The organism is Aestuariirhabdus haliotis, from assembly GCF_023509475.1.
Lineage (GTDB): Bacteria > Pseudomonadota > Gammaproteobacteria > Pseudomonadales > Aestuariirhabdaceae > Aestuariirhabdus > Aestuariirhabdus haliotis.
Genome location: NZ_JAKSDZ010000004.1, coordinates 1 through 230,686, shown reverse-complemented (window position 1 = coordinate 230,686; position 230,686 = coordinate 1). Strand labels below are relative to the sequence as shown.

The 230,686-nt window shown below is 52.6% G+C and carries 214 protein-coding genes (1 of these 214 cut by a window edge); 132 read left to right on the top strand and 82 right to left on the bottom strand.

The features are described 5' to 3' along the window. From MIB40_RS05605 to MIB40_RS05585, 5 genes are all read left to right on the top strand, one after another. Positions 1-151, top strand: partial view of a hypothetical protein gene (locus tag MIB40_RS05605; protein WP_249691796.1) — the 3' portion only. 1,040 nt of this gene lie to the left of the window's left edge; the window shows 151 of its 1,191 coding nt (coding positions 1,041-1,191); the start codon falls outside the window, past its left edge; the stop codon is at positions 149-151. Positions 152-613: 462 nt separating this feature from the next. Continuing rightward, positions 614-1,171 (top strand): hypothetical protein, encoded by a 558-nt coding sequence (locus tag MIB40_RS05600; RefSeq protein WP_249691794.1) that lies wholly within the window; start codon positions 614-616, stop codon positions 1,169-1,171. A gap of 121 nt (positions 1,172-1,292) precedes the next feature. Further along, positions 1,293-1,514: a hypothetical protein gene (locus MIB40_RS05595; protein WP_249691792.1), complete on the top strand. Its 222-nt coding sequence runs from the start codon at positions 1,293-1,295 to the stop codon at positions 1,512-1,514. A 152-nt stretch (positions 1,515-1,666) separates the two neighbouring features. Then, on the top strand, positions 1,667-2,017 hold the full coding sequence (locus tag MIB40_RS05590; RefSeq protein ID WP_249691790.1) for a hypothetical protein: 351 nt from the start codon (positions 1,667-1,669) through the stop codon (positions 2,015-2,017). Positions 2,018-2,116: 99 nt separating this feature from the next. Beyond that, on the top strand, positions 2,117-2,593 hold the full coding sequence (locus MIB40_RS05585) for a hypothetical protein (protein ID WP_249691788.1): 477 nt from the start codon (positions 2,117-2,119) through the stop codon (positions 2,591-2,593). 197 nt (positions 2,594-2,790) lie between these two features. Here MIB40_RS05585 and MIB40_RS05580 read toward each other — a convergent pair whose 3' ends face one another. From MIB40_RS05580 to MIB40_RS05530, 11 genes are all read right to left on the bottom strand, one after another. After that, on the bottom strand, positions 2,791-3,447 hold the full coding sequence (locus MIB40_RS05580; protein ID WP_249691785.1) for a class I SAM-dependent methyltransferase: 657 nt from the start codon (positions 3,445-3,447) through the stop codon (positions 2,791-2,793). Between the two features lie 462 nt (positions 3,448-3,909). Beyond that, positions 3,910-5,040 (bottom strand): mandelate racemase/muconate lactonizing enzyme family protein, encoded by a 1,131-nt coding sequence (locus tag MIB40_RS05575; RefSeq protein ID WP_249691783.1) that lies wholly within the window; start codon positions 5,038-5,040, stop codon positions 3,910-3,912. Between the two features lie 2 nt (positions 5,041-5,042). Continuing rightward, the gene (gene kdgD / locus MIB40_RS05570) at positions 5,043-5,942 is read right to left on the bottom strand and encodes a 5-dehydro-4-deoxyglucarate dehydratase (protein ID WP_249691781.1); all 900 of its coding nucleotides are present in this window, start codon (positions 5,940-5,942) and stop codon (positions 5,043-5,045) included. A 49-nt stretch (positions 5,943-5,991) separates the two neighbouring features. After that, the gene (locus tag MIB40_RS05565; RefSeq protein ID WP_249691779.1) at positions 5,992-7,611 is read right to left on the bottom strand and encodes an aldehyde dehydrogenase (NADP(+)); all 1,620 of its coding nucleotides are present in this window, start codon (positions 7,609-7,611) and stop codon (positions 5,992-5,994) included. Further along, a complete protein-coding gene (locus MIB40_RS05560) occupies positions 7,595-8,452 on the bottom strand; it encodes an amidohydrolase family protein (RefSeq protein WP_249691777.1) in 858 nt (285 codons plus the stop codon). The genes MIB40_RS05565 and MIB40_RS05560 overlap by 17 nt, the downstream gene beginning before the upstream one ends. A 71-nt stretch (positions 8,453-8,523) precedes the next feature. Then, positions 8,524-9,486: a sugar kinase gene (locus tag MIB40_RS05555; RefSeq protein ID WP_249691775.1), complete on the bottom strand. Its 963-nt coding sequence runs from the start codon at positions 9,484-9,486 to the stop codon at positions 8,524-8,526. A gap of 172 nt (positions 9,487-9,658) precedes the next feature. Next, positions 9,659-10,420, bottom strand: coding sequence for an SDR family NAD(P)-dependent oxidoreductase (locus MIB40_RS05550; protein WP_249691774.1), 762 nt, complete (start codon positions 10,418-10,420; stop codon positions 9,659-9,661). A 69-nt stretch (positions 10,421-10,489) separates the two neighbouring features. Continuing rightward, a complete protein-coding gene (locus MIB40_RS05545) occupies positions 10,490-11,206 on the bottom strand; it encodes a FadR/GntR family transcriptional regulator (protein WP_249691772.1) in 717 nt (238 codons plus the stop codon). A 6-nt stretch (positions 11,207-11,212) separates the two neighbouring features. Then, positions 11,213-12,496, bottom strand: a complete 1,284-nt coding sequence (locus tag MIB40_RS05540; RefSeq protein WP_249691771.1) for a TRAP transporter large permease — start codon at positions 12,494-12,496, stop codon at positions 11,213-11,215. 58 nt (positions 12,497-12,554) lie between these two features. Continuing rightward, a complete protein-coding gene (locus MIB40_RS05535; RefSeq protein WP_249691769.1) occupies positions 12,555-13,079 on the bottom strand; it encodes a TRAP transporter small permease in 525 nt (174 codons plus the stop codon). A gap of 80 nt (positions 13,080-13,159) precedes the next feature. Further along, positions 13,160-14,146, bottom strand: coding sequence for a TRAP transporter substrate-binding protein (locus MIB40_RS05530; RefSeq protein WP_249691767.1), 987 nt, complete (start codon positions 14,144-14,146; stop codon positions 13,160-13,162). Positions 14,147-14,492: 346 nt separating this feature from the next. Between MIB40_RS05530 and MIB40_RS05525 the strand changes: the two genes are divergently transcribed. From MIB40_RS05525 to MIB40_RS05415, 23 genes are all read left to right on the top strand, one after another. After that, positions 14,493-15,437 carry a dihydrodipicolinate synthase family protein gene (locus MIB40_RS05525; RefSeq protein ID WP_249691766.1) on the top strand — a complete coding sequence of 315 codons (945 nt, stop codon included), beginning with the start codon at positions 14,493-14,495 and terminating at the stop codon, positions 15,435-15,437. 21 nt (positions 15,438-15,458) lie between these two features. After that, the gene (locus MIB40_RS05520) at positions 15,459-16,262 is read left to right on the top strand and encodes an NAD-dependent epimerase/dehydratase family protein (RefSeq protein WP_249691764.1); all 804 of its coding nucleotides are present in this window, start codon (positions 15,459-15,461) and stop codon (positions 16,260-16,262) included. Between the two features lie 113 nt (positions 16,263-16,375). Beyond that, the gene (locus MIB40_RS05515) at positions 16,376-16,690 is read left to right on the top strand and encodes an NIPSNAP family protein (protein WP_249691762.1); all 315 of its coding nucleotides are present in this window, start codon (positions 16,376-16,378) and stop codon (positions 16,688-16,690) included. Positions 16,691-17,081: 391 nt separating this feature from the next. Beyond that, on the top strand, positions 17,082-18,593 hold the full coding sequence (locus tag MIB40_RS05510) for an aldehyde dehydrogenase family protein (protein ID WP_249691760.1): 1,512 nt from the start codon (positions 17,082-17,084) through the stop codon (positions 18,591-18,593). Positions 18,594-18,753: 160 nt separating this feature from the next. Next, the gene (locus MIB40_RS05505; protein ID WP_249691758.1) at positions 18,754-19,146 is read left to right on the top strand and encodes a gamma-glutamylcyclotransferase family protein; all 393 of its coding nucleotides are present in this window, start codon (positions 18,754-18,756) and stop codon (positions 19,144-19,146) included. A 114-nt stretch (positions 19,147-19,260) separates the two neighbouring features. After that, positions 19,261-21,942, top strand: a complete 2,682-nt coding sequence (locus MIB40_RS05500; RefSeq protein WP_249691756.1) for a polysaccharide deacetylase family protein — start codon at positions 19,261-19,263, stop codon at positions 21,940-21,942. Between the two features lie 334 nt (positions 21,943-22,276). Further along, positions 22,277-23,854 (top strand): ABC transporter ATP-binding protein, encoded by a 1,578-nt coding sequence (locus MIB40_RS05495; RefSeq protein WP_249691754.1) that lies wholly within the window; start codon positions 22,277-22,279, stop codon positions 23,852-23,854. Further along, on the top strand, positions 23,844-24,932 hold the full coding sequence (locus MIB40_RS05490; protein ID WP_249691752.1) for an ABC transporter permease: 1,089 nt from the start codon (positions 23,844-23,846) through the stop codon (positions 24,930-24,932). The genes MIB40_RS05495 and MIB40_RS05490 overlap by 11 nt, the downstream gene beginning before the upstream one ends. A 3-nt stretch (positions 24,933-24,935) precedes the next feature. Beyond that, positions 24,936-25,862 (top strand): ABC transporter permease, encoded by a 927-nt coding sequence (locus MIB40_RS05485; protein WP_249691750.1) that lies wholly within the window; start codon positions 24,936-24,938, stop codon positions 25,860-25,862. A 77-nt stretch (positions 25,863-25,939) separates the two neighbouring features. Then, positions 25,940-27,028: a BMP family ABC transporter substrate-binding protein gene (locus MIB40_RS05480; protein WP_249691748.1), complete on the top strand. Its 1,089-nt coding sequence runs from the start codon at positions 25,940-25,942 to the stop codon at positions 27,026-27,028. A 1,056-nt stretch (positions 27,029-28,084) separates the two neighbouring features. After that, positions 28,085-28,477, top strand: a complete 393-nt coding sequence (locus MIB40_RS05475; RefSeq protein WP_249691746.1) for a hypothetical protein — start codon at positions 28,085-28,087, stop codon at positions 28,475-28,477. Between the two features lie 43 nt (positions 28,478-28,520). Beyond that, entirely contained in the window at positions 28,521-29,495 is a 975-nt protein-coding gene (locus MIB40_RS05470; protein ID WP_249691744.1) for a hypothetical protein, read from the top strand. Positions 29,496-29,502: 7 nt separating this feature from the next. Continuing rightward, the gene (locus MIB40_RS05465; protein ID WP_249691742.1) at positions 29,503-30,171 is read left to right on the top strand and encodes a hypothetical protein; all 669 of its coding nucleotides are present in this window, start codon (positions 29,503-29,505) and stop codon (positions 30,169-30,171) included. Positions 30,172-30,361: 190 nt separating this feature from the next. After that, complete coding sequence (locus MIB40_RS05460; protein ID WP_249691740.1) at positions 30,362-30,613, top strand: helix-turn-helix domain-containing protein; 252 nt, start codon at positions 30,362-30,364, stop codon at positions 30,611-30,613. Positions 30,614-30,738: 125 nt separating this feature from the next. Beyond that, positions 30,739-31,908: a hypothetical protein gene (locus tag MIB40_RS05455; RefSeq protein WP_249691738.1), complete on the top strand. Its 1,170-nt coding sequence runs from the start codon at positions 30,739-30,741 to the stop codon at positions 31,906-31,908. A gap of 305 nt (positions 31,909-32,213) precedes the next feature. Beyond that, positions 32,214-33,935, top strand: coding sequence for a hemopexin repeat-containing protein (locus tag MIB40_RS05450; protein WP_249691736.1), 1,722 nt, complete (start codon positions 32,214-32,216; stop codon positions 33,933-33,935). 260 nt (positions 33,936-34,195) lie between these two features. Then, complete coding sequence (locus tag MIB40_RS05445) at positions 34,196-34,519, top strand: DUF3817 domain-containing protein (protein WP_249691735.1); 324 nt, start codon at positions 34,196-34,198, stop codon at positions 34,517-34,519. A 161-nt stretch (positions 34,520-34,680) separates the two neighbouring features. Then, entirely contained in the window at positions 34,681-35,385 is a 705-nt protein-coding gene (locus MIB40_RS05440) for a response regulator transcription factor (protein ID WP_249691733.1), read from the top strand. Next, complete coding sequence (locus tag MIB40_RS05435; RefSeq protein WP_249691731.1) at positions 35,382-36,722, top strand: HAMP domain-containing sensor histidine kinase; 1,341 nt, start codon at positions 35,382-35,384, stop codon at positions 36,720-36,722. Before MIB40_RS05440 ends, MIB40_RS05435 begins: the two co-directional genes overlap by 4 nt. Positions 36,723-36,962: 240 nt before the next feature. Further along, a complete protein-coding gene (locus MIB40_RS05430; protein WP_249691729.1) occupies positions 36,963-39,023 on the top strand; it encodes a TonB-dependent receptor domain-containing protein in 2,061 nt (686 codons plus the stop codon). Positions 39,024-39,111: 88 nt separating this feature from the next. After that, positions 39,112-39,654 (top strand): hypothetical protein, encoded by a 543-nt coding sequence (locus MIB40_RS05425; protein ID WP_249691727.1) that lies wholly within the window; start codon positions 39,112-39,114, stop codon positions 39,652-39,654. Positions 39,655-40,136: 482 nt separating this feature from the next. Continuing rightward, positions 40,137-41,159: a helix-turn-helix transcriptional regulator gene (locus MIB40_RS05420; protein WP_249691724.1), complete on the top strand. Its 1,023-nt coding sequence runs from the start codon at positions 40,137-40,139 to the stop codon at positions 41,157-41,159. Positions 41,160-41,418: 259 nt separating this feature from the next. After that, positions 41,419-42,573: a phage baseplate protein gene (locus MIB40_RS05415; RefSeq protein ID WP_249691722.1), complete on the top strand. Its 1,155-nt coding sequence runs from the start codon at positions 41,419-41,421 to the stop codon at positions 42,571-42,573. A gap of 80 nt (positions 42,574-42,653) precedes the next feature. Here MIB40_RS05415 and MIB40_RS05410 read toward each other — a convergent pair whose 3' ends face one another. Beyond that, positions 42,654-43,454: an acyl-CoA thioesterase gene (locus MIB40_RS05410; protein ID WP_249691721.1), complete on the bottom strand. Its 801-nt coding sequence runs from the start codon at positions 43,452-43,454 to the stop codon at positions 42,654-42,656. A gap of 482 nt (positions 43,455-43,936) precedes the next feature. Between MIB40_RS05410 and MIB40_RS05405 the strand changes: the two genes are divergently transcribed. The 3 genes from MIB40_RS05405 to MIB40_RS05395 are packed head-to-tail and all read left to right on the top strand — an operon-like array spanning position 43,937 to position 48,904. Continuing rightward, positions 43,937-46,309 (top strand): di-heme-cytochrome C peroxidase, encoded by a 2,373-nt coding sequence (locus tag MIB40_RS05405; RefSeq protein WP_249691719.1) that lies wholly within the window; start codon positions 43,937-43,939, stop codon positions 46,307-46,309. Between the two features lie 45 nt (positions 46,310-46,354). Further along, positions 46,355-47,743 carry a cytochrome P450 gene (locus MIB40_RS05400; RefSeq protein WP_249691717.1) on the top strand — a complete coding sequence of 463 codons (1,389 nt, stop codon included), beginning with the start codon at positions 46,355-46,357 and terminating at the stop codon, positions 47,741-47,743. A 60-nt stretch (positions 47,744-47,803) separates the two neighbouring features. Beyond that, positions 47,804-48,904 carry a DUF6765 family protein gene (locus MIB40_RS05395; RefSeq protein WP_249691715.1) on the top strand — a complete coding sequence of 367 codons (1,101 nt, stop codon included), beginning with the start codon at positions 47,804-47,806 and terminating at the stop codon, positions 48,902-48,904. Between the two features lie 36 nt (positions 48,905-48,940). On the opposite strand, the gene trhO is transcribed toward MIB40_RS05395, so the two are convergent. Continuing rightward, positions 48,941-49,927 carry an oxygen-dependent tRNA uridine(34) hydroxylase TrhO gene (gene trhO / locus MIB40_RS05390; RefSeq protein WP_249691713.1) on the bottom strand — a complete coding sequence of 329 codons (987 nt, stop codon included), beginning with the start codon at positions 49,925-49,927 and terminating at the stop codon, positions 48,941-48,943. A gap of 246 nt (positions 49,928-50,173) precedes the next feature. Between trhO and MIB40_RS05385 the strand changes: the two genes are divergently transcribed. Then, a complete protein-coding gene (locus tag MIB40_RS05385; RefSeq protein WP_249691711.1) occupies positions 50,174-51,229 on the top strand; it encodes a bifunctional transcriptional activator/DNA repair enzyme AdaA in 1,056 nt (351 codons plus the stop codon). A gap of 13 nt (positions 51,230-51,242) precedes the next feature. Here the strand turns inward: MIB40_RS05385 and MIB40_RS05380 are convergent, their stop codons facing one another. The 8 genes from MIB40_RS05380 to ettA form a co-directional block, all read right to left on the bottom strand. Then, on the bottom strand, positions 51,243-51,845 hold the full coding sequence (locus MIB40_RS05380; protein WP_249691709.1) for a tetratricopeptide repeat protein: 603 nt from the start codon (positions 51,843-51,845) through the stop codon (positions 51,243-51,245). Between the two features lie 78 nt (positions 51,846-51,923). After that, positions 51,924-52,577: a hypothetical protein gene (locus tag MIB40_RS05375; RefSeq protein WP_249691708.1), complete on the bottom strand. Its 654-nt coding sequence runs from the start codon at positions 52,575-52,577 to the stop codon at positions 51,924-51,926. Positions 52,578-52,583: 6 nt separating this feature from the next. Beyond that, positions 52,584-53,864, bottom strand: coding sequence for a glutamate-1-semialdehyde 2,1-aminomutase (hemL, locus tag MIB40_RS05370; protein WP_249691706.1), 1,281 nt, complete (start codon positions 53,862-53,864; stop codon positions 52,584-52,586). A 12-nt stretch (positions 53,865-53,876) separates the two neighbouring features. Next, positions 53,877-54,500 (bottom strand): thiamine phosphate synthase, encoded by a 624-nt coding sequence (gene thiE, locus MIB40_RS05365; protein ID WP_249691704.1) that lies wholly within the window; start codon positions 54,498-54,500, stop codon positions 53,877-53,879. Then, positions 54,497-55,303, bottom strand: coding sequence for a bifunctional hydroxymethylpyrimidine kinase/phosphomethylpyrimidine kinase (gene thiD, locus MIB40_RS05360; protein WP_249691702.1), 807 nt, complete (start codon positions 55,301-55,303; stop codon positions 54,497-54,499). The genes thiE and thiD overlap by 4 nt, the downstream gene beginning before the upstream one ends. After that, positions 55,303-56,688: a DNA repair protein RadA gene (gene radA / locus MIB40_RS05355; RefSeq protein WP_249691700.1), complete on the bottom strand. Its 1,386-nt coding sequence runs from the start codon at positions 56,686-56,688 to the stop codon at positions 55,303-55,305. Before radA ends, thiD begins: the two co-directional genes overlap by 1 nt. Before the next feature lie 82 nt (positions 56,689-56,770). Further along, positions 56,771-57,142 (bottom strand): PilZ domain-containing protein, encoded by a 372-nt coding sequence (locus tag MIB40_RS05350; RefSeq protein WP_249691698.1) that lies wholly within the window; start codon positions 57,140-57,142, stop codon positions 56,771-56,773. A 132-nt stretch (positions 57,143-57,274) separates the two neighbouring features. After that, positions 57,275-58,936 (bottom strand): energy-dependent translational throttle protein EttA, encoded by a 1,662-nt coding sequence (gene ettA, locus MIB40_RS05345; RefSeq protein ID WP_249691696.1) that lies wholly within the window; start codon positions 58,934-58,936, stop codon positions 57,275-57,277. A 276-nt stretch (positions 58,937-59,212) separates the two neighbouring features. Between ettA and glyA the strand changes: the two genes are divergently transcribed. From glyA to ribA, 11 genes are all read left to right on the top strand, one after another. Further along, positions 59,213-60,469 (top strand): serine hydroxymethyltransferase, encoded by a 1,257-nt coding sequence (gene glyA / locus MIB40_RS05340; RefSeq protein ID WP_249691694.1) that lies wholly within the window; start codon positions 59,213-59,215, stop codon positions 60,467-60,469. Positions 60,470-60,659: 190 nt separating this feature from the next. Further along, a complete protein-coding gene (nrdR, locus tag MIB40_RS05335; protein WP_249691693.1) occupies positions 60,660-61,127 on the top strand; it encodes a transcriptional regulator NrdR in 468 nt (155 codons plus the stop codon). Between the two features lie 20 nt (positions 61,128-61,147). Continuing rightward, positions 61,148-62,290 (top strand): bifunctional diaminohydroxyphosphoribosylaminopyrimidine deaminase/5-amino-6-(5-phosphoribosylamino)uracil reductase RibD, encoded by a 1,143-nt coding sequence (ribD, locus tag MIB40_RS05330; RefSeq protein WP_249691691.1) that lies wholly within the window; start codon positions 61,148-61,150, stop codon positions 62,288-62,290. A 7-nt stretch (positions 62,291-62,297) separates the two neighbouring features. Beyond that, positions 62,298-62,966 (top strand): riboflavin synthase, encoded by a 669-nt coding sequence (locus MIB40_RS05325; RefSeq protein WP_249691681.1) that lies wholly within the window; start codon positions 62,298-62,300, stop codon positions 62,964-62,966. A 20-nt stretch (positions 62,967-62,986) separates the two neighbouring features. Next, positions 62,987-64,105 carry a bifunctional 3,4-dihydroxy-2-butanone-4-phosphate synthase/GTP cyclohydrolase II gene (gene ribBA / locus MIB40_RS05320; protein ID WP_249691679.1) on the top strand — a complete coding sequence of 373 codons (1,119 nt, stop codon included), beginning with the start codon at positions 62,987-62,989 and terminating at the stop codon, positions 64,103-64,105. Between the two features lie 30 nt (positions 64,106-64,135). Further along, entirely contained in the window at positions 64,136-64,612 is a 477-nt protein-coding gene (ribH, locus tag MIB40_RS05315) for a 6,7-dimethyl-8-ribityllumazine synthase (RefSeq protein ID WP_249691677.1), read from the top strand. Position 64,613: 1 nt separating this feature from the next. Then, on the top strand, positions 64,614-65,075 hold the full coding sequence (gene nusB, locus MIB40_RS05310) for a transcription antitermination factor NusB (protein WP_264758450.1): 462 nt from the start codon (positions 64,614-64,616) through the stop codon (positions 65,073-65,075). Then, entirely contained in the window at positions 65,075-66,028 is a 954-nt protein-coding gene (gene thiL, locus MIB40_RS05305) for a thiamine-phosphate kinase (RefSeq protein WP_249691675.1), read from the top strand. The genes nusB and thiL overlap by 1 nt, the downstream gene beginning before the upstream one ends. An 11-nt stretch (positions 66,029-66,039) precedes the next feature. Beyond that, positions 66,040-66,516 (top strand): phosphatidylglycerophosphatase A family protein, encoded by a 477-nt coding sequence (locus MIB40_RS05300; protein ID WP_249691673.1) that lies wholly within the window; start codon positions 66,040-66,042, stop codon positions 66,514-66,516. 122 nt (positions 66,517-66,638) lie between these two features. Further along, the gene (locus tag MIB40_RS05295) at positions 66,639-67,292 is read left to right on the top strand and encodes a retropepsin-like aspartic protease family protein (RefSeq protein WP_249691671.1); all 654 of its coding nucleotides are present in this window, start codon (positions 66,639-66,641) and stop codon (positions 67,290-67,292) included. A 121-nt stretch (positions 67,293-67,413) separates the two neighbouring features. Further along, entirely contained in the window at positions 67,414-68,013 is a 600-nt protein-coding gene (gene ribA / locus MIB40_RS05290) for a GTP cyclohydrolase II (RefSeq protein WP_249691669.1), read from the top strand. Positions 68,014-68,072: 59 nt separating this feature from the next. On the opposite strand, the gene dxs is transcribed toward ribA, so the two are convergent. The 3 genes from dxs to MIB40_RS05275 all read right to left on the bottom strand — a co-directional run bounded on the left by dxs (position 68,073) and on the right by MIB40_RS05275 (position 71,184). Then, positions 68,073-69,995 carry a 1-deoxy-D-xylulose-5-phosphate synthase gene (gene dxs / locus MIB40_RS05285; RefSeq protein WP_249691667.1) on the bottom strand — a complete coding sequence of 641 codons (1,923 nt, stop codon included), beginning with the start codon at positions 69,993-69,995 and terminating at the stop codon, positions 68,073-68,075. Positions 69,996-70,060: 65 nt separating this feature from the next. Continuing rightward, positions 70,061-70,945 (bottom strand): (2E,6E)-farnesyl diphosphate synthase, encoded by an 885-nt coding sequence (ispA, locus tag MIB40_RS05280; protein ID WP_249691665.1) that lies wholly within the window; start codon positions 70,943-70,945, stop codon positions 70,061-70,063. After that, positions 70,942-71,184 carry an exodeoxyribonuclease VII small subunit gene (locus MIB40_RS05275; RefSeq protein ID WP_249691663.1) on the bottom strand — a complete coding sequence of 81 codons (243 nt, stop codon included), beginning with the start codon at positions 71,182-71,184 and terminating at the stop codon, positions 70,942-70,944. Before MIB40_RS05275 ends, ispA begins: the two co-directional genes overlap by 4 nt. Positions 71,185-71,449: 265 nt before the next feature. Here MIB40_RS05275 and pomA point away from each other — a divergent pair, with 265 nt between their 5' ends. Next, positions 71,450-72,211: a flagellar motor protein PomA gene (gene pomA, locus MIB40_RS05270; RefSeq protein ID WP_249691661.1), complete on the top strand. Its 762-nt coding sequence runs from the start codon at positions 71,450-71,452 to the stop codon at positions 72,209-72,211. A gap of 39 nt (positions 72,212-72,250) precedes the next feature. Next, positions 72,251-73,240, top strand: coding sequence for a flagellar motor protein MotB (locus MIB40_RS05265; RefSeq protein WP_249691659.1), 990 nt, complete (start codon positions 72,251-72,253; stop codon positions 73,238-73,240). Positions 73,241-73,272: 32 nt separating this feature from the next. Here the strand turns inward: MIB40_RS05265 and MIB40_RS05260 are convergent, their stop codons facing one another. Then, positions 73,273-73,668, bottom strand: coding sequence for a hypothetical protein (locus MIB40_RS05260; protein ID WP_249691658.1), 396 nt, complete (start codon positions 73,666-73,668; stop codon positions 73,273-73,275). Then, positions 73,655-74,311 carry a hypothetical protein gene (locus tag MIB40_RS05255; protein ID WP_249691656.1) on the bottom strand — a complete coding sequence of 219 codons (657 nt, stop codon included), beginning with the start codon at positions 74,309-74,311 and terminating at the stop codon, positions 73,655-73,657. Before MIB40_RS05255 ends, MIB40_RS05260 begins: the two co-directional genes overlap by 14 nt. Before the next feature lie 170 nt (positions 74,312-74,481). On the opposite strand from MIB40_RS05255, the gene MIB40_RS05250 reads away from it, so the two are divergent. The 3 genes from MIB40_RS05250 to MIB40_RS05240 are packed head-to-tail and all read left to right on the top strand — an operon-like array spanning position 74,482 to position 77,284. Continuing rightward, positions 74,482-76,158, top strand: a complete 1,677-nt coding sequence (locus MIB40_RS05250) for an ATP-binding protein (protein WP_249691653.1) — start codon at positions 74,482-74,484, stop codon at positions 76,156-76,158. Next, a complete protein-coding gene (locus tag MIB40_RS05245; RefSeq protein WP_249691652.1) occupies positions 76,155-76,568 on the top strand; it encodes a hypothetical protein in 414 nt (137 codons plus the stop codon). Before MIB40_RS05250 ends, MIB40_RS05245 begins: the two co-directional genes overlap by 4 nt. Positions 76,569-76,627: 59 nt before the next feature. After that, positions 76,628-77,284, top strand: coding sequence for a glutathione S-transferase family protein (locus MIB40_RS05240; protein WP_249691650.1), 657 nt, complete (start codon positions 76,628-76,630; stop codon positions 77,282-77,284). Positions 77,285-77,292: 8 nt separating this feature from the next. Here MIB40_RS05240 and MIB40_RS05235 read toward each other — a convergent pair whose 3' ends face one another. From MIB40_RS05235 to MIB40_RS05220, 4 genes are read right to left on the bottom strand one after another with little or no spacing between them, the layout of a single operon-like run. Then, complete coding sequence (locus MIB40_RS05235; protein ID WP_249691648.1) at positions 77,293-78,483, bottom strand: MFS transporter; 1,191 nt, start codon at positions 78,481-78,483, stop codon at positions 77,293-77,295. Further along, positions 78,476-79,351, bottom strand: a complete 876-nt coding sequence (locus tag MIB40_RS05230) for a DMT family transporter (protein WP_249691646.1) — start codon at positions 79,349-79,351, stop codon at positions 78,476-78,478. The genes MIB40_RS05235 and MIB40_RS05230 overlap by 8 nt, the downstream gene beginning before the upstream one ends. Next, positions 79,348-80,031: a class I SAM-dependent methyltransferase gene (locus tag MIB40_RS05225; protein WP_249691644.1), complete on the bottom strand. Its 684-nt coding sequence runs from the start codon at positions 80,029-80,031 to the stop codon at positions 79,348-79,350. Before MIB40_RS05225 ends, MIB40_RS05230 begins: the two co-directional genes overlap by 4 nt. Continuing rightward, positions 80,032-82,296, bottom strand: coding sequence for an alpha/beta hydrolase family protein (locus tag MIB40_RS05220; protein ID WP_249691642.1), 2,265 nt, complete (start codon positions 82,294-82,296; stop codon positions 80,032-80,034). A gap of 201 nt (positions 82,297-82,497) precedes the next feature. Between MIB40_RS05220 and MIB40_RS05215 the strand changes: the two genes are divergently transcribed. After that, positions 82,498-83,424 carry a histone deacetylase family protein gene (locus MIB40_RS05215; RefSeq protein ID WP_249691640.1) on the top strand — a complete coding sequence of 309 codons (927 nt, stop codon included), beginning with the start codon at positions 82,498-82,500 and terminating at the stop codon, positions 83,422-83,424. A gap of 82 nt (positions 83,425-83,506) precedes the next feature. Beyond that, complete coding sequence (locus MIB40_RS05210; RefSeq protein ID WP_249691638.1) at positions 83,507-84,343, top strand: mechanosensitive ion channel family protein; 837 nt, start codon at positions 83,507-83,509, stop codon at positions 84,341-84,343. A gap of 60 nt (positions 84,344-84,403) precedes the next feature. Here MIB40_RS05210 and MIB40_RS05205 read toward each other — a convergent pair whose 3' ends face one another. From MIB40_RS05205 to hutI, 4 genes are all read right to left on the bottom strand, one after another. Further along, the gene (locus tag MIB40_RS05205; protein WP_249691636.1) at positions 84,404-85,699 is read right to left on the bottom strand and encodes an NAD(P)-dependent malic enzyme; all 1,296 of its coding nucleotides are present in this window, start codon (positions 85,697-85,699) and stop codon (positions 84,404-84,406) included. Between the two features lie 107 nt (positions 85,700-85,806). After that, positions 85,807-86,568 carry a spermidine synthase gene (locus tag MIB40_RS05200; RefSeq protein ID WP_249691634.1) on the bottom strand — a complete coding sequence of 254 codons (762 nt, stop codon included), beginning with the start codon at positions 86,566-86,568 and terminating at the stop codon, positions 85,807-85,809. Positions 86,569-86,573: 5 nt separating this feature from the next. Beyond that, positions 86,574-87,548 (bottom strand): formimidoylglutamase, encoded by a 975-nt coding sequence (gene hutG / locus MIB40_RS05195; protein WP_249691632.1) that lies wholly within the window; start codon positions 87,546-87,548, stop codon positions 86,574-86,576. After that, positions 87,532-88,761 carry an imidazolonepropionase gene (gene hutI, locus MIB40_RS05190; protein ID WP_249691630.1) on the bottom strand — a complete coding sequence of 410 codons (1,230 nt, stop codon included), beginning with the start codon at positions 88,759-88,761 and terminating at the stop codon, positions 87,532-87,534. Before hutI ends, hutG begins: the two co-directional genes overlap by 17 nt. A 169-nt stretch (positions 88,762-88,930) precedes the next feature. Here hutI and hutC point away from each other — a divergent pair, with 169 nt between their 5' ends. The 3 genes from hutC to hutH are packed head-to-tail and all read left to right on the top strand — an operon-like array spanning position 88,931 to position 92,882. Beyond that, positions 88,931-89,665: a histidine utilization repressor gene (hutC, locus tag MIB40_RS05185; protein ID WP_249691628.1), complete on the top strand. Its 735-nt coding sequence runs from the start codon at positions 88,931-88,933 to the stop codon at positions 89,663-89,665. 2 nt (positions 89,666-89,667) lie between these two features. Then, positions 89,668-91,344, top strand: coding sequence for a urocanate hydratase (gene hutU, locus MIB40_RS05180; RefSeq protein WP_249691619.1), 1,677 nt, complete (start codon positions 89,668-89,670; stop codon positions 91,342-91,344). Further along, positions 91,344-92,882: a histidine ammonia-lyase gene (hutH, locus tag MIB40_RS05175; RefSeq protein WP_249691617.1), complete on the top strand. Its 1,539-nt coding sequence runs from the start codon at positions 91,344-91,346 to the stop codon at positions 92,880-92,882. The genes hutU and hutH overlap by 1 nt, the downstream gene beginning before the upstream one ends. 77 nt (positions 92,883-92,959) lie before the next feature. Here hutH and MIB40_RS05170 read toward each other — a convergent pair whose 3' ends face one another. Then, on the bottom strand, positions 92,960-94,522 hold the full coding sequence (locus MIB40_RS05170; protein ID WP_249691615.1) for an ATP-binding response regulator: 1,563 nt from the start codon (positions 94,520-94,522) through the stop codon (positions 92,960-92,962). An 80-nt stretch (positions 94,523-94,602) separates the two neighbouring features. After that, complete coding sequence (locus MIB40_RS05165) at positions 94,603-97,554, bottom strand: ATP-binding protein (RefSeq protein WP_249691613.1); 2,952 nt, start codon at positions 97,552-97,554, stop codon at positions 94,603-94,605. Between the two features lie 253 nt (positions 97,555-97,807). Between MIB40_RS05165 and MIB40_RS05160 the strand changes: the two genes are divergently transcribed. Continuing rightward, the gene (locus tag MIB40_RS05160) at positions 97,808-98,683 is read left to right on the top strand and encodes an SDR family oxidoreductase (RefSeq protein ID WP_249691611.1); all 876 of its coding nucleotides are present in this window, start codon (positions 97,808-97,810) and stop codon (positions 98,681-98,683) included. Between the two features lie 77 nt (positions 98,684-98,760). Here the strand turns inward: MIB40_RS05160 and MIB40_RS05155 are convergent, their stop codons facing one another. Beyond that, positions 98,761-99,477 carry an OmpW/AlkL family protein gene (locus MIB40_RS05155; protein WP_249691609.1) on the bottom strand — a complete coding sequence of 239 codons (717 nt, stop codon included), beginning with the start codon at positions 99,475-99,477 and terminating at the stop codon, positions 98,761-98,763. 327 nt (positions 99,478-99,804) lie between these two features. Between MIB40_RS05155 and hrpB the strand changes: the two genes are divergently transcribed. After that, entirely contained in the window at positions 99,805-102,345 is a 2,541-nt protein-coding gene (hrpB, locus tag MIB40_RS05150; protein ID WP_249691607.1) for an ATP-dependent helicase HrpB, read from the top strand. Between the two features lie 26 nt (positions 102,346-102,371). Here the strand turns inward: hrpB and MIB40_RS05145 are convergent, their stop codons facing one another. Next, positions 102,372-103,328, bottom strand: coding sequence for a helix-turn-helix domain-containing protein (locus MIB40_RS05145; protein WP_249691605.1), 957 nt, complete (start codon positions 103,326-103,328; stop codon positions 102,372-102,374). A 185-nt stretch (positions 103,329-103,513) separates the two neighbouring features. Between MIB40_RS05145 and MIB40_RS05140 the strand changes: the two genes are divergently transcribed. Further along, positions 103,514-103,918, top strand: coding sequence for a rhodanese-like domain-containing protein (locus MIB40_RS05140; protein ID WP_249691603.1), 405 nt, complete (start codon positions 103,514-103,516; stop codon positions 103,916-103,918). Beyond that, positions 103,918-104,412, top strand: coding sequence for a GNAT family N-acetyltransferase (locus MIB40_RS05135; protein WP_249691601.1), 495 nt, complete (start codon positions 103,918-103,920; stop codon positions 104,410-104,412). Before MIB40_RS05140 ends, MIB40_RS05135 begins: the two co-directional genes overlap by 1 nt. A 1-nt stretch (position 104,413) precedes the next feature. Here the strand turns inward: MIB40_RS05135 and MIB40_RS05130 are convergent, their stop codons facing one another. Next, positions 104,414-104,734, bottom strand: a complete 321-nt coding sequence (locus MIB40_RS05130; RefSeq protein WP_249691599.1) for an ArsR/SmtB family transcription factor — start codon at positions 104,732-104,734, stop codon at positions 104,414-104,416. A 108-nt stretch (positions 104,735-104,842) separates the two neighbouring features. Between MIB40_RS05130 and MIB40_RS05125 the strand changes: the two genes are divergently transcribed. Both MIB40_RS05125 and MIB40_RS05120 read left to right on the top strand, forming a co-directional pair. Next, a complete protein-coding gene (locus tag MIB40_RS05125; protein WP_249691597.1) occupies positions 104,843-105,754 on the top strand; it encodes a permease in 912 nt (303 codons plus the stop codon). A 145-nt stretch (positions 105,755-105,899) separates the two neighbouring features. Beyond that, positions 105,900-106,361, top strand: coding sequence for a hypothetical protein (locus MIB40_RS05120; protein ID WP_249691595.1), 462 nt, complete (start codon positions 105,900-105,902; stop codon positions 106,359-106,361). A gap of 63 nt (positions 106,362-106,424) precedes the next feature. Here the strand turns inward: MIB40_RS05120 and MIB40_RS05115 are convergent, their stop codons facing one another. Further along, entirely contained in the window at positions 106,425-108,068 is a 1,644-nt protein-coding gene (locus MIB40_RS05115; protein WP_249691592.1) for an N-acyl-D-amino-acid deacylase family protein, read from the bottom strand. A gap of 203 nt (positions 108,069-108,271) precedes the next feature. Here MIB40_RS05115 and MIB40_RS05110 point away from each other — a divergent pair, with 203 nt between their 5' ends. The 3 genes from MIB40_RS05110 to MIB40_RS05100 all read left to right on the top strand — a co-directional run bounded on the left by MIB40_RS05110 (position 108,272) and on the right by MIB40_RS05100 (position 111,642). After that, positions 108,272-108,847: a cytochrome b gene (locus MIB40_RS05110; RefSeq protein WP_249735314.1), complete on the top strand. Its 576-nt coding sequence runs from the start codon at positions 108,272-108,274 to the stop codon at positions 108,845-108,847. 492 nt (positions 108,848-109,339) lie between these two features. Further along, the gene (locus MIB40_RS05105; RefSeq protein ID WP_249691590.1) at positions 109,340-110,677 is read left to right on the top strand and encodes a ferredoxin reductase family protein; all 1,338 of its coding nucleotides are present in this window, start codon (positions 109,340-109,342) and stop codon (positions 110,675-110,677) included. Positions 110,678-110,802: 125 nt separating this feature from the next. After that, on the top strand, positions 110,803-111,642 hold the full coding sequence (locus tag MIB40_RS05100) for an alpha/beta fold hydrolase (RefSeq protein ID WP_249691588.1): 840 nt from the start codon (positions 110,803-110,805) through the stop codon (positions 111,640-111,642). A gap of 127 nt (positions 111,643-111,769) precedes the next feature. On the opposite strand, the gene MIB40_RS05095 is transcribed toward MIB40_RS05100, so the two are convergent. Then, a complete protein-coding gene (locus MIB40_RS05095) occupies positions 111,770-112,798 on the bottom strand; it encodes a zinc-binding alcohol dehydrogenase family protein (protein WP_249691585.1) in 1,029 nt (342 codons plus the stop codon). 137 nt (positions 112,799-112,935) lie between these two features. Here MIB40_RS05095 and MIB40_RS05090 point away from each other — a divergent pair, with 137 nt between their 5' ends. The 9 genes from MIB40_RS05090 to MIB40_RS05050 all read left to right on the top strand — a co-directional run bounded on the left by MIB40_RS05090 (position 112,936) and on the right by MIB40_RS05050 (position 119,350). Beyond that, entirely contained in the window at positions 112,936-113,838 is a 903-nt protein-coding gene (locus MIB40_RS05090; protein ID WP_249691583.1) for a LysR family transcriptional regulator, read from the top strand. 50 nt (positions 113,839-113,888) lie between these two features. After that, positions 113,889-114,566, top strand: a complete 678-nt coding sequence (locus tag MIB40_RS05085) for a class I SAM-dependent DNA methyltransferase (protein ID WP_249691581.1) — start codon at positions 113,889-113,891, stop codon at positions 114,564-114,566. 14 nt (positions 114,567-114,580) lie between these two features. Continuing rightward, entirely contained in the window at positions 114,581-114,847 is a 267-nt protein-coding gene (locus MIB40_RS05080; RefSeq protein WP_249691579.1) for a cupin domain-containing protein, read from the top strand. Further along, positions 114,831-115,685: a fumarylacetoacetate hydrolase family protein gene (locus MIB40_RS05075; protein WP_249691577.1), complete on the top strand. Its 855-nt coding sequence runs from the start codon at positions 114,831-114,833 to the stop codon at positions 115,683-115,685. The genes MIB40_RS05080 and MIB40_RS05075 overlap by 17 nt, the downstream gene beginning before the upstream one ends. Before the next feature lie 78 nt (positions 115,686-115,763). After that, positions 115,764-116,117: a group I truncated hemoglobin gene (locus tag MIB40_RS05070; RefSeq protein ID WP_249691575.1), complete on the top strand. Its 354-nt coding sequence runs from the start codon at positions 115,764-115,766 to the stop codon at positions 116,115-116,117. 38 nt (positions 116,118-116,155) lie between these two features. After that, on the top strand, positions 116,156-116,716 hold the full coding sequence (locus MIB40_RS05065; RefSeq protein ID WP_249691573.1) for an LOG family protein: 561 nt from the start codon (positions 116,156-116,158) through the stop codon (positions 116,714-116,716). 150 nt (positions 116,717-116,866) lie between these two features. Further along, complete coding sequence (locus tag MIB40_RS05060; protein WP_249691571.1) at positions 116,867-117,859, top strand: zinc-dependent alcohol dehydrogenase family protein; 993 nt, start codon at positions 116,867-116,869, stop codon at positions 117,857-117,859. A gap of 112 nt (positions 117,860-117,971) precedes the next feature. Then, positions 117,972-118,883, top strand: coding sequence for a diguanylate cyclase (locus MIB40_RS05055; protein ID WP_249691569.1), 912 nt, complete (start codon positions 117,972-117,974; stop codon positions 118,881-118,883). A 5-nt stretch (positions 118,884-118,888) separates the two neighbouring features. Further along, positions 118,889-119,350, top strand: a complete 462-nt coding sequence (locus MIB40_RS05050; RefSeq protein WP_249691566.1) for a methyltransferase family protein — start codon at positions 118,889-118,891, stop codon at positions 119,348-119,350. Positions 119,351-119,410: 60 nt separating this feature from the next. On the opposite strand, the gene MIB40_RS05045 is transcribed toward MIB40_RS05050, so the two are convergent. From MIB40_RS05045 to gpmI, 4 genes are read right to left on the bottom strand one after another with little or no spacing between them, the layout of a single operon-like run. Beyond that, positions 119,411-120,334, bottom strand: a complete 924-nt coding sequence (locus MIB40_RS05045) for a divergent polysaccharide deacetylase family protein (protein ID WP_249691564.1) — start codon at positions 120,332-120,334, stop codon at positions 119,411-119,413. After that, on the bottom strand, positions 120,331-121,698 hold the full coding sequence (locus tag MIB40_RS05040; protein WP_319941622.1) for a S41 family peptidase: 1,368 nt from the start codon (positions 121,696-121,698) through the stop codon (positions 120,331-120,333). Before MIB40_RS05040 ends, MIB40_RS05045 begins: the two co-directional genes overlap by 4 nt. A gap of 47 nt (positions 121,699-121,745) precedes the next feature. After that, entirely contained in the window at positions 121,746-122,882 is a 1,137-nt protein-coding gene (locus MIB40_RS05035; protein ID WP_249691562.1) for a murein hydrolase activator EnvC family protein, read from the bottom strand. 43 nt (positions 122,883-122,925) lie between these two features. Then, entirely contained in the window at positions 122,926-124,470 is a 1,545-nt protein-coding gene (gpmI, locus tag MIB40_RS05030; protein ID WP_249691560.1) for a 2,3-bisphosphoglycerate-independent phosphoglycerate mutase, read from the bottom strand. Positions 124,471-124,649: 179 nt separating this feature from the next. Between gpmI and MIB40_RS05025 the strand changes: the two genes are divergently transcribed. The 3 genes from MIB40_RS05025 (at position 124,650) to secB (ending at position 125,918) form a co-directional block, all read left to right on the top strand. Continuing rightward, entirely contained in the window at positions 124,650-125,069 is a 420-nt protein-coding gene (locus MIB40_RS05025; protein WP_249691558.1) for a rhodanese-like domain-containing protein, read from the top strand. Between the two features lie 7 nt (positions 125,070-125,076). Then, positions 125,077-125,343, top strand: coding sequence for a glutaredoxin 3 (gene grxC, locus MIB40_RS05020; RefSeq protein ID WP_249691555.1), 267 nt, complete (start codon positions 125,077-125,079; stop codon positions 125,341-125,343). A 92-nt stretch (positions 125,344-125,435) separates the two neighbouring features. Continuing rightward, positions 125,436-125,918, top strand: a complete 483-nt coding sequence (gene secB / locus MIB40_RS05015) for a protein-export chaperone SecB (RefSeq protein WP_249691553.1) — start codon at positions 125,436-125,438, stop codon at positions 125,916-125,918. Between the two features lie 50 nt (positions 125,919-125,968). On the opposite strand, the gene trmL is transcribed toward secB, so the two are convergent. Further along, positions 125,969-126,439, bottom strand: coding sequence for a tRNA (uridine(34)/cytosine(34)/5-carboxymethylaminomethyluridine(34)-2'-O)-methyltransferase TrmL (trmL, locus tag MIB40_RS05010; RefSeq protein ID WP_249691551.1), 471 nt, complete (start codon positions 126,437-126,439; stop codon positions 125,969-125,971). Between the two features lie 187 nt (positions 126,440-126,626). Here trmL and pilM point away from each other — a divergent pair, with 187 nt between their 5' ends. From pilM to MIB40_RS04930, 16 genes are all read left to right on the top strand, one after another. Continuing rightward, positions 126,627-127,547 carry a type IV pilus biogenesis protein PilM gene (pilM, locus tag MIB40_RS05005; RefSeq protein ID WP_249691548.1) on the top strand — a complete coding sequence of 307 codons (921 nt, stop codon included), beginning with the start codon at positions 126,627-126,629 and terminating at the stop codon, positions 127,545-127,547. Further along, the gene (locus tag MIB40_RS05000) at positions 127,528-128,136 is read left to right on the top strand and encodes a hypothetical protein (protein ID WP_249691540.1); all 609 of its coding nucleotides are present in this window, start codon (positions 127,528-127,530) and stop codon (positions 128,134-128,136) included. Before pilM ends, MIB40_RS05000 begins: the two co-directional genes overlap by 20 nt. Then, entirely contained in the window at positions 128,133-128,834 is a 702-nt protein-coding gene (locus MIB40_RS04995) for a hypothetical protein (protein ID WP_249691538.1), read from the top strand. The genes MIB40_RS05000 and MIB40_RS04995 overlap by 4 nt, the downstream gene beginning before the upstream one ends. Before the next feature lie 2 nt (positions 128,835-128,836). Beyond that, positions 128,837-129,154, top strand: a complete 318-nt coding sequence (locus tag MIB40_RS04990; protein ID WP_249691536.1) for a hypothetical protein — start codon at positions 128,837-128,839, stop codon at positions 129,152-129,154. 62 nt (positions 129,155-129,216) lie between these two features. Then, positions 129,217-130,800 (top strand): pilus (MSHA type) biogenesis protein MshL, encoded by a 1,584-nt coding sequence (gene mshL / locus MIB40_RS04985; protein WP_249691534.1) that lies wholly within the window; start codon positions 129,217-129,219, stop codon positions 130,798-130,800. A gap of 2 nt (positions 130,801-130,802) precedes the next feature. Then, positions 130,803-131,705, top strand: coding sequence for an ExeA family protein (locus MIB40_RS04980; protein WP_249691532.1), 903 nt, complete (start codon positions 130,803-130,805; stop codon positions 131,703-131,705). Continuing rightward, positions 131,702-133,024, top strand: a complete 1,323-nt coding sequence (locus MIB40_RS04975; protein ID WP_249691530.1) for a tetratricopeptide repeat protein — start codon at positions 131,702-131,704, stop codon at positions 133,022-133,024. Before MIB40_RS04980 ends, MIB40_RS04975 begins: the two co-directional genes overlap by 4 nt. Next, on the top strand, positions 133,024-134,781 hold the full coding sequence (locus tag MIB40_RS04970) for a GspE/PulE family protein (protein WP_249691529.1): 1,758 nt from the start codon (positions 133,024-133,026) through the stop codon (positions 134,779-134,781). The genes MIB40_RS04975 and MIB40_RS04970 overlap by 1 nt, the downstream gene beginning before the upstream one ends. Positions 134,782-134,787: 6 nt before the next feature. Continuing rightward, entirely contained in the window at positions 134,788-136,011 is a 1,224-nt protein-coding gene (locus tag MIB40_RS04965; RefSeq protein WP_249691525.1) for a type II secretion system F family protein, read from the top strand. Between the two features lie 115 nt (positions 136,012-136,126). Continuing rightward, on the top strand, positions 136,127-136,639 hold the full coding sequence (locus MIB40_RS04960; RefSeq protein ID WP_249691524.1) for a type II secretion system protein: 513 nt from the start codon (positions 136,127-136,129) through the stop codon (positions 136,637-136,639). Between the two features lie 41 nt (positions 136,640-136,680). After that, the gene (locus MIB40_RS19720; protein ID WP_319941621.1) at positions 136,681-137,142 is read left to right on the top strand and encodes a prepilin-type N-terminal cleavage/methylation domain-containing protein; all 462 of its coding nucleotides are present in this window, start codon (positions 136,681-136,683) and stop codon (positions 137,140-137,142) included. 45 nt (positions 137,143-137,187) lie between these two features. Continuing rightward, a complete protein-coding gene (locus MIB40_RS04950; RefSeq protein WP_249691522.1) occupies positions 137,188-137,670 on the top strand; it encodes a pilus assembly FimT family protein in 483 nt (160 codons plus the stop codon). After that, entirely contained in the window at positions 137,667-138,149 is a 483-nt protein-coding gene (locus MIB40_RS04945; protein ID WP_249691521.1) for a prepilin-type N-terminal cleavage/methylation domain-containing protein, read from the top strand. Before MIB40_RS04950 ends, MIB40_RS04945 begins: the two co-directional genes overlap by 4 nt. Further along, complete coding sequence (locus MIB40_RS04940) at positions 138,149-139,054, top strand: PilW family protein (protein ID WP_249691519.1); 906 nt, start codon at positions 138,149-138,151, stop codon at positions 139,052-139,054. Before MIB40_RS04945 ends, MIB40_RS04940 begins: the two co-directional genes overlap by 1 nt. Continuing rightward, entirely contained in the window at positions 139,051-139,461 is a 411-nt protein-coding gene (locus tag MIB40_RS04935; protein ID WP_249691517.1) for a hypothetical protein, read from the top strand. The genes MIB40_RS04940 and MIB40_RS04935 overlap by 4 nt, the downstream gene beginning before the upstream one ends. A 245-nt stretch (positions 139,462-139,706) precedes the next feature. Then, a complete protein-coding gene (locus MIB40_RS04930; RefSeq protein ID WP_249691515.1) occupies positions 139,707-144,230 on the top strand; it encodes a LamG domain-containing protein in 4,524 nt (1,507 codons plus the stop codon). On the opposite strand, the gene ntrC is transcribed toward MIB40_RS04930, so the two are convergent. From ntrC to glnA, 4 genes are all read right to left on the bottom strand, one after another. After that, positions 144,227-145,657, bottom strand: coding sequence for a nitrogen regulation protein NR(I) (gene ntrC / locus MIB40_RS04925; protein ID WP_249691513.1), 1,431 nt, complete (start codon positions 145,655-145,657; stop codon positions 144,227-144,229). The two genes, MIB40_RS04930 and ntrC, sit on opposite strands and share 4 nt — an antisense overlap. Positions 145,658-145,672: 15 nt before the next feature. Beyond that, on the bottom strand, positions 145,673-146,737 hold the full coding sequence (gene glnL, locus MIB40_RS04920; protein ID WP_249691511.1) for a nitrogen regulation protein NR(II): 1,065 nt from the start codon (positions 146,735-146,737) through the stop codon (positions 145,673-145,675). 230 nt (positions 146,738-146,967) lie between these two features. Continuing rightward, complete coding sequence (locus tag MIB40_RS04915) at positions 146,968-147,567, bottom strand: DUF4124 domain-containing protein (protein WP_249691509.1); 600 nt, start codon at positions 147,565-147,567, stop codon at positions 146,968-146,970. Between the two features lie 112 nt (positions 147,568-147,679). Beyond that, complete coding sequence (gene glnA / locus MIB40_RS04910) at positions 147,680-149,086, bottom strand: glutamate--ammonia ligase (protein ID WP_249691507.1); 1,407 nt, start codon at positions 149,084-149,086, stop codon at positions 147,680-147,682. A gap of 385 nt (positions 149,087-149,471) precedes the next feature. Here glnA and thiI point away from each other — a divergent pair, with 385 nt between their 5' ends. From thiI to dtd, 4 genes are all read left to right on the top strand, one after another. Continuing rightward, complete coding sequence (thiI, locus tag MIB40_RS04905) at positions 149,472-150,923, top strand: tRNA uracil 4-sulfurtransferase ThiI (RefSeq protein ID WP_249691505.1); 1,452 nt, start codon at positions 149,472-149,474, stop codon at positions 150,921-150,923. Between the two features lie 82 nt (positions 150,924-151,005). Further along, positions 151,006-152,823 carry a translational GTPase TypA gene (gene typA, locus MIB40_RS04900; RefSeq protein WP_249691498.1) on the top strand — a complete coding sequence of 606 codons (1,818 nt, stop codon included), beginning with the start codon at positions 151,006-151,008 and terminating at the stop codon, positions 152,821-152,823. A 112-nt stretch (positions 152,824-152,935) separates the two neighbouring features. Continuing rightward, on the top strand, positions 152,936-153,910 hold the full coding sequence (gene pip, locus MIB40_RS04895; protein ID WP_249691490.1) for a prolyl aminopeptidase: 975 nt from the start codon (positions 152,936-152,938) through the stop codon (positions 153,908-153,910). A gap of 12 nt (positions 153,911-153,922) precedes the next feature. Next, positions 153,923-154,363 carry a D-aminoacyl-tRNA deacylase gene (gene dtd / locus MIB40_RS04890; protein WP_249691487.1) on the top strand — a complete coding sequence of 147 codons (441 nt, stop codon included), beginning with the start codon at positions 153,923-153,925 and terminating at the stop codon, positions 154,361-154,363. 56 nt (positions 154,364-154,419) lie between these two features. On the opposite strand, the gene MIB40_RS04885 is transcribed toward dtd, so the two are convergent. The 14 genes from MIB40_RS04885 to MIB40_RS04820 form a co-directional block, all read right to left on the bottom strand. Continuing rightward, positions 154,420-155,133 (bottom strand): 16S rRNA (uracil(1498)-N(3))-methyltransferase, encoded by a 714-nt coding sequence (locus MIB40_RS04885; protein WP_249691485.1) that lies wholly within the window; start codon positions 155,131-155,133, stop codon positions 154,420-154,422. A 23-nt stretch (positions 155,134-155,156) separates the two neighbouring features. Continuing rightward, positions 155,157-155,930 (bottom strand): twin-arginine translocase subunit TatC, encoded by a 774-nt coding sequence (gene tatC, locus MIB40_RS04880; RefSeq protein WP_249691483.1) that lies wholly within the window; start codon positions 155,928-155,930, stop codon positions 155,157-155,159. Between the two features lie 40 nt (positions 155,931-155,970). Continuing rightward, complete coding sequence (gene tatB / locus MIB40_RS04875) at positions 155,971-156,375, bottom strand: Sec-independent protein translocase protein TatB (RefSeq protein WP_249691481.1); 405 nt, start codon at positions 156,373-156,375, stop codon at positions 155,971-155,973. Positions 156,376-156,390: 15 nt separating this feature from the next. Continuing rightward, positions 156,391-156,636 (bottom strand): Sec-independent protein translocase subunit TatA, encoded by a 246-nt coding sequence (gene tatA, locus MIB40_RS04870; RefSeq protein ID WP_249691479.1) that lies wholly within the window; start codon positions 156,634-156,636, stop codon positions 156,391-156,393. 50 nt (positions 156,637-156,686) lie between these two features. Beyond that, a complete protein-coding gene (locus MIB40_RS04865; protein WP_249691471.1) occupies positions 156,687-157,022 on the bottom strand; it encodes a histidine triad nucleotide-binding protein in 336 nt (111 codons plus the stop codon). Positions 157,023-157,024: 2 nt separating this feature from the next. Beyond that, positions 157,025-157,360, bottom strand: a complete 336-nt coding sequence (locus MIB40_RS04860; protein WP_249691469.1) for a phosphoribosyl-ATP diphosphatase — start codon at positions 157,358-157,360, stop codon at positions 157,025-157,027. A 73-nt stretch (positions 157,361-157,433) separates the two neighbouring features. Beyond that, on the bottom strand, positions 157,434-157,826 hold the full coding sequence (gene hisI / locus MIB40_RS04855) for a phosphoribosyl-AMP cyclohydrolase (RefSeq protein ID WP_249691467.1): 393 nt from the start codon (positions 157,824-157,826) through the stop codon (positions 157,434-157,436). 23 nt (positions 157,827-157,849) lie between these two features. After that, the gene (ubiB, locus tag MIB40_RS04850) at positions 157,850-159,454 is read right to left on the bottom strand and encodes a ubiquinone biosynthesis regulatory protein kinase UbiB (RefSeq protein WP_249691465.1); all 1,605 of its coding nucleotides are present in this window, start codon (positions 159,452-159,454) and stop codon (positions 157,850-157,852) included. 2 nt (positions 159,455-159,456) lie between these two features. Further along, a complete protein-coding gene (locus MIB40_RS04845) occupies positions 159,457-160,098 on the bottom strand; it encodes a ubiquinone biosynthesis accessory factor UbiJ (RefSeq protein ID WP_249691464.1) in 642 nt (213 codons plus the stop codon). A gap of 11 nt (positions 160,099-160,109) precedes the next feature. Continuing rightward, positions 160,110-160,865 (bottom strand): bifunctional demethylmenaquinone methyltransferase/2-methoxy-6-polyprenyl-1,4-benzoquinol methylase UbiE, encoded by a 756-nt coding sequence (gene ubiE, locus MIB40_RS04840; RefSeq protein ID WP_249691462.1) that lies wholly within the window; start codon positions 160,863-160,865, stop codon positions 160,110-160,112. Between the two features lie 81 nt (positions 160,866-160,946). Further along, on the bottom strand, positions 160,947-161,339 hold the full coding sequence (locus tag MIB40_RS04835) for a gamma-butyrobetaine hydroxylase-like domain-containing protein (protein WP_249691460.1): 393 nt from the start codon (positions 161,337-161,339) through the stop codon (positions 160,947-160,949). Positions 161,340-161,410: 71 nt separating this feature from the next. Next, a complete protein-coding gene (gene hslU, locus MIB40_RS04830; RefSeq protein ID WP_249691458.1) occupies positions 161,411-162,742 on the bottom strand; it encodes an ATP-dependent protease ATPase subunit HslU in 1,332 nt (443 codons plus the stop codon). Between the two features lie 19 nt (positions 162,743-162,761). Next, positions 162,762-163,304, bottom strand: coding sequence for an ATP-dependent protease subunit HslV (hslV, locus tag MIB40_RS04825; RefSeq protein WP_249691456.1), 543 nt, complete (start codon positions 163,302-163,304; stop codon positions 162,762-162,764). 139 nt (positions 163,305-163,443) lie between these two features. Continuing rightward, positions 163,444-164,010: an SPOR domain-containing protein gene (locus MIB40_RS04820; protein WP_249691454.1), complete on the bottom strand. Its 567-nt coding sequence runs from the start codon at positions 164,008-164,010 to the stop codon at positions 163,444-163,446. Positions 164,011-164,371: 361 nt separating this feature from the next. Here MIB40_RS04820 and argS point away from each other — a divergent pair, with 361 nt between their 5' ends. Beyond that, positions 164,372-166,120: an arginine--tRNA ligase gene (gene argS, locus MIB40_RS04815; protein WP_249691452.1), complete on the top strand. Its 1,749-nt coding sequence runs from the start codon at positions 164,372-164,374 to the stop codon at positions 166,118-166,120. Positions 166,121-166,145: 25 nt separating this feature from the next. On the opposite strand, the gene MIB40_RS04810 is transcribed toward argS, so the two are convergent. Together MIB40_RS04810 and MIB40_RS04805 are read right to left on the bottom strand one after the other, a co-directional pair. Beyond that, positions 166,146-168,005: a hypothetical protein gene (locus MIB40_RS04810; protein ID WP_249691451.1), complete on the bottom strand. Its 1,860-nt coding sequence runs from the start codon at positions 168,003-168,005 to the stop codon at positions 166,146-166,148. Next, positions 168,005-170,221, bottom strand: a complete 2,217-nt coding sequence (locus MIB40_RS04805) for a primosomal protein N' (protein WP_249691449.1) — start codon at positions 170,219-170,221, stop codon at positions 168,005-168,007. The genes MIB40_RS04810 and MIB40_RS04805 overlap by 1 nt, the downstream gene beginning before the upstream one ends. 237 nt (positions 170,222-170,458) lie before the next feature. Here MIB40_RS04805 and rpmE point away from each other — a divergent pair, with 237 nt between their 5' ends. The 4 genes from rpmE (at position 170,459) to MIB40_RS04785 (ending at position 174,328) form a co-directional block, all read left to right on the top strand. Next, entirely contained in the window at positions 170,459-170,674 is a 216-nt protein-coding gene (gene rpmE, locus MIB40_RS04800; protein WP_249691447.1) for a 50S ribosomal protein L31, read from the top strand. After that, positions 170,652-171,476, top strand: coding sequence for a thermonuclease family protein (locus tag MIB40_RS04795; RefSeq protein WP_249691445.1), 825 nt, complete (start codon positions 170,652-170,654; stop codon positions 171,474-171,476). The genes rpmE and MIB40_RS04795 overlap by 23 nt, the downstream gene beginning before the upstream one ends. 48 nt (positions 171,477-171,524) lie before the next feature. Beyond that, the gene (locus MIB40_RS04790) at positions 171,525-172,967 is read left to right on the top strand and encodes a M48 family metalloprotease (protein ID WP_249691443.1); all 1,443 of its coding nucleotides are present in this window, start codon (positions 171,525-171,527) and stop codon (positions 172,965-172,967) included. A gap of 98 nt (positions 172,968-173,065) precedes the next feature. Beyond that, positions 173,066-174,328, top strand: a complete 1,263-nt coding sequence (locus MIB40_RS04785) for a malic enzyme-like NAD(P)-binding protein (RefSeq protein WP_249691441.1) — start codon at positions 173,066-173,068, stop codon at positions 174,326-174,328. A gap of 75 nt (positions 174,329-174,403) precedes the next feature. On the opposite strand, the gene MIB40_RS04780 is transcribed toward MIB40_RS04785, so the two are convergent. Further along, the gene (locus tag MIB40_RS04780; RefSeq protein ID WP_249691439.1) at positions 174,404-176,902 is read right to left on the bottom strand and encodes a penicillin-binding protein 1A; all 2,499 of its coding nucleotides are present in this window, start codon (positions 176,900-176,902) and stop codon (positions 174,404-174,406) included. Positions 176,903-177,076: 174 nt separating this feature from the next. On the opposite strand from MIB40_RS04780, the gene MIB40_RS04775 reads away from it, so the two are divergent. The 11 genes from MIB40_RS04775 (at position 177,077) to hemE (ending at position 192,765) form a co-directional block, all read left to right on the top strand. Next, entirely contained in the window at positions 177,077-178,147 is a 1,071-nt protein-coding gene (locus MIB40_RS04775; RefSeq protein ID WP_249691437.1) for a pilus assembly protein PilM, read from the top strand. Continuing rightward, the gene (locus MIB40_RS04770) at positions 178,147-178,719 is read left to right on the top strand and encodes a PilN domain-containing protein (RefSeq protein WP_249691435.1); all 573 of its coding nucleotides are present in this window, start codon (positions 178,147-178,149) and stop codon (positions 178,717-178,719) included. Before MIB40_RS04775 ends, MIB40_RS04770 begins: the two co-directional genes overlap by 1 nt. Beyond that, positions 178,716-179,366 carry a type IV pilus inner membrane component PilO gene (pilO, locus tag MIB40_RS04765; RefSeq protein WP_249691433.1) on the top strand — a complete coding sequence of 217 codons (651 nt, stop codon included), beginning with the start codon at positions 178,716-178,718 and terminating at the stop codon, positions 179,364-179,366. Before MIB40_RS04770 ends, pilO begins: the two co-directional genes overlap by 4 nt. Positions 179,367-179,379: 13 nt before the next feature. Next, positions 179,380-179,910, top strand: a complete 531-nt coding sequence (locus tag MIB40_RS04760; RefSeq protein WP_249691432.1) for a pilus assembly protein PilP — start codon at positions 179,380-179,382, stop codon at positions 179,908-179,910. A gap of 18 nt (positions 179,911-179,928) precedes the next feature. Then, positions 179,929-182,097: a type IV pilus secretin PilQ gene (gene pilQ, locus MIB40_RS04755; RefSeq protein WP_249691430.1), complete on the top strand. Its 2,169-nt coding sequence runs from the start codon at positions 179,929-179,931 to the stop codon at positions 182,095-182,097. 20 nt (positions 182,098-182,117) lie between these two features. Continuing rightward, on the top strand, positions 182,118-182,642 hold the full coding sequence (aroK, locus tag MIB40_RS04750) for a shikimate kinase AroK (RefSeq protein ID WP_249691428.1): 525 nt from the start codon (positions 182,118-182,120) through the stop codon (positions 182,640-182,642). Positions 182,643-182,653: 11 nt separating this feature from the next. Next, on the top strand, positions 182,654-183,745 hold the full coding sequence (gene aroB, locus MIB40_RS04745) for a 3-dehydroquinate synthase (protein ID WP_249691427.1): 1,092 nt from the start codon (positions 182,654-182,656) through the stop codon (positions 183,743-183,745). Positions 183,746-183,755: 10 nt separating this feature from the next. After that, positions 183,756-185,393 (top strand): AAA family ATPase, encoded by a 1,638-nt coding sequence (locus MIB40_RS04740; protein WP_249691425.1) that lies wholly within the window; start codon positions 183,756-183,758, stop codon positions 185,391-185,393. Between the two features lie 241 nt (positions 185,394-185,634). Continuing rightward, a complete protein-coding gene (gene gltB / locus MIB40_RS04735; protein WP_249691423.1) occupies positions 185,635-190,086 on the top strand; it encodes a glutamate synthase large subunit in 4,452 nt (1,483 codons plus the stop codon). Positions 190,087-190,175: 89 nt separating this feature from the next. Next, entirely contained in the window at positions 190,176-191,591 is a 1,416-nt protein-coding gene (locus tag MIB40_RS04730) for an FAD-dependent oxidoreductase (RefSeq protein WP_249691421.1), read from the top strand. A gap of 109 nt (positions 191,592-191,700) precedes the next feature. Next, positions 191,701-192,765, top strand: coding sequence for a uroporphyrinogen decarboxylase (gene hemE / locus MIB40_RS04725; RefSeq protein ID WP_249691418.1), 1,065 nt, complete (start codon positions 191,701-191,703; stop codon positions 192,763-192,765). A gap of 83 nt (positions 192,766-192,848) precedes the next feature. Here hemE and MIB40_RS04720 read toward each other — a convergent pair whose 3' ends face one another. The 4 genes from MIB40_RS04720 to MIB40_RS04705 all read right to left on the bottom strand — a co-directional run bounded on the left by MIB40_RS04720 (position 192,849) and on the right by MIB40_RS04705 (position 196,548). Continuing rightward, positions 192,849-193,298 (bottom strand): PaaI family thioesterase, encoded by a 450-nt coding sequence (locus MIB40_RS04720; RefSeq protein ID WP_249691416.1) that lies wholly within the window; start codon positions 193,296-193,298, stop codon positions 192,849-192,851. Between the two features lie 83 nt (positions 193,299-193,381). Further along, positions 193,382-194,656 carry a bifunctional O-acetylhomoserine aminocarboxypropyltransferase/cysteine synthase gene (locus MIB40_RS04715; RefSeq protein ID WP_249691413.1) on the bottom strand — a complete coding sequence of 425 codons (1,275 nt, stop codon included), beginning with the start codon at positions 194,654-194,656 and terminating at the stop codon, positions 193,382-193,384. A gap of 117 nt (positions 194,657-194,773) precedes the next feature. After that, positions 194,774-195,811, bottom strand: a complete 1,038-nt coding sequence (locus MIB40_RS04710; protein ID WP_249691410.1) for a serine/threonine protein kinase — start codon at positions 195,809-195,811, stop codon at positions 194,774-194,776. Between the two features lie 125 nt (positions 195,812-195,936). Next, positions 195,937-196,548 carry a ComF family protein gene (locus MIB40_RS04705; RefSeq protein WP_249691402.1) on the bottom strand — a complete coding sequence of 204 codons (612 nt, stop codon included), beginning with the start codon at positions 196,546-196,548 and terminating at the stop codon, positions 195,937-195,939. A gap of 264 nt (positions 196,549-196,812) precedes the next feature. On the opposite strand from MIB40_RS04705, the gene bioB reads away from it, so the two are divergent. The 8 genes from bioB to MIB40_RS04665 all read left to right on the top strand — a co-directional run bounded on the left by bioB (position 196,813) and on the right by MIB40_RS04665 (position 204,632). Beyond that, on the top strand, positions 196,813-197,865 hold the full coding sequence (gene bioB, locus MIB40_RS04700; RefSeq protein ID WP_249691400.1) for a biotin synthase BioB: 1,053 nt from the start codon (positions 196,813-196,815) through the stop codon (positions 197,863-197,865). Continuing rightward, positions 197,849-199,042, top strand: a complete 1,194-nt coding sequence (gene bioF, locus MIB40_RS04695; protein ID WP_249691398.1) for an 8-amino-7-oxononanoate synthase — start codon at positions 197,849-197,851, stop codon at positions 199,040-199,042. Before bioB ends, bioF begins: the two co-directional genes overlap by 17 nt. Further along, a complete protein-coding gene (locus MIB40_RS04690) occupies positions 199,042-199,818 on the top strand; it encodes an alpha/beta fold hydrolase (protein WP_249691396.1) in 777 nt (258 codons plus the stop codon). The genes bioF and MIB40_RS04690 overlap by 1 nt, the downstream gene beginning before the upstream one ends. Beyond that, a complete protein-coding gene (gene bioC, locus MIB40_RS04685) occupies positions 199,818-200,615 on the top strand; it encodes a malonyl-ACP O-methyltransferase BioC (protein ID WP_249691395.1) in 798 nt (265 codons plus the stop codon). The genes MIB40_RS04690 and bioC overlap by 1 nt, the downstream gene beginning before the upstream one ends. Next, positions 200,609-201,292 carry a dethiobiotin synthase gene (gene bioD, locus MIB40_RS04680; RefSeq protein ID WP_249691394.1) on the top strand — a complete coding sequence of 228 codons (684 nt, stop codon included), beginning with the start codon at positions 200,609-200,611 and terminating at the stop codon, positions 201,290-201,292. The genes bioC and bioD overlap by 7 nt, the downstream gene beginning before the upstream one ends. A gap of 139 nt (positions 201,293-201,431) precedes the next feature. Next, positions 201,432-201,662, top strand: a complete 231-nt coding sequence (locus MIB40_RS04675; RefSeq protein WP_249691392.1) for a hypothetical protein — start codon at positions 201,432-201,434, stop codon at positions 201,660-201,662. Positions 201,663-201,688: 26 nt separating this feature from the next. Continuing rightward, a complete protein-coding gene (locus MIB40_RS04670) occupies positions 201,689-202,582 on the top strand; it encodes a putative metalloprotease CJM1_0395 family protein (RefSeq protein WP_249691389.1) in 894 nt (297 codons plus the stop codon). A gap of 250 nt (positions 202,583-202,832) precedes the next feature. Continuing rightward, positions 202,833-204,632 carry a phenylacyl-CoA dehydrogenase gene (locus tag MIB40_RS04665; RefSeq protein ID WP_249691387.1) on the top strand — a complete coding sequence of 600 codons (1,800 nt, stop codon included), beginning with the start codon at positions 202,833-202,835 and terminating at the stop codon, positions 204,630-204,632. A 49-nt stretch (positions 204,633-204,681) separates the two neighbouring features. On the opposite strand, the gene MIB40_RS04660 is transcribed toward MIB40_RS04665, so the two are convergent. Then, entirely contained in the window at positions 204,682-204,930 is a 249-nt protein-coding gene (locus MIB40_RS04660; RefSeq protein ID WP_249691386.1) for a hypothetical protein, read from the bottom strand. Between the two features lie 270 nt (positions 204,931-205,200). Between MIB40_RS04660 and MIB40_RS04655 the strand changes: the two genes are divergently transcribed. Next, positions 205,201-206,982, top strand: coding sequence for an acyl-CoA dehydrogenase C-terminal domain-containing protein (locus MIB40_RS04655; protein WP_249691384.1), 1,782 nt, complete (start codon positions 205,201-205,203; stop codon positions 206,980-206,982). Between the two features lie 83 nt (positions 206,983-207,065). Here MIB40_RS04655 and accC read toward each other — a convergent pair whose 3' ends face one another. The 4 genes from accC to dsbD all read right to left on the bottom strand — a co-directional run bounded on the left by accC (position 207,066) and on the right by dsbD (position 211,420). After that, positions 207,066-208,406: an acetyl-CoA carboxylase biotin carboxylase subunit gene (gene accC, locus MIB40_RS04650; protein WP_249691375.1), complete on the bottom strand. Its 1,341-nt coding sequence runs from the start codon at positions 208,404-208,406 to the stop codon at positions 207,066-207,068. Positions 208,407-208,437: 31 nt separating this feature from the next. Continuing rightward, complete coding sequence (accB, locus tag MIB40_RS04645; RefSeq protein WP_249691374.1) at positions 208,438-208,890, bottom strand: acetyl-CoA carboxylase biotin carboxyl carrier protein; 453 nt, start codon at positions 208,888-208,890, stop codon at positions 208,438-208,440. Positions 208,891-208,941: 51 nt separating this feature from the next. Beyond that, complete coding sequence (gene aroQ, locus MIB40_RS04640; RefSeq protein ID WP_249691371.1) at positions 208,942-209,388, bottom strand: type II 3-dehydroquinate dehydratase; 447 nt, start codon at positions 209,386-209,388, stop codon at positions 208,942-208,944. Positions 209,389-209,593: 205 nt separating this feature from the next. Next, positions 209,594-211,420, bottom strand: coding sequence for a protein-disulfide reductase DsbD (gene dsbD / locus MIB40_RS04635; RefSeq protein WP_249691368.1), 1,827 nt, complete (start codon positions 211,418-211,420; stop codon positions 209,594-209,596). Positions 211,421-211,731: 311 nt separating this feature from the next. Here dsbD and MIB40_RS04630 point away from each other — a divergent pair, with 311 nt between their 5' ends. The 4 genes from MIB40_RS04630 (at position 211,732) to MIB40_RS04615 (ending at position 214,284) form a co-directional block, all read left to right on the top strand. Beyond that, a complete protein-coding gene (locus tag MIB40_RS04630; protein WP_249691366.1) occupies positions 211,732-212,421 on the top strand; it encodes a tetratricopeptide repeat protein in 690 nt (229 codons plus the stop codon). Between the two features lie 105 nt (positions 212,422-212,526). Beyond that, complete coding sequence (locus MIB40_RS04625; RefSeq protein WP_249691364.1) at positions 212,527-213,579, top strand: DUF2333 family protein; 1,053 nt, start codon at positions 212,527-212,529, stop codon at positions 213,577-213,579. 3 nt (positions 213,580-213,582) lie between these two features. After that, entirely contained in the window at positions 213,583-213,912 is a 330-nt protein-coding gene (locus tag MIB40_RS04620) for a translation initiation factor Sui1 (RefSeq protein WP_249691363.1), read from the top strand. Positions 213,913-214,005: 93 nt separating this feature from the next. After that, a complete protein-coding gene (locus MIB40_RS04615; protein WP_249691361.1) occupies positions 214,006-214,284 on the top strand; it encodes a hypothetical protein in 279 nt (92 codons plus the stop codon). 12 nt (positions 214,285-214,296) lie between these two features. Here the strand turns inward: MIB40_RS04615 and MIB40_RS04610 are convergent, their stop codons facing one another. After that, positions 214,297-214,881 carry a Crp/Fnr family transcriptional regulator gene (locus tag MIB40_RS04610; protein WP_249691359.1) on the bottom strand — a complete coding sequence of 195 codons (585 nt, stop codon included), beginning with the start codon at positions 214,879-214,881 and terminating at the stop codon, positions 214,297-214,299. 116 nt (positions 214,882-214,997) lie between these two features. Here MIB40_RS04610 and MIB40_RS04605 point away from each other — a divergent pair, with 116 nt between their 5' ends. Both MIB40_RS04605 and MIB40_RS04600 read left to right on the top strand, forming a co-directional pair. Continuing rightward, entirely contained in the window at positions 214,998-215,804 is an 807-nt protein-coding gene (locus MIB40_RS04605) for an SDR family oxidoreductase (RefSeq protein ID WP_249691357.1), read from the top strand. An 11-nt stretch (positions 215,805-215,815) separates the two neighbouring features. Then, positions 215,816-216,709, top strand: coding sequence for a bile acid:sodium symporter family protein (locus MIB40_RS04600; protein ID WP_249691354.1), 894 nt, complete (start codon positions 215,816-215,818; stop codon positions 216,707-216,709). Between the two features lie 235 nt (positions 216,710-216,944). On the opposite strand, the gene MIB40_RS04595 is transcribed toward MIB40_RS04600, so the two are convergent. After that, entirely contained in the window at positions 216,945-217,577 is a 633-nt protein-coding gene (locus MIB40_RS04595) for a flagellar brake protein (RefSeq protein ID WP_249691353.1), read from the bottom strand. Positions 217,578-217,767: 190 nt separating this feature from the next. On the opposite strand from MIB40_RS04595, the gene MIB40_RS04590 reads away from it, so the two are divergent. Genes MIB40_RS04590 through MIB40_RS04580 form a run of 3 tightly spaced genes read left to right on the top strand, consistent with a single transcriptional unit; the run spans position 217,768 to position 219,570 of the window. Then, on the top strand, positions 217,768-218,118 hold the full coding sequence (locus tag MIB40_RS04590) for a DUF2956 domain-containing protein (RefSeq protein ID WP_249691351.1): 351 nt from the start codon (positions 217,768-217,770) through the stop codon (positions 218,116-218,118). Positions 218,119-218,176: 58 nt separating this feature from the next. Beyond that, complete coding sequence (locus MIB40_RS04585) at positions 218,177-218,923, top strand: SDR family oxidoreductase (protein WP_249691348.1); 747 nt, start codon at positions 218,177-218,179, stop codon at positions 218,921-218,923. A gap of 20 nt (positions 218,924-218,943) precedes the next feature. Beyond that, positions 218,944-219,570 carry a class I SAM-dependent methyltransferase gene (locus MIB40_RS04580; RefSeq protein WP_249691346.1) on the top strand — a complete coding sequence of 209 codons (627 nt, stop codon included), beginning with the start codon at positions 218,944-218,946 and terminating at the stop codon, positions 219,568-219,570. On the opposite strand, the gene MIB40_RS04575 is transcribed toward MIB40_RS04580, so the two are convergent. Continuing rightward, entirely contained in the window at positions 219,567-220,739 is a 1,173-nt protein-coding gene (locus MIB40_RS04575; protein ID WP_249691344.1) for an alkane 1-monooxygenase, read from the bottom strand. The genes MIB40_RS04580 and MIB40_RS04575 overlap by 4 nt on opposite strands. A 150-nt stretch (positions 220,740-220,889) precedes the next feature. Between MIB40_RS04575 and MIB40_RS04570 the strand changes: the two genes are divergently transcribed. Continuing rightward, on the top strand, positions 220,890-221,957 hold the full coding sequence (locus tag MIB40_RS04570) for an AraC family transcriptional regulator (protein ID WP_249691335.1): 1,068 nt from the start codon (positions 220,890-220,892) through the stop codon (positions 221,955-221,957). An 81-nt stretch (positions 221,958-222,038) separates the two neighbouring features. Further along, the gene (locus MIB40_RS04565; RefSeq protein WP_249691332.1) at positions 222,039-222,776 is read left to right on the top strand and encodes a substrate-binding periplasmic protein; all 738 of its coding nucleotides are present in this window, start codon (positions 222,039-222,041) and stop codon (positions 222,774-222,776) included. A 269-nt stretch (positions 222,777-223,045) separates the two neighbouring features. Here MIB40_RS04565 and MIB40_RS04560 read toward each other — a convergent pair whose 3' ends face one another. From MIB40_RS04560 to MIB40_RS04550, 3 genes are read right to left on the bottom strand one after another with little or no spacing between them, the layout of a single operon-like run. After that, entirely contained in the window at positions 223,046-224,074 is a 1,029-nt protein-coding gene (locus tag MIB40_RS04560; RefSeq protein ID WP_249691331.1) for a TAXI family TRAP transporter solute-binding subunit, read from the bottom strand. Next, positions 224,074-225,450: a sigma-54-dependent transcriptional regulator gene (locus MIB40_RS04555; protein ID WP_249691329.1), complete on the bottom strand. Its 1,377-nt coding sequence runs from the start codon at positions 225,448-225,450 to the stop codon at positions 224,074-224,076. Before MIB40_RS04555 ends, MIB40_RS04560 begins: the two co-directional genes overlap by 1 nt. Next, positions 225,419-227,593: an ATP-binding protein gene (locus tag MIB40_RS04550; protein ID WP_249691327.1), complete on the bottom strand. Its 2,175-nt coding sequence runs from the start codon at positions 227,591-227,593 to the stop codon at positions 225,419-225,421. The genes MIB40_RS04555 and MIB40_RS04550 overlap by 32 nt, the downstream gene beginning before the upstream one ends. Positions 227,594-227,771: 178 nt before the next feature. Here MIB40_RS04550 and MIB40_RS04545 point away from each other — a divergent pair, with 178 nt between their 5' ends. Both MIB40_RS04545 and MIB40_RS04540 read left to right on the top strand, forming a co-directional pair. Beyond that, positions 227,772-228,974, top strand: coding sequence for a cytochrome-c peroxidase (locus MIB40_RS04545; RefSeq protein WP_249691325.1), 1,203 nt, complete (start codon positions 227,772-227,774; stop codon positions 228,972-228,974). Beyond that, positions 228,971-230,485 (top strand): parallel beta-helix domain-containing protein, encoded by a 1,515-nt coding sequence (locus MIB40_RS04540; RefSeq protein WP_249691323.1) that lies wholly within the window; start codon positions 228,971-228,973, stop codon positions 230,483-230,485. Before MIB40_RS04545 ends, MIB40_RS04540 begins: the two co-directional genes overlap by 4 nt. Positions 230,486-230,686 lie beyond the last annotated feature (201 nt).

The following is a 230,686-nucleotide window of genomic DNA, read 5'->3' as shown; positions in this document are numbered from 1 at the left end:
AGATGCAACTCTTACTGGTGGTTTAGGAACAGTAGCTGGCTTATCTTTAGGTGCGCTAGACACGTTCTATTTGGATAAGCTGCTTTCAGGTTGGAAGCCTAATCAATTTATTGATGATCAACTACTACCTGTAATTAACAAAAAGACTTAACAAGGTTCTGCTATGGAAAATTTGCTAGCTAGCGCTCCTGAAATTCCGCAGAGCACGGCGTTAAGTGTAAATCATGGATGACATACGAATATACATTGCTCTTTCAAGCTTGGTGTCGCTTTTGCTCCTGCCCAGAATTTGGGTTCGCGAGAAGTATCTTGTGTTTAAGATCCTAATATCGGCAGTTACACTAGTTCCTTTTGTCGGACCTTTACTGTATTTTTTCGTATCGGATAACACTCGACCACAAGATATAGAGCTCCAAAATCGTGGCCCTAGAGGCGATTACACTCACAAACTGATTTGCATAAAGTCTGCTCTAAAAAATGGCTCAAAGAAAGACAGTAGTAACAAAGACACTTAACAAGTTTATGTTGTCGCCACTACGTGGCTGGGACGTCTTACGCTACGCTCAAGCCGCCCCACATAAAGGCGTTATATTGCTAGGAGTTAATTCAAACAATGGATGTAAATATTGATATCGTTGTAAAAGTAGCTGTTCCTATAGTTACTTTGTTGCTTGGTATTGCAATAAACCGGCTTCTAGAAAATAAAGAGAAATTGGTAGTTTATTTAGGGCACGCAGCATCCCATAAATTGGAGCAAAAAGAAGACCAACCACAAGTAATCGTTAATACGCATTCAGTGGTACTAAGAAACAATGGTAGCAAGTCGGCTCAAAATGTACGTTTGGGTCACAATCAACTCCCAAACGTCAATGTATTCCCTGATATTGAATATGAAATAAAAGATTTGCCCGGTGGTGGTAAAGAAATGGTATTCCCTGTTGTAACACCCAAAAAGGAAATAACTATTTCTTATTTATATTATGAGCCTGTTCGCTGGCAAAATATAAATACTCATATTGAGTCTGACGAAGGACCAGCAAAGGCTGTGCCTGTACTACTGCAAAAACAGCCTAAACCTATCGTACTAAAATTTGTTGGCTTCTTAATGTTTATGGGGGCTGTAAGTTCTATTTATCTACTTATTGAACTTATTCGGTGGTACGCAATATAACAAGGCAATTATGAATGAGGCGTCTAAAGCTTGGCTGGCGCTCATTCTTCGCTGATTTTGGCCAAGCTTAATACGCCCCATATTGCGGCGTTAGATTTCACTAGGAATGGAAAACTGATTTATGTTCAAGGATGTTTGGAAGGGATGGACTGTAGGGGTAACTATAATATTTATGCCCTTAATGGCATTGGTAGGTCTGCTTTCTCCTGAGCCTCCACCCCAAGTATGGGTGGCTGTCATTTCAACCCCAATAATTGCTGCTCTACAAGGTATATTAATAGCTGCCTTAGTAGTTGTGGGTTTAAAGGTCGCATCTTTTAAAAAAGTAGTGATAAAGGGCTAAAAATCTAACAAGCGGCTGTAGTCGCCATGCAAAAGACGCATGGCTGGGACGGCCTTTCCGTTGTTTGCTTATGCGCTTATCGCTACGCTAGCGCAACTCAAACAACTCCAAGTCCGCCCCAAATAAAGGCGTTATATGCAGGGGAGTGTTTAGTGAAACATTTAGCAATTTTTGTGTTTCTGTTATCAAGTACTTCAGCGCAAGCAACGGCATTTACGTTAGGCGATGGACTTACTTGGCGAGGAATTTGTTCCGGTGTACATGAAGGAATGGATAGTCAGTCAGCTATCGCTAGCTGCACAATGCTATTACTCGGGTATCAGGCGGGAGCAGTGGAACAATCTCGCTTGAATGATAACCCTGTTTCATTATGTAGGTCTTTCAATCCCAACACTCTTCCTAAAGAGTTTGTAGCATTCGTTAACTCAAACAAAAAGTTTCAAGAAATGGATGTTCTTGATGTATTACTCGAATTCACTAAGGGGAATGCGTGTGGCATATAACAAGCCAATCAGTGTCGCCCCGTTGGGGCTGGACCTCCAAACCGATGCGCAGTTTTCCGGCCCATTTTTGGAACGTTATCACTCATCAGGAAATCGGACATGGAAATAATATTTAAGGATTTGAAATCAATTTATCCGAATGCCTATAGCCTTCTTAATTTTTCACCTGCTGAAGGTCTTGAAGATTTTCGCTCGTTAGAACTACCTGAAGATTACTACTCACTATATACGCTTATCTCACATGAAAATGAAAAATCCGATGGAGTATTTGGTTTATATAGACTCTTACCTGCTTGCCGTTCAGATGCCGTGATAGATCCAGGTTCTTTAAAATCTTACAAGCTTGGTAAAACTGCGCAGGTCTTCATTCCAATTTTTCAATCACCAGGTAGACAGCAACTTGGCTATGCAAAGATTGATAACTCTTGGGTATTTTGCGAACTTGATTTAGGTGTGGAGCCGATTATCCAAGCCAGCCTTGAAGAGTACTTAAATAATTTTCATCAAAAGGTAAAAAGTGAAGGTTATTTAGAGGAAGACGATCTTCTAGGGCTAATCGACGAAGACGATATGTGATAACACCTATACGACCGGACCTTGTAAAGAAACAAAAAGACCCTAAAACAGCACTTGCTCAGTGCTGTTGTTTATTAGAAACACCTTTTTTCACTGCTTGTGATAATTTCAGGGTGGGCTTGCCTTTGGGGGGGCTGTACCAAACACCTATCGAGAGTCTGTCTGTTCAATGTATTACTGAACAGACGCTAAATGTGCTAGCCTTTGCGCGCAAATCTTAAAATACGTCCCTTGAATTCGTTTTCTAGATAATCTGTATTTATGGGTTTAGAGAACGTGGCTTTATAACCCTGTTCAGAGAGATTCTTTGCGAGTTTGTTTTTTCGGCCTCTGCCTGGGTCGACAATGATGACTTCACATTGTGGGTTTGAATGAGCGTTGATGAATTCAGATAGTAACGTTATATGTTCGTCTTCGTAGAGCAAATCGCTACCGATAATTAAATCAAAACGACCAAGCTTGTCATCGTTGTCGCCCCAGTTGGTTCTCTCAAATGGAATGATGTTATCACCGTTAAGATGAGTATTCCGAACAAGAAACTTTTCTACCTCTGGATGGTAGTCAGTCGCGGTAATATCGATGTTTTGCTTGTTTAGTAATAGGCTGCTTATTGCTGTGCCGCATCCAATTTCAAGGGTTCGCTTGGCGCCGATATCGTAATCAAGCATGTAGTGAGCAAGAACAAGACTTGAAGGCCAAACGACACCAAAGATGGGCCATGTTGCGGAAGAAATCCCTAAATTTTTTGCTGTATCGTTAGGGTCGTGAAATTCCTGTATGTTTCTCAAAGTGCAAAGATGAATGTCAATTTTTCCAAACTCAATGGTTTGGTAAGATAATCGGGGGTTTGTCATTTGCTAGCCTCAATAAGATGGTGCTTGGCCAGCTATCAAGGATAAGTGACAAAACGAAGTCCGGTTAGCATATAGACATTGGTGTGGAATACAAAGCATTTTACAAATCAGTGATGTTCGTTCCAACGCTGCGCGCTTTCACCGAACAGACACCGCTGCGTGGCGTTTGCCGCATACTGGGGTGTTCTCGCTGCCGACCACCAGGATCTATCAAGCTATAAGGACATAACTGATGTACATCATCTTAATTAGAGGAGCCCTAGAAGAGCTGAAGCAGAGAGTTGCCAATGATACTTTCGTCGCGGAGTAATCTTGTTACTGCTGAAAGTTTGGAAATAGCGCCGAAAAAAGCAGATCAACGCCTCGAATTTTTGTTGAATTAAGGCGGAAAAAAGCCATAACAAAACGTGCAAGCAAGGCCTGATCTTTCTCCCGCGTTAACGAATAAATAATCGGAATAGATTATGTCATTTTAAACTGTTGCAATGCTTCACGATTGATTTCGATCCCCAACCCCGGACCGTCTGGTACCTTTACCCGGCCTTGATGATGCTCAATAGGGGTTTCGACAATGGCTTGCCGGAATGGGTTATGGGTACGATCGAACTCCAGTAAAGGTGACCTGCTTTCATGTGATGGCGGCGAGGGCGGCAAAATGGCATGAAAGTGAAGGCCTGCTGCCAAGGCGACTGCCGTTCCCCACACATGAGGTACCAGACGTACCTGATAGGTATCCGCCAGGGTAATGATCTTGCGCCCTTCACTTAAACCTCCCAGACCACAGATGTCGGGTTGCAGTATATCAACGCAGCGTTGATTGAGGGCTTGATCCATCGCCCAGCGGCCGTGCCAGGTTTCTCCGGCAGCCACGGGGATGGGTTGGGCCGCACGAACGTCCCTGTAGGCCGCCAGCGCCTCCGGAACCACCGGCTCTTCAAACCAGGCGATATTGTATTGAGCCGCTTCGCGTCCCAGGGCGATCGCATCAATGGCATCGTAACCGTGGTTGGCATCGATCATTAATTCGATGTCAGGGCCGATGGCTTCACGTACCGCTTTGATAGTGGCAAGGTCACTGGCAAGACCATAGCCAATCTTGATTTTAACGGCCCCAAATCCCTCGGCGACATAGCCGGCCATCTCTTTAGCGCAGGATTCCGCATGGTCTTGCCCGGTTGGCCGGAAGCCTCCGGTAGCATAAGCCGGAATCGACGTGCGAAAGGCACCGCCCATTAATTGGTAAATGGGTGCCTGAAAATGTTGACCGGCAATGTCCCATAAGGCGATATCAATACCGCTGAGAGCGGTCTGTATGACTCCCCGTTGTCCCTGGTCGCGGTATTGATTGTAGATATCGAGCCAGATGGGTTCGATATCCAGAGGATTTCGGCCGATGACCATGGATGACATGGCATCGATAATGGCCGCATTGATGGTGGCCGGCCCCAAACATTCCCCCCAGCCAATCAAACCGTTGTCACAAACCATCTCAACAAGGCAATGTGTTCGAGCGCGAAAGGTAGAGAAAGAGGATTCGAACGGTTGCTCCAGATTATGGTGCAAAATATGAGGAATAATCTTTTGAATACGCATGCTTATTGGCTCTGAATAAGGGCTCGTAGCAAATCTACTTCTTCATCTGTCAGGTCGGAAAGCGGAGGTCGAACGGAACCGGGATCACGGTCAATGGCTTTTAGCCCGCCTTTTACAATGGAGACGGCGTAGCCCGGCTGGCGGTTGCGTATCTCCATAAAGGGATAGAAAAAATTGAGCAACAATTGTTCCATACAGGTTTCATCCTTGGCCCGCATGGCGGTGTAAAAATCCAGTGCCAGTTGAGGTACAAAATTGAATACGGCGGAAGAATAAGTGGTGACACCCATCGCATCATAGGCTTGGGCATACATTTCGTGGGTTGGCATGCCACCAATATAGCTTAGGCGATCGCCACAGCGTGCGACAATTTCACGAACCAGGTTGATATCCCCGGTGCCATCCTTGAATCCAATCAGGTTGGGGCAGTGTTCGGTAAGCCGCTGCAGGGTTTGTGCGTTCACAATAGAATTGGCCCGGTTATAAATAATCACGCCAATATCTACCGCGTTGCAGACAGCACTAATGTGGTTGAACAAACCCTCCTGGGTGGCGCCAATCAGATAATGTGGTAACAGCAGAATGCCATCGGCTCCTTGGTCCTGAACGGCTCGAGCAATATCGACCGCCATGCGGGTGCCGTAACCACAGCCCGAGATAATGGGAGTATCCCCGGCGGCTTCCTTGGCGGCCAGAACCACGCTGGAGATCTCTTCAGGACTCAATGAAAACATCTCCCCCGTGCCACCGGCGGCAAACAGCGCGGCGGCTTTGTATTGGGATAGCCAGGCAATATGTTCCTGATACGCGGGCCGATCAAAATTCAGGGAGCGATCGAAATGAGTGACGGGAAAGGATAATAGTCCCGAGCCCAGGGTTGCTTTCAACGCTTGTGGATTCATTTTTTTATCCTTATATCTGCAGTCGGGTTAAGACAGTATGCCGGGTTGGCTACAGTGCGTCTCCGCGATAGGCGCCATCAATAAGGCGCGTTATGTTCAGCGGGTTGCTGTTTTGAAGTGCTGGTGGCAATAGCTTGTCAGGAACATCCTGATAACAAACCGGACGCAGGAAACGGCGTATTGCCAGCGTGCCGACAGAGGTGCTTTGTGCATTGGTGCTGGCCGGGTAGGGGCCGCCATGGACCATCGAATGGCACACCTCTACGCCGGTTGGGAAGCTGTTAATCAGTACTCTGCCGGCTTTTTCGCTGAGCAATGGAATCAGGCTCTGAGCCTCGTCGTTGTCTTCCGGGGCCATATGCAGCGTGGCCGTCAGTTGTCCGCTCAAGCCTGTTGCAACCTGAAGCATTTGATCAACCGATTGGCAGACCACGATGATAGCGCAGGGGCCGAATGTTTCATCCTGCAAGGTCGGATCAGTCAACCAGTTCGTTGCGTCGCATTCGAATAGCGCGGGTGCAGAGAAACAGCTGCCAACGCTATCCTGAGGCGCTAACAGACAGCGCAAGTTTGGATTTTTATTGAGCTGGCTGATACCGGAATAGTAATGACCGGCTATCTGTTCGGTGAGCATGGGCTGTGCAGATGTTTGCTTTAATGTCTCGACAGCCCGGTTTTTAAAGGTGTCGTAATTGTCACCAGCCAGCGTCACAATAACGCCTGGATTGGTGCAAAATTGCCCCACACCCAGAGTCAGTGACTGGGCCCAGGCTTCGCCGATAGCGGACGCTTTGTGGGAGAGATTGTGCGGCAATAAAAAGACCGGATTAATACTGCCAAGTTCACCAAAAAAAGGAATGGGTTCCTTGCGTCGGGTTGCCAGATCATAGAGTGCTCGTCCTCCGGCCAGCGAACCGGTAAAACCCACCGCCTTGATGCCAGGGTGAGAAACCAGTGCGGCACCCAGGCTATGGCTATTGCCCTGCAACAGGCTGAATACTCCGGCGGGCAAACGGCAGTGTTGGATCGCCCTGGCGATGGCACCGGCGACCAGTTCACTGGTGCCTGGATGCGCCGGGTGGGATTTAACAACCACTGGGCAGCCGGCTGCCAACGCTGAAGCGGTATCACCGCCGGCGGTTGAGAACGCCAGAGGAAAGTTGCTTGCGCCAAAAATGGCGACGGGACCCAGAGGCTGATTCTGAGTGCGAATATCTGGTTTGGCTAAAGGTGTACGCTCGGGATCGGCCTGGTCAATACGGGCATCGAGCCAGCTTCCTTCTTCAATCCAATTGGCAAAAAAGCGCAATTGATTCAGGGTTCGGCCCCGTTCGCCTTCGAGGCGCGGAATGGGTAATGCTGTTTCAGCATGAGCTGTTTCAGTAATCTGGTCACCGCACACCTCGATCTCATCAGCAATCTTTCGCAGAAAGGCGGCTCTGTCGGCAATCGAAAGATTGGCAAACTGGCTGGCCGCTTCCGTGGCAGCAACAACCGCGTCATTGACCTGAGCCGAGGTGGCGTTAGAGAAGCGAGTGGGATTGTGTTCAGAGGTTTTAGGGTTAAACGATTGGAAAAAATCATCGTTTTCTACCCATTGACCTGCAATGTAATGCTGTCCGGTTAACGAAGTCATGATCTGCTTGTCCGCCTTAAGAAGTGAAGCCATAAAGTCTGGCCGGGTTATCAACGAAAAGTTTTTGCCGGTTGGCAGGGCTGCCGGCCCAGCTGTTGGCAAGGTCTACTAAATGCCTGTCGTCCGGATAGGTTTGTGCGGATTGCGACATCAAATGGGGCCAGTTTGTGCCCCAGATTACCCGTTCGGGTGCGTGCTCAATCAATGCCTTGGCGAGTAACGCGACATCATCGTATTTGGGGTGGCCGGATAATGAGGTTTCGTAGCAGGCGGCAATTTTTACGTAGCAATTACCGCGATCAATCAGGCGCAACAGGCTGTGGAATTCGTTGCTGTCCGGGCTCACCGGGCGTAAGAATTTGCCGATATGATCGATCACATAGTCGCCCTGAATTTGCTCCAGTAAGGGGGCGCGTTCGACAATGCTGCGACCGTCAAACTGAATGATCAGGCTCCAACCAAAGGGCTGTACTCGGGCATTGACCTCGAGCATTTCATCGAGCCCGACAGCACCCTGCAGGAGATCCATGATGCGCGCACCACGAACTCCCAGCTGAGTCATTTTCTGGAGTTCGTCATCGGTAATGGAAACGTCGACGGCGACCACGGCACGAGCCTTGTCACCGTAATGCGCCAGCGCATCCAGAGTGCAACGGTTATCCTTGTGGTAGGCGTTTCCCTGCACAATGACAACGCGATCGATACCGAGCCAGGTTTGCAGTTGTTGATAGTCGGAAATGGGGGCGTCATGAGCGGGCCCCGCCGGCCCCTCTTTTGGCTCCGGGTAACGGCTGTCGAACAGATGCATATGGCAATCGATGGTGCCTTTGGGCAGCGCAATGCTCGGTGCTGGTCCGGCAAGAGTCCTAAACATGTTTAGCCGCCTTGTAGAAGTTGGGGCAATTCGGGACAGCGCCTTGAGCGTCATCGTTTGTCCCGCTGTATTCAGGCTCCATTGGAGACCTGTCCATAGGGTTCGCTCACTGCTGTCCAACGATCGGAATGGATTACACCACCGGGATGCTGGATTACTTGCGCCGCAATGTTATGGCCCAATTCGGCCGCCTGTACGTAGTCGTTACCGAGCAGGCGGGCACCGCAGTAGCCAGCGCAAAAAGAATCTCCGGCGCCGGTTGTATCAACAGGAGCAATAGCACGAGGTACGGGGGCCTCGGCCAGGATATCGTTTGCCAACAGGGTGCAGCCCTGGGCGCCATTTTTAATGACCACCTCTTCTGCGCCCCAATCGCGCCAGCGGTTAATGGCGTGAACTGGTTCAGGATCATTCCAGATGGCCTGGTCGTCCTCAAAGGTGGATAAAACAATGCTGCAGTTTTCGGCCATCGCTTGAAACGTGATGGCGCATACTTCTTTACTTGGCCACAGGGCAGGCCGATAGTTGGGATCAAAAGCGATGGTCGTGGTTTTCTTCAAGCGGTGAAGCGCGGCCAGCAGGTTGGTGCGTTGTTGGTTATCCAGTATGGCCAACGAAATACCGGACAGGTAAATCAGGTCAAAGGGTTCGAATAATTTATAGATGTTGTAGGCGGTTAAACCTTTGAACGTTGAACAGGCTGCAGATTGTTTACGCCAGTAATGAAAAAAACGCTCACCTTGTGCGTCGTTCTCAATAACATAAAGACCCGGCTGTTTGTCGGGTATGATGCGAACCAGATCGGTGGAGATCTGTTCCCTGTCAAACTGATCGATCATGGCTTGGCTGAGCGGGTCGTCTCCCAGGGCTGTAACATATTCCACATCAAACGCCGCACCAAATTGGCGTTTGAAATAGACTGCCGTATTGAACGTGTCTCCTGCAAATCCCTGTTTGAATAATCCAGGTCCGGCGGGTGACATCTCGATCATACATTCGCCAATGCAGGCGATTTTTTTTGCATGCTTACTCACTGATTAAAACCCATCCATTGATCGAAAAAAGTGTGTCAGACTTGATAAAAAAACGCCCCCGGGGGATAGGATCGTTAGACCCCGGGAGCAAAAGAAGAGGTGCAGCGGTTAGGGAGTGATGAATGTCTGCGCCTCTTCATTCCCAAGAAAATAGAGGTGAGTGATTGATGCCTTAAGGCATCAACTGTCCCCCGTTCACCTCTATAGCCTGGCCGGTTACATAGCCCGATAGGGCATTCGATCCCAAGTAAAGATAGGTGCCAACACAATCGTCAGGCGTACCGAGACGTTTCAGGGGAATCGATTGCTTGATACCTTCCAAAACATTCTCCGGGGTGTGGACTTGATGGAACAGGGTGTAGATAGTGCCGGGCGACACGGCGTTAAAGCGCACCCCCTGTTCGGCAAATTCTTTCGCATAAGCGCGTACCATATTATGGACGGCCGCCTTGGCCGCGGCATAAATGCTGGCTCCAGCACCACCGCCGACGTGCGCCGCCAGGGAGCCGGTAATAATCACATTGCCCTGGGTTTCAATCAGGTGAGGGATGGCCGCCGAGCACAGCTCCATCACCGACCGGACATTGAGGTTCATTACTTCGTCGTAAAGATCGTTGGTGATCTCTTGCAAGCCAGCCCGTTTGACTAAACCTCCAGCGTTGGAGACGACGACATCCAGACGACCATACTCGGCCACCACATCGCTGATCAGTTTACGGTTGGCTTCGGAGGAGCGTACATCAGCCTGAAAAATTTTAGCCGTACCGCCAGCTTTGGTAATCTCATCCTGTACGGCCTGAGCCTGCTCTTCACTGTTACCATAGTGGATGGCAACCTTTGCGCCACAATTTGCAAAACCTGTGGCGACGGCGGCGCCAATACCGGTGCTGGCGCCGGTAACCAGAACCACTTTATCTTTGTAATCATTCATCATTGTTCGGTCTCCATAATTCGTTATGTTCCTGTTGAGAAAGATTGACTCAAACCCTGTTACTTCAGTTTATTACTGATCACGAAGGTGGTTGGTAACGCGAGTACGAGCACTGTGAATGTGATATCGCATGGCCAGGTCCGCAGCCTCGGCATCGCCAGTGGCAATCGCATCAAAAATCGCGCGATGTTCGCGGCAAACCTGTTCCATACGTTTTTGCGTACCGCCTTTGGTGATCTTTAGCGCCACGCGAATGCCGGATACCATCGAGGTATGCAGCAGGGAAAGGATGTTGACGTAAAACTCATTCCCGGTTGCCTTGGCAATGGCCATATGAAAATTGTAATCAGCGTTATCGGGAATACCTTCGCCGTTAAGTCCATCCTCGAAAACGCGCAGGGCCTCGCCGATTATTTCAATATCTTCCGGTGTTGCCCGTTGGGCCGCAAGGCTGGCGGCGGCGCCTTCAAACGGCATACGGGCTTCGAAGCAGCGCAGCAGTCCGGCTACATCGGAGGCTTCTGCAAACCTGGTTAAACCTTCCGGAGGGCGAGCCTTGACGAAGGTTCCTGCACCTTGGCGAGAGTACACCAGACCATCCGCTTGTAAGCGAGTGAGTGCTTCTCGAATTACGGGACGGGAAACACTGAATAATCTTGATATTTCGTTTTCCGATGGCAGCTTGTCGCCTTCCTTGAGTTCTCCCGACACGAGCTTTTGCAGAATCTGTCCGTACAGTTGATCCGCCAGCTTCTCGCCTTTTCGAATATTGAGATTCAGTTCTACCATGTTTTTTTACCCTACAAGCCAGTTTGGTAATGTCAGCGAAATTGCTGGAATAAAGGTGGTAAGCATCAATGCAGAAAGGATGGCCAAATAGAACGGCCAAATACTTTTCACTGCTCGCTCCATCGGAACCTCGCCCACGACACAGCCAACAAATAAGCAGGAGCCTACGGGCGGTGTACAGAGTCCCAAGCCAAGGTTCATCATCATAACCATAGCGAACTGGATGGGATCCATGCCAATTGCTATCGCTACCGGAAGAAAGATAGGAGTGCAGATCAGGATCAATGCGGCCATATCCATCACCATGCCCAGCACCAGTAACATCAGGTTGATCAGGAGAATAATAACGATGGGGTTGTCAGAAATCCCGTACATGAAATCGATCATCCGGGTGGGTACCTGGAAGAATGTCAGCATATAAGCGAACGCGGCGGCGCAAGCGATAAGGATCATCACCATGGAGGTTGTTCTGACCGAGTTAACCACCGCTGTCTTGAAGTTCTCCCAGTTTAATGAGCGATAGACGATCACGGTCACCAGGAAGGCATAAATAACCCCAAAGGCGCCAGACTCGGTTACCGTAAAGATGCCGCTCAAGACACCGCCGACAATAATTACCGCGGTCATCAGGCCCGGAATCGCTCCCACGAAACTCAGGAACAGGGCATAGAAACCGGGGAATACTTCGGCGCGATACCCTCTGCGAACGGCAATCACATAAGCGGCTACGGCCAGGCAAACACACATCAGGATGCCGGGTACTACGCCCGCCAGGAACAGTTGCGAGATCGAGACCCCGCCGCCTGTAGCCACAGCAAACAGAATCACGTTGTGGCTGGGAGGAATCAGGATACCGGCTACGGAGGAGGTGACCGTGACGTTGACGGCGTAATCGTCGTCGTACCCTTTCTCCTTCATGACGGGGATCAATATGGAACCCAGGGCTGAAATGTCCGCAATTGCCGAGCCGGATATGCCGCCAAACAGCATGGAAGAGAAGACATTGACGATGCCCAGTCCGCCTCGAACTGCCCCTACTGCGGCGGAAGCAAATCTCACCAGTCTGGCTGCAATTCCGCCGTGAAACATTAGTTCTCCGGCAAAAATAAAGAATGGAATTGCCATCAGAGAAAAAATATTGATACCGGAAACAATGCGCTGAAAAGCGATCAACAAGGGTAAGCCTTCATAAAAAAAGGTGCCAACCGCTGCGATGCCCAGGGCAAAGGCCACCGGGAGACCGATAACAACGCAAACAAAAAATATGGCTAAAAGTATGAACAAACCCATTTAGCAATTACCTTATAAGTGAATCAGTTGTCTGAATCGATTGTTCGAATCGATGGCCCTATTCGACAAGGCTCGATGTTTCATCAACGCCTTTGAAAAAATGTACGAGATGACCGAGCGAAAAAAGGAACGTGAATGCACCACAGAGCATGATTGGGATCGCGCGAATTCCTTCGGGGATATTCAACAACGGAATATCGTTGCCCCATTTGAACATCACCAGATCGTAGCTGTTTACCATCATCACCAGACCAAAGCCTGCCAGGGTCAGGTAGGAAATCAGCTCAAACGTTTTACGCACAGGTCGAGGGCTGATTTCGCGAAACAGGGAGACTCCCAGGTGGGTGTTTTTATGGATCCCTACTGATGCGCCCAGGAAAGCGATAAACATGATCAGTAATAGCGAAACCTGTTCGACCCAGGTAGGCGTTGCATTGAGTACATATCGTCCATACACCAACCAACCAAAGATAATGGTCAGGATCACCAGAGAGACACCACTGATCACAATGCAAAGATCACAGAGGCGATCGAGCAGGCGTTCCCAGAGTTGTTTTTTACAAGTATTGTTTTCGAGTGACATAATCAACGCCATTAAAGCAGTGAAAACAGGATAGCCACCAAACATCAATGTTGATGGCTATCTACACAATGGTGCGTTGTTTACTTGGTGTCTTTGATCATTTGGACCAGAGGCTTCAAGTCAGGATTGTCACCCAGATACTTTTCATGAACAGACTGCATGGCTGACTGGAAGGCGCCTTTGTCAGAGATCTCATTGATCTTTACACCGGCCGCGACGGCTTTAGCGCGGCTGGCTTCCTTGCGCTCGGCCCACAACTTGCGTTGCAGCATGGCCGACTCAACCGCCGCTTCACGCACGGCTTTCTGGTCTGCTTCGGAAAGTGAGTTGAATACTTTCGCATTCATGCACACACATTCGGGAATAATCAGGTGCTGGGAAACAGAGTAATAGCCGGCTACCTCGTAGTGACCGGTTGACTCATAGGAGGGGTAGTTGTTTTCGGCGCCATCGACCACATTGGTTTTCAGGGCCTGGTAAACCTCGGAAAACGCCATGGGGGAAGGGTTGCCACCCAGGGCAGAAATCATTCCTGAATAGAGATCGTTGTTCATCACCCGGATTTTCATGCCTTTGACATCAGAAGGCTGGGTGATGGGCTTTTGAGTGTTGTAGAAAGAACGAGCGCCGGCGTCATGATAAGCCAGGGCAACAATGCCTTTCTTTTCCAGGCCGTCACTGATCATTTTACCAACTTCACCATCCATCGCGCGGAAGGCTTGCTCGACGCTGCTAAACACAAATGGCAGCGACACGACGTTGGCTTCTTTGGCGATAGGGCCTATAGGTCCGAGACTAAAGTTGCCCACTTCCAGTCCACCCAGGCGAACCTGCTCAATGGCATCGGGTTGGCTGCCGAGGGTGCCTGCATGGTACATCTTCAGGCTGATACGTCCGTCGGTTTTTTCGTTTAACAGGCGAGCGAAGTCGTCCATCGCTACGGTATTGGGATAACCCGCCTTGTGAATATTCCAGCCTTTCCATTCGGCGGCTTGCGTCGGTAGGGCGCAGGCTGCCGCCGTAGCGGCAAGTACGAGAGAGACAGAGACCTTTTTTAAACTGAACATACGAAACTCCTTTTTATTATTAGAAGCATGCTGGGCATGCACTGACTTTTTCACGCGCTTTCTTTCTTCAGTCGGATACTCGCGGTAGAGCGGACCCCACCCTCGACTTGTCAGACAAGATTAGCAATGTCGAAGCACTTGTCAATTATTTTTACCTTTTATTCTTTTGAAATAGCGTTCTAACCGGGGCGTTAATTCTTTGTATGTTAATAAAATTGTTATATATCAGTTGGTTGTGGCTTTTTGTGCTGGCCTTGAAGCGGTAATGGTTAAAGTTTAACTTGTAATACAAGTTGTCTTTCTTATACTGGTCGAACAATAAATATTCAATTTAGGAGCCTGGCAAATGAAAACCTCACCCGTGACAACCGATGATCTTCAGCGGTCTGTTTTATCTGTTCCTCCCCTGTGTCGCAATGAGGATCTGACGATTAACAGGGATGCCAATAAGGTGTTAATACGGCATCTTGAGGAAGCGGGTGTCTCTACCTTTATGTATGGTGGCAATGCGAACTTTTATCATGTCAGCATGGGGGAGTATCCTTACATTCTGGACTTTCTGTCCAGCGCGGTGTCCAAAGATTCCTGGGTTATACCCGCCGTCGGGCCCGATTATGGCAAGTTGATGGATCAGGCCAAGGTGCTTGCCCAGCGTGACTTTCCGACCGCGATGGTGCTACCCCAGGTGTTTCCAAAATCACCCAGAGGCGTGGAGGAGGGGATTCGACGCTTTGTCGATGCCATGGGTAAGCCGGCGATTGCCTATATCAAAATCGATGGTTATCTGGAGCCCGACCAGGTTGCTCGTCTGGTCGATGACAAGGTAGTTTGCGCGATTAAATACGCACGAGTACTGGATGATCCGGATCACCCGGTCGATGATCCTTACCTGACCGAGCTGTGCAAGCTGATTGATAGCGACCTCATTATCAGTGGTATCGGAGAGCGCCCGGTAATTACCCATTGGAACGATTTTGGTTTGCGGGCTTTTACCTCGGGTTCGGTATGCGTCGCTCCCCACGCTTCAGCCGAATTGCTCAAGGCTCTTCAGGCCGGTGATCTCGATAAGGCGCGTGAGCTGCGCAAACTGTTTATCCCGCTTGAGGATATGCGCGATCAGTACAGCCCTCTGTGTGTTTTGCATCGTGCGGTCGAACTTGCCAATATTGCCGACACAGGTGTTTTGACGCCTTTGCTATCGGAAGTGGTTGAAGGTGAATCCAAAAACCGTCTGGAGCAAGTTGCCAAAGCGCTCTACAAATTGGATAGCGAGCTGTCCAGCGTTGCTTAACGGGTTGTACAGGAGATTCCTATGTCTCGAATTTTATTGACTGGCGCCGCCGGTGGATTGGGTCAGGTTCTGCGCAAACGATTGCGTAACTGGCCCGGGGTCAAACTGCGTGTCTCTGATATCGCGGATTTGGGCGCGGCAGAAGAGGGTGAAGAGGTGGTGCAGTGCGATCTTGCCGACCTTGGCGCCATGCTGACACTGGTCGATGGCGTTGACCAGATTATTCATCTGGGCGGGGTGTCGGTGGAAGATACCTTTGACAATATTCTGAATGCGAATCTGCGGGGTGTTTACAATCTGTATGAGGCGGCGCGCCAGAAAGGTGTATCTAGAATAGTGTTTGCGAGTTCCAATCATGTGATCGGCTTTCATACCCGGGAAACCCAGCTCGATGCCAGCTCCCCCATGCGTCCTGACAGTCTCTATGGTGTATCAAAAGGCTATGGCGAATTATTGGCTCGTTACTATTTTGACAAATTCAAGATCGAGTCGGCCTGTATCCGTATTGGATCCAGCTTCCCCAAGCCGCGCAATCGACGCATGCTGGCTACCTGGTTAAGTTATGACGATCTTACTGCGCTCATGAAGCGTGTGCTCGAAGTCGATCGGCTTGGGTTTGCTATCGTCTACGGAGTGTCTGCGAATAAAGAGTGTTGGTGGGACAATCACCTGAGTGCCTACATTGGCTGGGAACCTGAGGATAGTTCAGAAATTTTTCGCAGCGATGAAGCCCTGGTGAATGAAGTGGTCGACCCCTTTGATCCCGCGATCGAATTTCAGGGAGGGACCTTTGCCGCGAGTGGCCACTTTGAAGATCCGCAGTAAGGTGCCAGAAAAATGTAGCATCTGCTGGCCCTGGCTTGAGGCGTGAGCTGGTAATTGGCATCATCGATTCGCCACTCATGGCCTCAGCGTCTTGATTGAAAAAGGAGTTGGAAATGTTATTTGATGTGCGGACCTACACGCTGCATCCCGGAACCTTATCGAAGCAGCTGGACCTCTATCAGCGCTACGGCTTTGCGGCGCAGACAAGGCATCTGGGTAAACCCTTTGCTTTCCTGGTGCCGGAAACTGGCAATATCAATAGCTTTACTCATATTTGGTGTTATCAGGATGCCGGTGATCGAGAGCACCGGCGCGCGGCGATGAAAGCCGATCCGGAATGGCAACACTATTTAAAAATCACGGCCGATGCGGGTTATTACCTGCACCAGGAAAATCGATTGATGAATAATGCGCCGTTTATGGACTGAGCAGCCGTTGGAAACGTCCCGTTCTGTTGCTCGGCGTAGGTGTCAGAGATCCGTTTCAAATATTGTAAATTTTTGCGCCGTCCCCTTGTCTGTATTGCCCGTAGTACGGTCGATGTAGCTCTTTTAAGGGTACTCAGCGTGTCTGATTCGCAGCCAGGTGACCTGCTTTTTTTGTCGGTTGCGAATTAATTTTGCTCAATATATAGACAGTTTTCATATTGTTACTGTATAAGACGTTTAGCTAATTTTGCGACACTTGTCGCTGATACTCGAGATCAGCTGCTATATGGTGCGCAATTAGGCTTAAGTTACGGCTTTCGTGTCAATGGAGTGCCCCGTTTTCTAATCGCCAGCGGTTGAAGGTGAATGGGGGCTGACTGAGTAACCTATTATGAACAAGCTATCTCTGGCCGGCTGGGAACAACGAGCTGCGAACCTGACAATCGAGGGGCGCGCCTATATCAACGGCCAATTCGTCGATGCGATCTCCGGGGAAACCCGTCCGACCTTCAATCCTGCTACCGGTGGGGTATTGGCTGATGTCGCCTTTTGTGGCCAGAAAGATGCGGATCTTGCGGTTCAAGTGGCCCGTGATACCTTTAACTCCGGAGTCTGGTCGGACATAGCGCCGGTGCAACGCCAACAGGTTCTGTTGCGCTGGGCCTACCTGATCGAAGAGCACTGGGAAGAGTTGGCGTTGCTGGAATCTCTCGATACCGGTAAGCCGATCTCCAATACCCTGGGCGACGATGGTGACATTCACTCGACTATTCGAACCACTCGCTGGAATGCGGAAAGCATCGATAAGGTTTACCAGGAAATACACCCTTTTGCCGAGCAAGAGCTGGCCATTGCCAGTCGAGTACCCATGGGCATCGTTGCGGCCATAACCCCCCGAAATTACCCCTTGGCGACAACGGCCTGGAAAGTGGCGCCTGCACTGGCCGCGGGTAACTCGGTGATTTTAAAGCCCGCCTTTAGCACCCCGCTGTCAGCTCTGCGGTATGCGGAGCTGGCTCGTCAGGCCGGGTTGCCTGAGGGTGTCCTGAATGTGTTGCCGGGCTCCGGCGCGGTGCTCGGTGAAATTCTGGGGCTGCATAAAGATATCGATTGCTTGACGTTTACCGGTTCGAGATCGGTCGCCGAGTTGATGGAAGATTATTCAGGACGCTCTAATCTTAAGCGCGTACTGAATGAGATTGGTGGCAAGAGTGCCAATGTGATCTTTCCCGATGCCGATCTCGATAAGGCCGCGGCTCGTCAATGTGCTGCCAACTATTTCCATACTGGACAAACCTGCACGGCCGGCTCTCGTCTTGCGGTGCACGAAGATATCCATGACGCCTTTGTCGAGAAACTGAAAGAATACGCTAAAGACTGGATGCCGGGGAATCCACTGGACCCCGATACCCTGGTCGGCCCCTGTGTCGATCATCAGCAACTGGAAGCGGTGGATCATTATGTTCGCCTGGGCCTTGAAGAAGGGGCTACCCTGGAACTGGGCGGTACGCCAGTGCTGGCTAGCGAACAGGGGTTCTATTATCAACCGACCATCTTTACCGGCGTGACCATGGATATGGTAATTGCCCAGGAGGAGATTTTTGGGCCGGTGCTGTCGGTGATTAAATTTGCCACCGTTGATGAAGCGATCGCCATTGTTAATGAGTCGATTTGTGGGCTGGCTGGCAGTGTCTGGACCCAAAGCCGGGATACCGCGCAATATGTCACCGAGCGGGTGCACGCCGGGGCCATGAATGTGAACTGTTATTATGCCTGCGATAACCAGATCTCCATGCCTTTCGGCGGGGTAGATCAGTCGGAACGCAAGCAGGTTGATTCTGGCCACATCTTCGATGACTATTCCGAGCTTAAAAAGCAGGACGTCATTGGTCCGGATTATTGATTCAGCAAAGCTCGGTTTGCCCTTGGCCCGTTCTTGGTAGGGGTTAACCCGATATTCCTTGTTGATGGACTTGCCTGCCGTCCTGTTAATCAAACTGATCTGGACTCATGGGTGTATTATCCGGCACCATTTTTATTTATTTCCTGTTCGGAAACAATCTATGCTGCCCCTTGTCGCTGTCTACGGTTCGCTTCGTCGAGGACTGTGGAATCATCATATTCTGGCACACTCAGAATATGTCGCTAAAACCCGGTTACCAGGTTGGCAGATGTTTTCCCTGGGCCGCTTTCCCGGGGTGCGTCGCGGACAGGGTTATATAACGGTTGAAATCTACCGTGTCACACCACCGGTTCTCAAGGCGCTGGATCAGATGGAAGGTTACTATCCCGAGCATACGAAGCCTCGCCTGGTTGACGAGAAAAAGTTCTACGATCGAGTGCAGGTAACGACGGGTAGCGGCCTTGCTCATTTGTACATCCTTGAAGATCGACGCTATTGGCAATCCCCACTGATCGAATCGGGAGACTGGGTCGGTCATCAACAGGAATCGTAAACCGATAGTTACTCGACTCGCTGCCATTTAAGCCTTTTTGCTCGTCCGTTTTGATCCTGTTTACCCATAACCGGTACAATCGGGCTCTTCGATCTTGGTTGTGGAGCAAGGGATATGTGGCAGGCATTCGGGCTGGCAAAGGTACTATTGGTCAGTTTTTGTTTGTGGAGTTCGAGTGTTGGTGCTCAAACTGACAGCCAGCAAGCCTTTGACCGGTTATTGGCCAGCCACCAGAAAATGATTCTTCTGCTCGCCGAAGCCACCGAGTTGGATCCCCTCGATCGTCATGTCCACAGCGCCAGAAATTTTTATGACCAGAGCCATCATGAGTTCTATCATCTGATTCAGCGTGCTGAGTCCGAGATGGTCTTGACCAGCAAGCGCCGGTTATTGTCCGTTACTCTTGAATTTATCGATTACTACCAGAACAACCAGGCATTGCAGCGTGCGGACCGGTTAGCGTTTGCGGATCTGGCCGAAGAACTGTTGTTGCTTGAGCAAGAGCGCCAGGTGCCGGCACAGGGCTTGATTCAGCTACGTGAAATCAACGCCGATATTCAATCGGTGTCCGATTTTTTTCGTGAGCAATATCGTAAAACCTTGTCCAAACTGGGCAAGAGTCGTGGCGCCAATGAAGACTGGCAGCACTATCTCGACTATTTACGTCAACGTTATGATGATCAGTCGCTTTTACAAGAGGTTGAGGCGGCTCCGCGGTTGAGCCGAGAGAAAACCCGCGGCGCTAATTTGGCAAGAGACAAAAAGGACCAGTTAGCCGGTCAATTGCCGAAGGTGGTCTGGGGCAATGGCCTGCCGAAAAAAACCGTGGTGCTGACTTTTGATGATGGCCCGCATCGTTTGCGCACGGCAAAAATTCTCGACACGCTGAAAACCTACGAGGTAAAAGGCTATTTCTTTGCGGTGGGCAAGAACCTGGGCTCGGTCACAACCGATGCTAACGGTCAAAGCCGGGCGACGTTAAATAAGCGCAACTTGAAAGTGATCGATCGCATTCTCGATGAGGGTCATATTCTGGCCAACCACAGTTTCTCCCACGCCGAGTTGACCAAGCTGGAGACCGAGCGCCAGATTGCCGAGCTCTATAAAACCAATGAGTTGATCAAAGCGTCGACCGGATTTGAAAACCGCCTGTTCCGTCCACCCTATGGTTCCAAGAACAAGGCGTTGGAATCGATTGTCGCCGAGCAGTCCATGGCGTCCATTATGTGGAATGTGGATTCGATGGACTGGGCCGACCCGATTCCGGAATCGATCGCCCAGCGCACCCTGGAGTTGCTCAACAAAAAGCAGCGTGGAGTATTGCTGTTTCATGATATCCACAAGCAGACCGTCGCAGCCCTACCCTTGATTCTTGAAGGCTTGGCCGAGCAGGGCTACCGGGTAACTACTCTGGATGGTTCCCCTTTTACCCTGGGTGACGAAGGGGTACCCAAGCTGCCCCAGGCAAAGAAGCCTGAGCTCTATAAAAACAGCTGGGCGGTGGTGATCGGGGTGAATGAGTATCAGCATTGGCCGAAACTCGACTATGCGGTCAATGATGCTCGCAGCATTGCCGACAAACTGCAGCAAGAATTTGGTTTTGCCAAAGACCATATCATCGAACTCTACGATGATGATGCCAGTCGCGATAATATCGCCGAGGTTCTGGGTTATACCCTGGCGGACCCGAAAAAAGTGGGTAAGGATGATCGCGTCTTTATTTTCTACGCCGGTCATGGCGCCACCCGGCCTCTACCCAGTGGCAAAAGCCTGGGATACTTGATTCCTGTCGATGCGGATCTGGAACGGTATCCGGTGCAGGGCATTAGCATGAGCCAGCTGAGTGACTTCTCGGCCATGATTCCCGCCAAGCATGTCTATTTTGTGATGGACAGTTGCTACTCGGGACTGGCACTGACCCGCTCCGGCGGCGGCGCGCAGGCTTTCAATTACCTTGAGCATATTACCGATCGCCATGCCCGCCAGATTCTCACGGCCGGTGGTGCCGACCAGGAGGTTGCTGACGGTGGACCCAATGGTCATTCGGTGTTCACCTGGGCCCTGTTGCAGGCGCTCGACGGTAAAGCGGACACCGACAACAATGGTTACCTGACCGCCTCTGAAATTGGGACTTACGTGTCCCCGGTCGTGGCCAGTTATGCGCCGCAGACGCCGGCGTTCGGTAATCTGATTGGCAATCAGGGAGGCGATTTTGTGTTTGAACTGGGTGCCGATTCGAGTGCTCGCAAGCAACAACTTGCCGCCCAGGAAAAGGCTCGCCAGGTGGCCGCACTGACCGCCAAGCAAGACGATTTAAGCTCTGAAATCGGGCGCCAGCTGGAGCTGCAGAAATCCCGTTCCGACACAGCATCATCGGTCGGCGCGCCGTCGACGGGCAACCCCGACACCGCGTTAAAGAATAACCAGCGGGTGCGAGCGGCTTATCAACTGGATGCAGAGGCCTTGACGCTGTTGCGAGCCGGCAAGTTGCTCGAGGCCGAAAAGAAGTGGGCCCAGGCGGTCAAGCTGAACCCCTACAATGAGAACATTGTGAATAACTATGGCTTTGTGCTCGACAAGCTGGGCCGTAACGACGAAGCCTTGATCTGGTATTACCGCACCGTCGAATTGGCGCCCCGTCGTACTCCGATCTACCTCAATCTGGGGGATATGATGGTCAAGCTGGATAAGCCGGAACTGGCGATCGCCTATTATCAGCGGTATCTGCACCTGTATCCCTCCTATAAAAAGGCGAAACAGCTACAAGCCAAAATTAAGGCCCTGGCGGAGGGCTAGAGTTCAGCTTTTGGAATGGCGGCGGATGGTTATGCACAGTTTCTGTGGATAGATGTGTGTGTAGTTGTGGAGCAGGTTGGGCAAGCCAGCAGTAGTCGCCGTCTCGATGCCTTTGGATGATTTTTGATCGCCGCGTCAGGGCGGCTAAATCGCGCGGATATATCGGGCAACTCTGGCCGATTTTAGCTCTGGGAGCCCCACTGGCTTTGAAGCTAATTGTGCATTCTATGACCTGTACCAATACGGGTCTCTTTTCGTGAACCCCGGTTTAGGATAGCATTTGCGCTTTCCTCGCCAGTGCGACGGGACTGAGTTCCCTAAACAATAGAAACCGATGACAACTTCCCAAGCTTCCCCCCAACCGCGGGTTTCGCTGCGTAGCATTAGCAAGCGCTTTCCCGGGGTTCTAGCCAATGATCGGGTTAATCTCGATATCCTGCCCGGAGAGATCCATGCCCTGCTCGGTGAAAACGGAGCGGGTAAAAGCACCCTGATGAAAATGATCTACGGTGTCATGCAGCCCGATGAGGGGCGGCTGTTCTGGGACGGTCTGCCGGTGGAGATTGGTGAGCCTGCGGTGGCGCGTAAGCTGGGCATCGGTATGGTGTTCCAGCACTTTTCATTGTTTGAGACGCTGACCGTGGCAGAGAACATTGCCCTGTGCCTGGACCCTGACGAAGCCAAAAACATGTCGGTTCTGGCCCAGCGTATTCGTGAGGTATCGTTGCGTTATGGTATGGCACTGGAACCGGATCGTCTGGTGCACACCTTGTCGATTGGCGAGCGTCAGCGGGTCGAGATTGTTCGCTGCCTGATTCAGAACATTCGCTTGCTGATTTTGGATGAACCCACTTCGGTACTAACCCCGCAAGAGGTCGAGGGGTTGTTCACAACTCTGCGCCAGTTGTCCGACGAAGGCTGCAGTATTTTGTTTATCAGCCATAAGCTGAACGAAGTTCAGGCGCTGTGTCACAACGCGACTATTTTGCGCGGTGGCAAGGTGACCGGAGAATGTGTCCCCGCCGATGAAACCGCCGAGAGCATTGCCCGTTTGATGGTCGGCGACGATACCCCGGTCAGCGCCATTCACGACCGCGCCCAGGGCGGCGAAGAATACCTCAGTATCCACAACCTGAGCCAGGTCTCCCGCGATCCCTTCGGCGTGTCGCTGCACGACATTAACCTTAATGTTTGCGCCGGTGAAATTGTCGGTATTGCCGGGGTGGCGGGGAATGGTCAGGAAGAGTTGCTGGCGGCGCTCAGCGGCGAGTCGCTGGAGAGTCATCGAGAATCGATACGTCTGCCCCATGGTTATATTGCTCATATGTACCCGGGTCAGCGCCGGGAAGCCGGTTTGGCATTTGTGCCCGAAGAGCGATTGGGTCGAGGGGCTGTACCCGATATGAGCCTGGCCGAGAACGGCTTGTTAACCGCTGCTCGTTCGGGGCTGGTCAGTCGCGGCCTGATCAACTGGGGTAAGACGCGGGACTTTGCCCGTCAGCTGGTGGACCAGTTTAATGTTAAATGTGCCAGTATCGACGCCCCGGCCAAGAGTCTGTCCGGCGGTAACCTGCAAAAATTTATCATGGGGCGGGAGATCCTTCAGCATCCCACCCTGTTGATCGCCTCCCACCCCACCTGGGGGGTTGATATCGGCGCTGCGGTGGCCATCCACAAAGAACTGATCAAACTGCGCAACAAGGGTGCGGCCATTCTGATTGTCTCCGAAGATCTCGATGAGCTGTTTGAGATCAGCGATCGCATCTGCGCGATCTGTCATGGACGCTTGTCGCCGATGGCGGAAACGGCCAAAACCAGTATCGCCCAGGTGGGCAGTTGGATGGCAGGGCACTTCGGGGAAGCCGACGATAACCTCGACCAGAGCAACCGGGAGAATACCGATGTCGCTTAGTATTCAGCGTCGGGCGGAAGAATCCCGTGTCATGTCCTATTGTTCCCCCTTGCTGGCCCTGGTGTTAACCCTGATTACCGGTGCGTTGTTGTTTTGGGTGCAGGGCGAGTCGCCCCTCGGCGGACTCTATACCTTCTTTATATTACCCGTGGCTGACCTCTATGGGTTATCGGAGCTGGGAGTGAAAGCGGCTCCTATTTTGCTCTGTGCCACCGGGCTGGCCATTTGTTACCGAGCCAATGTGTGGAACATCGGTGCCGAAGGCCAGTTACTGATGGGGGCCTTGATCGGTAGTTGGGCCGCGCTTAACTTCCTGGAGACCACCTCCAGCTGGGCGTTGCCGCTGGTTCTGTTGACCGGTGCCTTTGCCGGTATGGCCTGGGGGGCAATTCCGGCGTTGTTGAAAAACCATTTCAACACCAACGAAATTCTCACCACCATCATGCTCAACTATATCGCCCTGAACCTGTTGCTGTTCGGGGTGCATGGGCCATTGAAAGACCCGGCGGGTTTTAACTTTCCCGAGTCGGCATTGTTTACCGAAGGGATAACCCTGCCGGTATTGATGGAGGGCTATCGCCTGCACCTGGGCGCACTGTTCGCGTTGCTCGCGGTGGCGGTAATCTGGGTGGTGCTGAGTCGCACCTTTATCGGTTTCCAGATTCGCGTGCTGGGGCTCGATAGCAGCGCAGCCCATTACGCCGGTTTTCGTGAGAAGAAGCTGGTGCTGCTGGTGTTGCTGTTCAGTGGTGGTATGGCGGGTCTGGCCGGTGTTAGCGAAGTGACCGGTCCCATCGGCCAGCTGGTACCTACCGTATCGCCGGGCTACGGCTATTCCGCCATTATTGTTGCCTTTCTGGGGCGACTGCATCCGGTGGGTATATTGCTGGCCAGCTTGCTGATGGCGTTGGTCTATATGGGTAGCGAAATGGGTCAGATCGAAATGGGCCTACCGCTGGCGCTCGGCGGCCTGTTCCAGGGTGTTTTGCTGTTCTATCTGCTGGCTTGTGACTTCCTGATTTTATATCGCATTCGTTGGCAGCGGGCCGACACCAATGCCGTGGCGAGTGAGGCCTGATCGATGGATATCGACCTGATTACCAATATTTTATTTGCCATGGTGCGGACCGGTACACCCTTGTTGCTGGTGGCGCTGGGTGAACTGGTGTGTGAAAAATCCGGTGTTCTGAATCTTGGCCAGGAGGGCATGATGCTAATGGGCGCCATGGCCGGCTTCGCAATAGCGTTTACCACCGGCAACCTCTGGTTCGGAGTCGCCGCTGGTATTGCTGTGGGTATGTTGATGTCGCTGTTGTTTGGTTTCCTGGCGCTGAACCTGAACGCCAACCAGGTCGCCAGCGGTTTGGCATTGACCATCTTCGGCGCAGGCCTGAGTGCCTATATTGGCAGTGACTTTGTCGGCAAGCCGCTGACCGGAATGGAAGCCTGGGTGATCCCGGTGTTGAGCGACATTCCGCTGATCGGCAAGGCGCTGTTTGCCCAGGATCCGCTGGTTTATCTCTCCTTTATTCTGTTTGGCGCGGTATTCATCTTTATCTACCACAGCCGTCCCGGGCTGATCCTGAAAGCCGTGGGGGAGTCTCCCGATTCTGCGGTGGCTGTCGGTTTGTCGGTGATTCGTGTGCGCTATCTGGCGGTGATGTTCGGAGGCGCCATGGCTGGATTGGGAGGAGCCTATTTGTCATTGGCCTATACACCACTCTGGTCGGACAATATGACCGCCGGCCGCGGCTGGATTGCGCTGGCTCTGGTGGTGTTCGCCAGTTGGCGAGTCGGTCGAGTGCTGCTGGGAGCTTACCTGTTTGGTGCCGCCAGTATCCTGCATCTGGTGATGCAGGGTTTGGGAGTGTCGGTATCTTCCAACCTGCTGGCTACTTTACCCTATATGGCAACCATCATTGTTCTGGTACTGTTATCCAGCAATCAGGCACGGATTAAGCTGTTTGCCCCGATGTCGTTGGGCAAACCCTTCCATAAAACACAATAGCCTGAGGCAGGCGTTCCTTTATGGGCGCGGGCGCGGCGAGATACTAGAAGACATTAACACTCTCAAGGAGATAAGGGATGAAAACTCGATTGACCTCGGCGGGACTGCTTCGCGGCGCTGCTTCATTGTTATTGGCGGCGGCGGTATCCAGCTCCGCCTTTGCGGCCGACAAGCTGAAGATCGGCTTTGTCTATGTGGGCCCCATCGGTGATGCCGGCTGGACCTACGAACACGATCTGGGCCGTCAGGAGATGGAAGCCGCACTGGGCGATAAAATTGAAACCAGCTATGTGGAAAGTGTCAGCGAAGGTGCCGATTCCGAGCGGGTGATTCGCAAACTGGCCCAAAGCCATGATCTGGTCTTTACCACCAGTTTTGGTTATATGAACCCGACCCTGAAAGTGGCCAAGGCTTTCCCCAAGGGTGCCTTTATGCACGCCACCGGTTACAAGCGCTCCAAGAACGTCGGTACCTACTCCGCGCGGTTCTATGAAGGTCGTTACCTGACAGGCGTTATCGCCGGGCATATGACCAAGACCAACACCATCGGTTACGTGGCCGCCTTCCCGATCCCTGAAGTGGTTCAGGGTATCAACGCCTTTACCCTCGGCATGCGCAGTGTGAACCCCAAGGCCGAAGTCAAAGTGGTCTGGATCAACAGCTGGTACGACCCGGCGAAAGAGCGTGAAGCCGCCGAAGCCTTGATCGCCCAGGGCGCCGATATTATTAATCAGCACACCGACTCTCCAGCGCCCGTTCAGGCGGCCGAAGAAAAGGGTGTCTATGCCTTCGGTTACGATTCCGATATGACAGCCTTTGGTCCTAAAGCACACTTGACCGGCAGCGTAGTGCATTGGGGTGGCTTCTATACGGAAACCGCCAAGGCGGTTCTGGATGGTACTTGGAAAGCCGATGACACCTGGGGTGGCATGGCTGCCGATATGGTCAAAATGGCACCCTATAATGCCGCTATCCCCAAAGATGTTGTTGCTCAGGTGGAAGGTTTGAAGACCAAGATCATCGACGGCAGCTTCCACCCGTTCCAGGGTCCGATCAAAAACCAGCAAGGTAAAGTTGTTGTGCCTGAAGGCACTACCATGAAGGATGGTGAGATTCTTTCATTTAACTGGTACGTCGAAGGGGTGCAGGGCGAATTGCCCAAGTAAACACCTTCTTTCTTATTGCTGAACAGAAGCCCGCCCCGTGCGGGCTTTTTTATGTTCATGGAAGAACGGTATGTCGCGAGGCCATGGATGGCCAAGAGCGACCTTGACAGGATGTACGGGTCGTTTTTTGCTACTGCAAAAACGGCACTTCCAACGTCCCTGTCGGTCGTCGCGTGAGCCAGGGATGGCGGAAGCGAATAAATGGAAGAACGGATCATGTTTTTGCTTATGAGCCAGGAAAAGAAAAGGCGAGCGATGGGATAAGTCCGTAGCTCTTACCTCTCTGTGTGAATCGGTTGTTCAATGAGGGCAAAATATCATGTTAGTTGTGAAGAGCGCGTAGCGGGATATTGGTTTCCTGTCGGTATTGCCGCTAAGACGTTATAAATCGACTCAAGTCGACCATTGGTCAAACACTGATTAAGTAAATCTGTACGCCCTTTTGCCGGCTATTTAAGTCTGGTCTTGGCCAGCTCAAAACACAATTCACAACCTGCCAGAGTGGCTTTGTTTCGTTCTATTATTGCGCAAGAAGAAGCGAAGTTGCCTGTGGGACGAAATTGCTTGTTTTGATGTTGAGTATCAGAGACGCCCTGGAAGATCTGTCAGGGTTTATGAGCTTCTCAAAATTTTCCCAAATCAACGGGTTAGGCTGCGCCCCTCCTGTACCCCGATGGCTTCCTTAGGGGTTTCGTGCGCTGAATGATGGTGTCTGTAATTGATTCGTGCAAAAAGATAAACAGGGTTTATTGCCCTGAAATTTGTCATCTAATGAAATTTTGTGCGGAATAATCAACAAAATTATAACGCTCTGGTCTTTCCATCAAATATGATGAATCCACACTTTGGTTGATGTGCTGGATGCTGTGACAGGTATAGGGATCTGTAGATAAGTGTTTTTTTAAAAGTATGAAATTAACTCATTTTAAGATATTAACAGCCCCTATGCGCTTTTATCACACTAACTAAACCCAATCAACAGTGCACTGGTTCATACTAGCTAAGGCGATACATTCAAATATTCTGTGTATATGCCGTCAAAAAATGGGTTCGATCATGTTTACACTACCTACAGTAGTAACGTTGTTTTATCTCAATAAAGTGCCGGTCTGCGAGTTGCCAAGGAGCGCGCAAGAGTTGTCTGCGATCCTTGGTTTGCCAAGGTTTTATACGTTTTCCAAAGCCTATGGAGGGCAAACAAAATACATTGCAAAAAACTACCGCTGTTCAACCTTATCTGAAATTTTGAATGAAGATGAATTAAAGGCGTTAAGTGATATTTATGGTGGTGACATGCTTTTTATACCCACAACAACACAGATAGACAGGCAGGTCAGAAACCTATTTATAAAAGATCTTATTGCTGTCGGAGTTTCTCAATCAAGAATTGCCATGCAGGTAAATCTTTCTGTGAGGCATGTAAATAATATTAAACAAAACAAAAAGTAATTCGCAATATATTCCATAACAATAAATGAATGGAGGCACTGTTATGTCAGCTATTAATTTCAATTTGGTTTATAACGCCTATTTTGAATATTTCAGTAACCAAATAGAGGATGCTGCTGGATCAGTGCTGTACAACCATCCCGATGGTTGGTTGTACTCTGATAAAGGAACAGGAGGCAGGATATCGAAGGTGAATGATTTTTGTTCCATCCTTACCAGTAATGGGGCTGGGGAGATGGTCTTTAAGCAACAATTACACGAATTTCCCAGATGGAAACAGTATCTTCTTGGTCGGACAATTTCGGCAAAAATTCGCTTGTCGTTACCCAGTGCCGCAAATGTGAGCCTGATTTTATCTGATGGTTTTCATGATGTTGAACAAACTATTAGCCAGCAGGGGGATCATTGTATAAAGCTCAAGATGAAGGTAGGCAGTAAGGCTGAAGTGGTATCTGTATCGATAGCAAGTTCTGATAGCGGCAAGCTCATATATATAGAGTCTGTCACCGCTAATCTGGGAAATCGACCAAAGCAAAACTTGGCTTGTATCGTAAGTGGAAGCATAGGGGAGCGACGTCAATATATAGCGGCTTTGGTTGCACCACCCCGTGAATTAAGTCTTTGTGCTGAACCTCTTGAGCTTACTGAAAATCAATCCCGTCTCGATAGTGTGATCAATAAAAAGTTTGGAGCCGGTCCGAATGGGCGTTCACTGTTACCTGATATGCGGGGGTATTTCAGTCGGGCTGTGGACAGAGGGGCTGGTGTCGATAAAGACGCAACAGACAGGGTCATGCTAGGTAACAGCCAGATTACAGGTGATTACCCGGGTACTTGGCAAGCAGATGCCTTCTATCAGCATAGTCATTCGTTGGGCTTTGTGACCGCGACAAATGTGCAAGGAGGTGGCGGAGGTATGGGGCTAATAACCGGTCAAACAACTGAAACCAGTGTCGCTGGAGGAAAGGAAACAAGGTCACAGAATATTGCGGAGCTATACACCATTAAATGGGCATAAATAGATTATGGAAACTTATCAACTTAAGGTAACTAATAATTCCAATAATGATACGACGTTTGCTTTGTATTTGGAGCAAGTTGAGACATTTCCTGGAGTATGGACGTTGGTATGGATGTGTGGCTATTGCGTTGCTGGTGCATCAGTCAGTTTTACCTGGAAGGAAAGCTTTTCGGGTATCTGGTGTCAGCCGGGTAAAAAACTTGATATAGGCGTTATATGCAATGTATCCGATTCGGTTCATGAAATGTCTGATGTTGCTTCATCGCAGCTTGTTCCCCTGGACAGTGATAATAATCATATCTCCTTAAGTTTTCTGAAAAGCCATGGCACCTACAAATTTAACGAAGTGGGTCAGTCATCACCCAGTAGTAGTTATATTACAAGTTGTGATGGCAGTGTGCCCAATGGAGATCAAATACCTGTATCACTAGCCGCTGGAATAGGTTTGGGCCTATCAGGACAAGGAGGGCTCCTGGTCAATGCACAAGCCAATATGAGTTTTGATTGGCAGGATAGCGTTAAATACAGACTTGTATTTGGGAATTATAATCTGGGCGAAATAATTGATGCTGATTCGGTGTCTGGCCAAAGTCTAGCTATCGATTATAGCCCGTTCAGTTGCTCTCTTGCCGCACAGCTTAGCAGCGCGAACCAATTGGTTCTTATGGAATAAGTGGATATGCAGATAATCGATGGAATAAAACAGGATGGTTTTATAGTCAATTTTCGATGAAAGGATGCGGAAATGAATTTCAAGGAACAAACATCCAAAGAGAAAAAAACGGAAACTATATACTGATGCTTGCCTCTATCTTTTGGAGCACATTGGTGAAAAGCACAGCACAAAAATACTGGCATCAAAGATGGCGACTAATCACACGACGCTATCAATAGTATTTAAGCAAAATTGTGGGATGGCGCCAATGAAATGGTTACGTGTCCAAAGAATGAAGAAGGCGAGATATCTTGTTGGATCAACACGTCTTTGTATTTATGAAATTGGTAATCAGGTGGGCTATCCAAGCGCTTCCGTTTTTACGGTGGCTTATAAGGCTCATTTTAATATTACTCCTGCCAGGGATAGAAAAAGTTTAGTTTTAGTAAATAAAAAATAAATGTTGATCGAATGTAAATGGTGAAGAATTAATCTCTAGTAGTCTTTATACGCTTCATCCGTTTTACCTTTTTAGGAGATCGGACTGGGGAAGATAATATCTACGTTAATGATAGGGAGATTACGATGACACAATTTACAGTTCAGGCAATTAATAGCTCGGCGAATGATTTTTACTTTTATATGTTTCAGAAATCACCAGAGCTTGAGCAGGCCGGATTTGTTTCCACTGCATGGTTAACGACGGCGTATAAGATATCTGCGAACGGTGGGGTAGCAAATTTCACGTGGTCAATAAATTATGGCTTGCAGTGGTCGCAGCAATCTACAGTGGCTCCAGGAACTATTGTCGGGCAAGGAGCACTACCGACAACGGTTTCTACAGCAGCGGGCGCTGATAACTACGTTGATTTTGTAGTGGCCAATCAGGTTCCAAAATTTACAAACCTACAAAATAATGGATCGGCTGGCTCGCTATTTATCAATACGGTTGGTGCGAATCCACAGATTCCGTCTGACACCTTTGTGTTTGGCCTTTCTGTCAACCAAAAGCTAGCCTGGGCGACGGCTGCTCAGAATGGACTCTTGTTAACCATGACGCCCAATGTAAAATTCTGGTTAACCTCCGGAACAACGATTGCCCAGAATGAGGTTTTGACGGCCAGTGTTACGTCGGGAGCCGCGGAGTTCGACTTTAAGGATGGGAAGAATAATGCCCAAATTACCCTTGGCAGTAACAATACCTGGAGCGCGCCGGAATACTCCGCTACGCCATATTTCGGTAATAGTGAAACTACCGGCTTGCAAGCTGCCCCCACAGCACATGGCTTTAGTAGTCGTTATCAGTCGCCCACTCTGCAATTCTCGGGTTCAGAAGGAAGCAACCCTTGTGACTCATTGATGGCCGCTTCGCACTATGACCTGACTAAGAGTTTATTGAAGCTTACGGAAAGTGAAAACAGACTGATGGATAAATGTGTATACCAGGGGCAGGGGAGTAACTCTTTAGCGGTTTCGAGTGGCGATGAGTATCGGAAATCGAAAGGCGTTACATTTGATTCAGCCAGTAATTGTATGGATGTCCAAAACCCCTTCATTCGTGGCACAATAACCGTGGGCGCAGCACTTGGCGCTGCCTTTATGTTTATGGTTGCAAGCAACATAAAGCTGAGAATTACCAGGGTTACAGCTACTGGAATCATTGATTTTGACTATAATGGTGAGCGAAGTCGAGATGCGATAGCGAATGCGTTTGCTGCGGGTCGGGAAATTCGATTCACTAATAGTGACGAGTAATACTTGTCATGAAAAAAGGAGAGGGTTTAACCCTCTCCTGATTATTAAGTAGAGTCATAGGTAACGATTTTTGTTGATGATTCCGAAAGGTATGTTGGAATCGATCTTAAATAGATCCATCCCAATAATTGAATTCTGTGCCGCGAAGTAGAAAGGAAGAATCGATTCCTACAGATAATGAGATGATTGTGCGATCAGTAATCGAGATAACGGCTATAGTGAGATCTTGGTAGGGAGTCAAATCATTTTTTTATACTAGACTGGATCCTATCAGTAATTAGGAATCATTCTAAGGGACGTTATGTATGCAGTTATCTCAAAAAACTTGCTTATCTGTATGTTTGCTTATTATCAGTCTTCTTGCGCCAATTGAAAGCTCTTTCTCCGCTGAAAAAAAGCTAAGCAATTATCTCAACGCTATTGTTTATAACAGCGATAGTAAAAACTATTATCTATTTTCTGGTGATAGATATGCAAAGAAACCTTATGGAAAACCAACACAATCATCAGTACCCATTTCTGAGGGCTGGAAAGGTTGGCCGTGGAAGGATGGTAAGGTAGATGCTGCAGTTTATAATAGTGATAAGAAAGTTTACTATTTTTTTAAAGATGGACAGTATGCTCGTAAACCTTTTGGTAAGCCCTTCGATAAGGGGTATCCACGACCAGTAAGTATGTGGTCCGGGTGGCCATCTGAATGGGGTAGCGGAAATCCAGATGCGGTAATTTATAATTCAAAATCCAAGAAATACTATTTGTTCAAAGGTGTTAACTATACAAGACACTCTCATGGCGGAAGTCCTGATTTCCCTCCTAAGCGAACTGCTTGGTCTGGTTGGAATGAGAAAAGACCGGTAACCGCTGCAGTATTTGCTAAAGACCAAAATTCCTATTATTTTTTTTCGGGTGTAGGTTATGCCAAAAAACAATATGGCCAGGGACATTCGTTTACAGCTATCCGCGACACATATAAGGAATGGTTGGGAGGGAGGGTTGGCAAGATAGGATCGAATAGTTCAACCAAGTATATTTTAGATAGACTGGGATCTGATAATTTCGGCCGTGAAGTTGATATTGAATATGGTGAAAGAGCCAATAAATTCAACATGCCAAGTTATGAAAATGGGGATCATATTCAAGGGCTGGCGGTGTATCAGGATAAAATGTTTTTTACCCATTCTAGTAAGGGCGGTGATGGGGTTCTGGTCATGGCAAGTATATATGGTAACGAATCCTCTGTAATTCGTCTCGGAGGGGGGCATCCCGGTGGTATTCAAATGCTACTAAATCGTATTGCCATTCCAATTAACGATTTGTCGAGTGGAAAATCTGGTAGTGAGATACGATTTATACAATATAGCGATAATAAGCTTAGTGAATTAAAGCACCTGAGGATAAAAAGCAGTAAAAATCTGGAAGCTGTTGCTTACTTTTTTGATGATAAAACATCTCGGGAATATGTGATCGCAACCCATTGTACGGGTATGTGTCCTGATTGGGATGATCTTTCAGGAAAGAGTGTTGTTGATAATCCCAACGTGGTGGCCTGGTGGCGATATCCCGGTACCTCACTATGGAAATCAAGCTCTGTAAAAGGTGTAGTTTCAAGTGCGACGGCCCTCATTGGTGCTGGCTCGAATGGATCCAATAGGCCCTATATTATGGCTTTAGGTAAGGATGGGGATGGTATCGAAGATAGCCATTTATACATTCAGAAGCTCGGCATATCCCCAAAAGATAATACCATTTATGGATTTACCTATAAAAAGCTCGTGATTGAACCAGACTCTAATAGAGAGTCAACATTTACACGCTATGTACATAGTGAGAATGTACGTTTCGGAGCCGCTGTTGCTTGTGCAGATGAAGATGGCATTAGTTATTGGTATTCGACCGATATTTCAAAGTGTAAGGCAATAAAAATTATTTCTACTGAAAGGAATCTTAGCAACGGTGACATTGTTAAGGGTGAGTCTAGAAGTCATTTAGAAAAGCCAGCGTTTGAGGTCACAGAATTCTATGAGTGACTATAGGATATATAAATGATTATACGATTTTCAGGTAATAATGCGTGCGTAACCTCAAATCAATAAAACTCATTTCAGGAGGATTGGTGTCGGTTTCTAATTGATTACATTTGATTTACAGCATGAAAATACGCAAGTATGATCAGCTTTTTTCTGTATCGACAATGCTCGTAATTTTGTCCTGTTGATTAATGGCAGTGTATGCGGCATAAGTAGCATTTGAAGTAGATAAACCAATTAACGATAAGTTGGAGTAGAAGTTGAAAGCATTTCGATGGGTGAGTTGGCTGGAAGGTTTGTCTTATTTGCTGATACTGGCGGTGACGATTGGGTTTATTTCTCGGGAATATGTTTTTCCACTAGGTATTATGCATGGCGTGCTGTTTTGCGCTTATTTGGTCTTGTCCCTTCAGGTATCCCATAAACGAAGCTGGTCTATCTTTGGCTGGTTACTTGTTTTTCTGGCAGCCATCGTGCCTTTTGCCTTTGTTGCCGTCGAGCTGTATCTCAGGAAATTGTTGCGCGCCGATAACGCGAACGATGCAGATCTGGCCTTGGCGGCAGAAAACCCTGCTACGCCATAATTTGAAATCAGTCATTAAATGATAATAATTCCCATTATTATTTGATTTTGATATAGTGCTTCCCTGATCTCAGTGCTGCCCCTTGCTGTGGGCCGCTGGGTACTTATCAATAATCAGGATCGAGCAGGCTCCAGTCCTCTGGGGCCAGACCAATAATTCTAATGCGTACTGCCACTAAACCACCCGGTAGCGATATTCTGGTGGTCGAAGATGATACCGACCTCAATGAGCAACTGACCCAACTATTGCGGGCGGCCGGGTACTGTGTCGATCAATGCCACGATGGCGAAACGGCATTGGTGATGCTTACGAGTAAATCCTATCAACTGGTTGTATTGGACATTATGTTGCCCAGGCTTGATGGGCTTTCCTTACTGGCTAAACTCCGACAAACCCATCAAATCCCGGTTGTTATTGTCTCCGCAAGGGGCGCCGAAGAGGAGCGGATCCACGGTTTAAGTCTGGGAGCCGATGACTATCTGAGTAAGCCCTTTAATACTACCGAGCTACTACTGCGAATAGCCGCTATTCTGCGGCGCAGTCGTGACACGAATGGCGTGGCCGGGGTGACCGAGCTTCATCTTAACGGCTTAAAGGTTGATACCAGTAACAGGGTGGTGTCCGTTAATGGTCGCATGCTGGAACTCACACCTATTCAATTCAGGTTGTTGAGTGAACTGATCAGCAGACAGGGTGAATTGCTGACAAAGGCCGACCTTTACCGAAGCGTACTGAATCGCAGGCTGGTAGCTCATGATCGCAGTCTGGATATGCATCTTAGCCGGGTCAGACGTAAGCTGAACCAGGCGGGCTGGTCGGGCGAACGCTTGCAAACGGTTCATGGCAAAGGGTATTGCATCGCGTGAGGCGCCGTTTATTCTGGAAAATGTGGTTGATCATTGCGACCGGCGTTGTGGCTATGATTTACGTTATTGGTCTGGTAACATCCAATGCCGAAGAAGATATGAGTATTATTCATATTGAGGATAGAGAGCAGCTGAGGCGATGGTGTAGTGAAGCAGAAACGCTTTTCTTGTCGGGAGATTTACCGGCATTAAATCGATGGTTGCATCAACTCGAGCGGCAAGAAAACACCTGGGTTTCGGTGGCAAGATCTGATATTCATTTTTTTGCAGGTGATCCAGCAAAGGGAGAGTATTCGGACGATTACAGTCTGGGTAGGAACGTCGACTGGAAGATCCACCTGTACTTCGTCGAGAATCCGGTAATGGAGCTTCCCTTTAGTGATGGCAGTGCCAGTTTATTGATCCGATTGCCAGACCGTATGCGTCCAGGTTCCTATTGGAACTATGTCAAGCTGAGTCTTCAAGTGTTGCTACCAATGGTATTGCTGGCATTGGTGGCGGTTGTTCTCTATCGGCATATTATGTTGCCCCTGCGTCAGCTGGGAAAAGCCACACGCGCTTTTAGTCGGGGTAATTTTGATGTGCGGGTGCAGAAACTGTTGGGTAATCGTCGGGATGAATTAACTGATCTTGCGATAACGTTTGATTTGATGGCCGCTCGGATTGGGGAACTGATCGTCAATCAAAGGCAGCTAATTTCAGACTTGTCGCACGAGTTACGGACGCCGCTGACCCGATTGGATATCGCTGTAGAGGGGCTGCTTCAGGATGGCAAGAGGTCCGCTAATCTGGAGCGGGTTCGGCGCGAGTCTGTGCACGTGCGCAAGTTGGTTGAGGACACGCTGACCTTGGCCTGGATGGATAACGAACGGCCCAGGCTTCATGATGAAACTCTCGATCTGGTTGATCTGCTCGATGTTGTTATCCGGGATGCCCGTTTTGAATTTCCGGACCGGATTATTACGGCTGAACTGCCTCAGGAGGCGGTGCTGGAACGCAGCAGTCATCGGTCCTTGGGGCAGGCGTTGGAGAATATCATTCGTAACGCACTGCGCTATTCGCCGGTCGGTGAGTCGGTTTATATCGCCCTGCAGAACCAGGGAGACGACTATTCCCTACGTATTTGCGACAGTGGGCCGGGCGTTCCTGAGCAGTATCTGGAGGCGATCTTTCGGCCCTTTTTTCGCATCGACCCATCACGACAGGCTGCCAATAGTGGTTTCGGTTTGGGGCTTGCGTTGGCTCGAAGGCAGCTTGCCGCCGTGGGTGGTTGTGTCTATGCCCGTAATCGGGATGCGGGCGGGTTATTAATGCAGGTAACCCTCCCGAAAACCTGAGCTGCTGGGCGTGACCTTGCGGTGAATGGGCTGTTTATCTGCGTTATTTCTGAAGCCTCATAAACCGATTTTAACCGCCCTTCATTCGGGAGAAGGCTGTTTTTTCCTGGCATTGTCCGCCACCAAAATGAAAACTAACCCTGTGCCATGGGGTGGCGGTAGATGTAACAAATGTAAAACCCCTGTCCTTCTCCCGGTAAATGAGAATAATTCCTATTTTTGAATTATTAAGGCACTGTTATGCTGACTGTTACCCCTAAGAGATGTGCTGTAGCGATCATGCTGGCCGGTTCCAGCGCCATCCCAACCCAGACGATTTTTGCGGACGAAGTCCCCGTCGAAAACGTTCAATCGGAACCTGTGGTGGTGGTAGGGCAGGCGACCAATACCGTTGTTACCCCGGAAGCGTTAGAAACCTACCAGGCGAATGATTTATCCGATGTTTTCCGCCATGTACCTTCGGTGTCGGTCGGCGGTTCGGTCGGCATCGCCCAGAAAATTTATATCCGTGGTCTGGAAGATACCTTAATCAATGTCACGGTCGATGGTGCGCCCCAAACCAGTTCTTTGTTTCACCACATTGGGCGTGTGTCTATCGAGCCGGAATTGTTGCAAGCGGTTGAGGTGCAAGCCGGGGCTGGTGAAGCGACCAGTGGTGCCGGTGCCATTGGGGGAGCCATCCGCTTCAAGACCAAAAGTGCCTCAGACTTGCTGCGAGATGGCGAGCAGTTCGGTAGCATCGTAAAAGCGGGTTACTTCAGCAACGATGGCCATAAGACCAGCGTTACCGGGTACGGTAAATTGACTGAAGACTGGGGGATGCTCGCGTCCTTCACGCGTCTCGACAGCGACAATATGGAAGATGGCAGGGGCAACGAACTGTATGGGACCGAGGCGGATCAAAAGCTCGGGTTTATCAAATTCAATGGTGAGTTAACGGATGATCAGTCAATCAGTCTGAGCTATGAACAGCGCAACGAGGATGGTGATTTTGGGGCCCGACCCAACTGGCCCGTGCTGGAAAATGATGATCTGTTTCCTATGGATGGTGTGCGAAAGACCGGGGTGATTAACCATCGGCTGAATAGTAGTGATTGGATTAATCTGGAAACGACCGCGTACTACACCGAATCGACCATTGAGCAGGATCGCTACGATCGTTGGGGACGCTATGAAGGCTCTATCGAAACCTACGGATTCGACGTTCGTAATATCACCTACCTTGACTCGCATACGCTGACTTATGGAGCCGATTATCGTCACGACGAAGCCAGCAGCAAATACTTGGATGATCCCTCGGTATGGCAAGGTTGGGCATGGGATCCAGCCATAGGGTCGTTTAAAGAAAAGGGTAGTGTTGAAGGGGTCTATATCCAAAACCATTGGCAAATAACCGACCAGATGTTGCTCAGTTTTGGTAGCCGTTATGACAACTATGAATTGAAGCAGGTTACCTATAATCATGATACCGACAGCAATGGTTTCAGTAACAATATCGGTCTGGCTTATGCGCTGAGCGGTGACTGGACGCTTACAGCGGGCTATGCCGAGGCGAGGCGAGGCAAGGAAGTCGGCGATACCTTTACGTTGGAACATAATCCAAACGCTGTTTCATTGCAGCCGGGGCTGGATGCAGAAACGGTTGAAAATTTCGAATTTGGTCTCGAGTATCACGGCGATAATCTGTACTCCAAGCTGTCATTGTATCGTTCCAATATTTATGACGTTATTTACGATCAGCAAGGTCGGGGAGCCGCGCCCGAGGACAGCACGTACTATGAAAATATCGGTAAGCTGAAAACCGACGGACTGGAATTGTTGATTGGTTATCAGTGGGATGCACTTAACCTGCAAGCCAGCTACCACACGATGAATACCGAACTCAACGGCAACGACGTGGAAGGCTACGAGCACGTTGGTCTGGGCAATTCCTTAGGAGATACCTGGAACCTTAACCTGGTGTACAGCTTGTCAGACAGCATCGAAATGGGTTGGCACTTTACCTATGTTGAGAGCTTGAAGAATGTTGAAGTGCTGCATCGCTCTGCTGAGTTGGGTTGGATCGGTGAAACCCAGCGAATCGATAAGCCCAGCTATCAGGTGCATGACATTTATGTGCAGTGGCTACCGCTGAATGATGACCGCCTGACCCTTAACTTTACCGTACAGAACCTGTTTGACGAATATTACAGAGATCACGCCAGTGTCGGCGACTATTCCGAGATAGCGGGCTGGGAAACTGTTGCCGGCTTGTACGAGCCGGGTCGTGATGTTCGACTCTCCGTTAGCTATAAGTATTGATCGAAAATGCTTGGGTAGAGGTGCCCTAAGTACAGGGTTTCCTCGGGTAGTGAGAGAATAATGGACGGCTATGAGATCGAATAACAGAATGCTATGGATAAAATTGCACGCCTACCTGGCGTGCTTTTTTCTGCCTATGACCGCGCTCTATATTGCAACGGGCGTATTGTATCTATTCCATATTGAGGGTGGCCTCAACGCAGAATCAGAACACGTAATTGTACTTGCCGACGGTTGGCCTGAGACAGAGCAGGAAGCGGAAGCTATTGTGCGAGACCGGCTTCCGACAGTATCAGAAGTCAGCTTGCACGAAGAATATTACGTGGAAGAGGGGTTGCATGAATGGTATGGCTATAAAGGTGAAATCATCTTGGTGCCTTCGGCACAAGCGGATAGGGCCATATTGATTATCAAAGAGCATGACCTCTGGAAGCAATTGTTATGGATACATAAGGGGCTGGGAGGGATTTTCTTCTGGGTATTTTCTATCTTGTTTGGTGGCAATTTATTATTCAGTATTATCAGTGGTGTGGTTATTTCACTGCGTGTCCCCAAACTGAAAAGAAATTCATTGCGGGCAATGCTTTCTGGCGCCTTGGTGCTTGTGCTTGGCGTATTATTCGCGGGCTGATAGATATGAAAGAAATGTGATTGAGTTATAGGTGAATGTTCAGCGCGACAGTCGGAGATATAAGAGTTTTGTAAATTATCAACGGATAGATCGACTTCTGAAGTCATACGGTAATAGTAATTGGATGCGCCAGAAAGACTTAGTACTTTGGTTTTAAAAAGGTTTGGTTAAGAAGCTAAAAAACTAACAGGAGGTGTTCAGGGATCTATAATTCGGTAGCGCATTTGTGTTCTAAGAATTAATAAATGAATGCTCAAAAAATATAACAGTATTTGCCGAATTACATAGGGTGTTTGTTTGCTTTGGTGGCGCGTAGTCTGTGAGGGCCATCAAGATGAATCTATCTCTATTTAGGTTTTTTTTATCCTCAACTATTTCTCGAGTCTCCATAGCCTTTATAGATATCAGAAATAAGGTTCTGAGGAACTTTCCTAAAAATCCCATAATGTGGCCTGCCGATATCAACGTAAGGCGGGCAAAGCGTGGATAGCGTTCTTTATAACGAATTCGAACTGCTTGAGCTGTTTATGGAAGGCTTGACAGACCCTGTTGCTTTAAAAGAAGGGCTTAAGCGGTTAGAGCGTGAGTTTGATGCGGCCAATGCCCAGCTGACATTGATACAAAGCGGAAGCGAACCACAAAGTACATTCACAGGGTATGATCAAGCGATTATGGATCGATACTCCGCCTCTATCGACCAGGATATATGGCTTAACCGATACCTGGAGCTGAATACTCAAAAGGTAATGAGGGGGTCGGATTTGGTTTCAAGAGCAGAACTGGACGCCAGTGAGTTTAAGGCGAATATCTTGAAGCCGATGGGGATAAGCTATTCATTGGGTGCGGCGAAATGCAATAAAAATGGCATTGCCTTAATGGCCTTCCAGCATGGTTCGAAAGACTTTACTCAGAATAATATCAAACGTCTTGAATACTATTGCCAGCATCTGAAAGGTTTCTTCTCAGCCGCACAACAAATGAGGTTGATGCAAAGAGAAAACTATTCTTTATCGATGTTGGCTGATAGATCACGAGAGCCTGCACTGATCGTAGATACGAACTCACACGTGATCTGTATAAATAAGGGGTTTGAAGAAAATACCTTTAAAGGAATAAAGGTTAAAGGTGGACAGCTATGGGTGCGCCATAAGCCTCTGAATTTATGGTTGGAAGAGTGGCCAAGAAATGATGGTATTAGATTGATAACTCATAATGAAAAGCACCCTATTTCAATTGAGAGAGTTAACCAGTCAGGATTGTATCTGATAACTATTTTTAGTCATGCCTATGAAGCAAATAAAAATAGACTGTCCTTACTTCGAGCACGATATGACTTAACAAAAGCAGAGTGTCAGTTAGTTAGTATGTTAGCTAAAGGGATGAGTCTTGAGGATGCTGGTAATGCTAGAAAAGTTAGCTATCACACGATAAGGAATCAGCTTCGTTCAATTTTTTTAAAGACTGATGTTCATACTCAGAATGAGTTGTTGATTTTGGTGAGTTGATTGTATTGAAGAATATAAGTACTAATTATAAATATATATATGAAATAGTTCACTTGAGCTATATGAGGTGTGGATTTAGAAAATATAATTAGATCTTAGTTTGTTTCTGTTTAATTTTCTGTTTTTTGTTTAATTTGTTGTCTTGTTGTCTTGTTGTTGGGTTTTAAACTATTGTTGGTGGGGTATTAAGTAAGAGTGATATGAAAAATTATAAATATATTTAACAAATTTATATCTGATCTAAAGGTGGGTTTATATAATGAAAACTTTAATTAAAGCACTGCCATTTATATTTGTTACCTTTTCTTTTGACTCTCACTCAAAAGGGGATGTTATATCAGCCTGTACAGATATGGCTAAAAGTGCTTTAAGGTCGTTTACATTCTATAAGGATGATAAAGCTTTTTTAGCGGCTTCACATTCAGAATACTGTAATATCAAGCAGTCATATAATGAGTTGTCATCTTCAAAAAAAACATCGTTTTCAGCTGTATATAAGCGAATTTTAAGGCTGGGATATGGAGGCGATACGAATGAAGATTCAATGCAAGCGACATATGAAAAATTTTGTAGTCGAAGTGCTTCAATGTTTAAAGCAGATCATGAGTTGTACAGCGAAGTTTCAACAATTCGCGAAAGAGCACTTCGAACTGTAGAGTTATGCTTGGCTAGTGCTGAAGCAAATATTTCTGTTAATTATAATACGCCTGAAAAACCAGAAGATCTTATCCATGTTGTATTTAAGGCTACGTTGGGTTCACAACGATTGCTAGGAGTTGGCGGCAGGAATACGACATGTAGGCATGGCGATACAAAGCTCTCCCCGCACCTTGAAAGTCCAATGACAATTAGTAGTGAAGTTATAACAATAACCTGTCATAGACGACATGAGCCAATTAAGATATATGGTCTAAATGGTACTCGCTATCCTCGGGCCGAAATAGTTTTCTACACAAACTATTCTGATTCTGCATTAGATATAATTTTGCCGGAGGATGTAACAGGGCCGCTTCATGAGCGCTTGGAAAAAATTGAATCTCGGCTAGCATTAGATAGTGTGCAGAAAGGATCTGTAGTTGCATTCGTAAATGCTAAAGGTTGTCCTGAGCGTGGGTGGGATCAATATGCTGACGGAGAAGGAAGGACAATAATTGGTGTCTCTTCAATGTATCCCTTGAGTCATAAGGGCGGAAGTCCAACGCATACTCTTGGAATCCCTGAGATGCCTATTCATCAACATAGTACATATACGTCAAATGAAGTCGGTAGGGGTGCTGAACATGGGCAGCACAATTCAGAAATGATGCATTCAGAAGAAAATAGTGTAGCTAGGGTTACTGGGAAGGAGGGAGGCGGACAAGCGCACAATAATATGCAGCCATATGTTGCGCTACATTACTGCGTAAAAATCTAATCTAATAAAAATTTATATTTATTGCTGTGATAAACAGAAATTGCTTTAAGATGTTATTGTGAATTTACATGTTTAATGGATTAAGAAAAAACCGTCATCACCTGGGTTCCCAGGGCAACCGGTTGACCGTTGGGCGCCCAGATTTTATAGGCCTGCTGGGCATAACCCTGAGAGCATTGCTGAAGCCGGGTTTCTACGTGCCACCAGTCTTCCATATTGGCCTCGAAACCATCCCCGAGAAATTCCAATGACCAGGTTAAGGAGCTGCCGTTGGCCGGTTGGCTCAGCATGGACAGGGGGATGGGGGGCGGTATATCGGCCATGGCAATTAAGTGGGATAACGACGCGGGTCCTTGTTCCCTGAAGCGTGCCCAGATGCCATGGGTGGTTTGCTGGCAGTTGGTAAAGGGGTAGTTGCCCTTGGCCCAGCGCATATCAAAATGCTGAATAAAGTCGGGCACTACGCCGGCAATAAAAGGGAAGGGTTGCAGCGACTCTGGCGGTGTCAGCTGCGGCAAGGGTTCGGCATCTACCGATATGGCAGAGTTTCTTGAGGCACCAAAGCTGGCGGTAACCGAGCAGCAAAATTGCCCTTGTTGGCTGATGTCGGCACGCAGGCTGCTGACGCTTTTGCCCTGACGCAGCAATTGCGTCCGGATTTGGACCGTTCCTTCGGCGACAGGATGGGAAAACAGCACCTGAATGGATCGTAAAGGTTTGGGGTGTTCCTGACTTTTTAGCAGAGCTTCCACGCCGAGGGCGGCAATCAGGCCGCCGAATGCCGCTCTTCCCTGTAACCATGAGGGGAAAATATGCGCTTCGAATTGGTCTTGCTGACCCTGAATCGATGCCATCATCTGGTTAAAGCTGCCGGTGCTCATAAATCGTTGCTTGCTTTTGATCATTGAAAGTGAAAACGAGTCTAAAGATAAATGGTTTACCAGGCAATTGTTCGCTTGCGATGAAGCAGAGAAGCAACGGCTTGGTTTGCACTTTCAAACGCAGGATAAGCAATGTTTACTGCTGTTAATGATCCTTGGTATCGCTGTAGGGAGCTTTTAATCGCACTTCTTAATAATGAGCGAAACAATGCGGTGTCAGGTTGGATTTTATGGGTGAAGAATGCTACTCCTTAGTAAGTTGAAGGTTGTGATTTGGTTGAACGTATGCTTCCCGGTCCAGATGTCCATCGGTGCTTGAATCTGATACTGATTCAACGAAGCAGAGCGATCATCGGATGATCGATTTTATGGCTAGGCGCAGAACGCAAAAGTTTTTCTAGGGCCGATTCAGATAGTTAACCCCCTGTTGTAGATGATGCTGTTGTGCTTCTGTATTCAGAAACAACAACAAAGGGTGAGGTATGATTGGCCGACTTCTGTATCGTTTGATGCTGTTTTTATCCGATGTGCCGAAATCATTCCTGATTGCCCTGGCGGTCTTGCTGGTGATTGCACCCTTTGTTGGAATGGTTATCGCCCTTGTGTATGAAGACTGGGACAATGATCCGGATCGTGGTGCCATCGCGATCAGTAATGGCCAGTTTAATGAGTCCTTCTCCGTTCCGGAATACCTTAATCAGGGCTGGGAAAGCCACGACAGCCTCTGGTTTTATAACACGACTCAGGGTTCGGCGCTGTTGCCTTATGATTTTTTTCTGGCTCTCGAGCAGCCCGATAGCCGTCCATCTGTTGATCCGGAAACTCAATCGACCCAGATAACCTGTGAAAGGCAGCGTAAAACCGCTGCCTGGTTGCTCTGCGATGAAAACGTCGATCGTTTTCGCTACTTGCCTCAGAAAAAGACAACTTTTAATCCAGACGCCTTGCCGGTTGGGTTTGTCAAGGAGCGTTACCAGGGTAAGGATTACGTCGGCTATACCTGCGCCGCCTGTCATACCGGACAGATCAACTTTGGTCAACGGGCGCTGCGTATCGACGGTGGCCCGGCCATGGCCGATATGGTGGGTTTCCTGACAGAAATGACCCAGGCCATGGTGCAAACTTTGCGGACTTCGGATCAGGAGAATACGCGCTTCAAACGATTTGTCGAACGGGTATTGGAACTCAATATTAATTACGCCAGCGAAGCCGAAGTCGAGCAGGACCTGATCAAGTGGACCCAGGTTCGTCAGCTTTACAATACGGTGAATCACAGTACCTTCAGTTGCAATAGCGCTATCAGGGTTACGGAAAAAACCGATGAGGATAAACGCTTTTGCCAGACTCAATCTGCAGCCGGCGGGCAGAGCGCGAGGGTCGATTATGGTTATGCGCGGTTAGATGCCTTTGGCAGAATATATAACCGGGTTTTGCAATATGCGATCAATCCTCGGCAGGTACGTACTCTGCTGCGTTCGGTCACGATTGTGCGTGCTGGTGCCGTCGAACGTTTACTCAGTGATGACGAGGTGGACCGGGTTCTGGACGGGGTTGTGACGGACGATGACATTATTCTGGATGATAACCAGTTAACCGCGATTCTTGCCAATTTGACCTCGACCCAGCCGGGTTACCCTGCCTTGAGTCGCACCGATTTGCTGCGTGTGCGTAACACAATGTTTAACTCACCCAACGCGCCGGTTAGTTATCCCTTCCTGTGGGATATTACGCATTCCGACTATGTGCAATGGAATTCAATTGCCAGTAATGCTGAGCTCGGCCCTTTGGGGCGTAATGCCGGCGAGGTTATGGGGGTGTTTGGGGTGTTGGACTGGCACCGGGAAACGGGATTGAGCGGCTGGTTCAAGCGCTTTAGTCTGGCGGGATTTATTAGCGGACAGAGCACCAAGAAAGAAATCGTAAATTATAAATCGTCTATTGACCTGTTCAATTTGCAGCGCCTGGAGCGCAAGTTGATAACGCTGGTGTCACCGCGCTGGCCATTTTGCAAGCGTTCGGAAACGGGGGAACATTACCTGCCTGAAGGCAATACAGAGGTGCCCGTGGATGAACGAGCTTGTCGTGATGGTGATGAGAAAATTGACACGGAAATGAAAAACCGTGGGCAGCTGCTGTATGCCAAACACTGCGAGCGTTGCCATCAGGTGATCGATCGCACCGCGGCCGATCGTTTGATGATTGGTAAACTGGTGGGGATTGATCATCCTGAGAGTACTGATAAGGCGATGGCCAGTAACAGCGTTTTTTATCAGGGTAAATCGGGCAACCTTGAAGGCACTTACCAAAAATCTTCCGTGGGCAATCTGGTGATGCCGGAAGATGCCCCTGTAGCGATGATTTTAACGGCGACTACCTCCGGTGTGGTGGCGACTCCGGATGCCGATAAATGGTGGCCCCGGCGTATGGCCGAATGGTTATACAGCCTTGTCATGACACTCAAGGAAAACCCGGTCAAACAGAGTGAAAAAGTAGGCGAGTATGCAGCGGATACGACGGCTCAGCCTTTCAATAGCTTACTGGCTTACCGCGCGCGCTCATTGAATGGTATCTGGGCTACGGCTCCCTATCTTCATAATGGTTCAGTGCCCAGTTTGTATGATCTGCTATTGCCGGCCACAGCGGGTGAGAATTGCCCGGAAACTCGGCCGAAACAGTTTGTGGTTGGAGCTCGAGAATTTGATCCGGACAGGGTCGGATTTATCAGTGCGGGGTATGACGGTTTTATTTTTGATACCAGTATTCGCGGTAATTTTAATACTGGTCATGAATACGGTGCTTGCGACATGAGCGAACAGGACCGCTGGGATCTGGTGGAGTTTATGAAGTCACTATAGGGTGCTATTGGTCATTACCAAGTCGGGGTTTGGAGGAGGTTTTTTATGGATATCGGGGTACAGAAAAGCCAGGATTTTTTGGCCCGATATGATGCCGCCGCGGACAGTGAAAAATACCCACTGGTTCAGCGTTGGATCAAGACGCAACCGCGAGAGTTTTTCAAACAGCTCCGCCAGAAGCGCCCTGTGTTGGTCACGCCAGAATGTGTTTTGGTGGCAAACTTTACCGATGTTCGTGACCTGTTATCGATGCCTAAGGTGTTCACCGTCGATCTGTATAAACCCAAGATGGGAGTGACGGACAAGGATGACGGCTATTTAATGGCCCACGATGATGATGCATTGCACTACCGTGAAAAATCCCTGATGCAGGGATTATTAAACCGTAACGACTTGCCCCGTATTCGAAAGATGGTGGCCGAAGCCGCTCGACAGATATTGTCCGGTGCTCAGGGAGAGATAGAGCTGGTGAATGGCTATTGTCGAAAAGTGCCGGTGACATTGGTGCAGGAGTACTTCGGTCTGGATGGCATTGACCAGGATGATCTGGTTCGTTGGTCTTACTGGAATCAGTATGACGCGTTTAATAATCAACCCTTCGATAATGTATCGGACAGCGAATACCAGCAGATAGTTGACCAGCACGATCAAGCGACTAAAGAATTGGCCGCCTATATCGCCTCGTTGATGATTCGAAAAGTTCTTTGGGTCAAATTAGCCGGAATTTTTCGCATGCTCTGGCACCCTCTACGCAATTTTCTGTATCGCATAATGGCCAGGGAAACACCGCCAAATTGTGACGATATGGTCAGCAGAATGTTGCGTTCCCGGTTTGCCAAAGAGGTGGATTTTCCGTTGGTCAGGGTCGGCGTCAATGCGGGAGGCCTGCTCATCGGTGCGATAGAAACAACCTCTCAAGCTGTGGCCCAGGTTGTAGAATATTTATTATCGAACCCTCCGTTATTACAAAACGCCAAGCGCCTTGCCAGACAAGAGGATACGTCAGAATTTGACGCCATTGTATGGGAGGTCCTGCGCTTTGTACCCATTCGCCCGGATATTTTTCGCCAGGCCGGTTGCGATTACACCATCGCCAAGGGCACGCGGCATGAAACTCCGATCAAGGCGGGCACCATTGTGCGACTCTTGATTCATTCGGCCATGTTCGACTCCTACGCCTATAAAGACCCGGATCGATTCAACCCGGACAGAAAGCTGGATCATAATTTTGTGTTTGGTTATGGCTCCCATGAATGCATGGGCAAGTACATTGGCATGGAGATGATTCCGGAGATGGTGCGTCAGGTGACACTTTGCAATGACCTGCACGCTGCGACGCCCATCAGTTATCGCAATACGTTGTTTCCTGAACGGGATGGCCCTTTCCCCGAAGCTTACCCATTAACCTGGGGCCGCATGAGCCAGCCTGACTAACCTCCTGGTAACAAGCGTCAAGAAGATCGGCTGGCTAAAGGGCCAGGAAAGTCACAATCAATGGCAGAGAACCCCAAGGGGATTCCTATGCAGATAGATGGCCATCACACCATGACCTATATTGCCGCTCGCCTGGCCGGTTACGGGCGTCGGCAGGCGGCGGTTATTGCTTACAGCGCACAATACGTTGACGATGCGACCAACTCCGGGGTTATTAATTTCAGTAACAATGCTATGTACCGCCGAATTTCATCAGCGCATAAGATGTTGGATTATCGCAATTCCGATGAACTGGCCAACCACCAGGTCTGGGTGCCCTTTCATTTTCTTCCAGGGAATGGGGGTAAACCGGCAGGAGAAAATCCCAGAGGCTCCTTTATTCGCAAACTGGTCTGTTTCCCGGACAGCTATGTGGCCAGGGATATGCTGCGCTCCTGTGCGCGTCATCGGGATAAACCCTATGCGCTGCACCGGCTGGGTATCACCATGCATGTGTACGCGGATACCTGGGCGCATCAAGGCTTTGCGGGTGTTAATCACAAAATTAACAAGGTAAAAAATTTGGCCAGCGACGATGCCAAACTGGATAAGAACTATATCAATAAGGTGGCTAATTATTTCTTGAGCGAGTCTTTTCCGCTGGGCCATGGCGCGGCGTTGAGTTATCCGGATAAGCCCTGGCTGATTTGGAAGTATCGTAACGGTCTGGGCGATACTGTCGCGCGGGATAATTCGGCCATTTTTATTGAGGCCGTGGATAAGATGTGCAGGGCGATGCGATGCTTCAGACAGGGGGATGTCAGTATGACGCTGGAATCCGTGGAAGGCTTACCGCCCCGGGACAGTCAAAAAATGCTTGCCCTGATTAAATCGATAAAAGGGGATTCGGGAGAGGCGCGTCATCAACGCTGGTTAAACGAGATTGCCAAAGGCAGTTTTTCTTTTGGTTCCGAGACGGTTAAATACATTGCCAAGGGGCGAGGGTCCTGGAAACATAAGTCGATTGGTCAGCTGGCATGGGCTGACACGGGAAGAGAACAGTTCGCCTTTAAAAACACTTTCCTGAATTCCGACTGGAAATGTTTTCATGATGCCTTGCAGGCGCACCAGCTTGATGTGTTGCACGATGTATTACCCCGGTACGGAATCTGCGCGGCCTAGCGGGGTAATACTCTTATCATCAATGACTAATGCGATTCAGGATGCCGGCGGTTCCGCATTACGTTTTTTCTGAATATATTTTTTTAACCGGTTGGCTTTAAGGGTTTCGTTGGCGTCGCTACCCATATGATATTCCCCGCGTTTTTTCGCCAGTTCTATTTGTTTTTGACGTTGGGCAAAACGTTTTTTTTGCGCTTCGGACTTGCTGTCAAAACAACGATGGCAGCTGACACCCTTGAGATATTTCTCGCTGGTTTTATCCTGCTCGGTAATGGGGCGGCGACAGGCGTGGCATTGGTCGTACTGGCCTTTTTCAAGATTGTGATTAACGGCGACTCGGTCGTCGAAAACGAAGCAATCGCCTTGCCATAAAGATTCTTCCTGCGGTACCTCTTCGATGTATTTCAGGATGCCACCCTGTAAATGAAACACTTCATCGAAGCCTTGTTCTTTAAGGTACGCCGTAGATTTTTCGCAGCGAATGCCGCCGGTGCAGAACATGGCGACTTTTTTATGCTGGTTTTTGTCCAGGTTTTCTTCCACGTATTTTGGGAATTCGCGAAAGGTTTCAGTTTGGGGGTTGAGCGCATTGGCGAAGGTGCCAATCTCCACTTCGTAATCATTGCGTGTATCGACCACCAATACCTCGGGGTCACTGATCAAGGCGTTCCAGTCAGCGGGTTTCACGTAGGTACCTACAATCTGCTTGGGGTCGATACCCTCGACGCCCATGGTGACAATCTCTTTTTTCAGTTTGACCTTGCAGCGTTTGAAAGGCAGCTGCTCGCTATAGGATTCCTTGTGCTCCAGTTCGGCGAGTCGAGGATCATTTTTCAGCCAGGACAATAAGGCATCTATGCCCTCCCGGGTTGCAGCGACGGTGCCGTTAATACCTTCCCGTGCCAGTAGCAGGGTGCCGCGCACCTGGTGGGCTTCCATAGTAGCAAGCAGGGGGGCTCGCAACTGCTGGTAATCATCGAGGGTGACGAACTTGTAAAGAGCTGCAACAACAATCTGTGACATCGAATATTCCTAATAGCCGGCCGGAACGTAAATCCGGTGCATGAATCGGGGGCGGGGATCATAGCAAATAAAATCGACCTTGGCGCATTTCTGGTGAATGGGATCTATTGTCAGGAAGCTGGTCTGCTTGCGACAAACGATTCGAGCCGTTGTACTGCAAAAAATGCCTGTTCAGTTTTTGGTTGTCAGTCTGAGTCTGGTTTGGGTAACGTCTTGGGTCTGCAAACGTGGAGATAATATGGAGCTATGTTGATTCAGGATGAAAGCCAGGTAGAACGTTTTTATCAGGCGCTGCTCAATCGCGAGCCTGCTTATGTAGGCACTTTTTATGTCGGGGTTAAAACTACCTCGATATTTTGTATTGCGACCTGTCGTGCGCGGAAACCCAAGAAGGAAAATGTTGAGTTCTATACCACCCTCAAAGAGGCGCTGGATGCCGGATTTCGACCTTGCAAAGTGTGTCGACCTACCGAAAATAGCCATCAGGCACCTCCCCAGGTTGATCAGGCCTTGCGCCTGGTGATAGACAATCCCAAATCCAAGGTGTCCGATGAACGGCTGAAGGCCGAGGGTATCAGCCCCAGCCTGGTGCGCCGCTGGTTTAATAAACACTATGGCATGACCTTTCAGGCGTATCAGCGCATGTACCGTATCAACTCGGCGCTGGAGGAACTCAAGGCTGGCAAGAGTTCGTTGCAGACCGCCTACGAGATGGGCTACGAATCCTTGAGTGGGTTTGGCTACACCTACAAAAAAGTGATGGGCGCATCCCCCAGGCATAACCCGCAGCAATCGGTGATATTGCTCAGCCGATTGACCACGCCTCTGGGGCCAATGTTCGTATGCGCGACCGAGCGAGGCATTTGTTTGCTGGAGTTTGTGGATCGGCGCATGCTGGAAACGGAGTTTCGGGATATTCAACGCTTGTTCCGGGCCACTATCGTTAGCGGCGAAAACGATCATATTAGGCAGGCCAGAAAAGAACTCGAGGAATATTTTTCAGGGCAACGGCACACCTTTGAGGTTCAGCTGGATGCCCCCGGAACGGACTTTCAGCAACGGGTTTGGCAAGCCTTGCACTCGATCCCATACGGTACCACGGCCAGTTACCAGCAACAGGCCGAAGCGCTGCAGCGGCCCAATGCTGTCCGGGCTGTGGCGTCAGCCAACGGCCATAACCGTATTTCTATTATGATTCCCTGTCATCGGGTGATCGGGAAAAACGGTAAGTTGACCGGCTACGGAGGTGGTCTGGAGAGAAAACGCTGGCTACTGGATCATGAGCGTCAGTGGGCGTGCTGAGCTACGGGCTGAGTTATTGATAGGTTGGCAGGCTCAGCGGAATACTGGTTGGCTGCGATGGCGTGACGGCCAAGCTGGAGCGATAACTTTTAAAAATACGGCTCAGGGTATAAAAGGCGCGTCGCTTCTCGTCATCGGTGAGGCCTTCGGCGATCAGGTCGATGGCGTCCATGGCGTCATCGAAGCCGTTCACCGCTGACATTTTTATCATGATATAGGCACCGGTGGGGTTCTTGTTGGTGCCATCGCCCCGGTAGAGCATAAAGGCGATCAGGTACTGCGCATTGGCATGCCCCTGTTCGGAGGCGCGGCGAAACCACTTCAGGGCACGTTCCGGGTCGCGGGGTATGATCTGGCCTTCGTAATAGAGATTACCCAGCAGGAACTGTGCTTCCGGATCGCCGTTGGAGGCGGCTTGTTCACAGGCGGCAAGCGCATAGGGAATGTCCGTTTCCTGTGTCCCGATGCGGCAGCGTTCAGAGGCGGGAACCAGTAGGGAGTTGACGTCAAAGCTCAGGTAATCGACCGGTGGTGCGGGTTGTGCGCCCGAATAAGGGCTACTCAACAGCAGTAAAGTGCTGGCAAGGAGAACGGCCAGAGTTCGTGAAACGGGCACAGATTATTCCGCAAAGGTTAGTCAATAGACACTTTGGGTTTATACACCTGCGAAGGGGGCTTTGTAAATAAGTCCGTACTAACCTGCTAAAGTGCTTGCCTGCTGGATCTGCTTTTGTAAGCGGTGACGGAACAAGAAAAAAAGCGACGCCCCCAGGCAGAGGTTGGACAGGGCCAGAAGGTAATGGAACAGATCCACCCGCAACCATCCCCACAGGCTGCCGCTGGTCCCGATGACCAGTGCAGCGATAGCGCTGCAAGCCGCGCCCGCTACGCCCAGCAGGGCCACCCTGGTCTGCTGTTGCAGCTGGTAAGCTGAACAGGCGGCGATGATGGCCAGTGACAGCCCCCCCAGCAACAGTCGATACTCGGCGCCCCATTCCAGCCGCCGTGCGACTTCGAAGGCGACCATCAAGCCCAGCAGGGTGCGACCCCACCCTGGCCGACTCAGCGACCAGGGTAGACTGAGGCAGAGAAACGCCGTTGCGATCAGGGGTAGCGACATGTAGGTTGCGACCTGGCTGAACAGTGAATGCACCTCGGCCCATTGCTCCCCCAGCCCGAAGCGCAGTGAGCCAAACAGTGCCGCCAGGACAAAGCCGAGAAAGCCAACCATGGCGCCAAGTGCGGCGGGACGATCGGCTTCGCTGGCATTGTGCCGCTGTACGACCAGATACAGTGCCAGGGCGCTGCTCAGGCAGAGAACGGCATCCGACAGGGCGGTACTCAGCATCAACATTTACAGCTGGGCAAAGGCTTTTTGGGCCGCATCCAGGGTGAGTTGAATCTCTTTCTCGCCATGGGCTTTGGAGACAAATCCGGCCTCAAAGGCGGAGGGTGCCAGATAAACGCCCTGATCCAGCATCAGATGGAAGAAACGCTTGAAACGCTCGGCATTGCACGCCATCACCTGATCGAAACGACTGACCCGGGTTTGTTCGCTGAAGAACAGTCCAAACATGGCACCCACTTGCACCGTGGTAAAGGGGATGTTGGCCTTATCAGCCCGTTCCTGCAGGCCGCTTAATAGCTGGGCCGTGGTGCTGCTGAGCTGGTCGTAAAAACCCTCAGTGGAGATGGTGTTGAGCATGGCCAGCCCTGCTGCCATGGCCACCGGGTTACCCGACAGGGTGCCGGCTTGATAGACCGGACCGGCCGGTGCCAGTTGTTGCATGATGTCGCGATGACCGCCAAAGGCACCCACCGGCATACCGCCACCGATGATTTTACCCAGGGTGGTGAGGTCAGGCGTCACCTGATAGACCGATTGGGCGCCGCCCAGCGCGACCCGAAAACCGGTCATGACTTCGTCGAAGATCAATACGGTTTTATGTTGATCACAGACTTCTCGCAGCCCTTCGAGGAAGCCTGGGACAGGAGGAATGCAGTTCATATTACCGGCGACCGGCTCGACGATGATGCAGGCGATCTGGTCACCGAGTTCGGCAAACAGTTGACGCACCGCGTCAATATCGTTGAAAGGCAGGGTCAATGTATGCTCGGCGACCGAGGCCGGCACGCCGGGAGAGTTGGGCACGCCCAGTGTTAAAGCGCCGGAGCCGGCCTTTACCAGCAGGGAATCGGCGTGACCGTGATAGCAACCTTCGAATTTGAGAATCTTGTCGCGGCCGGTATAGCCGCGGGCCAGACGAATGGCGCTCATGGTAGCTTCGGTGCCGGAGTTGACCATGCGCACCTGATCGATGGAGGGGATCAGCTCGCAGACTTTCTCCGCCATGGTGATTTCCACTTCGGTGGGAGCGCCGAAGCTGAGGCCTCGTTCAATCTGGGCCTTTACGGCATCGATCACCGCCGGGTGATTATGGCCCAGGATCATAGGCCCCCAGGAGCCGATGTAATCGACATAAGGCTTGTTATCTTCGTCGAAGATATAAGCGCCGTCAGCGCGCTGGAAGAAAACGGGTGTACCACCCACGCCATTGAAGGCGCGTACGGGCGAGTTCACGCCACCAGGAATGCTGATCTTGGCTTGCTCAAATAGTTGTTCAGAACGAGACATGCAATTTCCTCTTCAGAGACTGTCAAAGGCGGCGCTGAGGGCGCGGGCGCGCTGCTCGATATCGTCGCTGGCAAAAAGGTGGTGGATGACAGCGATGGCATCGGCCCCCCGGGAGATAACCTGATCGGCATTATCCACAGTAATGCCGCCAATGGCTATCAGTGGAAGACGCAGCTGTTGTCGGGCTTGTGGCAGTAATTCAAGAGGCGCGGGCGGCGCCTCGGGTTTGGTGTGGGAGGGGAAGAAACGGCCAAAGGCCACGTAGTTGGCGCCGTCCTGTTGTGCCTTCAGGGCCAGAGACAGGGAATCATGGCAGGTTATGCCGATAATGGCATCGGGGCCCAGTGTTTCCCTTGCTTGTTGCAGCGTGTGATCCCCTTGTCCCAGATGCACGCCGGCAGCATCGCAATCCAGCGCCAGTTGAAGGTCATCGTTGATCAGCAGTGGTACCGCATAACGATCACACAGTAGCTTGAGCCGCCGGGCTTGCTCAAGCCGCCGGGCTTGTCCGGAAGCTTTGTCACGGTACTGGAGAATTCGGGTACCGCCGCGCAGGGCTTGCTCGACCGCCTCGAGTAGTTGCTGGGGAGGTAACAGTTGGGAGTCGGTGATGGCATAGAGTCCGTGGATGCTCATTCGTCTGAGCCTTTTGTAGCTCGGAGGCGGGGCAAACGGTCCGGGAAAAGCTGCCCTTTGCCAAGTGAGTAAGCGTTTACAAGGCTGTCGAAGCAATAATCCAGAGCGGCTTGGCAGGCGCTCTCGAGGCAATCCCCCTGTGCCCGGCGCGCGGCGAGAGCGGCGGCCAGGGTGCAGCCGCTGCCGTGGTATTCGCCGGGCAGTCGCGAACAATGGTATTGCTGAACCTCCCCGTTGGCGCGGTACAGTCGATGATGAATCTGCTGGCTGGCGGCGTGGGTCCCGGTTAATAGGAGGGAGCCGCAGCCGCGTTGCAGTACGGCGTCGATGTCACTGACGCTGTCCGGTTCCTGGCAAGCCTCGGCCAGCGTTTTTAGCTCCGGAATATTGGGCGTACAGATCTCAATCAGAGGCATCAGATCACAGAGTGCAGCGGCTAATGCCGGCCCACCCAGACTGCCGCCGCCACCACCGGCCAGTACCGGATCCATGACCACGGGAACGTCCGGGAAGGGGGTGAGGATCTGCCTCACCGCAGCAACCGTCTCGGCAGTGGCAAGGGCGCCCAGTTTGAAAGCGTCGGGCTTGATATCATGCAGCAGTACCCGGGCCTGGTCGATTAACAGCTGGCTATTGACGGCCTCAACGCGTGTCACTCCATGGCTGTCCTGCACGGTTTGGCAGCTGATCAGGGGGCAGCAATGGCCGCCCATGGCGGTGATCGCTTCGATGTCAGCGGCAATACCGGCGCCGCCGGTCGGGTCCAGCCCGGAGATGGCGACCACAACCGGAGGCCGGGGCATCAACTCCACTCCTGAATCTGGTCCAGGGCTTCGGCGAGACTGGTGACACCGACCAGCTCGATACCGGCAATGCTCTCTCTGGGCAGGTTGGCTTTGGGTACGATCGCCTGCTTGAAACCGTGCTTGGCGGCTTCCTGAATGCGCTCCTGGCCGTTGGCAACCGGACGTATCTCTCCTGATAGACCTACTTCACCGAAAGCGAACAGCTGTTGGCTAATGGCTCGGTCGCGCAAACTGGAGACTATAGCCAATACCGTTGCCAGGTCGGCGCTGGTTTCGGTGACGCGAACGCCACCAACCACATTGACGAACACATCCTGATCGCTGGTAAAGATGCCGCCGTGTCGGTTCAGCACGGCCAGCAGCATGGCCAGTCGGTTCTGGTCCAGTCCCACGGTGACCCGGCGAGGATTGCCCAGCTGGGACTCGACCACCAGAGCTTGCAGCTCCACCAGCAGCGGGCGAGTCCCTTCCCAGAGCACATTGATAATGCTGCCGGGGGTATTTTTCTGGTGGCGATTGAGGAAAATGGCGGAAGGATTTCGAACCTCTTTCAGGCCTCGCTCGGTCATGGCGAAGATGCCCAGCTCGTTGACCTGGCCAAAGCGGTTTTTGGTAGCGCGCATAATGCGGTAGCGGGAATCGTCGCTGTTACCCAGCATCAACTGGGTGTCGATGATGTGGGACAGGGTCATCGGTCCGGCCAGTGAGTTGTCTTTGGTGACGTGACCGACAATTAGCAATACGGTATTGGTCTGTTTGGCAAAGCGGGTCAGGAAGGCCGCGCTTTCCCGCACCTGGGACACTCCGCCCGGGGCTGAGTCGATACCCGCCATAAACATCACCTGTATGGAGTCGATGACGATGATGCCGGGCTTTTCCCGTTCGGCCACCGCGACCACGTTTTCCGAGCTGGTCTCCGCGAGCATCTTCAGCTGGTGGGTCGGCAGGCCCAGTCGCTGGGCGCGGCTGGCAATCTGTTGCAGGGATTCTTCGCCGGAAACATAAAGGGCGGGCATTGATTGTGCGATATGACAGAGCACCTGCAACAGCACGGTACTTTTACCGGCGCCGGGATGGCCGCCCAGCAGCACGGCGCTGCCAGGGACGAAACCGCCACCCAGCACTCGATCGAACTCTTCAATGCCGCTGGAAAAGCGCGGGGTCTGGCTGACGTCGACATCGGCCAGCAGTTGCACATCGCTCAGGGCTCCGGCGAAACCGCTGCGTGGGGCTGTGGATGCCAGATGGGGCGCGTTACTGCCCAGATTGATTTCGCTCATGGTGTTCCAGGCTTTGCAGTCCGGGCATTGGCCCTGCCACTTGCTGGATTCGCTGCCGCAGTCGTTGCATACGAAAGCCTTGCGGGATTTTGCTTTTGCCATGTATCAGATTCGATTGTCAGGGGACAGGCTTCAGGCCAGGTAAAGTCTGCAGCGAGTCATACAGCTTGAGGATGGCCAACGGTTAGCCGGTCAGGGTGCCCAGTTCGCGTTCCAGGGCTTGGTGGTCGCCCAGGTTCAGCTCGGCCAGCCGTTTCAGCTGGGTGATACTGTCCAGATCGATTTGCTGGCAGGAGAAGCCGGTCAGGCCATCGTGCTGGTGGGCAAATTCGAGGTGCATTTCGATATGGTGGTCGCTATCGAGGGTGATATGGATCAGGGCCGGTGCGTCGAGGTTGATCGCGCAGTTTTCTTCCAGCTTGACCAGTACACCATGGAGCGAGATGTCGACCAGGTTCACCGGCCAGCGCTTACCCTCCTGGTGCATGACGCTGTCGGCATCAAAAGCAAAGCGGGTAAAGTTACGACGTTCGCTGGGATTATCCCCTTGAGACATGGTCATTATTCCTGCGTTCAGTGGACGGCGATGACACCGATGGACTAACTAGAACTATAGTGATTTTTGCTTTGGGAGCAAGCGCCGCCGCACGAGCCTGGGACTCGGTCGGCGGAACCTGCCTCACCAGTCTTAGGCCAGGCGCTTGTATTTGACCCGTTTCGGCTGGGCGTCATCACCCAGTCGCTGCTTGCGATCAGCCTCGTATTCGCTGTAGTTGCCGGCAAAGAAGTTGACCTGTGAATCACCCTCATAGGCCAGTATGTGGGTGGCGATACGGTCCAGGAACCAGCGGTCGTGAGAGATCACAATGGCGCAACCGGGGAACTCCAGCAATGCTTCTTCCAGCGCTCGCAGGGTTTCCACATCCAGGTCGTTACTGGGCTCATCGAGCAGTAATACGTTGGCGCCCTGCTTTAAGGTGTTGGCCAGGTGCAGGCGACCCCGCTCACCACCGGAGAGATCCTTGACGAACTTCTGCTGGTCGGAGCCCTTAAAGTTGAATCGGCCGACGTAGGTACGCGAAGGTACCTCGTAGCCATTGATGCGCAGGATGTCCTGCCCTTCGGAGATCTCCTGCCAGACAGTGTTTTCCCCACCCAGGGCGTCACGGCTCTGGTCGACAAACGCCAGTTTGACCGTTTCTCCGACGCTGATGCTGCCGCTGTCGGGCTGCTCGACTCCGCTAATCATCTTGAACAGGGTCGATTTACCGGCGCCGTTACCACCGATGACACCGACAATGGCGCCCTTGGGCATGGCAAAGCTCAGGTTGTCGATCAGCAGCTTGTCGCCGAAGGCTTTGGTGACGCCATCAAATTCGATCACCTTGTCGCCCAGGCGAGGGCCGGGGGGAATATAGATTTCGTTGGTTTCGTTGCGGCGTTGGTATTCCTGGGAGCTCATCTCCTCGAAGCGGGCCAGGCGGGCCTTGCTCTTGGATTGGCGCCCCTTGGCGTTGGAACGCACCCACTCCAGTTCGTGGCGAATCGATTTTTCCCGGGCCTGCTGCTGTTTCTCTTCCTGCAGCAAACGCTCCTCCTTGGCGCCCAGCCAGGCCGAGTAGTTGCCCTCGAAAGGAATGCCATAGCCGCGGTCCAGTTCGAGAATCCAGCTGGCGGCGTTGTCGAGGAAGTAGCGGTCGTGGGTGATCGCCACCACCGTGCCGGGGTATTCGTGCAGGAAACGCTCCAACCAGCCAACACTTTCCGCATCCAGGTGGTTGGTAGGCTCGTCGAGCAGCAGCATGTCGGGGCTCGACAGCAGCAGACGGCACAGGGCCACACGACGCTTTTCACCACCGGATAAATTCTTTACCTGGGCCTCCCAGTCGGGCAGGCGCAGAGCATCGGCGGCGACTTCCAGCTTGCGCTCCATATTGTGGGCGTCGGCGGCCTGAATGATGTTCTCAAGGCGTCCCTGTTCGGCGGCCAGGGCATCGAAATCGGCATCGGGCTCGGCGTAAGCGGCGTAAACCTCATCCAGTCGGGCCTGGGCATCGGCGACTTCCGACAGTGCTTCCTCAACCACTTCCCGGACGTTTTTCTCCGGATCCAGCTGGGGCTCCTGGGGTAGGTAACCGACCTTGATGCCGGGTTGTGGGCGTGCTTCGCCTTCGATCTCGGTATCGATGCCGGCCATGATGCGCAGCAGGGTCGATTTACCCGCGCCGTTCAGGCCCAGTACGCCGATCTTGGCGCCGGGGAAGAAGGAGAGGGAGATGTTTTTCAAAATCTCACGCTTGGGAGGAACAATTTTGCCCACCCGGTTCATCGTATAAACGTATTGAGCCATGGCTGTCGAATTCCGCATTTGCTGGTTGGTGCGAGTCGAGAAATATACCGAACTGCCCTGCTGATAGCTACGGCAGGGGCATCAAGTGGGGCCTTAAGAGAGCCGTGTTTAGATATTGTGGGGTATGTAAGGGCCGAGTTTGAGCGTGAAGTCAGCTCGGGCAGGGATGATGAATGATCCGCGGGTTGGGTTGAAGCAAATTGGGATGCCATCAGCATTGCCTTGCTGTACAATCGGCGCCCAATTTTCGACGATGTCATTGCCAAGAGGGTTACCATGTTTACGAAAGATATGACCATTGCCGGGTACGACGATGAACTCTGGAATGCTATGCAGGAAGAGGGGCTGCGTCAGGAAGAGCATATCGAGCTGATCGCTTCGGAAAACTACACCAGCCCTCGAGTCATGGAAGCCCAGGGCAGCAAGCTGACCAACAAGTATGCCGAAGGTTATCCGGGCAAGCGCTACTACGGTGGTTGCAAGCACGTTGATGTGGTTGAGCAGCTGGCGATCGATCGTGCCAAGGCGCTGTTTGGCGCGGCCTATGCCAATGTTCAGCCTCACTCAGGTTCCCAGGCCAACGCCGCGGTTTACATGGCGCTTTGTCAGCCGGGTGATACGGTGCTGGGTATGAGCCTGGCCCACGGTGGTCACCTGACTCACGGCGCTACCGTGAGCTTTTCCGGTCGCATCTATAACGCCGTGCAGTACGGCCTGAACCCTGACACCGGCGAGATCGATTACGACGAAGTAGAGCGGCTGGCGCTGGAGCACAAGCCGCGCATGATCGTGGCCGGTTTCTCCGCGTACTCTCGAGTAGTCGATTGGCAGCGTTTCCGCACCATTGCCGACAAGGTTGACGCCTATCTGATGGTCGATATGGCGCATGTGGCGGGTCTGATCGCCGCAGGCGTGTACCCAAGCCCGGTGGGAATCGCCGATGTTGTTACCTCCACCACTCACAAGACTCTGGGTGGTCCTCGTGGTGGTGTGATCCTGGCTAACGATGACGCCGATCTGCAGAAAAAGCTGAACTTCGCCGTCTTCCCTGAAAGCCAGGGTGGCCCTCTGTGCCACGTAGTTGCGGCCAAGGCGGTTTGTTTTAAAGAAGCGATGGAGCCGGAATACAAGGCGTATCAGACCCAGGTGGTGAAGAATGCCCAGGCGATGGCCAGCGTGTTGCTGGAACGTGGTATCAAGGTCGTGTCCGGCGGCACCGACGACCACCTGTTCCTGGTTGATCTGATCGGCAAGGAATTTACCGGTAAGGATGCCGAAGAGGTGTTGGGTAAGGCCAATATCACCGTCAACAAGAATGCGGTGCCTAACGATCCACGTTCCCCATTCGTGACCAGTGGACTGCGTATCGGTACTCCGGCCATTACCCGCCGCGGTTTTAACGAGCAGGATGCCGCCGATCTGGCCGGTTGGATCTGCGATCTGCTTGATGACATCGACAATCAGGCGGTCGTCGACACGGTCAAGGCCAAGGTGCTGTCGATCTGTTCGCGTTTGCCGGTTTATACAGGCTAATCACGACGACTACCCAGTAGCGCCCTTGCAGCCTTGAGTTGTGGGGGCGTTATTGTTTGCAGGCCCCGCATAGAGCGACGGTTGGCTCCTGCTACTTGTTTTTGAGGGGCAAGCCAGTAGACTTCACAGCCAGATCAGGCTGTTCCCATCCCGACCCGCCTTTCCCGTTCACCTCTTCAGGCTTCACTGTATGCATTGTCCATTCTGTAACGCCCACGATACCAAAGTCATCGATTCCCGGCTGGTGGCCGAGGGTGTCCAGGTGCGTCGACGCCGGGAATGCCTCTCCTGCTCGGAACGTTTTACCACCTACGAAGGCGCCGAACTGTTGATGCCGCGCCTGATTAAGCAGGATGGAAGCAGGGTGCCTTTTGATGACCAGAAGCTGCGTGCTGGTATGTTACGGGCGCTGGAGAAACGGCCGGTCAGTGTCGAGCAGATCGAGGAATCCATTGGTCGGATCAAGCATAAATTGCAGGCCACCGGGGAGCGCGAAGTGAAGTCTCTCGATGTGGGTGAGCTGGTCATGGGTGAGCTGCAGCGGCTCGATGAAGTTGCCTATATTCGCTTCGCCTCGGTGTACCGCCGCTTTCAGGATCTCAATGAGTTTCGAGAAGAGATCGAACGACTGGAAAAGGAACCACGTCACCAATCCTGATGGGTGGCGGATGAATGACCATGTCTCTATTGCAACCTTCCGTCTTCGATATTGAGTGCATGTCGCGTGCGCTGCAATTAGCCCGGCAGGGGCTTTATACCACCCACCCCAATCCCCGGGTGGGCTGTGTTTTGGCGGCTGACGGACAATTAGTGGCTGAAGGTTGGCATCAGCGCGCCGGTGAGGGGCATGCGGAAGTGAATGCCCTGGCGGCGGCCGGCGATTCGGCTCAGGGCGCGACGGCCTATGTCACGCTGGAGCCCTGCAGTCATGTTGGCCGTACTGGCCCCTGTTGCGAGGCGTTGGTCAAGGCGGGTGTAAGCCGGGTCTGGATCGCCATGCAAGACCCCAACCCTCAGGTTTCCGGGCGGGGCATGGAGCGTTTGCGGGCTGCCGGCATCGAGGTGGTTTGTGGCCTGCTGGAATCGCAGGCGAGAGCATTGAACCCCGGATTTATCAAGCGTATGGAGCAAGGGCAACCCTTCGTGCGTTGCAAGTTGGCCATGAGCCTGGACGGCCGCACGGCGATGGCCTCGGGCGAGAGCCAATGGATTACCGGGGCCGATGCCCGGGGCGATGTGCAGCGCCTGAGGGCACGCAGTAGTGCTATTGTCAGCGGTGTGGAATCGATCCTTCAGGACGATGCCTCGTTGACCGTGCGACCCGACGAGCTGGGGTTGGAGAACGCCCGTGAGATTTGTCGGCGCCAACCCTTGCGGGTAGTACTGGATAGCCAGTTGCGCACTCCGCCGAAAGCGAAAGTGTTGCAGGGCGAGGGCGCTACATTGCTGGTGTGTACACTGGCCGCTGATCGCCAGCGCCGGGCCGCGCTTGAGGCGGCGGGAGCCGAAGTGATCTGCCTGGCCGCTGATGATGGCAGGCTCGACCTGAAGGCCTTGATGGAAGAATTGGCGCGACGTGAGTGCAATGAACTGTTACTGGAAACCGGCGCGACCCTGGCTGGATCTGCCCTGTCCGCCGGGATTATCGATGAATTGGTGGTCTATATGGCGCCGGTTCTGATGGGTAGCGAAGCACGACCGCTACTGTCTTTGCCGATTGCTAGCATGAGCAACAGCCAGCCCTTGAGTATTACCGATGTGCGGGCCGTTGGTCGCGATTGGCGAATAACCGCCACACCGACGGGCTTGGCGAAGGAGTGAGGCGAGCATGTTCACAGGAATAATTGAGGCCGTCGGTAAGCTGGCCAGCATCGAAGCCCGCGGTGGTGATATGAGGTTGTGTGTCGACAGCGGTGCTCTCGACCTCGGAGATGTTAAACTAGGCGATTCCATTGCGACCAATGGGGTTTGTTTGACGGTTACCGGGTTAACCGGTAGTGGTTATTGGGCCGATGTTTCCCAGGAGACCCTGGCCTGTTCGACGCTATCGGAGTTGGACGTAGGCACAAGGTTAAACCTGGAGAAGGCGATGCTACCCACGGGGCGCTTTGGCGGTCATATGGTCAGTGGGCACGTCGATGGCATTGGCCAGGTAACGGGCATTCGTGATGAGGGGCGCAGTATGCGCTATCGCATCGAACCTCCCGCTGAGCTGGCGCGTTATATTGCCAATAAGGGATCGATTACCGTCGATGGGGTCAGTCTGACGGTGAACGGGTTAGAAGCTAACAGCTTTGAGCTCAACATCGTTCCTCACACGGCGCAGCAAACCATTGTCAGCCAGTACCGGGAAGGAAGTCGGGTCAATCTGGAGGTGGATCTTGTCGCCCGTTACCTGGAGCGATTACTGCAGGGAAGCGAAGAGCAAGGCCCGATGAGCAACATGACACAGGATTTTCTGGCGCAGCACGGCTTTACTGGCCGTGGTCGTCGCTAACAGCGAGCAATGAGTCGAATATGAAACTCAACAGTATTGAAGAGATTATTGAAGACATTCATCAGGGCAAGATGGTTATCCTGATGGATGATGAGGATCGCGAGAACGAAGGCGATCTGATTGTGGCGGCGGAAAAGATCACCACCGAACAGGTGAACTTTATGGCGGCCAAGGCTAGAGGCCTGATCTGCCTGACCCTGACCGGTGAGCGTTGCGATTTTCTTGGCTTGCCCTCGATGGTGCAAAGTGAAAACGGTAGCCAGTACGGCACTCCGTTTACCGTGTCGATCGAAGCAGCCGAGGGTGTGACGACCGGTATTTCGGCGGCCGACCGGGCGCTGACGATTCAGCGTGCGGTGGATCCGGAATCCACACCGCAGGACATCGTGCAGCCGGGGCATATTTTTCCCTTGCGAGCCCAGCCCGGAGGTGTCCTGAGCCGAGCGGGTCATACCGAAGCGGGTTGCGATCTGGCCCGCATTGCGGGATTGATTCCGGCTGCGGCTATTGTCGAGGTGATGAACGAGGATGGCACCATGGCACGCCGTCCGGATCTGGAAAAATTTGCCGAGTTGCACGACCTGAAAATCGGCACCATTGCGGACCTGATTCACTATCGCATTCTGCATGACAAAACAGTCGATCGTATCGATGAAAAGACCCTGAGCACCGAGTTTGGTGAGTTCACCCTGACCCGCTTCAAGGACCGCATCCACGATCAGTCTCATATCGCGCTGAGCATGGGGCAGTGGAGCGCGGATCAGCCAACCCTGGTGCGTGTGCATGTGGCTGATACATTGCGCGACCTGCTGGGGAATCATCAGCCCGGAAGCGGTAGCTGGTCGTTGCGCAATGCCATGCAGCGTATTGCCGAGGAAGGCAATGGCGTGGCGGTACTGCTGAACAGCGACGACAGTTTGTCGATGGATCAGTGCCTGGACGCTTACTTTAACCCCCAGCAGCCCAGGACACCGGGCCGGGATGGTGTCGGGGCTTATCACACCATCGGTACCGGCTCACAAATATTGCGTGAAATGGGCATCGGCAAAATGCGCCTGCTCAGCTCGCCGATTCGATTTAGCGCGATCTCCGGGTTCGACCTGGAGATTACTGAATACATCTCCTGTGAAGAGCAGTAAAACTGCCTTTAAGACGACGAGGATTTATCTATGTCTACAATCAAGACTATTGAAGGAAACCTGACCCCAAACCCTGGTAAGTACGCCATAGTTGTTGGTCGCTGGAATGCGTTCGTGGTTGAAAGTCTGCTCGAAGGCGCCGTGGACTCACTGACTCGTCACGGTGTCAGCGATGAAGATATTACTATCATCCGCTGCCCGGGCGCGTTTGAAATTCCCCTGGTGGTGAAGAAAGCCGCCAAATCGGGCAATTATGATGCGGTGATTGCGCTGGGCGCGGTGATCCGTGGTGGAACGCCTCATTTCGAATATGTTGCCGGTGAATGTGTGAAAGGCCTGGGTGTTGTGGCGTTGGAGTCGGAAGTGCCGGTATCCTTTGGTGTATTGACGGTGGACAGCATCGAACAAGCCGTCGAGCGTTCCGGTACCAAGGCCGGTAATAAAGGTGAAGAGGCAGCCATGTCAGCCTTTGAAATGGTCAATCTGCTGAACGAAATGGGAGAGTGAATTGAGCAACCAAGGGAATAACAAACTTCGACCCGCTGCTCGACGCAAGGCACGCCAGTTAAGTCTGCAGGCGCTTTATCAATGGCATATGGCGCAAGCCAATGTGTCTGATATCGATGCCCAGTTCCGCACCGATAATGACTTTAGCAAGATCGATGGTGAATACTTCAGCGAGCTGCTGGGGGAAATTCCCAAGCAACTGGACGAACTCGATGGTGCCGTCGAGCCCTTGCTGGATCGTTCCCTCGACGAGCTGGACCCGATCGAGCGGACGATTTTACGCATCGGCGCCTACGAGTTATTGCGTCGCCACGATGTGCCCTACCGCGTGGTTATCAACGAAGGCATTGAACTCGCCAAGCGTTTCGGTGCCGCTGAAAGCCACAAATACGTGAACGGCATTCTCGATAAAATGGCTGCGGCCGTACGCTCTCCCGAAGTGAACAATCATCGTAAATCCTGATGCCCGGTGAGTTTGAGTTGATCCGGCGCTACTTTGATCGCGCCGGGCTCGCCGACCCCCATCCCGATGTTGTGCTGGGGATTGGCGACGACTGCGCCATCATTGAGCCGCCCAGCCAGCATCAACTCTGTTTTTCGGTCGATACTCTGGTCGCCGATGTGCATTTCCCGGCCAGCGCCGACCCGACTCTGATCGCCCGTCGGGCGCTGGCAATCAATCTTAGTGATCTGGCCGCAATGGGGGCAACGCCTCTCTGTTTTACTCTGGCGATCAGCTTGCCCGAGGCTGATACAAGCTGGTTGCAAGCCTTTTCCGAAGGGTTGGCCAGCGAAGCCACCCAGCATGGTATTTGCCTGGTGGGGGGAGACACCACACGAGGCCCCTTGTCCCTGACGCTGCAGGTGCAGGGTGCCCTACCCAGGGGGCAGTCGCTGCGCCGTGATGGTGCCCGAATCGGCGATCTGATACTGGTCAGTGGCACGCTGGGGGATGGGGCTGGCGCGCTGGATTACCTTGATGCGCCGGCCAATGAACTCGATTGTCATCAGCGTTTTTTGTTACAGCGTTATTATCAGCCGCAACCACGCTTGCAACTGGGGCAACAACTACTGGCAATGGGGGGCCGTAGCGGAATCGATATCTCCGATGGTTTGCTGGCCGATCTGGGGCATCTGCTCGAGCGCAGTGGCCTGGGGGCTGAGGTTAATGTTGACGCTTTGCCCCTGTCGAGCGCCTTACAGGCCCTTCGTCCGGACCAAGCACAATCCCTGGCGCTCAGCGGTGGTGATGATTACGAGCTCTGTTTTACCCTGCCAGAAACGCTCTGGAATCAACATAAAGCGTCCCTTTGTGCGCTGGTGTCCTGCACGCCAATCGGGCATATTCGTACGGATACGGGTCTACGGGATGCTAATGGCAAGCCCTTGGTATCCAACGGCTATCAACATTTTTAAACGGAGCTTTTATGGCAGATACCCCAGCCAGTGTATGGCGCAACCCGATTCACTTTGTTGCCTTCGGTTTTGGTAGTGGCGCGTCGCCCAAGGCTCCCGGTACGGTTGGCACACTGGCCGCGATTCCTTTCTATCTGTTGCTCCAATATTTGCCGTTGGCCAATTATCTCTTGGTGGTGTTGGTGGCTTTTGTTGTTGGCTGCTGGTTGTGCGAGATCACCTCCCGGGATATCGGTGTGCACGATCATGGCGGCATCGTCTGGGATGAGTTTGTCGGTTTCTGGATCACCATGATCGCAGCGCCCCCCGGTTGGCTGTGGATTGTGATTGGCTTTGGTCTGTTTCGCTTTTTCGATATCCTCAAGCCTTGGCCAATCCGTTGGCTGGATAAGAAAGTAGGCGGTGGTTTTGGCATTATGATCGACGATGTACTGGCGGGTCTGTTTGCGTTAGTGGTGATGCAACTGCTCCACCTGTGGCTGGTCTAACCGATTATCAGCCGTTCAATTCGGATCATGATCGTGCGTCATCAGCGTTAATGCTTGCTTGATGGAATGAACCAGAGGCTGGTTCATCTATCCAATAAATTGCCCCAGGCAGGGAGTTGCAGGTGCGAAGTTTGCTCAAAGTATTGGCAAGTGGCTTGATGGTGATCCTGCTGTCAACGCCGCTATGGGCGGCACCACAGGTGCGTGTTCAGGGACTGTTTCCTGGCGCGGCAGTGGTTATTATCGATGGCGAACGTCACCTGCTTAAAGCCGGTCGTAAGGCGGTCAAGGGGGTTCGCCTGCTGGAAGCGGATGCCCAGAGTGCGCTGTTGCTGATCGATGGCAAGGAGCAACGCCTGACGTTATCGAAAGAGGTCAACAGCCGTTTTACCCAGGCCGAGCAGAAACAGGTAAGAGTCAGCCTGGATCGAGCCTCAGGCAGCTATCCGGTATTTGGTGCGATTAATGGCCGATCGGTGCAGATGGTAGTCGATACCGGCGCGACCATGATCGCTATGAGTTCCGTGCAAGCGGATGCTATAGGGCTCGATTATTCCCAAGGCAAGTTGCGCCCTATTACCACGGCCAGCGACCAGGTCATGGCCCACGAAATCTACCTGGACCGGGTCAGTATTGGCGGTATTGAGCAGCGCAATATCTATGCGGTTGTGGTTCAGGGCGCCTATCCCACCAAGGTGCTGCTGGGTATGAGCTTCCTGAAAAATCTGCGCATGCAGGAGGAAGGTGGCGTGCTGCTGCTGGAGCAGAAATTCTAACCCATTCAGCGTTTCTATGGGCCGGATTCAACGCCATGCTAATGGTGTGCAGGATCCGCCTGTCCTGATAGAATGCCGTCCCTCGACTGCGCTTGCAGTGGCCGAATTTTAGGAGTTGTCTGTGTCCATACGTTACGTCGCCACCTCGAAACTGCCTACCCCTTATGGGGTATTTTGCATGCACGGTTTCGAAGATACCGAGACGGGTAAAGAGCATGTGGCGCTCAGTATGGGGACGGTCGATGATGGTGAGCCGGTCTTGGCTCGGGTACATTCGGAATGTCTCACCGGGGACGCCCTGTTCAGTATGCGCTGCGACTGTGGCGCCCAGCTGGAAGCCGCATTGAAGGCGATCTCGGAAGAGGGCCGGGGTGTGTTGCTGTATTTGCGCCAGGAAGGTCGTGGTATCGGCCTGATGAACAAGATTCGCGCCTACAAATTACAGGATGCTGGTGCCGATACGGTAGAAGCCAATGAACAGCTGGGTTTCGATGCCGATATGCGCGAATACAGCATGTGTGAAGTCATGCTCAAGCAGCTCAATGTCAGCTCACTGCGTTTGATGACCAACAATCCCCGCAAAGTAAAGGCGATGGAATCGGTGGGTGTGGCGGTAACCGAGCGTTGTCCTCTGCAGACCGGACGTAACCCCCACAATGAAAAATACCTGCAAACCAAGGCGGGTAAGCTGGGTCACTGGATTACACCTCCGGAGACATGAGTGCTTCGGAGTGGTAACCGCTTCCCTAGTTATCTTTCGAAAACCACCCAGGTTGGCGCTCAGCGTTTGACTGCGTTTGGCTTCGGTTCGACATTCAGATTGGTCGTCAGGCGTTCCTGCACCGAGGCAATAATGCCTTTGGCATCCAGCCCGCATTCAGCCAGTAATTCGCTTGGCTTACCATGCTCGATAAAACGATCGGGAATTCCCAGATTCAATACCGGCACCTGTATTCCCTCGGCTTGCAGAAATTCATTGATAGCCGAGCCGGCTCCGCCCATGACCGCCCCTTCTTCGAGGGTGACCAGAAGCTCGCCTTGAAGCGCCAATGAGCGAATCAGGTTTTCATCCAACGGCTTGACAAAGCGCATGTTGGCGACACTGGCGTTCAGGGTTTCTGCGGCCTCCAGTGCGTTGTGAAGTAATGTGCCAAAGGCCAGAATGGCAATTCCCGAACCGCCGTTTCGGCGCATCTCACCAACCCCCAGCGGAATTGAGTCGAGGGTCGGGGTGATCTCGACACCAATGCCGTTGCCTCGAGGGTAACGAACCGCCGCAGGCCCTGTATGATGATAACCGGTGCTCAGCATTCGACGGGTTTCGTTTTCGTCCGCCGGGGTCATGATCACCATATTGGGCACGCAGCGCATATAGGGGATGTCATAGCAGCCGGCGTGTGTCGGGCCGTCTTCCCCGACCAGACCGGCGCGGTCGATGGCGAATAGCACATCGAGATCTTGCACGGCGACATCATGGATCAGCTGATCGTAGGCGCGCTGTAAGAAGGTGGAATAGATGGCGACCACCGGTTTGCCGCCATCGCAGGCGATGCCGGCGGCCAGGGTCACAGCATGTTGTTCGGCAATGGCTACATCGAAATAGCGATCAGGGAAACGTTCGGCAAAGGTGATCAGGTCAGAACCGTCCTTCATGGCGGGAGTGATGCCCACCAGATTGGGTTCCTGCTCGGCCATATCGACTAGCCAATTACCAAAGACGTTGGAGTATTTGGGAGGCTTGGGTACCTGGGTTGCGGGCTTGACCGGCACCTCGGGTTCCAGTTTTGTGATGGCGTGATAGCCGATAGGGTCTTGCTCGGCCGGGGCAAATCCATGACCTTTTTGGGTGACTACATGAAGAAACTGCGGACCTTTCAGGTTGCGCATGTTCTGCAAGGTGCTGACCAGGGCATCGAGATTATGGCCATCAATAGGGCCGATGTAGTTGAAGCCCAGTTCCTCAAACAGAGTGCCCGGTGCCACCATCCCCTTGACGTGTTCTTCGGTTCGCTTGGCCAGTTCCCAGGCCTTGGGAATACCGCTCAGCACCTTGCGACTGCCTTCGCGCATGTTGTGGTAGGTGCGACTGGACAGCAGGCGGGCGAAGTAATTGGACAGGCCGCCAACATTGGCCGAAATCGACATGTCGTTATCGTTCAGTACAACCAGCAGGTTGGCGTCGACATCGGAGGCGTGGTTGAGGGCTTCGAACGCCATGCCAGCGGTCATGGCACCGTCACCAATAACAGCAATCGCGCGGCGGTCTTTACCTTGCAGGCGTGAGGCGATTGCCATCCCCAGCGCGGCACTGATCGAGGTGCTGGAATGGCCAACCCCAAAGGTGTCATAGGGACTTTCGCTGCGTCGAGGAAAGGCCGCGAGGCCATCGCGCTGGCGCAGGCTCAGCATGGCTTCACGGCGCCCGGTAAGAATCTTGTGCGGGTAGGCTTGATGCCCGACATCCCACACCAGTCTGTCTTCCGGGGTGTTGAAAATATAATGCAGGGCAATGGTCAGTTCCACTACCCCCAACCCGGCACCAAAGTGACCGCCCGTCTGGCCGACAGAATAGAGCAAGTACTCGCGTAATTGTTTCGCCAGCTCGGGCAGTTCGCGGCTGTCAAAATCGCGCAGCTGAGCAGGGGAATCTACCCTATCCAGTAACGGAGTATCGGGTCGTTGTCGCGGTATTTCATGGAACATAAAGCGGGTGGTATCTGTCGGTTCTTATAGGGGAAAAAGGCGTGTAGACCGGCCATTCTACTCCGCTAATGGCTGCGATGCACGATGTATCGGGCCAGCTCGCGCAGGGGTGTGGAGCGCTCATCAAAACCGCCAAGAGCGTTAAGTGCACCCTCCAGCAATTCTCTGGCTTTTGCTTTAGCCCCGGCCAGCCCGAGCAGGGCCGGGTAGGTGGGCTTGTTCAAGGCCACGTCGGCGCCCTGGGTTTTACCCAGGGTTTCAGTATCGGCTTCGATATCCAGGATGTCGTCCTGGACCTGGAAAGCGAGGCCTATGCACTGAGCGTAATCGTTCAGTTGACTGCGTTGCTGTGGCGTTGCACCGGCAATCAGGGCGCCCATTTCAACGCTGGCGCAGATCAGCGCGCCGGTCTTGTGATTGTGCATCAGCTCAAGCTGTTCCAGCGTCAGGGGCTGGCCGACGGCCTGCAGATCAATCGCTTGTCCTGCCACCATGCCCTGGATACCGGACGCTTTGCTCAGGGCGCGTACCAGTTGCAGCTGGGTCTGGGCATCAAGGGGGCTGGAGGATTGGCACAGCTGTTCGAAGGCGAGGGTTTGCAAGGCATCCCCGGCCAGGATAGCGGTCGCCTCATCGAATGCGATATGGCAGGTGGGTTTGCCGCGGCGCAGGTCATCGTCATCCATGGCAGGAAGGTCATCGTGAATCAAGGAATAGGCATGAACGAGTTCCACAGCAGCAGCGGCTTCGACAGCCAGCTCGGGACTGCCACCGAGGGCCTCGGTGCTGGCAAGTACCAGCATGGGCCGTACCCGTTTGCCACCATTGAACAGACTGTACTGCATCGCTTCACGCAATCGTTCGGCGCCTACCGGGGCCTGGGACACCACTTGCAAAAGCTGGCGGTCTACACGCTCCTGGCATTGACTCAGATAGTGCTCGATGTTCATTCGCTGTCTGCAGGAATGAAGGGTTCGTTGGTCAGTCGCTGCTCCTTTTCGACCAGCAACTCGACTTTTTGCTGGGCGGAGGTCAGTGCTTGCTGGCAGTCGCGTGTCAGGCTGACACCCTGTTCGAACGCCTGCAGGGATTGTTCCAGGGAAAGCTCACCGGATTCCATCTTTTCTACCAGCGCTTCGAGTTCGGCAAGGGATTGTTCAAATGCAAATCCCGGCTTCTTTTTGGCCATGATTGATCGCTCATAATGATGAAGGCGCAACAGTACCGAACTGCCCTGCAGTGGTCAAACCGCAGACAATCTTCATACTTTAGTGGTTAAAGATGTCACAGGGTTGGCATTCGAGCCTATATTAAAAAGGAGTGACTGGAGAATAGAAGGGTTTTGGGATAAGTTGCCTACAATACGAAATGGCGACTGCAGCAATACCCTTGTCTGGTGTTCAATCCGGACAAAATGGGCTGGGTTGTTTCTCTAACTGACTAAGGAGTGATCTGTGGATTTAGCGACCATACTGGGCCTGTTTGGGGCTTTCGGTATTGTTATTGCTGCGATGATTCTCGGCGGATCGGGGGGGATGTTTTTTAATGTGCCCTCATTGTTGATTGTCATTGTCGGAACCATTTTTGCGGTATTGATGAAATTTACGGTCAAACAATTTTTTGGTGCCTTCAAGGTGGCCGGAAAGAGCTTTAAATTTCAATCCACCGATCTCAACGCCCTGATTGACGAGGTCGTTGAGCTGGCTGACACCGCTCGTAAAGGCGGCCTGTTGGCGCTGGAAGAGAAAGAGCCCAGCCACCCTTTTCTGGAACAGGGGATTCAGTTGCTGGTGGACGGCCATGACCCGTCCGTCGTCAAAGTCATGCTGACCAAGGATATGAAGCTCTCGGTTAGTCGTCACGAACTTGGGGCAAAGATCTTCAGTGCGATCGGTGATGTCGCGCCGGCAATGGGAATGATTGGTACTCTGGTCGGTCTGGTGCAGATGCTTGCAAATATGAGCGACCCCAAGTCGATTGGCCCGGCCATGGCAGTGGCCCTGCTGACCACCTTGTATGGGGCGATGATCGCAAACATGCTGGCGCTGCCTCTGGCCGACAAGTTGTCTTTGCGCCGGGATGAGGAAGCCCTGACCAAATCCCTGATTATCGATGCCCTGCTGGCCATTCAGGAAGGACAGAACCCAAGGGTGATCTCCTCCATGCTGCGTAACTATTTGCCATCGTCTTCACGAGAGGTTGAGGAGTCCGAGTAATGGCGTTACTGGTATTGATTCGATGCCTGCGGAGTCCGTATGTCTGACATCGATGAAGAGTGCGAATGTCCGGAATGTCCCGCTGTCGCTGGCTGGTTGGCAACGTTTGCCGATCTGATGTCGCTGTTGATGTGTTTTTTCGTACTGCTGTTGTCTTTCTCCGAGATCAACGCGCTTAAATTCAAGCAGATTGCGGGTTCCCTGCGGGATGCGTTCGGGGTGCAGTCGGAACTCAAATTAAAGGAGATACCCAAAGGCACCAGCATCATTATGCAGGAGTTCAGTCCTGCCAAGCCGGAGCCGACCCCGATCAATGAAATCCGTCAACATACTACCACTATGACCAAACCGGATCTGGATATCATCTGCACCCCAGGCCAGGAGACCAAAACCGGCCAGAGCGCCGCCGTTGATGGTATCAAAAACGAGCAAACCGCGAAGCGAGTGCAGGAGGTCATCGAGCAGACCGAAACCCATGCCCAGCAACTGGCTACTGCTCTGCATGCGCAGGTTGAGCAAGGCAATATAGAGATCGAGACAAAGGCTCGAAAAATTGTCATTCGGGTGCAGGAAAACGGCTCGTTCTCCTCTGGCTCGGCGGAGCTTCAGGCGGAGTTTTACCCCATTATGGAGAATATCCAGGGCGTGCTGAAAAGTGTCGAAGGCTCGATCTCTATCGAAGGCCATACCGACAGTATTCCGATTGACACGGCTCGCTTCGAATCTAACTGGGCTCTGTCATCGGCCCGTGCGGTATCGGTTGCCCATGCTTTGTTGATTGGCCGTGATGGAATTGATCCGTCGAGGTTGCAAGTAAGAGGATTTGCCGAGACCCATCCCCTGGAATCCAATGCCAGTCCCGAAGGTCGAGCCAAAAATCGGCGGGTTGAAATTGTCATCACCGAAGATCTGGCTCCTGAGCTGAAAGAGGATCTCAAGCAGCTTAGGGAAAGCGATACCCAGTTGTACGACAGCCTCGATCTACAAGATAGCGAGCTGTTTGATCTGCGCCCCGACGAGGTCTTTTAATTACGCCCAGAACCGGTTGTGCCCTGCTTGTTTTATCGTCCGCAACGCGCCTGCAGCTGTTGAGCGGCTTGCTGATAAGCAAACAGGGCCTGTCGGGTCTCAGGCTTTATTCGAGCACCACGGTTGAGGCAGTTAAACAGGCTTTGTTGTAACTCGTCATTACGCTTTTGGGTCTGCTGTAATCGGGCTGGATCACAATGGGCTGGCGCCTGCTCGACCCACTGTTTTAATTGCTCCAGCTCAGCAAGTGACGGCGTGGTCACGGCACATTGGAGCGGAGCTGCTATTGCTAGGTCGGCGGCGAACCACAAAGCCAATAAAGAAAGAATATGAAGGCGAATCCGCTTGCTGTCTGGCGCAGGTGTTTGCAGGTAATCGGAACTGACAGTCTTTCGTCTGGAATTCATATTCTTCTTACTGATCGACATGGGTGAGTTTCCTGAACCATTGGTTGCTAGCCAGCGCGGCGCGTTGCCAGAGGTCAATTTTCTGGTCGCAAGAGCGATTGATGCGAATGGTCAGATTGCCGTCCTGGTATCGTGGAAGTTCTCGAGGCGTGCTGCGAGCAATCAGACCGGACTGGGTGCGGTAGACGGTGTATGTTTTCAGGGTGTCGATGCTTTGATAGGTTGAACTGCCGTATTCTGCATCGAGCAACAGATTATAAGGCCCCAGCGACTGGCTGATGCTCACCAGATCAAGCGCTGATTGCTCACCCAGATGGTAAACTCGATGAGGCTTACGGTTGGCTTCGGCGACGGAAGAATAGCGACCGCTCAAGCGCTCCAGCCGGTAACGGGCATCCAGTCCCAGGAGCGTTGCGAAAGGTTTCCATTTGATAAATTGGGCGTCGATGCGCCATTGGTCGCCAAGGAGTTCGTATTGTCCCCATTGGCAGCCGTTGTGCCCTCTTAACGTGGCCATATGCTGTTGAGGTGCAATTTGACGAAACTGTATTTCCACCAGAGGCTCCTCCTGAGTTAAACGTTGTACGCTATAGAACCAGCCGGCGATCAATAATGCGACCAACAGAAGCATCAGAGCCAGGGGAAGCAACAACCAGCGCATCATTGAGCGGTCCCCATGTGGGAAGTCTTCGCAAGGTTAAAGCTGGTACTGAGTCTTAAGTGACTGTGGTTGGTGTACATGGCAAATGGTCCGGGTTTTTCCTATGCTGGTGCTAGGGCAACTCTGAATTCATCAAGGTTGCCCTAAATCTGTGGGTGAGACCGTTTTTCTCTATGACCAGTTTATCAAGAACCCTGCTCAAAAGAGTGTTGTCGATCTACTTTGCGCTGACCTTTCTCGTCACTTTGATACAGGTTGTCGCCGAGTTTTACAGTGCTCGAGATGTTATCCAGACCGATATGCAGCATACCCTGGAGAGTTTGCAGCAGGGGCTGGCGCAGGCCGTGTGGGAGATAAATCCAGAGCAGGAATCGGCGCTGATCGACGGCCTGATTCAATTACCTTCAGTGGTGGGAGTTGAAGTCTACCATTTCGACGATGAGACCCGTATCCGCCGAGGGGTAACTCCGGAGCGAACCACTCAACTTGCCAATTCACAACAGCAGACGCACAGCTTCAGAGCCTCGGGGCGTTTGTTTGGTCTCGAGATGCCTCTTGTTTATGGTTCTCCTGGGGCTTCGCTTACGGTTGGCAGGGTCGCCATTTACTCCAGCGATCAAGTGGCTTTTGAGCGTATCAAAGTCAGTCTTATCTTTCTTATTTTCAATGCCATGCTAAAGACTGCGCTATTAATCTTTATGTTCTTGTGGGTTTTCAGAAGATTACTATCGAAGCCTTTAACCTCCTTTGCTCGTCAGATCGGGGGTATGGATTTACACAATATGAACAAAATCCATATTCATCAGGAAAAAGAAAATGAACTGACTTTACTAAGCGCTACCTTTAATCGTTTGGTTGATAAATTGATGGAAAATCGGCGTGAGCTGGATCGACACAATACAACTCTGGCGGAAGAAGTTGAAAAAAGTACCTTTGCTTTACAGGAAAGTCTGAATGAGATGGAAGTGAGGGAGGCGTTTTTAGCCAAGGAAGTTGAGTTGCGTTTACAGGCTGAACAGGAGCTAAAGGCCAGCTACCGAGCCCTCAAGCAATCTCAGGGGGAACTTGATCGGGCCCAGGATCAATTGGTGGCATCGCAAAAATTGAACGAGTTGGGCCAAATGGTGGCCGAGGTGACCCATGAGTTGAATACTCCCATAGGCATCGCGATCACGAGCAGTTCATATCTCGAAAACAAGATGAAAGAGTTGGATAAACTGTTTAAGGATAGAAAAATAACCATTCGCTTGATGGAACAATATCTGGCGGGTGGTATGGAAAGCGCTGAATTGATACGGATGAATATGCAGCGTGCCGCTGAGTTGATATCCGACTTCAAACTGATTGCTGTTGACGAAGCCAGTGATCGTTTGCGGACAGTAAACTTGCGAGAATACGTCGATAGCATCGTCAGGTCGCTTCACCATAAACACAAACGTACTGAGCACCGGATTGATGTGGATTGTGACAGAGATATCGTGCTCTATTGCCGGCCTGGTGCTATAGCGCAAATCTTTACCAATCTGATCATGAACAGTTTGGTTCATGGTTTCGAAGCGATGGACAATGGCGTTATTAGCATCACTGCCCGTAAAGAGTCAGGGGTCGTCAGTCTTATTTATGAGGACAATGGCAAAGGCTTGAGCGAAGAACAGCTGGAGAAGCTGTTTGATCCCTTCTATACCACGCGACCCTCAGAGGGTGGCAGCGGTTTAGGGGCGCATATTGTGCGTAAACTGGTCACCGAAGACCTTCAGGGCAGTATAGAGGCCGAGTCATTACCGGGAGAAGGCCTTCGTTACCGTATGATGATTCCGATACGATCGGAAGAGGCGTCGACTCCGCCATGAGAGAACATGGCAGCTATAGCATAAGGATCACAGGGCGAGTCATCGAGTGCGATTGTTATGGCTCCTGGAATGATGAAACGGCTCAGCGCTATTGCCGAGAGCAGCGGGCAATAGTACGACAGTTGGGTGCAGATTCCTGGGCTAAAATACTCGATCTGAGTGAGTGGGAGTTGGGCACGCCCAGTATTCAGTTACCGCTTAATGAACTCTATGTCTGGAATGCATTGCATGGTCAAACGCGGCAGATCAATATCCGGCATCATAGTTTGTTCAAGGATATGCATCTGAAAAATATCATTCCTGACAACACAAGCATCATTATAACGGAGATGAAAAATTGGTCCGAAGCTCGAGACCTGCTCTGCTCTGAAGGGTTTCTGACGGCAAGAGAGCGTTCTTCTCTTGAGTAACCAGTAACAAACCTCTAGCCTGTCCTAATCTATCAATAATTCAAAAATAAGGACCCTTCATGTTGAAACTCTATGGCTTTCCGGTCAGTAACTACTTCAATATGGTTAAGTTGGCACTTCTGGAGAAAGATATCCCGTTCGAAGAGGTAAAAGTTTACCCCAACCAGAGCGAGGAATATCTGGAGATCAGCCCGATGGGTAAGGTTCCCTGTCTGGTGACTGACCAGGGGCCCCTGACAGAAACCAGTGCGATTCTTGATTACATCGAAGAAAGCCAGCCCGGCGTCCCCTTGTATCCTCAACAAGCCTTTGCTCGGGCCAAGGTCCGTGAACTGATTCATGAGATGGAGCTTTACATCGAGCTTCCTGCCCGACGCTGTTTCGCTGAGGTCTTTTTTGGTGGCAAGGTAAGCGTTGAAACCCGGCAGGAAGTCGAAGCCGCTTTAGAGAAAGGGGTTGCATGCCTTAAACGACGTGCGTTATTTGCACCTTATGTGTCTGGTGAAGAGTTTGGGTATGCCGATATCTTTTTCCTGCACAGTGTTGAGTTGGCCAACCAGGTGTCGAAAAAACTGTTTCAGAAAGATCTGTTAGAAGGTATGCCGGGTGCGTCAGAGCTTATGGAACGCCTGGCTCAGCGGCCACTGGCGCAGAAGGTGACCGCTGACCTGCATGCCGGCATGGAAGAGTTTGCTAAAATTCGATCGGCAAAATAGCAAGCGGCTTAATTGATATTGCCCTGCTGCGAGGTTTGGCGGGATCGCTCTGTTCGCAGCAGGAAAAAAATGGCGACAATAACCAGCGCTATCAATGGAATGGCAATCTGATTCATGGTGGTCCATCCCAGTATTGATTCCAGTGGCCCTGAGCTAAAGGATGACAGGGTCACACCGCTAAACACGATGAATTCGTTAGTGGCTTGAGATTTCGCCTTCTCTTGTTCGCTGTAGGCACCGGTTACCATCTGTGTGGCACCAATAAACATAAAATTCCAGCCAACTCCCAACAGGGTAAGAGCGCTCCAGAATTGCCATTCCTGTTGTCCACCAAGGTTAATGGCGCAGCACAATAGCATCAGTATTGATCCGCTCAGAATTACCCGTGGTGCTCCCCATTTCTGTATCAGATGACCGGTAAAAAAGGAGGGTAAAAACATGCCCAGCACGTGCCATTCGATCACCCGGGCGGATTGCTCGAAGCTGAAGCCGCAGCGTGCCATCGCCAGAGGTGTAGCACTCATTAACAGATTCATGACCGAGTAGGCCAGGGTTGCGCTGAGGACCGCAACAAAAAACAGGGGTTGCCTGATAATGTCGCCAATAGGACGCCCCGTTTCTTTCTGCTGATCAGGACTGAGACGTGGTATTCGAACCTGGCTGAGGAAAACCAGTGTCAGCATATAGAGTGCAGCGAGAGTATAAAAGCTACCGATAAAAGGCGCAGCACTGAACCACTGATTGCTCGACACGGCCAGGTTGGGCCCGAGTACTGCAGCGATCACTCCGCCGGCCATCACCAGTGAGATAGCACGTCCCTGTTGACCGGGATTGCTGACATCGACGGCCGCAAAACGGTACAGCGTGCCAAAACCAATCCCGATACCCAGTAGCATGGAACCCATACAGAAGAGAGTGAAGTTCTGATTGAGTAGCGCCGTTGCGCAACTGAGGGAGCCTGCAATACCGATGCAGTTGCCCAGTACGAAACCTTGTTGGCGACCGATACGGCGCATGATTAATGATGCGGGAATGGTGCTGAGCATTAAACCCACGAATTGGAGCGCTAACGGCAAGGTGATAAGTTCGGTGGATGGTGCCAACCTTTGTCCGATTAGCGCGCTCACCGTTATCAGGATGACGTTGCCGGTGGTCAGTAACGCCTGGCAGAGTGAAAGTAGTAATACATTTTTATTCATTATCAGCTTCACTTGTTGTGCTGGCCGCTGAGATCAGAAAGACGGCTAGCAGGGTAATAATGCCTCCCAGGATGACTAAAGCTGACAATGTTTCATTAAACCAAAGGTAGCCTTGCAGTGCTGTGGCAGGGGGAACCAGAAAAAACAGGCTGGTTACGCGATTAATTTCGCCATGACGTATCAGAACCAATAGCAACAAAATGGTAATAACTGACAATACCAGTACCGACCAGGCAAGCGCCAATGAAAAGGTCAGGGACCAGTCAATAGTGCGATCTTCCAGCAACCAGGCCGCGGGTGCAAACAATACCAGGGCGCCACAATACTGCCAAAAAGTGCTCTGTAAAAGATGCTGTTGGGCACAAAACCGCTTTTGGTAAAGAGTACCCAGGGTGATGCCAGCCAGGGCTGCAGTAGAAGCCACAATGCCTGCCAGTGGAAGGCTGGTCGAGGTGCTCTTTGGCCAGAGCACCAGGGCGATTCCCAGCACTCCCAGTAGCAGTCCTAGAAGTTGACGGGGCGAAGGGCGAAAGCCGCTATAGACAATCGCAATGGCCGTCGTTAATAGCGGCTGTAGCCCAACCAGTAATGCGGTGATGCCGGTGGGAGTGCCTAAATCAATGGCGAAGAAGACGCCTCCCAAGTAGATGCCGTGTAACAACAATCCAACCAGAACCATATGCCAGATGTCTGGTCGCGAAGGCCAGGGAGGACGCAAGAGAACAATGAGCAGTCCGAGGCAGGCTATATTGAGCAGCATTCGAACACTCAGGAACGTCATGGGTTCGGCATAAGGCAAGCCAAAGCGAGCCCCAATAAAACCCGTGCTCCAGAGGAAAACAAACAGTATGGGTACCCAGATTTTCATCGAGAGATTTGGGTATCCTGAGACGCGGGTTTCTGGATAAGTGTGACATCTTTACCAATAAACTCGACCCTTGCCTGATGCTGCCGTCCCCAGAATAAAAAGGTTTCCTGGCTGAAAAAAATTATGTGGGTTGGGTCGCGGATATAGTGCCAGTTAGCAAACGCCGTTTCGCTGATGACCAGCTTGGTCATAATGCCTAACCATCCACCGGGCTTTAAAATTGACCACAACTGATTTAGCACTTCGGCCGGTTGTGACAGGTGTTCAAGCACTTCGGTGGCCGTGATAAAGTCGTAGTTTGCTTCCAGGTGTTGAGGATGGTTTGCAAAAAAAGGATCAAACAGGCGCATGGAATATCCCTGCTCTTCGAACATTCGGGCCAGGGCGGGTCCGGGACCGCAGCCAAAATCGAGCCCCTCAGCTTGACCTGGCAAACGTTCGAACAAGGGCACACTGAGGCGTGACAGGAAACCCCGGTAGCCAGGATCTTCCGGATCATTATTATGAAGCTCATACTCGGCGCGTTCCTGTTCGGCGCTCAGGTGGTAGTGATCGGGAACCTGAACCAGATAACAGTGGGGGCAACGCAGGTAAAGGCGAAACTTATCCTGATGAAAGGGTGCGCAATCGGGGGCCCCACAGAGAACACAGACTGGCGACGCTGAAGATTCATTGCTCATCTAGCGGTTCAGGCACTGATCGAGGAATTGATCGAGTTTTCGATAAAAATCCAGTTGATTATCAAATTTTTTAAAGGGACCGTATTCATCACCTTTGATCAATGTTTCTACCTTGATGCTGCGTGTTCTCATAGTTGTTACCAATTTATCGAGGTCAGCCATACGGGTTCTGGGATCCTGTCGACCCTGAGCGATCAGGATAGGTGCTCGAATCTGGTTGATGGCACTTAAGGGTGAATCGGCTTTCAGTTTGGCCGCATTTTGAATCGGATCTCCCATTAATTGCTGAATCATAACGCGGTAGACCTCTTCCTGGGGCGGTAAACTTTCAAGCCAATGGAAGGGGTCGAGGGGGGCGGCCATTGCTGCAGCGCAACGATAATCAGCCGGGTCAAAGGCGGCACCAGCGACAGCAGCGTAACCCGCATAACGTTCACCCACAATAGCGATGCGATGTTTCAAGGCAACCCCTTGACGCCTGAGATAGGTGATCGCATCGGCCAGATCTTGCTGCATAATGCCATTGCCCCAGCGACCCGCGAGGGCGTACTGTTTTCCATACCCCGCTGAGCCTCGATAATTTACCTGCATAACGCCATAACCGCGGCTGGCCAGAAATTGCACCAATGGATTAAATCCCCAATGGTGACGTCCGCGATAGGGTTCTTTGTGAGGAAGTATTACAAATGGGATAGCCCCTCGTTGATAGCCTTGTGGCATGGTGACATAGCCATGCAGCATGGAGCCATCGCGCACGCGGAAGTCGACGGGGATCATGGGCGCCATTTGAGCTCTTAATGGATAGGGCGGCCTGTTAAACAACTCGCGATAACTATTATCGGTACGTTGATAAAGGTAATAGCGAGGCGGCTCCACATCGTTCAGGATACGAAAAAGGGACCGGCTGCCATTACTGGTACTACTGATCTGTTGCAATGTGCGTTGGCCGGAACGCTGAAAAAGATCGTTAAACAATTCGGCATCTTTGTCATCAAAAAAATGGTATTGAGGTTTATCGGTTTCATAAGCGACGGCGGTTACTCGTTGTTCCGCGCCGGTCACTACAATCTGTTCCAGATCTGCTTGCGGGTTTTCGTAGAGCAGGTCTTGTAACTGATTGAGTTGAGGGTCGTACAATTGAATCGCCAAAGTGTCGCGATCAATATTATTGCTGACGTAGAGTTTCAGGTTGTCGTCGGTAAAACGTAACGGGTTGACCCGGTCGGGCCATTGGCTGGTATAGGACACTCGAAACGGCTCCGACTCGGCGTCTCGGTACAGCAACTCCCACTGCAGCCCGTTTTGACTAACGGCAGCGCGAAGCTTGCCTTCGCGATCGGTCAGCCAGCGAATGATGGTTCCGGAATTGGCTTCCAGGAGTATCTGCTGGCCGCTTTCCAGGTTGAGCTTGTAAACGTCATTGACTCGGTTGTCCCGCTGATTGCTGGTGATCAGTATGTGCTCGGGGTCGTTCGACAAAGGGTCCAGTAAATGATGCAAGGCTCGGCCGTCCTGGGTGAGTTGCCGACGACCACGACGTTCCGGGGTGACCAGAAACAATTGGCTGCTCTGTTGCCGTTCATCGGGGACTTCGTAGACCAACTGATGATTGGATATCCAGTCATATTGGCTGATGCCATTGAGCCGCTGATTACTGACCCGGATAGGCGCACGATAGAGCGCGGTGCGTTCCTTTTCACTGAGCTCGTAGAGTGAAAGGCTGGTGGAATAATCGGGGAAGAGACTGGTTTGGGTGGAGCCCGAGGAGCTGTAGCCCTGCGCAGCTTGTGGTGAGGTTGGCCGAGGTGAAGATGTTATCGGTTGTACGGTATCCGGAGTTGACTCTGTTTGGCTTTCAGAGTCGGGCGTAGTCGAATCGACTTCAGTGTTTTCAGCCGCAGGCGTTGTTGCGGTTTTCTCTTCACCCGCTGCATTGTCTTCTCCTGTGGGGTTTTCCGTATTCCCGGGAGGCGCTTGTTCAGTGCTGGTGTCCGTTTCGGCAGCGGTTTCCTCTTCGGGTATCAGGGGCGGTAAGGGTTCGGGCTTGTCGAGTAAGCGAACATAGAGGTTCGATTGCTGTTGCCAGGGGCCAAGAAAGGAGATCATGCGGCCATCGGGAGACAGTTTGGGCATTTGCTGAGGCTGAGGTGCAAATAACTGCTCGGCCGGTAGGGGAATCGCCGCCTGAACTCCCCCCGACAGCAGAATTAACAACATTGCCGTCAGAGTAGAGAATGTACACAATGGTTTGAGATGTGGGGTCATCTTGGAATCCGCAACGATGGACAGAAATCGGGCTGTGCCCTGATTATAGTATCAGCATAATCAGGCCCGCTCAGGTCCCCGTCTATAAAAGTAAAAGTATAGGTCCGGCTGCCCTGTGGCTGTTTGCTGGTTATCGGCAGCAAGAGGGTCATGCTTTAAAGTGTTCCGCTTCAGCTGATTAGGTCGACAGGTCATTGAAACATGGTTTTACCCCTGGTTTATCACCCCTCCTACAGTTACGACTTTCCCGATCAGCATCGTTTTGCCATGGTGAAATTTCGTTATCTCTACGAGTTCTTGCGCCAGCAGGGGGTTGCCCGGGCCGAAAATCTCTATCGATCCGGACCCTGCTTGTCGAAATGGCTGGTCGCCGCCCATTGTCCTGATTATTTGCAGCGATTACGCACGGGTACCCTGAGTAAAAAAGAAGTTCGTGAACTCGGATTGCCCTGGTCCGAGAACTTGGCCCGACGAAGTTTTATTTCTCCCGGAGGCACGGTGTTGACTGCGTTGCTGGCGATGCAACGGGGCATCGCCTGTCATCTGGCGGGCGGAACCCATCATGCCCATTATGATAAGGCCTCGGGTTTTTGTTGCCTGAACGATCTTGCTGTGACTGCTTTGGCGATGCTTGAGCAACCGGGTATCAATCGCGTTTTGATTTTCGATTGCGATGTGCACCAGGGCGATGGTACCGCAGCGATTCTTAGCGAACGGGATGATGCTTATACTTGTTCAATCCACTGTGAGAAGAATTTCCCCGTGCGTAAACAGCGCAGTAATCTGGATGTGGGACTTGCCGATGGCATTGAAGACGAGGCCTATCTGGAAATCGTCGCGTCCACTTTGCAGCGCTGCCTGGATCGGGTGCGTCCGGATCTGGTTCTGTACGATGCCGGGGTTGATGTCTATACAGCTGATCCGCTGGGGAGGGCCAACATTAGTTGGCAAGGTTTGGAGCGCAGGGATCGGCTGGTACTGCGCGCAGTCCGGGAACGCGCCATTCCGATCGCAACGGTGATTGGTGGTGGCTATGACGATGATCGGTGGCAGTTGGCCCGACGTCACGCCATCGTTGTGCAGCAAGCCCTGGCGTTGCTCCATGAGGAACTTGCGGCACGGGCTTGAATAACTCCTGTGCTACTATCGAGTAAAGTCTTGGTGATCTATCCGGTGAAAATGATCGCCGTTATTTGTGAGGAAAGTGTCAATGGACGAAGAGGTATTGCAGCAGGAGCTCGCGCAACTGCAGGGTGTCTACAACATGGTGGCAGAGTTTCTGGTGGAGTACAGCTTCCAGATACTGGGTGCCCTGATCATATTTTTGCTGGGCCTCTGGCTGGCTGGCAAGGCTCATCGTGTGGTGGCAGCCCAATTAGCGCGGCATAACGTCGATGTCACCCTGGCGGGTTTTATCTCCAACCTGGTTCGCATACTGGTTATTTTGATGATGGCCATTATTGCTCTCGGTAAACTGGGCATCAGCGTGGCGCCCTTTATTGCCGCCCTGGGTGCTATGGCTCTTGGTGCAGGCCTGGCATTGCAAGGGATGCTATCCAATTACGCCGCCGGAGTGACCATCATTCTTACCCGGCCCTTTGTGGTGGGTAATACCGTTAAGGTGCAGGGAGTTTGCGGGGTGATTAAGGAGATCAACCTGTCGATGACGATTCTCACCAACGAAGAGGGTGAGGAGATCAGTATTCCGAACAAGCATATTGTCGGGGAGATTCTGCATAACTCGTTTCAGTATATGCTGGTGGAGACCAGCATAGGAATCAGTTACGGTGACGATCCGGAACAGGCGGTACAGTGCTTGCGCGCAGTTTTGTCGGCCATTCCGGAAGTGGCGAACGAACCGGCGCCGCAAATTGGTATCGATAATTTTGCGGATAGCGCGATCGAAATCGGAGTGCGTTATTGGGTCCCAACTCCCAATTATTACGAAGTAAAATTCAGCACTAATTTGGCCCTGTTTAATGCCCTCAAGGATCAGGGTATCAATATTCCTTTCCCGCAACGGGAAGTACGCATGTTGGCTCAGTAGCTGTACAGGGTAACAATGCACGAAGCGGCCGGGATAGGCCGCTTCGAAGGTTAACCGGATCTACCCTTTTAATGCCGCTTCCCGCACCGCCGAAGCCACTGCGTCATGAACCTTGCGATCCAGCGGGTCGGGGGTCAATGAGCCTGCCGGTGACAGTTCGGCCAGGCATTCGGAAGCGGCGATCAGCATCTGATCGCTGAAGTGCACGACGCCGGCATCAATCGCTCCCCGAAACAGGCCGGGAAAGCCCAACACGTTATTGACGCTTTTGCCGTCGGCCGCAAATGCGGCACCCGCTTGCAAGGCGACTTCGGGTTCGATCTCAGGGTCAGGGTTGGTGAGTGCCAGAATAACCTGTCCTTCTTGAACCATCTCGGCCTTGATCAGACCTTTGACCCCGGTGGTTGAGATAACGATATCGGCCTTCTGCATCAACTCGGGCAAGCTGGCGCGTTCGCCTCCGATGGCTTCCAGCTGCGTCATGGCGGCTTCGTTCAGGTCCGTACCCAATACGCCTTTAACGCCATAATTGAGTAGCAGTCGAGAAATACCGATGCCGGCGGCGCCCAAACCGATCTGGCCAATTCGGCTCTGTTTCAGCTCCTTGCCAACCTGTCGGGTGGCGGTGAGCAAGGCGGCCAGGGCCACTACGGCGGTGCCATGTTGATCATCATGTAGCACCGGGATATCCAGTTTGCCGATTAAGGCTTTTTCAATCTCAAAACAGGTCGGTGCGGAAATATCTTCCAGCTGAATGGCACCGAAGGAGGGCGCGATGGAGGTGACGGTATCGATGATCTCCTGCGGGTCTTTGCTTTCGATAAGGATCGGCACACCGGACAGGTCAGCATAGGCGTCGAACAGTGCCGCCTTGCCTTCCATGACCGGCATGCCGGCGACGGCACCGATGTCACCCAGTCCAAGAATGGCCGTGCCATTGGTGACCACGGCGACGGTATTGGGAATATTGGTGTATTCCCTGGCTTTTACCGGGTCTTGCTCGATGGCCAAACAGACCCGGGCCACACCGGGAGTATAGATATCCCGCAGGACCTGCTGCGATGTTAATTGAACGTTGGATACCGTACGGATTTTGCCGCCGCGGTGTCGATCGAAGACTCGATCAGAGCGGCCGACCATTCGAGCGGTTGGAAGCTGGTCGATCCGGTCGCATAAATCGTGCTGTGAGGATTCATCGATTTCGATGGTCAGTTCCCACTGGGTATGGGTGGTTGTGCGTTTGACCGCTTCGAGGTTTTCTACGGTGAGTCCTGCCTCGCCGACCAGCTGCAGAACCTGAGCCAGATTACCGGGGGCGTGTTCGACTTCAAACAGCAATATCTCTGGTATTTTCATCCGTAGCCTTCTCCCTTTTGCTTACTGGTTCAGATTCTTATGCGCCAGTCTCATGATTTTATAGGGCGAATATTGTACGCAAAAAGGAATGGGGTGACTCGGCGACCTTAGTTGAATGCAGGGCGTGAAATGGCCGCAGCTACTCTTTGCATGGGTGCATCCAGTTGTTTGGCTAATGCTCTGGCATTGCGTTGCAGGATGCGATGGCTGAACGGAGGCGCCTTGTCGTTAAACAGATAAAGCACCAGATTGCCTTCCGGAACTTCGGCTGAGAGCAGTTGACCCGCAAATTGCTGTGACAACGAAGCGATCGCATCCGGATAGGATTTTTTCTCTTCCAGCCATAGGTTCAATACCAGAATGCCGCGTTTGCTCAGCATGCGCTGACAATGTCCGGTATAGCTTTCGGCAAGTTGGGCCGGGTTCATGCAGTTATCCAGAAACAGATCACTGATTATTAAATCGTAACCCTCCCCATGCCCCTTAAAGTGGGTGGCATCGATATTATGAATGCGATGTGCAGGAGCTCGGTCTAACAAGAAAAATTGTCGGGCCGTTTCGATCACAGCGGCGCGCAGCTCCAGTACCTCAAGGTGCAATTGCGGATGAATTCGTAACAGGCTGTGGATCATGCTGCCGCCACCGAGACCGGCCATCATAGCCCGCTGTGGCGGCTGATCGAAAAAGGCACTGGCCATTAACATGGCCTGGCAGTACTGATAAACCGGGCTCCAGGGTTGCTCGAGTAATACGCAGCTTTGTTCCGCATCCCCGTCAAAGGTGAGAAAACGTCGGTCATGGTCTTCGAACACCTGGATAGAGCCCAGCTCGTCATAGCAGCGATAAATTTCACGGCCGGTCAAGCTCATGGCCGCTATTCGGTCAGTAATCGATAGGCGAGCCGTGCGGCGGCGCGGGCACCGATACCGGTTGGGTCGAAGTTCGGGTTGTATTCCGCCAGCTCCATCAATTTCATCTTGTGGCTGCCATCCTCATGGCGGGCGGCGGCGATCAAAGGCAGCAAGGCCTCGACCACATCGAGACTCACGCCGGGACAGGCCGGTGCACTGACACCGGGCATAACCGCAGCGGGTAGTACATCGAGATCGATACTGAGGTGGATGCGATCCACCTGGCTGATAAAACGTTGCAGTTGCTTGCGGCAATCTTCCAGGTGCAGCAATGTCATCTCAGTATCGAGGCGCCATTCGACGTCAAACTGGTCGGCGTAGTCGAACAGAATCTGGGTGTTTGAGGTCTCACTGACCCCCAGGCATAGATAGCGAAAGGGTTGTTGCTGGGCCTGACAATGCAAGGCTATTTGGTGGAACGGAGTGCCCGAACTGGTGCCTGCAGCGGGATTGCGCAGATCAAAGTGAGCGTCAAAATTGATAATGCCAATGCGTTCTTCTGGTTTATGGCGGGTCAGATGTTCCTGCAAACCGCGAAAACTGCCCCAGGCAATTTCATGACCACCTCCGAGCAACAGCAAGCGATGCCCGGCATCCAGTATCTGTTGGCAATGATTGCTCAGTTCAATCTGGGCCTTTTCCAATTGATCATCTTCACAGCGGAGATTACCCGCATCGTAGACCGGGGTGCGGATATTGGCTGGTAAACCGGCCATGGCACGGCGCAGGGCATCAGGGCCCGCTGCGGCTCCCACTCGCCCCTGATTCCGGCGCACCCCCTCATCGCAGCCGAAACCGCTGATCACCACTCCGGCATCAACCGGGAGTTCACCATTGACGGGGAAGGGACGAACCCGCTGGTGCCAGCGTTCGCCACGATGGCCATCGAGGGGATCACTGCGACCCCGCCACAGGCTCATATCAGCGCCCTGATACATCCTGGCCCTCCTTGATAATCTGACGGGGACGATGCAATCCGTAGTGCCATACCAGCTCGGCAGGATCATCGATCTCCCAGAGCAGTAAGTCGGCCTGCAAACCTCTGCGTAGCTGACCGATCTGTTGATTCAGGCCCAGAGCCTGGGCGGCGTTACGGGTCACGCCAGCCAGTACCTCCTGGGGGCTCAGGCCGAACAGGTTGGCGGCCATCTGCATCGACAGTCGCAATGAGGCCTGGGGGCTGCTGCCGGGATTGAAGTCACTGCCCACGGCCATCTTGACGCCATGGCGCCGTAGCAGCTCAATCGGTGGCAGTTGGGTCTCACGCAAAAAATAGAAGGCGCCGGGAAGCAGGGTGGCGACGGTGTCGGCACGGGCCAGCGCCATAATGCCGCTTTCATCCAGATGTTCCAGGTGATCCACCGACAGTGCGTGATGATCCGCCGCCAGGTGAGAGGCGCGCAGGTTGCTGAGTTGCTCGGCGTGGATACGAATCGGAAGACCGTATTGGTTGGCGCTTTGAATCACGCGTTCGCACTGTGCCAGCGAGAAACCGATCCGCTCGCAAAACATGTCGACCGAGTCGGCCAGTTCTTCGGCGGCGACGGCGGTCATCATCTCGGCGCAGACATGATCGATATAGGCATCCGCACGTCCCTCGAACTCTTCCGGCAGCGCATGGGCGCCGAGGAAACTGGTGTGCACGGTGATCGGTCGTTCCTGGGCCAGGCGCCTGGCGACCCGTAGCATGCGCAATTCCGTTTCGGTTTCCAGACCATAACCGGACTTGATCTCGATGCTGGTAACGCCTTCGTCAAGAAAAGGCTGCAAGTGCTGGCTGGCGCGTTCGAACAGTTGCTGTTCGCTACTCGCGCGGGTGGCCTGTACCGTGCCGCGGATACCGCCACCCTGTTCGGCGATTTGCTGGTAGCTGGCACCCTGTTGACGTAAAGCGAATTCGTGGCAGCGATTGCCGGCAAATACCAGGTGGGTATGGCAGTCAATCAACCCGGGAGTGATCCAGCCCCCTTGGCCATCATGTTGCTGATCGGGAGTAATGTCCGGTCGTTCGTTGGCCGGTCCAAGCCAGGCGATACGACCATTACTAATAGCCAGGGCGCCATCTTCGATGGTGCCGTAACCGGAATCGATCTCGGGGTCCATGGTGGCTAACCGGACATTGGTCCACAGGCTATCCCAGTGGGGAGTCATAAGCCGCTCCGTTGATGCAATGACAAAGTACTAAGGTTGTTATAGCACGGGAGAACCCGGTGCAAGGAATTTGCCTCAGTCTACTTGTCTATAGTTGTATATACAAGTAGACTGAGGCCGCCTTAAATGATTTACCTTGGCTCTATACGTCTTCAGCAGGAACCGCCTTATGGCCCACCCGGCAACCGAACCCCGTTACGCGACAATCAAACGCTATATCCATGAACAGATAGAGCAGGGTGTGTGGCCTGTGCACAGCAAGGTGCCTTCCGAAAACAGTCTGTGCGAGCAGTTCGACGTCAGCCGAATGACTGCCCGAAGGGCTCTGCAGGAGCTGACCGCCGATGGTGTGTTGATGCGCCATCAGGGGTTGGGCACCTTCGTTGCCGAACGCAAACCGGTGGGCTCCCTGCTGGAAGTGCGCAATATTGCCGATGACATCAGCCAGCGCGGACACCGCTACAGCAATCGCATCCTGTGCATGGAGTCCCAGCCAGCCAGCGACCCGGTTGCGTTGGCGCTGGACCTGCCGCCCGGGAGCGAGCTGTACCATTCCATCGTTGTACACCTGGATAACGACCTGCCGGTGCAATGGGAAGAACGATACACCAACCCGGCCTTGGCGCCGGATTATCTACAGCAGGATTTTTCAACCATCACGCCCAACCGCTACCTGAGTCAGGTAGCCCCACTCAGCGGTGGAGAGCACACCGTGGAAGCGGTATTGGCCACTAGTCAACAGGCCCGAGAGCTGGAGATTGTTCAGCCTGAGGCCTGTCTGTTAATCAAGCGTCGAACCTGGTCGCGTCAGGGGGTTGTGAGTTTTGCTCGCCTGCTACATCCGGGGAGTCGCTACCAATTGGGTGCCCGGCTTGATCCGGGTGCGAATCTGTCTCAGGAGTAAATATGAGCAATAATCGTAAAGATGCTTCGCGAGTGATTAAAGCGAACACGGGAACGGAGCTGCAGGCCCGCAGCTGGTTGACCGAAGCCCCATTAAGAATGCTGATGAACAATCTGCACCCGGATGTTGCCGAGCGCCCGGAAGAGTTGGTGGTGTATGGCGGTATTGGCCGCGCTGCCCGGGATTGGCAATGCTTCGACAAGATCGTCGAGGTGTTGAAGCGACTCGGTGATGAGGAAACCTTGCTGGTGCAATCGGGCAAGCCCGTGGGCGTATTCCCGACCCATGCCGATGCACCCCGTGTATTGATTGCCAATTCCAACCTGGTGCCCCATTGGGCGACCTGGGATCATTTCAACGAACTCGATCGTCAGGGCTTGATGATGTATGGCCAGATGACGGCGGGCTCCTGGGTCTATATTGGCTCCCAGGGCATTGTCCAGGGCACTTATGAAACCTTTGTCGCCATGGCTCGTCAGCACTTCAAAGGCGATGCCAAAGGCCGCTGGATCCTCACCGGTGGTCTCGGTGGCATGGGCGGCGCCCAGCCGCTGGCGGCCACCATGGCCGGATTCAGCATGATCGCGGTTGAGGTCGATGAGACCCGCATCGATTTCCGTTTGCGCACCGGTTACGTCGATCGCAAGGCCACCAGTCTCGATGAAGCTTTGGCTATGATCGAGCAGGCCAAACATGAGGGGAAACCGATTTCAGTGGGTTTGCTGGGCAATGCCGCAGATGTGTTTGCCGAGCTGGAAGCTCGAGGCATCACCCCGGACATCTGCACCGACCAAACCAGTGCTCATGATCCCTTGAATGGCTATCTGCCCCAGGGCTGGACGCTGGATGAAGCGATCAAACAGCGCCAAAGCAATCCCGAACAGGTGGTCGAGGCGGCCAAGCAATCAATGGCGGTACAGGTTAAAGCAATGCTGGCCTTGCAAGCTCGAGGCGCCGCGACGGTGGATTACGGCAATAATATTCGCCAGATGGCGCTGGAAAAAGGCGTGGAAAATGCTTTTGATTTCCCCGGCTTTGTGCCCGCCTATATTCGCCCGTTATTCTGCGAGGGCATCGGCCCCTTCCGTTGGGTCGCACTGTCCGGCGATCCGGAAGATATTTATAAAACCGATGCCAAGGTCAAGGAGCTGATTCCGGATAACCCGCATCTGCATAACTGGCTCGATATGGCCCGTGAGCGAATCCATTTTCAAGGCTTGCCGGCGCGCATCTGCTGGGTTGGTCTCAAGGACCGTGCGCGCCTGGCGTTGGCCTTTAACGACATGGTCGCCAAGGGGGAACTTAAAGCACCGATTGTGATCGGTCGTGATCATCTCGATTCCGGCTCGGTAGCAAGTCCGAATCGGGAAACCGAGGCCATGTGCGATGGCAGCGATGCGGTCTCCGACTGGCCGCTGTTGAATGCCCTGCTGAATACTGCCGGTGGTGCCACCTGGGTCAGCCTGCACCACGGCGGTGGCGTTGGCATGGGCTTTAGTCAGCATGCCGGTGTAGTGATTGTGGCTGACGGTACCGAAGCGGCCGAGCGACGTCTGGGCCGAGTGTTATGGAACGATCCGGCAACGGGTGTGATGCGTCATGCTGACGCCGGTTACGACATCGCGCAAAATTGCGCCCGCGAGCAAGGGCTAGATCTACCCATGTTGGAGGAGAAATAATGTCCCAGTCTATGCGGTTAACACCTGGGTCGTTGACTCTGGCCCAGTTGCGTCAAATTTATCATGGGGCTATTGCCATTGAGCTGGATCCTGCTTGTTACAAAGAGATTGAGCGCTCGCAGCAAGTGATCCAGCAGGTGCTGGATCGGGATGAGGTGGTGTACGGCATTAATACCGGTTTTGGTTTGCTGGCCAACACCCGAATCGAACATGACCAGCTGGAAACCTTGCAGCGCAGTATTGTGCTGTCCCATTCGGCGGGGGTGGGTGAGCCCATGAGTGAAGCCGTGGTGCGTTTGATGATGGCCCTCAAAATCAACTCCCTGGCGCGGGGCTTTTCCGGCATCCGTTTGTCGGTGATAGAAGCGCTGGTGGCACTTTATAATCAAGGTGTGTATCCCGTAGTGCCCAGCAAGGGGTCGGTCGGGGCCAGCGGAGACCTGGCACCACTGGCTCATATGAGCTCAATCCTGTTGGGTGAGGGTGAGGTGTTCTGTCGCGGGGAGCGCTTGCCGGCAGTCAAAGGCTTGCAGATGGCAGGACTGAAACCCCTGACGCTGGCGCCGAAAGAGGGACTGGCATTACTCAATGGTACCCAGGCCTCGACGGCCTTTGCGCTGCGTGGATTATTTGCCGCCGAAAATCTGTTCGCCGCCGGTATGGTCACCGGAGCCCTGTCGGTGGAGGCGGCGCTGGGCAGTCGCAAGCCGTTTGATGATCGCATTCATGCCGTCCGGGGGCACAAAGCGCAACGTGCGGTCGCTGCCTGTTATCGTGAGCTGCTGAGTCACAGCGAAATTGAGGACTCCCACGCCTGTTGTGATCGCGTGCAGGATCCTTACTCCCTGCGTTGCCAGCCCCAGGTCATGGGCGCCTGTTTGCAACAGATAGAACACGCCGCCTCGGTGTTGGAGGTTGAAGCCAATGGCGTATCGGATAATCCGCTGATCTTTGCCGATGAGGGAGAAATCTTATCCGGCGGAAATTTCCACGCCGAGCCCGTGGCCATGGCGGCCGATAATCTGGCACTGGCAATTGCTGAAATAGGCTCACTTTCCGAACGCCGTATGGCCCTGTTGATTGACAGTCACCTGAGCCAGTTGCCGCCGTTCCTGGTGGATAATGGCGGCGTTAACTCGGGCTTTATGATTGCCCAGGTAACCTCCGCCGCACTGGCCAGTGAGAATAAGAGTCTGGCGCACCCGGCGTCAGTCGACAGTCTTCCGACCTCGGCGAATCAGGAAGATCATGTCTCCATGGCGACCTTTGCGGCTCGCCGTCTCGGTGATATGGCCGACAATACCGAAGGGGTGTTGGCGGTAGAGTTGCTGGCTGCTTGTCAGGGGCTGGATTTCCGTAAGCCACTGAAGAGTTCGGATGCGTTGGAATTGGCGCGAAGCCGGGTGCGAGAGCGGGTGCCTTTCTACGATAAGGACCGTTATTTCGCCGACGATATCGCCGCCGTTGCGCCGCTGATCCAGGAGGGCGTGTTTAATACCATGATGAGCTCAGATCTATTGCCTTCCCTGGGTGATTAGGTCGCTGCTGAAAAATCAGTGGATGTCAGTAAAGTGTTCGCAAAAGGCTCATCATTGATGAGCCTTTTTTATAATCGCTAAACGGTCGGCAGGGTAAAACGGAAAATGGTGCCGCCTTCCGGATGGCGTTCAAAAAACAGCTTGCCACCGTGGGAGTTTATTATGGTCTCGCAAATCGACAGGCCGATGCCCATGCCGCTTTCCTTGGTGGTGTAGAAAGGGGTAAAGAGTTTTTCCTCGGCATCATCGGGCAGGCCATAACCCCGGTCGATCACCGAAACCTGAACCGTATGGGTTTCGGGCAGAAACCGGGTTTCAACCCGAATGCCCAGGTCACGGCGTTCGCCATCGCGCATCGCTTCCATGCCGTTACGAATAAGGTTTAGGGCAACCTGCTGAATTTGCACCGGATCAACCTTGAGGTTGGGCAGGTTTTCGGCCAGTTCGGTATGAATTTCCATGCAATTATTGCGCGCATCCACTTCGGCCAGACGGACCACATCGTTAATCAGTTTGTTGCAGCAGACCTCTTCCAATACGTGGTCGGGTTTTTTTACGAAGCTACGAATTCGGGCGATAATGTCCCCCGCCCGGCGGGCTTGAACGCCGATCTTATCCAGTGCTTCACTGAGACTGGGAAGGTCAAAGGGTTCCTGCTGCAGAAAGCGATTGCAGACCTGGGAGTAATTGGAGATCGCTGTCAGGGGTTGATTGACTTCATGGGCAAATCCCGCGGCCATTTCTCCCATGGTGCTTAATCTAGAAACATGAGTTAATTTCTCTTTTTGGTGCTCGACTTCATCCAGGGCCGATTGCAGGGCTTGCTGTTGTTCCTTTTGAATGGAGATGTCACGAAACAATACTACGGCACCACGACATTGGCCGCCTTCCATAATGGGGTTGCAGGAAATGTTGACCGGGTAATGCGAGCCGTTGGCGTGGGTAAAGGTGTCGTCTTCGAGTTGTTGATGGATACCTTCTTGCAGAGTAATTTGTATGATCGAATGCTCGATGGCAATGTCGTCGCTGCCGGCATAAAAAAGCTGGTGAAATGCGCTGCCAATCAACTCCCCTTCCTGCCAGCCACTGATTTCGCAGGCGGCGCGGTTGGCGAAGGTGATATTCGCCGCGGTATCCAGACCCAAAATACCTTCACTCATGGATTCCAGAATACGCTCGTTCTCTGCTTCCAGTTGTCGGTTGCGAGCGGAAAGTGCGGCTTCCAGTTGATGGATTTTGAGCTGTATATCGACCCTGGCGATGACCTCGTCGGACTGGAAGGGCTTGGTGATAAAGTCCACAGCACCAAGCTCCAGGCCTTTTACCTTGTCTTTGGTATCGTCCAGTGCCGAAAGGAAAATAACGGTGATTTTCCGGGTCGCAGGATCAGCTTTAAGTTGGCGGCATACTTCGTAACCATCGATACCCGGCATCATAATGTCGAGCAGGACTACGGCGGGCATGGCCTTACGAGCAATGCGCAGGGCACTTTCGCCGTTTTTGGCGATGAGTAATTTGTAACCACGGCCGTTCAGGGTCTGCAGCAAGACCTGCAGGTTGGTTGGATTATCGTCGACCAGCAAAATGCAGGTATCACCCGCCGCTGTATGGGCGTCATTGCCGGGGTTATCCGAATCCATTTGGGCACCTATCGCTCAGGAAAATCTAGGCCTATTGTGGAATGTGCCGCCTCTGGCCGCAAGGGGATGTTGTGCGAGGGTCAGGAGCGGGGAGTACGAAGTGCCGTGCAAATGGCTTCCAGGTTTTCAAAGTCAAAGCTGCGGGCCAGTTGTTCGATCTGGGAGGCCAGCTCCTCTGCTTGCGGGGAGTCAATGCGAAGCTGGTTGGCCAGATGCTTTACGGCCTCGATATCTCCCAGTTCCAGGGCAGCTTGCAGTTGATCGGCGAGCTGGAGGCAGAGACGATGATCGATCTGGAAGTTGTTATCGGCGAAAACCGGAGCATTGCTCACCGCTTGTGATTGTTGGTAGCTAATGCCCAGTTGCAAGGCAATTTTATGGAATACCTCGGTGCTGTTGAATGGCTTACCAATGTAATCATTAAACCCGTAAGCCTCCAGGCGCTGTACCGTATCGGCAAATACGCTGGCGGTCACGGCGATGACCGGAATCGTCTTCAGGGTGACATCCTGATGCAGGGCGTGGATCGCTTCCAATCCACTCATCACCGGCATTCGCAGATCCATCAATACAAGGTCAATGCTTTGGCTTCTCAGAATATCGAGAGCCTGTTGGCCATTTTTGGCTTGCAGGGTATGGAATCCAGCGCTTTCTAATAGCCGAGTGAGTACATCCCGGTTGACCCGCTGGTCGTCTGCGACCAGCACTCGATACTGTTTTCCAGGTGGTAACTGAGGGTCGGAAAGGTCTGCCCAGTCATCGTTGAGCTCTTCCACGGCATCTTCTTCGCGGGCGGTAATCAGCGGGATGCTGAAGTGGAATTCGCTACCTTCGCCGGGGCTGCTGGTCACGGCCAACTCGCCACCCAGTACCTTGACCAAGCGACGGCTGATAGTAAGCCCCAATCCTGTGCCGCCTATCTCCTGGCCTTCTGCAGTCTGACCGAAGGGGGAAAAAATCAACTCCTGCTGCTCAGGTTCGATACCGACCCCGGTATCGCGTACCGAGAACCGTATGCGTTGGCCGCCATAGAGTTTAACCTGCATTCTGATGCTGCCCTGACGAGTAAACTTGACGGCGTTAGCCAATAGATTGAGCAAGATCTGTTTCAGTTTGACCCCGTCACTGTGGATAGCCGTGGGCAGCAGAGGATCCACGTCCAGCTCCAGTTGCAGTCCCTTTGAATCCGCGCGCTGGCGTACCATTTTGTAGACGCTGTTGAGAACCCGCTCCAGGTGCACGGCTTCATCGTTGACTTCCAGATCGCCACTCTCAATTTTTGACAGGTCCAGAATGTCATTGATCAGGGACAGTAAATGCTGGCCGCACTCTTCGATGGAACGAAGACTTTCACCCTGGCTACTGGTGAAACCGCGCTCGCGCTGCAAAATCTGGGCGTAGCCCAATACACCGTTAAGAGGGGTGCGCAATTCGTGGCTCATGTTCGCCAGGAACTGGCTCTTGGCATGGTTAGCAGATTCTGCTTCGTCTCGAGCACGAATAACCGCCTGCTCGGTTTGCTTGGCGCGGGTAATATCCCGTGCGATGGCTTCCAGGCCAATTATCTGGCGCTGTGGGTTCGACACCGGTACGGCGTACACTTCAATAAAGCGCAGCTGGCCATCGGGGTGCATTACCTGGAGTTCAACCGGATCGAGGTTATCGCCGGCAAGCACCTGGCGAGCATAGTTACCGGCCAGAGGGTTTTGCAGCGGATCGCCAAACATCTTGTCATGGCTGTCGATAAAATCCTGACGTGAAATGCCCAGAGTATCGGTCACCGAAGGGGAGACATAGGTCACTTCGATATTCTGGTTCATAACAAAATAGAAGTAATTGCCTTTCATGCCTTCAACCAGCCGGCCCAGATTGTTCTCCCGTGCCTGACGCAGCGCTTCTTCCCGAGCGACTAACTGACGTGACATGCGGGTAAAACTTCGTGCCAGCACTCCGATCTCGTCCTGGCTATTGGTGGCAAAGTCGGTGTCCAGCTGGCCCTGTGCCACCCGGCGCACGGCGCTTTGCAATTGGATGATCGGTTGCGATAACAAACCGGAAACCAGCCAGACCGAGGCGATGATCAACAATAGGGAAATCACCAGGAGTGCCGCCTCGATCAATGCTTCTTTTCGTACCCCGGCCAGGGCAACAGATTCGGGCATAAGCACGGCCAGGGCCCAGTCGGACGAGTCGATGGGGGCATAGCTGATCCAGAGCTGTTCATCGTCCATCCTCAGGCGGTGGGCCTTGGTGGTGCCACCCACGCCAGAGGCAATGGAGGCTGCCAGCTTCAAAAGCTCGCGGTTTTGGGCTTCGGCGGCAATGCGGATCAGGTTATCCCCGACGCCCACGGGTTTTGGGCTATAGACCAGATCACCAGAGCGATTAAGGATGACAAATTGCAGCCCTGGCTCATTACTTTCAGGCAAGATGGAATTGATCGTATCGAGCTTGAGATCGATCGTCGTTACCCCGCGAAAGCGCCCGTTGCGGTAAAAGGGGGTGGTGTAGGTGGTGACTTGCGGTTGCGCCGGGGTGGCATCCCGGTAAGGCGCCGTCCAGGTGCCTTGCCAGCTGCGTTGGGGGATTTCCCACCATTGCCAGTCACCGCGGGTATAGTCGTAGCCGATGCTGGCCAGATCCAGGGCTTCTACGCGGTTATCGTCACGATAGGCGTAAGGCGCAAACAGGACTTTATTCTGATAGCCATTAGGGACGAAAGCGATAGCGGCGCCATACACAGCAGAGCTTTGTCGCACATTGGTTCGCAGCAATTCGTACAGTTGCTGGGAGGATTGCTCGGGGTTACTTTCCAGAAAAATAGCGGTGCTGCGGGCAATCTGGGCCAGTTCCCGCATGTGGCCATCAACTTTGCTGGCGTAGTGCCAGGCCATTTGGGTCAGGCGCTCTTCGGTGTTGGCCGTTGCCCGCTGTTGGCTCTGGTAGAGGCCAAAGCCAAAAATTACCACGTAAATCAACGTGATGGGGACCACGGTGAAAAGGATAATCTTTTGGCGTATGGAGGCTTGCACGAAAAGGCGTCCCTGGATTGGCCGGTAAACCGGTTGCTGTCCTACGTCATGCAGGTCGTTTATTATCCTGTTGCAGGCTGACTGAACCTATAGGTAATTGTGCCTAATGTCATGCGCGGGTGTGGCTGGGTTCAGGGGGCAGGACGAAGGTTCAGTGAAAAGCGCCGCTGGGGTACTATTGCCAACTTGGCCGCTGCTGGTGCATGGCCATCATGCCTAAACGGGATGGAATCAAACAGGTGACATTAAACGGATGAAAATTCTGATTATTGGTGGCAGTGGACAAACAGGTACCTGCTTACGGCAGCGACTGGATGAGACCCGGCTAAAATATTACGCCCCGACCAAAGAGCAGCTGGACCTGACCGATACCCGGCACTTGCAGGATGTAGCGGATAAGTATCGTCCCGATCTGGTCATCAACTGCGCCGGTTATCGCAACGCATCTCTGGCCGAAACTGAACCCTCACGCTGTTTCGCCCTGAATCGGGATGCAGTTGGTGAGCTGGCAACATTATGCCATGAGCGTGGCGCCGTCCTGATGCATATCTCCTCCTACATGGTTTTCGATGGTCATAAGAGTGACGCCTATACCGAAAAGGACACCGCCAATCCGCTGGGGGTGCTTGGAGGCAGTTATTGGCAGGGAGAACAACAAATTCGAGAGCGCTGCGAGCGCCATATTATTTTGCGTGTGGGCTGGATGATCAGTGAGCGTAAATTTGAGCTATTGCGAGAGATCATTGCCGAGCTGAAAACCCCCGATCCTTTCGATGTACTGGGAAATCGCTATGGCAATCCGACTCCGGCGGATGATGCCGCTCGGGTGATTGTCGCGATCATGCAGCAGCTGGATTGTAATGCCGAACCTTGGGGAACCTATCATTATGGTGGTGTTAACGCGGTCAGCGAAAGTGAACTGGCGGAAACGATTCTGCGTGAAGTGTCGCAATACGATGAAGTGGCCACGGACCAGCTCAATATCATCAGTGCAACAGATGAGGATGAGACCAGGAAGTTTCCCCTCAATAGCCGTTTGGACAGCACCAAACTGTTACACACCTTTGGGATTCATGCCAATGACTGGCCGGTCGGTCTGGCGCGCTTGATCAAAAGCTTTTATGTATAGCTGAAAATGGTCGATAGCATCTATTCACAAAAACGCCGGCAGATGCCGGCGTTTTGCTACCTCAGGAGTCGAGTCGATTAGAACTTGTAACCGATACCGACCATATAGACCCAGGGATTGATATCCACATCCTTGGCTTTGACTTTAGTGCCTGATGTTTTGCCTTTAAAGGTAGCGTCGGTTTCGATATTGATCTTCCAGACGGTAGCATTGAGTGCAATGTTGTCCGTAATAAAGTAATCGGCGCCGGCCTGGAACGCCATGCCCCAGGAATCGTCCAGATCCAGATCGTACTTCTCGTTTACACCGGTAACGCCATTAAGCCCACTTTCCAGTTGGCTGCTGGCATCTTCATCGAAGAAGGTGGTGTAGTTCAGGCCCAGGCCGAAGAAAGGTTGGAATTTGGAATCGGTACCGCCCATGGGGTGATACTGAACCGACAGAGTCGGCGGCAAATGCTTGGTGCTACCCACCTTGTTGATGCCGAGTCCTTCGAGACCCTGAGCTTTGATATCATGCTCGAAAGGGGTAGCGGCCAGCAGGTCGAGACCAACCTTGTCGGTAATCATCCAGGTCAGTGTCAGGCCCAACTGGGTATTGCTGTCGATACTGCTGACTTCCGTGTTGGCCAAGGTGGTTCCATTCAGGGTCAACTCATCGCTATCAACCCCGGTGGGGTCAACGGTAGCCGCACCCGCGCGGAAAATAATATCACCCGCTTCACGGGCCATCGCCTGGCCAGACAGCGCGGTACTGGCTGCGATAATCGCGGCCAAAAGAGTCAATTTTTTCATAGTGAATTCCCCGTGTGTTGATATCTATTAGCTCTGTGTTATGGGCCGAATTCTATACCCAGCCTAATGGTGCTCGTATTGACATAACTCAACAAAGCTTGGGCGCCTTGCTTTTCTTTTACGGTAAAACAGGCGGCCGATATGACAAATATCAACAAGAGTGTCGAATGCGGTAAAAGATTCGACGGCCGCTGTTTGATCATCAGAGTATAGAAACTGTAAGTCGGAAAAGGTACGACAAGCGATTGGTGTAAACTTCCTTTCCGCTTAAGCCGGCTTTTATTGATAAACTCCCAGCTTGTTAGCCTGACCACCCATGGTGACCCTTTGCTGCCCGAATCAATCCGTCAGTTGCCCATTGCCGAGCTTCTTCCGCGTCTGAGCGAAGAGCTCGGCCTGCGGGATAACCTGGTCTTACAGGCCCCGCCCGGCGCCGGTAAAACAACGGCCGTGCCGTTGGAACTGCTGGCCGCTCCCTGGTTAAAGGGCCAAAAAATCCTGATGTTGGAACCTAGGCGTCTGGCGGCTCGCGCCGCCGCCGCACGAATGGCTTCCTTATTAGGAGAAGCGGTAGGGGATACGGTGGGTTATCGAATCTCACTGGAGCGGCGCATCGGCCCGAATACGCGAATAGAGGTGGTGACCGAAGGCGTGTTGACGCGCTTATTGCAGAACGATCCCGAGCTGGCTGATTATGGCGTCGTGCTGTTTGATGAATACCATGAACGATCGTTGCAGGCCGATCTTGGTTTGGCGCTCTGCCAGCAGGCACAGCAGCTCTATCGTGATCAGATACCGTTGAAGCTGGTGGTGATGTCCGCGACTCTGGATGGAGGACGGATCAACGAGCGCTTGCAAAACTCCCTCTTACTGACCAGCAGTGGGCGGGCTTTTCCGGTTGATCTGCACCACCGGGACATTGGCTCCCTGTCCCGCAATGGGGCTCAGTGGTATCGCGCTCTGGCGGATCTGGTTCAGCGGGTGGTGGCTGAGGAACAAGGAGATCTGTTGCTGTTCTTACCCGGTGGAGGGGAAATAAAACGCCTGCAATCGTTGCTGGAAGAGCGATCTCTAGCGGATATCAGTATTTGCCCTTTGTATGGTGAGTTAGCCTTTGAGCAGCAGCAGCGCGCTATAGAGCCTTCCTTACCTGGTGAGCGCCGTCTGGTGCTCGCGACACCCATTGCAGAAACCAGCCTGACCATAGAAGGGGTGCGGGTGGTGATTGATAGCGGCCTGGTACGGCGCCCCTGTTTCGACCCCGTCTCGGGTATGACGCGTCTGGCAACCCAGCGTATTTCCGCCGCATCCGCCGAGCAACGTGCCGGACGTGCCGGTCGTATGGAAGCCGGTATCTGCTACCGCTTGTGGAGTGAAAACCTGCAATTGGAAGCCTTTGCCAAGCCAGAAATTCTGGAAGCGGATCTCAGCTCCCTGGTGTTGGAATTGGCCGCGTGGGGGGATCTCGATACGGCCGAATACCTGTGGCTCGATGCGCCGCCACCAGTACACTTCAGGGCGGCTTGTGATCTGCTGATCGACTTGCAAGCGTTGCACAAAGCGGGAGACATCTGGCAAATAACCGACCATGGCCAGGCCATGTCTGGGTTGGCCATGCACCCGCGATTGGCTCATATGCTGATCCGTGCCAACGAAAACTCGTTGGGGTATGCCGCCTGCCAGTTGGCCGGCCTGTTAAGCGAGCGCGATCTGTTAATTATGGAGCCTCAACATCGCGATGCGGACATTATGCTGCGTCTCGGGGTGATGGAGGGAGAGCGCCCGCCGGGGCGAGTCAAGGTACGCAAGGGTTCGTTGCAGCGAGCCAAGCAGCTGTCCAAACAGTGGCAACGCCAGTTCAAGGTCAAACCCTGTGGTTTTGATTCCGGACAAATTGCCCAACTGCTGGCCTGGGCTTACCCGGACCGCATTGCCCAGCAGCGAGGGCATGAGCCGGGTCGGTATCGGTTGGCCAATGGTAAGGGCGCCTCAATGGCGCTTGATGACGCCATGGCCACCGTGCCCTGGTTGGTGGTGGCTGAGCTGGGAGGCATCAAAAATACGAGTGATGTTCGTATTTTTCTGGCCTGCGAGGTAGAGCAAGAGAGATTACGAGATCAGTTTGCCGAACAGCTTGTGATCAGTAGCGACGTCTATTGGGACAAGCGTCAAGCGCAGGTGGTGGCCGAAGGGCGTGAGCAGCTTGGGGCTTTGATTCTGCGCAAGTCTCGCCAACAAAATCCGGATCCGCAAGCCATTCAGCAGGCGTTGTTGCAGGGAATTCGTGAGGCCGGGCTGTCGGCATTGCCCTGGAACGATGCTGGCAAAGCTCTGCAAGCAAGAATCTGTTTTGCCGCGCGTTTCGAACCGACGATTCCAGAACTGGATGATGCCTGGTTACTGGAAAACCTGGAATCTTGGTTGCAGCCTTTTCTCGACCGCCAGACCCGGCTCGAGCAATTGAAATCGCTGGATCTGTGCCAGGTATTACTCGCTCAGCTCGATTGGCAGACCCAGCAGAGAATGCAGACGTTGGCACCCGAACGGTGGCGAGTCGCCACCGGATCCCAGCATCGCATCGATTATAGCGACCCCCTGGCGCCGGTTTTGGCGGTGCGCCTGCAAGAGATGTTCGGTTGTGCGGAGCACCCCGCGATAGCTAATGGTCAACAGCCCCTGACACTGAGTTTGTTATCCCCTGCCAGGCGCCCGGTGCAGGTGACCCAGGATCTGGAAGGTTTCTGGCGCGGCAGTTACAGCGAAGTCAAAAAAGAGATGAAAGGTCGTTACCCCAAACATTACTGGCCCGATGATCCCTTGCAGGCCGAAGCAACAACACGCACCAAACGGCATATTAAAGGCGCTTGATTGCAAACCAGTCTCGCGAGCACTTTTCAATTGGCATCAACCGATAGGGTGCCACAAAACTGTTGCCGGTATTGCAGTGGGGTGACACCCACTCGCTTTCTGAAATGATGTCGCATGGTTACTGAGCTTTCGAAGCCAGCACGCTCCGAAGCCTGTTCGATACTGCCCTGCTGATTTTCCAACTGAGCTTTCACCTTGTCGATCCGCTGATTGATCAACCAGTCGTTGGCCGACAGATTAAAGCTGTTGCGGAATTTACGATCGAAGGTACGACGCGACATATTGGCGATCGAGGCCAGCTTATCAATGCTAAACGGTTGCGAGAGATGTTCGATCGCCCAGTCCAGAGCGCCGGCAAACTGGTTCGGCACCTCAAGCATGGGCGTCTCGACAAATTGCGATTGCCCACCACTGCGGTGCGCTGACATCACCAGTCGGCGGGCAACCTGATTGGCAATCTGGTATCCATGATCGCCACGAATGACTTCGATGCCGAGATCGATCCCGGCGGCGCTGCCCGCCGAGCAGCCCACTCTTCCGTCATACAGATAGAGAACGTCTTCGACATAGTCGATGTGTGGGTAACGCTGCTTGAATCGTTCGGCATAGCGCCAATGGGTGGTTGCTTTGCCGGCGGACAGAATTCCCAGCTCGGCCAGTAAAAATGCACCCGAGCAAAAGGACAGAATGCGTTTTCCTGCGCGGTAAAAATCCAGCAACTCGGTTGCCAGTGAATCGCTTACCGACGGCGTCTCGGTCGGCCAGCTGGGCACCACCAGGCTGTCAAATTCATTCAGGGTCGTGATCTGCCTGGCACCCAGTTGTATCCCGCCAGTCGCCTCCAGCAATCCGGCATCAAAGGTAACAACCTCGGTGTCATACCAGTGATCGAACTCTGGCCGAGGCAGACCAAAGAGCTCTACGGCGCAGCCCAGTTCAAACAGGGCGCAATGGTTGTAGCTAAGAATGGCGACTCGGTGCATAAGCAAAAAACGGTTCCTGAAGTGCTGGTTAAGTCTCTGACAGCGATAGAAAATTGTATGGATGCTGTCTTGATCTTGATTAGTTGTTTGGCCTGATCTTATCTAATAGTGTCTTTCAAGCCAATAGAGGGATCGCTGACGGCTGAGGATAATGGTGCTTCTTGATTATCAATAAGGAGAGAGTTATGTCCTCAGCCGTATCCCGAGTTGCCGCCGCGACCAGCGTTGATGCCCTGAACCATTTTCAGGCGTTGCTTCGTTTCGAAACCGATTGCTGGGATGTTCACCACGCCCTCAGTAACCAACGCCAGGACTTTGTTCTGCTCGATGTGCGCGGAGAGCAGGCCTACGCCCAAGGCCATATTGAGGGGGCCGTGAACCTGCTGCACGCACGCATTAACGAGGCCGCTTTGCAGGTCTACCCAGCCGATACGCTGTTTGTCGTGTATTGTGCCGGCCCCCATTGCAATGGCACCGAAAAAGCCGCCATCAAGCTGGCCAAACTGGGTCGCCCGGTAAAGAAAATGATCGGCGGCGTAACGGGCTGGCTGGATGAGGGCTTTACTCTTAAAACCGGGGCGATGGATTAATGGCAAATCAGCTGCAAATTCGTTATGCCCAGCCTGTAGATAACGCCCGGCTGTTGCAATTAATGCGGCAGCTGGCCGAGTTTGAAGGCTACCTCGAACAGTTTGCCGTCACCGGCCCCGAGTTGCAGCAACGGCTCTTTGATCGACAAGAATTCTCTGTGCTGGTGGCGCAGGCCGATGATCAGCTGGCGGGTATGCTGGTCTATTACCACATCCCCTTTACTTATGATTTGACGCCCTGGATTCAGCTAAAAGAATTGTATGTGGTGGATGCCTATCGTTCGAAAGGGGTGGGTAGGGCTTTGATGCGCAGGCTGGCGAGGGAATGTGCCCATGAGGGAGGCAAGAAAATACGCTGGGATGTACTGGCTGCGAACGAAAAGGCTAAGGGGTTTTATCGCTCATTGGGTGCACGGCCGGAAACGGAATGGGAGTTGTTCAGCATGACCGACAAGGTCATGGCGGAACTGGCTGGGATAAACATCCGTGGTTAGATCAGCGGTTAGCCTTGATTGGAGGTACTGGATCGAGCTGATCGGCGCAGCATTCCTCCTGTAAAAACATCATCAAGGCGCTGAGCTGTTCATACTGGGCAACGCAGTAAAGTACTCGGCCCTCCCGACGCTGGTTAATCAGACCGGCCGACGTCAGGCTGGTCAGGTGGTGCGACAGGGTTGAGCCGGGAATGCCCAGTTCATCCTGCACCACGCCCACCGCGATGCCGTCGCTGCCCGCTTTGGCCAAGCGCTTGTACACCGCCAGGCGGGTAGGGTGCCCTAATTCCTTCAGTGCCTTGGCTGCCTGATCGATATTCATCTCGGTCTCCAAAAAAATATATTTCGATATTACTAGAAATATCTTGACCGGAGAAGTGTTGGTTATTATATTTCGATTATTCTGGAAATATAGATTTAGGTGAGAGTAATGATAACGAATCAAATGGTGCAAGAGACGCTGGGTATGTTTGCTTTCCTGGCCGTGGAGCTGACGCTGTTGTTCCTGCTGATCAGCTATCTGGTGGGGGTGCTGCAGGAGTACATTCCGCCACAGAAGATTCAAGCCATACTGAGCAGCAAGAACGGTAAAGGTTATGTAGTGGCCGGACTATTGGGCTCTATTACGCCCTTTTGTTCCTGTTCAACCATTCCATTTTTGAAGGGCTTGATCAGGGCGAAGGCTGGCTTCGGTGCCATGATGGTATTTCTGTTTGCCAGCCCATTGCTGAACCCGATCATAATTGGACTGTTTGCGGTTACCTTCGGCATCGAAGTTGCTCTGACCTATTTCATTATCGCCATGGGTATTTCCGTTGTGGCCGGGTATGGCCTGGAAAAAATGGGCTTTGAAAAACACATCCGCGCCGAAGCCTGTGTAGAGGATGGCCCCAAGGGATGTGGGGCGTCCTGTCAGGGGCAAGCTCCAGTGGTCAGCAAGTGGTTGCGAATCTGGCGTTCCACCTGGAAGGACTTCAAAAAGGTGCTGCCTTACCTGATTGGCGGTATTGCCATCGGCTCCATGATTTATGGTTTTATGCCCACCGAATTGTTGTCCAGCATTGCCACCAGGGACAATCCGTTGGCGATTCCGGTGGCCGCCGTTATTGGTATTCCGCTTTATATTCGAGCCGAAGCGGTGATCCCCCTGAGTGCTGCATTGGCTGCCAAGGGCATGGGGTTGGGTGCGATAATGGCGTTGATTATAGGCAGTGCAGGAGCCAGTTTGACGGAAGTGATTCTATTGAAATCGATCTTTAACACCCAACTTGTGATGGCCTTTCTGTTGGTGATTATTGGAATGGCGATCAGCGCCGGTTTCCTGTATCAATATTTGTTCTGAGGTCTCGGATGATTGAGGTTATTTCATATTAGCTTGCCGCATGCGCATTGAGCTTGCAGTTTGTTGTGAGGTCTCGGGGTTGCTTTAGGGAATAATTAACCACTGTTTCAGTGGCCAGTGTCATGGCCCTGAGGATAAGGAAAATATGAACAAACGATTGATGGCAGTGTTGTTTTTGCTCTTCTTACCCGTTACCTATGCCAAGGAATCAACCCAGGGATTGGGGATAAACAGCCCCAAAGATGCCTTGCAGTCTCTTCAGATAGACGCTTTTGGTTCGGTGTCCCTGGCCAATTTATTGGCGGATATCACCGGTGGCAGGGTGTATCGTGATCGCAGTGGTTATGCTCAGGGCTATGTGGCTATCGCGTCCCAAAATGATTATGGCCATTACGGGAGTATCGATTTTGAATTTAAGCCGCCCTATGATTTTACCCGTGCCGATGTGCTGGCACAGGCGAAAACCATGCCGGGGGTTAAGGTCACGGAAAGCGGCTCACGAGTGTATTTGCGCTGGCAATACCAGCTGTTCCGGTGTGCGGTCGACTTTGATGAAGACCCTCAGTATCCGCTGTTCCAATTTATTTGTCATTACTCAGAGAAGTAATGCCTGACTACCCTGTAATGCCTTAATGGTTTTACGGGTGGGCCGGAAGTTCTTGGCGCGAACTTAATGGTTGGCGACTAAAAACTCACCGCTCAAGGGAACGTTTTTCCGAGTACTGTTGGTCACAACCGGGACGCCGTTGATATACACCTGCTCGATCCCGGTGGGGGCGGCGGTGCTGTTGCTGGCAGAGCTGTTATCCTGAATTTTGTGCCAGTCAAACACGCAAATGTCCGCGTGCAGACCGTCCTTGATTAAACCTCGATCGGTAAAGCCAAAACGTTTGGCTGCATCGCCGGTCATGCGTGCAATGATGTCTTCCAGACTCAAACAGCCGGTGTTACGGGCTATCTGTAAAAAGCGTGGAAAGCTGCCGAAAGAGGCCGCGTTTTCGATACCCGATGGTTCCGGCCATGAATCGGTCATAAACATCGCCGCGGGGTGTTGCATCAAGTGTGGGATCACTTCCGGGTCATAATAACGGTGCATGATCATACGGGCTTCAGCATTGGATTTGTCGAGCAGGTCAAGCATTACTGCGAAAGGTGAACGGCCAACTTTTCGGGCGATCTGGGCAAGGCTTAGACCGGTGTAGCGCTGGTATTGTTGGCAACCGGGTTCGGAAATCTGAATGCAAGCATAATCCAGCCCCACCGCTCGAAAACCCAGTAAGGCTTCCAGTCGCAAGCGCAACATCGGTAACCGTTGATGCAGTATATCCGGCATGCCGGACATGACCCATTCGGGCAATAATGTGTTCAGCAGAGTGGCGCCAAAGGGGTAGGGAAACATATCAAATTTGACGTCCACCCCGTCCGCAATGGCGCGATCAAACTTGTCCAGGGCCTGATGCAGGGTAGGCCAGGTTTTCTTACCGACAAAGATAAGATGAGAAAATTGCAGTTTAACGCCGGTCTCCCGGGCCAGATCGAGCATCTCGTCGATAGCCCTCAAATTATGTGCTTTGCCAAGGGGATTCATCGGGTAGGTGCCGGATAACACCGAGTATGCCTTAGCGTGCACGGTCAAGATACGATCACGATGCTGTACCAGTCGTGCAACATCAATAAGTTCTTGTCGGCTGGCGAAGACACCGGGTTTATACTGCAAGCCAAGCGATACGCCGGCGGCTCCTTGTTCCATGGCTTCATCCAGTAAGCCAAGCATTTGTTGGTGATCGCTGTCGGGCAAGGGTGTGGCGGAAAAACCGGACAGTGAAGTACGGCAAGCGCCATGACCTACCAGGCTGAGGACATTGGGCCGAATGCCACGGTCTTGTAGCTGTTGTCGGTAACCTGTGAAACTGCTCCAATCGATGGCTCCGTGACCGGCCTTAAACAGGGAGTTTTCAATCAGGTGGTGGTGCGGACTATCGCATTTGAAGCCGAAGGGACTGAAACCGCAATTGCCGACCACCATCGAGGTGATGCCCTGGGCGACAAAGGGATCGAACTGTTCCGGTGCATCACCGATGGCAAAATAATCCATATGGGAATGCACATCGATAAAGCCCGGGGCAATGACTTTTCCGCGGCAGTCAATGACATCAGCATTGGGGATTTTGGCCTCGGGCGCCATTATTTGAAGCTGTCCATTACGAATTAACAGGTTGCCGGGGAAAGCCGGGTTGCCTGTGCCGTCAACGATTAATCCACCTTGTAACAGGCGGTTCCCGGAGGTCGAGTGGTTATCTGGTAGCTGTGTCATGCTGTCCCTTTTACCTTCGTTTTGCGCCTGTTGATAAGGCAGGCTCGCACGAAGTCATTGTTTTTATTTGTTCCATAGTACCAATTTGTGACTTGAGTTCCAGCAAAGAGCTGTTTGTTAATCTCTTACCTATACTGGTTTATCTGCCTTGTTTATGAGTGCAGTGCAAAACCAAAGCCAAAACGCCACGAGAGAATTATCTTATGCAGCTAGACACCCTTAATAAGTTCAGTGCGACAACTCTTGCGTTACATTGGATCGTGGGTTTAACCATGATCATCCTGTTAGCTGTGGGAATCTTCATGGTTGAGACGGAAACCTTCAGCCTCTATCCCTGGCACAAGTCCTTTGGAGTATTGATCATTCTGGTGGTAGTGCCTCGAGTATTTTGGCGAATAAAAAATGGTTGGCCGTCACCGGTTAGTGAATACTCAAAAGTAGAACAACTACTCGCAAAAATTGTTCACTATGTTTTGATTCTGGGTACGCTGTTGATGCCGCTGTCCGGCTTTTTGATGTCCTCGTTGGGCGGTAATGGCGTTGAGGTATTGGGGCTGGAGTTAGTGGCCAGAAACCCTGATCCAGAAGATACGAGCAAAGTGATTCCTCATAACGAGACGCTCGGATCCTTTTTTCATGCTGCTCATCATTGGGTCGGGTATCTGTTAGTCGCTGCGGTGGTTTTACACGTTGTGGGTGCACTAAAGCATCATGTGATCGACAAGGATGGCAGCCTTAATCGTATGCTGGGCTCTCGTGTGGAAACCTTTCGTGATTAAAACGAACCCAGTTCAATGCGAGTGATTGCGCGCTAATCATCATGCATCTGGCTCTGATTAAGTCGCTTGTCAGTATGTTGTCAGCGAATCGTCAGGGCCGTGAAATAGCCGTTTCCAGGAGTCAATGGCCGGTAAAGATAGGGGCTATACAAACGATCTTCTGTTATTTAATGCCTATGGCAACTCTGATTAAATCGAATAGAGCTCTGCGGACCCTAAAAAAGCTTTTTATCAAGTCGAAGCTCGCCGTTCATGTCGAGACCTGAACAAGGACTTCGATACACAGAAAAATATTTTTAGGTCCGCCCTGCGGGTCTTGCAGGCGAACCCGGACGCTTTGTTACGCCTGCTTGAAAGGTCTCGACCTTACTGTAAAGGCGTGCCGCGATTCTGAACTCGCCTGAAAGCCAGAGTTCATCTGAATTAATCAGAGTTGCCCTAAGGATTTATAGGATCCGCATTGAATGATTTTTGTCGTCTTTGGAGATGATAATGAGGAAGATTACCCTGAGCTTTTGGGGGGTTTTGGCACTGTTAACGCTAGCTTGGCTATTGTCTGCTGGTGACTTTTCCAAGCCAGTCAATTTCATAGCCGTACGCAATTACCTGGTGCAATACACCGGAGTGATTGCTATAGGTGCGATGAGTATAGCGGTATTACTGGCGACCCGTGCGCGCTGGCTGGAACCTTTTCTGGGAGGGCTGGATAAAGGTTATCGGCTTCATAAATGGCTGGGTATTACCACGGCGGCGGCAGGTACCTTACATTGGGTGGCTGCTAACGGACCGCGCTGGTTAATCGAGCTGGGATTGTGGCAGCGTGGTGAACGTGCGCCTCGTCCTGATCCGGATAGTTTGATGGTGATTGAACGCTTTTTCCGAGAGCAAAGAGGCACCGCCGAGCAGATCGGGGAATGGGCGTTTTACATCGCGATAGTGCTGCTTGTTTTAGCCCTGGTTAAACGTTTCCCTTATCGCTTGTTCGCTAAAACCCATTGGTTAATTGCTCTGGGGTATTTCGCTCTGGTTTGGCATACCCTGGTGTTGACCAAATTCAGTTATTGGAGCGAACCCGTTGGTATGGCCATCGCCGTGTTGTTATTAATCGGCACGATTTCGAGTGTTCTGTTGATACTGAAAGTGTTTGGCTACGGCAAGCGTATTATTGGCACCATCGATAAGCTGGAATATTTCCCGGAACATAAAGTGTTGGAAACTTCCCTGCAGCTAGACGATGGCTGGCCGGGGCATAAGGCGGGTCAGTTTGCCTTTGTCACCCATGATCCTAAAGAGGGACAGCACCCATTTACGATTGGTTCGGCCTGGAATCCGGAAGAGCGTAAAATTGTTTTTATCACCAAGGCATTGGGTGATTACACCAGACAGTTACCCAGCAGGTTGAAAGTTGGTGATAAAGTCGAGGTAGAAGGGCCTTACGGACGTTTTACCTTTGAGGATGACAACGCCCGTCAAATCTGGATTGGTGCCGGCATTGGTATAACGCCCTTTGTTGCCCGCTTGAAGGCGTTGGCCAAAGCCCCTCATCAGCAGCAGATCGATCTTTTCCATCCCGTTGCGGTATATGAAAAGGAGCCGCTGGAGCAGTTGGAAGCCGACGCTAAGGAGGCCGGAGTAAGGCTGCATATTTTGGTGGCGAACAAAGATGGCAAGCTGGACGGTGATCGTTTGCGGAGTATGGTCCCAGGTTGGCGTAAGGCCAGTATCTGGTTCTGTGGCCCCAGTGCTTTTGGAGCCAGTTTGCGTAATAACCTGAAAGAGCATGGCCTGAAGTCACAGAGCTTTCATCAGGAGTTGTTCGAGATGCGTTAAACATCTTCAAGAAGCTACGACTCTTGTTTGCTGATGTCCCCGGTATAGAATGGCTCACTTATTCATTTTAATGTGATTATGATTGAGCCCGCTATGGCGGGTTCAATGACAACAAGGAGCTGCAATTGAACGCTATTCGATACGGACATCCTGAGGGTACAAAGGTGATCTATTTTCATGGCGTTCCGGGAGGACCCCAGGAAGCGGTAATGTTCGAGTCGCTGGCCCGACAGCACCGTTTGGATGTAATTTGCCCGAATCGATTTTCTGTCAGTCCTGCATTAAAGGGGGCAGCGTATTTTCAGCGTTTAGCGCAGGATATTGATGAGGCCGTTGAGGGTGCGAAGGTTGTACTGATTGGTTTTTCGATAGGGGCCTTTGTGGTAATGGAAACCAGCCAATATTTGAAAGCCCCTGTCCAACAGATGCATCTGATTTCCTCAGCAGCTCCGATAGATAGCGGCACCTTTCTGTCAGAGATGGCCGGTGGCGCCGTGTTTAAAACCGCTCGGGATTCACGAAATCTATTTAGAAGCATGGTTGCTTTTCAACGGTTGCTAGCCGGTGTGGCGCCCGGTTTCTTATATCGTATGTTGTTTGCTTCGTCAGCGGGTAAGGATAAGGCCTTATCCTTGGATGAGACTTTTCAAAAAGCAATAATACCGGTAATAAGGCAGTGCTTTGTTTCGGGCGCGAGAGGGTACGTACGAGATATATCAGCTTATGTGAATCCGTGGAATGCATTGCTAGAAGAGAATCGAATACCTGCGCATTTATGGCACGGTACGGATGATAATTGGTCGCCCTTTGCTATGGCTCAGAGTCTGGATCAAAGTGTGGGTTGCAGTCAGGGGATTAATGCAATGGAAGGTCTTTCACATTACAGCTGCCTGCTAGCAGCTGTCGGTGAGATTTTTGCTCAACTGGGCGAACAACACAAAGCAAGTATTTCAGAGTCCGCCTGATAGCGTACGAAACCTTATCGATTCCTATTCGAAAGAACGCAGCTAAAGCCTGCCTTAGCTTGCGTTAAAGGCAATCTAGGGCACCTCTGAATTATTCAGAGGTGCCCTAAGGCAGGGTCTGAAAATATCAGTGATCGAATCCTTCCAGAACAATCTTGCCTATGGTTTTTCCGCTCTCAATATCGGCGTGAGCGCGCTTCAAATTAGCCGCATTGATGGTGCCATAGTGAGCACCGAAAGTGGTTTTGATGTCACCATGATCGATCAACGTGGCCACCCGGTTTAACAGCTCTCGTTGTTTCTCGATATCCGCGGTGTTGTACATCGAACGGGTGTACATAAATTCCCAGTGGACAGAGGCTGACTTGGTTTTCAGTAATCCGATGTCCAGTGGTGTGCTGGGGTCATCAATCAGAGCAAACTTGCCCTGCGGTGCAATCACCTCGGCAATCTCCGGGAAATGTTGTTCAGTAGCATTGAGGCTAATGACATGAGAGACCGAGGGTATGCCAATGCGTTTTAACTCCTGGCTGAGCGGTTTGCGATGGTCGATCACATGATCGGCGCCCAGTTCCTTAACCCAGGCCTGACTCTCGGGACGTGAGGCGGTACCAATCACCAGACTGTTGGTGAGTTGGGTGGCCAATTGCACGAGAATCGAACCGACGCCGCCAGCGGCTCCAATCACCAGAATTTGCTGATCGGTTTTGTCGGTAGGGTTTGTCTGGGCAATTTGCAGGCGGTCAAACAGCAGTTCCCAGGCGGTGATGGCGGTGAGGGGAAAGGCGGCGGCCTGCGCATCACTCAACGACCTGGGTTTTTCACCAACGATGCGTTCATCGACCAAATGATATTCGGCGTTGGTGCCGGGACGGGTCAAGTCGCCGGCGTACCAGACGGTGTCGCCTTTTTTGTAAAAGCATACCTGATCGCCGACTTCGACCACTTCGCCAACGGCATCCCAGCCCAAAACTTTATGCTCATTGTTCTCCGGCTGTACTCGCATCCGAACCTTGGTATCGACCGGGTTGACCGAGACCGCATGGATTTTAACCAGCAGGTCGCGACCTGTGGGGGAGGGTTTGGCCTGGTCAAAATCAACCAGGGCATCGGCTTGATCGATTGCTAATGAGTTGAGGTATCCAATGGCTTTCATGAGGGTGCTCCGCAGTGGGTGATCGAATTCATCGACGGTGGGACTAGTGTCAAGGTTCGTTGTAAAGACAGTGTGGCCGAATGCCGCTACACTAAAAACAGGATAATCAGACAATCAGTTTCAAAAAATATTTGATAATGAACACATCAGACCTCGAACTCTTTGTGCGCATTGCCGACAGCGGCAGCATTAGCGCATCGGCCGAACAGCTGGGTATCACCTCGGCAGCGGCCAGTGCAGCCTTGAAGCGGTTGGAGAAACAGTTGATGGTCCAGCTGTTTATTCGCTCCACCCGTCAACTGCGGATCACCGCGGAGGGAGAGCGTTTTTTGGTCTACAGCCGTCAGGCGCTAGGTGCTCTCGAGGAGGGACGATCGTCGCTGGATGCCATGCGGGGCAAGATTGGGGGTGAACTCAGAATGTCGGTGTCCTCGGATCTGGGGCGAAATATTGTCCTGCCCTGGCTCGACCAGGCGATGGACGAGCATCCGGACCTTGTCCTTAAACTCAGTGTTGGCGATGCGGTCTCCGATTTTTATATGGAGCGAGTCGATGTCGCCTTGCGTTACGGTGAGCTGGAAGATTCGAGTCTGGTTGCGTTTCAGATAGCCGAAGTGGAGCGCGTGCTGTTTGCCGCGCCCGAATATCTGCAAGCCCACGGTGAGCCTCAGCACCCGGAAGAGCTTCGTCAGCACAACTGCTTGACCTACCGATTGGGCAGTCGCGTGTTTAATACCTGGTCGTTTGCGGATAGCAGTAAAACCTATCGAGTGACGGTACAGGGTGATCGAGAAAGTAACGATGCAGATATTGTTCGTCGTTGGGTGGTGGCCGGTAAGGGTATAGGTTTCAAATCCAGTCTCGACATCAGCGCTGATCTGCGTTCTGGCCGGGTCGTCAGGATACTTGAACAATACCAATCCGACCCGGTGGGCATCTGGTTGATTTGCCCCAGTCGAAAACAGGTGACCCCGGCCGTATTAATGTTGCGAGATCTATTGCGCAAGCGTTGTGCCGAAGCGCTGGACGGAGCAGGATAGGCAAACACTGCTCATTGTGTGTGGCTCAGGTGACAGATTCAGAGGTGTGCATGGATGCTTTAAGTGATAAAAAAATAGTCGACTCCTGGCAAAAAAATGCAGATCCATGGGCTCGTGCGATTCGGGAGAAAAGTATTCCCGGCAGGCGGCGGATTACCGATCGGGCAATGGTTGAAACTCTGGCGTCCCTACCGATAACAAGAGCGCTTGACGTCGGGTGCGGAGAAGGCTGGTTGACTCGGGAATTGAGCGCTTGTGGTATCGCAGTAGAAGGGATCGATGCGGTACCTGCATTGGTCGAAAAGGCCAGGGAGCAAGGAGTTGGCGATTATCGAATAATGGAATATGAAGCGCTTTCGGTGAAGACTGTGGGGGGGGGCTTTGATCTTGCGGTCTGTAATTTCTCGCTATTGGGTCAGGACTCAGTAGAGGTGGTTTTTAGCGCATTGCCCGCAATACTTAAACCTGGTGGACACCTGGTAGTACAAACACTGCATCCCACTTTTTCTTGTGATGGCCATCCCTATGTAGATGCTTGGCGTCAGGGATCCTGGGAAGGATTCGGAGACGATTTTACGGATCCGGCGCCCTGGTTCTTCCGCACTCTGGAGACCTGGTTTGCCTTGTATCATCGCAACGGGTTTTCCCTGACTCAGCTTAAAGAGCCATTTGATCAACAAACAGGCAAGCCGGCATCGCTGATTATGGTGGGTGTTTTACGATCCTGATTTCTGGAGATGTTATGGAATATAAATCGATTAACTCGAAAGGAAAACTGTCCCGTTTGAGCGAACACTGGTCGTCACGGGTGATCGCTGTAATGAATGACTATTCGTTCAAGTTGGCCAAGGTTGAGGGTAGCTTTGTATGGCACGATCACCCCGATACCGATGAAGTCTATTTTGTCGTTTCCGGCGTATTGGCTATTGAATTCAGAGACGGCAGAGTCACTCTCAATCCGGGAGAGCCCGGTGGCACATTAGAGGCGAGAAATGATGTATGGGTCTAAGCGACTGCCGCAAGGGAAACGGCGGGTCTGGTACATCCGAGTTTTGTGTTTGGCTGTGCTGCTGTCCCCGACGATGGTTTTCGCCGAGGTCGACTATCTGGTGCGTTTTGAGCATGAAGATAGCATCCGTTACGGGAGGCTTGTTGGAGAAACTATCCAGCCGTTGTCTGGCGGTCTGTTTGGTGAACGAGTTCCGACCGGTCAATCTTTGCCATTGTCGACGGTGAAACTGTTAATGCCTACCGAGCCCCAGAAAGTGTTTGCCGTTGGGATGAATTTTTCCAGTCATATCGCCTCTTCCGGCGATCTGCCGCCGCCCCTGTTTTTAAAGTTACCGACCTCATTAATCGCCTCGGGTGAGCCGGTGCATCTTCCGGTTGATGCTCGCAACGTGCATTTCGAGGGTGAGCTGGTGCTGGTGATCGGGCAACAAGCGAAGGAGCTGACAGAGGCCGAAGCCGTCGACGTCATCTTTGGTGTCACGGTTGGCAATGATCTGACCGAGCGAGGCTGGCAGGGCAGCGATTTGCAATGGCTTCGCGCCAAGGCCAGTGACGGTTTTGGTCCAGTGGGCCCCATTATTGCCAGAGGCGTTGATTACAATAATCTGCTATTGACCACTCGACTGAATGGTCAGGTGGTGCAGCAGGAAAATACCCGCAATATGATTCACAAACCTGCCAAGGTGGTGAGTTATTTAAGTCGCTACTTTACCCTGATGCCGGGAGATCTGGTGTTTATGGGGACGCCGGGACGAACGCAGGCTTTGTCCGATGGTGATGTCGTGTCGGTCACTATTGATCAGGTGGGTATGGTTGAAAACAGGATTCAGCAGTAGTTTTTGCAGGTTGAAATTTAAGTAAGCATATCTCATTTTTATTGATAGGCATTAGATGATAGGTAAAAGGAGTGGGTTATGACCCTGTTTGACAGGATTGGAGGGGCGCCTGCGGTGGATCAAGCCGTTGAGCTTTTTTATAAGAAAGTATTAGCCGATGATCATGTCGCGAATTATTTCGCTAGCGTGAATATGCAATCCCAGGCTCGTCGGCAGAAGGCCTTTTTGACCATGGTATTTGGCGGGCCGGTTAACTACAGCGGCAAACAGATGCGAGAGGCCCATGCGCATATGAATTTGCGTGAATCCCATTTTGCCGCGGTAGTGTCACATCTACAGGAGACACTACGGGAGCTGGGTGTCTGTGAGACCGACATCGAAGAAGCATTAAGTATTGCGAATAGCGTCAAGGATGAAGTGCTCAATCGCTAGCTGGAATTTTTCCCTCTCTTGATAAGGAATCGATACAAATGAAAGTGGCAGTGTTTTGTGGTTCGGCCAATGGCGCGGACCCTCTCTATACCGATAGTGCGCGATCTCTGGGCAGAGTGTTGGTTGAGGCTGGCCATGAGCTGGTTTATGGCGGCGGAAAAGTCGGTTTAATGGGGGTGGTCGCCGATGCCGTTATCGATGCCGGAGGGCAAGTGGTCGGGGTGATGCCACGAGCGTTGCGAGACAGGGAAATTCAACATACGGGACTGACTGAGCTGCATATTGTTGAGGATATGCACCAGCGTAAAGCCAAGATGGCGCAACTGGCCGATGCCTTTATCGCTTTGCCTGGAGGTATTGGCACTCTGGAAGAGCTGTTTGAAGTCTGGACCTGGGCGCAGTTGGGCTATCATGGTAAACCCTGCGGCCTGCTCAACATTGGCGCCTACTACGATGCGCTATTAACCTTTCTTGGTCAGGCCGTATCCCAGGGGTTTGTGGCGGACACCCATCTCGATATGTTGCTGGTGTCGCAGGATCCGGCGGACTTGTTAGATGCCTTTGATCGCTACAGCCCACCGCCCAGTAAGTGGGGCTAGAACTGCGAATTCGTCAGAATCGCCGCCAAAATCACTCGGGGTTATTTGCCGCCATTCAGGGCTTTCCTGAAACCGGAGAGTACTGGTGTCGAGGGGCTACGCTTGCGTACTATGAATGACCATGTCATCCATTTGCGATAAGGAGTTTCCATGTTGAAAGCAATCTATACCGAGCGCGGCCCGGTGCCAGAGGCATCCATCGAAGCGGTCAAGGTTGATCAACCCGCGCTGACCAGTGGCCAGGTTTTGATTGAAGTATTGGCGGCGCCTATCAACCCATCGGACGTTCTGACCCTGACCGGTGAATATGGCATGTTGCCGCCCCTGCCTGCTGTTGGAGGTAACGAAGGGGTGGGCCGTGTAGTGGAACAGGGCGAAGGTGTGAGCGCCCCTCAGGTGGGACAAACTGTATTGTTGCCTGTTGGTTGCGGTTCCTGGGCGAGCCATGTGGTGGCCGACGCAAAGGGGCTGATCCCCTTGCCGAATGAAGCCGACCCGCAACAGCTGTCGATGATGACGGTTAACCCCCCCACGGCCTCTTTATTACTGAGTGAATTTGTTGATCTTCAGCCTGGCGACTGGGTGATTCAAAATGCGGCCAATTCCGGCGTGGGTGGTTACCTGATTCAGCTGGCCAAGTTGAGGGGGTTGAAAACGGTGAATGTTGTACGTCGTGACTCCGCTGTCGCGGCTGTTGAAGCCGAAGGTGCCGACCTGGTTCTGCTGGATGGCGACGATTTGCGGGAGCGTATGCTGGCGGCCACCGATGGCAAATTGCCTCGGTTGGGTGTCGATGCCGTGGGTGGCGCTGCGACCGATCGTCTTGCCTCCTGTCTGGTTGAAGGTGGCGTGTTGGTTAACTACGGAGCAATGAGTCGTGAGCCCTGCCAGGTGGGTGCCTTGAATCTTGTTTTCAAGGATATCCAGCTCAAGGGATTCTGGCTGGCGCGCTGGTTCCAGCAGGCTTCTGATGAGCAAAAAATGAAGGTGTTTGGTGAAGTGGCGAGCTTGATCGCTACCGGCAAACTCAAGGCCCGGGTCGCGCAAACCTATGGCATTAATGAGATCAAGCAGGCGGTTGCCGCCGCTGCGGCCGGGGAGCGGGAGGGTAAGATTATGATTCTCCCTAATCAGGCCCAGTAAACCATCAGCTTTTGTTCCCCTGTGATGATCGGTATCTGGCGCTGTGGCCATAGCTTGCCAGCAACCATAGCGTTAGAATCGGGTGAATAGATGTTTGCGGGGGAGCAAACCGATGTTAGTGAGTCGTTTAGTCGAGGTGCTTGGACACGATGAAATCAAGGCCCTGGCGTTTGACCTTGATGGTTTGATGGGGCACCACATCGGTTGGCTCAACCGGATTCATCAGGTGTTTGTTTGCCAGCAGCCGGTCGATTTGGAGTTGGCGCGTAATTATCAGCAATGCCACTTCGGGCGCTGGTACTACGATGTTTCCCTGCCAGAGTTGCAACAATCCCCCGAATTCATCCGCATAGGGCATTTACACCGCCAGGTTCACGAACTGGCCACTGAAATGCTCGAGCAGCATGGCAGGGATGGCGTGGTGACGGAAACACTGTATGGCCGATTTACCGATGCCGAGCAGCAGTTTATATCGGAACTGGAAGCCTTCTCCTATTCGATTGACGATACCAAACGTCAGTTTGACAGTCTTACCCAGCTGCCTTCACGCTCTCTGATTAGCCTGGTGCTGGAGAAGGAGCAATCCAAAGTGTCTCGCGGTATGGGTTATTGCTCGGTGGTGATGTGCGATATCGATAAGTTCAAGCAGGTTAATGACCGTTACGGTCACCCGGTCGGTGATCGGGTGCTGATTGCTATCGCTCGATTCTTTGAAGAATCCCTGCGCCCTTACGACCTGGTGTCGCGCTATGGGGGTGAGGAATACCTGTTTTCCATGCCAGAGACCTCTATCGAGGAAGCGGTGGAAATTGCCAATCGTGTTCGGGAGGGGCTGCAACAGCTGTCGATTGATATCGGTGGGCACCACCCCTTGCATATCAGTGCTTCCTTTGGTGTGGCTGAACTGAGCGCGGCCTATTCACTCGCAACGACCATTAATAATGCGGACAAGGCGCTGTACCAGGCCAAAAGAATGGGGAGAAATCGGGTGTGTAGCTGGCCTTCGGCTACAACCGGGTTATAGACACCATGACTCGATTTGAAATGAAAATCCCCCCACCCATCTATCTCCTGCTGTTCGCGGCGCTGATGTGGTGGTTGGCCGACAGTTTCAGTGTTTGGCGTTGGCAGCACCCGCTATCCCTGATTGCTGGCTGGGTACTGATTGGCGCGGGTCTCGCACTGGATGTGGGTGGCTTGATACGTTTTGTTCGGGCCAAAACCACGATTAATCCCCACCGTCCCCAGCACAGCACGACACTGGTTGTTGAAGGCGTGTATCGTTTGACCCGCAACCCGATGTATCTGGGCATGCTGCTGTTGCTCTGCGGTTGGGGGCTGGTGTTAGGTTCGGGTCTGGCGCTGATTCTGCCACCCTTGTTTGCCTATTGGATGACTCGAGTACAGATTATGCCGGAAGAGAGGGCGTTGCTGTCCAGGTTCGGTGAGCCTTATCAGCAGTATCTCGATAAGGTGCGGCGCTGGATCTAGGGCACCCGAAAGCCAGGCCCGGTTCGAATTGAGGTTTGTCTGACTCGTAGCGGGTTTCTCTCAGGGTGGGCTTTTCTGCGCCAGCCGCTGCGGTTCCAGTACCTGCTCGACCGATGTCAGGACAATGCCATTGGCGGGTAACTCGGGAATTCGCTTTTCTAACAGGTCCAAAGTTTCCGGATAGGGGTGGCCGATCAATACGGCAGTGCCTTGTTGACGGGCCACGCTCAGGGCTTTATCGAACGCTGCTGCGATGGCTGCCGGTTCCCGCACATGATCGAGAAATACCTGGCGACTCAGGTGGGGTACACCATAGGCCTGGGCGGTATTCGCCGCTACGGTCGCGGCGCTGGTTCGGCTATCGACAAAAAACAGGTCCCGGTCGAGCAGTATCGACATGGTCCAGGCCATCTGCTGGGGCTGTTCGGTCATCAGACTACCCATATGGTTATTGACCCCCCTGACGTGGGGCAAACTGTCAATCGAGGCACTGAGTTGGTTGCTGAAAGCCTGCTGGTCCATGGTCAGGGTCAGGCCTCCGGGGCCAAGGGGATGGTGCTGGTGGTTTTCCATCGGTGCGTGAAGCATGATCTCTTTGCCCGCCTGGTGGCCCAGATTGGCCAGATGCCGGGCATGTGGCGTAAAGGGCAGAATGGACAGGCTGACGAGGCCTGGCAGGCGGACGGTTCGTTCACCTCGGGGAAGGTTGTTGCCAATATCATCGATGATGATAATCAGCCGGGGGGCGAGAGGGAGGAACTCACCGGGTGTTGTTGGGGGAACAGGCTCTGCCAGTATCTCGGCGGGTTCAGTGTCTCTTATGGGGTTTTGTTGCAGCCATAAAAGCAATTGTTCGTGCCGGTCCCGGGCGGGTAAGGGCAAGGGTTTTCGGGCCTCGGTGGCGGCCAGAGCCGAGGGCTGAGGAAGCAGGATGGCGAGTAGCAATGTCCCTGTCAGGCACAATGCTACTCCTGGGCGCTTCATTGCTTGGCTGGCTCCTCAATGATCTCGTCGACGACTGAGGATTCGGCGGTCATGGTAGCCTTTGTGCCGCTTTTCTGTTGTTGGCTGATGTGCAATCCTTTTAGCAGATTAAGGGCCTGGAACAGTTGGTAGTCGCTCTGGGCCAGTGTATTAATCGGTTTCTTTGTGTTTTGGGTGGGCTTTTCCTTACCCCCGTTGCCATTGCCCAGGTGGCCTTCAAGATCGGCTTCCTTGACCCCTCTGGGTTGATCAATTGGCGTCAGGGTCGCCCGTTCGATCAGAATATCGGGTTCGATGCCCTGGGCCTGGATCGAACGACCGTTGGGGGTGTAATAGAGCGCGGTGGTGAGCTTCAGGGCACGTTGATTGGCCAGTGGCAGTACGGTTTGTACGGAGCCCTTACCGAAACTGTCAGTCCCCATAATGATCGCGCGTTGATGGTCCTGCAGAGCGCCGGCGACGATCTCCGAGGCGGAGGCGGAACCGCCGTTAATCAGTACCACCACAGGCGTATTGTTGGCGACGGTCTGAGGGCTGGCATTAAAACGCAGTTCGGAATTGGGGATACGGCCTTCGGTGTAGACGATCAATCCATCCGTCAGGAAAAGGTCCGAAACTTCGACAGCGGCCTGCAAGACCCCGCCCGGGTTGTTGCGTAGATCCAGCACCAGTCCTTGCAGGGTTTTGTCTTTGCTCAGTTTACTGATCGCCTTGGTCACTTCCTCACCGCTGTCGACCTGAAACTGGGTGATGCGCACGTAGCCGTAACCGGCATCCAGCTGGCGACTCTTAACGCTGGTGACCTTGATCACCGCGCGTCGCAGGGTCAGGTCAAAGGGTGCATCGTGGCCGTCACGCATTATTGTGACTTCGATGGGAGTGCCCGGTTTTCCACGCATCCGCTCGACGGCGTCTTTCAGGCTCATGCCCTTAACGGGTTTCTGGTCCAGTTTGATAATAAGGTCGCCGGCTTCGACACCGGCTTCGGCCGCCGGAGTATCATCGATAGGGGCAACCACCTTGATAAAGCCATTTTCCATGCCGACTTCGATGCCCAGCCCGCCAAACTCGCCCGAGGTGTTGACTTGAAGATCCTTGAAATCATCCGGATCCAGGTACGCGGAATGGGGATCAAGCCCCGACAGCATACCCTTGATGGCACTGTCCAGCAGCTCGCTGTCGGAAACCTCTTCGACGTAGGCGGTGCGAATGCGCTCAAATATTTCGGTGAAGGTGCGCAGCTCGTCGAGGGGCAGGCGAGGTGGCTGTTGCTCTTCCGCAAACAGAGAGGTGCTCAGGCAAAGGGTGGCTGCCAGAGTTGTGCCAATGGTCAGGTTGCCTAGCCGGCGAAAGAGGGGGGCCATTCGGCGCTCCTTGGGGTGATGAATAGAATGCATAGCTTCTTTATAACCTATTGCCGGGCAAGGCAGCAACGCAGAGGGTTCTGAGGTTTGCCCCGATAGCGTACTTCAAAGTAAAGGCCATTGCGTTGCTGGCCTCCACTATTACCGACGGTGGCGATCTGTTCGCCGGCGTTCACCCACTCCCCCATATCCTTTAACAGGCTTCGATTGTGGGCGTACAGGCTGAGGTAATCGTTGCCATGATCGACAATTAATAACAGGCCAAAGCCCCGCAGCCAATCGGAGAAAACAACACGGCCGTGGTGAATCGCATTAACCGCAGAACCAGCTCTTGCACTTATATAGATGCCATTCCAGCGCAATTTGTTCCCCTTGCTGGAGCCAAACCGGTGGCTGAGCTTGCCCTTGACCGGCCAGGCCATTTTCCCGCGCAGCTGCTTGAAGGGCTTGCCGGGGACACTCAGGTTGGCAATGGCAGCCTGCAAGGATTGCAGAATCTGTTTTAATTCGGCCTGCTGGGCCTGCTTGCTGGCAAGGTCCTGGTCTTTCTTCTTGAGGGTCTGCTTCAGCGTGGCCACAAGCCGTTTGCGTTCGGCTTGTTGCTGTTTCAGGCGCGAGAACTGTTGTTTCTGCTGATCCCGTTGTTGGGTCAGATTGAGCTGGGTGCTCTGAATTTTCTGATCAATTTGTTGCAGGCGCTCAAGCCGTTCCCGGTATTCGCTGATCTGATCGCCGTGGGCTCGATTCAGGTATTCAAAATAGTGCAGCATGCGGGCGCTATGCTGGGGATCACGCTGGCTGAGTACCAGCTTCAGATAGGGTTGCTGACCGCTGCGAAACAGTGAGCGGATAGTGCCGCCAATCTCTTGCTGTTGTTGGTTGATTTGACTGACCAGCGAACGCTGATCAGTTTGGAGCTTTTTTAGGCGCTGCTGACCCTCCTGCAAGCGCTGTTCGATCTGTTCGATCTGGCGATGCAGGTCGCCGATTTCCTGTTCTGATTTTCCGAGTTGGCTCTCGGCACTGTTGCGTTGTTGGCGAATCTTTTTCAGCAGTGTTTGCATCTGCTGGATATCCGCTTGCAGCTGTTCCAGTTGCTGGCGGGTTTGGCCTTCATCAGTGGCGGCACTGGCGTGAAAGGGTAATGCCAGCAAGAGCATTAGCGCGAGGGTGGATCGAAGCATTATTGAGGACGTCCTTTACCTGAAAGCGAGTGCTAACCCATGGTTAAGCCGAAACCAAACTCTGGCCACTCATCTCGGCGGGTGGTTGCAGGTCCATCAGGTCCAGCAGGGTTGGTGCGATATCGGATAGGATACCACCATCATTCAGGGTTAGCTTGCGCTCACCTACGTAAAGACAGGGGACTGCTTCACAGGTATGAGCAGTATGCGCCTGGCCGGTGTTTTCATCTCGCATCTGTTCCACGTTGCCGTGGTCGGCGGTGATCAGGCATTGGCCGCCATTACGCAGCAGGGCATCGGTAACGCGCTGGACGCATTGGTCCAGGCATTCGACCGCTTTAACCGCAGCGTCGAAATTGCCGGTATGGCCGACCATATCGCCATTGGCGTAGTTGCAAACCACCAGATCAAAATCACCACTATCAATGGCCGCGACCAGTTTGTCGGTAACCTCGGGAGCGCTCATCTCGGGCTGCAGGTCATAGGTGGCGACCTGGGGAGAGTTCACCAGAATGCGCGTCTCGCCCTCAAAGGGTTGTTCGCGGCCACCGCTGAAGAAGAAGGTAACGTGGGCGTATTTCTCGGTCTCTGCGATGCGCAGCTGGGTCTTGCCGAGTTGTTGCATATGCTCGCCCAGGGTGTTGCTCAACTTTTCGGACGGATAGGCACAAAGAGTATCGATACTATCGGCGTACTGGGTCAGCATCACCATGCCAGCCAGTTGAGGGCGCTTATTGCGCGAGAAGCCATCAAAGTCGGTATCGACAAAGGCGCGAGTGATCTGGCGAGCACGATCGGCGCGGAAATTCATAAAGATCAGGGCGTCACCATCGTTCAGGGTGGCCGGTGTTTCTTCCTTTGTAGCAATGCGGGTGGCGTCGACAAACTCGTCGTTCTCGTCCCGGTTATACGCCAGCTGCAAGCCCTCAACGGCGCTATCTGCCTGGCAGGGTGCAGTCCCTTCGGTAATCAGCTCGTAAGCTTTGCTGACGCGATCCCAGCGCTGGTCACGATCCATGGCGTAATAGCGACCAATAATGCTGGCAATACGGCCCAGCCCGGATGCGCGCAGTTGCTGGTCGAGGCGCGCGAGGGATGCTTCGGCGCTGCGCGGAGGCGTATCCCGTCCATCCAGAAAGGCGTGCAGGTATATTTGCCGGGCGCCTTCGCGTTGGGCCAGGTCGATCATGGCGCTGATGTGATCTTCGTGGCTGTGAACGCCGCCCGGTGACACCAGACCCATGATATGGACCGCCTTGCTGGCGCTGACGGCTCCGCGAACGGCTTTCAACAGGGTGGGATTCTGGTAAAAAGAGCCATCGTCGATCGCCTTGCTGATTCGGGTCAGCTCCTGATAAACGATGCGACCGGCACCCAGATTCATATGACCGACTTCCGAATTACCCATCTGACCGCCGGGTAAGCCAACATCTTCTCCTGACCCGGACACCAGAGTGTTCGGATACTCCTGGCACAGGCGATCCCATACCGGGGTGTGGGCGGCGGCAATAGCGTTGGAGTCGGAGGTTTCACTGTGGCCGAAGCCGTCGAGAATAATCAGTGCGGTGGTCTTTTTTGCAGTGCTCATGAATTCTGTTTCAATAGCCCGATAAGAGGAGCGCGGATTTTACCCCGTTGCCGCGATGTTGGCTATTGTCAGCCTGCTTTGCGGGCGCAGAGGGTTTTGTCAGTATTTCGTATTCAGCCTGCTCCCCTAACCCTGTATACTCCTCCGCTTTGTGGCATAACACGGGTACGGGAAGCAAGATGGAGAAGTTGTTAGAGTTTATTACGAATAACCCGATTCTGGTGTCGACCTTCCTCGGGTTATTGACGTTGTTGGTATGGACGGAAAGTCGCAAGGGCGGCAAAACCGTCACCACCCAGCAGGCGACGCGCCTGATCAATAGCGAAAATGCACTGGTCCTGGATGTGCGGGAAAAGAAAGATTTTTCCGCCGGTCATATTGTTGATTCGACCAATATCCCCTATGCCAAAGTGGCCGAGCGCAGCAGTGAGCTGGGCGATGATAAAGATCGTGCGATTATTGTGGTCGATGCGGCTGGCCAGCACGCCGGCGTTGCCGGTAAGGCGTTGACTGCCGCCGGGTACACCAAGGTGGTTCGGCTTGGCGGCGGCATTAACGCCTGGAAAGGCGAAAATCTGCCGGTGGTAAAGAAGGATTAGTCGCGTTATGAGTCGGGTTGTTATCTACAGTTCAAGCTATTGCCCTTTCTGTATTCGTGCCTTGCAGTTGTTAAAGCATAAGCAGGCTGACGTCGGCATTGAGTTGGAGGTTATTTCGGTCGATGGCCGTGCGGACCTTCGACGACAAATGACTGAGAAGGCCGGTCGTACCTTGGTACCGCAAATCTGGATCGATGATCGCCATATTGGTGGTTGTGACGAGCTCTATGCGCTGGAGCGCAAGGGCGGACTGGATCCTCTGTTGGCCGCCTGATGTGCCATGGAGCCGGTTGGCAGGGAGTTCGAATGCCTGCTGCCTCCCCCATCCCTTTTGATTAATAATTACTAAATGACAGGAGCCAAACGATGGCTGAAGAACAAAATAACCAAGCAGCTGACGCTGCTGTACAACCGCAATTTGCCTTGCAGCGTATTTACGTTAAAGACATCTCCTTCGAGTCACCCAAGTCTCCTGAGATGTTCCGCAAAGAGTGGAAGCCCAAGGTTAATCTGGATCTCAACACCCGTAACAGCAAGCTGGACGACGGCGTGTTTGAAGTGGTCCTGGCGTTGACCGTGACGGTTGAGAATGGTGAAGACACGGCGTTTGTTGCTGAAGTTCAGCAAGCTGGCATCTTTGCGGTCTCCAATATGGAAGATAAAGCCGTTCACCACACGCTGGGTAGCTTCTGCCCTAACATCCTGTTTCCTTATGCCCGTGAAGCGATTGATAATCTGGTCACTCGTGGCAGCTTCCCTCCTGTCATGCTGGCACCGGTTAACTTTGATGCCCTGTATGCACAAGCCGTTGCCCAGAAGCAGGCTGAGCAAGAAAAAGCCGCTGAATAATTACTTTGGCAGCATTAAAAAAGGGGCATTAGCCCCTTTTTTAATGGGCGCTATTTGAGCGCCTGACCCTCAAAGCCCAGCTGGCGCCAGCTCTCATAAACCGTCACCGCAACGCTGTTTGACAGGTTCAGGCTGCGGCTGTCGGCCAGCATCGGTAAGCGAATCCAGCCGCTGATGGCTGGATGTGTTAACACCTCTTCGGGCAGGCCTCGGGTCTCCGGGCCAAACAGCAGGCAATCCCCTTTTTGATATTCGGTTTCACAGTGGTTGTGTTGGCCTTTGGTGGTCATGGCGAAGATGCGTGAAGGGGTCATCGCTTCTGCGAAAGCGGGAAAATTCTGCCAGTGCTGAACAGAGGCGAACTCGTGGTAGTCGAGGCCGGCGCGACGGAGCCGCTTATCGTCAAATTCAAACGACGCCGGACCAATGATATGCAGCTGGTAGCCGGTATTCGCACACAGACGAATAATATTGCCGGTATTGGGCGGAATTTCGGGTTCGAATAAGGCGATATTGAGCATGGTTGGGGCCGTAGGAAGGGGAAGAAGGGCATTATAATCCTCCCCCACCAAGTGTGCTAACGACGTCTATAATGAATATAAAAAGATATAAGGAGCTTTTCATAATCATTGTTATGATAGTGATGTAATTAGTTGTTTTTAATGGTGATTGGTGGGTGCATTTCGCTGTTAAGGGGGGCTGTGCTTGTTGTGGCGTAAGAAAAAAAAATCCTCTGATGGGTTACTTGGCGTTGTGCTGGGTAGCCACTCCTTTGGCCTGGTATCCCTGAGTGAAACCGGTCGAGTCGATTTTTGCACCGGAGGGGAATTCGAAAGCGATCAACTCGCCCCCCAGCTACGACGAGCGGTGGAACAGAACAGGTTATCTCGCGATGTAAACCTGGTGTTGTTACCCAGTCAATATCAAATGCTACTGGCTGAGGCGCCTGAGGTTCCCGAAGCGGAACTCGCCGATGCTATGCGGTGGCGAATCAAAGACCTGATTTCTACCCCTCTCGACGAAGTCGAAGTCGATGCTTTTCTTTTACCCGATGACGCGTACCGGGGCCGCGTTCGCATGTGTTACACCGCAGCGGTGCGGCGCGACTTGCTAGCGCACTTGACCAGCACCATCGAGGGTGCAGGGTTGCAATTACGTTACATCGATCTCGCCGATCTGGCCTTGCGCAATCTGGCCATGCAGCAAGCGATGGGTGAAAAATCTGTCGCTATCATTAATCTGCGTGACCGTGGGGGGATGGTCACCGTTACCCAGAACAACCAACTCTATATGAGTCGATCCTTACAGGTCGGATTCGAGCATATCGAGACACAGGGGTATTCGGTTCTGGATGATTTGGTGCTCGATTTGCAACGCTCCTTTGATTATTACGAGAGCCAACAAAACAAGGGGCCTGTTGCCGAGGTACTGATCAGTGGCAAGAGCGACATCAGTGATGAGTTGGTGGAACAGCTCGACCAACGGGTAGCGGCATGGGTCAAGCGTTTTGATGCGGCTGCTGGATTGCAGTTGGCTGAAGGCGTGGATTTAGCCCAGTTATCTCGAGTTGGTCTGTCGCTCGGCGGTGCGTTGCGTACAAGGGGGCAAGATGTCGCTGCAGCAGGTTAATTTTTATCGCGCGGAAGAGCTGCGCCAACACCCCAGGTATGGCGGTTTGCGACTGGTGCAGGCCTGTGGTCTGTTAGCCATGGTCTGTGTACTGATCGGTGGCACTAACTATATGTCACTACAAGAAGTGTTAGCGGTAGAAGCCAGGCAGCAGAGTGAGCTCAGAGTGTTAACGGCAACAAGAGATCAAGCTGTCGCTGAATTGTTGGCCTTAAAACAAGCTCAGTTGGTAGGCACTGAAGTAAATCGATTGGAGGATGAGTTAGGGGACAAGCAGCTATTAGCGTTTCATCTGGCGAATATTCTGAAGGCACAAGGTGGTGGTTTCTCATCCTTGATGGGAGGCTTAGCTGAGAACCATCTGCCAGGTATCTGGTTGACCGGTTTTTATTTTACTTCAGGCGGAGGTGATCTGTCGTTACAAGGTGAAACACGCAAGCCTGAATTGATTCCCGATTACCTTCAAATACTGCAACAAGCACCTGTATTTGATGGTAAAGGCTTTGAGCTATTTGATATAGGGCGAGATGCAGAGCGTTCGGCGTTAATGACTTTTGAGTTGCAGGCCAAGCGTAAGGTGATTCCATGAAGCTTTGGTGGGCATCGTACTGTGATTTGATTGATAGCCGAAATGAGCGGGAACGAATGCTGATTATGGTCAGCATACTCTTATTGATCACTATGCTGTTTGTTGTGTTTGTTTATGACCCACTGAAAGCAAAAAAACAGCGAGCCCTACAGCAGCAGCAACAAACACTGATCAATACCGCCGCATTGCAAGAAGAGATCAGGGTTTCCCGGATGGAATCCGATGCGATTAGCCGACAAATTGGAGAGCAACGGATTAGCGAACTCAAGAAGAGCATTGCCCATTTTGACCGAGTCTTGCAGGAGGCAACGGTTGATTTGATTGCGCCCCAACAAATGGCGGAGCTGTTGCAGGTTATGATGCAGCGCCAGAAAGGCTTAAAGCTGGTAAGCGTAAAGAGTTTTACAAAGCCTGTGGTGCTGAATGAAGACGGCACAAAAGTACCTGATGATGAGTTGGATGAGACAAAGTTGACCACGCCTCCCAAATTTTATCGTCACGGTATGAGTTTGCAGCTAGAGGGCGATTTTTTTACTGTGCAGTCATATTTAAAAAGCATTGAAGCTAGCAAATGGAACCTGTTTTGGGATCGGTTGGACTATCGGGTTGTTGTGGCCCCCAAGGCGACTGTGACACTAACTATTTTTACGCTAAGCCGTGATCCCAAGTGGCTAGGCCTCGGCCGGGAGGTTAACTAGAGATGTTTAAATACTTGTCTCTCATTTTTATGGTGTTGTCGTTGAGTGCTCAGTCAGCCGTCGATCCCACCCGGCCCGAGCGCATTCAGGAAAAAGCTTCCAGCGTCGAAAAAACTGAACTAAAGCTACAGTCAATAATGATTCGCAATAATGAGCCTCTTGCCATGATCGATGGAAAAATTTATCGCGAAGGTGACCGTGTTTCCGGATCTCGAATTGTAAAGATTGAAAACTGGCGAGTGCTGTTAACAGATAATCAGGGGCGCATGGAGTTGACCATTAATGACCGGTCAGTGATTCGACAAGGTGAACAAAAATGAACGGGTTGTTGCGGTTACTTACAGGTTTCTTTTTGGTGTTCATGGTGTCGGGATGCGAAACCATGAAGAATTACGAATACACGGAAGCAGAAACAGAGCGGCTGATTACTGAAAGCGAGAAGGACTCCGATGCGTTTGTGGCAAAAAAAATAGAGCCAACCGCGCCTCCGGAAGCAGTGCTCGACACTCTATTGCCTGAGCTTGAGGTGACCGCTGAAGTTGGAGAGGAACGTTTTGATGTGGCGGTTAACAATATGCCAGCCCGAGCCTTTTTTATGAGTCTGATGGAGGGCAGTAATAAAAATATTGTCGTTAGCCCCAAGCTGGAGGGTGATATCAGTTTGATGTTGAGTGATGTTTCGTTGGATGAAGTGTTGTCGGCGGTTCGTGATACCTATGGCTACGATTTTAAAGAGAACGATTATGGTTATCAGATATTGCCCGCTCAATTGCAGACACGGATTTATCGCCTCGATTATCTCAATATAACTCGCGAAGGTTCATCGACAACATCCGTGAGTAGCGGTCAGGTATCCAATAATAGCAACAGTAATAGTGATAACCGGAGCAACACCGACTCCAGTAATGTTATTTCGAGAAATAATAACCGCGGAGAAACGATCAATAGCGCCGAAATAAAAACCTCCAGTAAGACCGATCTGTGGAGTGAAATGGCCGAAATGATACAGATGATTATTGGTGATACTCCCGAGCATCGTGTTGTCGCGAATCCACAAGCGGGTGTCCTGGTGGTCAGGGCAGGCACAAACGAACTTAGAAGCGTGGAAGCTTTTCTTAACGTGGCAGAAGACAGTTTGCAGCGCCAAGTGCTGTTGGAAGCCAAAATTATTGAGGTTGAACTGAGCGATGGGTTTCGTTCGGGCATCGAATGGAATGCCGTGTTTTCTCCGGGTAGTAAAAATATCAGTATAGGTCAGGGCAGTGTTCCCTTTTCTAATAATGACATCGCCGATGGTGGTAATGGTCTGGGTGGGGTGTTTTCAGGTGTGTTGGAACTTGGGGATTTCACGGCTGCGATAGACCTGCTAGAGCTTCAAGGCAATGTTGATATTCTTTCCAGTCCTCGAATTTCTACCGTTAATAATCAAAAGGCGGTAATTAAAGTAGGTAATGACGAATTTTTTGTTACTGATTTTTCCACAACGACTTCGACCACAAGTGCGGGGAGTACAACAGTCCCGGATGTAACCCTGACGCCTTTCTTCTCGGGTATTGCATTGGATGTTACGCCGCAAATAGCGGAAAACAATGAGGTGATACTTCATATACATCCCTCAGTGTCCGATGTCGTTGATCAGGATAAAACCATTACTGTTGGGGATGCATCGGTGACCTTGCCCCTGGCCTTTAGCACCATCCGTGAATCTGACAGCATTGTTCGAGCAGAAACCGGGCAGGTCGTGGTGATCGGTGGATTGATGAAAACCATAGAAAAAACGGATATTGCCAAGACACCATTTTTGGGCGATTTGCCGGGGCTTGGTCCCCTGTTTCAGCAGCGTCAATCCCAGTTTTTAAAGAGCGAGTTGGTGATACTTCTTAAGCCTCAGGTGGTGGAAATAGGAACCTTCAATCGCGATGTTCGCGAAAGTCGTAAACGTGTTAACAAACTGTTGAAATTTTAGCTATGTATCAAGATTTTTTTGGTTTGCGAGAACCGCCGTTTGCCCTGACACCCAATACGGATTTTCTGGTGAATCTGAACAGTCATCAGGAGTGTCTGAATCTGTTGCGAGTAGCTTTGTCTCAGGGCGAAGGATTCGTAAAAATTGTCGGCGAGGTGGGCACAGGAAAAACATTATTATGCCGTCAATTGCTCAATGAGTTGACAGCCAGCGATGTGGTGGTCGCCTATCTTCCAAGCCCTGAGTTTGATGGTCGGGAGTTATTAAAGGCGCTTGCTCGTGAGCTGCATATAGAACCACTGGAAGATGACCTCAGTCATGATGTGAGAGAACGGATTTTTCAGCGCTTGATCGATATTGCCAGAGGCGAGCAGCGTGTGGTTTTACTGGTTGATGAAGCGCAAACCATGGGCAGGGATACCTTGGAATCTTTGCGGTTGATTACCAATCTGGAGACTGAGAAACGTAAATTGTTACAAGTGGTGTTGTTTGGTCAGCCCGAGCTTGATGATTTGCTTCAAGGTCATGAGATGCGGCAATTACGGCAACGCATCACGTTCAGTTATGAATTGCAGCCCATAGTGGCCTCCAATATTGGGCGATATGTGAATCATCGTCTAAGTATTGCCGGCTACAACGGCGAAAGCTTGTTCGAATCGGCGGCACTGAAACGTATCTACAATGCCTCTTCCGGGATTCCTCGTTTGGTTAATATTATCTGTAACAAGGCCATGATGTCGGCTTATGGCAAAGGGGATAGAATCGTTAGCAGCAACCATGTACAGCGAGCCATCGAAGATACCGATGAAGCCTTATTGTCTCGCTCGCAAACACCCTGGGTATTGGCTGCCGTAGCTTGCGTTATTGCCGTCGTTGGTGGCATCGGGTATCGGGTACTGTTATGAGCCTGATTAATGACATGTTGCGGGACCTGGATGAACGAGGTGAGACGGGATCAAGTTCCGATCGCGAACAAATCAGAAGCCTGTTAGGCGTTACTGATGAGCCGGTTGCCTGGTTTCGCCGGCCTGCTTTTTTAGTCATTATTGTATTGTCGCTGACCAGTATTGCCATCGCACTGACGTTCTATTATCGGTTAATGTCAGGTTCTTCTTTGCCTGCAGTCGTGGAGATGACGGCACCGGAGAGTTCTCAATTGAGAGAACCTGAAACACAAATAAGGCCAGCGCTGGCGCAAATGGAGGGACCGGCGAAGGATGATCCGGTTGTTAATGCCAGTCCGCAGGCGTATCCGCCCCAGCTGGAATCGTCCCCCGGGAACAAGGATGTAATTCATCACGAAAGCCCGGATCAATCAGAGCCATTCACCGCGGTACCAAGTGCGGTGACACCGGGTCGCTCGGAGCCCATAGAAGAAAGTTTGGCGGATGATGAGTATCTCTTCGCTCCAAGTCCTACTGCTATTTCTGCTAATCCAGCCCCAGCTTCGGTTTCAGTTCCTGCGCCTGAGGTTGCATCGACTGCACGTTCGGATGGGTCGAAAGTGACAATGGCAAAGCCTGCGCCTGATACTGAAAGAGAGGTGAAGGCCGATACCATTACGGCAGCTCCTGAGCGAAATCGTACAGAAGCTGAAACCAGCACCATAATCGTATCTGAACCATTACCTGCCGTAATGAGTTCCCGCCAGTCAGAAGTAGAGCTGCTACAAAACGCTAAGTCGTTGTTGGCTGCAGGGCGCCGTCTTGATGCCGAAACCTATATGCAGAAAGCTTTGGTCACGGATCCTGGCAAGCATCGTTTGCGTCTGATGCTGGCGAAAACCCTGTTGACCTATAATCCGGAGCAGGCAAAGCAAGTTGCCCTACAAGGGCTAATGCTGTTACCTAATCATCACGAGTATCGATTGGCACTTGCGCATAGTTACATGCAAACAAAAGATTATGAGTCCGCAGCAGCTGCATTGTCCGAGCAGAATCCGGTGATGAGCGAAGCGCTGGATTATTATACGACCAAGGCTGCGGTACTTCAGTTCACCAATGATTATGCTGCCAGTGAGCGCCTGTACCAACAGCTTTTACAACTGCAGGCTGCCAATGCTCGTTGGCTGTTAGGGTTAGCCATTGCCCAGGACCAGTTGGGTCAGTATCCCGAGGCCCGCGTTAATTACCAGAAGGTGTTAGTGATGGCTGATGTCGATCGAGCCAGTAGAGCCTATGCACAAAAACAGGTGCAACGGTTACAAGGGGTGGAGGTGCAATAATGGCTGATCAGTTATCCGCAGCTGGCAAGCGTCTACGTTTGGGCGATCTGTTGGTACAGCAAAAATTGATCAGTAATGCCCAGCTTGAATTGGCTCTGCAACAGCAGAAACGAACGGGTATCAAGTTGGGTCGTACCGTCATCGATATGGGGTTTATTGAAGAGGAAAAACTGCTTCAGGTATTTTCCCAGCAATTAAAAATCCCCTTTGTTGATTTACGTTTTTTTAAATTTGATAACGCGCTTATTCAGCGTTTGCCAGAAACCCATGCGCGGCGGTATCGGGCCTTGATTCTTTCTGATAATCCGGATGGACTCCTGGTGGGTATGGCCGATCCGCTGGATCTTTTTGCCCAGGATGAGCTTCGTCGGATTCTTGGCCCAACCATAAAGCTGGCGGTGGTTCGTGAATCTGAAGTTCTGCAAGCGTTGGATTCTGCTTATCGTAAAAGCGGTGAGATCGCTTCCCTGGCTGGAGAAATTGAAGATGATCTTCAGGACGGTGATTTTGACCTGACTCAGATCGGGCTTTCCGATAATGCTGGAGATGCCCCCGTTGTTCGCCTGTTGCAGACTCTGTTTGAAGATGCCATTCAGGTGCATGCCTCGGATATTCATATCGAACCCGATGAAAGTGTTGTTCGTATTCGCCAGCGGATTGATGGTGTACTCGATGAGCAGGTGATGAAAGAAAAGCGTGTCGCCTCGGCCCTGGTTTTGCGACTCAAAGTCATGTCTGGGCTGGATATTTCTGAAAAACGTCTGCCACAAGATGGTCGCTTCAACATTCGTGTCAAGGGTCGAAATATCGATGTGCGTTTATCGACCATGCCGGTTCAGCACGGTGAGTCTGTGGTGATGCGTTTGCTCGATCAAAGCGAAGGCGTTTTTTCTACGGATAAACTGGGAATGTCTGAAAAGATGCTGAGACGCTTTCGTATGCTGTTGACGCGTCCATACGGCATGGTGTTGGTGACCGGGCCCACCGGCAGTGGTAAAACAACATCGCTCTACGCCGGTATCAGCGAATTGAATACGCCTGATAAAAAAATAATCACGGTAGAGGATCCGGTTGAGTATCGTTTGCCCCGAATTAACCAGGTTCAGGTCAACGATCAAATAGGCCTGACCTTTTCACGCGTCTTACGCAGTGCGTTGCGACAGGATCCAGATATTGTTCTAGTCGGTGAGATCCGTGACCATGAAACGGCAGAAATTGCCTTGAGAGCGGCGATGACCGGTCACCTGGTGCTATCGACTTTACACACCAACGACGCCATGACCAGTGCCCTGAGACTAATCGATATGGGGGTGGAATCCTTTTTGGTCGCCTCGGCATTAAATGCGGTACTGGCACAGCGTTTGGTCAGGCGTTTATGCAATAACTGCAAGGAAGAAGAGGCGTTGTCGCCCCGAGAACTGAAACAGTTACAGGCGATTGCCCAGCAGGTCGATATTACCCATTCTACCTTCTATCGGGGGCGAGGTTGCCATCATTGTAATAACAGTGGCTATCGAGGGCGTGTGGGTATATACGAACTGCTTGAATTTGATAGCCCTATGATTGATGCCCTCAGGGATAGTAATCAAAACGCATTTGTTGCAGCCGCCAGTGCGGCGCCTGATTATCGTCCCCTGGTCTTGTGTGCGCTGGACTACGCAATGGCTGCGGTGACCAGTGTTGAGGAGGTATTCCGCGTTTCCGCAACCCTGGTCGATGAGAGCGGGCTAGGCGATCTTACAGTGGCCGGGGAGTAATCGATTATGGCTCGCTTCAGTTATCGTGGACGAAACGCACAAGGGCAGGAGGTCAGTGGTGATATGGAGGCTGGTTCTGCAGATCTGGTGGCGTCACAGCTGGGCTCACAACAGATTATTCCTCTGTCGATTACTGAAACAGAAACACTTGGGGCGCGCTCATTCAAGTTTGATCAGTTGTTTGCTCCACGCAAGGTGGAACTGGACGAGCTGATTATTTTTAGTCGTCAGATGTACAGTTTAACCAAAGCTGGTGTGCCCATTATCCGAGCTATGCGAGGGCTTCAAGGGTCGGCCCGCTCTCCTTTGTTGGCGGACATTCTGGGCAAAGTAGGCGACGAGTTGGAGTCAGGTATGTCACTGGCCGGAGCCCTGCAACAACATCCCAAGGTCTTTGGCGCCATGTTCATAAATATGATCCATGTGGGGGAGAATACCGGTCGTCTCGATAAGGCCTTTTTGCAACTCTCGGACTATTTGAATATGGAGCGGGAGACCCGAAAAAGAATCAAGCAGGCCACGCGTTACCCCATGCTGGTAATGATTGCTATGGCGGTAGCCCTGGGGGTTGTAAATTTTCTTGTCATTCCTTCATTCTCGGCGGTGTTTGCCAAACTGGGTGCCGATCTACCCTGGCCAACACTTGTGCTGATAGCCACCTCCAACTTTTTTGTCAATTACTGGTGGGCCATTCTGGTGGTGCTAACCATGGGGGCTGTTACCGTCTGGCAATACGTGCAAACCGATGAGGGTGCATTGAAGTGGGATCGCATTCGATTGCGTTTACCGCTTATTGGACCGATTTTTGAACGCATAGCTCTGGGTCGGTTTGCGCGAACCTTTGCCATGATGGTCAGTGCTGGTGTACCCATGATACAGGTGCTGGGTATTGTGTCGCGCACGGTAGGCAATCGCCATATAGGTGCAGGGATTGAGCAGATGCGTAATGGTGTCGAGCGGGGAGAATCCTTACTGCGCACTGCGGCGAACACGCAAATGTTCAGTCCCCTTGTTTTGCAAATGCTGGCAGTGGGTGAAGAGACCGGGGCTATTGATGATCTATTTGAAGAGGTTGCCGATTTTTATGACCAGGAGGTGGATTATGATCTGCGCCGCCTGGCTGATGCGATTGAGCCCATCCTGATTGTTGCGTTGGGTGTGATGGTACTGATCCTGGCGCTGGGGGTATTCCTGCCGGTGTGGGAGTTGGGTTCGGTGGTCCGTTCCTGATAAGAGTGGGGCTAGAGCGTCTTAAAATGGATTATAAAACAGAGAGTTGCGGTCTATACTTAAGTTATATGGTGAGAAGTCTAAGGGGATCAAGCCAGATCGAAGGAAAGAAACGATGAAACACAAGGGCTTTGGAAAACACCTACAACAACGAGGATTTACCCTTATTGAGCTGATCGTGGTGGTTACTATACTGGGTATCCTCGGGGCTGTTGCGCTTCCACGATTTATCGAGGTGGCCGATACGGCTCATGAAAATGCTGTCAGAGGAACAGGCGGTGCATTGGCTTCAGCGGTTGCCCTGGTGCGAGCGCAGTGGATGGCCAATCAGAACGGTGGCGCGGTGTGTAACCTGGTCGGGTTTGGTGCAGGAAATGTCTGTACCAATACCAGTGGTTGGCCCGTATCCACCGATGGCAATAATGGTAACCCGGATGCCAACCGCTGCATTCAGGTTTGGAACTCAATTTTACAGGGCTCTGCCCCTACGGTGTCCACTGGCAGTACAACGGATTATTTGGTGACCGCATCCAATGCCCAGTGCACCTACACCTATCAACTGGATAACCGTAATCATACGATTATCTACAACACGTTAAATGGTTCAGTGGTAACCACGATTAACTGATTTGGATATCAAAAGAAAACCTTATTGAAGGTGGAGAAAGCATGAAAAGCATAAAAAGTATGACAACCAAGCAGCAGGGTTTTACCCTGATCGAACTGATTATTGTGATCGTAATTCTGGGCATTTTGTCGGCCTTCGCTTTGCCACGTTTTGCGGACCTGGGTGGCGATGCACGAGCCGCTTCCGTGAGTGGTGCGTTGGGGGCGGTACGTTCTGCTGCGGCTATTGCCCATTCGGCTCAGCTGGCTGGCAATATCGATCCCAACACTTCCGTGTCCCTTGAGGGTACAAGTATTGCCCTGTCCAATGGATACCCGACGGCAGCGTCAATCCAGACCGCCGCACAATTATCGGCTGAAGATTATACCTTGAATGTTTCTGGTACAACTCTGACTGTTCAGGGAACTGGCGCCACTACATTGACCACTTGTCAGTTTACTTACACGCAAGCGCTGAGCGGTGCTGCTCCGGTGGTTACTCCGACGATTACTGATTGTAATTAACATGGGGTAGTCAGGATCGCCACTCAGGGTCGAGACTTGGAAGCTGTGGCTTCACTCCGAAATGAGTGTGGCTACACTCTGGTCGAACTCGTGATGGTGATTGTGATTCTAGGCGTGGTAGCGGCAATAGCCCTGCCACGTTTTTTTTCGGCTGGTGTTTATGAACAACGCTTTTTTGCTGACGATCTGTTGTCGGGCCTGCGTTATGCCCACAAGGTAGCATTAGCCTCTGGTTGCCAGGTACAGGTGACTGCTGGCAGTGCGGGTTTCTCCTTGCGCAAGGACAGCAATTGCCTTGCGGGTGGTTCAGTCAGTTATCCGGGGCAGAGTAATGTATTGCACCCCTCGACGTTCGATCCCTTTATTAATACCAATCCCGATGGTGTAAATGTGACGGCGTCTACCCTGGAATTTACCAGTACGGGAGGTCTAAGCAATTGCTCTACCGGAACTCAGGTTATTAGAGTCGGATTGGGAGCCGATGAGCGGGTGTTGCAAGTTGATTGTGCCACGGGGTTTTCACGGTGACTGGGGGCTCTACGCAACGAGGCCTGACGCTGATTGAACTGGTAATCAGTATCGTCATCGGTGCTATCGCAGCGGCGGCGATCTTTGGTGCCATGGCGTCAATAGGCGGACGCAATGCTGACCCCATGCTGCAACAACAAGCCCAGGCTATCGCGTCGGCCTATATGGATGAAATTTATCTGCAGTCTTTTGTCGATCCCTCGTTGCCGGTCACGTCCAACCCTTGTACGGGACCTGCCGCGGTTAGCCGTGCGACCTTTAACGATGTCTGTGATTATGATGGCTTGAGCGATAACGGCGTGGTTGATGCTAATGGCAATTCGATCGCCGCCCTGAGCCTCTATGATGTTGCCGTGAATGTGGATGCCAACATTCCCTGGCAGGGCATAGCCGGAAATGATGTGTTGCGTATACGAGTCGTGGTGACCACCCCGGCCGGCCAAAACCTGTTGTTAACCAGCTATAGGACGCGTTACTGATGGGCGACCTGTACCCTGATTCAGCTCCGGGTTGTGATAGCGGCTTCGTCTGGCGATATGCTCGCGGTTTTACCCTGATCGAACTGGTGATCGTGATTGCCTTAAGCGGTGCCGTTTTAGCGCTAGTAACTTCGATTATGACTCGACCCCTGGAGCACTACGTGGACACTTCGCGAAGGGCCGAGTTGGTTGATGTGGCTGAATCGGCGTTGAGTATGATGGCTCGCGATGTTCGAAATGCATTGCCGAATAGTTTACGGGTTACCGGCAGCCGTTCGCTGGAAATGGTCAACGTGGTTAGCGGCGCCCGTTACCGGGCTGATCCGGATGGCAGTGGCGGTGGCGATATCCTCGACTTTTCCGTGAGTGATAACAGCTTTGATATTCTGGGTAACCTAACCGTACCGACGGGCAGCCGGCTGGTGATCTATAACCTGGGGGCAAAAAATAGCGCAGGGGATCCTTTGCCCGGCGCCAATGTGTATGGAGGGCCAAGTCTGGGCCCCTTGCCGGTTGCTGGCAGTCATGTGATTTCTCCCGCGGGGACCAGCATTTCCGGGGGAACCAGCGTTACTATGAATCCTGCGTTTCAGTTTTCTTTTTCCTCGCCCCAGCGGCGCGTCTATGCCATCGACTACCCCATCAGCTACCTGTGTGAGGGTGGTGAAATCAATCGTTATTGGGGATACGCACTGCAAGCATCGCAACCCGTTAATGGCAATGCGGCTCCCTTGTCCTCTGCCAATATGGGGTTGCTTACTGACCATGTCAGTAGTTGCAGTTTTGTTTACGATGCGGGTGTGAGTAATGAGGGGCGAGGCTTACTGACGCTATCGCTCAGCTTGTCTCTGGAGGGAGAAACGATCTCGTTATTGCATCAAATTCATGTGGATAACTCGCCATGAAAACGCCGCATCATCAATCGGGATTTTCGTTAATGGCTGTCATCTTTCTTATTGTGATTGTTGCACTGGCGGTCGCCTTTATGGCTCGCTTGATTGGTGTGCAGACGGCCACAGCAGATTTGGGATTGCTGAGCTCTAGAGCGTTTCAAGCGGCGCGTTCTGGCATCGAATACCAGGCCAACAGAGTGCTGTCTGCCAACAGTTGTGCCAATGCAAACTTTAATCTGACTGTCGCCGGCCTGGATGGTTTTTCGGTGCGCAGTCAATGTATACAACAAGGAAGTTATCAGGAAGGCGTTAATCAGGTGCGAGTGTTTCGTATTATATCCGAAGCCAGTTATGGGGATTACGATAATTCCCCTGATTACGTCTATCGACAAATTGAAGCCATTATAAGCCGGGATTGATGATGCGCAGCTCTGACGGATCTCATCAATATCTTTGCCAATGTTCCAGGTGGTTGCTGTTAATACTATGCACTTTGTCTTTTTCTTCAATTTCCTGGGCGGCCGATATTCGGCAGATTCTGACCGGAACAAGCATCAGTAGTGGCAACGGAACTGTACGGGTCACACTTCCGGTTGCCGTCAATCCGTTACAGTCCTTTTTGGTATTTCAAACTGCACACAATTCCAATCGCCCATCGGGCTCCATGTTAAGAGGCAGAATTCTGGACGCAACGACTCTGGAGTTTGTACGAGTTACCAATGAAACCAGTACCATAGATATTAAATGGTCTGTGGCGGAATTTAATGACGGCGTACGAGTACAACGGGGCAGTCTGCAACAGAGTAACTCGGTTAATAATGTCAGCCTCCCGCTCAGGATTAATCCTTCGCAATCATTCCTGACCTGGTCTAAAAGCACGGGTGCCGGTGATAGTCAGTGGGGTAGCGATGATCCTGTGTCAGGGCGTGTAATTAACGCCAATACCTTGAGGTTTTCTGCTGATCAAGGCAATGGTGTTCACACTATCTGGTGGCAGTTGGTTGAATTTACAACACCCGGTGATATCAATGTTCAACACCTGGTGACCTCGATGAGTCGAAGCAGAAGGAGTATCAATCTATCGATTGGCCGTGTCGATCGCAGTCGATCTTTTACCTTGATAGGCCACATCAGCGAAAGCGGTACTTTGCAAGAGGTTGGTGCCCGAATGCTGAGCAGCGAGTTCAGCAATGATAATAATGTGCGAATCGAACGAGAACTGAACGGTCCCGCCATCGATGAAATCAGTGTTCAGGTGATCGAGCTGATGGATGGTTCTAGGGTGCAAACGGGATTGCAGCAATTAGCGTCGGGAGCCGCCAATGCACAGTCCGCCATTAGTGCTGTAGATCCTGCTCGGTCGCTGGCTTTTGCTTCATCACAAGCGGTGGCGGGTCAGAGCCTGGGTCGCACCCGGTACGATCAAAATGACAATATCGGTGTCGCCTCGGTGGTCATGGATCTGTCGGCCAATGTGCTTTCTCTTAATCGAAATAATACAGCGGATGACGCGTGGGTTGGCTGGAATCTGGTTGAGTTTTCGGGCAGTGGCTTATTACCCGATCCGATCGGTTTGTGGCATCTGGATGAGACGCTTTGGGATGGTACTGCTGGGGAAGTGGTCGATAGCAGTGGTAATGGAAATAATGGCGTAGCAGTCGGAGGCGCGCTCACAAGCACGGTGAGTCCTCGCGCTATAGAGGGAGATCCCGGTACCTGTAGCTATGGTGTGTTTGATGGGGTTAATGGCTACGTAGAAATTGCTGATGATGCGCTACTGGATTCAGGGGCTAACTTTACGGTGGCTGCCTGGGTACGTGTTGGGCAATTCCCTGGCTCGGATTTGAAAACCATCGTATCCAAGGATACCAATTACGAATTTCACGTTAGACCCGATGGACGGATAAACTGGTGGTGGCAAACTCAGGGTCCTGCGGCTACTCGGGAAATTAATTCAACAACAGCGCTTGTCGTTGGGCAATGGCATCATGTCGTTATTCGCCATTCGCCCGGAGCGCAAAGTATCTTTATCGACGGTTTGCCCAGTGGTAGCGCTAATTTCAGTGGCACGCCTCAAGTTAATAGTTTGCCGCTTTCGATTGCCGATGATCGGATTGCAGCTCGTCGCTTTAACGGTGACATTGATGAGGTAAGAATTTACGAGCAGTCTCTGACGGCGGCGCAGATTGTTGATGTGATGAATCTAACTCATCCATGCAGCTCGAACTCGACAGAATGCGTAGCGAGTTTTCCCAACGCATTACAAACACACAGTATTGGGGCCGGAAATATTGGCAGAATAACCTTTAATTCGCAGGCGCAAATTACCAATCCGAGCGACATCTTTTTGTTCTCCGACACGGTCGATTTTCTTTTGGGAAGCTGTGGCGGCTTCTTGCCTTGTTTAACCAATAACACCGCAGTCGATCAACTCGATGCAGGCAGTTTTCCCGATACCAGTGGTTTTACCGCCAATCTGAACGTACCTAATGACCGAACGGATACCATTGGTGATGTGGGGGATTTTCAGTACAACCGAATACGTGTGAGAGATCGCGCTACCTTAAATATCAGTCCCAATCAGAGTCGATACTTTATTGATCGATTACAGCTCAGTAATGATGCCACGCTGAACCTCGTGGCGGGTGATTATTGGATTAGAAATTTCAGTGTTGGCAGCCGCGTGGCCATCAATGTAATCAATTCAGGAACGGCGCGTGTATTTGTTCAGGATAATGTCACTTTGGGTAGCGATTCTCTGATCAACTCTCCTGCTGCGAATACGACCGGGGATCCGAGTCGTTTATTATTCTACGGATATGGTCAGATTCAGACTCTGGATCGGACGACGATGTCAGCAATTGTTTACGCTAAAAATCGAGGGATCTTCGGTAACGACAGCCGGAATTTTGGTGCGGCAACAGCAGAGCGTCTCAATCTGAATGATCGCGGGCAATACACCTACGACGCTGGGGCATTAAATAATGTTGATTGGGGAGATCTCTGTACCGGCGTGGGCTCTGTCGTTGACCACTTCACGCTCAGTCACGCCAACAGTGCGATCTTTTGTGACAGCGGCGGTGTGTTGGTAACCGTCAGTGCCAGAGATCTGCAAGACAATGTGGTGGACGATTATACCGGCGAAATTACTCTGGATACCCAGACGGGGCGAGGCGAGTGGAGCTTGGCGCAAGGCAGTGGCAGTTTTGCTAATGGCGCAAGCGATGATGGTTTGGCCACGTATCAATTTGCCACAGGTGATCTGGGTATTGCGCAATTTCTATTAGTCTACAACGATGGCACACCCACGGTGCCCTTGCCGGCTAATGTGACGCTACGAGTGTATCAAACGGATGACCCAGGCATTCGAGATGACGGTACCTCGGGTTCGATTGCTTATACCCCTGATGGTTTTACGCTGACGGCCAACAGGCTGCCCAACCCGCCTTCGGCCCCCCTTGATAAGCAGATACCTACCCAGGTGGCAGGTATCGATTTTGATATGCACATCGCAGCCTTTGGCCAGACCGAAGACGATCCTCAATGTGGTGTTATCGAATCCTATGAGGGCAGTAAAGATCTGAGCCTCTGGATGACGCGGAGTAATCCAGTAGCAGGTCCCATTGTGGTCACGCGTGCCGGGACGCCACTGGGTGACGGTGAAACGGCGGCAACGATCCACCGGATTAACTTCGCACAGGGACAGGCGGTTCTTGGCAGTCTGAATTACAAAGATGTTGGTGACCTTCGTATTGGCGCCAGCGAGGGTACCTTGCCGATTCGAGGCGAGTCGGAAAATTTTGTGGTACGGCCCTACGAGCTGCGGGTGTCATCGATTGCTGAAACCGCTAACGCCAGCAACGTTAATCCCTCGCCACAACCACCGACTCCGGTGTCGGCAAATGATGCCCTGTTCGTTGCCGCGGGTGATCCCGTAACCGTGATGGTCGATTCCCTTGATGCGGATGGCGATATCACCCCCAGCTTTGGCGCCGAGGGTGAGGAGGTCGGTTTTGATACCAGTCTTCTGCAACCATCAGGAGGTGTGAATCCCGGTTTGGTTGATCTGGGCGGCACGATTACGGGAGGTTCCTACGAAGGTCAGCAGCGTTGGGATGAAGTTGGTTCCCTGTCGGTGCAGGCCAAGGTGCTCGATGGCAATTATCTGGGGATTGGCCTTACGGAGACTCGCTCTATCCTGAGGGACTCGGTAGCGGTGGGTCGTTTTGTTCCTGCTTATTTTGACATCAATGCCAATACACCGGCACTGAGCAATGGAGAGTCCGGTTGGGCCTGCGCCTTTACCTATCAGGGGCAGCCTTTTGGTTTCCAGACCGATCCCGTGATTACCGTTACTGCTTATAGCCGAGTTAATTCGGTCACGCTTAACTACGGCAATAATCTGTGGAAGCTGACAGGCAATCTTGATGGTCGCAGTTACACCGATGAGGCGGGCCTGGGCGGGGATCTGCAAGTGGACAGCAGTGCGACCAGCGTGAGCCTGGCCGGAGCCAATAATTTTGATGGTCTGGGCACATTGACCATCAGCGATGAGTTGCTGAGTTATGAAAAAAACGCGATAAGGCCCGCAGCAAATGATATTCCGTTTTCCGCTTTATTGTCTCTGGGCCTGGCTGCCGAAGATCTGATGGACAATGACGGGGTGTGCTATCGCGGGGCCGGCGGTAGCGGTGTCAACTGTGAGAGCTTTGATATAAGTGGTATCACGGGCACCCAGATTCGTTTTGGTCGTTTACACATCGAGTCGGCTTTTGGCCCCGAAGTATTGCCTCTGGATCTTCCCGTGAGAATTCAGCAATGGGATAACCTCAGCGGCCAGTTGGGTTTTGTCGATAATACGAGTGACAGCTGTACGCAGCTGTCGCCGATCCCTTCGGTGTCCGACTTCAGTATCCAGCTGAGCGATTACAGTGGCAATCTGGGGGCGGGTGAAACGGTGCCAGCCTGGCCCGGGTTTATCGCCGGAGCGGGAGCGCTCAATCTGAGTGCTCCCGGCAATGGCAACGAGGGATCGGTCCGGGTTGAACTGGTGGCCCCCGCGGGTAATGACTGGTTACTGTACGACTGGTTCAGTCTCGGCGTACCGGCCAATCCCAGTGCCGTCGCTACCTTCGGCGTATTTCGTGGCGAGCAGCCGATGATTTATCGCCGTGAAGTGTTCCGTTAACCATCGCTCTCCGCCGTATCCGGCTCGGCTTCGCCCATCTCCAGCTCCTTGATTTTACGGGTCAGGGTGTTGCGGCCCCAGCCTAGCAGCAAGGCGGCATCGCGGCGTCGGCCGGCAGTATGCTTGAGTGCGACGTCGATCATAATGCGTTCAAAACTGGGTACGGCGCTGTCCAGCAAGGCGCTGTGGCCCTTACTCAGTTCCTGGTCGGCCCAGTTGCGCAGAGCCTGCTCCCAGTTACTGGTGGTGGTGCCCTGCTCGCTTTGCTCGGTGAGCTCCGGTGGCAGATCGGACGTCAGTACTTCTCGTCCCGATGCCATGACGGTGATCCAGCGACAGGTGTTCTCCAGCTGCCTGACATTACCCGGCCACGCCAGGTTGCACAGAAACTCTTCGGTTTCGGGCTTCAGCAGCTTGGGCTCAACCGCCAGCTCCTTGGCGGCCCGATTGAGAAAGTGCCGAGTTAAGAGGGGAATATCCTCGCGGCGATCGCTGAGCTTGGGAATGTGAACACGAATCACGTTGAGCCGATGAAACAGATCTTCGCGAAAACTACCAGCTGTTACCAGGGTCTCCAGGTTCTGGTGGGTGGCGGCAATGATACGGACATCGACCTTAACGGGCGTGTGACCCCCGACGCGATAAAATTCACCATCGGCCAGCACGCGTAGCAAGCGGGTCTGGGTTTCGGCCGGCATGTCTCCGATTTCATCCAGAAAAAGAGTTCCACCATCGGCTTGCTCGAAGCGTCCCTGGCGTTGTCCGGCGGCGCCAGTGAATGAGCCCTTCTCATGTCCAAACAACTCAGATTCCATCAGGTCTTTTGGAATGGCCGCCATATTGAGAGCAATAAAGGGATTCTCTTTGCGCGGGCTATGCCGGTGCAGGGCGTGAGCGACCAACTCTTTACCGGTACCCGATTCGCCGTTAATCAACACCGTGATATTGGATTGAGACAGTCGACCTATGGCACGAAATACTTCCTGCATGGCGGGTGCTTCGCCGATTATTTCGGGTGTCTCCATCGCCTGCGTTTCGGTCTGCTGAGCCTGATTCTCCCGTGCATGGCTTAACGCCCGCTTCACCAGACTGGTGGCCTCATCGACATCAAAGGGCTTTGGCAGATATTCAAAGGCGCCACCCTGATAGGAGGCAACCGCACTGTCCAGGTCCGAATGGGCGGTCATGATAATAACCGGCAGTTCAGGAAACTGCTCCTTGATTTGTGACAACAAGGCCAGGCCGTCGATGCCCGGCATGCGGATATCGCTGATAATCACTTCGGGTTGGCTCTGGCTAATTTTCTGCATCACCTGATCGCCGCTTTCGAAGCTGGCTGTGGTGATGGACTCTTGCTGCAATGCTTTTTCCAGCACCCAGCGTATGGAGCGATCGTCGTCAATTATCCATACGTTGCTTTGGTTCATGTGAGCTCCGGGGGATTAGCAGGAAATGGGAAGATAGATGGTAAAGCTGGTATTGCCTGGCTCGGATTGGCATTCGAGCAAGCCATGGTGTCGAGTAATAATTGAATGGGCAATGCTGAGCCCGAGGCCGGTACCATCGGCCCGGCCGCTGATCATCGGATAAAAAATCTGGTCTTTGATCTGTTCCGGCACACCGGGGCCATTGTCGATCAGATCCAGTCGGGCCACCAGGCGATGGCGTTGACTACCGATGGTAACCTGTCGCTGCGTGCGTGTACGCAGGACAAGCCGGTTAGTGGTTTCGCCGTTATTATCCGCTGCCAACATGGCTTGCATGGCATTACGGGCAATGTTGAGTAGCACCTGCATCAACTGTTCTCGATCGGCGCCAATGTCAGGAATGCTGGGATCATAATCACGCTCAATGGTGACGCTACCCTGAGTTTCGGCATCGAGTAACTGGCAAACACGTTCCAGTACTTCGTGAATGTTCAGGTCCTGAATATCAGGTGGCCTGACGGGCCCCAGCATCTTGTCGACCAAATTGCTCAGGCGGTCGGCTTCTTCGATGATGATGTTGGTGAAGTCTTTCTGGTCAGGGCTGGGCAACTCTCTGGACAACAGCTGCGCGGCACCGCGAATGCCGCCCAGCGGATTTTTAATCTCATGGGCCAGACCACGCACCAGGGTGCGGGTGGTTTCCTGTTTCGAGAGCATCTCCTCTTCTCGGCTAATTCGTTTAAGGCGATCGCGCGGCTGAAACTCGACGATCAGGGAAGAGGGTGGGGCCTGCACTGGAGTCACCACATAGTCTACTTCCAGTTGCGCACCGGTGTGGAGGTAGAGGGTGGCTTCCCACTTGGTGTAAGGGTTGGCATCGCGTGTCGCCTGTAAGAGGGCATCCGTGGCAGAAGGGTTTTCGACAAACAGGTCTGATAGAGGCTGGCCATGTAGCCGGTTATCGCTGGCCTCCATCATTGCCTCGGCGGCCGGATTCATAAAAGAGATGCACAGATGGTCATCCAGCACGACGATGGCTGTGGAAAGGTTTTCAAGAAGCTGTTGATGGAAGCCGGGCATGATTCTCCAGGAGCGAGGAACGGATCTGTCAGCCTAACTGCAAAAGGTGAGCCAAAATGAAACACGCGCCCTGTTATGTGCCGTAGTAGTGAAAACCTTAGGTATTACAGGGGCAAAGATGTGGCAGTTCAACTGACGGGCTTGGTTATTATAGGGATTAAAAAAGCCGATCGCACCATAATGGTGCGATCGGCTTTGAGGCTGCCTTGTCTCGGGTCGAGTTTCGGGTGTTAAGTGGAGCCGCCGCCGGATCCACCACCGCTTCCACCGCCAGATCCACCACCACTACCGCCACCAGATCCACCGCCGCTATTGTTGACGCTGGCACGGTGAACAAAGACTTCAACTCGACTGCTGATAAGGGCTTTACCTTTACGATCTACAACCTGGACTTCCAGGGTGTGAGCGCCCCGATCGACGTTGGTAAGGGAAAAACGAAGGCTTTTCTGCCGCTTGTCAAAGGGTTGGCCGTCGATCAGTAATCGGACACTGTCGCTTTCGCGCATTTCCGGGGTTGTGGCGGCGATAACATCAAAGCTACCGGCGCCGCGAATCGTTTCTCCTGGCTCGGGGGACAGGATTTGCAGAGCCTCGTAACTAAAAGGTGTTGATTCCTCTTCCTCGGAATCGACATTGAGTGGCTTTACCGCCGGAGGAGAGACGGTGGTCATCGGCTTGAGCTTTACGGCTTCGGAATCCTGTCCCTCGGGTGGATTGTCAGTAAAGGTGACATTGCCATCGGCGTCCACCGTTCGGTAGATTGATGAACTCTGTGCCTGGGTACTGACCAAAATGCTGGCAGTGAGTAGAACGATGAGTCGGGTAACCATCTATATGAGCCTCCAGTGCTGTCTCGCTTGAGTATATGCCAATCCTAATGCAAAACAAAAAAGCCCCGCAGTGCGGGGCTCTCAAAACAGCAATTAGGCTGTTAAACCGGTTTTAGACGCTGTAGTACAGGTCAAATTCAACCGGGTGAGTGGTCTGGCTTACGCGTACGCACTCTTCTTTCTTAAGCTCAAGGTAGCCGTCGATCATATCGTCGGTGAATACACCACCGGCCTTGAGGAATTCGCGATCGGCATCCAGGGCGTCCAGGGCTTCTTCGAAGCTGGTCGCAACTGTTGGGATTTCGGCCGCTTCTTCCGCTGGCAGGTCATACAGATCCTTGTCAGCAGCATCGCCAGGGTGCAGCTTGTTCTTGATACCGTCCAGGCCAGCCATCAGCAACGCGGCGAAAGCGAGGTAAGGGTTGGCGGTTGGATCAGGGAAGCGCACTTCGATACGACGGCCTTTAGGGCTGTTGACGTAAGGAATACGGATCGAAGCAGAACGGTTACGGGCAGAGTAAGCCAGCATAACAGGAGCTTCAAAGCCTGGGATCAGACGCTTGTAGGAGTTAGTAGAGGCGTTGGCAAAAGCGTTGATCGCTTTGGCGTGCTTGATCACACCACCGATGTAGTACAGGGCGGTGTCAGACAGACCGGCATAGCCGTCGCCCGCAAAGGTGTTTTCACCGTCCTTGGAGATGGACATGTGAACGTGCATGCCGCTACCGTTATCGCCGACCAGAGGCTTGGGCATAAAGGTGGCGGTTTTACCATAGGCGTGGGCAACGTTATGTACGCAGTACTTGAGGATCTGGACTTCGTCGGCCTTCTTCACCATGGTGTTGAACTTAACGCCGATTTCGTTCTGGCCTGCAGTACCCACTTCGTGGTGGTGCACTTCAACTTCCAGACCCATGGAGTCCATAGCGCCGCACATGGCAGCACGCAAGTCGTGCATGGAATCAACCGGAGGTACGGGGAAGTAGCCGCCTTTAACGCTAGGGCGGTGACCCGTGTTGCCGCCTTCAAACTTGGCGTTGGAAGCCCAGGCTGCTTCTTCGGAGTTGATTTCGTACATGGCGCCTTGCATGTCGAACTTCCACTTGATGTCATCAAAGACGAAGAATTCTGGCTCAGGTCCGAAGAATGCCGCATCACCAATGCCAGTAGACTTCAGGTATTCTTCTGCGCGGGTTGCGACGGAGCGTGGGTCACGCTCATAGCCTTGCATGGTAGAAGGCTCAACAATGTCACAGCGAACGATCAGGGTGCTTTCATCGGTGAAAGGGTCCAGAACGGATGCGTTATCGTCCGGCATCAGGATCATGTCGGATTCGTTAATGCCTTTCCAGCCGGCAATTGAAGAGCCGTCGAACATCTGACCGTCTTCGAAGAACTCGTCGCTTACTTCGCTAGCAGGAATGGAGACGTGTTGCTCCTTACCGCGGCTATCGGTAAAACGCAGGTCGACCCACTTAACATCATTTTCTTTAATCAGTTTCAGAGTGTTCTCTGACATCTCGTTTCCTCCAAAGGGCATTAAATGTGGCAGCCATTAAAGGCTACCTATTCAGCTGATCTGTCCGTTGCCAGGTTGGTGACGATGCAGATACCAAAATCGTGACCCATCACAAAGCAAAGTGTATGCCAGACCTTTTCAAGCGCTGGTTGGCGCGGTATCAGGTCAGTTTTGATGCGTTTGATCTTCTGTCTTCGTCTTTTTCTGCACCAAGTGGGTGCTGATATCTTTTTTTGTGCGCCATTATGGTGCGTTTATTGTCGATACCTGCTTCAGTATGGGGAGTTGCTAAATTAAGAGCGATTCCGCACTGAAGCAGTGCCGAGTCTACCCGCTTTTTGTATAATGTGCCGCCTCTTTTCTTCCCGCCTAGACGAACCATTCTATGAAATTTATTGTAAAGCTGTTCCCCGAGATCACGATCAAGAGTAAGCCGGTGAGAACCCAGTTTGTGAAGAAGCTGCGTCGCAACATCCGCACCTTGCTGAAGACGATTGACTCTGGAGTAGACGTTCAGGGTGTCTGGGATCGGGTCGAAGTCGTCACGTCCAGCGATGATTCGGCTTTGTGCCAGCAGGTCGTTGAACGGTTGGGCAATACACCGGGTATTGCCCATATTCTCGAGGTCAGCCAGCATCGATTTGAAACCTTGCATGATCTGTTCGAGCTTACCCTGGCTGAAGTTGGGGACAGCCTCGAGGGGAAAACCTTTTGTGTGCGTGCCAGTCGCAGCGGTAATCACGAGTTCACCTCCCATGAAGCAGAGCGCTATGTGGGTGGAGGGTTGAATCAGCATACCGAAGCCACCGGGGTCAAACTAAAAGACCCGGATGTAGTGGTGCGCCTGGAAATTCGCCAGAAAACCTTGTCAATCGTCCGTCGTCGCCATGAAGGCCTGGGCGGCTTTCCATTGGGCACTCAGGATCCGGTATTGTCGTTGATCTCCGGCGGTTTTGACTCCACCGTCTCCAGCTTCCTGATGACCAAGCGAGGGGTGAATACCCATTTCTGCTTTTTCAATCTGGGCGGTAAAGCCCATGAGGTGGGCGTCAAAGAAGTCGCCTACTATCTATGGAACAAGTTTGGTGCGTCCCACCGAGTTATGTTTGTTACGGTGCCTTTTGAGGCGGTGGTGGCAGAGATTCTGACGGAGGTCGATAACTCCCAGATGGGGGTGGTGCTCAAGCGCATGATGCTGCGGGCCGCCAGCCAGATCGCCGAAGAGATGGAAATTGAAGCCCTGGTGACCGGTGAGGCGATCGCCCAGGTTTCCAGTCAAACGCTGCCTAATCTGTCGGTCATCGATTCGGTTACTGATCAGTTGGTGTTGCGACCGCTGATAGCTATGGATAAACAGGACATCATCGATATTTCCCGCCGTATCGGCACGGAAGAGTTCGCCAGCCACATGCCGGAATATTGTGGCGTGATTTCGGTGAATCCGACCACTCGAGCGCGTAAGCACCGAGTGGAGCGTGAAGAGGAGCGTTTCGATATGGCGGTGCTGGAAAAGGCTGTCCGCGAGCGCAAGGCGGTGCCGATTAACCATATCGTCGGGGAATTGGGTGAGCAGCAGCGAGCGGACGAAGCCCAGCAGGTTGATACCGGTGAGGTGGTGATCGATATTCGTCATCCCACTGAGCAGGAATTAAGGCCATTGCGGCTCACTGATGTCGAGGTGTTGTATATGCCGTTCTATGAGCTTCATAGCCGTTTTGCCGAGCTGGATGCCGGACGAGAGTACTTGCTCTATTGCGAAAAAGGTGTAATGAGCCAGTTGCATGCCATGCATTTGCGCGATGAAGGCTTTGCCAACGTCAAGGTTTACCGGCCCTGATTGTACTCTTTGCAAACGCAGGCCGTGCATTTGAGCGGCTCTGCTGTATAATTCGCGCTCATTTTTTGTTGAGGTCCGGATTGTGATCGAGAAGCTACGTAATATTGCCATTATTGCTCATGTTGACCATGGCAAGACCACGCTGGTAGATAAGCTACTTCAGCAGTCTGGAACCCTTGAACGTCGTGACCAGGGTGTCGAGCGCATCATGGACTCCAATGATCAGGAGAAAGAGCGTGGCATTACCATTCTGGCCAAGAACACGGCCATTGAGTGGAATGACTACCATATCAACATCGTAGACACCCCCGGGCACGCCGATTTCGGTGGTGAAGTCGAGCGTGTTATGTCGATGGTCGATTCCGTGCTGTTGCTGGTAGACGCTGTTGATGGTCCCATGCCACAAACCCGTTTCGTGACCCAGAAAGCCTTTGAGCGCGGTCTCAAGCCGATTGTTGTCATCAACAAGGTTGACCGCCCGGGTGCGCGCCCTGATTGGGTGATGGATGAGGTGTTTGACCTGTTCGATCGTCTGGGCGCGACCGAAGATCAACTCGACTTCCCGGTTATCTATGCATCAGCACTCAACGGTGTGGCCGGTGACGATCCCGAGAATCTGGCCGAAGATATGACGCCGCTGCTGGAAATGATCTGCGAAAAGGTTCCGGCACCAGAGGTCAGCCTCGACGGTCCCTTGCAAATGCAGATTTCTGCCCTCGACTATAACAGTTATGTTGGTGTTATCGGTGTGGGCCGTTTGACCCGCGGTACGGTTAAGCCGGGCACGCAAGTCGTCGTGGTTGATACCGAAGGTAATACCCGTAAATCCAAAGTACTGGGTGTGATGGGCTACATGGGGCTCGAGCGTGTCGATACTGAGCACGCCCAGGCCGGCGACATCATCTGCATAACCGGTATCGATAAACTCAATATTTCCGACACCATCTGCCATCCCGACCATCCAGAGGCGCTGCCGGCGTTGACCGTTGATGAGCCGACCGTGAGCATGACCTTCCAGGTTAATGATTCTCCGTTTGCGGGCAAGGACGGCAAGTTTGTCACCTCACGTAATATCAGCGAACGTCTTGAGCGTGAATTGATTCATAACGTGGCGTTGCGCGTTGCGGCGGGTGAGACAGCCGATAAGTTCAAGGTCTCCGGTCGTGGTGAGCTGCACCTGTCCGTTCTGATCGAAACCATGCGCCGTGAAGGCTTCGAGATGGGCGTATCCCGCCCTGAAGTGGTCCAGAAAGAAGTGGATGGCGTTATTCAAGAGCCCTACGAGCACGTTGTGATCGACGTCGAAGAAGATCATCAGGGCTCGATCATGGAAGAGATGGGGCTGCGTAAGGCCGAAATGACCAATATGGAGCCTGACGGCAAGGGACGGGTAAAGCTCGAATTTATCATTCCGGCGCGTGGCTTGATTGGCTTCCGTGGCCTGTTCCTGACCCTGACCTCTGGTTCTGGCATCATGACCAGTATTTTTGACCATTACGGTGAAGTAAAAGACGGCGAAGTGGCCTCTCGCCAGAATGGTGTGCTGGTCAGCATGTTGAAGGGTAAGACGGCGGCTTACGCCCTGTTTAACCTGCAGAGCCGTGGGCGTTTGTTCCTGGGTCACGCGGTCGATGTCTATGAAGGTCAGATTATTGGTCTGCATTCTCGTAGCAACGATCTGGCGGTTAACCCGATTAAGGGCAAGCAGCTGACCAACGTACGTGCTTCAGGTACTGACGAAGCCCTCACGTTGAGCCCTCCTGTAACCCACACTCTGGAGCAGGCGCTTGAGTTTATCGAAGACGATGAGCTGGTCGAAGTGACGCCTAATCACATTCGTCTGCGTAAGAAGCTGCTGACAGAGAACGAGCGTAAGCGCGCTTCGCGTAGCAAGGCCTGATCTTAGCCTTTTTGCCTGGTTTAACCGGGTGTCAATAATGCCCCGCAGTCTTTCACTGCGGGGCATTTCAGAGTACTGTTAATGCAGCCCGGTGACCCGCTAAGGATGCATTATGTATACCCTTTATCCTGCCATTAAACCCCGTGAACGTTTTACCCTGAAAGTCGATCCGCCCCACGAACTTTATGTTGAAGAAAGTGGCAGTCCGGACGGCATTCCGGTGCTCTTTGTTCATGGTGGGCCTGGTATGGCCTGTGATAAGCACAGTCGCCGCTATTTTGATCCCGAAGTGTATCGAATCATCCTGTTTGACCAGAGAGGCACAGGCCGTTCGACGCCGCATGCCGAGCTGGAAGGTAACGATACCGAGGCTATGGTGGCGGATATCGAACGGGTGCGAGAGTTTTTGGGGGTCGAGAAGTGGGTTTTGTTTGGCGGTGCCTGGGGGGCAACCCTGGGCCTGCTGTATGCCCAGCGTCATCCTGAGCGAACCTTGGGTATGGTGCTGCGCGGCGTACTCCTGTGTCGTGATAAGGATATTCGCTGGATTTTCCAGGAAGGCGCCAGCCGAGTCTTTCCCGATTACTGGGAAGACTTCTGCTCCCATATTCCCGAACAAGAGCGTGATGATCTGTTGAAGGCGTACAGTCAACGCCTGGAAGGTGCTGACGACCTGGCCCGTATGGGGGCTGCCAAAGCCTGGGCGCAATGGGAAGGTCGTTGCGCCTCCTTGCGCCCTAACCAAAACCTGCTCGATACCTACGCAGATCCCCATCGCGCCAAGTCGATGGCGAGGATGCAATGCCACTATTTTATTAATCGTGGTTTTATTGATGAAAACCAGATTCTCGATAACATGGACCTGATCGCCGATATTCCCTCCATTCTGGTCCATGGGCGCTACGATATGATCAGTCCTCTGGATAACGCCTTTGAGCTGCAAAATCGCTGGCCCAAGGCCGATCTGCACATCGTTCGCGATGCCGGGCATTCGTCGATGGAGCCGAGTATCTCCGATGCATTGATTCGGGCTACCGATGAGATGGCCAGGCGCCTGCGTCCTGAGCTGTGCCCTAATGAAGGTTAGTGCCCAGGCCCTATGAAAGCCCTGTTGCAAAGAGTCTCCAGCGCCAGTGTGGTCGTGGATGGTGAGTCTGTTGGTGCCATCGACGCTGGGTTGCTGGTATTGCTTGGGGTTGAAAAAGACGATACGCCCCAGATTGCCGATCGCTTGCTCGATCGCTTGTTGCGCTACCGCGTATTTAGCGATGAGCAGGGCCGTATGAACCTCAGCCTGGCCGATACCGGCGGTGGCCTGTTGCTGGTCTCCCAATTTACGCTGGTGGCGGATACTCGCAAAGGGTTGCGGCCTGGCTTTAGCGGGGGGGCTTCTCCAGCATTGGGTGAAGAGCTGTACGATTATATGTTGGGGCGGGCGCGGCAGTTACACCCGAAGGTGGCCTGTGGTCGTTTCGGAGCCGATATGAAGGTTAGCCTGCTGAATGATGGCCCGGTCACGTTTCTACTGGAAATGAATTAGCCAAGCCTGAGTTCGCCTGGGCTTGGTGCGAGAGCTGTGTTCTTTGCGGGGCTCGACTAAAGGTCATCCATTAATTTACCCACGATCAATGGGATTGCGTTTTCTACACGCTGGATGCGCGGGCCAATATGAAACCCTTCGAATCCTGTTTGCTCGAGCTTTTCCACTTCGTAGGGAATAAAGCCCCCCTCGGGTCCGATGGCCAGCAGACTGGATTCCTGTATCTGGTGAGGTGCGCTTTCTGCGCATCCCGGGTGGGCGACCAGACAGCGTTTGCCTTCGGCCAGTCTGGGTAGGCGATCTTCCACGAAGGGTTTAAAACGTTTTTCCAGCACTACTTCCGGTAGTTGAGTGTCCCGGGCCTGTTCCAGCCCCAGTAATAGTTGTTGTTGAATGGAGTCGTCGTTCAACCAGGGGGATTGCCAGTAACTCTTTTCGACTCGGTAGCTATTGAGCAGGATGATGTTTTTGATGCCCAGTGCGGTTACCGATTGCAGTACCCGTTTGAGCATTTTCGGGCGCGGCAATGCCAGCAGCAAAGTTAGGGGAAGGGGTTTAGGGGGGGGCTGGTTCAGGCAGACTTCGAGTTCGGCGACCTGATTATCGAGGTGGATAAGTACCCCTTCGCCCATCAAACCATTGATTTGGCCAACCCGAAGTGAGTCGCCAACCTGGGCTCGGTGTACGCTGCGAATATGGTCCAGGCGGCGACCCGTCAGCAGAGCTCGGCCCTGGTGCAGCTCCTCGGCGGACAGCAGAATCAGGTTCATGATGTTATAGCCGTTGGTTAGGCTTAGGAGGTCGCTTCTTCTTCCGGCTCTTCGTCGTCTTCCTTGGGTATCATGCGCCCGAACAGAATACCGATTTCAAACAGTACCCACATGGGGAGCGCCAGCAAGGCCTGGGAGATAACGTCGGGTGGCGTTAGCAGCATACCCAATACGAAGCATCCCACTACGACATAGGGACGCTTTTGTCCCAGGCTTTCCACGGTCGATGCCCCGGACCAGATCAGTAGCACGGTCGCGATGGGAATCTCGAAGGCGATGCCGAAGGCGAAGAACAGTTTGAGCACAAAATCCAGGTATCGGTTGATGTCGGTCATGATGGTGACATCGGAGGGGCCGACGCTGGTGAAAAAGCCGAACACCAGGGGAAATACCACGTAGTAGGCGAACGCGATACCGGCATAGAACAGCACTACGCTGGAAAACAGCATGGGAATCGCAATGCGCTTCTCATGTTGATAGAGGCCGGGTGCGATAAAGCTCCAGATCTGGTGCAGCAAAAACGGAATGGCGAGAAAGATAGCGAGGACTATGGTGAGCTTGAAGGGCGTTAAGAAGGGCGACGCGACCTCGGTGGCGATCATGGTCGAACCCTCGGGAAGAAACTTCCGCAAGGGTTCCGAGACGAAGGCGTAGATCTCATTGGCGAAGTAAAACAGGCCGAGGAAAATCACCAGCACCACTAATACCGAACGTAAAATACGATCGCGCAGTTCAACCAGGTGGGAAATTAACGGTTGTTCGGCGCCGCTTTGTTGGTCGCTATGGCTATCTGTCATGGTTTTTCGGTATTCCGGCTATACGTAAATCACACGAGTTTCAGGCATTGCTCTGGGCGTCGGGTTTGGCGGGTGGTTGGTCGCTGGCAGCGTCGCTGGCGGGTTCGTCGCTGGATGCCTTGGCCTGATAGGGTTTGATATCTGTGTCCAGTTGCTCTTGCTGCAGGCTGCGATTGATATCTTGCTGCACCTTCTGAATATCTCCGGTCAGCTCCCGACCGGTCTCACCCAGGTCCTTCAAAACGGTTTCGTTGTGCAGCTGTCGACGAATATCATCGGCGCCGACCTCGCGTTCTATTTCGCTTTTTACCGAAGCGAATCCGCGTTTGAGGCGCCCGATCCACAGTGCGATGGTGCGTACAGCGGTAGGCAGGCGCTCGGGTCCCAAGACCAGCAGGGCCACGATACTTATGATAACCAGTTCGGCAAAGCCAATATCAAACACGTTGCATCACCCTGTTCAGGCTTTCTTTTCTTCCGCTTTTTCGGCGGTCGTCTCGCTCTGGGTTGCCTGGGCGGTGTTGTCTTCCGGTTTGGGCTCTTCCAGTTGCTTGGCTTCTTCTTCGGTGTTCATGGCTTTCTTGAAGCCTTTAATTGCTCCGCCAAGGTCGCCGCCGAGGTTGCGCAACTTTTTGGTACCAAACAGCATCACCACGATGACCAAAATGATAAGCAGCTGCCAGATACTGATTCCACCAAATCCCATAATATTTCTCCCAAATAATTAGTGTGTAACAGGGTTGTTATTGTTGATGTTTAGATGGGGTGCAGCGAACCGCCCCCGAGAAGATGAAAATGCAGATGGAACACTTCTTGTCCACCGCCGGTACCCGTGTTGGTTACCGTGCGAAAACCCTGGTCGAGACCTTGCTGGCGGGCTATTTTGGGCAGCGTCAGTAAAATTCGTGACATCAGTGCCGCATCTTCTTCACGCAGGTCGTAGAGGTTTTCTATGTGCTTGTGCGGGATAACCAGCAAGTGAACCGGCGCCTTGGGACTGATATCCCGAAAGGCTACGCAATCATCATCCTGATAGACGATGTCGGCGGCAATATCCCCGGCGCTTATTTTGCAAAATAGACAATCACTCATGATTATTTCCCTGTGCGTGATGCTTTTTCTTCCAGTCCGGATAGGTCAAAACGACGTTCCAGCTCTTTTAAGATCTCTTCTGCGCCAAGGCCCAGGTGCGACAGCATAACCAGAGAATGAAACCACAGATCGGCGGTTTCGTACACCAGGTCTTTGGTCTGACCGCTGTGCTCAGCATCCTTGGCGGCCAGAATTGTTTCGGTAGCTTCCTCACCGACTTTTTCCAGAATCTTGTTAAGCCCTTTGGCATGAAGACTGGCAACATAGGAGTTGTCGGGTGCCGCTTGTTTGCGTTCTTCCAGCACTTGCTGGAGGGCGGCGAGTATGTCATTGCTCATAGGGTTAAACAGCTCTTGATAACGACAGGTACGGGTCGTTTCTAATGGTTTGATCGGCCTGGGCCGAAGCTTGTTAATAGATATCTTGCGGGTCTTTTAATACGGGGGCAACTGTTTTCCATTCGGGGTTCTCTTCAGCGGTATCCAGCTCTCGGTAAAAACAGCTGCGGCGCCCGGTATGACAGGCAATATCGCCGACTTGTTCAACCGCTAGCACCAGTACATCGGCGTCACAATCGAGGCGAATGGTTTTGATCTGTTGTACGTGCCCCGAACTTTCTCCTTTTCGCCACAGAGCGTTGCGTGAGCGGGACCAGTACACCGCGCGCTGTTCCTGCATAGTCAATTGCAATGACTCTGCGTTCATCCAGGCCATCATCAGGATCTCGCCGGTGGCATGGTCCTGAGCTATTGCGGGTACCAGGCCCTTATCATCCCAGGAGATCTGTTCTAACCAGTTGTCCATTGTAACCTCATTATGGTTTGCGGCTATTTGACCGCTATCAAGTAGAATCCAATCGCTAGCAGGGCGATGCTTTGCCATCCCGAGCCGTTAGACAGCAGCTGGGGGAGCTGAGGAGAAGCGCTTAACAGGGCCCCAATGATTGCCCCGGCTCCCAGAGCTTTACCTGGCCAGCGCGGCTTTTGGACCGGTTGAGCCGGAGGATGCTGGATGGCTCTGTTCTGCTCCTGCAATAAATTAAAGATCAGTTGTGGCACGTGGGGGGCTTGTTCTGCCCATTCCGGAGCCTGTTCGCGCAAGGCGCGCAGCAGTCCCCGAGGGCCTATGCGCTGCTTCATCCATCGCTCGAGATAGGGGTAAGCGGTTTGCCACAGATCGAGTTCGGGGTACAGCTGGCGACCCAGCCCTTCGATGTTCAGCAGGGTTTTTTCCAGCAGGACCAGTTGTGGCTGAACTTCCATGTCAAAGCGGCGAGCCGTCTGGAACAGTTTGAGCAGCAATTGGCCAAAGGAAATTTCAGACAGGGGCTTGGCGAAAATAGGTTCACAGACGCCACGGATAGCAGCTTCCAGTTCGTTGACCCGAGTCTCGGCGGGTACCCAGCCCGAGTCGATATGCAGTTGTGCGACGCGACGATAGTCCTGCTTGAAAAAGGCCAGCAGGTTACGGGCCAGATAGCTCTGGTCGTCCGGATTGAGTGAGCCCACGATACCGAAATCGAGGGCAATGTAGCGCGGGTTTTTTGGGTCGGCGATATCAACAAAGATATTGCCCGGGTGCATGTCGGCATGGAAAAAAGCATCGCGGAACACCTGGGTGAAGAAAATTTCAACGCCGTACTCGGCGAGGGTTTTCATGTCGATGCCCAGCTCTTTCAAGCGTTCGACGTCGCCGATCGGAACACCGTAAATGCGTTCCAGTGTCAGCACACGCTGGGCGCAGTAGGACCAATGGACTTCGGGAACATAGAGCTGTTTTGAGCTTTCGAAATTGCGCCGTAAAGCCGACGCATTGGCGGCCTCCAGCTGCATATCGAGCTCATCCATAATGGTGTGTTCGTAATCCGACACTACTTCTACCGGGCGTAACCGACGGCCATCGTCCGACAGGCGGCTGATCAGTTGCGCCATCAGGTAGAGCAGCTTGATATCTTTGCGGATCACCTGCTCGATGTTGGGTCGAACCACCTTGACGACGACCTCTTCACCGCTGTGCAGTTGCGCGCTGTGCACCTGGGCTACCGATGCAGAGGCCAGCTCTTTGGTGTCAAAACGGGCGAACAGCTGGTCGACGGGTTGCCCCAGTTCCTGCTCGATAATGCGCTGTGCTTCGGCGGTGCAAAAGGGAGGCACCTGGTCTTGCAGCTTGACCAGTTCGTCGGCGATATCATCGGGCAGGAGGTCCCGGCGCGTTGATAGCAGCTGGCCAAATTTTACAAAGATGGGTCCCAGCTCTTCCAATGCCAGGCGTAAACGTTCACCTCGACTTCGCTGGCTATTGCTGAACCGCCAGGGGGAAAGGGCACGCAACAGGCGCAGATACCAGGGGAGCTCCAGGCCTTGCAGCAAGTCATCGAGACGGTAACGGCCGATAACCCAGAGAATGCGAAAAAGGCGTCGCAGTTGTTGCACGTTTAGTCCTGTGAATGGTCGGTGGAAGCGAAGCGCCGTTGCAATTGGGCAATGCGGGCTTCAAGCCGGTCAAGATCGAGCCGAGTCTGTTGCAAATCATCCATAAAACACTCAACTTCGTTGGCTGAGGGCAGCATATTCAGCTCTTCCTGCAAATATTCAGAAACGGCGTTTTGTAAGCTGGCGTTGCTGGACGATAGCCAGCGTGCGCCTTGTTCCAGCTGGCGCGATACGCTGTGGGCAGCGACGTCTCCGACAACATTGGCCATCAGACCCTCGAAATCGAGTTCATAATGACGGGCAATCTGCTGTAGCTCTATGATCAGCGACGCGTCGCCTTCGATCCGGAATTCGTTACGATGTAACTCGTGGGCTATATCGTCGCTGACCAGGAGACTCAGCAAGGCGGTGCTACTGGCGTTGAGGGTCGCGTCGGCGGCCTGTTCATCGTAGCCCAGTAGCCGGACAGCATCCGCCTGTGGGCGAACAAAACACTCGAACCCGAGGTCGGTAATTCGAATACACAGCGATCGTTCCTGCATCCGGGCTAACCGCGCGAGGGTCGGTGGATCCCGCTGGAGCAGCCTGTTCAGGACGTTCTCGATACCGGCGAGCACGGCCATAGTGATCGTTGGGTCGATCATGCCAGCGCCTACTAAGGCTTAATGCCGCGATGCAGAGCGACGATACCGCCGGTCATATTGTGGTAGCTGGTACGAACAAAACCGGCCTCCCCCATCATCGTTTCCAGGGTCTCCTGGTCGGGGTGCATGCGGATGGACTCGGCCAGATAGCGATAGCTGTCGGCGTCGTCGACCACCACCTTGCCGATAATGGGAAGCAGGCTAAATGAGTAAGTATCGTAAATCTTGCTAAGCAGTGGATGCGTGGTTTTGGAAAACTCCAGCACCAGTAAACGACCACCAGGTTTGAGCACTCGGAGCATGGAGCGCAGGGCAGCGTCTTTATCGGTGACATTACGCAGGCCAAAAGCGATGGTGACAACATCGAAACTGTTATCGGGAAATGGCAGACATTCGGCGTTGGCCTGAACGTACTCCACATTGCCGGCGACGCCTCGGTCCATCAGTCTGTCGCGGCCGACCCGGAGCATGGATTCGTTGATGTCAGCCAGAACCACCTGGCCTTTTTCGCCCACCAGTTTGGAAAATTTAAGGGTCAGGTCACCGGTACCGCCGGCGATATCGAGTACCTTGTTACCCGCTCTGACACCACTGACCTCGATCGTGAAGCGCTTCCACAAACGGTGAACACCACCGGAGAGGAAATCGTTCATGATGTCGTACTTCTGCGCTACGGAATGAAATACTTCGGCGACCCGTTGTTCTTTTTCATGGGTCGGCACGGTTTCGTAGCCAAAGTCGGTAGTAGTGGTCGTGCTGTCAGACATGCTGTGGTTCCATACCTTGAGGGTAGAAGAACCCGCTATTCTAGCGTTGTCCTGAGGTGATGTCTTCTGTGGAAGGGAGCCTTAGCCCATTATTTTGACCACGCTCAAGTCCGGATCACGAGTGGCTCCGGCCTGCTCCAGACGCTCAAGGTACTGTTGCCAGTATTGTTGCTGGTTTTGTCCCAGTTTACGAAGGTAATTCCAGTCGTATAAACCTGAATCGTGGCCGTCATCGAACACCAGTTTGAGGGCGTAATTGCCGACGGGAACCAGCTCCTTCAGGTTGACCTTTATCTTACCGGTTTGCAGGGTTTCCTGGCCTTCGCCATGGCCTCGGACCTCGGCGGAGGGTGAGTGCACACGCAAAAATTCGCAGCTGAGCTCATAGTGCTCACCGTCGGCGTAAGACAGTTCCAGTATGCGAGACTTACGGTGCAATTTGATATCGACGGGAATGTTGGCAGGGTTGGTCATAGGTGCTCTCGTCTTAGCCGATTGAGACTGCAGGAGGAGTCAGACTCCCCCTGCATAGTAACGCTAACTCGCTAGAGAATGTAGCGGCTAAGATCCTCATCCTGGGCCAGTTCGCCCAATGATTGATCCACATAATCGGCATCGATGCTGACCGGCTCACCCGTACTGCCAAGGTCTGCGGCGGTAAAAGAGATCTCTTCCAACAGACGCTCCATGACGGTGTGCAGGCGGCGCGCACCAATATTTTCGGTACTTTCGTTGACCTGCCAGGCGACTTCGGCGATGCGGTTGATGCCACTTTCGGTAAAGCTGAGCGGTAGCCCCTCGGTCTCCATCAGTGCCTGGTATTGCTCGGTCAGGGAGAAGTCCGGCTCGGTCAGGATGCGTTCGAAATCGCCGGTGGAAAGCGCGTTTAGCTCAACTCGAATGGGGAGTCGACCCTGGAGCTCGGGGATCAGGTCGGAAGGTTTGGCCAGGTGGAATGCACCGGAAGCGATAAACAGGATGTGGTCGGTTTTGAGCATGCCAAACTTGGTGCTAACGGTACAGCCTTCAATGAGTGGCAGCAGATCACGCTGGACCCCTTCACGGGATACATCGGCACTGGCGCCGGTGGAGCGTTTGGCCACCTTGTCGATCTCGTCGATAAAGACGATGCCGTTTTGCTCGACGGCCTCAATGGCTTTGGCCTTGAGTTCTTCTTCGTTGACCAGTTTGGAAGCCTCTTCGACCTGCACCTGCTTCAAGGCTTCTTTCACCTTCAGTTTGCGGGTTTTACTGCGAGACTGGTTGAGGTTGGAGAACATGTTCTGCAGTTGACTGGTCATCTCCTCCATACCGGGAGGAGCCATGATCTCAACGCCGGCAGGGCCTTCCTTGAGCTCCAGTTCTATCTCTTTATCGTCAAGGTCACCCTCACGCAGTTTTTTGCGGAACAGTTGACGGGTGGAGGAATCCGCCGGTTTGGCGCTTTCTTCAAAGTTGCGGGCAGGAGGTAGCAGGGCATCCAGGATGCGCTCTTCGGCGGCGTCCAGGGCGCGATGCTGAACCTTATGCATCTCCTCTTCGCGCATCATCTTGATGGCGGCGTCGACCAGATCGCGGATGATCGATTCCACGTCCCGGCCCACATAACCGACCTCGGTAAACTTGGTGGCTTCGACCTTGATAAAGGGCGCCTTGGCCAGTTTGGCCAGGCGTCGGGCGATTTCGGTTTTGCCCACCCCGGTAGGGCCAATCATCAGAATATTCTTGGGCGAGATTTCGGCACGCTGATCGCTGCTCAGCTGCATTCGGCGCCAGCGATTCCGCAAGGCGATCGCGACTGAGCGCTTGGCATCAGATTGTCCGATGATGTGTTTGTCGAGCTCGTGGACAATTTCGCGGGGAGTCATATTGGACATAGTTGGGTTCCGGTAGAGGTTAGTCGCAATCGAGCACTTCGATGGTACGGTTGTGATTGGTGTAGATGCAGATGTCGGCAGCAATCTCCAGGCCTTTTTCGACAATGTCGCGGGCTTCCATCTCGGTGTTATGGAGCAAGGCTCGGGCGGCAGACTGGGCGAAGGGCCCTCCAGAGCCAATCGCGATCAGACTCTCTTCGGGCTCAATCACATCGCCGTTACCGGTAATGATAAGAGACGCTTTGGCATCGGCAACCGCCAGCAAGGCTTCGAGACGGCGCAGGGCGCGGTCGGTTCGCCACTCTTTGGCCAACTCAACGGCCGCACGGACCAACTGCCCCTGGTGTTTCTCCAGTTGGGCTTCGAAACGCTCGAACAGCGTAAAGGCGTCGGCGGTACCACCGGCAAAACCGGCGATGACTTTGTTGTTGTACAGGCGGCGCACCTTTCGGGCGTTGCCTTTCATAACGGTATTGCCCAGGGATACCTGACCATCGCCGCCAATAACGACTTTGCCGTTTCGGCGGACCGATAGAATCGTGGTGCCTCGATACTGTTCCAAAATGGATTCCTCGTGCTATCAGGGCTCATTGAGCCGCAAGGATGACAGCCTTGGTTTATGGTTGCTGTCGCGGGTGTCCCTTCAATATGGGGGGTAGCCGAAAAACTTCAAGTGGTGATCAATAATGGCCTGACCATGGTCATTTGAGTTTGAGGGGCAAGGGGTTGATGTTCAGGGCTGCGAGCGTGTTGCGCGCCTGGTTGAGGCTTGAGGTGTCGTTAAAGGGGCCTACCTGTACCCGGTACCAGGTTTCGTTGCCGCGAATAGTGACCTTTTGGGTTTTTACATCCAGCCCTTCCAGAGTCAACTGGGCGCGCAGGCGATCGGCATCACCGGAATTGCGGAACGACCCGGCCTGTAACAGATATACCCCGGGCTTTTCCGGTTTGCTTGGTTGTGTCGGTCGGGTGGTATTGGTTGAGGGCGCTGGGGAATCTGGCACCAGCACTTCGCTTTCGGGGAGCAGCGTATAGAAATCAAAAACCGCCCTGGGTTCGTCATCGTCGCTGGACTCAGCCTGTGGTGTGTCAGTCAGCTCCCTGACATCAACGGCGTTGGGCGCCAGCTTCATAAGAAACGCAATAAACAGTCCCGTTACGATACCGGTAAACATCCACACCCAGGCGGGAACATTGGAACTGGGGCGAGCGCGTTTGGCGGCGGGTTTGCGGCTGGCTCCGCTGTGGGTTTTACTTTGTCGGCTCATAAATAACAGTAAGGGGTCCGTTCGATAGGCGAATATGGGGCATCATTATCGCCATTGTTAGCTGGCCAACACAAGCGCAAGCGGCTGACGGGTAGGGGTTTATACTATTGTTATGGTGCGGTCTTTTGGTTAGTATCCGCCCTTATGAAATCCTTACTCATCCCCGTTATGGCCGACCAGCTTCTCGACTCTGGTGTCGAGAACCAGCTGAGTCCTGTCTGCGTGGTGACAATGGAACGACGACGTCTTCGCTTACCCTGATTTCACCAGGCCGGTCGGCGCTGTATGTATAAAACCCGATCAGTACTCCTGGTCGGGTTTTTTTGTACCTGATCATTTGCTTAACCTTTAAGGACATAACATGAATATTCGCCAGTTTCTTGATGCCAAGGTTGCTGCCGCACTATTGGCTGCCGGTGCGCCAGAAGGGAGTGCCGGTATGGTCCGGCCCAGTGCACGGGCAAATTTTGGAGATTACCAGGCCAATGGTGTGATGCCAGTGGCCAAGCGTCAGGGCATCAATCCTCGAGAGCTTGCCACGAAAGTGTTGACGAGCCTGGAAGTCGAGTTGGCAGATGTGGTGGACAAGCTGGAAGTGGCCGGGCCCGGTTTTATCAATATCTTCCTGCGCCCGGAATGGGTCGCCAAGCAATTGGAAGAGGCATACACAACCGATCGGGCGGGCGTGACTCCGGCGAGCCAACCGCAAACGGTGGTGGTTGATTTGTCGGCACCCAATGTGGCCAAGGAGATGCATGTCGGTCATCTGCGCTCCACGGTTATTGGTGATGCTGTCTCACGTACGCTTGAGTTTCTCGGTCACAAGGTGATTCGGGCCAACCACATAGGTGACTGGGGCACCCAGTTCGGAATGCTGATTGCTCACCTTGAAGAGTTGCAGAAAGAGAATCCCGAGGTTATGGAGTCTGAGCTGGGTGACCTTGAGCAGTTCTATCGTGAGTCCAAGACTCACTATGATAATAATCCCGACTTTGCCGCCAGGGCGCGTAACTATGTAGTGAAGTTGCAGGGTGGTGACGAGTGGTGTCTGGGCATGTGGCGCAAATTGGTGGATGTCACCATGGAGCAAAACCAGCGCACCTACCATCGCCTGAATGTGAACATCAGTCAGGAAGATACCATGGGCGAGAGCATGTACAACGACATGCTGCCAGGTATCGTGGCTGACCTGAAAGAGAAAAAACTGGCGGTCGAAGACGATGGCGCCATGGTTGTGTTCCTTGACGAATTCAAAGGCAAGGAGGGTGACGCCATGGGGGTTATCATCCAAAAACGTGATGGAGGCTTCCTTTACACCACGACCGATATTGCTTGCGCCAAATACCGTTATGAAACCCTGGGTGCGGATCGGGTGCTCTATTACATCGATGCTCGTCAGGCCCAGCATTTGCAGCACGCCTGGACCATTGTGCGCAAGGCAGGTTATGTGCCCGAATCGGTTCCGCTGGAGCACCACGCCTTTGGTGTCATGCTGGGCAAGGATGGCAAGCCATTCAAAACCCGCAGTGGCGGTACCGTGAAACTCTCCGACTTGCTGGATGAAGCCTTGACTCGGGCAGCGGCGCTGATTGCCGAGAAGAATCCGGATATGACCGAAGAACAGCGCGCCGAAGTGGCCAATGCGGTTGCCATCGGGGCTGTGAAATACGCGGATCTGTCCAAGAACCGTACCACCGATTACGTCTTTGACTGGGACAACATGCTTTCCTTCGAGGGTAATACGGCACCTTACCTGCAGTACGCGGTTACCCGTATTCGCTCAATCTTCCGTAAGGCGGGAGCTGAGATGACTCAGGTGCAGGGCGCGTTGCTGATCAGCGAGCCAGCCGAGCGAGCCTTGGCGACCAAGCTGGTGCAGTTCAATGAGGTGGTTGATAACGTGGCCCGAGAAGGTTGCCCGCATCTGCTGTGTACCTATCTGTATGAGCTGGCGGGTGCCTTTATGTCGTTCTACGAAGCCTGTCCTGTGAATAAGGACGGGGTCGAGGCAGAGGTTCGTCAGAGCCGTCTCAAGCTCTGTGCTCTGGTGGCTCGTGAGTTGGAACTGGGCCTGGGTCTGCTGGGTATCGATACCGTCGAGCAGATGTAATTGGCCTTGATGCTGTGCTGGATGATCAGTCGTCCAGTGCTGTATCAACCCTTGATTGGTAATGGTCGAATAGCCTCTGGTAACGCCACCCGCGCCACCCGAGACCTTCAAGTCGCTGCTCGACCTGTTCCAGGTGAATTGCCGCACCATGGCCGTCTCGCTCGGCCAGTGCGATATCGATTAGTAACCAAAAGGCATCGATACTTCCTCGCTCGGTGGCCGCTTGGGCTTCATCTTTTGCTCGAACTGTATTGCCCTGATGCAGTGCCAGCTGCGCTGTTAATAAATGCAATCGGGCCTGGCCAGTGTAAGCCGGGTTTTGTTGCAGGTTTTCCACTAACGCCGTAGCTTCTTCCAGATTCCAGTGACGGCATTCGGTGCTATTGATCACGCTGACCAGACGTTGCAAGCTGTCGATGATATCGCGCGAATAATCGACCTGGCGCCAGTATTCTGGTGTTGGCAAAGCAAGCGTCTCACTGCAACCGAGTAACAACAATCGCCCTTGTCGTATTGCAGGCAATTGTTGAAACGCTTGTTCTTGCATCAACAGCTTGGCAGCGGCCTGGTGCTCCCCCCGGTTGAGCAATTGTTGCGCGGCGCTCAGGCGAGCCCGTTCTGATTCGGGATGCCGTTCCAGTTTTTCGGCCGCCATCGATAAAGGCTGACTCCAAAGCCTGGCTTGTTGCAATGTCACTGCGGTAATGGCTAGCAGGTAGAGCGTGCAGGTGATGGCGATAAGCCAGCGATATCTCAAGTGTTTTTGCAGCAGTCGATTGATCAGTAGAACTGATCCCCAGGCAATGGCCACCAGGGGCAAATAGCTGCGGTGTTCGAAATAGATCTCCAGAGGAATGATGCTGGATTCAAGCAGTTGGGCGAGCAGGTACCAGCCCACAACAAAGCTGAAGGCTGGCCAGCGTCTGACATTAGCCCAGGCCAATCCGATAAGCGTGAGCCAGCCTAATACCGATGGCAGCGTATTAAGCGGGATAAGCCAGCTTTTGGAGATGACAAAATCGTCATGATAGATACTCAGCTCAGGGCCGATGGGCCAAAAGAATTGCGCCAGATAATGAAACAGGACACGGCTCTGTGTCAGCAGTCGTTCGGTCAGACTAAAGGGGCGGTAGTCGTAGTTAATCGATGCGGAAAAAAACAATAAATAGATTGCCAGTAAGATCAGGGGCAACCAGAACGCCAGACGTTTATAGGCGTTCCAGTAAGGGGGGCGCTTGTCGTTATGGTACAGGGTGTTATCGATCAGCAGTATTAATAGCGGCAATAAAACGGCATTTTCCTTGGCCAGTACGCCGAGTAACAGGCAAGCACCGTAGCTCAGGCTTAGTTCAAGGTAGCCGCGTCGCCAGCGGCACTGGGCAAATTGTCGCCGTGCTCGAAAGTAGGCGAGCACTCCGAGTAGGGAGAAGCAGGTTGCCAGCAACGTCATGCGCTGGATGGTATAGAGAACGCTGCTGAGGTGTAAGGGAGCTATTGACCAGTAGAGTGCTACGGCTAGCGCCAGCCAGTGAGCGTGTTTCAGGCCCTTGAGGCGAAACAAATGTAGGCTGAGAAGGGCGACCAGTGCGCTGTTGGCCAGGTGAATAAGCAGGTTAATCTGTTTGAACGCAGCAGGATTTTCCGGCCAGTGTTCTGCCTGAAGGGCGAAGCTGAGCATGGCCAGGGGACGGCCCAGAGCACTGGAGGCGTTCTGGAGCGTGGCATACCAAAACCCGCCAGGAGCTGATACATGTTGTAAGACGGTAAGGTTGGACAGGTCGTCCAGGTAAAAATCACTGACCAAACCGCCCATAAAGAGGCAATAAACCAGTACCAGCAGGGCCATCAGCAGACCCGAAAAAAGCCATCCTTGGCTTTTGTTCACTAGAGCATCTCCTGGGGATCGACATCGATAGACCAGCGGATTTTGCGGCTCAATGGGTGAGTTTCCATGGCAGGCAGCAGTTGTTGTAGCAATCGATGCAAGGCACGTCGCGAAGAGCTTTGCAGCAGCAGCTGGCTGCGATAACGGCCTTGCCTGCGCTCCATGGGGGCGGCGATGGGCCCCAATAAACTGACCTCGGTCGTTCCAGGTGAGCTGGCTTGCTGGCGGATATCGGCCAGGAATTGCTGTGCCGGCTGCATCTGTGCGGCTTCGCTGCGTAACAAGGCCAGGTACGTGTAGGGAGGAAGCCTCAGCAGGCTGCGTTCCCGAAGCAGGCTTCGGGCGAAGGTTTCGTAACCCTGGTGGATCAGCTGCAATAATGCCGGGTGTTCCGGGTTGTGGGTCTGGATGGCGACGCTCCCCTGCTTGTCGGCTCGTCCCGCCCGTCCGGCAACTTGCAAGAGTAGTTGCCCCATGCGCTCCAGACCACGAAAGTCGGTGCTGAACAGTCCGCTATCCACATCGAGAATGGCCACCAGAGTGACCGCCGGGAAATGATGACCCTTAGCCAGCATCTGGGTGCCCAGCAAAATACCAGGTTCGCCGCGATGGATCTGCTGCAATAACTGGTGCATGGCGTCTTTGCGGCGAGTACTGTCGCGATCAATGCGCAGTATGCTGGCCCTGGGGAAGCGCAGTTGCAGCTCCTCTTCACTGCGTTCTGTGCCTCGCCCGACTGGATTCAGCTCGTGGCTGTTGCACTTCGGGCATTGGAAAGGTACCTGAGCCTGGCTGTCGCAGTGATGACAATGTAAGTGAGGGGGGGTGCGGTGCAGTGTCATGCGCGAATCGCAAAGTCGGCAATCGGCCACCCAGCCGCACTGGTGGCACAGTAAGGTGGGCGCGTAGCCCCGGCGATTGAGGAACAGCAATACCTGATTGCCCTGCTGGAGATGTTGCTCAACCTGTTGTTGCAGGACGCTGGTCATGCCTGCTATCAGGGGCTGGTTGCGAAGGTCCAGAAGTTGGAAATCCGGTAAGGTGGCGGCGGCGCGATTGGGCAGCAGAAGTTGGCTGTAGCGCTGTTGTAGTGCATTGTGCAGCGATTCCAGGCTCGGTGTTGCCGACCCCAGTACGATGGGTATCTGTTCCAGCTTGGCGCGATAAATGGCCATATCGCGGGCGTTATAACGCAAACCATCCTGTTGCTTGTAAGAGCCATCGTGCTCTTCATCGACGATGATGATGCCCGGATTAAGTAACGGCGTGAATAGACTGCTGCGGGTACCGATCAGGATACCCGCCCGTCCGTTGCTGGCATCCAGCCAGGCTTTCAGGCGTTCGCGATCGTTGAGACCGGAATGCATGGCGACGACGGGGCGGTTGAAGCGTTGCCGAAAGCGCTGCAGGGTCTGTGGTGTCAGGCCGATCTCGGGGACCAGTACCAGGGCCTGTTTGTCTTGTCGAAGTACCTGTTCAATCAGGTGTAGATACACTTCCGTTTTACCGCTACCGGTGACCCCTTGCAGCAAGTGGCAATGAAATCTATCGAGATCGCAATCGACCCGCTCGACAGCGCGGCGCTGATCTTCATTAAGCGGATAGGGCGCTTCATGGAGTAAAGAGCCTTTACCGGGCATGGGTTCGTCGAGATGCTCACAAACCACGAGTTGTTTTTGCTCCAGCGCCCTTAGTGTGGCGCTGCTGATTCCCAGGCTGGATAGCAGGGGGCGACTGACGCCTTTGGGGTGTTCGCAGAGCCTTTCAAAGGCTTGCAGTTGCTTGGGAGCACGTCGCAGGGCGAGCCTGATCTGGTCATCGAGTGCTTTTGAGCAGCGCCAGTGGGGTTCAGCAAGGCTGGTGGCGTGACCCTGCCGCAACAGTGCCGGTAGGGCGTTGCTGAGTGTATCGCCCAGGCTGTGGTGATAATAATCGGCGCACCAGCGGCACAGCTTGAGCAGAGAGTCGGGCAGTATGGGATTGTGGTCGATCAGCTCGAGCGCTGTTTTGAGTTGTTCAGGCGTCAGTTCGCTCTGCTCCGGCTGCTCGATGAGCACACCAATCAGGGTGCGATTGCCAAAAGGTACGGCGATTCGAACCCCTTCGGCCAGTGCGTTTTGCGGCCAATCATCGGGAGCCAGGTAATCGAACAGTCGGCGCAAGGGGGAGGGCAGCGCGACCCGAAGGATCCTTCCTGATCGATCAGTATTTGGCATTGAGGCGTATTCGTCGTCTGGAGGTGAAAAGGGATGGTGGCCAGTGGTTCTATGGTATCACTCCCGGCGAATGTGGGAAGGCTTGTCGCTGGTACTGACTGCGCTTGCTTCCTGATCAAAATCTGGTAGGATTCGCCGTCTTATTTTTGTCCAGCTATCTTTGTGGGCAAAACATAGGGTGCGGTGCCAGGCAACGGGCTTGGTGGCGGCATCCAGCTACTTATAGAGGAATAGATCATGCAACCCGAAATTCATCCTGCTTACGAAGAGATCGAAGCAACCTGCAGCTGCGGTAATGTTATCAAAACCCGCTCTACCCTGTGTGCACCGATCCACCTGGACGTTTGCTCCGCTTGCCACCCTTTCTACACCGGTAAGCAGAAGGTACTCGACAGCGGCGGCCGTATTGAGCGCTTTAAGCAGCGTTTCGGTGCTCGTAGCACTCGCAAGTAAGAGTGGCTCCCTGAAGATGGGAGGTTGGAAAAAGGCGCTTATTGCAAGCGCCTTTTTTATTGTCTGTGATTTAGCACTTGCGCTGACCTGTGAGCCTCGGGGTGAGCTGGAGTCGGTGAAGTGGCGTACGGTTTTTGACGGTGACACCCTGTTATTAGCGGACGGGCGACGGTTACGCCTGTTGGGGGTGAATACGCCGGAGCTGGGTCGCGATGGCCTGGCCGATGAGCACGAAGCGGTGGCAGCCAAGCAGTTTGTAGCGCGTCAGCTCGACCGTAACTCTTCTTTGTATATTGAAACCGCTGAGCAGGAAAAAGATCGTTATGGTCGTTTGTTGGCTCGCGTTTATCTTGGTCCCGATAGGCATAGTCTGTCTGAATTGTTGATTCGACAAGGCTTGGGAGCTTTGGTCGTGGTGCCACCCAATGTTTCTGGTTGGCAATGTCTGGCCGAAGCCGAACGTGATGCGAAGCAGGAGGCGTTGGGTATCTGGGGGCAATGGCCTCTATCGCCGAAAGCCTTGGAGCGATCGGGGTTCTTTGTTCTGCAAGGGGAAATTACCGGTATCGACAGCAGTCAAAAATACTGGTGGTTGGAGGTTGATCGGGGTTTGGTCTTGAGAGTGTCCAAGGCTGATCGCCGACGTTATCCAATGCTCCCCGGGGAAGGCAATCTGGGTCAGTCTGTGGAAGTGCGAGGTTGGGTTATTGACCGTCAATCCCGAGGGGGTAAACTGAAAAAGGGGCATCGGCGCTGGATGTTACCTTTGCGCCATCCGGCGATGATCGAATTTCTGGACTAGCGATCTGGTTAGGAGCTTTTGGTGGTTGGGACACGAACTAAGAATTACATGCCCGTTGTATTGTTGCTTCGTTGTTTGGCGGTAATTGTTTCCATGCTATGGCTAGGCGGCTGTGCGGTTAATCCGGCGACCGGCGATCACGATTTTGTCTTGATGACCGAAGACGATGAAATCAGTATGGGGCGAAAATATAACCAGAAAATTCGCAATCAGTACCCCATCTACGAAGATCAGAAGTTGCAGCAATATGTGCAAGAAATCGGACAAAGAGTCGCTCGCAATAGCCACCGAAGTGCGCTGAGTTACCAGTTCACGGTCATCGATACGCCGGATATCAACGCCTTTGCTTTACCGGGAGGCTTTATCTACGTGCATCGTGGCCTGATGGCCTACCTTAACTCCGAAGCCGAGTTAGCGGCGGTGCTGGCCCATGAAGTCGGTCACGTTACCGCCAGGCACAGTGTACGACAGCACAGTATGGCAATGACCTCTAATGTGCTGAGCCAGATTGTCGCGGCTTATGCTGGTGGTTCGGCGGGAAATCTCAGTAATATTGCCGGTACGGCGCTGGTGCGAGGCTATGGGCGAGACCATGAGTTGGAAGCCGATGGCTTTGGGGCCGAATATCTGGCGAACTCCGGTTATAATCCCCAGGCGATGATCGAAGTGGTCGAAGTGCTTAAAAATCAGGAAACCTTTGCCCAGCTTCAGGCCAAAGAGAGCGGCCAAAAGGTGGCCAGTTACCACGGTCTGTTTTCCACTCATCCATCAAATGACCAGCGTTTGCAGGAAGTGGTCGGGCGTGTTCCGCCTCGCAGCGATGGGCGAGTGGGGCGTGAAGATTATTTAAAAATGATCGATGGTATGGCGTTTGGTAACAGTGCGGCCCAGGGCATTGTGGATGGTCGACATTTTCTGCACAAATCCATGGATCTGAAAGTGACCTTCCCCGAGGGTTGGAAGTTGCAAAATCAGCCTGATCAGTTAGTAGCAATCGCTCCGGAGGAGAAAGCGTTTTTATTGATTCAGCTGGGCGAGATAAAAAACGGCTACACCCCCGTTCAGTATTTGCGTGAAATGGTAGGTAATAGCACCATGAGGCAAGGTCAGGAGATCAAGGCCAAAGGCTACAGCGGATACAGCGCCATTGTGGATCCTAGAGGCAAGGCGCTACACCGGGTAGCGGTTATCTATTATCAGGGTAAGGTTTTTGAGTTGATTGGCTCCGCCAAGAAAGAGCGTGAGTTCGATGGTTTTGATCAGCTGATGCAGTCGACCATTGCGAGTTTTCGCAAGCTACCCAAGTCGGACTATGACAAAGCGGATGGTTTGCACTTGCGCCGTGTTAAGGTCCGCAAGGGCGATAACTATGCGAGGTTGGCCAAGCGCAGCCCGATCTCCCAGTATGCCGAACAACAGTTACGGCTGATTAATGACCAGTACCCAACGGGTCAGCCGAGCCCGGGTGAATGGGTTAAGTTGGTATATTGATTTCGCTGATATCCGCTATGCACGGGGGTTGCTTGTTAGGAATAGCGGTTTTCTATATCCTTTGGCTCCCCATAATTCATTAGATCGGGACACATGCCATGTCTGAGGATATGAAACAAGCGGCACTTGATTATCATGCCAACCCCAAACCGGGCAAGATCAGCGTAGAACTGACCACCCGCGCGGAAACCTCCCGCGATCTCTCTCTTGCCTACAGTCCGGGTGTTGCGGAGCCTGTCCGTGAAATTGCCCAGGATCCTGAGAATGCTTACAAGTACACTGCCAAGGGTAATCTGGTAGCGGTGATCAGTAATGGTAGCGCCATTTTGGGTCTAGGTAATCTGGGCTCTTTGGCCAGTAAGCCGGTAATGGAAGGCAAGTCTCTTCTGTTTAAGAAGTTTGCTGGTGTGGACTCCATCGACATCGAAGTGGATACCCAGGATCCTCAGGAATTGATTGATACCGTTAAGCTGATTGCTAACACCTTTGGTGGTATTAATCTTGAAGACATCAAAGCGCCAGAATGCTTCGAAGTCGAGCGTGTTCTGATCGAACAATGCGATATTCCTATTTTCCATGACGACCAGCACGGTACCGCTATTGTTACTGCGGCTGGTATGTTGAATGCCCTTGAAATTGCCGGCAAAAGCATCGACAGCGCCAAAATGGTCGTGTTGGGAGCTGGTGCTGCAGCGATCGCGTGCACCAAGCTGCTGATCAGCTGCGGTATGCAAGCGAACAATATTTTTATGCTGGATCGTAAGGGTGTGATCCACAGTGGTCGTGATGACCTGAATGAGCATAAAGCTGAATTTGCCATCGACACCGACAAGCGCACTCTGGATGACGCAATGGACGGCGCCGATGTCTTTCTGGGGCTGTCGGGGCCAAACCTGCTGTCTCCAGAGCAGCTGGCGAAGATGGCGAGTGATCCTATCGTGTTTGCCTGCTCCAACCCGGATCCTGAAATCAAGCCGGAATTGGCCGTTGAAACCCGTAGCGATGTGATTATGGCTACTGGCCGTTCTGATTATCCGAACCAGGTCAATAACGTGTTGGGTTTCCCCTTTATCTTCCGTGGTGCGCTCGATGTGCGCGCGACCAAAATTAATGAAGAGATGAAGGTGGCAGCAGCGCATGCGATCAAGGATCTGGCTAAAGAAGCCGCTCCTGCTGAGGTGCTTAAAGCCTACGGAGTAGATTCATTGGAATTTGGTCGTGATTACATTATTCCCAAGCCAATGGATTCGCGTTTGCTGGGTGCTGTCTCTGGCGCCGTGGCAAAAGCGGCGGTTGATAGCGGCGTTGCTCGTCAACCTTACCCAAGCAATTATCCACTGAACTCAATCGACGATATCTGAGTTGTATTGGATAGCAAAAAGCCCCGCTTAGCGGGGCTTTTTTATGCGCGTTTATTTTTCTCTTATTGTTCTCGGTTAGAACAGTTCCTGGGGAGCCGAATCCTGCTCGTCTTCCAGCTCTATTGGTGATAGAGAAGAGCTGGGAGTGGCGACTGGCGCCAGCTCTTTACGGAAGACCTCAAAAATAGCGTTGGGATCACCGCTGGGTGCTGGTTTGCCGTTCTCGGGATCGATGCGCATCGTGATAATGCCTTCTGGCTGAACCAAGGGGCGCTCTGGCTTGCCTTCCAGTGCTGTTGCCATGTAGTTGATCCAGATGGGAAGAGCTGCGGTGCCGCCGTATTCTCGGCGTCCTAGGGTAATTGGTTGATCAAAACCAACCCAGACCGTCGTGTGAACATCCGGACTAAAGCCGGAGAACCAGGCGTCTTTTTGCTCGTTAGTGGTCCCCGTCTTGCCGCCAATATCCTTACGGCCAAGAACTCGTGCACGTCGGCCGGTACCGGACTGGATCACGTCCCGTAACATGGTGGTCATGATGTAATTAACGCGTTCATCCATGATGCGGGGAGCATCGATGGGGGGAAGTTTAGCGGGCTCACTTTCGCTGGCCTGAGACTCCGAGATTTGGCCGTTATCTTCAGCGTCTGGGATGAGTAGCAGCGTTTGTGATTCTTGCTCAATAAGTTGGCTGAGTTCGCTGTTTGCAGCCTTTAACGCTTCACATTCATCGCGGCACACTCGAACTACCTGTTTTTCAAAGCGCGTTTCATCCAGTTGATCTATGCGGGTGATGAAGTGTGGCATAACGCTGTAACCGCCATTGGCAATGGCAATATAACCTGCAGCAAGATCGTAGGGAGGCATGGTTGCGCTGCCTAGTGCCAAAGACAGGTCTCTGGGTAAAACTCCTGGGTCGAAGCCAAAGCGCTGGACGTATTCCAGAGCCTTGGCGATACCAACACCCTGCAGTAACCGAATAGAAACCAGGTTGCGGGATTTGTACAGTGCGGTTCTTAGTCGAGTAGGGCCATAAAAACGACCGCTGTCATTTTGGGGTCGCCAGGTGTTTTCAAGGCTTTGATCTTCGAAAACGACCGGGGCATCGTTGATGATGGAGGCGGCGGTGAAGCCGTTCTCCAGTGCGGCACTGTAAATAAAGGGCTTGAAGTTCGACCCTGTCTGTCGTGCTGCCTGGGTGGCTCGATTAAACTTGCTGGAGTGGAAATTGAATCCTCCAACGATGGCTAACAGGGCGCCATCGTCCGGGCGAAAAGATACCAGGGCTCCCTGCACCTCAGGGATCTGGGCCAGCCAATAGCTGCCGTCTTGGTGTTGCTCGACACGAATAAGGTCGCCCGGCTGCATGATGTCCGTGGCTTGGGTGGGTTTGTCACCCAGTTTGTTAATGGTTAGGAATTTTCGAGCCCAGGACATGCCTTCCCAGTCGATCAGGGCGATGCCGTCGCGAAGCATGATTTCTGCTTGTTGCTGTTCGGTACTGAGAACGATGGCGGGTTGCAGCTGGCCGACGGCGGAGGTGTTCTTGAGTCGCTCCAGTGCCAGTTCCAGGGACGGTTCGTCGTCGATGGGGAGTTGCGCCTCAGGGCCTCTGTAGCCGTGACGGCGGTCATATTCCATCAGGCCTTGGTGTGCGGCACGATTTGCTGCCTGCTGCAGTTTGCTATCTAGGGTGGTGGTGACGTTATAACCATCGGTATAAATATTACTGCCATATTGTTGCAGCAGTTCCGCACGGACCATTTCCGCAAAGTAGGGTGCTTCCGCTTCATTCTGAAGGCCGTGGTAGCTGGCACTCACGGGTTCCATGCGAGCTTGGTCGTGTTCTGTCGGGCTGATATAGCCCAGTTCCAGCATGCGGTCGAGAATCCAGTTGCGTCTCACTACAGCCCGTTGCGGGTTGACGATGGGGTTGTAGCGTGAAGGTGCCTTGGGTAAACCGGCAATCATTGCCAATTGGGCGAGTGATAATTGATCTATCGGACGACCATAGTAGACCTGCGCGGCGGCCTCTATACCGTAGGCACGGTTGCCTAGATAGATTTTGTTTAGATAAAGCTCGAGGATTTGCTCTTTGGATAGTTCTTGCTCGATCTCAAGAGCAAGAACTATCTCATTGAATTTTCTTGAAAAAACTCGTTTATTGGAAAGGAAGAAGTTTTTGGCTACTTGCATGGTGATGGTGCTGCCGCCAGTGCGAATCTGACCGCTTTGCACCAATTGAACCACCGCCCTTAACAAGCCCTTTACATCGACACCCGGATGTTCATAAAACCGGTCGTCTTCCGCAGAGAGAATAGCCTCTATCATCGCGGGGGGGATTTGCTCAATTTGCAACGGAGTACGCCGTTTTTCACCGAATTCCGCGATAAGCTTGTGGTCGCTGGTATAAATCCGCAAGGGTGTTTGCAAACGCACATCTTTCAGGCTTTCTACCGTTGGTAGGGCGGGGCTCAAATAGAGGTAGGCGCTGGCAAAAATGAGCACAGAGCCACAGATTGTGAGAAAAGTCGCCCAGCACAAAAAACGGGCAAGACGTAATGTGCGTTTCATGAAATTCCAGACAAATTAAGGGGTTAGAAAAAAAAGGGTGCTGAATCCTATGCTCAGCGTCCATTATAAGGAGTTTTTTTTCATTTGATAGATTTGCGCTGTGGCGGAGTCTGTTATTTAATGTAGAAATACACAAATCGTCCGTAAGTATCGGATGCTGATAGGAAATTGGTCGTGGTAAGTCTCTTTAAGAAGAAATCCAATACGGTGTTGGGGATCGATATCAGTTCCACCTCCGTCAAGCTGCTCGAGCTGAGTCGCAGCGGAGATCGGTATCGTGTTGAGGCCTATGGCGTTGAACCCTTGCCGGAAAACGCTGTGGTAGAGAAAAACATCAACGAGCTTGATGTGGTTGGAGATATTGTCTCAAAGGCAGTATCGAAATCTCGCTCATCCTCTCGCAACGCCGCCGTGGCAGTTGCCGGCTCAGCGGTTATCACCAAAACGATAGAGATGGATGGCTCTCTTAATGATCAAGAGCTAGAGAGTCAGATTTCTGTTGAAGCCGATCAATACATTCCTTATCCCCTTGATGAGGTCGCGATCGACTTTGAAGTTCAGGGTGAGTTGGAAAGAAACCCAGGTATGGTTGAGGTCCTATTGGCCGCATGCCGTAAAGAAAATGTCGATATGCGAGAAGCTGCTCTGGCCTTAGGGGGGCTGAGCGCAAAAGTGGTAGACGTCGAGGCCTATGCGATTGAACGAACTTACGATCTGATTCAGCCTCAGTTGGATAAAGCCGACGATGAGCAGGTTGTGGCTATTATCGATATTGGCGCGACTATGACTACGCTTAGTGTGTTGGCTGACGGCAAAACCATTTACACCCGAGAACAGCTATTTGGCGGTAAGCAGCTGACCGAAGAGATTCAGCGTCGTTACGCTATCTCCTTTGAAGAGGCGGGTATGAGCAAGAAGCAAGGCGGTGCCGGCCTACCTGACGAGTACGAAGCAGAAGTGTTGGGGCCCTTCAAGGATGCGGTGGTTCAGCAGGTGTCTCGTTCCTTACAGTTTTTCTTTGCGGCCAGTCAGTATAACGATGTTGACTATGTCATTCTGGCCGGTGGTACCGCGTCACTGGCAGGTTTGGAGCAGATGGTGCAAGAAAAGATTGGTATACACACCTTGGTTGCAAACCCCTTTGCCAATATGACCATAGCTAATAAAGTAAATGCGGCGGCGTTGAGTAGCGATGCGCCCTCTTTGATGATCGCCTGTGGACTGGCGATGAGGAGTTTTGACTGATGGCTCGTATTAACCTGCTGCCGTGGCGGGAAGAGCTGCGGGAAGAGCAAAAGAAACAGTTCCTGACGGTGCTGGCTGGAATTGCGATTATTGCCGCAGGCGTGGTATTTCTTGCCGGACGCGAAGTTGAGGGAATGATAGATCATCAAAATTCCCGCAATGAATTTGTTAAGAAAGAGATCAAGGTTCTGGACGAGAAGATCAAGGAAATTAGTGCGCTACGAAAAAAACGCGAAGAGCTGTTGGCGCGAATGAAGGTGATTCAGGAGCTGCAGGGGACTCGTCCGGTTATTGTCAGGGTATTTGATGAGGTGGCACGTTCGGTGCCAGATGGCGTGTATTTTTCCTCGCTTGCAATTAGTGGTAATAACCTGGTTGTTAAAGGCATTGCTGAATCGAATAATCGGGTCTCCAGTTTGATGCGTGATTTTGATCAATCAGAATGGTTCGCTAGCCCAAACCTACAGGCTGTTAATAAGGCTAGATCTGGCACAGGAAGTGACTTTTCACTAACTGTAACGCAGGTGAACCCGAATCAGTCTCAACCAGGCAAAAAGGGAGGTAAGAAATGAGCCTGTCTGACTCCCTGCAAAAGCTCAATGAGTTCGATATCAATGATCTTGATGTTGAGAATATCGGCAGTTGGCCGGTGGCTGTTAAAGCGATTATTGGCGTTATATTGCTATCCGGTCTTCTCTATGCTGGTTATGCGTTTCATGTTCAAGACATGCTGGTTCAGCTAGAAAGGGTTGAAGCCGAAGAAAAGACCCTAAAAGAGCAGTTCGGTAGAAAGGCTTTTCAGGCGGCTAACCTGCAAGCTTATCGAGACCAGATGGTTGAGATGGAGAGATCATTTGGTGCTTTGGTAAAACAGTTACCCAGTGAGACCGAGGTGGCAGGGCTTCTTGAAGACATTACCCAGGCAGGTATGGGTAGTGGCTTGACATTTAACTCGATCCAGTTACAGAAAGAGCAAACAAAAGGTTTTTATATTGAGCTGCCGATTCAGATATCTGTGCAAGGCAATTACCACGATCTAGGGAGTTTTGTTAGCGCTGTAGCCGCTTTGCCACGTATCGTGACCCTGCATAATTTTACCATCAAGCCTGTTGGTAGAGGGAATAATGAAATTTTGCAAATGTCTATAACCGCGAAGACGTACCGCTATAACGATAAAAGCGGCGGTGGTAAAAAGAAATCTAACAAGCGCAAGAAGTGAGTAGGAACCAGAGATGAAATATATACTTCGCTTGAATGTTTTGGCTCTTTTGGTCCTGCTTATGACCGGTTGTCAATCCGGGAATGAGTTTGCCGATTTGCAAGCCTATATGGATGAACAGCGTGCGCGACCCAAAGGGCAAATACAGCCGCTGCCCAAGTTTACTGCCTATGAAGCCTTTACCTATAGTGCAGCCGGGATGCGTAGCCCATTTCAGCCTCCAGTTGCTGTCGCTGTCGATGATACTCTAGCGCCACCTGAGTCTACGGTCAGGCCTGATCCTGCAAGGGTGAAACAGTTTCTGGAATCATTCGATGTTGCCAGCTTTTCGATGGTGGGCAGCATGAGTAATGAGGGTGGGGTGTGGGCCTTGTTAAAGGGAGGTGATGGGGTGCATCGCGTCAAAGTCGGTGATTATTTGGGGCGTAACCATGGACGCATCACTTCTATCGATGAGAACGAGATCAAATTGGTTGAAATTGTTCCCAGTGGAAAAGATGTGTGGGTAGAACGCCCACGTACGATTGAGCTCCGGGAAGGATAAAGCTCGAGGGACTGTGGCATGAACGAATTACAATTTAATACTTATGGCCGGTGGTTGAAGATGAAGTCCAATATATTTTCTAAGGTAGCGCTCTCTATGATGGCGCTCAGCTTTGCGTTTGTGTCGCAGCTTTCACAGGCTTCAGCGATAAAGAGTTTTGATGCAGCCTCTTTGCCTGGTGAAAAGGTAGAGCTTTCCCTTGAATTTGATGGGGAGGTGCCGACACCGAAAGGCTACACCATTGAGCAGCCTGCCCGAATCTCGATTGATCTTCCGGGAGCCACTAGCGACCTGTCGAGTAAATATAACGAAATCGGGTTTGGTAATGCCCGTAGCGTGACCGTCATCGAGGCCAAGGACCGCACCCGTTTGGTGGTCAATCTGGATGCTCCGGCCAACTATACAACGCGCACAGTGGGCAATCGGTTATATATTCTTATAGGTGCGGACCTAGGGGCCTCACAGGTGGCGGTGGTTCCTGCAACTGCAGCCACTGTGGCTGCCAATGACATGAAAAATGAGCCTTCGGAGCGAGTTACTGTCAAAACCGATCGTATAACAGATATCGATTTTCAGCGCGGGGAACAGGGCGAAGGTAACGTGGTTGTAACGCTTTCCAATGCTAACGTTGCCTTGGATATGAATGAACGGGCGGGTCGTATTGAGCTCCGTTTCCCTGGCACTGAACTGCCTAAGAACTTACAAAACCGCTTGGATGTTATTGACTTTGCTACTCCGGTTAATTTTATCGATGCCAGCTCAGAGAAGGATGGGGCGATCATCGTTGTTGAGCCTAAGGGGAGTTATGACTATCTGGCCTATCAGACGGATACGTCCCTAACCATTAGCGTTAAGCCTCTGAGCGTTGAAGATCTGGAAAAGTTACAAAAAGATCGCTTCTCCTTTACCGGAGAAAAATTGTCGCTTAATTTTCAGGATATAGATGTCCGTTCGGTACTTCAGTTGATTGCTGATTTCACAGACCTGAACCTGGTCGCCAGTGATACCGTTGGTGGCAATATTACGCTTCGATTGCAGAATGTTCCTTGGGATCAGGCTCTTGATCTTGTGCTGAAGGCCAAAGGACTGGACAAGCGAAAGGTTGGCAATGTGCTGATGGTGGCTCCGGCGGAAGAGATTGCCGCCAGGGAAAAGCAAGAACTGGAAAACTCTCAGCAGATATCAGAGCTTGCCCCCACTGTTTCAGAACTAATGGAAGTGAACTACGCAGATGCGGCTGAAGTGGCAGCTATTCTTGAGGGAAGCGGTGATGCCAGCGTGCTCTCTGATCGTGGTTCGGTACAAGTGGTTCAGCGTACTAACAGCCTGTTGTTGAACGATACCCAGAGTAAACTCGATGAGTTGCGGGATCTTGTTAAGCGCATCGATATCCCTGTTAAGCAGGTAATGATTGAGGCGCGCATTGTTAACGCCGAAACCCAATTTGGTCTGAATCTGGGTGTTAAATGGTCCGGTGGTAAGGTCGGTTCCAAAGGCAGTACTGGTAAGAACACCGTTATTGGTGGTTCTGGCACAACAGCAACCTCACCGCCTAGTTCTGCTTCCCCCAACCCGTCGGATAATAGCTTCCTGGATTTAGGGGCTCCTGGCTTTGCTGATGGTCAGTCGGCAGCAGCTTTGGCAATTGGTTTTGCGACCAATAGTACTTTGATTAACCTGGAACTCTCTGCGCTTGAAAGCTCCGGTAAGGGTGAGGTTATCTCGCAGCCCAAAGTGTTTACGGCGGATAAGACCACCGCTCGAATTGAGTCCGGTACTGAAATTCCGTATCAGGAAGCCAGTTCCAGTGGTGCGACCTCTACCTCCTTTAAGAAGGCGGTATTGTCCCTTGAGGTCACTCCGCAAATCACGCCTGATGGCAACATTATCATGGACATTGCGGTCAATAATGACTCGCCTGACGTTTCCAACTCTCCAGCGAATGGTGAAATTGCCATTCGTACACAGAAGATTGAAACACAGGTATTGGTCGCTGATGGAACAACCATCGTATTGGGCGGTATTTTCCAGAACAACAATACTACTCAGGTGACCAAGGTGCCTTTCCTTGGGGATGTGCCTTATCTGGGCTATCTTTTCAGGAGTACCAGTGATTCGGTAACCAAGAGTGAGTTGTTGGTATTCATTACACCAAAAATCATCGATAATGGATTGTCTCTGCGATAACGCCTAGTTATGGATCGATAATGCAGTCTGTGATTTTTCTTGTAGGCCCGATGGGTGCTGGTAAAAGCACCATCGGGCGTTTGCTTTCTAAAGAGCTGGATATTCCTTTTAAGGATTCCGATCACGAAATAGAAGAGCGTAGCGGCGCCGATATTCCCTGGATTTTCGATGTTGAAGGTGAAGCTGGCTTTCGTAAACGAGAATCAACGGTGTTACAAAACTTGGTGGGTGCTGGTGCAATGGTTCTGTCCACAGGGGGCGGAGCAATATTGCTCGAAGAAAATCGACGCCTGATGATGACCTCCGGTACGGTTGTCTATTTGCAGACTACGGTTGAGCAACAGCTCTCTCGAACGGCTCGTGACCGCAAGCGCCCTCTGCTGCAAACGGATAATCCAGAAAAAACCCTCAACGATTTAATGACGATTCGTGAGCCACTTTATCAGCAGGTGGCTGATATAACGGTAAGCACAGAAAATAGTAATCCGCGTATGGTTGTACAAGCGATTGCCGAGCAACTACGTGTTTTACAGCCCAAAAGATAGCTGAGAAAAAAATGCAAACGTTAACTGTTGATCTCGATATTAGAAGTTATCCCATACATATTGGCCAGCAACTGTTACAACATTCTGAGCTATTGACGAAGCATATTTCGGGCAATCAAGTGTTAATAGTGAGTAACGAGACAGTTGCGCCTCTGTATATGGATACGGTCGTTGCCGGTCTGGATGATTATGAAGTGTCGGTGTCGGTTCTTCCAGATGGAGAGCAATACAAAACACTGGAAACCCTTTCGTTGATTTATGACAGTTTGTTGGAAAACCGTCATAACCGCACCACCACCCTGATTGCTCTTGGTGGAGGAGTTGTTGGCGATATGGCGGGTTTTGCTGCAGCCAGTTACCAGCGAGGCGTGAAGTTTATACAGATTCCTACTACTTTACTGTCTCAGGTTGACTCTTCAGTGGGTGGTAAAACCGGGGTTAATCATCCCCTGGGTAAAAATATGATAGGGGCTTTTCATCAGCCTCAGCTGGTGTTGGTTGATTTAGATAGCTTATCCACGCTTCCGGACCGTGAGCTATCGGCAGGTATTGCAGAAGTCATCAAATATGGCCTGTTGTACGACGATGCCTTTTATGGTTGGCTGAAAGCCTCGATGGAGAAACTGGTTGAGCGTGATGTCGAGGCTTTGCAATACGCGATTTACCGCTCCTGTGAAATTAAGGCAGAAATTGTTGCGGCTGATGAGAAAGAATCCGGTCAGCGAGCATTGCTTAATCTGGGGCATACATTTGGTCATGCGATAGAGACTCACCAGGGTTATGGGCAGTGGTTGCATGGTGAGGCGGTTGCGGTAGGGATGTTGATGGCGGCTGACTTATCGGCTCGTCTAGGTTGGATCGCGAATTCAGATGTGGCTGGCTTGAAAAAGCTATTGTTGCGTGCAGGTTTGCCGGTTGTTCCTCCGACTGATATGAGTGCAGAAGACTTCATATCCTTGATGGCTGTGGACAAAAAAGTAATGGATGGTGCGTTGCGGCTGGTACTTCTGAAGCCTATGGGGCATGCTGTCATATCATCAGATTTCCCAATCGATCTGTTGCAGCAAACATTGAATGCCGGGCCTGATTTAGGAGCAAATTAAGGGGGCGAGGGTGTCGCAAGGAGCGAATATCAAGGTAGATGGCAGTGCTTTCAGGCAGCGCCTCGAGGACGCCTTGTTCAGCGCGGAGCCCTCGGCTTCGGCCCTGTTTTTAGGGGCCGGCCGTGAAGATTTATTGCTAAAGCTTGATCACCTAATACAGTTTAGCGAGCTCTTTCTTTTGATCTGCGGTCCGGAGGGCGCCGGAAAAAGCACTCTTTATCATGAGTTTCTCTCACGTCGCGAGGGAACTGTTGGCCTGTCTGCTATAGAGAATTCGAAAGCATTATCTCCGTTAAAAATATCTCAGCGTATTATTACGGCCTCGGGCGGTGGTGAGCTTACACCTGTTGCTGAGCCTACGCAGTTGCTTGGTTTGTTGGAGCAGTATGTTCACCACCCTTTGCTGCTGGTTTTTGATGATGCACATGAACTCTCTGGCGATTGTTGGAGTTTTTTGTTTGAACTGGTTGAGAAGGCAAATAACTCACAAGTGCGGATAAGGGTAGTGGCTTTTGCCGATGCTTTCCTCGATGATGCGCTTGAAAAAAATATACGCCATGATCGATGCCACAGACTGGAGTTGCAACCACTCGATGGACACTCTCTCGAAGACTACGTGGCATTGCAACAGTCTCACGGTCGTTGGCCAGAACTTGGTGGGCTTACCGAGGAGGCTCGACTAAATATTCTAAGGCGCACAGGCGGTGTTTTAGGTGTCGTCGATCAGCTATTGCAAAGGGATTACGACAAGATAGTCGCAAAATCCAATCGCAGGCTCGGATTGCCGAAGGCTCATATGTGGGCTGTGGTAGGTATCGCAACTCTATTGATTTTGTCGTATCTGGCGCAGGGGCTGTTTCAGGGAAGTGAGACGGTTGATAACAGGGTTCCGCTTGATGATGAAGTGGTTCCTGACAATGTTGTTGAAAGCGCCCAGCCCCAGATAGATTCATCTCAAAGTTCTGATCAGGCGCGTCAGCGTTTGCTCGCGGCCGCTCAGCAGGTGGTTGAGCGTCAAAAAAGCTCAAGCGTTGCTGTGGTGCCTCCAGTGGAAAGTGTTTTGGTGGAGCCATCATCAAAGGCTGCTTTGGAAACGTCCGGATTGCCCGAGACCAAAATCAAGGCTGAAGCTGAGAGCGTAAAGCCAGCTTTGATTGATGTCGAAGCTGAGGTCAAGAAGCCAGAGGTCCCATCGTCCGAAGCAAAGCAGTCTGTCGAGCCTCTGGAAACCGAATCCACTTCCAAGGCATCTGTTTCAAAGGCTTCTGCTACTAAACCTCAGGCCGATCCGGCAGAAAAACCAGAGCCTGCTCCCAAGGCTCAATCCAAGCCGGTTACCTTACCTACCTTGAGTGCATCACAGCGTTGGTTGTTGGCGCAGTCGCCTTCTGCCTATAGTTTACAGATGCTCGGTGGTCGTCAACGGCAAGCGGTTGAGGCTTTTATCGGCCGTATGGGGAAGGGGGCAAACTGGCATCTGGTGGAAACTAGCCATCAAGGGAAGGCATGGTATGTCGCACTATATGGCAGTTACCCAAGCCGTGAGGCGGCGCTCGCGGCGGTTAAATCAATGTCAGCTGCACTGCAGGCCCAAAAACCCTGGGCCCGGGCCTTGGGCCCCCTCCAGCTTGAGATTAAAAAGCCCTGATATCTCTATCGTTGCGCCGCACATGTGGCCTCTTTATTTGAAACCGCAATAAGTCTTCCCGTTGCTTCCTATATTGCCGTTATATCTTTCGGGCAATGATCAAAAATGTGATTGAATTTGTGGCAATAGCTCTCGGTGTGTAAAATGGCTGACCCATTTTTCCCTGCGGTCCCACAAATAACACAATATAAAGGGGCTAACTAACTGATTATCCAATAGATTATACGGTGGGAGTGTGCCTATGAGTTCAGGTCTGTACCATCCTGAGCAGTTTAAAGATAACTGCGGTTTTGGGCTGATTGCCCATACCGAAGGCGAAAAAAGCCATCATCTGTTGCAGACAGCGATCGAAGCGCTGACCTGTATGACCCACCGCGGTGGTATCGCAGCAGACGGTAAAACCGGCGACGGTTGTGGCCTGTTGATTCAGAAACCCGATTCTTTCTTTCGCGAAGTTACCCGTGGGCAGTATGCCTCAGAGTTAAACGAGCGCTATGCCGTCGGCATGATTTTTTTAAGTGCCGATGCCGAGAAAGCTGAAATCGGTCGTCAGGCGATAAGTCAGGAAATCGCCGCCGAAGGTCTGGAGTTGCTAGGCTGGCGGACCGTCCCCACTGACAATGAATGTTTAGGCCCTATCGCTATTGAACAGGAGCCGACGATCGACCAGGTATTTATCAATTGCCCGGATGAGATCGACGAGGCCCACTTTGCGGTTAAATTGTTCATGGCGCGCCGTAAAGCCGGCCTGGCGATGGCTGATGACCCTGACTTTTATATTTGCTCGATGTCCGACCGCGTTGTGTCTTATAAAGGTCTGATGATGCCGGTGGACCTACCGCGTTATTACAGGGATCTCGGTGACTCTCGCTTTGAAACGGCAATTTGCGTTTTCCATCAGCGTTTCTCTACCAATACCATGCCTCGTTGGAAGCTGGCTCAACCTTTCCGCATGTTGGCGCATAATGGTGAGATCAACACTATTACCGGTAACCGTAATTGGTCTGAAGCCCGCTCCAGCAAGTTCCATTCCGAATTGTTGCCGAATCTGGATGCGGTCAAACCGCTGGTTAACCGCACCGGGTCAGATTCCTCCAGTATGGATAATATGCTGGAAGTGCTCGTAACCGGCGGCGTCAAACTCTATCGCGCGATCCGCATGATGGTGCCCCCGGCCTGGCAGAATGTGGATACTATGGACCCCGAGCTACGGGCGTTCTACGAATACAACTCCATGCATTTGGAACCCTGGGATGGCCCCGCAGGTCTGGTCATTACCGACGGTCGTTATGCTCTGTGCGCCCTCGATCGTAACGGTTTACGACCATCACGTTGGGTTCGCACCAGTAATGGTTATCTGACTGTTGCTTCTGAAATCGGAGTATTCGATTACCAGCCAGAAGATGTTATTGCCAAAGGGCGTGTTGGCCCGGGTGAAATTTTGGCGATCGATACCGAGACCGGCGAGCTGCTGCAAGCCCACGATATTGATAACAAGCTCAAAACCCAGCAACCCTATAAACAGTGGTTGAAGAGCGGAGCCAAACGTATTCAATCCAAGTATATCGAGCAGCTGCATCGCGTAGAGCACTTCGATAAGGACACCCTGAACAGTCACATGAAAATGTTCCAGGTAACCTTTGAAGAGCGCGACCAGGTGCTGCGGCCCCTGGCGGAAAATGGCGCAGAAGCAGTCGGTTCTATGGGGGACGATACGCCCATGGCCGTATTGTCGGGACGTGTACGTTCGGTGTACGACTATTTCCGTCAGATGTTCGCCCAGGTGACCAATCCGCCGATAGATCCGCTGCGCGAATCCATCGTGATGTCGCTGGAAAGCTGTATTGGCGCCGAACGCAATGTCTTTGAGGAAACCCCGGAACACGCGGCGCGTGTTATTCTGGGTTCCCCCGTCCTCTCGACTACCAAGTTCCTCAATATCACCAATGAGGAAGAACTCGGTATTGGAGTCGCCTGCATCAGCCTTAACTACGATGCGAATGAGCCGCTAAAACAGGCGATTGAGCGTGTTTGCGACGAAGCTGAAGCCGCTGTGCGCTCTGGCAAAGTGGTCGTGCACCTGAGTGATCGTGACCTGACCGCCGGCAAGCTTACTATACATGCGGCCATGGCGACCGGCGCCGTGCATCACCGACTGATCCGGCAAGGTTTGCGTTGTGATGCCAATATCGTCGTCGAAACGGGTACGGCCCGTGATTCTCATCACTTCGCGGTGTTGATCGGCTTTGGTGCTACGGCAGTATATCCCTACCTCAGCTATGAAGTGCTGGGGGATCTGATCCAGACCGGTGAGCTGCTGAGTGACCAGATTGCGGCTCATAAGGCGTACCGTAAAGGAATCAACAAAGGGCTGCTGAAAATCCTGTCCAAAATGGGCATCTCCACCATTGCCTCTTACCGAGGCTCCCAGCTGTTTGAAGCGATTGGCTTAAGCGATGAGGTGGTGGATCTTTGTTTCTGCGGTGTCAGCAGTCGTTTGCAAGGTGCACGCTTTGAAGACCTGCAAAAGGAACAGACGCTTCTGGCCAAAGAAGCCTGGATACAGCGTAAGAAAATCCAGCAAGGCGGTTTGCTTAAGTACGTTCATGACAGTGAGTACCATGCTTTTAACCCGGACGTAGTCAGTACCATCCAGAAAGCGGTGAGCACGGGTGACTATGGCGTCTATCGCCAGTATGCGGACCTGGTCAACCAGCGCCCCGTGGCAACCCTGCGGGACCTGCTGGCGATTCGGGAAGATCTGACGGCAGTTGAGCTTAATGAGGTCGAGCCGGTCGAATCGATCGTGCGTCGTTTCGACAGTGCGGCCATGTCCCTGGGGGCTTTGTCTCCAGAAGCTCACGAAGCTTTGGCGCAAGCGATGAACCGCCTCGGTGGGCGTTCCAACTCCGGTGAGGGGGGGGAAGATCCTGCCCGTTTTGGTACCGACAAAGTCTCCAAAATCAAACAGATTGCATCCGGTCGTTTTGGTGTAACACCTCATTATCTGGTAAATGCTGAAGTGCTGCAGATCAAAGTAGCGCAAGGTGCCAAGCCGGGTGAAGGTGGCCAGTTACCTGGTGGTAAAGTCAATAAGTTGATTGCCCGACTGCGTTATTCGGTGCCGGGTGTGACCTTGATCTCCCCACCGCCGCACCATGATATCTATTCGATTGAGGATTTGGCTCAGCTGATTTTTGACCTGAAGCAGGTGAACCCCAAGGCTCAGGTATCGGTTAAACTGGTTTCCGAGCCGGGCGTGGGAACGATAGCCGCCGGTGTGGCCAAGGCCTACGCCGATCTGATCACGATCTCCGGCTATGATGGTGGCACAGCCGCCAGTCCGTTGACGTCGATTCGCTATGCCGGTTCTCCCTGGGAGCTGGGGCTTAGTGAAGCGCAGCAGGCACTTAGAGCCAATGATCTGCGCGGCAAGATTCGCCTGCAAACCGACGGTGGTTTGAAAACCGGTCTTGACGTGGTTAAAGCCGCCATTTTGGGTGCCGAAAGCTTTGGCTTTGGTACTACGCCGATGGTTGCTATGGGCTGTAAGTACCTGCGTATCTGTCATTTGAACAACTGTGCGACCGGTGTTGCTACGCAAAATGACGAGCTGCGTGAAAAGTACTTTATCGGCGATGTCGAGATGGTCATGAATTTCTTCCGTTTCGTCGCCGAAGAGACCCGCGAATGGTTGTCCAAGTTGGGTGTGCGTTCCCTGGAAGAGCTGGTTGGTCGTACGGACCTACTGCAGGCACTGCCGGGTTACACGGATAAACAAGCCAATCTGGACCTGTCGCCGATACTTAGCAATGACCATATTCCAGCGGATAAGCCTCAGGTGTGCCAGGCCGACCGTAACGATCCTTTCGATCGTGCGGAGATGGCCGAGCGTATGGTGAACGATATGTTGCCAAGCATCGACAGTGCCAGCGGTGGCGAATTCCAATACAGCATCGGTAACTGTGATCGTTCGATCGGAGCCCGGATCTCGGGTGAAATTGCCCGTCGACACGGTAACCTCGGCATGGAGCCGAACCCGATCAGTGTACGCTTGACCGGTACTGCCGGGCAGAGCTTTGGTGTCTGGAACGCTGGCGGCTTGCATATGTATTTGCAAGGCGATGCCAATGACTACGTCGGCAAAGGTATGACCGGTGGCAAGCTGGTCATTACGCCGCCTTCAGGAAGCCAGTTCGAATCGCAGGATACCTCTATTATCGGTAATACCTGTGTCTACGGAGCCACCGGCGGTAAGTTGTTTGCGGCTGGTCGAGCGGGTGAGCGACTGGCGGTACGTAACTCTGGCGCTCATGTTGTGACCGAAGGTGCCGGAGACCATTGCTGTGAATATATGACCGGTGGTCTGGTAACCGTGCTGGGTGAGGTTGGACACAACTTCGGAGCAGGCATGACGGGTGGTTTCGCCTATGTGTTCGATCGAAATCGACAGTTCGTTGATCGTTATAACCACGAACTGGTAGATATTCATCGAATTGATACTGAGTCGATGGAGCAATATCGCACCCATCTGGTCCATATTATTGAAGAGTATGTGGCCGAGACCGGTAGTGCCTGGGGTAAAGAACTGTTGGAAGATATTTACGATTATATTGGCAAGTTCTGGCTGGTGAAGCCGAAAGCCGCCAATATGAACGATCTGCTCAGCAGTATTCGTACCCGCCCTGAGTAATCGGGATTGCATCAGGTAGTGCATAGCACCCTGCTGCGAAGCGTGCTTCGCAGCAGGTATAAACAGAAAGCATTGATGAGGTAGGCACCATGACTGAGCGTTTGAACAACAGCTTTCAGTTTCTGGATGTAGCCAGAGCAGAACCGAGCAAGAAAGAGCTCGATGTACGAAAGAATCAGTTTGTAGAAATCTATAAGCCGTTCACGCACAAAGAATCCAAATCCCAGAGCCATCGTTGCCTGGAGTGTGGAAACCCTTATTGCGAGTGGAAGTGTCCGGTCCATAATTACATCCCCAACTGGCTTAAGCTGGTTGCCGAAGGCAATATTATTGAAGCGGCAGAGCTGAGTCACCAGACCAATACCTTGCCTGAAGTCTGTGGTCGAGTGTGCCCACAGGATCGGCTCTGTGAGGGGGCCTGTACCCTTAACGACGGTTTTGGCGCGGTGACCATTGGTGCGACCGAAAAGTTTATTACCGATACCGCCTTTGCCATGGGCTGGCGACCAGACCTCTCCCACGTCAAGGAGACCGGTAAGCGAGTGGCTATCATCGGGGCTGGTCCCGCTGGCTTGGGGTGTGCCGATATCCTGGCTCGCAATGGTGTCAAAGCGGTGGTGTTTGACCGTCATCCGGAAATTGGTGGTTTGCTGACCTTTGGCATCCCTGAATTCAAGCTTGAAAAAGATGTGATGAAACGCCGTCGTCAGGTATTCGAGGGCATGGGCATCGAATTTCAGCTCAATACCGAAATCGGCAAAGAGATCACCATGCAGCAGTTGCTGGATGATTACGATGCGGTGTTTATGGGAATGGGTACCTACACGGCGATGAAAGGCGGATTCCCCGGTGAAGAACTTCCCGGTGTTCATGATGCATTGCCGTTCCTGATCTCCAACGTCAATCGTTGCCTTGGTTATGACGATAAGGGTGAGTTTATCGACATGAAGGGTAAGCGTGTGGTGGTTCTTGGTGGCGGTGATACCGCGATGGACTGTAACCGTACCTCGGTTCGCCAGGGTGCTGCTTCGGTCACCTGTGCCTACCGCCGCGACGAAGCCAATATGCCCGGTTCTCGAAAAGAAGTAGAGAACTCCCGTGAGGAAGGCGTTCAATTCCTGTTTAACCGCCAGCCGGTGGAAATTGTTGGTGAAGGTAAAGTCGAAGGTATCAAGGTGGTGTCTACCCGTCTGGGTGAACCGGATGAAAATGGACGCCAGCGGCCTGAGGTTATTCCCGGCAGTGATGAAGTGATCCCTGCTGATGTGGTGTTGGTGGCCTTTGGTTTTCAGCCTAGCCCTGAACCCTGGTTCGCGGACCACAAGATTGATATCAATAGCTGGGGTGGTGTTATTGCCGAAGAGCAGCAGGAGTTTAAATTCCAGACCAGTAACCCCAAAGTGTTTGCCGGCGGTGACATGGTGCGAGGTTCTGATCTGGTGGTGACCGCTATTTGGGAAGGTCGGCAGGCGGCTGAAGGTATTCTGGATTACCTCGAAGTTTGATCTCGATCATGACCGGCGAACGTGGCAGTGCTATGCGCTGCCTTTTCGTCCCCGGTGTTTGCTATAGTACGTCACCTTTGCTGCGTCTTATTCAAATAAAAGAGTTCCTATGATCGAATTGAAAAATGACCGTTTTCTTCGCGCTCTGTTACGTGAGCCCGTTGATGTAACGCCCGTATGGATGATGCGCCAGGCCGGTCGATATCTGCCTGAGTACAAGGAGACGCGTGCCCAGGCTGGGGATTTCATGTCCCTGTGCATGAATCCTGAACTGGCCTGTGAAGTGACAATTCAGCCATTGGAACGTTATGACCTGGATGCGGCGATCCTTTTTTCGGATATTTTGACCATCCCTGATGCGATGGATTTGGGGCTTTACTTCGAAACCGGTGAAGGGCCACGTTTCAAGAAGCCGGTTCGCACCGAAGCTGATGTCGATGCTCTACCAATCCCGGATCCCTCAGATGGGCTTGATTATGTGATGAAAGCGGTGACTACCATTCGCCGTGAGTTAAATGGTCGAGTGCCACTGATCGGTTTTTCCGGCAGTCCCTGGACGCTGGCGACCTATATGGTCGAGGGCGGCTCATCCAAGGATTTTCGTCGAATTAAAGCGATGATGTTTAGCCAACCCGAAGTATTGCACCAGCTGTTGGATAAGCTGGCCCAGTCTGTCATCAGTTACCTCAACGCTCAGATTGCCGCGGGTGCTCAGGCTGTGCAGATCTTCGATACCTGGGGCGGTGTCCTGAGCCCAGCGTGCTACCGCGAGTTTTCGCTGAATTATATGGCGAAAATTGTTGCCGGACTGACCCGAGAAAGTGAAGGCCGCAAGGTGCCGGTGATCTTGTTCACCAAGAATGGTGGACAGTGGATCGAACAGATTGCCGATGCTGGAGCCGACTGTGTCGGCCTGGACTGGACCATTGATATTGCCGAAGCTCGCCAGCGCATCGGCAGCCGAGTAGCGCTGCAGGGCAATATGGATCCTTCCGTGCTTTATGCCTCCCCGGCGCGTATTCGTGAAGAAGTAGAAACGATTCTACAGGGCTTTGGCAAAGGCAACGGTCACATATTTAATCTGGGCCACGGCATTCACCAGTTCGTTGACCCCAAACATGCCGGTGTTTTTGTCGAGGCGGTGCATGAACTGTCCGAGAAGTACCATCAGTAAGTGGCTTGGTAGTTGTAGCAAAAAGGGCTCATTATTGAGCCCTTTTTAGTGTCCGCCTGGTTGAACAGATTGCCGATCAGGCGTCAGCTGCCAACTCGCCTGAGCTGGTAAGTCCCTTTGGATTGGGCAACCAGAGTGTTCTCACTGTCCAATAGTTTTGCTTCCAGTACAAAGTCCACTTTGCCTTGTTCGTTAGCCAGGGATTGCAAATGTTCAATCTCCTCGTTATCCATAGACAGCTCGCAGCTGATATCGGTTTTTGCCGGGCGCAGAAACTCAATCTTGAGGTCCTTGACGATAGGGTAGAAACGGCTGACATCAAAACTGGTCATAAAGAGCGCACCGCCCGGGATTTCGGCGAGGGTGAACAGCGCTCCAGCATACATGGTGCCGATATGATTCTGGTTGCCTTCGAGTGGCGCCCGTAAACGGACATTGCCGCGTTCAAGTCGCTCCGCTTTGAGTCCCATGCGTTGCACAAAAGCGATTTTATCTTCAACAAACTGACGGGCTTGCTCGGGGCTAAAGGCCATGGCTCCACTCCTTTTCTTTTCAGTGTCGCAGTTGCAACGGGTAGAGCCAATGACCAAAAGCACCAAATGGATTGACGGCGCTGTTACTGGGCCGCTTTTAAGGACTGCTCAATATCGGCCAGTAGATCGTCGATGTGCTCGATGCCAATCGACAGTCGCACCATATCTTTGGCCACACCTGCCGCCGCCAATTCTTCATCGTTAAGTTGGCGATGGGTGGTGCTGGCAGGGTGACAGGCCAGAGATTTTGCGTCCCCAATATTGACCAGTCGGGTAATCAGCTGCAGCGCATCGATAAAGTGAGCCCCGGCTTCGGCGCCTCCCTTTATGCCAAAACTGAGGATACCGGAGGCTCGCCCACCCATCTCCTGTTGGCAGAGTGCGTATTCGGAGCTGCTTTCCAGTCCGGCATAATTAACCCATTCGACCTGTGGGTGTTGCTGCAGATACTGGGCTACGGCAATGGCATTCTCGCAATGGCGATCCATGCGCAGTGGCAAGGTTTCGATCCCTTGCAGAATCAGGAACGCGTTCATTGGCGAAATGGCGGCACCCGTATTGCGCAGGGGAACCACTCGGCAACGGCCGATAAAGGCTGCGGCGCCAAGGGCCTCGGTATAGGTTACGCCGTGATAGGAGGGGTCGGGTTGGTTGAGGGTTGGGAAACGTTCGGCGTGTTCTGCCCAGGGGAACTTGCCCGAATCAACCACGACACCGCCGATGGAGTTGCCATGTCCGCCCATGTACTTGGTCAGGGAGTGAATAACGATATCGGCGCCGAGCTCGAAAGGGCGGAGCAGGTAGGGGGTGGCGACCGTATTATCGACAATCAGCGGTACGCCTTTGCTGTGGGCGGCGGCGGCCAATGCCCTGATATCCACCAGGTTGCCTAATGGGTTGCCGATAGATTCGCAAAATACGGCCTTGGTGCGATCGTCGATCAGGGCTGCCAGAGCGTCGATATCGTCGTGGGAGGCCATGCGCACTTCGATACCTTGCTTGGGCAGGGTGTGGGCAAACAGGTTGTAGGTGCCGCCATAAAGCTTGTTAATGCTAACGATGTTATCGCCGGCTTCGGCAATGGTTTGTATGGCGTAGGTGATCGCGGACATCCCGGAGGCGGTTGCCAGAGCTGCAATGCCGCCTTCGAGTTCAGCCACACGTTGTTCCAATACGGCAGTGGTGGGGTTCATGATGCGGGTATAGATATTGCCCTCAACCTTGAGGTCGAACAGGTCGGCGCCGTGCTGGGTATCATCAAACGCATAAGAGGTGGTTTGGTAAATAGGTACCGCGACCGCTTTGGTGGTTGGGTCGGGTTGGTAACCGCCATGGACGGCAATGGTTTCGAGCTTCATATGTTATCCCCTGAGCGATGATGGTCTTTGAGTGTGTAAGACCATCAAGCATACCAGTGGATTCTGGCTTTGCCAGCAGGGGATCAGAGGGTAACGGTAATCTGGCTCATAACAGCATTACCAAAGCTCAAGCGGCGGCTCTTGCAAAGCGGATAGTTGCTCACGTAATTCAAGAATGTGTTCAGACCAGTAACGCTCGGTATTAAACCAGGGGAAGCTGTGGGGGAAAGCAGGATCTTCCCAGCGCCTGCCCAACCAGGCGTTATAATGCAGCAGGCGCAAGGTGCGCAGGGGTTCGATGAGACGTAACTGGATCGCAGGAAAGTCATTAAACTCGTTATAGCCTTCTACCAGCTCGCTGCATTGCAGGCGTTGCTGGTTGCGATCGCCGGAGAGAAACATCCACAAGTCCTGAATCGCAGGACCATTACGGCTGTCGTCAAAATCCACAAAATGAGGTGTCTCATCACGCCATAAAATATTACCGATATGGCAATCACCGTGAAGCCGTATCTGCGGCTGTTGGCCAACCTCGCCCCAGATGCGGCGAACCTGAGCGAGCAGATCTTCACACAACGTCTGGTAGGCTGTACGTAACCCGGCTGGAATCATTTCGGACGCTAATAAAAAGGCAACAGAAGCCTCACCGTAGCTGGCGATATCGATTGAGGGGCGATGTCGAAAAGGCGTGCTGGCACCGCAAAGGTGGATACGACCCATCATTCGTCCCAGCACCAGCAGGTGGTCAAGATTATCGAGTTCGGGAGCGTGCCCTCCCTGTCGCGGGAAAAGTGAGAATCGGTAGTCTTTGTATTCAAAAACGCTGTTGTCGCCTTTCAATGTCAGAGGCGGTACAACGGGCAATCCCAACTCTTTAAGCTCAAACAGGTAATTGTGCTCTTCAGCAATTTGTTCATCGCTCCAGCGCTGGGGACGATAAAACTTGGCAATGATCGGTGTATTCTCTTCGATACCCACCTGGTAGACACGATTCTCATAGCTATTCAGTGCCAGTACCCGGGCATCGCTGAGGTAACCCAGGCTTTCTACTGCATCGATAACCGTATCGGGTGTTAACGCATAATAGGGCGGCTTGGCATTCTGGGTCGAGCTTTGATCCAGCTGCGAATCATTAACGGTAGGTGGCTGTTGCATGGTTATCGCCCTGAGAAATAAGCCGGCATTGTAACGCGCCTGCCTCTCGGGGTGCACTAAAGGGTCCCCAGCATCCTGGCGAAAGGCAGAGCGTTAAAGCTGGGGACGGTGGATTAATGGCAAGGTTAATGAGGTGAGGGGGTACGTGCCAGGCAGCAAACATCGACCCGGGAAGCTCCTGCTTTCAGCAACAACCGGGTAATTTCGTTGACGGTGGTGCCGCTGGTGACCACGTCATCCACAAGGGTAATCGAGATATGCGGTACAGGATCGCGAAGCTGAAAAGCGCCTTTGAGGTTCTTTTGGCGCTGCTTTAGCGTTAATCCCTGCTGTCGTGGGGTATTTCGGCAGCGGATTACCAATGGGTGTATGAGTGGAATGCCGCTTTGTTGAGATAAGAAACGTGCCAATTCCAGTGCTTGATTGAACCCACGCTGGCGGAGTCGACGGCGATGCAAGGGTACCGCAACAATGGCATCGGTGGCGCCTCGTAGAGCAATATGCTCGCTGAATCGGTGCCATAGCAGATGATGCAGGAGTTTGGCGTAGCGCCATTTCTTGCCGTATTTATAGCGGCTCAGCAGCTGTCGAATGGGGAATTCGTAATCGAAAGCTGCAATGCATTGCTCAAAATGGGGAGGCTTTACCAGGCATTGACCGCAGAGGCTGTCCAGGGGGCCGTTATGCTCCAGGGCGCACCGGGAACAGGGATTTAAGGCGCGCGGAAGCGCCTGCAAGCAAGGCTCGCACAGGGGTAGTCGAACTCTCGCGGGAGCGCTACAGAGCAAACAGGTTACTATTGGTTGGTTAAAAATCGCTCACTAGTAAACTTTGTTGTTATGTGCAGGGTTGACAGGCTGAGGGTAGCCGATATTATTCATCGCTATAAAACCGTGCAGGACGAATAAAAGCGAGAGCGAAAATCTGCTTTTGCCTGTAGCACGATACCCCTTGGCGCTGTGAGCCTGGCGTTAAGCAAATAAGTAATCAGGAATTGACCGATGTCGACTGTAGATGCCCGGGTGCGCCATGACTGGACGCCCAATGAAGTAAATGCGCTGTTTGAACTCCCTTTTATGGATCTGGTATTTCGAGCGCAAACCGTTCATCGCCAGCACTTTGACCCCAACCAGGTTCAAACCAGCACACTTCTGTCGATTAAAACCGGCGCCTGTCCTGAGGACTGTAAGTACTGCCCCCAGAGCGGTCATTACAACACGGGGTTGAAAAAAGAGAAATTAATGGCGGTTGACCGAGTGCTTGAAAAGGCGCGCCAGGCTCGAGAGGGGGGTGCCAGCCGCTTCTGTATGGGGGCCGCCTGGAAGCATCCCAGCGAAAAGGATATGCCTTACGTCCTGGAGATGGTGAAAGGGGTCAAGGCGCTAGGGCTCGAGACCTGCATGACCCTGGGAATGCTGAACGAAGACCAGTCCCAGCAGCTCGCCGAGGCTGGGCTCGACTACTACAATCATAACCTGGATACCTCCCCGGAATTTTACGACAAAATCATTACTACCCGCAGCTTTCAGGATCGTCTCGATACCCTGAGCCATGTGCGCGATGCCGGTATGAAAGTTTGTAGTGGTGGTATTCTGGGTATGGGCGAAACCGCGAACGATCGTATAGGTTTGTTGATCCAGTTGGCCAATATGCCCAAGCAGCCCGAGAGCGTACCAATCAATATGCTGGTAAGGGTAGAGGGCACGCCTCTTGAAGATGCCAAGGAGGTTGACTCGTTCGACTTTATTCGCACCCTTGCTGTGGCCAGAATCATGATGCCGGAGTCCTACGTTCGACTGTCCGCAGGGCGGGAAAGCATGAGTGATGAAATGCAGGCGCTGGCCTTTATGGCCGGGGCTAATTCGATCTTCTACGGTGAATGTTTGTTGACCACGCCAAACCCGGAGAAAAACCGTGATTTGCAACTGTTTGCTCGTCTGGGTATGCGCCCGGAGCAAGCGATTGACAAAGCCGATGATGCAACCGAAGCCGAGATTCGACAGAACCTGGTGAAGCAGCAGCAAGACGCGCTCTTCTATGACGCTTCCGCCTGATTACCGGGGCTTCGACGGCCTGTCGGAAGATCTTGAGCGCCGGCGAGGCCAGCATTTGTATCGTCACCGACGCTTGCTGCAGTCGCCTCAGCAACCTCATTTGCGTTGCGATGATCGTGAACTGCTGGCGTTTTGCTCCAACGACTATCTGGGATTGGCCAATCATCACGAGGTGATTGCAGCCTTCCAGCAAGCCGCTTCCCGCTATGGCGTTGGCGGCGGTGCTTCCCATCTGGTCATCGGTCATAGCGAGCCACATCATGCACTCGAGGATGCATTGGCCGAGTTTACCGGGCGGGAGCGCGTGTTGCTGTTTAGCTCGGGTTATATGGCCAACATGGGTGTTATAACGGCTCTGTTGGGTAAAAAAGATGCCGTATTTGAAGATCGCCTGAACCATGCTTCCTTGCTGGATGGCGGCCTGCTCAGTCGCGCTCGTTTTCAGCGCTATCTCCACAATGACTCCGCTAGTTTAAGTGCCAGGCTTGCTTCATCTGACGCCAGACGTAAGTTAGTGGTCACTGATGGTGTATTCAGTATGGATGGGGACGTGGCGCTGCTGCCTGAGTTAGCCGCCACCTGTGCGGATCATAATGCTTGGCTTATGGTGGATGATGCCCACGGTTTTGGTGTGCTTGGCGACTCCGGTGGTGGTTGTGCCGAGCACTTTGAAATGAGTGCCGAGCAGCTCCCTGTGTTGGTCGGTACCCTGGGCAAAGGTTTTGGTACCGCAGGAGCTTTCGTTGCTGGCAGTGAGGTGTTAATCGAGACACTGATCCAGCAGGCTCGCAGCTACATTTACACCACTTCTATGCCGCCCGCTGTTGCCGCCGCTACTCTGGTCAGTTTGCGCTTATTGCAACAAGAAGGCTGGCGGCGAGAGCATCTGGCCAAGATGGTCCAGCGTTTCCGTCTCGAGGCTGCAACACTCGGGTTAGAGTTGATGGCATCCGAAACGCCGATTCAGCCCATAGTCATTGGTGACGCTTCCCGGGCTTTGGCGTTGAGTGCCCATCTCGAAACGCTTGGGGTTTTGGTAACCGCCATTCGTCCTCCGACAGTGCCCGAAGGTAGCGCTCGCTTACGAGTCACTCTCAGCGCAGCCCATACCGAACAAGACATTGATCGTTTACTTGAAGCCTTCGTAATAGCCGCTAAAAAAACAGGTGTGCGGTGATGGGTAATGCTTCGCCTACTTTGGTATTGATTCCAGGCTGGTCAATGCCCATTTCAGTGTTTGATCCCTTGTGCGAGCTGTTGGGCGATATGCAATACGAGTGCTTGCCTTTACCGGGCTATGAGTTGCCTCTATCTGGTCCAGCTCTGTGGCAAGACTCCTCCGCGTTAGTGGATGGATTGGTGCAGCACCTGCCGCCGGGACCGGTTGTGCTGCTGGGCTGGTCCCTGGGTGGTGTGTTGGCATTGCATATGGCAGAACGGGCGCAAGAAAAGGTTAAGGGCATTATGTTATTGGCCAGTAACCCCTGTTTTGTCCAGCGTGATGACTGGCCTGGAATGGCATCCGATACTTTTGCCCAGTTTGTCGAGAACGTAAAAACGGCACCTGAAGCAACCCTGCGCCGGTTCCTGCAGCTCTGTTGCCGGGGCAGTCACGATGTTCGTGGGCGCACTCGTTGGTTGCGTGAGGACTGCTGTTTCAAGGGTGACTCATCTGTATTGCTACCCGGTTTGAACTGGTTGGCAGAGGATCATCGACCTGTGTTACATCAGCTGACTCAGCCCGTACTGTCTGTGCTGGCTGAACAGGATGCGCTGGTTCCGTCAAACGTATCCAGATGCCTGCCGGGTGAATCCAGAGTTATACCGGCTAGTAGCCATTTACTGATGGCCGATCAGCCCCTGCTTGTTGCAGACCAGGTGCAAGAGTTTATTGATCGCATTGATATGGGCAATGCCTGTTCCGAACCCCTTGTTGTTAAAAGGCGGCAATAATGTCTCCACCGGTTGATAAAGCGGCTATCGCCAGTAGTTTTGGCAACGCGGCTGATAGCTACGATGATGCGGCCCACCTGCAGCAACAGGTGGCTGCTGAGGTGATGGCGTCGATTCCCGAATCGATTTCACCCACCGTGGTGGTCGACCTGGGTTGTGGCACCGGAGTGCATACAGCCGAGCTGCAGATGAGATACCCGCAGGCAATGGTGCTTGGCTGTGATCTGTCGTTTGGCATGTTACAGCATGCCACTGACTGTCATGCCCAGCCGCTCTGGTGTGGTGGAGATGCAGAGTCGTTACCATTGAGGTCCAATTCCATTGATCTTCTGTTTTCCAGTTTGGCCATTCAATGGTGTGACCAGTTTTCCGCTGTGCTCAGTGAAGTTTATCGTTGCTTGCGCCCGGGTGGTCAGTTTGTTTTCTCGACGCTGTGCGAGGGTACGTTGCACGAGTTGAGAACCGCTTGGGAGCAGGTTGATCGGTTCAGTCATGTGAATGATTACCCTTCGTTTAATAGCTTGGAAGTTGATGTGGAGCGCAGTGGTTTCAGGGTGGCTCAGCTGAGTACTGCGCCACGACGGCTCTATTACCGTCGGGTGAGTCAGTTGAGTCGTGAGCTCCTGGCTTTGGGCGCTAATACCCTGACCGGAGAACGTCGTCCTGGCTTGATGACGCCGTCACGTTTGCGGGCGCTTCAGCTTGGCTATGAGCAGTTCAGGGATGATCAGCAGCTTCTGCCAGCTACCTATCAAGTGGTCTATGCCCGGTTGATTAAAGAGAGCGAGTTATGTTGAAGAAACGCTATTTTGTCGCTGGTACCGATACCGACGTCGGCAAGACATTGGTGACCTGCGCCTTGCTGAATTCAGCAAAAGAGGCCGGGTTAAAGACCTTGGCGCTCAAGCCGGTAGCGGCCGGTTGTGAGGCGACGGAGCATGGTCTTCGAAACGATGATGCGCTTCAGTTACAGGCTCATATGACTCTGAATCTGGCCTATGATCAGGTAAACCCGGTGGCTTTGACTGCACCTATAGCGCCTCATATCGCTGCTGCTCAGGAAGGTCGTCGATTAACCGCTGACCGATTGGTGGGCTTTTGTCGTGGCGCCATGATGCAGCCGGCGGATCTGACTCTGGTTGAGGGCGCGGGTGGCTGGCGGGTGCCATTGAACGAGCGTGAGTATCTGAGCCGTGTGCCTGTAGAGCTGGGTTTGCCGGTGATACTAGTGGTTGGCATGAAATTGGGTTGTTTGAGTCATGCCCTGTTGACCGCCGAGGCGATACAACGTGATGGGCTTGCTTTGGTGGGCTGGGTGGCGAATCAGGTCGACGTTAATATGGCCGCCTATCAGGAGAATCTTGATAGTTTGCGGCAGCGGTTACCGGCTCCCTGCCTTGGCACCATTCCCCGGCTGCCGTCAGCCTGTGCTAAAGAGGCCTCCACTTACCTCGAGCTGGATGCGCTCTTATAATTATTCGGGTTTCAAAGTGCTTTCTTTATACGAAGCAGCTACTTCTTGTGTGTGTGCTATTTGGTTAAAATATGCACATCGAGTTGTGCCTGGTCTTCAATGGTTGGCAGACTAACTGGTTAGTAAACGAGGTATTTGAGTGAAAGTCGATTCAGCATTCAGTAGTGGTTTAAGTGGTATTCAGGCAGGGCAGAAAAATATGCGCAACGCTGCTCAGGATATTGCCGAAGCGGGCACCACAAAGCCCAATGCCGATGTGGCATCTCCATTGGTCGAACTGAAAACCAGTCAGATTCAAATTGAAGCCTCTACCAAGAGTGTTAAAGCGGCTGATGAAGCTTTGGGGTCGTTGATTGATACGCTTGCCTAGCATCGAGCATCACTAAAGGAGATATTGTGCAAATTCCTCCCGTAAACTTGACGCCGGTAGTAACACCTCCGGCGCCAGTGGGTAAACAGCAGGAGGCGCAAACCGCTCCTGAGGAGGAGAGTCGTGTCTTCAGCCCGGTGGATGAAACCGATGAAACCAATGCAAAACCCGGTCTGAGAGAGTCCCCGGAAAAAGCGAAAGAGCAGGCATTGGATGTTCTTGTTGCACGGCGTGATGGCAGCGATGATCCCGCTGAAACTGATTCTGAAAATGCTGGTGTACCCACCAATAGCCGGTCGGCTCAGTCAGCGGAGCAGGATCCTCGCGAGGCGTTGCAGCTGGCCGAACTTGCTCGTCGAGACCGAGAGGTTAGAAATCATGAGCAAGCCCACGCTTCGGTAGGTGGTGCCCTCGCAAGTGCTGCTACCTATCAATATACGATTGGCCCGGATGGCCGGCGTTATGCCACGGCGGGTGAGGTTAGTATCTCCACTGGCTCGGTTTCCAGTGACCCTCGCCAGGCAATCGTCGATGCAGAACGGATACAGCGCGCGGCTTTGGCTCCGGCTAATCCCTCTTTGCAGGATCGTCGGGTTGCCAGTCAAGCGGTTCAGATGAAGCTGGACGCCACGCGAGAACTTGCAGAACAATCCCGCGAGGCTCGGAATCAGGAAGAGTTAGAGCGTAGCGAAGCTCGTGAACAGCGATTGTCGGCGCAACAGGTCGACCAGGAGCGAACAGAAGCGCGCAAAGCCAGAGAAGAACAGGCCGCGGAACTGCGGGAGCGTCAGTTGGAGCAGGCGCAACTGCAACAGGAGCGCCTGTCGCGAGCCAATCAGGATCTGGTGGAAACCTACAGCGCATTGCGCGACTTTAATCGCAACCCGGGCGATAATCCCTTTATTGATACCTCTGCCTGACGTCTAACAATAATTAATCGGAATATGGATGTTTCTCCTGTATCGCGGGCGGTTTTATGGTGTCTGTTCAATGCAGTCGGCGCCGTAGAAAAGGTTGACATTACCGAGCTGTAAACGTATGTTTCAAACAGCTGTTTGAAAGCTGATTATTACAATAGACGTCCTCCGCCATTCGGAAAGGCTGTCATCCTACCGCAACCGTTCCATAGAATGGTTAGATGGTCCCAACAAGAGTTAGAGGTCACCCTTTATGCCAGAATACAAGGCCCCCCTACGCGATATTCGTTTCGTACGTGATGAACTGCTTGGTTTTGAAGAGCACTACGCTACTACTCCCGGCTGCGAAGAAGCGACACCGGATATGGTTAATGCGATCCTCGAAGAGGGCGCCAAGTTCTGTGAGCAGGTTATCGCTCCCCTTAACCGTGTTGGTGATACTCAGGGCTGCACCTGGAGTGAAGAGGGTGTAACTACCCCGGAAGGCTTTAAAGAAGCCTATAACCAGTACGTTGAAAGCGGCTGGCCATCACTGGCACACGATCCCGAGGTTGGTGGTCAAGGCTTGCCAGAGTCTCTAGGCCTGGTTATGAGCGAGATGGTTGGCGAAGCCAACTGGTCATGGGGGATGTACCCCGGCCTTAGCCATGGTGCAATGAATACAATACATGCTCACGGTACGGCCGAGCAAAAACAAACTTATCTGACCAAGCTGGTTTCCGGTGAGTGGACCGGCACCATGTGCTTGACCGAATCCCACTGTGGTACCGATCTGGGCCTGCTGCGCACTAAAGCTGAGCCTCAGGCAGACGGCAGCTACAAGATCAGCGGCACCAAAATCTTTATCTCGGCTGGTGAGCACGACATGGCGGACAATATCGTCCATATCGTATTGGCTCGCCTGCCGGACGCGCCTGCTGGCACCAAGGGTATTTCCCTGTTTATCGTACCTAAGCGCCTGCCTGACGCTGATGGTAATGCCGGTGACAGTAATGCCGTAGCTTGTGGCTCTCTCGAGCACAAGATGGGTATCCATGGTAACGCGACTTGCGTTATGAACTTCGACGAAGCGACAGGCTACCTGATTGGTCCTGAGAACAAAGGTTTGAACTGCATGTTCACCTTTATGAACACGGCTCGTCTGGGCACGGCACTGCAAGGCCTGGCTCATTCCGAAATCGCCATGCAGGGCGCACTGGCCTATGCTCGCGACCGTCTGCAGATGCGTTCGCTGACAGGACCTAAAGCGCCAGAAAAAGCGGCGGATCCAATTATCGTACACCCTGATGTGCGTCGTATGCTGTTGACCATCAAAGCCTTCACAGAAGGCAACCGTGCTATGGCTTACTTTGCCGCCAAGCAGGTTGATGTCACTCATTATGGCAGCGATGAAGAGAAGAAAGCTGCTGACGACATGCTGGCTTTCCTGACACCTATTGCCAAGGCTTTCGTAACCGAAACCGGTTTTGAGGCAGCTAACCACGGTATTCAGGTGTATGGCGGCCACGGCTTTATCAGCGAGTGGGGTATGGAGCAAAACGTTCGTGATGCCCGTATCTCCATGCTGTATGAAGGAACTACCGGTATTCAGGCACTCGACCTGCTGGGTCGTAAGGTGCTTATGACCCAGGGCGAGGCGCTCAAAGGTTTCACCAAGATTGTCCATAAGTTTTGCCAGGCCAATGCTGAGGGTTCTGTTAAGGAATTCGTTGAGCCGCTGGCAGCACTGAACAAAGAGTGGGGCGAAATGACGATGAAGATCGGCATGAGCGCCATGAGCAACCGTGAAGAAGTTGGTGCGGCCTCTGTCGATTACCTGATGTATTCCGGCTACGCAGTGCTGGCCTACTTCTGGGCTGAAATGGCTAAAACGGCGCAGGAAAAACTGGACGCAGGTACTACCGAGACTGATTTCTATCAGGCCAAGGTTGAAACCGCTCGTTTCTACTTCCAGCGTATCCTGCCTCGTACTCTGACCCATAAGGCCGCCATCGAGTCTGGTGCTGATAACCTGATGGGAATGACCGCCGAGCAGTTTGGTCCCGAAGCTTAAACGCCGGGGATCTATTGAAAAAGCCCGCATGAAAATGCGGGCTTTTTTGTCACTGGGTTTCGTCGAGAATGGCAAATCCTAGTAAGGTGGTAGGTAGCCCAATCATGATGATAAAGGGCAGCACCGGGTTGCTCAGGATTAACAAGGTAGCTAACAACCAGAGAGTGCGGACGATGCGGCGCTTGGCTCTATAGCGAGGGGTAAAGGTGCGGCGGTAGAAGTGAGCGGCGTCAGGCTCCTGCTGAAGCATCCACTGGGGGAGCAATGCCATCCGTAGCATCAGAAGTAAAATCTGCATAGTGACTGTCCTCGTTGTCATAAATCTAGGACAGATTTACGGGGCTGTCAGGCGTTTTCGCGGATTTTCATGCGCTGGTTGCTGCCTTGCTTGCAGTGTATGTGTAGTGCGGAGCGCTAAGGTTAGTATTTTTATGACCGATTAGTCATTTTTAGACTAATTGAGTCTATTTGGTTCGTTGATTATCATCGAACTTCAGTGTGCGAAAGTCACTCCAAGGTATCTGTAGATTGGCTTTCTTAACGAGTTAAAGAGTAAGAGGTTTGAATCATGGCTGAATACAAAGCACCGTTGCGGGATATCCGCTTCGTTATGAACGAAGTCTTTGAAGCAGATAAGCTTTGGGCGTCAATGCCTGCGCTGCAGGAAACGGTTGATGCGGAAACGGCAGATGCCATTCTTGAAGAAGCGGCCAAGCTGGTGGGTGGCATGATTGCACCACTGAATCGTGAGGGTGATGAAGAGGGCTGTCAGTGGAATGAAGGTGCTGTGTCTACCCCGACAGGCTTTAAGGAAGCCTACCAAACTTACGCTGAAGGTGGTTGGGTAGGTTTGACCGGTAATGCCGAGCTGGGTGCTATGGGTATGCCAAAAATGTTGAGCTCCCAGGTAGAAGAGATGACCATGGCTGCCAACTTCTCTTTCGGCCTCTATCCGATGTTAACCGTGGGAGCATGTCTTTCTATCAACGCCCACGCTACAGAAGAGCTTAAGGAAGCCTATCTGCCGAACATGTACGCAGGAACCTGGGCGGGTTCCATGTGCTTGACCGAGCCTCATTCCGGTACCGATCTGGGAATTATTCGTACCCGCGCCGAGGATAACGGTGATGGTAGCTACAGTGTGACCGGCACCAAGATCTTTATCACCGGTGGTGAGCACGACCTGACGGAAAATATTATCCACTTGGTCTTGGCCAAGCTGCCAGATGCTCCGGCAGGACCTCGGGGTATCTCTCTATTCCTGGTGCCAAAAATTAACGTGAATGATGATGGCAGCCTGGGTGAAAGCAATAGCGTCAGCTGTGGTTCCATCGAGCACAAGATGGGTATCAAGGCATCCGCGACCTGCGTGATGAACTTTGATGGCGCTAAGGGCTACCTGGTCGGTGAGTTGAACAAGGGGCTGGCTTGTATGTTCACCATGATGAACTATGAGCGACTGGGTGTGGGTATTCAGGGTCTGGGTGCCGGTGAAGCTTCATACCAGAACGCTATTGAGTACGCCCGTGATCGTATTCAGGGGCGTGCAGCTACAGGGCCCCAACAGCCAGAGAAAGCGGCCGATCCAATTCTTGTGCACGCCGATGTGCGTCGCATGCTACTGAACATGAAGTCCACGACGGAAGCGGGTCGGGCCTTTTCCGCTTATGTTGCCAAGCAGCTTGACCTGGTCAAGTTCAGCGACGATGGTGACGTGAAAAAGAAAGCCGAAGCGATGGTGGCCTTGCTGACACCTGTTGCCAAGGCCTTTATGACCGATATGGGGTTGAACAACACCATCGATGGTCAGCAGGTGTTTGGCGGTCATGGTTATATTCGTGAATGGGGCCAGGAGCAGCTGGTTCGTGATGCTCGTATTGCCCAGATCTACGAAGGCACTAACGGAATCCAGGCGCTCGACCTGATGGGGCGCAAGACTGTTGCTAACGGCGGCGAGTGGACGCGTCTGTTCCTGCAAGAGGTTCGTGAAACCGCTGCTGGCACAGCCGATGAGTTCCGAGCGCCATTGCTGGACGCCTGTGATCGTTTGCAGGAGGTAACGGATTGGGTGTTCGATCGTGCAGCGACTAATCCGAATGAGATCGGAGCGGCCTCGGTAGAGTATTTGCACCTGTTTGGTTATACCGCTTATGCCTATATGTGGGCCCTGATGGTAAATCGTGCCCAGCAGCAGTTGGATGCGGGCTCAGATGAGCAAAGCTTCTACGAAGCTAAGCTGGTGACCGCGCGATACTACTTTGCACGTTTGCTACCGCGCATCTACAGTCTGGAGGCGACTATAAAGTCTGGTGCTGATCCTCTGTACGCGTTGGCCGATGAGCTGTTCTAGCGGCTTTCGTTGGACATAAATAGCAGCCACAAAAAAGCCCGGTATATTCCGGGCTTTTTTGTGGCTGGGAAACTGGCGGATGATTAGTCTGAGAGTTTCTCTTCCAGGTAATGAATGTTGACGCCGCCGGCAATAAAGGCCGCATCGCGAACGAGCTCCTGTTGCAGCGGAATGTTGGTACTGATGCCTTCTATGACGATCTCATCCAGCGCCTGACGCATGCGGCGCAGAGCCACATCGCGGGTGTCACCGTGAGTGATGACTTTGGCAATCAATGAGTCGTAGTGGGGCGGCACGCTGTAATCGCTATAGAGGTGAGAGTCGGTACGAACGCCGAATCCACCAGGAGCGTGATACAGGCTGACCGTGCCCGGACAGGGCATAAAAGTAGTAGGGTCCTCGGCATTGATGCGGCACTCGAAGGAGTGACCGGTTACTTTGATATCTTCCTGCTTAATGGAGAGCGGTTGTCCGCTAGCGATCAACAGCTGCTCTTTTACGATGTCGACACCGGTAATCATCTCGGTGACGGGATGTTCAACCTGAACCCGAGTGTTCATCTCGATAAAGTAGAATCCGCCGTCTTCATACAGAAATTCAAAGGTGCCTGCACCGCTGTAACCGATATCGACACAGGCCTGCACGCAGCGCTGAGCGACTTCCAGGCGAATATCGTTTGGAATACCCGGTGCCGGTGCCTCTTCCAGAACCTTCTGGTGACGGCGCTGTAATGAGCAGTCGCGGTCAAACAGATGAACCGCATTACCTTGACCGTCGGAGATCACCTGGATTTCAACATGGCGGGGGTTTTCGAGGAACTTCTCCATATAAACCGTACCATCGCCAAAGGCAGCCTGAGCTTCACTCTTGGTAATGGTAATAGAACTCAGGAGGGCGGCCTCGCCATGAACAACACGCATGCCGCGTCCACCACCACCGGCAGCGGCTTTGATAATGACGGGGTAGCCAATTTCTCGGGCCAGCTTAATGGTACGTTCGGGGTTATCATCAAGCGCACCGTTAGAGCCGGGTACAGTTGGTACTCCCGCTTTTCGCATCGCTTCTATGGCGGATACCTTGTCACCCATCAAACGAATCACGTTCGCGTTTGGACCAATAAAGGTAAATCCGCTGCGCTCTACCTGTTCTGCAAAATCGGCATTTTCAGCCAGAAAGCCGTAGCCAGGATGGATAGCAGTAGAGTCGGTGACCTCGGCCGCCGCGATAATGGCGGGTACATTAAGGTAGCTTTGCAGGGGGCTGTTGGGTCCGATACAGACCGCTTCGTCGGCTAGACGAACGTGTTTCAGATTGCGGTCGGCCTCAGAGTGAACGGCAACGGTTTTGATGCCCAGCACCTTGCAGGCTCGCAAGATGCGAAGGGCAATTTCGCCTCGGTTGGCGATAAGCACTTTTTCCAGCATGGTAGGATCCTGTCCTGGTCTCGATGGACGATTAAACGATAGTGAACAGTGGCTGGCCGAATTCAACCGGTTGCCCGCTTTCTACCAGAACCGCCTCGATGACGCCGGACTTGTCGGCCTCAATCTGGTTCATCATTTTCATAGCTTCGACGATGCACAGCGTGTCGCCGGATTTAACCTGCTGGCCGACTTCCACGAAATTGGCAGAACCTGGGGATGGGGCGCTGTAGAAGGTGCCGACCATGGGGCTGGTTACCTGGTGTCCTGTGAGCAAGGGTGCCGTTTCTTTTTCTACGGGGGCGGCGGCAGGTGCTGGAGCGGGCGCCGGTGCTGGCGCTGGAGCCATCGCTACAGGTGCTGCGGCCATAGGGGTTGCGGAGTTTCGGCTAATACGAACCGACTCCTCACCTTCTTTAATCTCCAGCTCATCAATACCGGATTCTTCGAGTAGCTCAATCAGTTTCTTAACTTTTCTGATATCCATAGTCGGTCTCTTTACTGAGTTTCTTGGGCAGGTCATACCTGCAGGAATTATTTATTCGCTCTGAACAATCTGCTTCAAAGCGGCCTGAAGTGCGAGTTCGTAACCCTGTGGTCCCAGACCACAGATCACCCCGACGGCCTGATCGGAAAAGTAGGAGTGATGACGGAACGGTTCGCGTTGATGCACATTCGACAAGTGCACCTCAATAAAAGGAATATCCACCGCAGCCAGGGCATCGCGCAGCGCGACGCTGGTGTGGGTAAAGGCGGCCGGGTTGATAATGATAAACTGGATGCCCTCGCGACGGGCATCGTGAATGCGCTCGATCAGTTCGTACTCTGCATTGCTTTGCAGGTATTGCAGGTGGTGCCCTGCTTCCTGAGCCTGGCTAACCAATATGCTGTTGATCTCTTCCAGCGTGGTGGCACCGTAAACCTCGGGCTCACGTGTGCCCAGCAGGTTAAGATTTGGGCCGTTGAGTACGAGGATGCTTGCCATGGACCGGGATCTCTAGCGAATGGTTGGGTGGTAAGTTTGAATGTGAAGGATTTTGACCGATCTTGCTGGTAAATGTCCATAACTGGCGTGTAACAGGAGGTTACTGGCCGGTTACATAAGCGAGGATTGTGATTGCCTTGGTCGGTTTTAAGCCGCGTGACTCATGGGTCACGTGGTTATAGAGCTTGATTGTTGCTAGGAGAAATCAACTTTCGCTTAACGCCTGACGCAAGGTAGTGCTGAGAGTGTTAGCGGAAGGCTCACCCTGAACCCGCAAGTCCTTTATTTCGTTCCCGTGGCGGTCGTAGAACAGGAAAGCGGGCGGGCCGAACAAATTAAAGGCCTGCAAAAGCGCTTGCTGGGAAGGTAGGTTTTCGGTGACATCGGCTCGTATCAGGGTAAAGCGCTGGAGCTGGCTATGGATCTCCGGGCGAGGGAAGAGCTCGCGCTCGGTGACTTTGCATGAGATACACCAGTCGGCGTAGAAATCGACAAAGACGGGCTGGCCCTGCTCTCCCGCTCTAGCCACCGCCTGTTGCAGTTCGGGCAAGCTGGTAACGGTGGTGAATGCCAAACCGTTAAGCGGGTCCGAGCTATTAGCGCTGGCCGAGCTGAACTCCAGAGGTCTGAGTGGATTGGAATTTCCCTGTGCGGCACCAATGATCAGGCAGCCGCCATAAATCAGCAAAACAAGGCCTGTTCCCTGCCAAAGTGCTGGCCAGCCCCCTTGTCCGTTGAGCTTAAGAGCGCCCATATAGATAGCCGAAATAATCAAAAGGGTTGCCCATAGCATCAGCGTCACAGGGCCGGGAACTAACCGCTCCAGCATCCAGATAGCAACACCTAGCAGCATAACTCCAAACACTGCCTTGACGCTTCCCATCCAGGCCCCGGCCCTCGGCAGCAAGCTGCCTCCCCCAACGGCCAGAATCAGCAGCGGGATGCCCATGCCAATGCCGAGGGCAAAGAGCGCGAGGCCACCGAGTAGGGCATCTCCGGTGGCACTGATATAAACCAGTGCGCCGGCCAGGGGCGCCGTGACGCAAGGGGATACAACCAGCGAGGAAAGGACACCCATAAACAGGGCGCCGGACAAGCTACCACCACGAGAGCGTTCGTTGAGACTCTGAACACGGCTTCTCAGTGCATTGGGCAGCTGAAGCTCGTAAAACCCAAACATCGACAATGACAGCAGCACAAATAAACCCGCGAAAGGAATCAGAACCCAGGGGGACTGCAGTTTTGCTTGCAGATTTAGGCCTGCACCGAAGTAACCCATCAGGGTTCCAGCCACGGCAAAGGTAATCGCCATGCCCATAACATAGGCGCTGCTGTAGGCGATGGTGTGGCGGCGAGTCGGGGGATGCTGGCCGTTACCCACAATCAGACTGGAGAGAATGGGTACCATCGGCAAAACACAAGGGGTAAAGGTCAACCCCAGTCCCGCCAGTAAAAACAAGCCAATAATAGGCAGCCAGGTGCGCGTGTTCAGCAGGTTCGAGAACGCTTGATCTTCACTGATCAGCTGATTGTTCTCTCCTGTGGGGCTGGCCTGTGTCGGGAGGGAACCGTTACCGGGCTGATTCATCAACGCAATGCGGGTGGTATGAGGCGGATAGCAAAGCCCTGCATCGGCACAGCCCTGAAAGGTTACATCCAACTCGATAAATTCCCCGGCCCCGGGGATACTGAGGGGAACGGAAAGGTCCTGAGTGTAAACTTCCAGTTCGCGCTGTTGGAACTGATCGTATTTTGGCGTTCCCGTGGGTAGTCGGTCGGCAGCAAGTGACTGGCCATTGCTGACGGTGACAAATTTAAAGCGGTCCTTGTAGAGATAATGCGCTTCGGTGACTCGAAATTGAATGGTGGCCTGCTCGCCACTCAGATTTCCGCTGACCTGAAAGGCCTCCTCGACGGGCAGGAATTGCTCTTCAGCTGATTGTGGATCGCTGAACAGGTTGCTAAAAGCACCATAGGCGTTGTTGCCCAGCAGGGCGAAAAACAAAGTGAACAGGTAAAGCGTTGTTTTCATTGGTACTCTTGGATAGGAGCGTGATATCAGGATTAGTCGATTAGACACCGTAACAGGCGACAAGATTTCAATCCTACCACAGTAAAAGTGCGCAGAAGATTGATCACAGATCAGAAATATGCCGTTTTGTCCGTCGCTAAGGGAAGTGGTTGCAGATAGACGGTCGTTAATGAGGGCAAAACGGGTCAGGTACAAGATAAAATCGGCAGCAGCCGACATTCCTGATATTCGCCCGTTATGGCGTATTGACTGCATTCGGGGGCGGTGAGTTAATTATTGCATTCCAGACGATTTCAGGAGCGACGCATTTGATGACTAAACGAGCGGTTTTGCTGCTTTCGGTAATGCTTCTTAGCGGTTGCGGGACCGGCTTCTCACGCATGGGTAGCGAGTCCGCAGCCGATGGCGCACAGGAGGCGGAACGCCTGCAATCCCGGATTGCCTGGCTGCTGCTCGAGGCTGACGAGGCGCTACTGCGTCAACAGTTAACAACCCCGGAAGGCGACAATGCCTTTGCACGTTATCAGGATGTGCTTCGCTTGCAGCCGGAAAACCTGGAAGCCCAGCGTGGGCTCGAGCGAATCGTCAACAGTTACCTTCGTTGGGCTGACTCGGCCATGGCCAGGGGTAATGTTGAAAAGGCACAAACGTACATCGATCGTGCACGATTGGTGTTGCCTAACTCTCGACGGGTCAAATCCGCTCAGGCCAAGCTGGTAAATGCCGGTAAGGTGCCGGCCGTCGACGGCGAATACGCTATCGATGGTAACGAGTTAAAAAAGCGTAGCGCTAGTCTGTCTTCTTACCTGGCCGAGGTTGGTCGTAAGGTGGAGCAGGAGCAGGCGGTATTCCTGATTGTTGCCCCGAATGATCGTGACGCGCGATGGATATTTCAGCAGATGCAAAAAGGCTCCAGCCAACGTTTGCGGGGTAATATTCAAACGGGCTCTGCTTCCCGTGTTCGTATCTTGCAGAAACCCGGTTCCGGGGATAATTCCTGAGATACTGTGTGGTACCATCACCAGCAAGCTACGCTTTAAGAAAATTGATAATTCCCAAGTATTGGCAGCCCAGTAGTAAACCGGCTAACAGAGGATACAACGATAATGGCATTGGCTGATCTCAAGGATCGATGGACAGACTTTTCTGTAGATGTACGTGCTTATCTGGGGGGCGGCACCGTCAGTAAAGTGATTTTTACTCTGTTGGTGATTTACCTGTTGGCGATTATTGGCCTGGGTTTTTACTGGAGCCTGGAACCTGATTCTTTTTCCGTAAAGGAAAATGCCAGCCGACTGGCAGCCGAGCAGCAGCGTCAACAGGTGCCTGGTTACACCACAACGGCTACTTTGATGCGTGTAGCTGAAACGTTGCTGGAAAAACCTGGCGGTTATTTACGCAATGATGTTTTCCCTCCGGGCTTGGTGATCGACAATATGCCCAGCTGGGAATACGGCGTGCTTATCCAGATGCGGGACCTGTCCCGAGCCATGCGCAAGGATTTGAGCCGATCACAAAGCCAGTCCAAGGAAGATCCGGACCTCGCGATCGCAGAGCCGCAGTTTAATTTTGATGCCAATAGCTGGATGTTGCCGTCTTCGGAAAAAGAATACCGCCGCGGCATTCGCATGCTGGAACGTTACCTGGATAGACTCTCTGACCCTCAGCAGCCGAATGCCCAGTTTTATACTCGAGCCGACAACCTGAATAACTGGCTGGCCGATGTCAGTGCGCGATTGGGTAGTCTATCGCAACGCCTTAGCGCCAGTGTTGGCAAGGTGCGTATTAATACCGATTTGGCCGGTGACAGTAGCGCCACCCAATCTACTGCGACCAGTGATGAACTGCTGGTAAAAACGCCCTGGTTGCAGATCGACGATGTGCTGTATGAAAGCCGGGGTAGCGCCTGGGCGCTAATCCACTTCTTGAAGGCGATTGAAATAGATTTTAAGGATGTGCTGCAGAAAAAGAATGCCCTGGTTTCCTTACGCCAGATCATTCGAGAACTGGAAGCAACGCAAGAAACCATGTGGAGCCCAATGGTATTGAATGGTAGCGGCTTCGGCGTGCTGGCCAATCACTCATTAGTGATGGCTTCTTACATTTCCAGAGCCAACGCCGCTATTCTGGATCTGCGCGCACTGCTAGCTCAGGGTTAAAAGATGAAACAGCGTAACAGCCGTCTGGTGTATTCGACCGATGCAGGTCGAATAAAAGACGATACTGATAACCAGACCGACCTTCCACAAGGGGATGGTCGGGTCAGGGTTCGGCGTGAAACCAAAGGTCGTGGTGGCAAGACCGTGACCTCTATCAGTGGTCTTCCCCTGGAGGGTAAAGCATTGAAAGATTTGGCCAAGCAACTCAAGCAGCGCTGTGGTACTGGTGGTGCTGTAAAGGAGGGTGTGGTTGAAATTCAGGGAGATCACTGCGACCTGATGCTGGCCGAATTAACAAAACGCGGTTTTGATGCCAAGCGCAGTGGCGGTTGATAGCAAAAGGTCTAATTAGCATGATGGGTGGCCACTGATAGCATCAGGCATGGATTGGCGATCCATCAAGACAATAACAATAACTGGCAAACCATGAATTACAAAAACCAGCTTACTTACGTTTTACTGACCTCTCCCAGCTACCTTTTTCTCAGTTTTTTACTTTACCCTTACGGATACATTCTCTGGGGGATTGGTGGTCTCGTGTTGTATTTTGCTAGCAGCATTTTTTATCGTGTGACGGTATCTCGCGCCGCGGACAATAATAAAGCCCCGGGCTTGATGGCGATTATTTATGTCGGGGTCCAGATCTCGATGATTGCGATGCTGGTGGTAGGCATCTATCTCAGTGCAACCAAACCCGTCGGATAAGCAACGATTGACTCAGGACACTTTCTTGCGTCTTGAGATCAATCGGCTCAGCGCGACCGGGGTAATGCCTAGATAGGAAGCAATCATATATTGTGGCGGTTGCTCGATCCGTTCGGAAAACCGCTCCAGATAACGATCGTATCGCTGGTCGGCACTGAGCTGCAAAAGCTCAAATTCCCGCGCCTCTTTTTGTAAAAAAATATGCTCGGCAAGGCATCGTCCCAGTTCCAGCCAGCAACGTTCCTGCTGATAGCGTTGTGTCAGGCTTTGGTAGGGCAGGGTGAGCACCTGTGCGTCAGTGACGGCATGAATATAGCCCCGTGATGGTTCCCCTTTGAGTAACTCTGCCAGAGGTGCCAACAAGTCTCCGGGTCCGTGAAAGTGTTTGGTGAACTCTTTTCCCTGATGGGACAGATAATAGGTACGACACAACCCATCACGCACCAGATAAGCCATCGAAGGTTGGCCTCCGGGCTGAAGTAACAGGCTGCCCTTGGCCAGATGACGTTCGCCAATCTCCTGTTCCAGCTCGATCCATTGATCAGCCGGAATGGGGGTAAAGTGGCAGAGAATATTGTAAGCGTCGGGATAGCGCATGCAGGCTTAACCTGAGTTAATGACAGAGAGCAGAGGGAACTCCTACACTTCACGAAAAAGAATAACAGGCTGTACTGGAACGCTCCAGCATTGGCCGCTAAAAGGAGTGCTTGCAGATGTATCAACTTGCTGATCGGGTGGTTCTGGTCACCGGTGCCAGTGGCGGCTTAGGACAGGCGCTCTGTTCTGTAATGCTGGAACAAGGTGCCAGGGTTGTGGCCACCGATATTGATGGCAAAGCACTCGATGTACTCGCTATTACCCTGTCTTCGGATCGTTTGCACACACATGTTCTGGATGTGACTGATCGTGCAGCCTGTGATTCTGTGGTAGCAAAAATATTGCAACATTCGGGGGCAATAGATGTGCTGCTCAACAATGCGGGGGTGACTCACTTCAGTCGTTTCCAGGACAGCGCTGCTGAGGTCTTAAGTCGAGTCATCGAAATTAATCTGATGGGCAGTATCAATATCACCCAGGCAGCCTTACCTTCGATTATTGAACGCCAAGGCATGGTCGTTGGGCTGTCCAGTGTGGCTGGCTTTACGCCCTTGTACGGGCGCAGCGCCTACAGTGCCAGCAAGCATGGTCTGGAAGGCTTTTTGTCAACGTTGCGGGCCGAGCTGGCTGAGCAGGGCGTTAAGGTGTTGACCGTGTGTCCGGCCTTTATTCAGACCCAGTCTTCTCAACGTTCTACCGCGCCGGACAAAGGTGTTGCCAGACCGGGTCAGGCCGCTGCCACGTCTGGTCGGGTGATGGTGCCTGATGAAGCCGCTCGAGCCATTGTTGGTGCCATAGAGCGTCAACAATCAAGACTGTTGTTGGGTAAAGTCGCCTGGTTTGCCTGGCTGTTGAGTCGAATCTTGCCCGGGGTGTATGCACGTATTATGGTGCGACAGACCCGCAGAGAAGTGGATGCCTGAAGGAGAATTGAATGGAACCGATTATCGGTTATGACCAGAGTCAGCAGTGGGTACTCAACAGTATTCTGGCACTGATCACCCTGGGTATTGCACTGGAGCTCAGGGTGGCCGATTTTATTGCTGTGCTGCGCCAGCCCCGAGCCATTTTGGTGGGAGCCATCACTCAGCTTTTCTTATTGCCCGCGCTGACCTGGGTGTTGATTAGCCTGGTGCCTATGCACCCGGGTATCGCACTGGGGCTGTTAATGGCCGCCTGTTGTCCGGGTGGAGGTATGTCCAATTTTTTTACCAGCCTGGCCCGGGGTAATGTCGCGTTGTCCGTGTCGATGACGGCCATCTCTTCTTCAATCGCGATGCTGATGCTGCCGATCAACTTTTTATTTTGGGCCAGCCTGAATGCAGAGACCAATGCGTTGCTTCGAGCCTTTGATATTGACCGTGGTGAGTTCATTTTAAATTTGTTAATGATCCTTTTAGTGCCTTTACTGGCGGGATTGTTTATTCGTCAGCATTGGGCCGGATTTGCCCAGGGACTGATGAAGCCCTTGCGCGTTTTTTCGCTGTTGGCGCTGATCACCTTTGTGTTGGCAGGGTTGGGTGGCAACCTGCAGTTGTTTAATCTGGTAATGGCTCCGGTGTTGTTGCTGGTCACTGTGCATAACGGAATGGCATTGGGCTGCGGTTACCTGATGTCGACAATCGGCGGACTGACGCCCTTCGATCGGCGGGCCATTACCCTCGAGGTGGGTATCCAGAATAACGGTCTGGGTCTGGCGATTATCTTCGCCTTCTTTGATGGTAATGGTCATATGGCGCTGGTGGCCGCCTGGTGGGGGATCTGGCACCTGGTTTCCGGCAGTCTGGTAGCCTGGTTGTTTTCCCGTAAGCCGTTAGAGCCGATTTGAAGCAGGGCTTTTGCGTCATAGGCTGGCGGAATGCCTGTATTTGCACCCGGTATTTTCTGAAAGCTATGTATTGTCTGGCGGTGTCTTAAATGAACGACAAAAGGCGCCATGTCGAGTGACCGGATTAGCTTGATGTTAATCGCTGTATGTCACCTGATGAAAAATTCTTAGCTCTTATGGACAAGCGTTAGGTTGTGCGGATACCAGAGATTGCTGCTCCATCCTATCCTGCGAGCTAGCGCATGTTGGAATAGACATAGGCGTGCAACAGCAATTGGTCTTCATCCTCCAGTTCGCCGAACAGTACTCCGTAGGCCGCAGTGGAATTGGGCAGGCGATAGCTATCCAGTTCGGTACGAACTTCCCCCGACAGGTTCAACACCCGGCTTATACCGGCAACCTCCAGTTTCACCGTGATGGTTACGGAGTCCCCTGCGCTGGCAAATTTCTGCCGGCTTTCGATGCGGCAGCCTCCGGTGCTGAGATCGACGATAGTGGTGGGAACTTTCTCGCCCTTGATTACGACCGAGGCGATCTCCTGTACGTCGATGCGCACTGAGCGACGAATTTCATCGGTGGCTACCGATTCGGGGTAGCTCAGGTGGAGATTGGGGAAGGGCACCATCGAAACATGGATGACTTCGGTACTAAAGCCGACTGCGGAGTTGGTCTCATTCGAGAAAAATCGAACGTTTACCTTGTCGTGCGGGCGAACCGGGCGGGGCGCTCCGTGGGACATAGGTGTGGTGACAATAATGCTGGTGCCTGACAAATAGCCAACCAGCCGTGAGCGTTCGCGTATATCTTCGGTGTGGTGAAACTGCAGCTGCAGCGGCAGCCCGGGCAACAGTTTTAGCTTATCCAGCATGGCAAAGGACTTGTTGTCGAATCATGTCTGAACCCTAACAGTGCCAGCCATCAGTGACAAGCAATCACTGACGAGCAATGCGGCCGCTGGGGATCGTGTTGGCTCAACGGCTTGTGGTATGTTGAAGGCCAAGGGCCTGAGATCGGGTCGAGATCATTGCAGCGGATAATCAGGGAGTAAAAGCCGGCGTATGGCGAAGCATAATCGAGGCGAGAAACAGCGCGGGGTTCGTAGTGCCGAAGAGGCTCAGAAGATGGCCAGGGCAACCCAGAAACCGGGACAGAGTAAGGAGCAGACGCGACTGATCGCCCAGGGTATTCAGAAAGGCATCGAACAATACAAAGCCCAGCAGAAAGCCAAGGCCCGTGAACTGGACAAAAAGCTCAAGCAGGTGCGTCGCCAGGTAGCAGGTCCTGAACCGGAAGTCGCGGAGGTACCGGCTGAGGTACAGGTAATCTATCGCCAGTCACGCCTGGCCTGGGGGTTGTTAGTACTCAGCTGGGGGCTGTTCATCGCCCTCTGGTGGGGGGTGCCGGGATAGATTTTTCGCCAATTAGGCACGTAAGGATTAAGCGGCCAGTCGCTAGCAAGGAGGAGATATGATGAAACGGTTGTTGATCACGGGAGCCAGCCGGGGCATAGGCGCTGCCATGGCAGAGCTTGCCGTACAACGGGGTTATCGAGTGATGATCAACTACCGTGAAAATCATCAGGCAGCGCAAACCCTGGTGGATAGATTAACGGCCCTGGGCGGTCAGGCAGAGCTCTGGCAAGCCGATGTCTCAGATGAACAAGCGGTAGCAAAGATGTTTGTTCATCTCGATCGATGCTGGGGAGGGCTGGACGCTCTGGTGAACAATGCCGGTATGTTGGAGCAGCAATGTCGTCTCGACAATATTGATGGGGCGCGCTTGCAGCGGGTTTTTGCCTGCAATGTCTTTGGCAGTTTTTACTGTGCCCGTGAGGCCGTTAAGCGAATGTCGACCCGGCATGGAGGGTCGGGAGGCGCCATCGTCAACCTGTCTTCGATAGCTGCCAGCCTGGGCGCTCCCGGCGAATATGTTGACTACGCGGCTGCCAAAGGGGCGATCGATAGCTTCACCCGTGGGCTCGCAAAAGAGGTGGCCAATGAGGGGGTGCGCGTTAACGGTGTTCGACCCGGAGTCATCGATACCGAGATACATGCCTGCGGCGGAGAGCCCGAGCGGGTAGCCCGGGTAGCCCGCACTGTTCCTATGCATCGTGGTGGTACAGCAACGGAAGTTGCCCAGGCGGTTTTATGGTTACTGTCCGATGAGGCCACATACTGTACCGGGAGTTTACTCGACGTATCTGGTGGTCGCTAAAGAATAAATTGAGGGGAATTATGTCTAGGCTAATGGCGGTTATTTACGATCGCATTATGCGGGGTACGGAGCAGGCCTGTTTACAGCAGTGGAGGGGTGAGTTATTAGGGCAATGCTATGGCCGGGTGTTGGAAATTGGAGCGGGTACCGGTGCCAGTTTGCCGCTATATCCCAAGGGTATTGAGGAGCTTCTGTTGTGTGAACCCGATGATGCCATGCGTCGTCAGTTAGATCGTCGGTTGTCCAGTCAGGACTGGGATTTACAAATCAATCTGGCCAGTTTCAGTGGCGAGCAGCTGGTGGTCGAGGACGGTTCGGTCGATTGCGTGGTGTCCAGCCTGGTGCTCTGCTCCGTAAGTCATCAACCCAGCGCACTGGAGGAACTTTTTCGGGTACTAAAGCCCGGAGGAATCCTGCTTTTTGTCGAGCATGTGGCAGCGCCGAAGGCAAGCAGCCGGTACCGCTGGCAGCGACGAATAGAGCCCTTTTGGAAGCGTATGGCTGGCAACTGCCATCTGACCCGTTGTACCGAGCAAGCCATCGTGGACACCGGTTTTGTGCTGGACCGGGTCGAGCGCGAAAGCTTGCGTAAGGCGCCGCCTTTTGTCCGCCCCTCGATTCGGGGCGTTGCTCGCAAGCCGAATTAGGGGGCTAAACCATAGCGAGCAATCAAGGCATCCTTTTTAGATGGATCGAAATTAATTCGTGAAGCCTTGCCTTCGGCCCAGCGTATCAGTCGGGGATTCATAACTCGAAACCAGATCGGCGGAAAATAAGCCAGGGCGTACATGCCGAAATAACCATTGGGCAGTTCTGGCAGGTTGGCAAAATGCCGCAGGGATTGGTAACGGCGATTCGGGTAGGCATGATGGTCGGAATGTCGCTGCAGATGGAACAGGGCCCAATTGGAAACCAGATGATTACTGTTCCAGGAATGGTGAGGCTGGCAGCGTTCATAGCGACCGTTCTCCAGCTTTTGTCGTAACAGCCCGTAGTGCTCAATATAGTTAGCGGACGTTAGCTGAAAGGCGCCCCAGAATGCGGTCAGGGCCAGGAAGGGAATCATGATCCAGCCGAACAAAATGATCAGCGTCGTGTACAGAACCAGGGTGATGGCCAGCGGTTGAAGGATTTCATTATGGTGTGACCAGATCGGCAGCCCCCGTTTCGCCAGTCGAGCGCTCTCCAGTGACCAGGCACGGGTCCAGCCGCCGGGCAGTTCGCGCAAGGCAAATTTCCAGATGCTTTCCCCCATCCGTGAGGACGCCGAATCCTCGGGAGTGGCTACGTCGCGATGGTGACCCATATTGTGTTCCAGGGTGAAGTGGCCATAGCCGCCTAGCGATAGCACCAGTTTGGCCAGATTTTTTTCCAGCTTGCTCGGCTTATGGCCAATTTCATGGCCCAGATTCAGGCCATAACCACAGGTGCCTCCCGCCGTTATGGCGACTGCTAACAAACCATGCCAGGGCAGTTCATAGGTGCCGACAAACCAGGCGCAGGCAATAAAGAAAATCCAGAGTAGCGGCACCAGGGCATAGGTGACGTAGCGGTAGTAGTTATCCTTTTCCAGCAGGGGAACGACCTGCTCGGGAGGGTTGCTGCGATCTTCTCCCATGATGACATCCAGTAATGGCATGCCCAGATAGTTAAATGCAACCGGCACCCAAAGGAGCAACGCGTCCCCGGTGAGGATAAACAGGATGGGGCCCAACATGGTCAGGGAGGGCACCAGTAGTGAAACAAACCAGCTATAGCGTTTATGGTCGCGATAGGATGTGCCGTCTTCGGCAGTAAAGGTGGCTGCTGAACTCATGCCAGGTTACCTCAAAGGGGTGGGCGATGTCGTAAAGCTAATAATGCGCCGGACGCCTTCGGAGCCCCAGTGTTGAAAACGGCAAAAAATCGTCATAATCTGACAATTCAGCCTGAACAATCACAATAACAACAGGCTCCAGGAGCGCAGATGGCACCAGTGGATCACAGCTATGGATGGATGCGTCCGTCTTTTCACCCGCTTTACGGGCGATTATTGGTAACCGAGTTGCGTCAACAGGGCTTTAACGATCAGGAAATCTTTTCGGGCAGCCATTTTTGCTGGGATGACCTTCAAGCTGACACGCCTTTTCTGGCCTATGGGCGCATCGCTTTTCTGATTGACAGAGCGCAACAGCTCACCGATAAACCCTGGTTGGGCGTTGAACAAAATACCTTCGGTGAGGCTTTTGCCCATGGTGTGGTAGGTTTTGGCGCTATGTCGGCGCCGACCCTGGGGGAGGCGCTCAAGTTTGCCCAACGTTATCTGATGTTGCGTGAATCGGTGTTATCGATAGAACTGCAGGCAAAGCCAGAAAGTGAATCTCTGGCCATCCTGTTGCATGAGAAAATTAACCTGGGTTGCCAGCGTGAATTTATCTGCGGGTCGATGGTGGCAACCATTTTACGTTTATTGGAAGCCGCGGCTGGACAAGTTATTGATCATGTTGAAATCGAGCTGCCTTTCCCTGCTCCTGCATGGCAGATGCACTATCATCGATTGCTGAACGGCAGGGTTAATTTTTCAGCGCCCCGGCTGGCGCTGGTACTGCCGAACTCGATATTGCAGAGATCTCCTTTGGCTGCCGATGATCACAGTTACCGAGCCGCTCGTCGTGAATGTGAGCTTTTGTTAGAACGCCAACACAAGCCTTTGGGGTTGACCGATCAGGTTCGCAGGCTGTTGTTGGGTAACCTTGCCCAGCTACCTAGCCAAACTCAGGTATGCGAACAGCTGCATCTCTCCCCGCGAACCTTGATGCGTAAACTGAAAAGTGAAGGCTATTCTTATCGACAGTTGGTTGATGAATCCAGAGCGGAGCTAGCCGCCTGGCACTTATTGCAAAGTAACGACCCCATCGAGCAGATAGCGCTCGATCTGGGCTATGCCGACGCCAGTAACTTTTCCCGTACATTTCGGCGTTGGTATGGTATGCCGCCCAACCGATTCCGACACCATCGCGCAGAACAAGCTGAAAACAACGACAATCGGGGCTAGTCAATCGATGCTTGGGATAATCAATGGAGCCGCAGCTGGAAAATAGCTACACTCAATGAGTGATTGAGGAGGTGGCATAGTATGCGTAATTATATCTTGATACTTGTTTTTCTAGGCCTGCCATCGACTCTTGTCTCAGCGCAAGATTATCTTTTTGCGGGTGACCGCTTTCCCTTGTTGATTGAAAAAAATGAATCTCGAATTACCGGATTGGGAGTCGAGGTAACGCAACAGGTAATGGCTCAGTTAGGACTGAACGCAAGATTTGAAATATTACCCTGGAAGCGATTGTTGCATATGGCTCGGGAAGGCAGTGTCGATGGTGTCATCGGTGTTTATCATACGTCCAGACGTGAAGCTTATATGCGTTTTGTCGAGCCGCCCATCTACGTAGATGACGTCATGCTATTTGCCAGAAAAGATTTGGACTTTTCCTGGAAAGGAGACTTTCGGGATTTGCAAGGCAAACGTATCGCAGTGGTACGGGGTTGGAGTAATGGAGAAGTTTTTGATAAACAGAGCAAGTCGCTACGAATCAATGAACTCGAGTCTTTGGATGCAGCACTGCGTGCCGTTGGTAAAGGTCATTACGATCTTGCCGTCGGTAATATTCGAAATGCACGGACAGTTTTCGAACGGCGTAATCTGAACAATGTGGTTGAAGCCATAGAGCCGCCGATTGCCACTCTCGGGGTTTATATCACACTGTCATCCCGGGGCCGCTTACACAATCACGTTGACGCCTTCGCTCAGGCTCTTGGCCAGCTCAATGACAGCGGTGAATTAAAACGCTTGCAACAAGCGTACGGCTTACACTAAGGCACCTCTGATTAATGCGAATGTGCTCTGGCTTACAGGCGAATTCAGAGTCGCGGCACGCCTTTGCCGTAAGGTCGAGACCTTTCAAGATGGCGTAACAAAGAGTCTGGGTTCGCCTGTAAGCCCCGAAGGGCGGGCCTGAAAACCCTTTTCTCTGTGTTGAAGCCCTTATCCAGGTCTGGACATGAATGGCGAGCTTCGCCTTGATAAAAGCGGTTTTCAGGCTCCGCAGAGCGCTATTCGAATTATTCAGAGGTGCCCAAAACCTTTTATTTCTTGGGTAAAAGGTGTGTCGGTATCATTAGACCCTGTTCGCGATAAAAGCGGGCGGCTCCAGGATGCAGGGGCACCGGTAAGCCATCGACCGCTTTTTCCAACGCCATATCGCGGGTCGCGGGATGGATGCCATGCAGGAAACTGAGGTTTTCGTAAAGTGTACGGGTAATCTCATACACCGCTTGTTCATCGACCTCGTCGCGCACCGCCAGGAAATTGGGTTGGGCAATAGTTTGCACCGGCCGACTCTGGCCCGGGTAGGTGTTAATCGGAATCACGTAACGGCTCCAGAGGGCATACTGTCGATTGACGCGGGACATCTCCTGATCGCTGAAATCCAGCAATCGAATGTCGTTGCCCAGCGCCCCAAAAACCTTGCTCACCGCGCTGACCGGAACGCCGGCCGGCACGTTGATACCCTCAATCTGTCCGGCGATTAACGCATCGGCACTGCGGCCATACCCCATAGAAACCAGTTGTAATCGATCGCTATCAATGTTGTTGCTGCGCAGTATATGATGGCCCGACCCTTCGGTTCCCGACTGGGCTTTGCCGAGTGAGAAAGGCTGTTCGTAAAGCGCTTTGATATCTTCGATACTGCCCTGGGTCGTCGTATCCGAGCGAACAATAAAATGCTCAACGTTCTGCCATAACATGCTGACCGAGCGCAGATGGGTTTGAGGTTTTTCAACCGCCCCGTCGCCATTCCAGGCCCAGGCGCCGTACAGCCCCTGAACGATGGCAAACTGAACCTGCTTGTTGGCCAGTAATTCGATATTCTCCGCGGAACCTGCGCTGCTGATCGCTGACAGGCTGATACCCAGCCGAGGTTGCAGGCGAATTTTAGTCAGCGTTGCGATGGCGACCCCGACGGGGTAATAGGTGCCTCCTGTTGAGGCGGTGGCGAGAATATAGGTTCGTTCCGGTTCGACCGCCAACGCCCGCAGAGGAAGCATGAGTACTAGTAGGGCGCATAGCCATAATGGAAAAAACGGCCGACCACAGCAAGCCTGAACGATCATCAGGGCTCCTCGTTTGAGGGCAAAAAGTCGGTGCGGTTGATACCGTACTTTTGCATCTTCTGGTTCAGTGTTCGCCGAGGCAGGTCCAGTTCCTGCAGTACCTCGGTAATATTACCCTGATGTTTGTTGAGGGATTGCTGGATAAGGTCCTGCTCATAAGAATTGACTTTTTGCGCCAGTGATCTCGTTCTGGAAGTATCGAGAGGGGTGTCGAAGGTGGCTGATTTTTGCAGGAACAGTTCGCCCAGTCCTCGTTTTCCCAAAGCGAAGCGAGTGGCGATATTGCGTAACTCTCTCACGTTTCCAGGCCAGTTATGAACCAATAATAAATCTTCTTCGTGTTCCTCGAGTTGTCTCGGCTCCAGGTTGTTTTCATTGGCGGCTAATTCAGAAAAGTGATTAAACAGCAATGGAATATCTTCGCGTCGGTCTCGCAACGGAGGAATATGGATTTCTGAAATGTTCAGACGGTAATAGAGATCCTGACGAAAATCAGCGAGCTGTTGCAGGTCTGCCTTGCTGGCCGAAAGGATACGGTTATTCAGTTCGATACTCTGGTTGGAGCCAAGGCGTTCGATTCTCTGTTCCTGAATGGCTCGCAATACCTTGGTCTGTAGGTTTGTGGGCATGCTTTCAATTTCATCGAAGAACAAGGTGCCGCCGTTGGCGTATTCGAACTTGCCAATACGACGTTTGGCAGCGCCGCTGAACGCGCCTGCTTCGTGGCCAAAGAGTTCGGATTCAAACAGTGATTCAGGTATGGCGGCGCAATTAAGGGCGACGAAGGCCGCGTTGGGGTGTTGGCCATATTCATGGAGACTTTGTGCTACCAACTCCTTGCCGCTGCCGGTCTCACCATAAATCACCACATGGGTGTTCAGTGCGGCAATTTCCAGAATGTCCTGATGCAGCTGCTGCATGGCAGGGCTGATGCCAATAAGCTTGGCACCTATGCCGCTTTGTTCTCTCAGGCGCTCCCGCAACTGCTGATTCTGACGGGTCAGTTGCAACTGATCGAAGGCTCGTTCGAGGGTTTTAACAAGCCGCTGCGGATCAAACGGCTTCTCGATAAAGTCATAGGCCCCGGCTTGTACCGAGCGCACCGCCATGTCGACATCACCATGTCCGGTGATCAGGACAACAGGAAGCTGTGGTTGCAGGGCGATGGCTTGCGTCATTAACTCCAACCCGTCCATGTGGGGCATTTTAACGTCGCTGACCAGTATGCCGCTGAAGGGCTTTTGCAGGCGTTCTAATGCCTGGCGTGGGTCGGTAAAACACTCAGGCTGAAAACCGGCCAGCTGTAACCATTGCTCGTTGGCGCGCAATACCAGCTCTTCGTCGTCAACCAGTATGATGGGTTTCGATGGAGTCATCTTGTGTCCTGGGATCAAAAAGGGGCAATCGAATGATAAAGGTTGCCCCGCCGTTGTCGTTGTTCTTCGCCTCTATGGTGCCATCGAGATCGCGGATAAAACCTGCCACGATCGACAGTCCGAGCCCGAGCCCTTCGCCCACCTCTTTGGTGGTGAAAAACGGGTCGAACAAACGGCTCAAATGACGCGCTTTAATACCTTCACCATTGTCGCGAATACTAATGGTGGCCAGTTGTTGCTGGTAACCGAATTCACACACCAGTCGGGGGTGTTGATGGTGCTGCAATGACTCTATCGCATTCTTGATCAGATTGGTGAGGATCAATTGTATACGGCCGGAATCCGCCGCCACATGAACGGGCCTGTCCGGTTGCTTGATGACCAGATCGATCGATAGCTGGTCGATGCGTTGTCGGAACATCGGCAGAACCTGCTGCAAGGCATTGACCAGATTGACCGGGTTGCGTTCGGTGGGCCGGTTGTAGGCGTAGGTTTTCAGTTGGGCCGCGATGGTGCTGGTGCGCTCGGTCAGTTCGCGCAGCAATCGAAGGTTGTCTTGCAAGCGGTCGGTAGCGCCCTGGTCGAGCAGCATTTCACTGGAGGCAAGGTAGGTGCGCATGGCGGTCAGGGGTTGGTTAAATTCATGGGCGATGGAGGCCGACATCTCTCCCAGTGCGGCCAGTTTACTGGCCTGGATTAATTCCTGCTGGGCTTCCTGCAATTCACGGGTTCGTTCCTCTACGCGTTGTTCCAGAAGCTCTTTGGCGGCTTGTAACTGTTCTTCGGCGGCTTTTCTTCGGCTGATATCGACCAGTGTTACCAGATAATGAATATCCGGTTGCAGATCGATGGTGCGGATAGAAATGGCGAGAGGTACTCGACTGCCATCGTGCCGGGTAACCCAGGTTTCCGTCGAGGGGGGGAGTGGCGTGAGGCTGTCGTGCTGGGCGGGGTGAACCCTGCTCAGGCTAAGCCAGTCGGGTTCAGGGATCAGCTGATTGAAATGCAGGTCGCTGGCGGACTGATCCCCCAGGCCAAGGATGCGGTGGGTCTGCTGGTTGAGAAAACGAACTTCTCCCTCTGCGGTCAATAACATCAGGCCCACATTGGTGTTGTTGATAATGGCCTGTTGGCGTTTACCGCTTTGTTCCAGCAGGCTTCGGGCCTGGGCGCGGGAGGCTCGTTTCAAACGTCGCTCCCGCATCAGTGCGGCAATCAATGCCACTACCAATAACAGGATCAGGGTGCTCATGGCCACGCGGTTGGCAAAGCCGTACACCGGTACCAGGCTGGCCAGGTAGTGCACGGTCCAGTTGAGCTGGGGTAGCTGAAAACTTTGTCGCAGGAAATGCGCCTGGTCGCTTGGCTGGTCGAGCAGAAACAGGTCGCTGCCTTGTCCCTGGGAAGTCACCCTGGCGTGGAAGGGTTGCAGTTGGCGTTTCCCGTAAATGCGCTGTTCGCCCAGCAGTTCCAGGGTGGAGTCGAACAGTGGGTACAGATAGCGATAACGCCACTGGGACCGGGACGCAAGCACAACCACGCCGTAACCATCGCTGATCATCAACTCGCTGCCGTCTTGACCCCATTGAGCCTGCAGGGGCTGCAGATCAATTTTAACGACGGCAGCCCCGGTCAGTTGCTGACCACTACGAATGGGGTAGGCAAAATAGTAGTCAGAACGATCACCCTGTGACGCTGCCGCATAAAAGCTGCTGGCCTGTCCTTCCAGAGCTTGTTGGAAATAGGGGTGGTTATGAAAGCTCTGGCCAACCAGGCTGTCACTGCCTTGCCAGTTGGAGCTGGCAACCACCTGGCCTTCGGTGTCCAGCACAAAAATGGTATTGGAACCGGCCCGGCGACTGTAGAGCTCCAGTGAACGATTGGTACGCCGTGCCCGTGCCGGAATGTTGTCGTTGAGCAACTGTTGCACCTGCTCATTATTGGCAACCTCCAGCGCGATATAGCGAAATTGACCCAGCGCGTTATCGATGCTTTGAGCGTGCAGTGACAACTGCTTGGCGGTGCGTACGATCTCGCCTTGCAATGCCCATTGCCAGCTCAATTGCCAGGCGCTGGTGATGGCTACCAGGGCGAGTACCAGCAGTATCGAAAGCAGGGTCCAGCGGGAACGCAGTAGAGTCAATGATATACCATCGGTTTGAGTCGTTTTTCCAGTCCCACTATAGAGGAGGAACTCGGTAGGTAAAACCTGTCAAATGAAGGGTTGTTCTCTTGAGTCGAAGGATGCTTGCTGTTAAGGTGTACTATAGTACTAAAAAATAAACTACTGCCCGACACAATAATCATTACAGGCATTCAACATGGGTTTTCATACACCCCTTTCCGTGGCACTGCTGCTGGGAAGTGTCCTTTTTACCTTGTCGCCACAATCTCTCGCTGCACCCTCTATCACCCTGAGTGATCGTTGCCCGCAGGGCTTTGAGCGATCGGCTGATAAACGCTGCTTGCTGCGCACGCTCTATCAGCAATACGATTCACCCCGCAACAAGGGAGTGGGTGGTTTAAAAACAGCGTTGCCAAAACCGCGGGACGGCTTCTCACCCCAGGAAATTGATTTGGGGCGCTACCTGTTTTTTGATCCCATATTGTCTGCGGATGGTAGCCTCTCTTGCGCCAGTTGCCATCATCCCGACAAGGGGTTTGCCGATGGCCGTGCCTTGCCGATCGGTATTGGTGGCAAGCAGGCGGCCCGTTCGGCGCCGGGTTTATGGAATGTGGGCTTTTTGAAATTGCTGTTCTGGGATGGACGCTCCAGCAGTCTGGAAGAGCAGGCGCAGGGCCCGCTGTACAATCCGGTGGAAATGGGTAGCACACCCGCAGGTGTTCTATCACGCTTGCAGGACAGTGAGAATTACCAGCGTCTGTTTTATCAGGCCTATGGAGAAAGTGAGTCTGTGTCACTGGATAACCTGTACCGGGCCCTGGCCGCTTTCCAGTCGTCGTTGGTATCTCTGAACAGCCGCTACGACCAGTACGCCCATGGTTACCACGATGCCCTCAATCAACAAGAGATCGAGGGCATGAATGTGTTTCGCTCATTCGTTGCCCGCTGCGCCGAATGCCATACTCCGCCGTTGTTTACCAACCAGCAATTAGCTGTCATTGGCACGCCCGAGCCCGAAGGATTACCCTTCGATGAGGGCGCGGCTATCCCGTTTAAAGATGCTTCTCTGGCGGGGGGGTTCAAGGTGCCGAGTCTGCGTAATATTGAATTGACCGCCCCCTATATGCATTCCGGACGTTTTGAAACCCTGTTCGATGCCTCGGAGTTTTATACCAAGGGGCGTGGCCATGCGATGCCGGAAGGGCGCGAACTCTATCTGCACTGGCACATTTGGGAACCGGAACTCACTGACTACGAGCTGGAAAGGCTGGTGGATTTTATGAAAGCGCTGACCGATGAGCGCTTTAAACCTGAAACGCCGAACCGCCTGCCTTCGGGCATGGCGCCGGTACACAATAACAATAAGCTTGCCCTGCAAGCCGAGGGAGGACACCCGTGAAGCGATCGACAAAATGGATACTGGCCGGCGTAGCGCTGGGCATATTTGCTGCCGGTAATATGGCCGGCAGAATGGCGCCACAACAGAATCAGGCCATCGTGCAGGTAGAACGTTCCAGTGCCGCGACTACCGAGCTGAAAACGGTTGCACAACAGGTGGAGCAATTGCTCGCCGCCCGTCCCCAAGGCAAAGTGATTGACGTACGTGAGGGAAGCTCGATCCAGGACGCGATCAACAGTGCGTCTCCTGGCGACACCATCAAACTCTATCCGGGCCGTTACCATGAAACGGTCTATATCGATAAAGACAACATCACCCTGAGCGGCGTTATTGAGGCCGGGGAATGGCCTGTACTCGACGGCGAAGGCACTCGTAATGACGCCATCCTGTATTCTGGTAACGGGGTGCTGATCGAGAATCTGGAGATCACCAAGTACAAGGGCAACGGCATCATGGGCCAGGCGGGTAACAACTTTGTTATTCGAAATAACCGGGTGATCGACACCGGCGTGTATGGCATCTTTCCCCAGTATGGCCGTAACGGTTTTGTCGACCAAAATGTGTTGACGGGTATTGAAGATGCGGCCATTTATATCGGAATGTGCGACAACATTCATGTCTCGAGCAATGAGGTCTATGGCAACGTGGCCGGCATTGAAATCGAGAACAGCCGTCACGCCGTGGTGGAGGGTAATTATGCCCATGATAATACCGGAGGCATCCTGGCTTTTATCACCCCGGGCCTGCCGATCAAAACCACCAATGATGTGATTATTCGCGATAACTTTATTGTGAACAACAATACCGCCAACTTCGCCGAGCCGGGCTCCATTGTGGCCAACGTGCCAGCGGGCACCGGTATCATTATCATGGCCGCCGACGATGTTATGATCGAGGGAAATGTCATTTCCGGTAACAAAAACGCCGGTATTATTATCAGTGACATGACCTTTGCCGAGAACCTGCCCAGCGATCCGGAGTCCGATCCTAATCCGGAGCGTATTCGTATCTACGACAATCTGATGTACGACAATGGTGCCGAGCCTATCGCCGAAGTGGTGGCCTTTGCGGCGACCCAGATGGTGTTTGATACCCGCGGCCCCGATATCCTCGATACCAAGGCAGACTCTAATAGCTGCATCCATGATGCGGCGCGCTATCGTACCGCGGGCCTGGCCGACTACGGTATCTGTGCTCCGGGTGGTACGGCGGAGGTGGTCTCCTACTTGCTGGATAAGCCGGTGGAACCCCGGGAGATTACCCACTCCGATAAAGGCAAACTGGCCTATTATGCAATCTGCTCAGGTTGTCATGCCTACGATATTCGCTTGATCGGACCCAAGGTGACTGAAATTCAGCTTTCCTATGAGGGTAACCCGCAGGGTATTGTCGATTACATTACCAAGCCGGTGAAGCGCCGTCCGGATTATCCGGAAATGCCTCCTCAGGATTATCTCGATGAAGAGGTTCGCCAGGCCGCTGCCCGCTACATGTTGCAGGTAAGCAACTAGCGATTTTCTCCTCATCGGAGCATAAAAAAACGCCATTGGCCGAAGCGGCCTCTGGCGTTTTTTTGTGGCCTTCTTTAAGGCCGCGTTGAAACAGTCGAAGTTACCCTAGGGCACCTCTGATTAATTCAGATAGATCTCTGCGGATCCTAAAAATGGTTTTTATCAAGGCGAAGCTCACCGTTCATGTCGAGACCTGGACAA

Coding starts and splice junctions, on each gene's coding strand:
- MIB40_RS05600 (WP_249691794.1), top strand. CDS start 614: ATGGATGTAAATATTGATATCGTTGTAAAAGTAGCTGTTCCTATAGTT.
- MIB40_RS05595 (WP_249691792.1), top strand. CDS start 1,293: ATGTTCAAGGATGTTTGGAAGGGATGGACTGTAGGGGTAACTATAATA.
- MIB40_RS05585 (WP_249691788.1), top strand. CDS start 2,117: ATGGAAATAATATTTAAGGATTTGAAATCAATTTATCCGAATGCCTAT.
- MIB40_RS05580 (WP_249691785.1), bottom strand. CDS start 3,447: ATGACAAACCCCCGATTATCTTACCAAACCATTGAGTTTGGAAAAATT.
- MIB40_RS05575 (WP_249691783.1), bottom strand. CDS start 5,040: ATGCGTATTCAAAAGATTATTCCTCATATTTTGCACCATAATCTGGAG.
- kdgD (WP_249691781.1), bottom strand. CDS start 5,942: ATGAATCCACAAGCGTTGAAAGCAACCCTGGGCTCGGGACTATTATCC.
- MIB40_RS05565 (WP_249691779.1), bottom strand. CDS start 7,611: ATGGCTTCACTTCTTAAGGCGGACAAGCAGATCATGACTTCGTTAACC.
- MIB40_RS05560 (WP_249691777.1), bottom strand. CDS start 8,452: ATGTTTAGGACTCTTGCCGGACCAGCACCGAGCATTGCGCTGCCCAAA.
- MIB40_RS05550 (WP_249691774.1), bottom strand. CDS start 10,420: ATGATGAATGATTACAAAGATAAAGTGGTTCTGGTTACCGGCGCCAGC.
- MIB40_RS05545 (WP_249691772.1), bottom strand. CDS start 11,206: ATGGTAGAACTGAATCTCAATATTCGAAAAGGCGAGAAGCTGGCGGAT.
- MIB40_RS05540 (WP_249691771.1), bottom strand. CDS start 12,496: ATGGGTTTGTTCATACTTTTAGCCATATTTTTTGTTTGCGTTGTTATC.
- MIB40_RS05535 (WP_249691769.1), bottom strand. CDS start 13,079: ATGTCACTCGAAAACAATACTTGTAAAAAACAACTCTGGGAACGCCTG.
- MIB40_RS05530 (WP_249691767.1), bottom strand. CDS start 14,146: ATGTTCAGTTTAAAAAAGGTCTCTGTCTCTCTCGTACTTGCCGCTACG.
- MIB40_RS05525 (WP_249691766.1), top strand. CDS start 14,493: ATGAAAACCTCACCCGTGACAACCGATGATCTTCAGCGGTCTGTTTTA.
- MIB40_RS05520 (WP_249691764.1), top strand. CDS start 15,459: ATGTCTCGAATTTTATTGACTGGCGCCGCCGGTGGATTGGGTCAGGTT.
- MIB40_RS05515 (WP_249691762.1), top strand. CDS start 16,376: ATGTTATTTGATGTGCGGACCTACACGCTGCATCCCGGAACCTTATCG.
- MIB40_RS05510 (WP_249691760.1), top strand. CDS start 17,082: ATGAACAAGCTATCTCTGGCCGGCTGGGAACAACGAGCTGCGAACCTG.
- MIB40_RS05505 (WP_249691758.1), top strand. CDS start 18,754: ATGCTGCCCCTTGTCGCTGTCTACGGTTCGCTTCGTCGAGGACTGTGG.
- MIB40_RS05500 (WP_249691756.1), top strand. CDS start 19,261: ATGTGGCAGGCATTCGGGCTGGCAAAGGTACTATTGGTCAGTTTTTGT.
- MIB40_RS05495 (WP_249691754.1), top strand. CDS start 22,277: ATGACAACTTCCCAAGCTTCCCCCCAACCGCGGGTTTCGCTGCGTAGC.
- MIB40_RS05490 (WP_249691752.1), top strand. CDS start 23,844: ATGTCGCTTAGTATTCAGCGTCGGGCGGAAGAATCCCGTGTCATGTCC.
- MIB40_RS05485 (WP_249691750.1), top strand. CDS start 24,936: ATGGATATCGACCTGATTACCAATATTTTATTTGCCATGGTGCGGACC.
- MIB40_RS05480 (WP_249691748.1), top strand. CDS start 25,940: ATGAAAACTCGATTGACCTCGGCGGGACTGCTTCGCGGCGCTGCTTCA.
- MIB40_RS05475 (WP_249691746.1), top strand. CDS start 28,085: ATGTTTACACTACCTACAGTAGTAACGTTGTTTTATCTCAATAAAGTG.
- MIB40_RS05470 (WP_249691744.1), top strand. CDS start 28,521: ATGTCAGCTATTAATTTCAATTTGGTTTATAACGCCTATTTTGAATAT.
- MIB40_RS05465 (WP_249691742.1), top strand. CDS start 29,503: ATGGAAACTTATCAACTTAAGGTAACTAATAATTCCAATAATGATACG.
- MIB40_RS05460 (WP_249691740.1), top strand. CDS start 30,362: ATGGCGACTAATCACACGACGCTATCAATAGTATTTAAGCAAAATTGT.
- MIB40_RS05455 (WP_249691738.1), top strand. CDS start 30,739: ATGACACAATTTACAGTTCAGGCAATTAATAGCTCGGCGAATGATTTT.
- MIB40_RS05450 (WP_249691736.1), top strand. CDS start 32,214: ATGCAGTTATCTCAAAAAACTTGCTTATCTGTATGTTTGCTTATTATC.
- MIB40_RS05440 (WP_249691733.1), top strand. CDS start 34,681: ATGCGTACTGCCACTAAACCACCCGGTAGCGATATTCTGGTGGTCGAA.
- MIB40_RS05430 (WP_249691729.1), top strand. CDS start 36,963: ATGCTGACTGTTACCCCTAAGAGATGTGCTGTAGCGATCATGCTGGCC.
- MIB40_RS05425 (WP_249691727.1), top strand. CDS start 39,112: ATGCTATGGATAAAATTGCACGCCTACCTGGCGTGCTTTTTTCTGCCT.
- MIB40_RS05415 (WP_249691722.1), top strand. CDS start 41,419: ATGAAAACTTTAATTAAAGCACTGCCATTTATATTTGTTACCTTTTCT.
- MIB40_RS05410 (WP_249691721.1), bottom strand. CDS start 43,454: ATGAGCACCGGCAGCTTTAACCAGATGATGGCATCGATTCAGGGTCAG.
- MIB40_RS05405 (WP_249691719.1), top strand. CDS start 43,937: ATGATTGGCCGACTTCTGTATCGTTTGATGCTGTTTTTATCCGATGTG.
- MIB40_RS05400 (WP_249691717.1), top strand. CDS start 46,355: ATGGATATCGGGGTACAGAAAAGCCAGGATTTTTTGGCCCGATATGAT.
- MIB40_RS05395 (WP_249691715.1), top strand. CDS start 47,804: ATGGCAGAGAACCCCAAGGGGATTCCTATGCAGATAGATGGCCATCAC.
- trhO (WP_249691713.1), bottom strand. CDS start 49,927: ATGTCACAGATTGTTGTTGCAGCTCTTTACAAGTTCGTCACCCTCGAT.
- MIB40_RS05385 (WP_249691711.1), top strand. CDS start 50,174: ATGTTGATTCAGGATGAAAGCCAGGTAGAACGTTTTTATCAGGCGCTG.
- MIB40_RS05375 (WP_249691708.1), bottom strand. CDS start 52,577: ATGCTGAGTACCGCCCTGTCGGATGCCGTTCTCTGCCTGAGCAGCGCC.
- hemL (WP_249691706.1), bottom strand. CDS start 53,864: ATGTCTCGTTCTGAACAACTATTTGAGCAAGCCAAGATCAGCATTCCT.
- thiE (WP_249691704.1), bottom strand. CDS start 54,500: ATGAGCATCCACGGACTCTATGCCATCACCGACTCCCAACTGTTACCT.
- thiD (WP_249691702.1), bottom strand. CDS start 55,303: ATGCCCCGGCCTCCGGTTGTGGTCGCCATCTCCGGGCTGGACCCGACC.
- radA (WP_249691700.1), bottom strand. CDS start 56,688: ATGGCAAAAGCAAAATCCCGCAAGGCTTTCGTATGCAACGACTGCGGC.
- MIB40_RS05350 (WP_249691698.1), bottom strand. CDS start 57,142: ATGTCTCAAGGGGATAATCCCAGCGAACGTCGTAACTTTACCCGCTTT.
- ettA (WP_249691696.1), bottom strand. CDS start 58,936: ATGGCTCAATACGTTTATACGATGAACCGGGTGGGCAAAATTGTTCCT.
- glyA (WP_249691694.1), top strand. CDS start 59,213: ATGTTTACGAAAGATATGACCATTGCCGGGTACGACGATGAACTCTGG.
- nrdR (WP_249691693.1), top strand. CDS start 60,660: ATGCATTGTCCATTCTGTAACGCCCACGATACCAAAGTCATCGATTCC.
- ribD (WP_249691691.1), top strand. CDS start 61,148: ATGTCTCTATTGCAACCTTCCGTCTTCGATATTGAGTGCATGTCGCGT.
- MIB40_RS05325 (WP_249691681.1), top strand. CDS start 62,298: ATGTTCACAGGAATAATTGAGGCCGTCGGTAAGCTGGCCAGCATCGAA.
- ribBA (WP_249691679.1), top strand. CDS start 62,987: ATGAAACTCAACAGTATTGAAGAGATTATTGAAGACATTCATCAGGGC.
- ribH (WP_249691677.1), top strand. CDS start 64,136: ATGTCTACAATCAAGACTATTGAAGGAAACCTGACCCCAAACCCTGGT.
- thiL (WP_249691675.1), top strand. CDS start 65,075: ATGCCCGGTGAGTTTGAGTTGATCCGGCGCTACTTTGATCGCGCCGGG.
- MIB40_RS05300 (WP_249691673.1), top strand. CDS start 66,040: ATGGCAGATACCCCAGCCAGTGTATGGCGCAACCCGATTCACTTTGTT.
- dxs (WP_249691667.1), bottom strand. CDS start 69,995: ATGTTCCATGAAATACCGCGACAACGACCCGATACTCCGTTACTGGAT.
- ispA (WP_249691665.1), bottom strand. CDS start 70,945: ATGAACATCGAGCACTATCTGAGTCAATGCCAGGAGCGTGTAGACCGC.
- MIB40_RS05275 (WP_249691663.1), bottom strand. CDS start 71,184: ATGGCCAAAAAGAAGCCGGGATTTGCATTTGAACAATCCCTTGCCGAA.
- MIB40_RS05265 (WP_249691659.1), top strand. CDS start 72,251: ATGTCTGACATCGATGAAGAGTGCGAATGTCCGGAATGTCCCGCTGTC.
- MIB40_RS05260 (WP_249691658.1), bottom strand. CDS start 73,668: ATGTCGATCAGTAAGAAGAATATGAATTCCAGACGAAAGACTGTCAGT.
- MIB40_RS05255 (WP_249691656.1), bottom strand. CDS start 74,311: ATGATGCGCTGGTTGTTGCTTCCCCTGGCTCTGATGCTTCTGTTGGTC.
- MIB40_RS05250 (WP_249691653.1), top strand. CDS start 74,482: ATGACCAGTTTATCAAGAACCCTGCTCAAAAGAGTGTTGTCGATCTAC.
- MIB40_RS05245 (WP_249691652.1), top strand. CDS start 76,155: ATGAGAGAACATGGCAGCTATAGCATAAGGATCACAGGGCGAGTCATC.
- MIB40_RS05240 (WP_249691650.1), top strand. CDS start 76,628: ATGTTGAAACTCTATGGCTTTCCGGTCAGTAACTACTTCAATATGGTT.
- MIB40_RS05235 (WP_249691648.1), bottom strand. CDS start 78,483: ATGAATAAAAATGTATTACTACTTTCACTCTGCCAGGCGTTACTGACC.
- MIB40_RS05230 (WP_249691646.1), bottom strand. CDS start 79,351: ATGAAAATCTGGGTACCCATACTGTTTGTTTTCCTCTGGAGCACGGGT.
- MIB40_RS05225 (WP_249691644.1), bottom strand. CDS start 80,031: ATGAGCAATGAATCTTCAGCGTCGCCAGTCTGTGTTCTCTGTGGGGCC.
- MIB40_RS05220 (WP_249691642.1), bottom strand. CDS start 82,296: ATGACCCCACATCTCAAACCATTGTGTACATTCTCTACTCTGACGGCA.
- MIB40_RS05215 (WP_249691640.1), top strand. CDS start 82,498: ATGGTTTTACCCCTGGTTTATCACCCCTCCTACAGTTACGACTTTCCC.
- MIB40_RS05210 (WP_249691638.1), top strand. CDS start 83,507: ATGGACGAAGAGGTATTGCAGCAGGAGCTCGCGCAACTGCAGGGTGTC.
- MIB40_RS05205 (WP_249691636.1), bottom strand. CDS start 85,699: ATGAAAATACCAGAGATATTGCTGTTTGAAGTCGAACACGCCCCCGGT.
- MIB40_RS05200 (WP_249691634.1), bottom strand. CDS start 86,568: ATGAGCTTGACCGGCCGTGAAATTTATCGCTGCTATGACGAGCTGGGC.
- hutG (WP_249691632.1), bottom strand. CDS start 87,548: ATGTATCAGGGCGCTGATATGAGCCTGTGGCGGGGTCGCAGTGATCCC.
- hutI (WP_249691630.1), bottom strand. CDS start 88,761: ATGACTCCCCACTGGGATAGCCTGTGGACCAATGTCCGGTTAGCCACC.
- hutC (WP_249691628.1), top strand. CDS start 88,931: ATGGCCCACCCGGCAACCGAACCCCGTTACGCGACAATCAAACGCTAT.
- hutU (WP_249691619.1), top strand. CDS start 89,668: ATGAGCAATAATCGTAAAGATGCTTCGCGAGTGATTAAAGCGAACACG.
- hutH (WP_249691617.1), top strand. CDS start 91,344: ATGTCCCAGTCTATGCGGTTAACACCTGGGTCGTTGACTCTGGCCCAG.
- MIB40_RS05170 (WP_249691615.1), bottom strand. CDS start 94,522: ATGGATTCGGATAACCCCGGCAATGACGCCCATACAGCGGCGGGTGAT.
- MIB40_RS05160 (WP_249691611.1), top strand. CDS start 97,808: ATGAAAATTCTGATTATTGGTGGCAGTGGACAAACAGGTACCTGCTTA.
- MIB40_RS05155 (WP_249691609.1), bottom strand. CDS start 99,477: ATGAAAAAATTGACTCTTTTGGCCGCGATTATCGCAGCCAGTACCGCG.
- MIB40_RS05145 (WP_249691605.1), bottom strand. CDS start 103,328: ATGCACCGAGTCGCCATTCTTAGCTACAACCATTGCGCCCTGTTTGAA.
- MIB40_RS05140 (WP_249691603.1), top strand. CDS start 103,514: ATGTCCTCAGCCGTATCCCGAGTTGCCGCCGCGACCAGCGTTGATGCC.
- MIB40_RS05135 (WP_249691601.1), top strand. CDS start 103,918: ATGGCAAATCAGCTGCAAATTCGTTATGCCCAGCCTGTAGATAACGCC.
- MIB40_RS05130 (WP_249691599.1), bottom strand. CDS start 104,734: ATGAATATCGATCAGGCAGCCAAGGCACTGAAGGAATTAGGGCACCCT.
- MIB40_RS05125 (WP_249691597.1), top strand. CDS start 104,843: ATGATAACGAATCAAATGGTGCAAGAGACGCTGGGTATGTTTGCTTTC.
- MIB40_RS05120 (WP_249691595.1), top strand. CDS start 105,900: ATGAACAAACGATTGATGGCAGTGTTGTTTTTGCTCTTCTTACCCGTT.
- MIB40_RS05115 (WP_249691592.1), bottom strand. CDS start 108,068: ATGACACAGCTACCAGATAACCACTCGACCTCCGGGAACCGCCTGTTA.
- MIB40_RS05110 (WP_249735314.1), top strand. CDS start 108,272: ATGCAGCTAGACACCCTTAATAAGTTCAGTGCGACAACTCTTGCGTTA.
- MIB40_RS05105 (WP_249691590.1), top strand. CDS start 109,340: ATGAGGAAGATTACCCTGAGCTTTTGGGGGGTTTTGGCACTGTTAACG.
- MIB40_RS05095 (WP_249691585.1), bottom strand. CDS start 112,798: ATGAAAGCCATTGGATACCTCAACTCATTAGCAATCGATCAAGCCGAT.
- MIB40_RS05090 (WP_249691583.1), top strand. CDS start 112,936: ATGAACACATCAGACCTCGAACTCTTTGTGCGCATTGCCGACAGCGGC.
- MIB40_RS05085 (WP_249691581.1), top strand. CDS start 113,889: ATGGATGCTTTAAGTGATAAAAAAATAGTCGACTCCTGGCAAAAAAAT.
- MIB40_RS05080 (WP_249691579.1), top strand. CDS start 114,581: ATGGAATATAAATCGATTAACTCGAAAGGAAAACTGTCCCGTTTGAGC.
- MIB40_RS05075 (WP_249691577.1), top strand. CDS start 114,831: ATGATGTATGGGTCTAAGCGACTGCCGCAAGGGAAACGGCGGGTCTGG.
- MIB40_RS05070 (WP_249691575.1), top strand. CDS start 115,764: ATGACCCTGTTTGACAGGATTGGAGGGGCGCCTGCGGTGGATCAAGCC.
- MIB40_RS05065 (WP_249691573.1), top strand. CDS start 116,156: ATGAAAGTGGCAGTGTTTTGTGGTTCGGCCAATGGCGCGGACCCTCTC.
- MIB40_RS05060 (WP_249691571.1), top strand. CDS start 116,867: ATGTTGAAAGCAATCTATACCGAGCGCGGCCCGGTGCCAGAGGCATCC.
- MIB40_RS05055 (WP_249691569.1), top strand. CDS start 117,972: ATGTTAGTGAGTCGTTTAGTCGAGGTGCTTGGACACGATGAAATCAAG.
- MIB40_RS05050 (WP_249691566.1), top strand. CDS start 118,889: ATGACTCGATTTGAAATGAAAATCCCCCCACCCATCTATCTCCTGCTG.
- MIB40_RS05045 (WP_249691564.1), bottom strand. CDS start 120,334: ATGAAGCGCCCAGGAGTAGCATTGTGCCTGACAGGGACATTGCTACTC.
- MIB40_RS05040 (WP_319941622.1), bottom strand. CDS start 121,698: ATGGCCCCCCTCTTTCGCCGGCTAGGCAACCTGACCATTGGCACAACT.
- MIB40_RS05035 (WP_249691562.1), bottom strand. CDS start 122,882: ATGCTTCGATCCACCCTCGCGCTAATGCTCTTGCTGGCATTACCCTTT.
- gpmI (WP_249691560.1), bottom strand. CDS start 124,470: ATGAGCACTGCAAAAAAGACCACCGCACTGATTATTCTCGACGGCTTC.
- MIB40_RS05025 (WP_249691558.1), top strand. CDS start 124,650: ATGGAGAAGTTGTTAGAGTTTATTACGAATAACCCGATTCTGGTGTCG.
- grxC (WP_249691555.1), top strand. CDS start 125,077: ATGAGTCGGGTTGTTATCTACAGTTCAAGCTATTGCCCTTTCTGTATT.
- secB (WP_249691553.1), top strand. CDS start 125,436: ATGGCTGAAGAACAAAATAACCAAGCAGCTGACGCTGCTGTACAACCG.
- trmL (WP_249691551.1), bottom strand. CDS start 126,439: ATGCTCAATATCGCCTTATTCGAACCCGAAATTCCGCCCAATACCGGC.
- MIB40_RS05000 (WP_249691540.1), top strand. CDS start 127,528: ATGTCGCTGCAGCAGGTTAATTTTTATCGCGCGGAAGAGCTGCGCCAA.
- MIB40_RS04995 (WP_249691538.1), top strand. CDS start 128,133: ATGAAGCTTTGGTGGGCATCGTACTGTGATTTGATTGATAGCCGAAAT.
- MIB40_RS04990 (WP_249691536.1), top strand. CDS start 128,837: ATGTTTAAATACTTGTCTCTCATTTTTATGGTGTTGTCGTTGAGTGCT.
- mshL (WP_249691534.1), top strand. CDS start 129,217: ATGAAGAATTACGAATACACGGAAGCAGAAACAGAGCGGCTGATTACT.
- MIB40_RS04980 (WP_249691532.1), top strand. CDS start 130,803: ATGTATCAAGATTTTTTTGGTTTGCGAGAACCGCCGTTTGCCCTGACA.
- MIB40_RS04975 (WP_249691530.1), top strand. CDS start 131,702: ATGAGCCTGATTAATGACATGTTGCGGGACCTGGATGAACGAGGTGAG.
- MIB40_RS04970 (WP_249691529.1), top strand. CDS start 133,024: ATGGCTGATCAGTTATCCGCAGCTGGCAAGCGTCTACGTTTGGGCGAT.
- MIB40_RS04965 (WP_249691525.1), top strand. CDS start 134,788: ATGGCTCGCTTCAGTTATCGTGGACGAAACGCACAAGGGCAGGAGGTC.
- MIB40_RS04960 (WP_249691524.1), top strand. CDS start 136,127: ATGAAACACAAGGGCTTTGGAAAACACCTACAACAACGAGGATTTACC.
- MIB40_RS19720 (WP_319941621.1), top strand. CDS start 136,681: ATGAAAAGCATAAAAAGTATGACAACCAAGCAGCAGGGTTTTACCCTG.
- MIB40_RS04940 (WP_249691519.1), top strand. CDS start 138,149: ATGGGCGACCTGTACCCTGATTCAGCTCCGGGTTGTGATAGCGGCTTC.
- MIB40_RS04935 (WP_249691517.1), top strand. CDS start 139,051: ATGAAAACGCCGCATCATCAATCGGGATTTTCGTTAATGGCTGTCATC.
- MIB40_RS04930 (WP_249691515.1), top strand. CDS start 139,707: ATGTTAAGAGGCAGAATTCTGGACGCAACGACTCTGGAGTTTGTACGA.
- ntrC (WP_249691513.1), bottom strand. CDS start 145,657: ATGAACCAAAGCAACGTATGGATAATTGACGACGATCGCTCCATACGC.
- glnL (WP_249691511.1), bottom strand. CDS start 146,737: ATGCCCGGCTTCCATCAACAGCTTCTTGAAAACCTTTCCACAGCCATC.
- MIB40_RS04915 (WP_249691509.1), bottom strand. CDS start 147,567: ATGGTTACCCGACTCATCGTTCTACTCACTGCCAGCATTTTGGTCAGT.
- glnA (WP_249691507.1), bottom strand. CDS start 149,086: ATGTCAGAGAACACTCTGAAACTGATTAAAGAAAATGATGTTAAGTGG.
- thiI (WP_249691505.1), top strand. CDS start 149,472: ATGAAATTTATTGTAAAGCTGTTCCCCGAGATCACGATCAAGAGTAAG.
- pip (WP_249691490.1), top strand. CDS start 152,936: ATGTATACCCTTTATCCTGCCATTAAACCCCGTGAACGTTTTACCCTG.
- dtd (WP_249691487.1), top strand. CDS start 153,923: ATGAAAGCCCTGTTGCAAAGAGTCTCCAGCGCCAGTGTGGTCGTGGAT.
- MIB40_RS04885 (WP_249691485.1), bottom strand. CDS start 155,133: ATGAACCTGATTCTGCTGTCCGCCGAGGAGCTGCACCAGGGCCGAGCT.
- tatC (WP_249691483.1), bottom strand. CDS start 155,930: ATGACAGATAGCCATAGCGACCAACAAAGCGGCGCCGAACAACCGTTA.
- tatA (WP_249691479.1), bottom strand. CDS start 156,636: ATGGGATTTGGTGGAATCAGTATCTGGCAGCTGCTTATCATTTTGGTC.
- MIB40_RS04865 (WP_249691471.1), bottom strand. CDS start 157,022: ATGAGTGATTGTCTATTTTGCAAAATAAGCGCCGGGGATATTGCCGCC.
- MIB40_RS04860 (WP_249691469.1), bottom strand. CDS start 157,360: ATGAGCAATGACATACTCGCCGCCCTCCAGCAAGTGCTGGAAGAACGC.
- hisI (WP_249691467.1), bottom strand. CDS start 157,826: ATGGACAACTGGTTAGAACAGATCTCCTGGGATGATAAGGGCCTGGTA.
- MIB40_RS04845 (WP_249691464.1), bottom strand. CDS start 160,098: ATGATCGACCCAACGATCACTATGGCCGTGCTCGCCGGTATCGAGAAC.
- ubiE (WP_249691462.1), bottom strand. CDS start 160,865: ATGTCTGACAGCACGACCACTACTACCGACTTTGGCTACGAAACCGTG.
- MIB40_RS04835 (WP_249691460.1), bottom strand. CDS start 161,339: ATGACCAACCCTGCCAACATTCCCGTCGATATCAAATTGCACCGTAAG.
- hslU (WP_249691458.1), bottom strand. CDS start 162,742: ATGTCCAATATGACTCCCCGCGAAATTGTCCACGAGCTCGACAAACAC.
- MIB40_RS04820 (WP_249691454.1), bottom strand. CDS start 164,010: ATGAGCCGACAAAGTAAAACCCACAGCGGAGCCAGCCGCAAACCCGCC.
- argS (WP_249691452.1), top strand. CDS start 164,372: ATGAATATTCGCCAGTTTCTTGATGCCAAGGTTGCTGCCGCACTATTG.
- MIB40_RS04805 (WP_249691449.1), bottom strand. CDS start 170,221: ATGCCAAATACTGATCGATCAGGAAGGATCCTTCGGGTCGCGCTGCCC.
- rpmE (WP_249691447.1), top strand. CDS start 170,459: ATGCAACCCGAAATTCATCCTGCTTACGAAGAGATCGAAGCAACCTGC.
- MIB40_RS04790 (WP_249691443.1), top strand. CDS start 171,525: ATGCCCGTTGTATTGTTGCTTCGTTGTTTGGCGGTAATTGTTTCCATG.
- MIB40_RS04785 (WP_249691441.1), top strand. CDS start 173,066: ATGTCTGAGGATATGAAACAAGCGGCACTTGATTATCATGCCAACCCC.
- MIB40_RS04780 (WP_249691439.1), bottom strand. CDS start 176,902: ATGAAACGCACATTACGTCTTGCCCGTTTTTTGTGCTGGGCGACTTTT.
- MIB40_RS04770 (WP_249691435.1), top strand. CDS start 178,147: ATGGCTCGTATTAACCTGCTGCCGTGGCGGGAAGAGCTGCGGGAAGAG.
- pilO (WP_249691433.1), top strand. CDS start 178,716: ATGAGCCTGTCTGACTCCCTGCAAAAGCTCAATGAGTTCGATATCAAT.
- MIB40_RS04760 (WP_249691432.1), top strand. CDS start 179,380: ATGAAATATATACTTCGCTTGAATGTTTTGGCTCTTTTGGTCCTGCTT.
- pilQ (WP_249691430.1), top strand. CDS start 179,929: ATGAACGAATTACAATTTAATACTTATGGCCGGTGGTTGAAGATGAAG.
- aroK (WP_249691428.1), top strand. CDS start 182,118: ATGCAGTCTGTGATTTTTCTTGTAGGCCCGATGGGTGCTGGTAAAAGC.
- aroB (WP_249691427.1), top strand. CDS start 182,654: ATGCAAACGTTAACTGTTGATCTCGATATTAGAAGTTATCCCATACAT.
- gltB (WP_249691423.1), top strand. CDS start 185,635: ATGAGTTCAGGTCTGTACCATCCTGAGCAGTTTAAAGATAACTGCGGT.
- MIB40_RS04730 (WP_249691421.1), top strand. CDS start 190,176: ATGACTGAGCGTTTGAACAACAGCTTTCAGTTTCTGGATGTAGCCAGA.
- hemE (WP_249691418.1), top strand. CDS start 191,701: ATGATCGAATTGAAAAATGACCGTTTTCTTCGCGCTCTGTTACGTGAG.
- MIB40_RS04720 (WP_249691416.1), bottom strand. CDS start 193,298: ATGGCCTTTAGCCCCGAGCAAGCCCGTCAGTTTGTTGAAGATAAAATC.
- MIB40_RS04715 (WP_249691413.1), bottom strand. CDS start 194,656: ATGAAGCTCGAAACCATTGCCGTCCATGGCGGTTACCAACCCGACCCA.
- MIB40_RS04710 (WP_249691410.1), bottom strand. CDS start 195,811: ATGCAACAGCCACCTACCGTTAATGATTCGCAGCTGGATCAAAGCTCG.
- bioB (WP_249691400.1), top strand. CDS start 196,813: ATGTCGACTGTAGATGCCCGGGTGCGCCATGACTGGACGCCCAATGAA.
- bioF (WP_249691398.1), top strand. CDS start 197,849: ATGACGCTTCCGCCTGATTACCGGGGCTTCGACGGCCTGTCGGAAGAT.
- MIB40_RS04690 (WP_249691396.1), top strand. CDS start 199,042: ATGGGTAATGCTTCGCCTACTTTGGTATTGATTCCAGGCTGGTCAATG.
- bioC (WP_249691395.1), top strand. CDS start 199,818: ATGTCTCCACCGGTTGATAAAGCGGCTATCGCCAGTAGTTTTGGCAAC.
- bioD (WP_249691394.1), top strand. CDS start 200,609: ATGTTGAAGAAACGCTATTTTGTCGCTGGTACCGATACCGACGTCGGC.
- MIB40_RS04665 (WP_249691387.1), top strand. CDS start 202,833: ATGCCAGAATACAAGGCCCCCCTACGCGATATTCGTTTCGTACGTGAT.
- MIB40_RS04660 (WP_249691386.1), bottom strand. CDS start 204,930: ATGCAGATTTTACTTCTGATGCTACGGATGGCATTGCTCCCCCAGTGG.
- MIB40_RS04655 (WP_249691384.1), top strand. CDS start 205,201: ATGGCTGAATACAAAGCACCGTTGCGGGATATCCGCTTCGTTATGAAC.
- accC (WP_249691375.1), bottom strand. CDS start 208,406: ATGCTGGAAAAAGTGCTTATCGCCAACCGAGGCGAAATTGCCCTTCGC.
- accB (WP_249691374.1), bottom strand. CDS start 208,890: ATGGATATCAGAAAAGTTAAGAAACTGATTGAGCTACTCGAAGAATCC.
- aroQ (WP_249691371.1), bottom strand. CDS start 209,388: ATGGCAAGCATCCTCGTACTCAACGGCCCAAATCTTAACCTGCTGGGC.
- dsbD (WP_249691368.1), bottom strand. CDS start 211,420: ATGAAAACAACGCTTTACCTGTTCACTTTGTTTTTCGCCCTGCTGGGC.
- MIB40_RS04630 (WP_249691366.1), top strand. CDS start 211,732: ATGACTAAACGAGCGGTTTTGCTGCTTTCGGTAATGCTTCTTAGCGGT.
- MIB40_RS04625 (WP_249691364.1), top strand. CDS start 212,527: ATGGCATTGGCTGATCTCAAGGATCGATGGACAGACTTTTCTGTAGAT.
- MIB40_RS04620 (WP_249691363.1), top strand. CDS start 213,583: ATGAAACAGCGTAACAGCCGTCTGGTGTATTCGACCGATGCAGGTCGA.
- MIB40_RS04615 (WP_249691361.1), top strand. CDS start 214,006: ATGAATTACAAAAACCAGCTTACTTACGTTTTACTGACCTCTCCCAGC.
- MIB40_RS04610 (WP_249691359.1), bottom strand. CDS start 214,881: ATGCGCTATCCCGACGCTTACAATATTCTCTGCCACTTTACCCCCATT.
- MIB40_RS04605 (WP_249691357.1), top strand. CDS start 214,998: ATGTATCAACTTGCTGATCGGGTGGTTCTGGTCACCGGTGCCAGTGGC.
- MIB40_RS04600 (WP_249691354.1), top strand. CDS start 215,816: ATGGAACCGATTATCGGTTATGACCAGAGTCAGCAGTGGGTACTCAAC.
- MIB40_RS04595 (WP_249691353.1), bottom strand. CDS start 217,577: ATGCTGGATAAGCTAAAACTGTTGCCCGGGCTGCCGCTGCAGCTGCAG.
- MIB40_RS04590 (WP_249691351.1), top strand. CDS start 217,768: ATGGCGAAGCATAATCGAGGCGAGAAACAGCGCGGGGTTCGTAGTGCC.
- MIB40_RS04585 (WP_249691348.1), top strand. CDS start 218,177: ATGATGAAACGGTTGTTGATCACGGGAGCCAGCCGGGGCATAGGCGCT.
- MIB40_RS04580 (WP_249691346.1), top strand. CDS start 218,944: ATGTCTAGGCTAATGGCGGTTATTTACGATCGCATTATGCGGGGTACG.
- MIB40_RS04575 (WP_249691344.1), bottom strand. CDS start 220,739: ATGAGTTCAGCAGCCACCTTTACTGCCGAAGACGGCACATCCTATCGC.
- MIB40_RS04570 (WP_249691335.1), top strand. CDS start 220,890: ATGGCACCAGTGGATCACAGCTATGGATGGATGCGTCCGTCTTTTCAC.
- MIB40_RS04565 (WP_249691332.1), top strand. CDS start 222,039: ATGCGTAATTATATCTTGATACTTGTTTTTCTAGGCCTGCCATCGACT.
- MIB40_RS04560 (WP_249691331.1), bottom strand. CDS start 224,074: ATGATCGTTCAGGCTTGCTGTGGTCGGCCGTTTTTTCCATTATGGCTA.
- MIB40_RS04555 (WP_249691329.1), bottom strand. CDS start 225,450: ATGACTCCATCGAAACCCATCATACTGGTTGACGACGAAGAGCTGGTA.
- MIB40_RS04545 (WP_249691325.1), top strand. CDS start 227,772: ATGGGTTTTCATACACCCCTTTCCGTGGCACTGCTGCTGGGAAGTGTC.